The 212,250-nt window shown below is 49.0% G+C and carries 193 protein-coding genes, 11 tRNA genes and 1 other RNA gene; 77 read left to right on the forward strand and 128 right to left on the reverse strand.

From position 1 onward, the window contains the following. Positions 1-415 precede the first annotated feature (415 nt). Complete coding sequence (locus N3Z11_RS10310) at positions 416-862, forward strand: hypothetical protein (RefSeq protein WP_260657100.1); 447 nt, start codon at positions 416-418, stop codon at positions 860-862. A gap of 198 nt (positions 863-1,060) precedes the next feature. On the opposite strand, the gene N3Z11_RS10315 is transcribed toward N3Z11_RS10310, so the two are convergent. From N3Z11_RS10315 to N3Z11_RS10325, 3 genes are all read right to left on the reverse strand, one after another. Beyond that, positions 1,061-1,555 carry an AAA family ATPase gene (locus tag N3Z11_RS10315; RefSeq protein WP_260657101.1) on the reverse strand — a complete coding sequence of 165 codons (495 nt, stop codon included), beginning with the start codon at positions 1,553-1,555 and terminating at the stop codon, positions 1,061-1,063. 80 nt (positions 1,556-1,635) lie between these two features. Beyond that, complete coding sequence (locus tag N3Z11_RS10320; protein ID WP_260657102.1) at positions 1,636-2,094, reverse strand: nuclear transport factor 2 family protein; 459 nt, start codon at positions 2,092-2,094, stop codon at positions 1,636-1,638. Positions 2,095-2,188: 94 nt separating this feature from the next. Further along, positions 2,189-2,632, reverse strand: coding sequence for a hypothetical protein (locus N3Z11_RS10325; protein WP_260657103.1), 444 nt, complete (start codon positions 2,630-2,632; stop codon positions 2,189-2,191). A gap of 1,145 nt (positions 2,633-3,777) precedes the next feature. Here N3Z11_RS10325 and N3Z11_RS10330 point away from each other — a divergent pair. Continuing rightward, entirely contained in the window at positions 3,778-4,134 is a 357-nt protein-coding gene (locus N3Z11_RS10330) for a hypothetical protein (RefSeq protein WP_260657104.1), read from the forward strand. A 114-nt stretch (positions 4,135-4,248) separates the two neighbouring features. On the opposite strand, the gene N3Z11_RS10335 is transcribed toward N3Z11_RS10330, so the two are convergent. Beyond that, entirely contained in the window at positions 4,249-5,442 is a 1,194-nt protein-coding gene (locus tag N3Z11_RS10335; RefSeq protein ID WP_260657105.1) for an HD domain-containing phosphohydrolase, read from the reverse strand. Between the two features lie 297 nt (positions 5,443-5,739). Beyond that, positions 5,740-6,681, reverse strand: a complete 942-nt coding sequence (ctlX, locus tag N3Z11_RS10340) for a citrulline utilization hydrolase CtlX (protein ID WP_260657106.1) — start codon at positions 6,679-6,681, stop codon at positions 5,740-5,742. A gap of 337 nt (positions 6,682-7,018) precedes the next feature. Between ctlX and N3Z11_RS10345 the strand changes: the two genes are divergently transcribed. Next, positions 7,019-7,450, forward strand: coding sequence for an Lrp/AsnC family transcriptional regulator (locus N3Z11_RS10345; RefSeq protein ID WP_260657107.1), 432 nt, complete (start codon positions 7,019-7,021; stop codon positions 7,448-7,450). Between the two features lie 137 nt (positions 7,451-7,587). Here the strand turns inward: N3Z11_RS10345 and N3Z11_RS10350 are convergent, their stop codons facing one another. The 3 genes from N3Z11_RS10350 to N3Z11_RS10360 form a co-directional block, all read right to left on the reverse strand. Continuing rightward, a complete protein-coding gene (locus N3Z11_RS10350) occupies positions 7,588-8,040 on the reverse strand; it encodes an energy transducer TonB (protein WP_260657108.1) in 453 nt (150 codons plus the stop codon). A gap of 254 nt (positions 8,041-8,294) precedes the next feature. Continuing rightward, entirely contained in the window at positions 8,295-11,261 is a 2,967-nt protein-coding gene (locus N3Z11_RS10355; protein ID WP_260657109.1) for a TonB-dependent receptor, read from the reverse strand. Positions 11,262-11,402: 141 nt separating this feature from the next. Next, complete coding sequence (locus N3Z11_RS10360) at positions 11,403-14,048, reverse strand: glycoside hydrolase family 16 protein (RefSeq protein ID WP_260657110.1); 2,646 nt, start codon at positions 14,046-14,048, stop codon at positions 11,403-11,405. Between the two features lie 443 nt (positions 14,049-14,491). Here N3Z11_RS10360 and N3Z11_RS10365 point away from each other — a divergent pair, with 443 nt between their 5' ends. Further along, entirely contained in the window at positions 14,492-15,061 is a 570-nt protein-coding gene (locus N3Z11_RS10365; RefSeq protein ID WP_260657111.1) for a YkvA family protein, read from the forward strand. Positions 15,062-15,256: 195 nt separating this feature from the next. Here the strand turns inward: N3Z11_RS10365 and N3Z11_RS10370 are convergent, their stop codons facing one another. Continuing rightward, positions 15,257-17,689 (reverse strand): zinc-dependent metalloprotease, encoded by a 2,433-nt coding sequence (locus N3Z11_RS10370; RefSeq protein ID WP_260657112.1) that lies wholly within the window; start codon positions 17,687-17,689, stop codon positions 15,257-15,259. Positions 17,690-18,012: 323 nt separating this feature from the next. Then, the gene (locus N3Z11_RS10375; protein WP_260657113.1) at positions 18,013-18,435 is read right to left on the reverse strand and encodes a DoxX family protein; all 423 of its coding nucleotides are present in this window, start codon (positions 18,433-18,435) and stop codon (positions 18,013-18,015) included. A gap of 349 nt (positions 18,436-18,784) precedes the next feature. Here N3Z11_RS10375 and N3Z11_RS10380 point away from each other — a divergent pair, with 349 nt between their 5' ends. After that, on the forward strand, positions 18,785-19,156 hold the full coding sequence (locus N3Z11_RS10380) for a BlaI/MecI/CopY family transcriptional regulator (RefSeq protein WP_260657114.1): 372 nt from the start codon (positions 18,785-18,787) through the stop codon (positions 19,154-19,156). A gap of 10 nt (positions 19,157-19,166) precedes the next feature. Continuing rightward, the gene (locus N3Z11_RS10385) at positions 19,167-20,792 is read left to right on the forward strand and encodes a M56 family metallopeptidase (protein WP_260657115.1); all 1,626 of its coding nucleotides are present in this window, start codon (positions 19,167-19,169) and stop codon (positions 20,790-20,792) included. Between the two features lie 219 nt (positions 20,793-21,011). Here N3Z11_RS10385 and ahpF read toward each other — a convergent pair whose 3' ends face one another. Continuing rightward, positions 21,012-22,553, reverse strand: a complete 1,542-nt coding sequence (gene ahpF, locus N3Z11_RS10390; RefSeq protein WP_260657116.1) for an alkyl hydroperoxide reductase subunit F — start codon at positions 22,551-22,553, stop codon at positions 21,012-21,014. Between the two features lie 267 nt (positions 22,554-22,820). Next, a complete protein-coding gene (gene ahpC, locus N3Z11_RS10395) occupies positions 22,821-23,384 on the reverse strand; it encodes an alkyl hydroperoxide reductase subunit C (RefSeq protein ID WP_260657117.1) in 564 nt (187 codons plus the stop codon). A gap of 331 nt (positions 23,385-23,715) precedes the next feature. On the opposite strand from ahpC, the gene N3Z11_RS10400 reads away from it, so the two are divergent. Continuing rightward, complete coding sequence (locus N3Z11_RS10400; protein WP_260657118.1) at positions 23,716-25,260, forward strand: hypothetical protein; 1,545 nt, start codon at positions 23,716-23,718, stop codon at positions 25,258-25,260. 49 nt (positions 25,261-25,309) lie between these two features. Here N3Z11_RS10400 and N3Z11_RS10405 read toward each other — a convergent pair whose 3' ends face one another. After that, positions 25,310-26,020 carry a M24 family metallopeptidase gene (locus tag N3Z11_RS10405; protein ID WP_260657119.1) on the reverse strand — a complete coding sequence of 237 codons (711 nt, stop codon included), beginning with the start codon at positions 26,018-26,020 and terminating at the stop codon, positions 25,310-25,312. A 333-nt stretch (positions 26,021-26,353) separates the two neighbouring features. On the opposite strand from N3Z11_RS10405, the gene N3Z11_RS10410 reads away from it, so the two are divergent. The 7 genes from N3Z11_RS10410 to N3Z11_RS10440 all read left to right on the forward strand — a co-directional run bounded on the left by N3Z11_RS10410 (position 26,354) and on the right by N3Z11_RS10440 (position 32,215). Then, entirely contained in the window at positions 26,354-27,019 is a 666-nt protein-coding gene (locus tag N3Z11_RS10410; protein WP_260657120.1) for a lytic transglycosylase domain-containing protein, read from the forward strand. A 177-nt stretch (positions 27,020-27,196) separates the two neighbouring features. After that, positions 27,197-27,928, forward strand: coding sequence for a DUF4097 domain-containing protein (locus N3Z11_RS10415; RefSeq protein WP_260657121.1), 732 nt, complete (start codon positions 27,197-27,199; stop codon positions 27,926-27,928). 470 nt (positions 27,929-28,398) lie between these two features. Next, positions 28,399-29,550, forward strand: a complete 1,152-nt coding sequence (locus N3Z11_RS10420; RefSeq protein ID WP_260657122.1) for a sensor histidine kinase — start codon at positions 28,399-28,401, stop codon at positions 29,548-29,550. Then, positions 29,543-30,268 carry a LytR/AlgR family response regulator transcription factor gene (locus N3Z11_RS10425; RefSeq protein WP_260657123.1) on the forward strand — a complete coding sequence of 242 codons (726 nt, stop codon included), beginning with the start codon at positions 29,543-29,545 and terminating at the stop codon, positions 30,266-30,268. Before N3Z11_RS10420 ends, N3Z11_RS10425 begins: the two co-directional genes overlap by 8 nt. Before the next feature lie 151 nt (positions 30,269-30,419). Then, entirely contained in the window at positions 30,420-31,268 is an 849-nt protein-coding gene (locus N3Z11_RS10430; RefSeq protein WP_260657124.1) for a hypothetical protein, read from the forward strand. 156 nt (positions 31,269-31,424) lie between these two features. Continuing rightward, positions 31,425-31,769: a flagellar biosynthesis regulator FlaF gene (locus N3Z11_RS10435; RefSeq protein ID WP_260657125.1), complete on the forward strand. Its 345-nt coding sequence runs from the start codon at positions 31,425-31,427 to the stop codon at positions 31,767-31,769. Positions 31,770-31,963: 194 nt separating this feature from the next. After that, positions 31,964-32,215: a superinfection immunity protein gene (locus N3Z11_RS10440; RefSeq protein WP_260657126.1), complete on the forward strand. Its 252-nt coding sequence runs from the start codon at positions 31,964-31,966 to the stop codon at positions 32,213-32,215. Positions 32,216-32,283: 68 nt separating this feature from the next. Here the strand turns inward: N3Z11_RS10440 and N3Z11_RS10445 are convergent, their stop codons facing one another. Next, positions 32,284-32,811: a GAF domain-containing protein gene (locus N3Z11_RS10445; RefSeq protein WP_260657127.1), complete on the reverse strand. Its 528-nt coding sequence runs from the start codon at positions 32,809-32,811 to the stop codon at positions 32,284-32,286. Positions 32,812-32,925: 114 nt separating this feature from the next. Continuing rightward, entirely contained in the window at positions 32,926-33,942 is a 1,017-nt protein-coding gene (locus N3Z11_RS10450; protein ID WP_260657128.1) for a tRNA/rRNA methyltransferase, read from the reverse strand. 195 nt (positions 33,943-34,137) lie between these two features. On the opposite strand from N3Z11_RS10450, the gene N3Z11_RS10455 reads away from it, so the two are divergent. Then, positions 34,138-34,989 carry a 23S rRNA (adenine(2030)-N(6))-methyltransferase RlmJ gene (locus tag N3Z11_RS10455; protein WP_260657129.1) on the forward strand — a complete coding sequence of 284 codons (852 nt, stop codon included), beginning with the start codon at positions 34,138-34,140 and terminating at the stop codon, positions 34,987-34,989. Between the two features lie 45 nt (positions 34,990-35,034). Further along, positions 35,035-35,871 (forward strand): S1/P1 nuclease, encoded by an 837-nt coding sequence (locus N3Z11_RS10460; RefSeq protein WP_260657130.1) that lies wholly within the window; start codon positions 35,035-35,037, stop codon positions 35,869-35,871. A 78-nt stretch (positions 35,872-35,949) separates the two neighbouring features. Here the strand turns inward: N3Z11_RS10460 and N3Z11_RS10465 are convergent, their stop codons facing one another. The 4 genes from N3Z11_RS10465 to N3Z11_RS10480 form a co-directional block, all read right to left on the reverse strand. Beyond that, positions 35,950-36,270 carry a cupin domain-containing protein gene (locus N3Z11_RS10465; protein ID WP_260657131.1) on the reverse strand — a complete coding sequence of 107 codons (321 nt, stop codon included), beginning with the start codon at positions 36,268-36,270 and terminating at the stop codon, positions 35,950-35,952. Positions 36,271-36,354: 84 nt separating this feature from the next. Further along, positions 36,355-37,020 (reverse strand): HutD family protein, encoded by a 666-nt coding sequence (locus tag N3Z11_RS10470; RefSeq protein WP_260657132.1) that lies wholly within the window; start codon positions 37,018-37,020, stop codon positions 36,355-36,357. A 33-nt stretch (positions 37,021-37,053) separates the two neighbouring features. Next, complete coding sequence (locus tag N3Z11_RS10475; RefSeq protein ID WP_260657133.1) at positions 37,054-37,401, reverse strand: YciU family protein; 348 nt, start codon at positions 37,399-37,401, stop codon at positions 37,054-37,056. 67 nt (positions 37,402-37,468) lie between these two features. Then, complete coding sequence (locus N3Z11_RS10480) at positions 37,469-38,212, reverse strand: hypothetical protein (RefSeq protein ID WP_260657134.1); 744 nt, start codon at positions 38,210-38,212, stop codon at positions 37,469-37,471. A 228-nt stretch (positions 38,213-38,440) separates the two neighbouring features. Between N3Z11_RS10480 and N3Z11_RS10485 the strand changes: the two genes are divergently transcribed. The 5 genes from N3Z11_RS10485 to rlmA all read left to right on the forward strand — a co-directional run bounded on the left by N3Z11_RS10485 (position 38,441) and on the right by rlmA (position 42,395). Further along, positions 38,441-39,571, forward strand: a complete 1,131-nt coding sequence (locus tag N3Z11_RS10485) for a sensor histidine kinase (RefSeq protein WP_260657135.1) — start codon at positions 38,441-38,443, stop codon at positions 39,569-39,571. Next, positions 39,568-40,221 (forward strand): response regulator, encoded by a 654-nt coding sequence (locus N3Z11_RS10490; RefSeq protein WP_260657136.1) that lies wholly within the window; start codon positions 39,568-39,570, stop codon positions 40,219-40,221. Before N3Z11_RS10485 ends, N3Z11_RS10490 begins: the two co-directional genes overlap by 4 nt. A 34-nt stretch (positions 40,222-40,255) precedes the next feature. Continuing rightward, complete coding sequence (locus N3Z11_RS10495; RefSeq protein ID WP_260657137.1) at positions 40,256-40,648, forward strand: VOC family protein; 393 nt, start codon at positions 40,256-40,258, stop codon at positions 40,646-40,648. Positions 40,649-40,933: 285 nt separating this feature from the next. Next, positions 40,934-41,395 carry an SRPBCC domain-containing protein gene (locus N3Z11_RS10500; protein ID WP_260657138.1) on the forward strand — a complete coding sequence of 154 codons (462 nt, stop codon included), beginning with the start codon at positions 40,934-40,936 and terminating at the stop codon, positions 41,393-41,395. Positions 41,396-41,561: 166 nt separating this feature from the next. Then, the gene (gene rlmA / locus N3Z11_RS10505; RefSeq protein ID WP_260657139.1) at positions 41,562-42,395 is read left to right on the forward strand and encodes a 23S rRNA (guanine(745)-N(1))-methyltransferase; all 834 of its coding nucleotides are present in this window, start codon (positions 41,562-41,564) and stop codon (positions 42,393-42,395) included. 93 nt (positions 42,396-42,488) lie between these two features. Here rlmA and N3Z11_RS10510 read toward each other — a convergent pair whose 3' ends face one another. From N3Z11_RS10510 to N3Z11_RS10535, 6 genes are all read right to left on the reverse strand, one after another. Beyond that, positions 42,489-43,919: a serine hydrolase gene (locus tag N3Z11_RS10510; protein WP_260657140.1), complete on the reverse strand. Its 1,431-nt coding sequence runs from the start codon at positions 43,917-43,919 to the stop codon at positions 42,489-42,491. Between the two features lie 86 nt (positions 43,920-44,005). Next, positions 44,006-44,464 (reverse strand): gamma-glutamylcyclotransferase family protein, encoded by a 459-nt coding sequence (locus tag N3Z11_RS10515; RefSeq protein ID WP_260657141.1) that lies wholly within the window; start codon positions 44,462-44,464, stop codon positions 44,006-44,008. A 41-nt stretch (positions 44,465-44,505) separates the two neighbouring features. Beyond that, a complete protein-coding gene (locus N3Z11_RS10520; RefSeq protein WP_260657142.1) occupies positions 44,506-45,003 on the reverse strand; it encodes a M48 family metallopeptidase in 498 nt (165 codons plus the stop codon). A 184-nt stretch (positions 45,004-45,187) separates the two neighbouring features. Beyond that, positions 45,188-46,027: a hypothetical protein gene (locus N3Z11_RS10525; RefSeq protein WP_260657143.1), complete on the reverse strand. Its 840-nt coding sequence runs from the start codon at positions 46,025-46,027 to the stop codon at positions 45,188-45,190. Then, positions 46,017-46,661 (reverse strand): RNA polymerase sigma factor, encoded by a 645-nt coding sequence (locus tag N3Z11_RS10530; protein ID WP_260657144.1) that lies wholly within the window; start codon positions 46,659-46,661, stop codon positions 46,017-46,019. Before N3Z11_RS10530 ends, N3Z11_RS10525 begins: the two co-directional genes overlap by 11 nt. 135 nt (positions 46,662-46,796) lie before the next feature. Next, positions 46,797-47,435 (reverse strand): energy transducer TonB, encoded by a 639-nt coding sequence (locus N3Z11_RS10535; RefSeq protein ID WP_260657145.1) that lies wholly within the window; start codon positions 47,433-47,435, stop codon positions 46,797-46,799. Between the two features lie 69 nt (positions 47,436-47,504). Between N3Z11_RS10535 and N3Z11_RS10540 the strand changes: the two genes are divergently transcribed. Further along, a complete protein-coding gene (locus N3Z11_RS10540) occupies positions 47,505-48,041 on the forward strand; it encodes a histidine phosphatase family protein (RefSeq protein WP_260657146.1) in 537 nt (178 codons plus the stop codon). 85 nt (positions 48,042-48,126) lie between these two features. Here the strand turns inward: N3Z11_RS10540 and rlmC are convergent, their stop codons facing one another. The 20 genes from rlmC to N3Z11_RS10640 form a co-directional block, all read right to left on the reverse strand. Then, positions 48,127-49,266: a 23S rRNA (uracil(747)-C(5))-methyltransferase RlmC gene (gene rlmC / locus N3Z11_RS10545; RefSeq protein WP_260657147.1), complete on the reverse strand. Its 1,140-nt coding sequence runs from the start codon at positions 49,264-49,266 to the stop codon at positions 48,127-48,129. A gap of 202 nt (positions 49,267-49,468) precedes the next feature. Next, positions 49,469-49,558, reverse strand: a tRNA-Ser gene (locus tag N3Z11_RS10550). A 117-nt stretch (positions 49,559-49,675) separates the two neighbouring features. Beyond that, a complete protein-coding gene (gene nadA / locus N3Z11_RS10555; RefSeq protein ID WP_260657148.1) occupies positions 49,676-50,734 on the reverse strand; it encodes a quinolinate synthase NadA in 1,059 nt (352 codons plus the stop codon). Between the two features lie 70 nt (positions 50,735-50,804). After that, positions 50,805-50,880 (reverse strand) — tRNA-Lys (locus N3Z11_RS10560). 21 nt (positions 50,881-50,901) lie between these two features. Next, a tRNA-Lys gene (locus N3Z11_RS10565) sits at positions 50,902-50,977 on the reverse strand. 17 nt (positions 50,978-50,994) lie between these two features. Next, positions 50,995-51,070: transfer RNA gene (locus N3Z11_RS10570), tRNA-Lys, on the reverse strand. 17 nt (positions 51,071-51,087) lie between these two features. Then, positions 51,088-51,163: transfer RNA gene (locus N3Z11_RS10575), tRNA-Lys, on the reverse strand. Positions 51,164-51,189: 26 nt separating this feature from the next. Continuing rightward, a tRNA-Lys gene (locus N3Z11_RS10580) sits at positions 51,190-51,265 on the reverse strand. A 256-nt stretch (positions 51,266-51,521) separates the two neighbouring features. Next, a complete protein-coding gene (gene ybgF / locus N3Z11_RS10585; protein ID WP_260657149.1) occupies positions 51,522-52,382 on the reverse strand; it encodes a tol-pal system protein YbgF in 861 nt (286 codons plus the stop codon). A gap of 17 nt (positions 52,383-52,399) precedes the next feature. Further along, positions 52,400-52,909 (reverse strand): peptidoglycan-associated lipoprotein Pal, encoded by a 510-nt coding sequence (gene pal, locus N3Z11_RS10590; protein ID WP_260657150.1) that lies wholly within the window; start codon positions 52,907-52,909, stop codon positions 52,400-52,402. A 41-nt stretch (positions 52,910-52,950) separates the two neighbouring features. Beyond that, positions 52,951-54,264 (reverse strand): Tol-Pal system beta propeller repeat protein TolB, encoded by a 1,314-nt coding sequence (gene tolB / locus N3Z11_RS10595; RefSeq protein WP_260657290.1) that lies wholly within the window; start codon positions 54,262-54,264, stop codon positions 52,951-52,953. Positions 54,265-54,320: 56 nt separating this feature from the next. Further along, a complete protein-coding gene (tolA, locus tag N3Z11_RS10600; RefSeq protein ID WP_260657151.1) occupies positions 54,321-55,241 on the reverse strand; it encodes a cell envelope integrity protein TolA in 921 nt (306 codons plus the stop codon). 1 nt (position 55,242) lies between these two features. Then, positions 55,243-55,674 (reverse strand): protein TolR, encoded by a 432-nt coding sequence (gene tolR / locus N3Z11_RS10605; RefSeq protein WP_260657152.1) that lies wholly within the window; start codon positions 55,672-55,674, stop codon positions 55,243-55,245. Continuing rightward, positions 55,674-56,360: a protein TolQ gene (gene tolQ / locus N3Z11_RS10610; protein WP_260657153.1), complete on the reverse strand. Its 687-nt coding sequence runs from the start codon at positions 56,358-56,360 to the stop codon at positions 55,674-55,676. Before tolQ ends, tolR begins: the two co-directional genes overlap by 1 nt. Before the next feature lie 666 nt (positions 56,361-57,026). Then, positions 57,027-58,043, reverse strand: a complete 1,017-nt coding sequence (gene ruvB / locus N3Z11_RS10615; RefSeq protein ID WP_260657154.1) for a Holliday junction branch migration DNA helicase RuvB — start codon at positions 58,041-58,043, stop codon at positions 57,027-57,029. Between the two features lie 59 nt (positions 58,044-58,102). Further along, positions 58,103-58,726 (reverse strand): Holliday junction branch migration protein RuvA, encoded by a 624-nt coding sequence (gene ruvA, locus N3Z11_RS10620; RefSeq protein ID WP_260657155.1) that lies wholly within the window; start codon positions 58,724-58,726, stop codon positions 58,103-58,105. A gap of 69 nt (positions 58,727-58,795) precedes the next feature. Further along, positions 58,796-59,317 carry a crossover junction endodeoxyribonuclease RuvC gene (ruvC, locus tag N3Z11_RS10625; RefSeq protein ID WP_260657156.1) on the reverse strand — a complete coding sequence of 174 codons (522 nt, stop codon included), beginning with the start codon at positions 59,315-59,317 and terminating at the stop codon, positions 58,796-58,798. Positions 59,318-59,319: 2 nt separating this feature from the next. After that, entirely contained in the window at positions 59,320-60,063 is a 744-nt protein-coding gene (locus N3Z11_RS10630) for a YebC/PmpR family DNA-binding transcriptional regulator (RefSeq protein ID WP_260657157.1), read from the reverse strand. Positions 60,064-60,202: 139 nt separating this feature from the next. Continuing rightward, complete coding sequence (gene aspS, locus N3Z11_RS10635; protein ID WP_260657158.1) at positions 60,203-61,990, reverse strand: aspartate--tRNA ligase; 1,788 nt, start codon at positions 61,988-61,990, stop codon at positions 60,203-60,205. 76 nt (positions 61,991-62,066) lie between these two features. Beyond that, complete coding sequence (locus N3Z11_RS10640; protein WP_260657159.1) at positions 62,067-64,880, reverse strand: transporter substrate-binding domain-containing protein; 2,814 nt, start codon at positions 64,878-64,880, stop codon at positions 62,067-62,069. A gap of 71 nt (positions 64,881-64,951) precedes the next feature. Between N3Z11_RS10640 and N3Z11_RS10645 the strand changes: the two genes are divergently transcribed. The 8 genes from N3Z11_RS10645 to N3Z11_RS10680 all read left to right on the forward strand — a co-directional run bounded on the left by N3Z11_RS10645 (position 64,952) and on the right by N3Z11_RS10680 (position 71,609). Further along, positions 64,952-65,818: a DUF72 domain-containing protein gene (locus N3Z11_RS10645; RefSeq protein ID WP_260657160.1), complete on the forward strand. Its 867-nt coding sequence runs from the start codon at positions 64,952-64,954 to the stop codon at positions 65,816-65,818. 134 nt (positions 65,819-65,952) lie between these two features. Beyond that, the gene (gene cmoA, locus N3Z11_RS10650; RefSeq protein ID WP_260657161.1) at positions 65,953-66,720 is read left to right on the forward strand and encodes a carboxy-S-adenosyl-L-methionine synthase CmoA; all 768 of its coding nucleotides are present in this window, start codon (positions 65,953-65,955) and stop codon (positions 66,718-66,720) included. Next, a complete protein-coding gene (gene cmoB, locus N3Z11_RS10655) occupies positions 66,713-67,678 on the forward strand; it encodes a tRNA 5-methoxyuridine(34)/uridine 5-oxyacetic acid(34) synthase CmoB (protein WP_260657162.1) in 966 nt (321 codons plus the stop codon). The genes cmoA and cmoB overlap by 8 nt, the downstream gene beginning before the upstream one ends. A 17-nt stretch (positions 67,679-67,695) precedes the next feature. Further along, a complete protein-coding gene (locus tag N3Z11_RS10660) occupies positions 67,696-68,604 on the forward strand; it encodes a LysR family transcriptional regulator (protein ID WP_260657163.1) in 909 nt (302 codons plus the stop codon). After that, on the forward strand, positions 68,601-69,014 hold the full coding sequence (locus N3Z11_RS10665; protein WP_260657164.1) for a hypothetical protein: 414 nt from the start codon (positions 68,601-68,603) through the stop codon (positions 69,012-69,014). The genes N3Z11_RS10660 and N3Z11_RS10665 overlap by 4 nt, the downstream gene beginning before the upstream one ends. Before the next feature lie 114 nt (positions 69,015-69,128). Beyond that, entirely contained in the window at positions 69,129-70,181 is a 1,053-nt protein-coding gene (gene purM, locus N3Z11_RS10670; protein ID WP_260657165.1) for a phosphoribosylformylglycinamidine cyclo-ligase, read from the forward strand. Between the two features lie 5 nt (positions 70,182-70,186). Continuing rightward, positions 70,187-70,840 (forward strand): phosphoribosylglycinamide formyltransferase, encoded by a 654-nt coding sequence (gene purN, locus N3Z11_RS10675; RefSeq protein ID WP_260657166.1) that lies wholly within the window; start codon positions 70,187-70,189, stop codon positions 70,838-70,840. After that, positions 70,821-71,609, forward strand: a complete 789-nt coding sequence (locus N3Z11_RS10680; protein ID WP_260657167.1) for a DUF3108 domain-containing protein — start codon at positions 70,821-70,823, stop codon at positions 71,607-71,609. Before purN ends, N3Z11_RS10680 begins: the two co-directional genes overlap by 20 nt. Before the next feature lie 59 nt (positions 71,610-71,668). Here the strand turns inward: N3Z11_RS10680 and N3Z11_RS10685 are convergent, their stop codons facing one another. Next, entirely contained in the window at positions 71,669-72,463 is a 795-nt protein-coding gene (locus N3Z11_RS10685) for a class II glutamine amidotransferase (RefSeq protein ID WP_260657168.1), read from the reverse strand. 229 nt (positions 72,464-72,692) lie between these two features. Here N3Z11_RS10685 and fadE point away from each other — a divergent pair, with 229 nt between their 5' ends. Together fadE and N3Z11_RS10695 are read left to right on the forward strand one after the other, a co-directional pair. Beyond that, positions 72,693-75,155 carry an acyl-CoA dehydrogenase FadE gene (gene fadE, locus N3Z11_RS10690; RefSeq protein WP_260657169.1) on the forward strand — a complete coding sequence of 821 codons (2,463 nt, stop codon included), beginning with the start codon at positions 72,693-72,695 and terminating at the stop codon, positions 75,153-75,155. A gap of 237 nt (positions 75,156-75,392) precedes the next feature. Then, positions 75,393-75,731: a 2Fe-2S iron-sulfur cluster-binding protein gene (locus N3Z11_RS10695; RefSeq protein WP_260657170.1), complete on the forward strand. Its 339-nt coding sequence runs from the start codon at positions 75,393-75,395 to the stop codon at positions 75,729-75,731. 106 nt (positions 75,732-75,837) lie between these two features. Here N3Z11_RS10695 and N3Z11_RS10700 read toward each other — a convergent pair. The 4 genes from N3Z11_RS10700 to N3Z11_RS10715 all read right to left on the reverse strand — a co-directional run bounded on the left by N3Z11_RS10700 (position 75,838) and on the right by N3Z11_RS10715 (position 76,258). Further along, a tRNA-Pro gene (locus N3Z11_RS10700) sits at positions 75,838-75,914 on the reverse strand. 41 nt (positions 75,915-75,955) lie between these two features. Beyond that, positions 75,956-76,031: transfer RNA gene (locus tag N3Z11_RS10705), tRNA-His, on the reverse strand. 36 nt (positions 76,032-76,067) lie between these two features. Next, positions 76,068-76,144, reverse strand: a tRNA-Arg gene (locus N3Z11_RS10710). A 37-nt stretch (positions 76,145-76,181) separates the two neighbouring features. Then, a tRNA-Pro gene (locus N3Z11_RS10715) sits at positions 76,182-76,258 on the reverse strand. A gap of 242 nt (positions 76,259-76,500) precedes the next feature. On the opposite strand from N3Z11_RS10715, the gene folD reads away from it, so the two are divergent. Beyond that, positions 76,501-77,361 carry a bifunctional methylenetetrahydrofolate dehydrogenase/methenyltetrahydrofolate cyclohydrolase FolD gene (gene folD, locus N3Z11_RS10720; protein ID WP_260657171.1) on the forward strand — a complete coding sequence of 287 codons (861 nt, stop codon included), beginning with the start codon at positions 76,501-76,503 and terminating at the stop codon, positions 77,359-77,361. Positions 77,362-77,546: 185 nt separating this feature from the next. Here the strand turns inward: folD and cysS are convergent, their stop codons facing one another. Then, positions 77,547-78,926, reverse strand: a complete 1,380-nt coding sequence (cysS, locus tag N3Z11_RS10725) for a cysteine--tRNA ligase (protein ID WP_260657172.1) — start codon at positions 78,924-78,926, stop codon at positions 77,547-77,549. A gap of 167 nt (positions 78,927-79,093) precedes the next feature. Here cysS and N3Z11_RS10730 point away from each other — a divergent pair, with 167 nt between their 5' ends. Together N3Z11_RS10730 and lpxH are read left to right on the forward strand one after the other, a co-directional pair. After that, a complete protein-coding gene (locus N3Z11_RS10730; protein ID WP_260657173.1) occupies positions 79,094-79,588 on the forward strand; it encodes a peptidylprolyl isomerase in 495 nt (164 codons plus the stop codon). Beyond that, on the forward strand, positions 79,581-80,342 hold the full coding sequence (lpxH, locus tag N3Z11_RS10735; RefSeq protein ID WP_260657174.1) for a UDP-2,3-diacylglucosamine diphosphatase: 762 nt from the start codon (positions 79,581-79,583) through the stop codon (positions 80,340-80,342). The genes N3Z11_RS10730 and lpxH overlap by 8 nt, the downstream gene beginning before the upstream one ends. A gap of 137 nt (positions 80,343-80,479) precedes the next feature. Here the strand turns inward: lpxH and miaE are convergent, their stop codons facing one another. Next, on the reverse strand, positions 80,480-81,256 hold the full coding sequence (gene miaE / locus N3Z11_RS10740; RefSeq protein WP_260657175.1) for a tRNA isopentenyl-2-thiomethyl-A-37 hydroxylase MiaE: 777 nt from the start codon (positions 81,254-81,256) through the stop codon (positions 80,480-80,482). A 213-nt stretch (positions 81,257-81,469) separates the two neighbouring features. Here miaE and N3Z11_RS10745 point away from each other — a divergent pair, with 213 nt between their 5' ends. After that, the gene (locus N3Z11_RS10745) at positions 81,470-82,069 is read left to right on the forward strand and encodes a Yip1 family protein (RefSeq protein WP_260657176.1); all 600 of its coding nucleotides are present in this window, start codon (positions 81,470-81,472) and stop codon (positions 82,067-82,069) included. Positions 82,070-82,157: 88 nt separating this feature from the next. On the opposite strand, the gene purF is transcribed toward N3Z11_RS10745, so the two are convergent. The 7 genes from purF to N3Z11_RS10780 all read right to left on the reverse strand — a co-directional run bounded on the left by purF (position 82,158) and on the right by N3Z11_RS10780 (position 91,405). Then, positions 82,158-83,672, reverse strand: coding sequence for an amidophosphoribosyltransferase (gene purF / locus N3Z11_RS10750; RefSeq protein ID WP_260657177.1), 1,515 nt, complete (start codon positions 83,670-83,672; stop codon positions 82,158-82,160). A gap of 6 nt (positions 83,673-83,678) precedes the next feature. Continuing rightward, a complete protein-coding gene (locus tag N3Z11_RS10755; protein WP_260657178.1) occupies positions 83,679-84,182 on the reverse strand; it encodes a CvpA family protein in 504 nt (167 codons plus the stop codon). Between the two features lie 59 nt (positions 84,183-84,241). Beyond that, entirely contained in the window at positions 84,242-84,982 is a 741-nt protein-coding gene (locus N3Z11_RS10760) for an SPOR domain-containing protein (RefSeq protein WP_260657179.1), read from the reverse strand. Then, positions 84,979-86,265 carry a bifunctional tetrahydrofolate synthase/dihydrofolate synthase gene (gene folC / locus N3Z11_RS10765; RefSeq protein WP_260657180.1) on the reverse strand — a complete coding sequence of 429 codons (1,287 nt, stop codon included), beginning with the start codon at positions 86,263-86,265 and terminating at the stop codon, positions 84,979-84,981. Before folC ends, N3Z11_RS10760 begins: the two co-directional genes overlap by 4 nt. Before the next feature lie 6 nt (positions 86,266-86,271). Next, positions 86,272-87,144, reverse strand: coding sequence for an acetyl-CoA carboxylase, carboxyltransferase subunit beta (gene accD / locus N3Z11_RS10770; protein ID WP_260657181.1), 873 nt, complete (start codon positions 87,142-87,144; stop codon positions 86,272-86,274). A 233-nt stretch (positions 87,145-87,377) separates the two neighbouring features. Further along, on the reverse strand, positions 87,378-88,163 hold the full coding sequence (gene truA, locus N3Z11_RS10775; protein ID WP_260657182.1) for a tRNA pseudouridine(38-40) synthase TruA: 786 nt from the start codon (positions 88,161-88,163) through the stop codon (positions 87,378-87,380). Between the two features lie 203 nt (positions 88,164-88,366). Continuing rightward, positions 88,367-91,405, reverse strand: a complete 3,039-nt coding sequence (locus tag N3Z11_RS10780) for a FimV/HubP family polar landmark protein (RefSeq protein WP_260657183.1) — start codon at positions 91,403-91,405, stop codon at positions 88,367-88,369. Between the two features lie 29 nt (positions 91,406-91,434). Between N3Z11_RS10780 and N3Z11_RS10785 the strand changes: the two genes are divergently transcribed. After that, positions 91,435-91,620, forward strand: coding sequence for a hypothetical protein (locus N3Z11_RS10785; protein ID WP_260657184.1), 186 nt, complete (start codon positions 91,435-91,437; stop codon positions 91,618-91,620). Between the two features lie 174 nt (positions 91,621-91,794). On the opposite strand, the gene N3Z11_RS10790 is transcribed toward N3Z11_RS10785, so the two are convergent. The 3 genes from N3Z11_RS10790 to fabB form a co-directional block, all read right to left on the reverse strand. Further along, complete coding sequence (locus N3Z11_RS10790; RefSeq protein WP_260657185.1) at positions 91,795-92,814, reverse strand: aspartate-semialdehyde dehydrogenase; 1,020 nt, start codon at positions 92,812-92,814, stop codon at positions 91,795-91,797. Between the two features lie 15 nt (positions 92,815-92,829). Next, positions 92,830-93,954 (reverse strand): 4-phosphoerythronate dehydrogenase, encoded by a 1,125-nt coding sequence (locus tag N3Z11_RS10795; protein WP_260657186.1) that lies wholly within the window; start codon positions 93,952-93,954, stop codon positions 92,830-92,832. Between the two features lie 164 nt (positions 93,955-94,118). Beyond that, entirely contained in the window at positions 94,119-95,333 is a 1,215-nt protein-coding gene (fabB, locus tag N3Z11_RS10800; protein WP_260657187.1) for a beta-ketoacyl-ACP synthase I, read from the reverse strand. A 171-nt stretch (positions 95,334-95,504) separates the two neighbouring features. On the opposite strand from fabB, the gene mnmC reads away from it, so the two are divergent. Then, entirely contained in the window at positions 95,505-97,451 is a 1,947-nt protein-coding gene (gene mnmC, locus N3Z11_RS10805) for a bifunctional tRNA (5-methylaminomethyl-2-thiouridine)(34)-methyltransferase MnmD/FAD-dependent 5-carboxymethylaminomethyl-2-thiouridine(34) oxidoreductase MnmC (protein WP_260657188.1), read from the forward strand. 98 nt (positions 97,452-97,549) lie between these two features. Here mnmC and N3Z11_RS10810 read toward each other — a convergent pair whose 3' ends face one another. Continuing rightward, entirely contained in the window at positions 97,550-98,449 is a 900-nt protein-coding gene (locus N3Z11_RS10810) for an OmpA family protein (protein WP_260657189.1), read from the reverse strand. Positions 98,450-98,600: 151 nt separating this feature from the next. Here N3Z11_RS10810 and rnt point away from each other — a divergent pair, with 151 nt between their 5' ends. After that, the gene (gene rnt, locus N3Z11_RS10815) at positions 98,601-99,287 is read left to right on the forward strand and encodes a ribonuclease T (RefSeq protein WP_260657190.1); all 687 of its coding nucleotides are present in this window, start codon (positions 98,601-98,603) and stop codon (positions 99,285-99,287) included. Positions 99,288-99,418: 131 nt separating this feature from the next. On the opposite strand, the gene N3Z11_RS10820 is transcribed toward rnt, so the two are convergent. Continuing rightward, positions 99,419-99,757 carry a Grx4 family monothiol glutaredoxin gene (locus tag N3Z11_RS10820; RefSeq protein ID WP_260657191.1) on the reverse strand — a complete coding sequence of 113 codons (339 nt, stop codon included), beginning with the start codon at positions 99,755-99,757 and terminating at the stop codon, positions 99,419-99,421. Between the two features lie 225 nt (positions 99,758-99,982). Between N3Z11_RS10820 and N3Z11_RS10825 the strand changes: the two genes are divergently transcribed. The 4 genes from N3Z11_RS10825 (at position 99,983) to N3Z11_RS10840 (ending at position 105,620) form a co-directional block, all read left to right on the forward strand. Beyond that, complete coding sequence (locus N3Z11_RS10825; protein WP_260657192.1) at positions 99,983-100,567, forward strand: Fe-Mn family superoxide dismutase; 585 nt, start codon at positions 99,983-99,985, stop codon at positions 100,565-100,567. A 253-nt stretch (positions 100,568-100,820) separates the two neighbouring features. Next, entirely contained in the window at positions 100,821-102,743 is a 1,923-nt protein-coding gene (locus N3Z11_RS10830; protein WP_260657193.1) for a PrkA family serine protein kinase, read from the forward strand. A 24-nt stretch (positions 102,744-102,767) separates the two neighbouring features. Continuing rightward, positions 102,768-104,048, forward strand: a complete 1,281-nt coding sequence (locus N3Z11_RS10835; protein WP_260657194.1) for a YeaH/YhbH family protein — start codon at positions 102,768-102,770, stop codon at positions 104,046-104,048. A gap of 54 nt (positions 104,049-104,102) precedes the next feature. Continuing rightward, on the forward strand, positions 104,103-105,620 hold the full coding sequence (locus tag N3Z11_RS10840; RefSeq protein ID WP_260657195.1) for a SpoVR family protein: 1,518 nt from the start codon (positions 104,103-104,105) through the stop codon (positions 105,618-105,620). A gap of 134 nt (positions 105,621-105,754) precedes the next feature. Here the strand turns inward: N3Z11_RS10840 and N3Z11_RS10845 are convergent, their stop codons facing one another. Both N3Z11_RS10845 and N3Z11_RS10850 read right to left on the reverse strand, forming a co-directional pair. Then, on the reverse strand, positions 105,755-106,732 hold the full coding sequence (locus tag N3Z11_RS10845; protein ID WP_260657196.1) for a diguanylate cyclase: 978 nt from the start codon (positions 106,730-106,732) through the stop codon (positions 105,755-105,757). A 2-nt stretch (positions 106,733-106,734) separates the two neighbouring features. Then, positions 106,735-107,766 carry a response regulator gene (locus tag N3Z11_RS10850; RefSeq protein ID WP_260657197.1) on the reverse strand — a complete coding sequence of 344 codons (1,032 nt, stop codon included), beginning with the start codon at positions 107,764-107,766 and terminating at the stop codon, positions 106,735-106,737. Positions 107,767-107,908: 142 nt separating this feature from the next. On the opposite strand from N3Z11_RS10850, the gene tpx reads away from it, so the two are divergent. Next, complete coding sequence (tpx, locus tag N3Z11_RS10855) at positions 107,909-108,517, forward strand: thiol peroxidase (protein ID WP_260657198.1); 609 nt, start codon at positions 107,909-107,911, stop codon at positions 108,515-108,517. A 204-nt stretch (positions 108,518-108,721) separates the two neighbouring features. Next, positions 108,722-109,219: an Hsp20 family protein gene (locus tag N3Z11_RS10860; protein WP_260657199.1), complete on the forward strand. Its 498-nt coding sequence runs from the start codon at positions 108,722-108,724 to the stop codon at positions 109,217-109,219. Positions 109,220-109,260: 41 nt separating this feature from the next. Here N3Z11_RS10860 and N3Z11_RS10865 read toward each other — a convergent pair whose 3' ends face one another. From N3Z11_RS10865 to N3Z11_RS10920, 12 genes are all read right to left on the reverse strand, one after another. Beyond that, positions 109,261-110,082 (reverse strand): alpha/beta fold hydrolase, encoded by an 822-nt coding sequence (locus N3Z11_RS10865; protein ID WP_260657200.1) that lies wholly within the window; start codon positions 110,080-110,082, stop codon positions 109,261-109,263. 2 nt (positions 110,083-110,084) lie between these two features. Continuing rightward, positions 110,085-110,462, reverse strand: a complete 378-nt coding sequence (locus N3Z11_RS10870; protein WP_260657201.1) for an MAPEG family protein — start codon at positions 110,460-110,462, stop codon at positions 110,085-110,087. Position 110,463: 1 nt separating this feature from the next. Then, positions 110,464-111,468 (reverse strand): ferrochelatase, encoded by a 1,005-nt coding sequence (hemH, locus tag N3Z11_RS10875; protein WP_260657202.1) that lies wholly within the window; start codon positions 111,466-111,468, stop codon positions 110,464-110,466. A gap of 143 nt (positions 111,469-111,611) precedes the next feature. After that, on the reverse strand, positions 111,612-112,256 hold the full coding sequence (adk, locus tag N3Z11_RS10880; RefSeq protein WP_260657203.1) for an adenylate kinase: 645 nt from the start codon (positions 112,254-112,256) through the stop codon (positions 111,612-111,614). Between the two features lie 479 nt (positions 112,257-112,735). Beyond that, a complete protein-coding gene (gene htpG, locus N3Z11_RS10885; RefSeq protein ID WP_260657204.1) occupies positions 112,736-114,661 on the reverse strand; it encodes a molecular chaperone HtpG in 1,926 nt (641 codons plus the stop codon). Positions 114,662-114,909: 248 nt separating this feature from the next. After that, positions 114,910-115,512 (reverse strand): recombination mediator RecR, encoded by a 603-nt coding sequence (gene recR / locus N3Z11_RS10890; protein ID WP_260657205.1) that lies wholly within the window; start codon positions 115,510-115,512, stop codon positions 114,910-114,912. 32 nt (positions 115,513-115,544) lie between these two features. Then, the gene (locus tag N3Z11_RS10895; protein WP_260657206.1) at positions 115,545-115,871 is read right to left on the reverse strand and encodes a YbaB/EbfC family nucleoid-associated protein; all 327 of its coding nucleotides are present in this window, start codon (positions 115,869-115,871) and stop codon (positions 115,545-115,547) included. 192 nt (positions 115,872-116,063) lie between these two features. Further along, complete coding sequence (gene dnaX, locus N3Z11_RS10900) at positions 116,064-118,634, reverse strand: DNA polymerase III subunit gamma/tau (protein ID WP_260657207.1); 2,571 nt, start codon at positions 118,632-118,634, stop codon at positions 116,064-116,066. 56 nt (positions 118,635-118,690) lie between these two features. After that, on the reverse strand, positions 118,691-119,215 hold the full coding sequence (gene apt, locus N3Z11_RS10905) for an adenine phosphoribosyltransferase (RefSeq protein ID WP_260657291.1): 525 nt from the start codon (positions 119,213-119,215) through the stop codon (positions 118,691-118,693). A gap of 294 nt (positions 119,216-119,509) precedes the next feature. After that, positions 119,510-120,265: a DUF2063 domain-containing protein gene (locus N3Z11_RS10910; protein WP_260657208.1), complete on the reverse strand. Its 756-nt coding sequence runs from the start codon at positions 120,263-120,265 to the stop codon at positions 119,510-119,512. A gap of 14 nt (positions 120,266-120,279) precedes the next feature. Then, on the reverse strand, positions 120,280-121,098 hold the full coding sequence (locus tag N3Z11_RS10915) for a DUF692 domain-containing protein (protein WP_260657209.1): 819 nt from the start codon (positions 121,096-121,098) through the stop codon (positions 120,280-120,282). Between the two features lies 1 nt (position 121,099). Continuing rightward, complete coding sequence (locus N3Z11_RS10920; protein ID WP_260657210.1) at positions 121,100-121,468, reverse strand: hypothetical protein; 369 nt, start codon at positions 121,466-121,468, stop codon at positions 121,100-121,102. 273 nt (positions 121,469-121,741) lie between these two features. Between N3Z11_RS10920 and N3Z11_RS10925 the strand changes: the two genes are divergently transcribed. Then, positions 121,742-122,113 carry a hypothetical protein gene (locus N3Z11_RS10925; RefSeq protein ID WP_260657211.1) on the forward strand — a complete coding sequence of 124 codons (372 nt, stop codon included), beginning with the start codon at positions 121,742-121,744 and terminating at the stop codon, positions 122,111-122,113. A gap of 604 nt (positions 122,114-122,717) precedes the next feature. Here the strand turns inward: N3Z11_RS10925 and N3Z11_RS10930 are convergent. Continuing rightward, positions 122,718-123,389: a 2OG-Fe(II) oxygenase family protein gene (locus tag N3Z11_RS10930; RefSeq protein ID WP_260657212.1), complete on the reverse strand. Its 672-nt coding sequence runs from the start codon at positions 123,387-123,389 to the stop codon at positions 122,718-122,720. 99 nt (positions 123,390-123,488) lie between these two features. After that, positions 123,489-126,311, reverse strand: coding sequence for a TonB-dependent receptor plug domain-containing protein (locus tag N3Z11_RS10935; RefSeq protein ID WP_260657213.1), 2,823 nt, complete (start codon positions 126,309-126,311; stop codon positions 123,489-123,491). A 502-nt stretch (positions 126,312-126,813) separates the two neighbouring features. Between N3Z11_RS10935 and dinG the strand changes: the two genes are divergently transcribed. The 4 genes from dinG to N3Z11_RS10955 are packed head-to-tail and all read left to right on the forward strand — an operon-like array spanning position 126,814 to position 131,241. After that, the gene (dinG, locus tag N3Z11_RS10940) at positions 126,814-128,859 is read left to right on the forward strand and encodes an ATP-dependent DNA helicase DinG (protein WP_260657214.1); all 2,046 of its coding nucleotides are present in this window, start codon (positions 126,814-126,816) and stop codon (positions 128,857-128,859) included. A 2-nt stretch (positions 128,860-128,861) separates the two neighbouring features. Then, positions 128,862-129,641: a sulfite exporter TauE/SafE family protein gene (locus N3Z11_RS10945; protein ID WP_260657215.1), complete on the forward strand. Its 780-nt coding sequence runs from the start codon at positions 128,862-128,864 to the stop codon at positions 129,639-129,641. Next, positions 129,638-130,285: a primosomal replication protein gene (locus N3Z11_RS10950; protein WP_260657216.1), complete on the forward strand. Its 648-nt coding sequence runs from the start codon at positions 129,638-129,640 to the stop codon at positions 130,283-130,285. The genes N3Z11_RS10945 and N3Z11_RS10950 overlap by 4 nt, the downstream gene beginning before the upstream one ends. Continuing rightward, positions 130,285-131,241 (forward strand): histone deacetylase, encoded by a 957-nt coding sequence (locus N3Z11_RS10955; RefSeq protein ID WP_260657217.1) that lies wholly within the window; start codon positions 130,285-130,287, stop codon positions 131,239-131,241. Before N3Z11_RS10950 ends, N3Z11_RS10955 begins: the two co-directional genes overlap by 1 nt. Positions 131,242-131,344: 103 nt before the next feature. Here the strand turns inward: N3Z11_RS10955 and N3Z11_RS10960 are convergent, their stop codons facing one another. Further along, positions 131,345-132,460, reverse strand: coding sequence for a tryptophan 2,3-dioxygenase (locus N3Z11_RS10960; protein ID WP_260657218.1), 1,116 nt, complete (start codon positions 132,458-132,460; stop codon positions 131,345-131,347). A gap of 163 nt (positions 132,461-132,623) precedes the next feature. Between N3Z11_RS10960 and N3Z11_RS10965 the strand changes: the two genes are divergently transcribed. Together N3Z11_RS10965 and N3Z11_RS10970 are read left to right on the forward strand one after the other, a co-directional pair. Next, complete coding sequence (locus N3Z11_RS10965) at positions 132,624-132,929, forward strand: late competence development ComFB family protein (protein ID WP_260657219.1); 306 nt, start codon at positions 132,624-132,626, stop codon at positions 132,927-132,929. Beyond that, on the forward strand, positions 132,916-133,134 hold the full coding sequence (locus N3Z11_RS10970) for a DUF2496 domain-containing protein (protein WP_260657220.1): 219 nt from the start codon (positions 132,916-132,918) through the stop codon (positions 133,132-133,134). Before N3Z11_RS10965 ends, N3Z11_RS10970 begins: the two co-directional genes overlap by 14 nt. Before the next feature lie 63 nt (positions 133,135-133,197). Here the strand turns inward: N3Z11_RS10970 and ffs are convergent. From ffs to N3Z11_RS10985, 3 genes are all read right to left on the reverse strand, one after another. Next, positions 133,198-133,294, reverse strand: an RNA gene (gene ffs, locus N3Z11_RS10975) — signal recognition particle sRNA small type. Positions 133,295-133,382: 88 nt separating this feature from the next. Then, the gene (locus N3Z11_RS10980) at positions 133,383-133,970 is read right to left on the reverse strand and encodes a 1-acyl-sn-glycerol-3-phosphate acyltransferase (protein ID WP_260657221.1); all 588 of its coding nucleotides are present in this window, start codon (positions 133,968-133,970) and stop codon (positions 133,383-133,385) included. 6 nt (positions 133,971-133,976) lie between these two features. Then, positions 133,977-134,864: a DUF3014 domain-containing protein gene (locus N3Z11_RS10985; protein WP_260657222.1), complete on the reverse strand. Its 888-nt coding sequence runs from the start codon at positions 134,862-134,864 to the stop codon at positions 133,977-133,979. Positions 134,865-135,090: 226 nt separating this feature from the next. Between N3Z11_RS10985 and N3Z11_RS10990 the strand changes: the two genes are divergently transcribed. Both N3Z11_RS10990 and N3Z11_RS10995 read left to right on the forward strand, forming a co-directional pair. Then, positions 135,091-136,233, forward strand: coding sequence for a patatin-like phospholipase family protein (locus tag N3Z11_RS10990; RefSeq protein ID WP_260657223.1), 1,143 nt, complete (start codon positions 135,091-135,093; stop codon positions 136,231-136,233). Between the two features lie 153 nt (positions 136,234-136,386). After that, on the forward strand, positions 136,387-137,331 hold the full coding sequence (locus N3Z11_RS10995) for a GGDEF domain-containing protein (protein ID WP_260657224.1): 945 nt from the start codon (positions 136,387-136,389) through the stop codon (positions 137,329-137,331). Here N3Z11_RS10995 and tilS read toward each other — a convergent pair. From tilS to rpsB, 18 genes are all read right to left on the reverse strand, one after another. Beyond that, positions 137,321-138,691, reverse strand: coding sequence for a tRNA lysidine(34) synthetase TilS (tilS, locus tag N3Z11_RS11000; RefSeq protein WP_260657225.1), 1,371 nt, complete (start codon positions 138,689-138,691; stop codon positions 137,321-137,323). The genes N3Z11_RS10995 and tilS overlap by 11 nt on opposite strands. A 59-nt stretch (positions 138,692-138,750) precedes the next feature. Further along, on the reverse strand, positions 138,751-139,707 hold the full coding sequence (gene accA / locus N3Z11_RS11005; RefSeq protein WP_260657226.1) for an acetyl-CoA carboxylase carboxyl transferase subunit alpha: 957 nt from the start codon (positions 139,705-139,707) through the stop codon (positions 138,751-138,753). A 17-nt stretch (positions 139,708-139,724) separates the two neighbouring features. Next, positions 139,725-143,192: a DNA polymerase III subunit alpha gene (gene dnaE / locus N3Z11_RS11010; RefSeq protein ID WP_260657227.1), complete on the reverse strand. Its 3,468-nt coding sequence runs from the start codon at positions 143,190-143,192 to the stop codon at positions 139,725-139,727. A gap of 88 nt (positions 143,193-143,280) precedes the next feature. Further along, complete coding sequence (rnhB, locus tag N3Z11_RS11015; RefSeq protein WP_260657228.1) at positions 143,281-143,910, reverse strand: ribonuclease HII; 630 nt, start codon at positions 143,908-143,910, stop codon at positions 143,281-143,283. After that, positions 143,903-145,048 (reverse strand): lipid-A-disaccharide synthase, encoded by a 1,146-nt coding sequence (gene lpxB / locus N3Z11_RS11020; RefSeq protein ID WP_260657229.1) that lies wholly within the window; start codon positions 145,046-145,048, stop codon positions 143,903-143,905. The genes rnhB and lpxB overlap by 8 nt, the downstream gene beginning before the upstream one ends. Positions 145,049-145,233: 185 nt before the next feature. Then, a complete protein-coding gene (lpxA, locus tag N3Z11_RS11025) occupies positions 145,234-146,004 on the reverse strand; it encodes an acyl-ACP--UDP-N-acetylglucosamine O-acyltransferase (RefSeq protein WP_260657230.1) in 771 nt (256 codons plus the stop codon). Between the two features lie 2 nt (positions 146,005-146,006). After that, entirely contained in the window at positions 146,007-146,459 is a 453-nt protein-coding gene (gene fabZ / locus N3Z11_RS11030; protein ID WP_260657231.1) for a 3-hydroxyacyl-ACP dehydratase FabZ, read from the reverse strand. 49 nt (positions 146,460-146,508) lie between these two features. Beyond that, positions 146,509-147,549: a UDP-3-O-(3-hydroxymyristoyl)glucosamine N-acyltransferase gene (gene lpxD, locus N3Z11_RS11035; RefSeq protein WP_260657232.1), complete on the reverse strand. Its 1,041-nt coding sequence runs from the start codon at positions 147,547-147,549 to the stop codon at positions 146,509-146,511. Next, positions 147,549-148,064 (reverse strand): OmpH family outer membrane protein, encoded by a 516-nt coding sequence (locus N3Z11_RS11040; RefSeq protein WP_260657233.1) that lies wholly within the window; start codon positions 148,062-148,064, stop codon positions 147,549-147,551. The genes lpxD and N3Z11_RS11040 overlap by 1 nt, the downstream gene beginning before the upstream one ends. A gap of 26 nt (positions 148,065-148,090) precedes the next feature. Continuing rightward, the gene (gene bamA / locus N3Z11_RS11045) at positions 148,091-150,583 is read right to left on the reverse strand and encodes an outer membrane protein assembly factor BamA (RefSeq protein ID WP_260657234.1); all 2,493 of its coding nucleotides are present in this window, start codon (positions 150,581-150,583) and stop codon (positions 148,091-148,093) included. 27 nt (positions 150,584-150,610) lie between these two features. Then, positions 150,611-151,966 (reverse strand): sigma E protease regulator RseP, encoded by a 1,356-nt coding sequence (rseP, locus tag N3Z11_RS11050; protein WP_260657235.1) that lies wholly within the window; start codon positions 151,964-151,966, stop codon positions 150,611-150,613. Beyond that, positions 151,963-153,162: a 1-deoxy-D-xylulose-5-phosphate reductoisomerase gene (ispC, locus tag N3Z11_RS11055; RefSeq protein ID WP_260657236.1), complete on the reverse strand. Its 1,200-nt coding sequence runs from the start codon at positions 153,160-153,162 to the stop codon at positions 151,963-151,965. Before ispC ends, rseP begins: the two co-directional genes overlap by 4 nt. After that, a complete protein-coding gene (locus N3Z11_RS11060) occupies positions 153,162-154,022 on the reverse strand; it encodes a phosphatidate cytidylyltransferase (RefSeq protein WP_260657237.1) in 861 nt (286 codons plus the stop codon). The genes ispC and N3Z11_RS11060 overlap by 1 nt, the downstream gene beginning before the upstream one ends. Positions 154,023-154,024: 2 nt before the next feature. Beyond that, positions 154,025-154,795 carry a polyprenyl diphosphate synthase gene (gene uppS, locus N3Z11_RS11065; protein ID WP_260657238.1) on the reverse strand — a complete coding sequence of 257 codons (771 nt, stop codon included), beginning with the start codon at positions 154,793-154,795 and terminating at the stop codon, positions 154,025-154,027. Positions 154,796-154,895: 100 nt separating this feature from the next. Further along, positions 154,896-155,453: a ribosome recycling factor gene (gene frr / locus N3Z11_RS11070; protein ID WP_260657239.1), complete on the reverse strand. Its 558-nt coding sequence runs from the start codon at positions 155,451-155,453 to the stop codon at positions 154,896-154,898. Positions 155,454-155,516: 63 nt separating this feature from the next. Next, entirely contained in the window at positions 155,517-156,257 is a 741-nt protein-coding gene (gene pyrH / locus N3Z11_RS11075) for a UMP kinase (RefSeq protein ID WP_260657240.1), read from the reverse strand. A 294-nt stretch (positions 156,258-156,551) separates the two neighbouring features. Then, a complete protein-coding gene (tsf, locus tag N3Z11_RS11080) occupies positions 156,552-157,424 on the reverse strand; it encodes a translation elongation factor Ts (RefSeq protein ID WP_260657241.1) in 873 nt (290 codons plus the stop codon). A gap of 104 nt (positions 157,425-157,528) precedes the next feature. Beyond that, positions 157,529-158,257 (reverse strand): 30S ribosomal protein S2, encoded by a 729-nt coding sequence (gene rpsB / locus N3Z11_RS11085; protein WP_260657292.1) that lies wholly within the window; start codon positions 158,255-158,257, stop codon positions 157,529-157,531. A 249-nt stretch (positions 158,258-158,506) separates the two neighbouring features. Between rpsB and map the strand changes: the two genes are divergently transcribed. From map to dapD, 3 genes are all read left to right on the forward strand, one after another. Next, positions 158,507-159,298: a type I methionyl aminopeptidase gene (gene map / locus N3Z11_RS11090; protein ID WP_260657242.1), complete on the forward strand. Its 792-nt coding sequence runs from the start codon at positions 158,507-158,509 to the stop codon at positions 159,296-159,298. 78 nt (positions 159,299-159,376) lie between these two features. Beyond that, on the forward strand, positions 159,377-162,001 hold the full coding sequence (gene glnD, locus N3Z11_RS11095; RefSeq protein WP_260657243.1) for a [protein-PII] uridylyltransferase: 2,625 nt from the start codon (positions 159,377-159,379) through the stop codon (positions 161,999-162,001). Positions 162,002-162,010: 9 nt separating this feature from the next. After that, the gene (gene dapD, locus N3Z11_RS11100) at positions 162,011-162,835 is read left to right on the forward strand and encodes a 2,3,4,5-tetrahydropyridine-2,6-dicarboxylate N-succinyltransferase (RefSeq protein ID WP_260657244.1); all 825 of its coding nucleotides are present in this window, start codon (positions 162,011-162,013) and stop codon (positions 162,833-162,835) included. Positions 162,836-162,940: 105 nt separating this feature from the next. Here the strand turns inward: dapD and N3Z11_RS11105 are convergent, their stop codons facing one another. The 3 genes from N3Z11_RS11105 to N3Z11_RS11115 all read right to left on the reverse strand — a co-directional run bounded on the left by N3Z11_RS11105 (position 162,941) and on the right by N3Z11_RS11115 (position 167,450). Further along, entirely contained in the window at positions 162,941-165,910 is a 2,970-nt protein-coding gene (locus N3Z11_RS11105; RefSeq protein WP_260657245.1) for a TonB-dependent receptor, read from the reverse strand. A gap of 381 nt (positions 165,911-166,291) precedes the next feature. Beyond that, a complete protein-coding gene (gene truC, locus N3Z11_RS11110; protein ID WP_260657246.1) occupies positions 166,292-167,122 on the reverse strand; it encodes a tRNA pseudouridine(65) synthase TruC in 831 nt (276 codons plus the stop codon). Then, a complete protein-coding gene (locus N3Z11_RS11115) occupies positions 167,109-167,450 on the reverse strand; it encodes a YqcC family protein (protein WP_260657247.1) in 342 nt (113 codons plus the stop codon). Before N3Z11_RS11115 ends, truC begins: the two co-directional genes overlap by 14 nt. Before the next feature lie 113 nt (positions 167,451-167,563). Here N3Z11_RS11115 and N3Z11_RS11120 point away from each other — a divergent pair, with 113 nt between their 5' ends. Then, a complete protein-coding gene (locus N3Z11_RS11120; RefSeq protein WP_260657248.1) occupies positions 167,564-167,860 on the forward strand; it encodes a DUF3301 domain-containing protein in 297 nt (98 codons plus the stop codon). 10 nt (positions 167,861-167,870) lie between these two features. Here the strand turns inward: N3Z11_RS11120 and N3Z11_RS11125 are convergent, their stop codons facing one another. The 3 genes from N3Z11_RS11125 to N3Z11_RS11135 all read right to left on the reverse strand — a co-directional run bounded on the left by N3Z11_RS11125 (position 167,871) and on the right by N3Z11_RS11135 (position 169,356). Then, on the reverse strand, positions 167,871-168,206 hold the full coding sequence (locus tag N3Z11_RS11125) for a DUF962 domain-containing protein (protein ID WP_260657249.1): 336 nt from the start codon (positions 168,204-168,206) through the stop codon (positions 167,871-167,873). 5 nt (positions 168,207-168,211) lie between these two features. After that, complete coding sequence (locus N3Z11_RS11130; RefSeq protein ID WP_260657250.1) at positions 168,212-168,865, reverse strand: GNAT family N-acetyltransferase; 654 nt, start codon at positions 168,863-168,865, stop codon at positions 168,212-168,214. Positions 168,866-168,987: 122 nt separating this feature from the next. Next, positions 168,988-169,356: a DUF3192 domain-containing protein gene (locus N3Z11_RS11135; RefSeq protein WP_260657251.1), complete on the reverse strand. Its 369-nt coding sequence runs from the start codon at positions 169,354-169,356 to the stop codon at positions 168,988-168,990. Between the two features lie 179 nt (positions 169,357-169,535). Between N3Z11_RS11135 and N3Z11_RS11140 the strand changes: the two genes are divergently transcribed. Beyond that, positions 169,536-169,865, forward strand: a complete 330-nt coding sequence (locus N3Z11_RS11140; protein WP_260657252.1) for a hypothetical protein — start codon at positions 169,536-169,538, stop codon at positions 169,863-169,865. After that, on the forward strand, positions 169,865-170,638 hold the full coding sequence (locus tag N3Z11_RS11145) for a Zn-ribbon-containing protein (RefSeq protein WP_260657253.1): 774 nt from the start codon (positions 169,865-169,867) through the stop codon (positions 170,636-170,638). Before N3Z11_RS11140 ends, N3Z11_RS11145 begins: the two co-directional genes overlap by 1 nt. Positions 170,639-170,692: 54 nt before the next feature. Here the strand turns inward: N3Z11_RS11145 and syd are convergent, their stop codons facing one another. Further along, a complete protein-coding gene (syd, locus tag N3Z11_RS11150) occupies positions 170,693-171,235 on the reverse strand; it encodes a SecY-interacting protein (RefSeq protein ID WP_260657254.1) in 543 nt (180 codons plus the stop codon). 55 nt (positions 171,236-171,290) lie between these two features. Here syd and queF point away from each other — a divergent pair, with 55 nt between their 5' ends. After that, a complete protein-coding gene (queF, locus tag N3Z11_RS11155; protein WP_260657255.1) occupies positions 171,291-172,139 on the forward strand; it encodes an NADPH-dependent 7-cyano-7-deazaguanine reductase QueF in 849 nt (282 codons plus the stop codon). A 141-nt stretch (positions 172,140-172,280) separates the two neighbouring features. Here queF and N3Z11_RS11160 read toward each other — a convergent pair whose 3' ends face one another. Beyond that, a complete protein-coding gene (locus N3Z11_RS11160; RefSeq protein WP_260657256.1) occupies positions 172,281-174,068 on the reverse strand; it encodes a M61 family metallopeptidase in 1,788 nt (595 codons plus the stop codon). A 435-nt stretch (positions 174,069-174,503) separates the two neighbouring features. On the opposite strand from N3Z11_RS11160, the gene N3Z11_RS11165 reads away from it, so the two are divergent. The 6 genes from N3Z11_RS11165 to N3Z11_RS11190 all read left to right on the forward strand — a co-directional run bounded on the left by N3Z11_RS11165 (position 174,504) and on the right by N3Z11_RS11190 (position 182,455). After that, positions 174,504-176,063 (forward strand): GGDEF domain-containing protein, encoded by a 1,560-nt coding sequence (locus tag N3Z11_RS11165; protein WP_260657257.1) that lies wholly within the window; start codon positions 174,504-174,506, stop codon positions 176,061-176,063. 79 nt (positions 176,064-176,142) lie between these two features. Next, positions 176,143-177,501, forward strand: coding sequence for a nucleotide 5'-monophosphate nucleosidase PpnN (gene ppnN, locus N3Z11_RS11170; protein ID WP_260657258.1), 1,359 nt, complete (start codon positions 176,143-176,145; stop codon positions 177,499-177,501). Positions 177,502-177,708: 207 nt separating this feature from the next. Next, on the forward strand, positions 177,709-178,104 hold the full coding sequence (locus N3Z11_RS11175) for a DUF3192 domain-containing protein (RefSeq protein WP_260657259.1): 396 nt from the start codon (positions 177,709-177,711) through the stop codon (positions 178,102-178,104). After that, a complete protein-coding gene (locus N3Z11_RS11180; RefSeq protein ID WP_260657260.1) occupies positions 178,097-179,770 on the forward strand; it encodes a hypothetical protein in 1,674 nt (557 codons plus the stop codon). The genes N3Z11_RS11175 and N3Z11_RS11180 overlap by 8 nt, the downstream gene beginning before the upstream one ends. Positions 179,771-179,964: 194 nt before the next feature. After that, positions 179,965-180,972, forward strand: a complete 1,008-nt coding sequence (locus N3Z11_RS11185) for an isocitrate dehydrogenase (RefSeq protein WP_260657261.1) — start codon at positions 179,965-179,967, stop codon at positions 180,970-180,972. A gap of 247 nt (positions 180,973-181,219) precedes the next feature. Beyond that, positions 181,220-182,455, forward strand: coding sequence for a methyl-accepting chemotaxis protein (locus N3Z11_RS11190; protein ID WP_260657262.1), 1,236 nt, complete (start codon positions 181,220-181,222; stop codon positions 182,453-182,455). Here N3Z11_RS11190 and nhaR read toward each other — a convergent pair. After that, the gene (gene nhaR / locus N3Z11_RS11195) at positions 182,438-183,337 is read right to left on the reverse strand and encodes a transcriptional activator NhaR (RefSeq protein ID WP_260657263.1); all 900 of its coding nucleotides are present in this window, start codon (positions 183,335-183,337) and stop codon (positions 182,438-182,440) included. The two genes, N3Z11_RS11190 and nhaR, sit on opposite strands and share 18 nt — an antisense overlap. 157 nt (positions 183,338-183,494) lie before the next feature. Between nhaR and N3Z11_RS11200 the strand changes: the two genes are divergently transcribed. Then, positions 183,495-184,154 (forward strand): Bax inhibitor-1/YccA family protein, encoded by a 660-nt coding sequence (locus N3Z11_RS11200; RefSeq protein WP_409566865.1) that lies wholly within the window; start codon positions 183,495-183,497, stop codon positions 184,152-184,154. Between the two features lie 129 nt (positions 184,155-184,283). On the opposite strand, the gene N3Z11_RS11205 is transcribed toward N3Z11_RS11200, so the two are convergent. Next, a complete protein-coding gene (locus N3Z11_RS11205) occupies positions 184,284-184,697 on the reverse strand; it encodes a GNAT family N-acetyltransferase (protein ID WP_260657265.1) in 414 nt (137 codons plus the stop codon). Positions 184,698-185,065: 368 nt separating this feature from the next. Between N3Z11_RS11205 and N3Z11_RS11210 the strand changes: the two genes are divergently transcribed. Beyond that, positions 185,066-185,275, forward strand: a complete 210-nt coding sequence (locus N3Z11_RS11210; RefSeq protein ID WP_260657266.1) for a cold-shock protein — start codon at positions 185,066-185,068, stop codon at positions 185,273-185,275. 20 nt (positions 185,276-185,295) lie between these two features. Here the strand turns inward: N3Z11_RS11210 and N3Z11_RS11215 are convergent, their stop codons facing one another. Next, positions 185,296-185,595: a hypothetical protein gene (locus N3Z11_RS11215; protein WP_260657267.1), complete on the reverse strand. Its 300-nt coding sequence runs from the start codon at positions 185,593-185,595 to the stop codon at positions 185,296-185,298. 39 nt (positions 185,596-185,634) lie between these two features. On the opposite strand from N3Z11_RS11215, the gene dbpA reads away from it, so the two are divergent. Together dbpA and N3Z11_RS11225 are read left to right on the forward strand one after the other, a co-directional pair. Then, the gene (dbpA, locus tag N3Z11_RS11220; protein ID WP_260657268.1) at positions 185,635-187,014 is read left to right on the forward strand and encodes an ATP-dependent RNA helicase DbpA; all 1,380 of its coding nucleotides are present in this window, start codon (positions 185,635-185,637) and stop codon (positions 187,012-187,014) included. Between the two features lie 210 nt (positions 187,015-187,224). Further along, on the forward strand, positions 187,225-187,635 hold the full coding sequence (locus N3Z11_RS11225) for a YccF domain-containing protein (RefSeq protein WP_260657269.1): 411 nt from the start codon (positions 187,225-187,227) through the stop codon (positions 187,633-187,635). An 11-nt stretch (positions 187,636-187,646) separates the two neighbouring features. On the opposite strand, the gene N3Z11_RS11230 is transcribed toward N3Z11_RS11225, so the two are convergent. The 5 genes from N3Z11_RS11230 to N3Z11_RS11250 all read right to left on the reverse strand — a co-directional run bounded on the left by N3Z11_RS11230 (position 187,647) and on the right by N3Z11_RS11250 (position 190,447). Then, complete coding sequence (locus N3Z11_RS11230) at positions 187,647-188,492, reverse strand: CLCA_X family protein (protein WP_260657270.1); 846 nt, start codon at positions 188,490-188,492, stop codon at positions 187,647-187,649. An 11-nt stretch (positions 188,493-188,503) separates the two neighbouring features. Further along, positions 188,504-189,253 carry a dihydromonapterin reductase gene (gene folM, locus N3Z11_RS11235; protein WP_260657271.1) on the reverse strand — a complete coding sequence of 250 codons (750 nt, stop codon included), beginning with the start codon at positions 189,251-189,253 and terminating at the stop codon, positions 188,504-188,506. A gap of 59 nt (positions 189,254-189,312) precedes the next feature. Next, positions 189,313-189,573, reverse strand: coding sequence for a TIGR03643 family protein (locus N3Z11_RS11240; protein WP_260657272.1), 261 nt, complete (start codon positions 189,571-189,573; stop codon positions 189,313-189,315). 184 nt (positions 189,574-189,757) lie between these two features. Next, positions 189,758-190,051: a high-potential iron-sulfur protein gene (locus N3Z11_RS11245; RefSeq protein WP_260657273.1), complete on the reverse strand. Its 294-nt coding sequence runs from the start codon at positions 190,049-190,051 to the stop codon at positions 189,758-189,760. A 231-nt stretch (positions 190,052-190,282) separates the two neighbouring features. Beyond that, entirely contained in the window at positions 190,283-190,447 is a 165-nt protein-coding gene (locus N3Z11_RS11250; protein WP_260657274.1) for a hypothetical protein, read from the reverse strand. Between the two features lie 86 nt (positions 190,448-190,533). Here N3Z11_RS11250 and N3Z11_RS11255 point away from each other — a divergent pair, with 86 nt between their 5' ends. Further along, complete coding sequence (locus N3Z11_RS11255; RefSeq protein WP_260657275.1) at positions 190,534-191,538, forward strand: GlxA family transcriptional regulator; 1,005 nt, start codon at positions 190,534-190,536, stop codon at positions 191,536-191,538. Between the two features lie 5 nt (positions 191,539-191,543). Here the strand turns inward: N3Z11_RS11255 and N3Z11_RS11260 are convergent, their stop codons facing one another. Then, a complete protein-coding gene (locus N3Z11_RS11260; RefSeq protein WP_260657276.1) occupies positions 191,544-193,193 on the reverse strand; it encodes a sensor domain-containing diguanylate cyclase in 1,650 nt (549 codons plus the stop codon). Then, positions 193,190-194,749, reverse strand: coding sequence for a bifunctional metallophosphatase/5'-nucleotidase (locus N3Z11_RS11265; RefSeq protein WP_260657277.1), 1,560 nt, complete (start codon positions 194,747-194,749; stop codon positions 193,190-193,192). The genes N3Z11_RS11260 and N3Z11_RS11265 overlap by 4 nt, the downstream gene beginning before the upstream one ends. 415 nt (positions 194,750-195,164) lie before the next feature. Here N3Z11_RS11265 and N3Z11_RS11270 point away from each other — a divergent pair, with 415 nt between their 5' ends. Further along, positions 195,165-197,843, forward strand: a complete 2,679-nt coding sequence (locus tag N3Z11_RS11270) for a glycoside hydrolase family 3 protein (RefSeq protein ID WP_260657278.1) — start codon at positions 195,165-195,167, stop codon at positions 197,841-197,843. Here N3Z11_RS11270 and N3Z11_RS11275 read toward each other — a convergent pair. The 6 genes from N3Z11_RS11275 to N3Z11_RS11300 all read right to left on the reverse strand — a co-directional run bounded on the left by N3Z11_RS11275 (position 197,840) and on the right by N3Z11_RS11300 (position 206,244). Then, on the reverse strand, positions 197,840-198,301 hold the full coding sequence (locus N3Z11_RS11275) for a hypothetical protein (protein ID WP_260657279.1): 462 nt from the start codon (positions 198,299-198,301) through the stop codon (positions 197,840-197,842). The two genes, N3Z11_RS11270 and N3Z11_RS11275, sit on opposite strands and share 4 nt — an antisense overlap. Positions 198,302-198,365: 64 nt before the next feature. Beyond that, positions 198,366-199,196 carry a HEPN domain-containing protein gene (locus tag N3Z11_RS11280; protein WP_260657280.1) on the reverse strand — a complete coding sequence of 277 codons (831 nt, stop codon included), beginning with the start codon at positions 199,194-199,196 and terminating at the stop codon, positions 198,366-198,368. A gap of 549 nt (positions 199,197-199,745) precedes the next feature. After that, on the reverse strand, positions 199,746-200,750 hold the full coding sequence (locus tag N3Z11_RS11285) for a LacI family DNA-binding transcriptional regulator (RefSeq protein WP_260657281.1): 1,005 nt from the start codon (positions 200,748-200,750) through the stop codon (positions 199,746-199,748). 39 nt (positions 200,751-200,789) lie between these two features. Next, entirely contained in the window at positions 200,790-202,130 is a 1,341-nt protein-coding gene (locus N3Z11_RS11290) for a glycoside-pentoside-hexuronide (GPH):cation symporter (protein ID WP_260657282.1), read from the reverse strand. A 146-nt stretch (positions 202,131-202,276) separates the two neighbouring features. Continuing rightward, positions 202,277-203,614: a GH1 family beta-glucosidase gene (locus N3Z11_RS11295; protein ID WP_260657283.1), complete on the reverse strand. Its 1,338-nt coding sequence runs from the start codon at positions 203,612-203,614 to the stop codon at positions 202,277-202,279. Positions 203,615-204,003: 389 nt separating this feature from the next. Further along, positions 204,004-206,244 carry a putative bifunctional diguanylate cyclase/phosphodiesterase gene (locus N3Z11_RS11300; RefSeq protein ID WP_260657284.1) on the reverse strand — a complete coding sequence of 747 codons (2,241 nt, stop codon included), beginning with the start codon at positions 206,242-206,244 and terminating at the stop codon, positions 204,004-204,006. 196 nt (positions 206,245-206,440) lie between these two features. Here N3Z11_RS11300 and N3Z11_RS11305 point away from each other — a divergent pair, with 196 nt between their 5' ends. The 4 genes from N3Z11_RS11305 (at position 206,441) to N3Z11_RS11320 (ending at position 209,834) form a co-directional block, all read left to right on the forward strand. Next, positions 206,441-206,836 carry a rhodanese-like domain-containing protein gene (locus N3Z11_RS11305; protein ID WP_260657285.1) on the forward strand — a complete coding sequence of 132 codons (396 nt, stop codon included), beginning with the start codon at positions 206,441-206,443 and terminating at the stop codon, positions 206,834-206,836. 263 nt (positions 206,837-207,099) lie between these two features. Then, complete coding sequence (locus N3Z11_RS11310; RefSeq protein ID WP_260657286.1) at positions 207,100-207,471, forward strand: VOC family protein; 372 nt, start codon at positions 207,100-207,102, stop codon at positions 207,469-207,471. 8 nt (positions 207,472-207,479) lie between these two features. Continuing rightward, positions 207,480-208,175 carry a cupin domain-containing protein gene (locus N3Z11_RS11315; protein WP_260657287.1) on the forward strand — a complete coding sequence of 232 codons (696 nt, stop codon included), beginning with the start codon at positions 207,480-207,482 and terminating at the stop codon, positions 208,173-208,175. 189 nt (positions 208,176-208,364) lie between these two features. Then, a complete protein-coding gene (locus tag N3Z11_RS11320) occupies positions 208,365-209,834 on the forward strand; it encodes a protein adenylyltransferase SelO (RefSeq protein ID WP_260657288.1) in 1,470 nt (489 codons plus the stop codon). 104 nt (positions 209,835-209,938) lie between these two features. Here N3Z11_RS11320 and N3Z11_RS11325 read toward each other — a convergent pair whose 3' ends face one another. Both N3Z11_RS11325 and N3Z11_RS11330 read right to left on the reverse strand, forming a co-directional pair. Continuing rightward, the gene (locus tag N3Z11_RS11325; protein ID WP_260657289.1) at positions 209,939-211,570 is read right to left on the reverse strand and encodes a methyl-accepting chemotaxis protein; all 1,632 of its coding nucleotides are present in this window, start codon (positions 211,568-211,570) and stop codon (positions 209,939-209,941) included. A gap of 512 nt (positions 211,571-212,082) precedes the next feature. Further along, positions 212,083-212,161 (reverse strand) — tRNA-Asp (locus N3Z11_RS11330). Positions 212,162-212,250: the final 89 nt, after the last annotated feature.

The following is a 212,250-nucleotide window of genomic DNA, read 5'->3' on the forward strand; positions in this document are numbered from 1 at the left end:
CATTTTGAGATCTCCATTGGTTCCATTTTATTGGAAATCTCATCAATGTCATGGTCTTAAATTTGGGGGAAAGGTCACCGTCCGCGCCTACTGCGCTCACTTTTGAATGCTCGCTGTGTAACTTCCGGTGTTGGTTTATTGGCAAGAAAAAAGACCTGATACAATTGATTCAAAGCAGACATTACAGGCAATCAACAGATTACTGCGCTAAAACGTTTCCAGACTTCACCGCATTGCTAAAACGTTAAAAAATGTGCGTTATCCATTTCATATTGCTACGGGTTACTACTGTTCAAACTACAACGATATGGCCAAAATTAGTTAATCACTGCAGGACGATTTCAGCTGTGCAATTAGTCAACCAGAGTGTAAGCTCCCCCCTTAAATAGGCATAAGGAGATAGCTCGCAATATGCTTGCAAGCTCAAATTTTATTTATGAAAAAAATAGTGTTCAATAGAAAAATTGATATAGCTAAACTTTTAGTATTTTTGGCGTTATTGGCGATTAGCGCAGCTCTTGTTTTTACAGGAGGAACTGGGAAAGCTGAATTTGAATTTAAAGAACTTGTTTTGAAATCAATGTTTCCTTGCATTCTATTATATGGATTTCATCATGTTTATTATTTCCTAAAATCACCTCAAGAGATTTCTATTGATTTATCAGAAAGAATTATCAATACAATTGACGGGCAAGCCATCCAATTGAACCCAAACGATGTTTTATATATAGAAGAAAAATCAAGCAACTATCATGCTTTATTTTTCGGAGAATTTAGAACTGCCGCAGTATATACATCAAATGATGTTCATTGCCTTATGAATAATGCAGTGCCGTGGATTAGGTATACAAAATATAAATGAAAGCCCTGGGGGGGATTGCCCAACCGTAATAGACTCAAAATCAAAACATCAGCACACCTGACTGAAAAAACAAACTCATTAGCATTAGAGCAAAACGCAAGACCTGACCCTGAGGGATCCCCTTTTGTTTAGCGGCTAACGCCGCCAGCAGCGGAAATTTGGGAGCGCTAGCGCGTAAATTTCCGTAGCAGCGCCTTGTTATGTATTTTGCGCTACTTTGGTTGTATTGAAGCCTTCCTCGGCGGTGGGCGCCATAAAATATTTTGTAACCAGCTCAAACATATCTGGTGTATCAGTTGCCGATCTTTCAGGCTGTGCTTCGCGCCGTTTTTCAATCTGTTTTAAACAGACCTCATTTGACAAGTCGATGTATACCAAATTATGTGGAGCTTCAACCTCGGAGAAAATACTCCGAAACCAATCTCTTTGTGACAGAGTATTTGCCGGGAAGTCCATCACCACATTGGTTCCCGCAGACAACATGGATTGAACAAGCTTTTTAATTTGCGGCTTAAGTAGATTCGAATATTCGATATAGTCATTTAGTGACGAAATCTTATTTGGGTAAAGTGACGTAAGCCATTCATCTTCTGAAAGCAATACAGCATTGCCTTTCTGTGCGATTTCGCTAGCTTTGGTAGATTTTCCTGCCCCCATTTTTCCACAGAAGAAGGTCAATGTTCCTTTGTTCATTGTTGCTCTCTATTTTGGTGTATAACGCTCAATGCAGCCTCGCGCTGTTAAGCGTTGGCTGCCTTTGCTTGTTATGTGAATTATTCACTGTACCGACGGATAACAGAGACTTTACCGTTTTCAAGTTCAAGTACATCTAATGCAACTTTGCTGTAGCTAAAATCAGAACCGTCCGATCGCTTACCTTTAGCTGAAAATTTGTGTTTTATTGAAACAGCGTTATAGCCATACTGATAGCCAATAATCTCGGCTTCATACTCTGTATGGACGCCGAGATAGCGACTCATTCCTTTACGCATCATTTCTTTACCGCCGGGCTCCCTCGAGTCATCAGGTGCATTTGGGAAATGCTGATTACCAATATCATCAGTAAGAAATGACAAATAGTGTTCAAGGTCTTCTTTGGTCGCATTCGGTTGTTGAGTCATGACCTGAGCATCAAAATATGTTTTAACAAAAACATCGTAGTCAAAATCATCGGCCAAAGTACTGGCACTTAAGAACGTTAAACCTGCCAAACAGATAATTAGTCTCTTCACGAAAACTCCTTTTTCAAAAATTCACATAACGTTTGGTTAAGGGGCCGGCTTTAGCCGGTCCCGAGTGAGCGAAGCGAACGACCTGAACCACTAGTTAGGTGCCATTGTGCTGATTGATACGCTCTTGTGAGCGTTGAACAGCGCTTGCTGAAAAGTAACTAGGATGCCGAAGTATCACTGCTTCAAATGCATAATCTTCAAGCCCCATTTCGACAAGAGCAGTGTAGCCAACTGTTTCTTCTTTTCGATTAACTGCCCGCTCAACTGCCTCAAGTATTCCATGACGCTCAATCATGGGCCATGTACGAGAAGCACGAGTTTTCTTTCCGTTCTTTGCGCTTAGCACTTGCTCGTAGGCAAATACCGCTTCTAAACACTCGCGCTCGACGTCTGTTGTTGCACCGTGCTCAATAGCTCTAAGTTCGACTGCGCGCTTTCTAGCGGCTAATGCAAGATCGGGACGTCCACGCTCTGTCGCGTTTATTTCAAAGACTGCGCAGTCTTTTGGAGTTTTTAGTTTTGCAATGTGGTCTGTCATGTGGCACCTAACTATAAACGCACGGGCGCGAACCTTGGTGAACGTCCCAGCGGCCGCAGGCCGCGAGTGGCGTGCCTTGTTAGCAAACCGTGCAACAACCAGCGCCAGCCGTACAATTTAAAAACTAATGACAGCAAAATGATAAAACCAAGCTGCCGCCTCCGGGTCGTTGGCGCAAGACGCCAACGGTTTTAATTACGTTTCACTGCCCTTTCAGGCCAGTTGCGCAATGACAACCGGCGTTGTGGAAACGAACGGGCTAAACCACCGAACGTACCGCAAAAGCGCAATTGCATCGACATTGCTTTTTACAAGATAACAACTTAATCAACGGGATAAACCACGCTTTAAATCGTGGCTCGTCCCTTTTTTCTTCTAACGAAGTTTTGAAGTTACACAGAAATATCAATAACGACAAGTGGTTATATCAACGCCAAATTTTCCGGTAAGCGTGAAAGCTTGGGTAAAACCGTATAGTTAATTCGCAACAAATCTCTTACATAAGACAAAAGCCACAATTAGCCTCCCTACTAAAACCTAATCAACCTGCCTGCGCCTGCGCTTTTCCTCCCCCGTAAAGCGAGCAGTTGTTTTGGCCGGTTTTGAGGTTTTAAGCCGACAACTGTTTGAGGCAAGCGACGGTAGCGCTTGCCGAGTTTTGGCGGCGCCTCAAAAGCGAGTCAAAACAACGGGCTTTCGAGCGATCCCGGGGTCGTTTTTTGCGTCACTTTTTGTCGATACAAAAAGTGACTCGCCTGCGGAGGCGAGTCTCCGCTTTCACAGCTCCAGCAGCTGCAAGCTAAAAACCACAACAAGCCATGCCGCAGGCGTCAACCAAGCCGGTTTAATATACTGTGAGCTCCAAAACTGTAACCCACACAGTTGAACAAACAGCCCCGATATCTACCCAACCCAGTTGCCCTGCAAAGAACAAAACCTGCGACCAACCCCCCAGGAGTTATCGACAAAACCATCGATAGCCAAAAGACAACCCTCTTTGCTTCAAGTAAAATCCGCGCCATTCAACCACAGGCCAATCTAAAGCTGCGACCTGCAAAAAAACAGCCGCTTTGCCCTGAGCGGCCAAGGGTTGCAAAGCCTGCAGTGCCACAAATACGCAATTGCAAAATAAGGAGAAAAACAACATGTTGCCTTGGTATCTCGCCAGTGCCGTCGTCGTCAAAACCTCTTTGCTGGGTTTAGGCCTGGTCACGCTGGGTCTTTGTGTATTGGCGCTTATCCTGCTGCGGCTATTTGGCAGCAACTTAAGCCAGCCGCTGCAACAGCGCATTGGCCAAATATTCCGCACCGGTATTTACCTGCATCTGGCAGCTTATGGCTTGTTATTGCTGAAGTTATTATTGATTGATGGCTGGCAGGACGTGCCGGCTTTTATTATGGGCCATTTGCTGATGCACCATGCCAGCAGCGCTTTGATTGCCACTATTCTGATTGTAATGACCATCCGTATTTATAACCATCGAAGTGCCGGCAGGTTATAAAGGCAGGTCTGCAAGCTTAAGCTTTTGAAACCATGAAAAAAGCTCACCTCAGTAAATGACAGTGAGCTTTTTTATTTTGCCGTTAGCACATGACAGGGCACCTGCTCAGCACCATTAACGCTGAAAATGCTGTTTATGTAACTTCACCGCTTCGCTCAGCATTGACACCCAGAATGGGTCGAATTTAGTACCAGCCCCCTGATTAATTTCCACCAGCGCTTTGATCAACTGCCTGTTATTGGTTTCCTGCGCCTGCTGCTGACTGGTGAGTAAGTCAAACTCGTCGACAATACGCAATAACCGCGCACCGTCGCTGATATCTTCTGCGGCCATCTGGTGTGGGAAACCACTGCCGTCCTGATGTTCATGGTGCTGCCAGATCATGGCTGCGGCGTCTTGCCAGCGTGGCGAACTGGCAACCAAAGACGCCCCCATTTCCACATGGCGCTGCCAGACACTGAGCTGCGCCGGATCGGCCCTGCCCTGTGCATCCAGCATCTGCAGTGGTAAAAACGCCATGCCAATATCATGCAGCATCACGGCCACCACCAGCTGTAGCTGGTCAACTTTGCCGCCTGCCAGCCGGTTCATTTCCAAAGCTAAAAACAGCTGGCGTGCCGCGCGCCCTTGCCAGTTGGGATGACGCTCTTCCAGTGCCGGTAATAACTGAATAAAAAACTCCAGGTCGGCGTCCATCCGGATGCGGTAATACTGCAGTAACCGCCGGCAGGCATCCACCGCCGATGCACTTTTAGGCCCTGCGCTATCAGGCGCGCCCACTGTGCTGCTCACCAGATCCGGTACTTCATCTTTTATTGCCAGCGCCTGCGGGTGATTGGGATCCAACAAACCCAGCACCTGACGAATACGCACAGTACGCGAGCGTTCATCCACGCTGGTGAGGCCGGTTAAGCGCTGACAAATCTGCTGTAAGGCGGTTGTGGTCATGGGTTTGGCGCTGTCGTGAATACTGGCCTCTACCCATTGCCGGGTGCGGTCGAGCGTCAGCTGAATCACATCACAAAGTGCGCTGTCATAAGCCATATGGCCTTTGCGGATATCATCCAGCACATCTTCCAGACTTTGCAGCAGTGGGATCAGCGAAAACAGCCCGATAAAACCCAGATTGCCTTTGATGGTATGCACCACGCGGAAAATACCGTGCAAAAGTTCCGGTTGCTGCGGATGCTGCTCCAGCTCCAGCAAGGTGCTTTCACACTGCTCGTAAGCGTCGCGGAAATCTTCAAAAAAGTCATCCACGCAGTCGCGTTGTAAATCGTCGGGGCGATTGAGGTTCAGCTGGCTCATTGAGGGCCTCCTGGCGGCAGAAAATCCCAGTGTAGACAGATAGCTGCATGCTGTATAGCTTCTTTATTGCACCAGTTTATCCGGATAATTTTGCGTGGTTCAGCGCTATTTAAATGATGGTTGGCCGGGCTTTTTGCAGGCAATGGCCCAGCGCGGGCACAGCACTGAGTTTACCAAGCCCATATCGCGAATAGCTGATGGCAAGAAGCTGATGGCAAAAGCGCAGCAGCAATATTGCTGCCGCGCTTTGATGAAGGACTTATGCACAGATGCTGGCGTACAGGCGCTGTTGTGCTGTCAGTTACGGGCTTGCAGGTGAATACCGGCCAGCATACAACGCACAGAGCCACCGGCCGATTCTATGGTGGGCACCGCAAGCGGCAACAAAGTGGTGAATTGGCTGATTTGTGCCATCTGCTCAGGTGTCAGCGCCTGATAAGCGGTTTGTGACAGTGCCAATAAAGGTCCCTCGCTGCCCATCAGCTCCAGTGCGTTGCCACAAAAATGGCGGATTTGTGCGGGTGTTAAATCAATCACTTGCTGGCCACTTTGCGCAAAATGTTTAAGCAACAGCGGGCGCTGCGCAGCCGGCACCATCTCAAGGCTTATCAGTACAAATTGGCTGGCCACACACATCATTACATTGGTGTGGTACACAGCAAGGCCTTGCTCGTCAAAGGCCTGAAACAGCACAGGGGTTAACTGCAGCTGTTGGCAAATCTCCGGCACCAGGGTGGCGTCTGTGCGTTTTGACAATACCGCGTAAGCCAGCTGATGTGGATGGTCAATCACCAGCGAGCCTGTGCCTTCAACAAATAGCCCCTGCTCAGCCAGATAAGCATAATTGTGCACCGCCTGCACCTGATACTCACGCTGCAAAAACTCAATAATATCAGCGCGATACTCCAGCCTGCGGTTTTTGGCATACATAGGATAAATCACAATTTGGCCATCGGCATGGGTAGAAAACCAGTTATTGGGAAAGACTGAATCCGGTGTGCTTTTGGATTCATCTTCAAATAAATGCACCTTAACGCCATGCGCAGTCAGCTGCTCTGCAACAACGCTGACTTCCTGATAGGCCAGCGCTGCAATCGCCTGCTCTGCTGTGTTGCTGCTAGCTGAGCTCGCAGCATGGTCGGTCTGATAAGCGTTGTCCGGCATGGTTTGCGGATTAGAGCAAAAATGGTGGGGCCTTATCATCACCACGGCTGAAGGTGCCTGCGGCCTGTGAAGCATATGAAATTCCTTGAGTGATGGTGTTTTATCTGTGTTGTGCTGGCTTAGCTGCAATGTGCGCAGCCCTGCGCTTTGGCCTGAGTATTAGCCTTGGCCTTGGCGTTTGTCCTGGCGTTGGCCCTGGCATTCGTATTGACATCAGCAGCAACTCATTATCTCGCGAGCGGCCGGCAAGCTTGTGCCTGCATCAGCGCCCGGCTTTTAATGCAGCTATTTTAATGGCTGCTCATGTCAGTCAAAATGGCAAAAAATTACAAAATTTGTGTCAACATCTGACTTTTTGTCAGGTACAAATATACAATTTGTTTATTGATGCTGTTATTCACCCAGGCTCACCATGCAAAATTCCCGTTATGATTCGCTCGACAACGCACTGATTGCTGAATTAAGAAAAGATGGCCGGGCTGCGGTTTCCACGTTGGCCGACACATTAAAAGTGTCGCGTGGCACTATTCAAAACCGGCTGGACCGACTGATAGCCAGCGGCGCCATTATTGGTTTTACCGTGCGGGTGCATCAGCATCTGGAAACCGGCGCTGTGCGCGCCATTATGATGATTGAAGTGGTCGGCAAGTCGACCGCCCAGGTGATTAAAAAACTGCGCGGTATTCCGGAACTGACCAGGTTACACACCACCAACGGCGCCTGGGATCTGGTGGCAGAAATTCAGGCGGCCGACCTGCCCACTTTTGATGTGGTACTTCGGCAAGTGCGGGAAATTGACGGCATTCTTAATAGCGAAACCAGTATTTTATTGTCGACGATTTAGCAAAAACCAGCGCTGGCGCCAAAGATGGCCTGGACCACTGCCGGCATTGTGATGCTGCAAAGCGCCCGCTTTGAACTGCAGTGGTTCTTTATTGCACTGGATCTTTACTGCAGTGGCATGCAATCTGGTTTTCGTTGTTAACCCGCATTGCTCTCGCAAGCCAGGCTCGCCTGCAACTTACAGCGCTGCTCAGCCTCCGCCACACTGGCGCCGCCGATACAAAAATCCAGCCGGATCAGTTTTTCTTCCGCAGCCGCTGCTTTGCCACTGCTGTTTTGCCATTTCCAGCTTTTTATTGTTTTAATGCCCGCTTTGGACAGGACTCTGGCCGGCACCGACTGCACCAGGCTGACTTTATCAACTTCTCCATCTTGTTGAATTTGCACTTTAAAAATGCCACAACCCGAAATGCCGTTTTTGGCCAGTACTATCGGATATAAAGGTGTGGTGTTGTCGCTGCGCTGCCAGATTGCAGCTTCTGCCGTGGGGGCTAACTCACTGACCTGCACATCGGCGTAGATCATCTTGTTCGCCTGAGCGGACGTGGTAACTAAAAGTAATAACGCATAAAAACCTGAGCTGAGCTTCATCAAAACGTCCTTGTATCCGCCATTTTAAAAGTTGCGGAGTTTACCAAATGGTCCTGTATCCTAGCCAAATGTTAATTTGTTATCAATGACAGTCATCCTCAACTGCGCCTGCCTTCATGTTTGCTGTTGCAGCCCTGCGCACAGCAGAGGCGGCAGGCACGGCACCATACCGGCAACGAAGCTGGTCAATACGCCGAAAAAAAACGCACTGAACAAGGTCAGTGCGTTTTAATTGGCTTGCTAAACAGCGAGCTTTACTCCAGCGCGTATCTCATACCCAGCGTCAGGCGTGGGCCATATTGACGGGCAAACAGGAACTGCTCTTCGTAACGGCCATAACCGCGTTCGGTTTCATCGTTCAGGTTAATGCCCTCAAAGAATACCGTCAGCTCTGGCGTCACATCGTAGTTCACGCTTAAGTCCCACTGGCCATAACTCTTGGCAAATTGTGGTGGAGCGTCCGACGAACCCTGTGCCTGACCTACCCCAATCAGATATTTGTCACGCCAGGTGTAAGTCACTTTCACCGACCAACCGTAGTTTTCATAAAACAGCTGTAAGTTGGCCGAATCACTTAAACCGGTCAGCGGTGCCTGTTGTTGCAGACTGTTGACGTCAAACTCCACATCACCCTGCACAAAAGTGGCGTTGGCCCCTACACCAAAACCTGTATCCCACAGCAGGTGCTGCATCGCCAGTTCAAAACCGTCCACCGATTTGCTGTCGGTATTGGCCGGCTGGCTGATATTCCACACCATCAGTGGATCATCAGCTGCTGGCTCAATTTTGCCTTCGCTGTTGCCATTGCCGTTGGCCAGCATCTGCTCAAAAATAGCGGTGCTGGTCGGTTGCTCACCACGGGCGGTAATATCGGCCACTGCTTTTAAATAACGCGGGCCGTTTAAAATATCACGCAGGCCTTCAATGGTGGTTTCGGTAATAGTGGTCTGGATAAAGTTATCCACGTCCTTTTTAAACCAACCAACTGCAGCATAACTGCCTTCGGCATAATAATATTCCAGGCTTAAATCCAGGTTGGTGGATTCAAACGGCAATAAGTTGGTATTGCCCTGGCTACCACTGCGCGCGCCCGGTTTTGGACTGCCGCTTAAACTTCTGCCACCGGCCAAAAAGCCCAGTGGTGCACGGGAAATACTTTTACCCCAGGAGAAACGGCCAATCAGGTCATCGGTAATTTCGGCTTTTAAATCAAACATCGGCAGCACCACGTCGTGCTCACCCTGTTGTTCCAGGAAGTTGGCTGTGCCACCTTGCTGGTACTGGGTGATCCACTCAGAAGCACTTTCCCAGTTCACCTGAGTTTCCACACGCTGACGCACTAAACTTGTGACGTCGGTTTTTTCGTAGCGTACACCGACGTTCAGCCAAAGAGGTGTAGAGAGCCACTCTCCTTCCCACTGCGACTGCAAATACACAGAGTCGGTTTTTTCTTCCACGCTGCTTTCACTGTCGATGCCGTCAAAATAAGGGTCAATTGAATAAACATCACCGCCCATTACCGCTGCAGTTAAAAACGCCAGCTGACGTGCAACCGCTTCGTCAAAATTGTAGCTGTAGTAATAATGCGGTTTCAGCGCACTGCCGCCACCGTTAAAGCTGTCGAGGAAGTTGCTGGTGCTGTGACGCACAAACATCGAATCCGGGAAAATCTGCGGATAAGCCGGGTTAAAACCCGGGCCGCCGCGCAAACCACTCCAGCCCTGATAGCCGCCCATGGTTTGTTCGGTGCGGGCCACGCCAAAATCAACTTTGGTTAACGGCAGGCTAAACACATTGTTCATCCACTGGCCATCGAGCTGCAGCTGTTTAATGCTGGCTTCGCCCGGTGAATGAATAAACTGACTGAAGTTAGAGTCAATTTCGCCGGCTTTTAACTCTTCAGTGCCGTTTTTCCAGTACACCATGGCATGCGGAATTTCGCCCTGACGGAAGTCGTATACTTTGCTGAGCAGCTGATCTGAACCCAGGATCACCTGACCCTGACTGCCCAGGCCCTTGTCGGCGCCGTTGTCGGTTTTATTGCTGGAGTCGTGGTAATCCAGACTCAGGTTTAAATCGTCATTGAGTTGCCAGTCGAGGTTTAAACCCACAGAGTCGGCTTTGACTTCAGTGCTGCCTTTATTGGCAGTAAAAGAGCCGTCATTACCGCCAATATCGGCATAAAGCGCGGTACCGTTGCTGTCGAGCTCGTACGCATTAATATTGCCGCCAAATTCGTTCCAAATACCCCAGCCAATACTTTCGCTGCCGGTCATGGCGCGGCTGGCGGTGTAATCCAGTGTGGCGACAAAGTTGTCGACAGGCGCAAACTGGAACGTCAGCTGACCGTTGCTGCGCTCACGCTCAACATCTTCAATGCTGTAGTTCATGTCTTTGGGGAAATAATAATTGCCGCTGGGCTTGCCATCCGCGCCCACTGGCCGGGCATCCTTGACTTTATCGGCCGCTAAATTATTGGGCAGTGCCACATTGGCCTGCCAGCCCTGAATATTGGCTTGTTGTTTCTGGAAATCACGTTCCTGATGCGACAACGACAAAGACACACCAAATTTGTCATCCAGCAGTGTGTCGCTGACCACCAGCGCCAGCTCAGGGGTGACATCATCACCCTTCTCATTGGAGCTGTCGTAAATACCTTTGACCGAAGCCGACGCATGCAAACCAGGGTTATTCAAAGGTTTTGTGGTAATAATATTGACCGTTGCACCCAGGCCACCACTTGGGTTTTCGGCGCGGGCGGTTTTATACACTTCTAAAGCGCTCACACCTTCAGAAGATAAGTTTTCCAGATTATAAGAGCGGGTATAACCTGTGCCCGGCATCTGGCGGCCGTTTAAAGTCACCAGGTTAAAGTCGGGGCCAAAACCACGCACAGTAATTTGGCTGCCTTCACCATTGGCGCGGCTGACCGACACACCGGTAATACGCTGCAGCGATTCTGCCAGGTTGGTGTCGGGGAATTTACCCATTTCTTCAGCAGAAATAGCGTCGACCACACCATTGGCTTCACGTTTAATATCCATAGAACGGATCAAACTGCCACGAATACCTTTAATTTCAATAACTTCTACTTTTTCTTCGGTTTTTGCTGTATCGGCGGCATCCGTTTGCTGCGCCAAAGCAGGCCAGGACAAGGTGCCGGCCAGTGCCAGCGACAGGGCTGTCGCGATGCGGCTTTTTGTGAAAATTGCTGTATGCATAATTCAACCTGTGATGTTGTTGCTTCCCAAAGCTGCTTTTTATCTGGTGCCCCTGGCACTTTAAGCTTTGGTCGCGGATCTCTTCTGACCACAGGCGCGACCAGTGCCGGCCTGTGGTGATATTGTTATATTCTGCCGCTGTTATTCAGCCGCAATAGCCACATTGTCCAGCCGGTACACTGCGCCGTTACCCATGCCCCAGGCCGGGAACACCATCAGCACGTCAATGGCGCTGACATCCAGGCCTTTATCGGCTAAGTCTTTCAGTTTGAAGGTGTAAGTCTGCCACTGACCTGTCACAGGGGCTTTCCCTTCCAGACTGTCACTGAGTTTCAGCTCTACGGCGCTTGCTGCATCAAAAGCTTCAATTTTAAATAACCACTGGGCGTCCGGATTGGACGGAGGCGTGATCACTTTCAGCTCAAAACGCACCACACCGGTTGCCAATAAGGCGGTGGCGTCGTAATAGACTTTATCGTCCGCCAGCAGGCCCATCACTGTTGGCGCTGCGCCAATGACAAACTGAGCAGCTTTGCCGTGCGCGGCGTCGTCATCTTCTACTGTTGGGGTTGAACCACCACAACAATCCCAGATTTTCCACTGCGGCGCAGCAGCGTCGGTGAACAGCTGCAGGCCCAGAGCCGGCGTCGCTGTTGGGTCATAAAAACGCGCGTTATCAATACGATACACTGCACCACTGCCTTCACCCCATGCCGGGAACACCATCACCACGTCAATAGCACTGACATCCAGACCTTTGGCGGCTAAATCAGCAATTTTGAAAGTGTAGGTCTGCCACTGACCTGTCACAGGCGCTTTACCTTCGGTACTGGCGGTTAAATCCAGTTCAACAGCTTCGGCGCCATTGTTCGACTCAACTTTAAATTTCCAGGCTGTGGCCGGATTGGCAGTGCCGCTCACCACTTTCATTTCAAAGCGCAGTACTCCGCCTTGTAAAATAGCTGTGGCGTCAAAAGGTTTGTTACCGCCACCATTGGCAGCACGGGTAATAAAGCCCATTACAGTTGGCGCTGCACCAATTTTAAATTCAGCGGTCATGCCGTGCGCTTCATCGTCCATCTCTTCGGTGGGTGTTGAACCACCACAACAGTCCCACATTGGCCAGTCGAGGTTTTTCTGATCTTTAAACAGCACCAGCTCAGGTGAGGAGGCACCGGCAATTTTTACATCATCAACATGGTAGAGCGCGCCTTCACCACTGCCCCAGGCCGGGAAAATCATCACCACGTCAATGGCGGATAAATCCAGGCCAGCATCAGCCAGTTTTTTCAGTGGGAAGGTATAGGTTTGCCACACGCCAACCTGCGGTGTTTTACCTTCGTTGCTGGCGGTAATGTCCAGCTCTACTGCAGTAGCAGCATTGTTGCTTTCTACTTTCACCTTCCAGGCGGCGCCCGGGTTATTTGGTGCAGACACCAGCTTCATGGCAAAACTTAAGCTGCCTTTATCTAATAGTGGCGAGGCGTCAAAAGGTGAAGGTGCTCCAGCCGGATCTTTAATAAATTCAGCACGGCTGATAAAACCATTGACTGTTGGCGAGGCGCCCACTTTAAATTCCATCACACCACCACGGCCTGGGTCATTTACCACTGTTGGTGTACTGCCACCACAGCAGTCCCAGCCTGGCCAGCTTGGGTTCACTACATTGTCAAAAATGGTCAGGTTACGGGCCACACCATCTGACGGTGGCACCGGAATTGGTGCTTTACCTTCGACTAAAGCGTCATCGGCTTTGTCATAACCAGCTCTGATGGTTTCACAACCCTTGCCGGTAGCCGGATTGGCTTCACACTGGAATACCCGTACATAATCAATGATATAAGACTGACCATTGGCAAAAGCCGCCGGATCTACACCTTTGTTATTGACGTTTTCCGGCCAGTTACCGCCCACGGCCTGGTTTAAAATCAGGAAAAATTTCTGATCAAAAGGTGCGGTATTCCAAAAGGTGGTCAGTTTGCCGGTGATTTGGTCGTAATATTCGGCGAACCAGCCACGGTGTTTTAAACCCACCGCCTGTTGTTTGCTGTTAAAACGCACTTCAGACTGACGCTGTGTAGCGTACAGATAGTCGTCGACATACCAGCGGATCTCACCCTGTTGCCATTCCACGGCATAAGTGTGGAAATCGTCGGCTGGGTTTTTACCGCCTGGCAGTGCATAAGCTTTGCCTGAGCTGACGTTGTTTGGTGCCGACTTGCCATAATGCAAGGTGCCATGCACAAAGGCTTCTGGTTTACCTTCGGCGCCAGGCGTTTTCAGGTTCACCGCTTCCATAATGTCAATTTCGCCCGAACGCGGCCATTCGCCGTAAATGGAGTCGGTTGGCATCATCCAGAACGCCGGCCAGCTGCCCTGCCCTGCGGGCAGTTTGGCGCGCATTTCAAAACGGCCATATTTAAAGTCGGCTTTGTTTTTGGTGGTGAGGCGGGCTGATGTATATGGTTTTTCCGCGCCATCCGGTGCTTTTTTCGCCACTATGTTCAGCATGCCTTCTTTGATAAAGGCGTTTTCGGTGCTTGCGGTGTAACATTGTTTTTCGTTATTGCCACCGCCGGCACAGTTGACTTCAAAGTTCCACTTTTTATCGTCCACCGTTGGACCATTAAACTCGTCACTCCAGACTAAACTCCAGCCTGTCGCGGGTTTGCTTACATCAACTGCAGTGAGATCGGTGTTGGTTTCGCTGCCACCACCACAACCCCACAACAGCGCAGGCAACAAGCCAGCCCAGCAGGCACCGGCCAAAGGTGTTCGTTTTTTCATGTCGCTTGTCCTGTTAATTTATTTTTTTATGCCACAGCACCGCATAGCGGCGCTGTTGGTACAACACTGATGTACTTTCAGCGGTTCTTCAGTAGTTCTGTTGCCTGATAATTTTCTGAAAGCGCTTACAGAGAGTATTTGCATAAAGACAGAAGGTCAATAAAACGACGGAATTTTTTCTGAAAATTTGTCAGGGGGAATTGCAGCGAATGCCACAAACAGAGCTTACGTAATTGATTTATATTGATTTTTTAATAATTCAACAAATGATATTTGATTCGGTTGTTTCAGCGAAAGGTGCAGCCAACAATAAATTCATCACGCAGTGTCAAGGATGCAATGATTTTGTTGAATTTATGTAAGAGCATCCACCATAATCGGGCAAGCTTTCAGCGGTTTTATCCGCAACGGCTTGTCATCATTCATCAATTAGGGAACTTAATATGGCACTGAATATAAGTTTTGAACTGCAGGAGCAAGACCTCGAATACTTCCGCAACATTATGCAGAAAACCCAGCAATCGGTAAGTCAGCTAAGCCAGGCCGAAGTGCTGGCAGCTGCCCGCAAGCTGGCGGGTGAAGTCAAACATCAGGTGCCGGACTTTGTCGCCAGCCGCCTGAAACAGCTTGAGCTGTTGGTGGCGATGGTGGAAGACAGTGAATGGGATTTAACCAAAGAAGAAAAACTGGATGTGTTGTCGGCTTTAGCCTATTTCGCCAAACCAGAAGACCTGATTGCCGATCATTTACCTGTGCTGGGCTTTCTGGATGACGCCATTATGATTGAGTTAGTGGCGCAGGAGCTGGCAGAAGATTTACAGGCTTACACCGAGTTTTGTCAGTATCGCCAAAACGAAATCGAACGTCGCGGCGCAGAAGCACAAACCAGTAAAGCCGACTGGCTGGAAAGTAAACGCCAGGAATTACAATCCTGGATGCGCCGCCGCCGCGCAGAAAAACGTTCAAGCCGCAGCAGCAGCGGTTTCCGTTCAGTGTTTTCATTCCGCGGTTAAGCAATAGCCTTCACAGCGTTCAAAAGCTGAGCAACAACACAGTTTTGTGTTGTTGCTCACCGAGTTCACCAAACCAGAAAGTTCTGTCGCATTAACCAGCCAACCCGTCACAAGCTGATTTATTTGTCTGTATTCTCTGCATCAGTCAAAACAATGCCGAACAGCAAACGCCGCAGCAACAGTGGCTTTTGGCCATTAAATAGGCGCCCCGGGCGGTAACTCTTTAGGTACAAACACCGGCTGCCACTTGCCACTTTGCAGATATTGTTGCCATTGACTCAGCAGCAACTGCTGGCTGGCATTGGACTGCTTCTGCAAAAACACCGCGAGCTGCATCAGCTCTGAGCGCACTATAGCGCGGGCTTCCGGCGCTGTGTCAGCTGCGGTCAGGCTTTGCATCAGCTGATAAAAAGCCACATGTCCCACCCTTTGTTGCACCAGTGCTTGCGCTGATGACCCTGCCTGCTCTTGTGCCGGCCATGGTTGCCTGAGGGTAGCATCCAGCAGCTTTGCCAGCATTGGCTGCAGCTGTTGCTGACCGCTTAACCTGTTCAGCCGCTGTGGATGTAACAACAGGCTTAAACTATGGTTGGCGGCAGCTTCAGCAGCGCTTATTGGGTCAAAGGCCAGGCCATAACGGCCGCTAAAACTTTCCCGGCCATCACTGTCGCCAAAGGCTTTGGGCGGAATAAGGGCTAACAACTCAGCGGGTAGCAGCAGATAATCCGGCTTTATCGTGGCTAAAATGGCATCCAGCGCCTGTTGCTGTTTATCAGGTTCAACCCACTGAAATCCTTTGGCATTTTCATAATCACCTTTGAGTTCATACTGATAATAAGCACCAGCTATCAGTTTTACCGCGGCTTCCACCTGATAACGGTGCAGTGCATAAATAGGCACTAAGGCTTCCTGCAAAGCTGACAGCGGTTGCCCGGCGCGGATATTGTTCAGGCCAAACTGTGTTAATGCCTGCTTGCGCACTTCACCAAGCCGCCTGAGTTCAGCCACAGCGTCGGCGCCGTTGTCCCATAAATGACCTTTAGCACTGACGCCGCCTTGCGGACGTGCATCTTCATCGGCCATATATTCCAGGCCTTGCTGTTTGGCGTTTTGCACCAGCGCCAGGCGCTCTGCGTCTGAATGATCGCCATACCCATAAGCGATGGCGTAATAATCCCACTCGCCAAGCCCCTCACGGTAGGCATTGTCGAGCGTTATATGGCCACTTCGTAAGTCCACCAGCGGATGCGGGTAGTCCATCACGGTAGATCGGCCATTGGCACTGCCGGCAAAATTGTGAATTAACCCCAGGGTGTGGCCCACTTCGTGCGCCGACAATTGCCGGATGCGCGCCAGCGCCATGGCTTTGGCGTTGCTGCTGTCGGCACTGCCGTTTTGTTGATAAGGAGCGGTAAGGCCAGTGGCAATCAGAAAATCCTGCCGTACCCTGAGAGATCCTAAAGTGACATGGCCTTTGATAATTTCGCCGGTGCGTGGATCAGTGACGCCATAACCATAAGACCAGCCGCGAGTAGCTCTGTGTACCCACTGAATGACGTTATAACGCACATCCATCGGATCGGCATCTTTAGGTAAATCTTTCACCTGAAAAGCATTTTTATAACCAATCTTTTCATAAGCACTGTTCCACCATAAAGCACCTTCTTTCAGTGCAGTGCGCACTGGCTCTGGCACGCCAGGGTCCAGATAATAAACGATGGGTTGAACAGCTTCGCTCAGTGTGGCCTTTGGATCTTTTTTCACCAGCCGGTGCCTTGGCAATAATCGCTGGGTAATAGGTTCATCAAAGGCCGTGGCGTAGTCCATATACTCCACTTTCCAAAAACCCGAATAAGGATGAAAACGCCGTTTTTGGTAACCCTCTTCCGGCAAGGCCACCAAAGAGTGATGCAGATGAACTGTGATAGCATCAGCGGCAGGCGTTACCTGAGTGACAAATTCACCGGCTTTGCTGCCGCTATAAGTCACCATGGCTTCAAGTTCAGTGTTGCGGGGGAAAGCTTTACTGCGTGCTAAATACACGCCGCTGCGATCTTTATCAGGGCTAAAATTGCCCTGATTTTGCGCCGAAAGACGGCTGCTGATTTGATGAATATCTGACCATAAAAATTCGCTGTAATCGACCAGCAGCTGGCCTTTTTCAGCGGCCACCACCGGCAAGCCCGCCAGCACTGAACTGGCAAAAGCTTCTTCTACACTTAACCGCTCGGCCTGGTTTTCTGACTCAGCGCGGTAATAAGTGTTCAGCTGTTTTAGCATCACTTTATTGCCATATTGTTCAAACTGCACCAGGCGGGTATCTCCAAGCTGACCGCGGTCTAAACCGATATCATTGGAACCCAGACCGCGCGGTAGCGAACTTTGAAAAATAAAGGGCTGATTCAGCTTATCAACCTTCAGATACACTTTGTCCTTGCGCTCATCATAATAAAAATCAAAGTAGCCCTGCTGCTGTTTCATACCTTTGGTAAAAGTTGCCACAGTGGGCAGTTGATCCTGCGTGACCGCAGCACCTGACAGAGCCAAATTGCTTAAAGCAGCTGTATCGGCGTGGCTATAAAAACCTGCTGTCAGCAGCAGCAAGCCGGTTAAAGGCACAAGTTTCATCCGGGTTCCTTTTGATTTTTTAAACATTCGGGTTTGATGGTTCTGCTGTTGTGATTGGCGCAACCTGCGTTGCGGGTCTGGTATATGCGCGCCTGTTATTTTGTATACAAAACACCATATAACGGCGCGGCATGGCTTTAAAGGGCTTTTTTTGCTAATAGGATCAATGCAGTAGTTTTGGCGATAAAAACCGGATTTTTATCGCCCCCGCAAGCCGGTCAAGGGAAAACCGGTCAAGGGCAAACCAATCAAGAGAAAACCAGCCAAGGGAAAACCAGTTACGGGAGCCCGGTCAGATAGAAATCGTTTGCCGGAATGCCAACTTAATTAAACTCATGGTGCCGGTCTTTGGCCCTGACATAATCGCGGTAACCAATACAACAGAGCAGCACAAGTAACAGCACACTGTATTCCACCCCATTACGGCCGGCGCCAACCACAAACCAGCCAAAAGGGGCATGCACCAGCACCAGGCCAGTAGCATAAATCAGCATAAAACCAACACTGAGCTGCCATACCCATTTGCCGGCGGCATAAAGCAGAGTTGCGATAATTTCATACCCTGTGACAAAAGCCGCCAGATAAAAACCAGCCGGCAGGCCCTGGCTGCTAAGCCAGTCGCCAAATGGCAGTACACCGCCATTTAACCAACGGGCCCAGCCGTGAATGGCCAGTAGCAGCGCCAGCGTCAACCTTAATACCAACCACAAGCGCTTTTCAGTGCGTCCGACAATATCCGTAAACATGCCAATCCCCTTCTGTGCTGCAACAAGCCACGAGCCTTGTCACAGTCATAGTTGTACAACGCCGATAAAGCGCTGATTTGTATTTATTTTGCCTCTAAGCAAAGCACGTTCACCGCTGCTACGCCAGCAAAAAAACCTAGCCTGTTATATCCGACTCCCCAGGCGTAGTGGGTAGCATTCTGCTGAGTTCCTGCAAGATGCGGCCAGTGAAACCTCAAAGCCGGCAAAGGCAACAAATCCCACTCTGTAACTTTACCCTTAAAAAATTTACATTTTGCTGTTGACGCCTGAACATCAAACTACTACATTCGTAGAAATAAAAACTACAAACGTAGTAATAGGAAAGCAGATGAAACTCAGCGAATTTGAACTTGATGTGATGCAACTGCTGTGGCAACAGGAACCCTGCACCACGGCACAGCTGCACGAACATTTGGCAAAAACAAGAAAAGTGGCTTACACCACAGTCAAAACCATTATCGACCGGCTGGAACAAAAAGGCGCGGTGCAAAGATGCGGACAACAAGGCAAAGCCATTATTTACCGCTCTGCCGTTGCGCAGAGCACTTTGTCAGATCAGGCAACACCCGGTTTTATGCAGCGGTTTTTTGGTGGTGATTCCAGAAGTTTAATTGCCCATTTTATTCAGCAGGAACAGCTGAATGATGACGACATTCAATATTTGCAAAATTTATTAAAAGATAAAAAACCAGCCAGGTAGGGGCAAATTGATGATGGATTATCTGATTACCAATCTGGCCATCAGTGTCAGTCTGCTGCTTGCGGTGCTGCTGTTAAAAAGTGCACCGGCCAGAGTCAGTTTTTATTTGTTGATGCTGGCGTTATGCAGCTGGTTTATGCCCTGGCAGCTGATGCCCGGCTTGTTCCCCGGCAAGATGCAGCTGGAGTCTTTTATCGGAGTGGACACCATCAGAGTGCAAACTGCGCTGCTGCCGCTACCAACTGCCGAAACCGCACTCCAATCCGGCGCAGCTGAGCCAGATTGGCTGATGCATTTGAGCTGGGACTGGTTAGCCACAGCCGCCTTAATCCCCGGCGTGTTGTTGTTTCTGTATCGGGTGTGGAACTATCGGAGCATGCTCAGGCAGTTGCAACAAGACGCAATTGACGAGCCGCATTTGTCATCCCTCAGCCAACCCTATCCGGTGAAAGTCACCCGGTTAAACACTGCAGCTATTGCGACCGGCATTTTTAAACCAACAATCTGGCTTAATCCACAGTTGTTAAGCCGGCCGGAACTCAGGTCGGTGCTCTTACATGAAAACACTCATCTGCAACAAGGCGACCTTCGCTGGTTATGGCTGATTTGCCTTACTGAATCTTTGTTCTGGTGGAACCCTGTCTGCGCTCTGCTGGCACGCAAAGCACGCCAGATGCAGGAGCTCAGTTGCGACGAACGCTGTTTTGCCCTGTTACAACAACAATATCAGTTTGATTTAGCCAGCCTGTTATTAAAACCGTTGTCAGGCCCGGCCCCCCAATCCTGGTCTGTTGGACCCATGCTAGCCATGGTGAATAGCCCGGATTTTAATATGCAAAGAGTAAAAATGTTAAACAAGGAGAAAGTTATGAAGATACAACATCTGTTGACTATGATGACTGCGGTGTCCATCAGCACCTTTGCAGCGGCACATATTAGTCAACAGCAGACTCCGGCCGCGGCCACTGTCGAAGCCACTGCATCAGCTGCACGGCCAGAGTTCAGCCTGAATTATAAAATCCAGAAAGAGTCGTTATTAAAGGCCGCCGCCAGGGCGAAAAGTAAAGATGCGGCCGAATTAAAACAGGTCGTTGCCAATATTGATGCCTGGCGGCATAACCGCATGCCGCTTGGCGCACGCGAAGAGCAAATGCTAAAGCTAAACGCTTTTACCCTGCTGGCGCATGTGCAACATAAACTCGGCCAATACCAGGAGATCATCACGGCTTTTGAAAGCTGGTATCCGGATGGAACTGCAGTGCCTTATTTTCTGCGCAACATCACGGCAAACAGCTATTTAAAGCTGAATAACCCGGATCTGGCGCTCAAAGAGCTGACTATTTTACAGCGTGAAACCAACAACAATTTAAAACCAGGTTCTTTGTATATGCTGGCGCTGCTGCATACCCAAAAAGCTGATTATGCACAGGCACTGAAAACCCTGGCACAGCCTGGGATGGCACAGAATACCGGAACTGATCTGCTGAAATATTATATTTACAGCCAGCAAAACGACCTGGTGCAACTGGAGCAAATTAAAACCAGATTGCCTAAAGAAATTGCCGGCAAACCAGCGTTGCTCCCTGATGCCGGCTTCCCTGGTTCACCACTGTTGGCACAGCTCCCGGCCGCCTAACCTTGAGTGCTGGTTTAACAACACTGAACATGACTCTATCAAGTCAATGATTTGATGGGGTTTTGTTTTTTGTAACGCCTTGCCAGCTCTGGCCGGTACGCAAGTCCGAGCTTTATTCTGCAAAGCAGCTGTTAATTTTTTTCACAACAGACAAATGAACGCAAATCCGCAAAAAAAAAACCGCAGCCGAAGCTGCGGTAAAACGGAGATAAACAGAAGTTAGTTACGGATCAGATAGTCAAAAGCGCCTAACGAAGCTGTTGCACCAGAGCCCATCGCAATAATAATTTGCTTAAAGGGGCTGTTGGTAGCATCACCTGCCGCAAACACACCTTTCATCGATGTCTGACCATGAGCGTCCACAATAATTTCACCACGGTTGGTGAGCTCAACAGTGCCACGCAGCCATTCGGTATTTGGTACCAAGCCAATCTGCACAAAAATACCGGCCAGCGCCACATGCTTGGCTTCACCTGTAACCCGGTCCGTGTAGTTAATGCCGGTCACTTTATTGCCATCGCCCAGCACTTCGGTGCTTTGTGCGTTCAGGATGATGTCGATATTGCCCATCGACTGCGCTTTTTTTACCAGCACCGCATCAGCACGCAATTTGCTGTCAAATTCCAGCACTGTAACGTGTTCAACAATACCGGCTAAATCAATGGCCGCTTCAATACCCGAGTTACCACCACCGATCACCGCCACCCTTTTACCTTTAAACAGCGGACCATCACAGTGCGGGCAGTACGCCACACCACGGCCACGGTACTCTTTTTCACCCGGCACATTCATTTCTCTCCAGCGTGCGCCGGTAGAAAGAATAACGGTTTTGGATTTCAGCACAGCGCCGTTGGCCAGCTCCACTTCAAACAGTTCATTTTGCGACAGTTTTATCGCTTTCTGACTGTTCATAATGTCCACTTCATAGTGGCGTACGTGGGCTTCTAAATTGGCCACCAGCTTTGGCCCTTCGGTTTCTTTTACTGAAATAAAGTTTTCAATACCCACTGTGTCGGCAACCTGACCGCCAAAGCGTTCGGCAACCACACCTGTGTTTAAGCCTTTACGGGCTGAATAAATCGCAGCTGCAGCACCTGCAGGGCCACCACCAATCACCAGCACATCAAAGTTGTCTTTTTTCGCCAGAATTTCAGCCTGACGGCTGGCGGCATTGGCATCCACTTTGTTCAGAATATTGCCAAGGCTGATGGCGCCCTGGGAAAACTGCTCGCCGTTTAAGAACACAGTGGGCACCGCCATAATATTGCGGCTGCTGACTTCGTCCGGGAACACGGCACCATCAATCATATTGGTTTTGATGTTCGGGTTGACCGCCGCTATCAGGTTTAGTGCCTGCACCACTTCAGGGCAGGTCTGGCAGCTGAGCGACACGTAAATTTCAAAATTTAACTCACCTGGCAGCAGCGCAATCTGCTCTAGCACTGCAGCTTCTTCTTTAATAGGGTGACCGCCAGAGTGCAAAAGCGCCAGTACCAGAGAAGTAAATTCATGGCCCATAGGCACACCGGCAAAAGTAATTTCTGTGCCTTTGGCTTGTGAGCGCACCAGCATGGACGGAATACGTTTGGCTGCTGGGTTGTCGGTGACCACAATCAGGTCAGATAAAGTTGCAATATCCAGTGCCAAGGCTTTGAGTTCCTGACCTTTTTCGCTTTGATCCACGGCTAAAGACAGCTCAACCGGTGTTTTTAAGTTTTGCAGGTAGCTACGCAGCGTATTTTTCAGGTTGTTATCTAACATCTTTTAATTCCTTATGACACTGTGACAAATAAGTTTGGCTTTGGCCCTGAGCGCCGCTGCAGCTTTTTTGCAGCACCACTCCTGAAGTTGATAAATACATCATAACCAAAAAGCCTGAACTTAAATAACGAATAAAACAAATACAACCAATCTATAATTACGATTAAAAATAACAGCATCCATTGCAAAAAAGCAGGACTAAAAACAGCGCTGTGCAAAAAGCAAAAAAGCCGGAACAAGTCCGGCTTTTTTTCAGCTTGGGAAAGCTTAGATCTTACCAACCAGGTCCAGAGAAGGAGCCAGAGTCTTTTCACCCGGAGTCCATTTAGCCGGGCAAACTTCGCCGTCATGGTTTGCAACGTACTGAGCAGCCTGAACTTTACGGAACAGTTCTGCAGCAGAGCGGCCGATACCCAGATCATGGATTTCAGCAACTTTCACAACACCTTCAGGGTTGATCACAAAAGTACCACGCAGAGCCAGACCTTCTTCTTCGATCATCACGTCGAAGTTACGGGTAATTAAACCTGTTGGGTCAGCAACCATTGGGTAGTTGATTTTTTTGATGGTTTCAGAAGCATCGTGCCATGCTTTGTGCGTGAAGTGAGTGTCAGTTGATACTGAGTACACTTCAACACCGATTTCCTGGAACTTAGGATAAAAATCAGCCAGGTCACCTAATTCAGTTGGGCACACAAAAGTGAAGTCAGCCGGGTAGAAACAAACCACTGACCATTTGCCGATCAGATCTTTGTCAGAAACAGAAATGAATTTACCCTGATGGAAAGCCTGAGCGTTAAAAGGTTTGATTTTGCTGTTGATAATAGACATTCGTCATTCTCCATATTGTGGTTAAAATCCGGACTTTCTGCTTGAAAGTCTTGGCGTTGAAATCATAGTACCGCGACATGACAATTCGGCATAACGAATAAAATCAATATGCCTAATCGATAAAACTAATTAAAAGCGCAATTCCTGAGCAAAGACAATGAAGCAGCGACACTTTAGCTTTGTTTGCCGGTAAATCATAGTCCCCCCGCTATTTCGCCTGAATGCATTTTGCAGTAATCTTTAATCACAGCTAAGCTTGCATGCAGTTACTCACTGATAAAAATCACTTTTTTTCTAAAAATTGCAGCAATTGTGCAGATGAGGTCAAGGCTTGAGCCGACTAAAGTTAGATTTTAGTAAACTGTTTGAACTTCAGGTGCTGGTGATTGAATCCGATCAGGATTTATTGCACCTGATCCGACAAATGCTGATTGGCCTTGGCATTAAAAATCTGACCAGCAGTCGCAGTGTCGACGAAGTGCTGAGCCAGAGTGAAAAACTGCCTTATGACGTAATATTTCTCGATTATGGCGCTGACGAGAGCAGAACAGGCGCTGAAGTGGTTGAACAAATGATCAGTGGCGGCATTTTACCCAGCCGCACCCGACTGGTGTTATTGGCCAAACAAAACGACAGAGCCAAATATGCCATCGAATACCCCTATCATCAGGTCGAATATCTGGAGCGGCCTTTTAATAAAATGCATCTGGACCACGAACTGAAGCAGCATGTGATGTTCAGTCACTGGCTCAAACCCATCCTGAGCCTGGCCGGTTTACACAGATACGCCGATGCACTGAAACTCACACGACACACCCAGCGCCAGCCAGTTCCTGCCGCGTTGCAGGCCGTATTACAAAAACTACAGGTGCAGCTGTTGCTGGATTTAGGCCAGTTTGATGCAGTGATCCCCTTATTAAAAGCGCCGCTTGCGGAGAAACACGGCTGGGCTTTGTGGGCTTTATTTAAAATCCGCTATGAAAGGGGTGATATCGCAGCCTGTGAAGCTTTTTTGCAGGACCCATCCGAGGAACTCGCCAAATACGAAGAACGCCGCGAGCTGTGGCAGATTTATCTGGCGATGCAACAACACGATTATGCCAAAGCCGCAGAAGTGGCCAGTAAAATTCCAAGTGTCGGCATGTCGATGAACATGGTGCGCTTAGTACAGCTGGTGCTGGTGCTGGCCGGAAAAACAGAACAAGCTTTTGAATTTATCGAGCGTAAACAGCGCCTTGCAGCCAAAGGTGAAGTGTATTTACAACTGTTGATCGCCCAGGCCCGTTCTATGTTGTATCTGCTGACGTTAAACGAAGATGCTTTCAAAGCGCCGGTTTACCAACTGCAGTTAAAACAGCTGTTGCAACAAATCGGCGACGACAAAGACTTAGCGCTGGTTGAAAGCCAGTTGATATTACTCAAAGCACATTTATGTTGTTTTGAACATCACGAACAGGAAGCCCGCCTGTTACTTCAGACGTATCAGAGGCAACTGTCTGAGCATGCCTCGTTGGCCGAACTTTGCCATGCCGCTGTGGTGTACGCAGCTGTGCACGACATGCATTCGGTGGTTGATTATCTGTTTTTAGCCAGTAAACAGCTGCATCAGCTGCCCGATAACAGCAGCAGGGTTTTTGCAAGTTGTCTGTATCGTCATGCTTTTGATCTGATTATCGATCCAAAAGACAGAGCTGCGACTTACGCTGAACTGGCCAAAAGGTATCTGCAGCAAAATGAACTGCGTCTGGCGGCCAAAATGTTTTATTTTGCCCATCAGCTCGCACCAGAGCAGCCACTTTATCTGCAATCTTTACAACAACTGTTGCAAAAACTCGATTTACCGCGTTTTCGTACTGTGCTGCGAAGCGACAGCTAAGCTTGCCGCCCTTCGCCCGACTTTACTTAACAATTGCCGCCTGCATTTGTCAACCTTCAGCTGGCTCAACATCGGTTGCCAGCAACACATCTTCATAAAAAGCTCCAAAAGGCAGACTCGGATGCTTTAACTGGATTTCCAGCACCCAGACGCCTGGTCTCGGTTGCCCGGAAAAATCGCCTAAACTGCCGCCCTGATAGAGTTTGTGCGGGAAGTCGCTGAGCCTGTGGCCTTTAATGGCAAGATTCAGCTGATATCCCAGCGCACTGCACAGCTGCTCAGCATACTGGTATAAAGCCTCACCGGTCAGGCCCAAATCCAGCCAGCGCTCGCGCACCTGCTGAAAAATCAGCGCGGCGGCGTCGGCACAACGTTGTTTTTCCTCATCTTGCCCTAACACAAAGGTGGCGCCCACATCAGCTTCGTGGCCCTCAAACACCGGGCCTATATCAATAAAAACAATGTCATCCTCAGCTAAGCTGATACTGCGATCTGAGGGCTCATCATAAGTTTTGGTGGTATTGCTGCCAAAGCGGATAATCACCGGATGCCATAACCTTTGTGCACCATGTGCCTGCAAAATCTCTTTGCCAAGCAGCACAGCATCTGCCTCGCTGATACCCGGCTTTAATGCCTGTTGTATAGCCTGCAGCGCCTGCCAGGCTTTTTGCTGCGCCTGCTGCATTAACTGCAAAGAAAAATCCGGCCCTACCCGCTCTTTACTGTGCCCCGCACCTGCAGCTGTTAGTTCTAATGACATCCTATTCTCCCGTGCTTTGAAGGCATCAACTGAACCTGCAATCTTTGTGACTGCCGTAGCGGCTGAAAAAGCGCTGAGCACAATACAGCACAAATAACGCTGTGTGTTGAACAGTTCATCCGCGTTTTCAGCAAAATAAAAAACTGCACTACCTTAACCCGACAATAAGCCACGGCAAAGCGCCTTGCGCCGGCACAGCAGGCACTTTTAGGAACAAATAGCTAAAAATCAAAACTTTAGAATATGTTTGCCGCCGAAGTACCCTGGTTTTTTCCTTGCATTTGTCGGCAAAACCAGCTTTGATAACCAAAGAACTTTTGTTGTGATGTAAAAATGCCGCTGCTAACTAATGAGACAAAACCAACTGTTGTCAGGCCACTGTATTGTGGTCTTGCACTGTTATTGGCGCTTAGCATCAGCTGTTTTCCAGCCAGTGCAGCCAATGTGTATCAGTACACTCAGAAAAACGGCGTAGTGGCGTTTTCCGACCGGGCACCTATCAATCAGCCTTATAAACTACTGAAGTTTGATTGTTACGCCTGCCGGCCTGACTCCAGTCTGGACTGGCAAAAAACCCGGCTTATTGCCGATAAGTTTACCGATAGTATTGAAGTGGCCGCCAACACCCATCAGTTGGATCCGGCTTTGATCCGCGCAGTGATCCACGCCGAATCCGGTTTTCAGCCAAGAGCAGTGTCCAAACAAGGCGCGCGCGGTTTAATGCAACTGATGCCGGCAACTGCACGTGAACTTGGTGTCAAAAACAGTTTTGACAGCCACAGTAATATTCTGGCCGGTAGCGCTTATCTGGCAAAACTTCTGCAAAATTTTAATGGAGATATCCGTTTAGCCAGCGCTGCCTACAACGCCGGTCCTTCAGCCGTTGCCAAATATGCCGGCATTCCGCCTTATGCTGAAACCAAAGCTTATGTCAAAAGAGTGGAAATTCTGTTTAAGCGGTATCAGCAACTCGCCCGACAACAAGCCAGAGCAGGTTAACACCAGCCTGTCGCTGACTATTTTATTGCAGACAAAAAAGTGGTGAAAATCACTAATTTTTAATATTACGCTACATTCCCTTTAGCCGGCAACACATTAACATATTGATTTTAAAATGATTTAATCATGGCATCTAATTTGCGTTCCTGTGGCATCCAAACTCCACAAGGAATTGTTATGTCAACTAAAATAAATCGCCTGAACCTTATGAAACCTATTGCATTTGCCGTTGCTGCCGCCGTTTTTTTAAACGGTTGTATTATTCACGTTGGTGGCCCGGGCTCTGCCTCGCTGGAACACTCCGAACAGGTGCTGACACTGGATGCCAGCAATTTACAACAACTGCAGGCTGACACCGGCGCCGGAGCTTTGATCATTCAGGGTGAAGCTGGCCGGACTCAGGTTGAAGTGGTGGCACAAATTTACAACCATGAAGAATCGGAACTCATTTTAACGCTTGAAAAACAAGGGGATGCCGCCAAACTGGTCGCTGATTTTGATCGCAGCTTTTCTTACGGCAACAGCCCTTATATTGATTTAGTGGTCAAAGTACCGGCCAGTTTTGCGCTGACCTTAGACGATGGCTCAGGTGACGTGGATGTCAAAGGTTTACAAGGTGCACTTCGCATTGATGATGGTTCAGGCGACTTATTTGTGGATAACGGCGCCAGCCTTATTCTCGACGACGGCTCAGGAGATATCCGTATCAGCCATATTCAGGGCGATGTGCGGGTTGATGATGGTTCAGGCGATATGAACATCAGTAAAATCAGTGGCATAGTCACTATTGACGACGGCTCTGGCGATATCCGCGTTGAACAAAGTTTGGGTTTAACCATTGATGATGACGGCTCAGGCGATTTAAATATCAATCAGATCAACGGTCCGGTAAACATCGCCGAAAACTGAGACCAGATAGATACTGATTTTTATCCCCACAACGGTCACCTGGAGGTGACCGTTTTTTATGCCGTTGTAACTAGCCAGTTGATTGCGACCGCTTATCCGTGAAATTCACCAGAAATCACTTTTTTTGCCAGTCACAGCTGAAACAGCACTATGCTCGACACTCAGCAAAGCCTTGCCGGCAATTGGCGGCAAGGTTTTCGCAAAAAAGCCTGGTGAGCGCGCATGCGCCAGCATCCGACACAGAGCTGCAGACAAACATCCGCTGTCCGACTGCTGCATGCTTTTTTTATGTGTTATATGAAAGACTTAGAATAGAAGTTCTGTACTCTGATTTGCTGGTTTTTCAAAGCGGTTTTACTGGTGCCACGACGCTTATCTGAGTTATCTTTTGCCAGATGTTTTCTATTGGCCTGGTGTTTTAGCATACAAAAAAGCGCTACACCGGCTGCAACCTGCAGATACAGTCAACAATGCTTAATCATAAAATACCAAGCAGCTTCAGTCAGAAGCTACAACAATTCTGGCGCACCAGCTTCAGTGTCAGCCGCGAGTATAAATTTGCTGTGGCCATCAGCTTTGTTTTTGGCTTTTTTGTCTACTGGAGTGTGATGCAGGCGATGTTCAGCCAGCTGACGCCATCACAACAGCTGGCCGTTATTGTACGTTCTGCAGTGGATACGCTGGCGATTGTATTGCTGACGCATTTTTTGGTGCGGCCTTATCTGAAGCTGTATTTTATTCCCAAAGGCCGGATGGGCTGGGCGCTGCTACAACTGGCAGGGCTGCTTTATGTGCTGGGTATCGTCAGCATGTTGTTGTCCATTGCGATAGGGAAAATTGATTTTTTACAGGTCACCGACATTACCCATCTGGTGTTCAGTTCAGCTGAAGGTGAATATCAGCTGCATTTTCAGCACAAATCGCTGATCCTGTTTGGCGGTCTGAATCAGGCGGTGGTATTTGCTATCTGGTGCATGCTGTATTTAATGTGGCATAACCATCAAAGCAAAAAACAGATGCAACAGCAGCTGGAACAAAGCCGATTACAACAGCTGACCAATCAGTTAAGCCCCCATTTTTTATTTAATGCGTTAAACAGCATCCGCGCGTTAATTTTTGAAGATCAGCACAAAGCTGCTGACACTGTCACCCAGCTGTCAGAACTGTTCCGCACTCATCTGCAGGCACATTTGACACCTTTGTCAAGGCTGGAAGAAGAATGGCGTATTGCCGAACATTATCTGTCGATAGAACAAGTCCGGCTGGAACAACGACTGAAGCTGGAACTGGATATAGCCGGCAACTGCCTGCAACACCAGCTCCCTACCCTGAGTTTATTAACCCTGGTGGAAAATGCGATTAAACATGGCATCAGCCCGAATGCCCAACCCGGTTTTATCCGCATTTGTGCCCGCCAGTTGCCAGAACAACGCTGGCAGCTGGAAGTCAGCAACAGTTACCGCCATCCAAGCAGTCAGGGTAACACCCATACCGGACTTGCCAATTTACAACAACGGCTGGCATTGATGCCGGGACAGAACAACATCACTGTTCATCAACAGGCTCCGGATTCAAACCAGGCCGGCCTTTACCGTATTTGCATGGAGCTCAGTTATGATTAAAACGCTGATAGTGGACGACGAACGGCTGGCGCGGGCTGAACTGAAACGTTTGCTCGCCGCACATTCGCAGATCAACATTGTTGCAGAAGCAGCCAGTGTGGCCGAAGCCAGAAATGCGCTGGAAACTCTGGATATCGACTTGATTTTTCTCGATATTCAGATGCCGGAAGTCACAGGACTTGAGTTTGCGGCTGAGCTGCAACCCCATTTGCAGTTTGTATTTTGCACTGCATTTCACAGTTATGCGCTGGATGCCTTTGCCCTTAACGCACTGGATTATCTGGTAAAACCGCTCGATCCAACACGTCTGGCCAGCACGGTACAAAGGTTTATACAGCGCGGCAACCATCAAACGGCAGCGCATAACGTCAACTATTTGCCGGAACAGCACGGCTTATTACTGAAGTTTGGCGAGCTGAACCGGATAGTACGGCTTTGTGAAATCAGCCGTTTTGAGAGTATTGGTAATCACAGTGCTGTCTATACGCCTTATGGCAAAAGCTTTTTATTAAGTTCGTTGTCCCGGATTGAAAGCCGGCTCGACCCCCAATATTTTTTTAAAAGCAGCAGAGCCGATATTATCCGCATCGACCAGATCAGCCAGCTTGAACCCGGCATAGCGGCCGGCACTATGCTGGCCGTATTGCAGGATGGCAGTCAGGTGGAAGTCAGTCGCCGTCAGCTGCAAACTTTAAAACAACGTTTTAGTGGTTTTTAACAGCAACATGCATTCTGGCTGCGGTGGTTAGCTTTACAGTCTTTGCAAAATAAGCGGCAAAAAATTGCCGCTTATTTGCTTTTTAGCACAGCATGTTGCGCCATCCTTAGGTAAACTCTGTAAGTTACCCCTAACAGCGCGGAGTTTTACCATGGCCCTTACTATTTCCAGTTATTTGCAGTCGGCGCAGAGCAGCCAGCTCAACGCCCCTCTGAATGTGTCTGCCAGCCAAAGTACAACTCAGGCCACAACCCAAGACACGACACAGAGCACTGCCAGCGCCTCCAACCGCAGCAGTGAAAGCGAACGTTATACCGCTGTACAACAAAGCCAGGCCAATGCTAAAACGGCCATCAGCGCCGCCAGCAGCGCCAATAAAGACATTGGCAACAGCTTAAAACAGGTGCGCGAAGTCGCCACTCAACTGGCCGATGACAGCATTAGTAGCAAAGAGCGTGAGAAGTTGCAGGCGGATTATCAGAAACTCAGAGAAAACATTGTCGCAAGCCAGGACAAAGCCACGGTTAAAACCGGTGACAACAAAACCAATTTACTGCGTGATGACAAAAATATGATTGTGTCCACCAACACCAAAGGTGGTGAACTGGAAGTCGCCAGCAGCAAATCGGCCAAAGGCCTGTTATTACCGGAAAAAATCACGTCCTCAGCCCAAGCCAGAGCCTTGCTCGATGGCAACGAGCAACAGGCGGGTTCACTGGCCAATGCCGAAAAAGTAACCAGCAGCACTGCCAGCAGGTTAAAAGAAGCCGACAAAGATATCAGCAGCCGTCTTGAAACCAGCACCGCTGTAGCCAAATCGGTGCAGCAACTGGAAAATGCCAAAAATGGCAGTGGTTCTTTATCGGCTGAAAAAGAACAACAAAAAGAAAAAGCGCTGGAATTTGCCCGCGCGGCCGCTGAACGTATTAAAAGCCAGCTGGAAGGGTTGTCTGGCGGCAACAACAAAAACAATAACAGTTTATTGTCTTTATTTAGTTAACCTTCTGGCGCCCGCCAGGGGCATACAGTTGCGGCTGAATCCACAGGCGGCTTTATTAATAAGCCGCTTTGTTTTAACCTCAATCTGGGGTTTTGACCAATAGCTTAGCGTCACACAACCATTGAACCGCACCAGGCCAGCACAATAGAAAAAGATATGAAACAAGCCATTGAACTCTATCAACAACACAGTGTGCTGGGGCTACAGAGTAAAACGCTGGAGCAACAGATTTTTGCCAGATTATGTTATCAGCTCAGCCATTGTCTGGCCGGTGAAGATGAATTTGCCCGCTTACAGGTGATGGCAGACTGCCGGTTTTTTTGGGTGACGTTAAGAGCAAGACTGCAGGACGATGAACATCCTTATCCGGCAGAACTTCGGCAGGATCTGATCCAGCTGGCTGACCTTGTGATCCGGGAACTCGTCAAAGATCCACTCGAAGCAGATTTAAGCCTGGTGCTGGCCATCAGTCAGCAACTGGCTGACGGGCTAAATGCCTGAACCTTCTGTCCTCTTGAACAGAAAGCTGATCAACAGCTTATTGCATCACCACTGATCTCAGCCTGTCTGCCGAAAATCAACAAATTCTGCCGTTTATCATTTAAGCCCGCCTCACACTGTCACAGCAGCATATGCTGTATCCAGTGGCCCGTGACAAAGCCCGCAACCGATGAAACAACCCGGAGGATAAAAAGATGGATCAATTATTCACAGCTTTTGCAGGTGCAAGTTTAGGTTTTTGGTTATGGTTTATTCCTACCTTTTTAATCATTTGGTTTGTGCCAAGCTTGTTGGCAGTGTTTTTTAACCGCGGTCATTTAAAACTGATTTTTCTGGCGAACATACCGGCCGGTATGTCGATGATTGCCTGGGGCGGCTGTATTGTCTGGGCATTAACCGGCAAAGTGTGGCAAGGTAAAAAAAGTCAGGCTATTACAGCGGAATAACATCACAACAGTAACATCACAACAGCAACAAGCGCAGGCCATCCGGGCCTGCGCCTTAGCAGATCAATTCAGAATAAAGCGGCAAACTTTTGTTGTAATAAGGGTTTTAAGGCAAAAGTAATCAATTTGCCTGCCTGCTCCAGATACAACTTCTGCTGCTCTGTCCAAACCATCACTTCGCCCACCTGCTCACAACAAAACACCCCGACCAATTGCCCCTGATAACGGATCCCAACGTCCAGCAACGAATAAATATCATTTGGCTCAAAATAAAGCTCATTAAAACAACTGGTTGCGGGGTGTTCAGCGGCTACAGCTGCATCAATGCCGCCGTCATTGCGCATGGCTTCAAAATATGGGGCAAAATCATCTTCATGCAAAGCAATGCCCTGATAATGCTCATCTTTAAGCGAGTCATACAGGTCGACCGCAATAATTTCCTGCAACAGTGCATCTGAATATAACCAGAGACTGGCGCGGCTGCAGCCCAAAGCTGTGGTAATGGTGTGAGTTAACTGGCGGTAAAATTGATCCTGACTGATCTGTTGATCTTTTAACGATTTAATAAGCAACAACAAGCTGGTTTGATCGTGCATGAAAAACTCCTGCTGAAGAACTTCATTCTGAGCTGGCTCTGAGCAATCTCAGAGCCAGCTTCACAAGATAGTCAGCAAATCAGAATTCTGTCAGTACAACAGCGTAAAAAATGATCAGCTTTGCTGCTGACGATACCATTCTCCTAAAATCAGACTGGCCGCCACACTGACATTTAAAGACTCCACTTTGCCGGTCCCCGGAATTTGCAGCGCAATATCTGTGCTGTTGGCCACCTGTTTGGAGACACCGTCCATCTCTTCGCCAAACACCACCACCACTTTGTTACCAAGTTTGCTGTTATACAAAGAAACACCGGCGTGGCTTGAGGTGGTGATCAGGCTATAACCTGCTTCTTTACACAGTTTCAGCGCCAGAGGCAGATGATCACAGGCCAAACCTGCCACAAACTCCACGCCACCTTCGGCAGTGCGGGCGGCAGCGCCGGATTGTAATAAATCAGGTTGAGTCATAATGACCCCCTGCACACCAAAATGGGCGCAACTGCGCACTATAGCGCCAAGATTATGCGGGTTGCCTACCCCGTCCAGCGCCAATAAACAGTCGTGTTTTTTATGTTTATTGGCAGCCAGATAAGCGGCAAGTGTTTGTTCCGGTTTGCGTTTCACCACAAAAACCACACCACCGTGGTGTGAACTACCGCTGATTTTCTCAAGCTCAGCGGCATCAACCAGATGGTAGGCTTTTTTATTGGCTGCCAGATACTTCATCACATCAGCAAATTTGCCGGCCAAGCTCTGTTCCAGATACATTTTGACCACTGCATCCGGCCGCTCACGAAAACACACCCGGCAGGCGTTTTCACCCTGCACTTTGCTTTCTTCCTGTTTGTGTTGTTTTAGCAGGGCTGCGCTCACAGTTTTGGCAGATGTGGTCTCGGCTTTGTGCTGTTTTGGCTGATCTGCAGCCATTTTTTTGCCGTTTTTCATCCAGGGTTTTTGCAGCAGGTTTTCACTTTTTTCGGCATTTTTTTCGCGCTCTGCGGTTTTATGCCGGCCTGAGGATGCATGCTGAGCGTGGCCTGAACTGTGCGCTGGTTTAGCGTCCGGTTGAAAACGTTTTGCTGCCGGTTTTTTGCCTTGAGGCCGACCTGATTTTGCTTCTGCTGACACAGCTGATTCCTTGACTAAAATGCAGCCCCACTACAGAGGCTTTTACAAACTGCCGCAGCCGCGGCCAAAATATCGCTTATTCTAACCTAATTGCCGGGTGCATCGTAGATTCAACTTGAGTTTGTCGCCTGAAGCAGTAAGCTTGCAGGCTTTTTTGTATACTAACGGCCAGTTTTGCGCCCGGAGCCTTATTTTATGCTGAGTTATCGCCACAGCTATCACGCCGGTAATCATGCAGATGTGATTAAACATCTGGTCGAAGTTGCTATCATTTTGTATTTAAAGAAAAAAGATAAACCTTTTTGCTACCACGACAGCCATGCCGGCGCTGGTTTATACAGCCTGGCCTCGGAGCAGGCACAAAAAACCGGTGAATATAAAGACGGTATTGGCCGCTTAATGAGCAAAGCACAACAAAGCGCTTTTTTAAGCCCGGCGCTGAATACTTATCTTGAACTGATTAAAGAATTAAACCCGGACGGCAATTTAGCCTTTTATCCGGGTTCCCCTGCCATTGCCAAAATGCTGCTGCGACCAACCGACAGTATTCAGGCCACTGAGCTGCATCCAACGGATTTTCCATTATTGCAGGCGCAGTTTTTACAACGTGGTTTTACCCGTATAGAACAAATGGACGCTTACGCCGGTTTTAAAGCCATGTTGCCGCCGCTGCATAAACGCGGTCTGGTGCTGATTGATCCGCCTTATGAGCTGAAAACCGAATATCAGGATCTGGTGAAAGGTTTGCAGCTGGCGTATCAGCGTTTTCCACAAGCGACCTATGCCATCTGGTATCCGGTGATTGAGCGCAGCAGCATTGAAGCTGTGATTGACGCTATTAAAAATACCGGCATCCGCAACCAGTTACGCATTGAATATTGCCCGAAAGCCGACAGCGAAGGTTTTGGCATGACAGGCTCTGGCATGCTGGTGATCAACCCGCCTTATACTTTGGCTACCGAGATAAAAGCCGCTTTGGCCGAAATTTCCGACCTGCTGTCAGAAGGTGCCGCCAGCTGGCAAGTTACTGAACTGGTGCCGGAATAACAACAGCTGTTGCTGAGGGTATCTCTGCAAAACATCGGAGTTTTTATGCGTTTTATTTTTTTATGCAGTGCCCTGCTCGCTGTGGCTTATTCATCCCAAACCTTTGCCTTTGGTCGTACCGGCCATCAGCAAATATGCCAGCTGGCCTATCAGCAGGCCACAGCACAAACCCGGCAACAAATTGATATGTTGCTGCAATTCAAACCGGGTGAAACTTTTGCCAAAGGTTGTGTCTGGCCGGATGAAGCGCGCAATGAACCCGCCTTTAGCTACAGCAAACCGCACCATTTTATTAATGTAAAACGAGACGCCCGCAAAGTTGAACACAAAGATTGTGCCAGTGCCGGCTGTTTACTTTCGGCCATCCGCCATCACAGTGCAGTACTAAAAACCACTGAAAATTCACTGCAAAAGCTGCAGTCTTTGTTGTTTTTAAGTCATTTTGTTGCCGACTTGCATCAACCTTTGCATGTGAGCTACGCCGATGACTTAGGCGGTAATAAAACGGCGGTGTATTTTTTAAAACAACCCGGCAATTTACATGGCGTTTGGGACAGCGGCCTGCTGCGCGCTCTGGGTTATGAAGAAAATGAGCATTTATTACAACAAAAATTTGCTGATGTTGCGACGCGAAAAATCCGCAGCTGGCAACATGGTGATGCGCTGTTCTGGGCCAATGAATCACTGACACAAACCCGCAAAGTGTACCAGGCTTATCGCCCCGGCATGTTGCTCGATGAGCAGGCCGTGCTGCGCGACGGCCCCGTAGTTGAAACGCGGATGTTGCAGGCGGCGGTGCGCCTGGCCTGGTTACTGGATAAGTTATTCACTGCGCCGGCAGCAGCTGCTGATCCAGTTAAAGCTTCGATGCAGAGTAAATGAACAACATCTTTCCTAAACAATCCAGGTCTGGTTTCAGCTACGTCTGACGCTGTCTTTAAACCAGGCCGGGCTGAAAGATTAAACAGCAGCTTTGGGCTGAAACCAAAACTCTATTTCGTCGGTTTCCACCTCAAAACGGGCGGCATGTTGACAAAAAGCCGGCACATGGTACCAGTCGCCCACGCCAAAACGGCGGCTTTCACCCGCTATGGTTAAAATCAGCTCACCGCGGATAATCACGCCATAGTTGTCGGTATCATGCTGATGGGCTGGAATGTCCATGCCGGCCTGATAAGAGGCAAATAGCACCTCTGCGCCCTGTGCTTTGAGGCGGTAAGCATCAAACCGACCATCATAAAGTTCTAATTCGCGGATTTTGTCCGGATATTTCCCTGCCATCTAATTGTCCTTTTGTGGTTTTACTGAGCTTGTTGCACTGCTTAGCTCCATTGCAGAACTTACGATAATAAACTCTGTTGCGGGCTACAACATTTTTATCCAGGCAAGAACCAAAGAGCTTCCGGTTTGGTTTGTCGGGGAACGAAACTCAGGCCTTTGTGCCAGCGGCCAATGCTCGAGCAGCAATAAATCGCCCGGCTGCAGCAACCAGCTTTGCGCATCAGAGTGCGCCGCGCTTCCCTGCCGAACTTCAAGCGCCAACTCGTCACTCCAGAGCAACAAAGTGCTGTGCTCAGGCCTTGGCATCATAAACGGTTGCCAGTCTGAGCCGAGAGGCACCGCCTGCATATTGCCCTGATAACCGGCGGCCAGCATCAGATTGATGTCGGTGACAGCGCCATTGTTTAATTGTGCGCTGCTGTGACTTTTGCCGGCAAAACGCAAACAATGGTAAGGGTTATCCACCTGAGCCTGGTGATTGTCGACCTGCAGGGTAAATCCAGCGCCCTGACGCAGCGCCAACAAACGCTGATGCGCCGCAAATTGAGTAAAAGCACCACTTTGTTCTACTGTGGCAGAGCTAAAACGCCAGAGAAAATCCTGCGCCGCCACAGAGCTTTGTGCCGGGTAAATCGCCAGTTGCAGGGTGCTGCCGCCAGCCCAGTTGCTGATACTCATCTGTGCACGCCGGATGATTTGTGCATTGGGCTCTATGCGCTGCGGTTGCTGTGGCATCAACACTTTGTTCATCCCCAGATTTACCTCACTGCCGATGACTATCAGCTATTGACCCCGCCATTGGGCATGGCATAAGGCGTCATGTTTTTCCCGGCTTAATAAAATCCGCGCCAGCACTATATCGGCACCGCCATTTTCACCGCTTAAACCAATCAGGGCTTCAAAATGCAGTTCTGGCTCGAGTTCTGCCTGAATAAGCTCCACCCAATCGTCACTGGGTGGCACTAAATCCACATAGGCGCGCTGTTCATACTGGCTTTGATACAGGCTGTAATCTTCAGCCGACAGGTTTTCAGCCGCCAGCTCTTCAAAAATACTAAAAGCATGGTCACACAACTCGTCGATCGACCAGAGCTCAAGTTCAGTGTTGGGGATATGGGTTTGATTTGGCATAACAGGCCTCTGCATTGGCGGGAAAACGGCGGCAGTATAACAACAACTGCCGCTACTGCTCCAGCGCTTAGCGTGGCTGAGGCAAAGAGGATTTTTGCAGCTGATAAGCTCTGTTGTACCAGAGGGTAACAGCAATGCCTATCACTGAAGGCGCCACCCAGCTGATAAACTGCCCTGTGGCATCAAGCTGCAACACACCACGGCCACCAAAAGCGGCAAAGGCGGTATAAATGGCAATGGCTGAGCCCAGCATATTACCGATATGCTGGCGCAAAATAGCGTTACGGCAAGGTTCAGCACGAAAGATAAACCGCAGACTGCCAACAGCGTTCAGCACCGCCACTATGGCAAATACCAGATAAAGCGGCTGTGCTTTGCCCTGACCCAGCCACAACAAATACAAGCCAGAACCTAACAACAGCACTAAAGTACCCAGATGCAGCGGGCTTTTTAACACTGCAGCGTTGTGACGCAGCTGCAGCACCAGCATGCCCTGACGGATGGAGGCCCAGCTTAATAAGCTCAATACACCAAGGAAAGTGGCCATAGCCCTGACATTGTCGGCAACTACAGCAGGATCAGCACCGCTGCTCAGATATTTGGCTTTAAAATACAAAGGCGCCACCAGCACCATGGCCGACATCAACACACCGCTGAGCGACACCCCATACAATAAATACGCATAATAACGGCCGCTTTGACGATGCAGCGGGCTGCCTTTTTTTGCCAGCATCGGCGCCCAGAACAGTGCAAGCGCAATGGAGCCGGCAATAATGTGGGCTACAAGTAAAAACTGATGCAGATAAAGCATAACGATTCTTCCATTGGGTTCAGTTAAGGCCACTGTAGCTTTGGCGTGATAAGTTCCGTAGTGCCATAAGTCACATTCGCCGGCATGACTTTTGGCCTATTGCCGCCCCCTGCCGGCACAGGCATACTGAAAATCAGATTGGCCTAAATAAATCATGAGCTTAAAGCAAAAATGAGTCACAGTTCCGCTCCCCCGAGTGCCAGCACAATAGCAGCGCCAGCAAAGCCGTTGAAAAACCAGGGCTGGCGCACTTTATTGCAAAAAGAAAATCTGGCTGCGCAAATCAGCTGGGCCGCCTTTAGTTGGATCCAGTTAAAAGGCGTCAGCAACAACTATGGGATAGAAAGCTGGCAAACGATGTTGATAGCGGCCAGTTTGCTGCTGTTTTTAGTGTTGTTTATTCAGGCACAGGAAAAAACCGCCAATCTCACTCAGTATGTTCGCCTTGGCCTGCTGTGGTTGTTATTGGTGCCCAACGCCGTGCTGGTGCCTTATGGCTTTACCCCGGGTCTTGCTGTGCTCTGGGTGGCGTTATTGCCCTGGTATCTGCCCAAACAATATCTGTACTGGATGATTATTCCGGCGCTGGCGCCTTCGGTGCTGATGAGTATTTATCTGAACAGTCACAACAGCGCTTATCTGATGCTGCTGGTCTGTGGCACTTTCCAGTTTTTTGCCATTTATGCCATGAGCACAGCCCGCGCTGAAACACTGGCGCGCGAAGCCTTAGCACAAACCCATCAGCAACTGCTGGATGCGCAGGGCAAACTGGCCGAGCAGGCTGCCGACGGTGAAAGGCTCAGAATAGCGCGCGATTTACACGACAGCCTGGGTCATCATCTGACGGCTTTGGTCATCCAGCTGCAGGTGGCGGAATATCAGGCCGATAACAATCACAAGGCACAGCTGGCACACTGTCATCAGCTGGCCAAACAACTGCTGCAGGACATCCGCCATACGGTGTCACAATTACGAGAACCGCAAAAACCCCATCTGGCCAGTCAGTGCCGCGCTTTAGCGCAGAATTTTCCGGCGCTGAAACTGGATTGCCGGATCAGCGCAGATCTGGTGATGGATCCCTTATCCACCGCTTTGTTATTCCGGGTGTGCCAGGAAGCGCTGACCAATAGTATCCGCCATGGCGCTGCCACAGCTGCCAGTGTTGAAGTGTGGCGCCATCAACAACAACTGCATCTGCGTTATCAGGATAACGGCCACTGTGCCAACTGGCCGCTGCAGGAAGGCAATGGCCTGCGCGGCATGCGGGAACGGATTGAAGAAGCCGGCGGACAGCTGCTGCTCAGCCAGCAGCAGCAAGCACTGCAAATAGATGTCACTTTACCGGAAGTAAAAATATGACGATTCGGGTTGCGGTGATCGACGATCAGACGCTGGTGCGTCAGGGAATTATCAGTTTATTGAGTCTGGCGCCCGATATTGAAGTGGTGGCTCAGGCCGCCAATGGCGCCGATATTGTCGCGCTGATCGCTCAACATCAGGTCGATTTGGTGCTGATGGATATTCAGATGCCGCAAGTCGACGGTATTGCGGCTTTGCAACTGCTGGCCTCGGCAGGCGTTGTGGTGCCTGTGATTATTCTGACCACTTTTGACGACCACGAGCGGGTGTTACAGGCGATGCAGGCCGGAGCCCGCGGTTATTTACTTAAAGATGTCGCACTTGAAGTGCTGGTGGATGCCATCCATCAGGTAAAAAACGGCGGCAGCTTGTTACAACCGGCCATCACAGATAAAATTCTGCAGTCTTTTTTACGTCAATCACCAAGCCCATCCCCTGCCCAGGCTCCGGCCGATGCCTTGTCGGCCAAAGAACTGGAAATTCTGCGCCTGATGGCGGCTGGTTTTAGCAACAGGGAAATTGCCCAAAGTGTGTTTAAATCTGAAGGCACAGTAAAAAATCAGGTGTCGGCCATTTTATTAAAATTAGGGGTGCGTGATCGCACCAAGGCTGTGCTCAAAGCAATAGATTTAGGTTTGCTCGGCAGCTAACCCTCGCCGGGCAGCTATCAATAACGGAGTTCCGATGACACAACAACTTAGTCTGGTCAGTCTGCTGGTGGCAGATTATGACGAAGCTATCGCCTTTTACACGCAAAAACTGGGGTTTCAACTATTGGAAGACAGCCCACAAGGTGATAAACGCTGGGTGGTGGTTAGTCCCGCAGACAGTACAGGCTGCGCTTTATTACTGGCCAAAGCGTCCAAAGCCGAGCAGCAGGCGCTGATTGGCGGCCAGGGTGCAGGCCGGGTGTGGTTATTTTTGCAAACCGATGATTTTTGGGCTGATTATCAGCGTATGCAACAACAAGGTGTGCAGTTTTTAGAAACGCCACGCGAAGAAGTCTATGCCACAGTGGTGGTGTTTCAGGATTTATACGGCAATAAATGGGATTTGTTGCAAAAGAAAAGCAACTGATCTCAGGCCAGGCTGCAACCGCACAACGTCAAATGTGCTCAGGTTGCAGCATCTGAGCCCTTCCCCACCAGATCCAACCCCAACGGTCCCTGCCCCAACAGACCCAACACCCTTGCCATGTAACCGCTTACGACAACAATGCAGCACTGTCTACCGGCTAAAATCCGGACAATTTGTGGTTAATTCGCTGAATTAGCGCGAAAAATGTGTAACGCCAACTACAATGTCAGCAGCATAGAGTCCGCCGGATCCGGCGACAGATCCCTATCCTGGCAAGGAGCTGACATGGACCGTACTTTACAGCAACTCAGTATCAGCCATTGTTATGAAGCACCGGCCGAAGTGGTATTTTTATACTGGCTGGATGAACGATACGCTGGCCGCTGGTTATTCACCCACCCTGATGCCAGGTTACAACAGGCAGACATTGACGCCCGGGTTGGCGGTCGTTTTCGGATAGTCGAAAACCGCAACGGCCGCGAGTTAGTGCATTGGGGGGAATATCTGCAAATCACACCACCGCAGCAGTTGTTATTCAGTTTGTACCCACCCAGACGTCAGGCCGAGCCGGATCTGGTCTGGATCACCATTTTGCCGATGCCTTTTGGCTGTGAACTGACGTTAACTTTACAGCTGTACGATGATAAAAGAGCCAAAGCACGGTTGATTGACGACTGGACGCAACTGCTGATGGCACTGGCAGTGGAGCTGAATCATCAGCCGGCACATTATCGGCACAACGATTAACAGAAACCACTCGTCAGAGTACCTTAAAACCGGATCATCTGAGCAGCAGAATGCAAACGACCAGCTGCTCCAGACATCTTGGTGACCAATCCCCAACATCAGGCGACAGGCGACTTCAGTCACAACAATCTTTATAATGAGGTTTTTGTTTAAGTTCCGGACTGTTATGTACCGCTGCCCGCTTTGCCAACAACCCCTGCTTGCCAACGACGCTGGTTTACAGTGTCAGAACCGCCACCAGTTTGATCGTGCCCGTGAAGGTTATTTTCATTTATTGCCGGTGCAGCAAAAAAAATCGCTGACACCAGGCGACAGTGCTGAGATGATCCAGGCCAGACGGGCATTTTTGGAAGCAGGTTTTTATCAGCCGCTCTCAGATGCGGTCAATCAGCTGTTTATTGAAGCTCTGGCAGCCCGCGCTGTTGACGATCGCAGAGCACCAGTACTGCTTGATATTGGCTGTGGTGAAGGTTTTTACAGCTACAGGCTGGCACAGGCACTGCCACAGCTGACACTTTATGGCATTGATATTTCCAAAGCTGCCATAAAAGCCGCCAGCAAAAAATATCCAAAGCTGCATTGTGCTGTTGCCAGCAGTTATCAGCTACCTTTTGCCGATAACATTTTTGATATGCTTCTGCGCATTTATGCGCCATCTGAACCCACGGAACTTGCCAGAGTGGCCGCCCCTGGCGCCTGGTTATTAACTGTCACTCCTGCACCTGAACATTTGCTGCAGCTTAAACAACAGATTTACAGTCAGGTGCGGTTACATCCAGACTCGATACAGCAGCAACAGGGTTTTCACCATCATAAACGTCAGCAGCTGAGCTGGATGTTTCAACCCAAAGCGCCGGTTGAACTTGAGCAACTGCTGCAGATGATCCCGCTGGGCTATAAGGTCAACGCTGAGCTTAAAGCACAGTTATGTCGTGACTTGCCCGCCATCAAACTGGATTTTTATCTCGATTTATATCAGCGCGATCCATCTGCCTGTTGAAACAGTCATTGGGCACGCCGCGAAAATAGGTTGTGTTGCAAAATGGCCGGTGCAACAAACATTGCCCGGCCTTTTGTGATGATTCAAATCAAGTTATGGCGCGAGCAGCGGCGGCCTGATGTTTTTTAAGTCTGCAGCCTGAGCTCTGTCCGCCTGTTGTTCAAATTCTGCCGCAGGTGCAAAACCGGCTTCACTTTTATTTTCAGTATCCGCAGTGCCATCATCCAGCATACCCTGTTGCAGACTTTCCAGCGCATCTTGCTGCAGCTTTGCCAGCATTTCCGGGCTTAATGTTTCAGTCAGCAACTCATCAGTGTCATATTCAAAAGGGGTAAATAACGGCTCCAGCTGCTGCGCTACTTTACGCACTTTTCTTTTCTTTTTTGGCGCCGGCGTAGCTTGTGGCTGGGTATCAAGCATAGTGGCCCAGAAATAACTGGACAGCTCAGCCACCAGATTACTTTGGGCATTTAACAACACCACCAATCCTAAGCCTTTCTCCGGCAAATAGGACATATCGGTACGATACCCCTTCACCAGACCCCCATGGTAATACAGCTTATGTTTACCAAACTGATAAATACGGGTGCCTAAACCATAATACGCATTGGCGACATAAGGGCCAAAGGTGCGGCCACTCAAGTTATCTGCAGTTTTAATGCGTGGTTTGTGAATATCACTGAGCATGGCAGGTGACAGCACATTAGGGTTATGCCCAAGTCTTGCGATCAACCATTTGCCCATATCCATGGCACTGGCATTGACACCGGCAGCAGGGTTCACCCGGTAATAAGTTGGCACCACTTTGGCCTCCCCCCAGCCCCGGCGCACTTTCACATGGGGCATGGCACGGTTTTTACTGGCCAAAAATGCAGCGTAGCCGACCGAGGCATTGTGCATTTGCAGAGGTTTAAAAATACGTTGTTCTATCAGGCGCTCGTACGGCATATTGGTGGTTTTGTGCAGCACGGTTTCAATCAGACTAAATAACACATTCTGGTAACCGTAACATTTACCGGGCTGGCAACGGGGGTTGATGTTGCCAAATTTCGGCAGAATTTGCGCCGGTGTCATATTGGCTTCAATCAAATCATCAAAAGCATTCGGACTTAAGCCGGCGTTTTGAGCCAGTAAATGTTCCACAGTTAATTTGGACGTCATGGCGGGGCTGCGAAAACGAAAACCCGGCACATATTTGGTCACTCTGTCGTTCCAGTTAAAACGTCCTTCGTGCTCTACCTGAGCCGCTAAGCCACCGGCAAAAGTTTTGGACACAGAAGCCAAACGGAACACAGTGTTGGCATCCACCTTGGCTTTAGTGCCGTGCGAGCGCACACCAAAAGCCCCCACCCTGACAATTTTGTCATCTTTGACAATGACATAAACACCGCCGGGTATATTGCTTTTGCTCATCTTACGGGTGAATTCACGATGAAATTCGTCAGAAAACTGGGCAACAGATGGCGCGGCCACAACAGAGGTTGTGCACAATAACAAGACGGCCATCAAACTTTGTTTGATCATAATTCCTTCCGGGCCCAAAACCCTGACTGCGGTGCAGCACAAGCCTGCAAAATGCCACTGGTACTCGGAACACAGCTAAAAACTTATTACTGCGAACCCTTTGCCAGTGCAGCCAGCATTTCTGGGATCAATGTTTGAATAAAATACTGTTTATCCTGCTCGGTCACGCGTTCCGGCGACCAGTCACCACTGGCATAGGGTGCCAACGCCGGTCCGGCACAATAACAAAAGGCATCCAGCCACTGACCTTCAACTTCAACCCGGACCGCAGTTTTTACATAATGCCCTGAGTCCAGATCTTCAAAAAAATCTAATTTTTTTACCGCCTGCTCGTCCACATTCAGCAGCAGTTGTCCGAGCTGCCGATGGCCCGGCTCTGCCAATAACACAGGCACCGGAGCCTGGGTTGGGCTCTGGCTTAACCCATAACGGCGAAACCCGGTTAACACTGCGGGTTTCATCTGGATCTGCCGGCCGGTAATGGCAGTGACAATCTCGGGAAAAGTTAATAAACCATAGACAAAAATATGTGTTGTCTGAGCCATCTGCTCCTCCTTAACGCCATCCGGCTTGTTGTCCTGCTGATTCAGCTTTGACTGTCGCGCCAGGTCAGGAACAACCGCAAGTCCAGTTCCAGTTGATGATACTGGGGTTCCATGTACTGACACAATTGATAAAACGCCTTGTTGTGATCTTTTTCCCGCAAATGGGCTAATTCATGCACAACCACCATGCGCAGAATAGGCAACGGCATTTGTTTTAACAAGCTGGCGACACGGATTTCATTTTTACTTTTCAGTTTACCACCCTGCACCCTGCTGACCTGGCTGTGAGTGCCCAGGGCGTTGTGGATCACATGAATTTTTGGGTCAAACTGCACCTTGCTGATGGGGTCGCTACTTTTCATAAACTGTTGTTTCAGCTGCAAAGTCAGCTCATACAAAGCTTTGTCAGTCTGAATATTATGGTTTTGTTCAGGATAACGGCGCTGAAGGCTTTGTCCCAGACTGCCATTTTGCAGCGCCAGACGCACCTGCTGCAAAATAGTCTCAGGGTAAGAACGCAGGTAAATTAAATCGGTCATCAGAGCTCACAACGGCAGACACTACAACGGCGTTATATTACCGCAGAGCAGCACCGGCACGAAGCGCTCTGTGGTTTTTTCTCTGTTCCGGCAGTGCATGGGAAGGCAAAAGCACAGTAGCAGGCTGGCGCTGTGGTTTAACCTGCGTCGGCAGTTGCGGTTTGCACATCAATAAAAGCTGCTATTAAGGTGCACAAGAAGGCGGATTTGCCGACGCCTGCAGTGCAATAATTTCCCCCTGAGCGCCGGTCGACACTTTTAGGTAACGGCTGGCGGCAAGTTGTGCCCACTGTGGTTCCGTCCATTGTTGCTGCACTTTAAACTGTGCCAACCAACCTTCGCTCAGCTGCAACCTGAGTTTGCTGCAGGCATCGAGCAGCCAGCCGCTATCAGCGGATTGTCGCGCCAGCACCTGCTGTTTAATCACATGCCCTGCCGCCACACTCTGCTGATAATCCTGGTAACTCTGGCTAAAGATTTGCTGTCGCTGCAGCGCGGCACTTAATGATCCTGCGGGAACTTCTTCGGAATTCAGCTGATGGATCTGTACCGGATAAAGGCTGTTGATCTGGCTGATTTGATAGGACAACTGCTGCTGTTGCTGAATTAAAAACCAGCCCAAGCCGAGTGCACAAACTGCAGTCAGTGCCTGCAATTTCGCAAAACTGAACCATCCGGCCAGTTGCTGCACAAACAGCTGCAGCTGTATCAGCCTGAATTTTGGCCTGGCCCTTTGTTGCAGCTGCTGCAATAGCAACTGCTTCTGCTGCTGTGGCATTTGATGCTGCTGTGCACTTTGGCGATACCAAAGCTCAAGCTCAGCAGTGAGCTGTTCAGATCCCGCTGCAGCTGCTGAGTTGGTACCGGCTTTTGCCTGTTGCTGTTGTTGCACTTGCCGCTCAGAGTCGGCTTGCGGATAAACAAGGTGCTCCGCAGTTGTTTGTACCGGGGTTGTTAACTTATCAGCTTCGCAACTCTGCGTTGCAAGCTGCTGTGCAAAGTGCTCTTTGTGCTTAGAGGTCATGGTAATGCTCCAGAGCTTGACTGAGACTGGCTCTTGCATATCTGAGCCGGCTTTTTACGGTTTCGGCTGCACTGCCGCTGATGCTGGCTATTTCTTCCAGCGAAAAACCTTCGAGCTGCAATAACAAAGCTTCTTTTTGTAATAACGGCAAAACAGCAATGGCTTGCTGCAATGCCTGTTGCCGCTCTGCAGCCACCAACACGTCAAGCTGACTGGCATGCGTGTCCAACATGGTTTCTTCACTAAGCTCAGGCCCGCTCCAGCGTTGCCGGCGGCGCAGTTCATCAAAGAGTGCATTTCTGGCAAGCGTAAATAACCAGGTTTTAAACTGGCTCCGCTGCCCAAAACAGGGGGAGGTCCGGTTATCTGCAGCTCTGTGGTTATTGGTATCACCGCGCTTCGCCGCCAACTCAGCAGGTTCTACCTGACTGCTTTGCAATTCCAACACCTTTAACCAGCTTTGCTGGCTGATATCCTGCGCCAGCTCAGCATCACTTTGTTTTAATAAAAAATGATACAAAGCATCGGCATGACTTCGGAACAACCAGCCAAGCTCGTCGTGCCGGCTGTCGGCCTGCGCTGGCGCCGCCTGGGTAAAGCCGCTCAGCCGGATACTGATTTGTTTCCATCCCATAAGCACTCCTGCCGGCTATTGTTCTTGTTGTTTTGCATCCAGGCTGTGGGCGCTTGGTCTTCACAGCCAAAGCGCCGCCAAACGAGGTCTGTATGTGTTTATTTTGCCAACCTGATCAATGTGCCACAGGCCTTGTCAGGGTTCCAGACTAAAATCCAGCTGCACAGTGAAGCCCGTGGTTTTATAAGCCTTGCCCTGCTCCAGTGAAGGTTGGTATTTCCAGCGTTTTAACGCCCGGATAGCGGCCTGTTCAAACACCCGTTTCGGCTCTGCGTCCAGCACCACAACATCAGTCACAGCCCCTGTGGCATCAATACTAAAACTCAGCTGCACCCAACCACTGACACCATCGCGCGCTGCGGCTACTGGATATTGAGGTTCAACCCGTACCAACGGCCTGGCCTGCGCATCGGCCACTGGCTGGTATTGCCCCTGCTGCGCGCTGATGGCAATATCAGGCACCGCTGGCGTTACCTCCAGTGCAAAGGACTGAAACTCCGTCCCGAAATCAACCCTTTGTTGAGCGGGCGGTTCAACCGGAGGTGGCGGTGGCTCTAAGGTTATTTTCGGCTGCACCGCGCTGTCGGCTCTTGGTTCAAGCAGTTCAACTTCCAACTGGGGTGGTAAAGGCGGTGGTGGTGCAATGTCGTTGTTCAGCAAAGCGGCCATCAGCTGAAATAACAACAAAGTGATAAAAATTGCTAACACCACAGTGCCCAACCGTGCACGCAAGGGTGTTTGTGCGCTGTAACATACTGACATACTGCTGCTCATGTCCTGCTCCTTGTTTATTTTGTTTTCAGACATTGGACGATTGAGCAGAGTGAAAGGGGTTAAATAATTTTGAAAATTTCAAAAATTTTGCTGGTGAGCTTACTTAGCTTTGCAACTTGTGCAGCACAAGCCGCACCATATCAGTTGTATCTGGTTCGTCACGCCCACAAGGCTGAAGTAAATAAAGTTTCCGGTGAAGCTGCTGCTAAAGATCCGGCTTTGTCGGCCTGCGGTAAAGCACAGGCCGCCGCACTGGCGACTTTATTGGCCAGGGTGCCGCTCACAAGGCTCTATCACAGCGGATATCAACGCACCCAATTAACAGCGGCTGCTTTATTAACGTCAAATCGTCAGTTGGAAAGTTATCCGGCCGCAGATATAGAAAGCCTTGCCAGCAGACTGATGCAGCAGCAACAAAATGCGCTGGTGGTAGGCCACAGCAACACAGTGCCACAGCTTGCAGAACTCCTGAGCAAAACGCCGCAAGTAGCACTGACAGAACAGGATTATGGCCTGATATATCAGCTGCAGTTTGATGGCAACAACTTCATCAGCCTGAACATCCTACAGTTGCCTATGCCGGCGCTTTGTGAATCCATCCGCTGACAGCACGGGCGCAACAAACGAACCTGAATTAAGTTGTTAAAAGCAGCCAAGCTAAACACCCGGCTTAACCTGCAAATAAGCCGCTTTAAGCGTTGCTTTCGCGGCGCTTTAATAAACACAAGACTTCGGCATGTTTGGTATGAGGGAAAAAGTCAAACAGCTGCGCTTTCTCAAGCTGATAGTCTGCAAGAACAGTTAAATCCTGCACCAGACTTTGTGGATTACAGCTCGAATACAATAACCAGGCTGGCTGCAGCTGGCTGACAGTCCGGCAAAGTTCAGCACCTAAACCCCGTCTTGGCGGGTTCACCACCAACAGATCCGGGCTTTGCTGCTGGGCTTTGGCAAAGGCATCAGCATCCAGCGCCTGAAACTGCAATTTTACATTTTGCATCAGCGCAGCTGAACGCTGGGCACAGGCAATAGCGGCCGACGATATCTCAATGCCGGTGATCTCCCGTCCGCTTTTTGCCAGATGCAGGGCAAAACCACCCACACCACAAAACAAGTCCCAAAGCCGCGTGATAGGTAAATCAGCAGTCCAATCCCGGGCACTCTGGTACAACTGCGCTGCCAGCGTCGGGTTGGTCTGAAAAAAACTTTGGGGCTGAATAAAAAGCGGCACATCGTTTAGCTGCTCAGGCAGTTGTTGTTGCTCTGTCAGCACAATTTCCGTTTCACCCTCTAATACTGCCTTATGCTCAGGCTGTAAATTAACAGAACACACCAAAAGCTCAGACCATTGCTGCTGAAGCGTCGGCAAGTGTTTGATAATAGAAGCCAGATGGTTTTTTGAACGCAGCACAAAACGCAGCATCCACTGCCCCGTGGCCTGACTCTGTGTTAACAATACAAATTTCAGCTCACCCTTTTTGTCAGCAAGCTGATAAGGCTGCAGTTTAGCCAGCCGGATAAAACTGCGGATATGGGCAAAAGCCTGCGCAAATGCTGGCGGATACAAAGGGCAAGCGGTCAACTCCACCTGTTGCTGATAATGGTTCACGATGCCAAGCACAGGCTCATCTGCGCTGCCCATCACCACCATTTTGGCTTTATTTCGAAATGCCGCTTCCGAAGATGCAGCGGCCGGCAGTAACTGATAACCGGAAAAATTGCCAAGCAGTTTTTGCAACTGCTGCTGTTTTGCATCAAGCTGCGCAGCATAAGCCATATCAAGCGCAGAACAAGAGCGACAGGTATCGGCAATAAAATAAGGACATAACATCAGAAGGTTCCGGCAACAGAATGCAAAAAGCAGGATTTTAGCAAAAGCGGTTAGTTTTCACAGCGACTGTTTCTACAGCAGCTAAACACCTGAATAGACAATAAGTTATCATACTCCCGCTTTGTTCATTATAAAAGCCGCTTTCACCAACAGATATAAAACAAAAGCCCCGTACTTTCGTACGGGGCTTTTGTTTTATATCTGGCGGAGAGAGAGGGATTCGAACCCTCGTTAGGGGTTAACCTAAACACACTTTCCAGGCGTGCGCCTTCAGCCACTCAGCCATCTCTCCGGGACTTGCCACAGCAAGCGCGGCTATACTAGGTAAATTCAGCGCGCGGCGCAACAATAAATTGCTGTTACACCGCTTTTCGCTGGAATTTTCAGCAAAGCCGCTATTTGTGCAACTTTAGGCGTTGCCCTTCACGGCAACTCTGTTGCTTTTGGCAAAACCTAACATTCGATCCAGCGGTAACAAAGCTCTGTCACGAAGTGCAGCGTCGACAAAAATTTCATGGCCGCTGGCGTCCGTCAGCGCTTCTTCAATGGCTTTTAAGCCATTCATCGCCATCCAGGGGCAATGCGCGCAACTTCGGCAAGTCGCGCCGTTACCGCCCGTTGGGGCTTCAATAAACGTCTTATCCGGCATCGCCTGCTGCATCTTATAAAAAATGCCTTTGTCGGTGGCGACAATAAAAGTGTCGTTTGCCATCGTCTGGCTGGCTTTGATCAGCTGGCTGGTTGAGCCCACAGCATCGGCCAAATCCACCACAGCAGCGGGAGATTCCGGATGCACCAATACAGCAGCATTTGGATATTGTTTTTTCAGTTCAATCAGAGCATTAGCTTTAAACTCATCATGCACAATACAGGCGCCCTGCCATAACAACATATCGGCACCTGTTTGTTTTTGCACATAAGCGCCTAAGTGTTTGTCCGGGCCCCAGAGAATTTTTTTGCCTTCGCTGTCTAAATGCTCAATCACATCCAGCGCGATGGACGACGTCACCACCCAATCGGCGCGCGCTTTTACCGCAGCTGAGGTATTGGCATACACCACCACAACACGGTCCGGATGCGCATCACAAAAAGCAGAAAACTCTTCAGCCGGGCAGCCTAAATCCAAAGAACAGGTGGCTTCGAGTGTTGGCATTAAAATAGTTTTTTCCGGGGTCAGAATTTTGGCGGTTTCGCCCATAAACTTCACGCCGGCTACAATCAGCGTTTTTGCCGGATGTTGATTACCAAAACGAGCCATTTCTAATGAGTCTGACACACAACCACCGGTTTCTTCGGCCAGCGCCTGAATTTCCGGGTCGGTGTAATAGTGCGCAACCAACACTGCATCGCGCTCAACCAGTAATTTTTTAATCCGGTTTTTGTAAGCTTGTTTGTCGTCAGCGCTTAATGGCAACGGCTTTTTTGGGAAGACATATTCAAGTTCATTAAACTGCAGTGCTTGATTCATGCTGACCATCCAACAATAAAAGGTGGCGCATTATACACGGGTTTTGCAGTGAGAAAAACTATCGGGGAAGTGGTGGGTCATGATGGATTCGAACCATCGACCAACGGATTAAAAGTCCGCTGCTCTACCAGCTGAGCTAATGACCCCTTACGGGACGAACGGGAAGATGGTGGGTCATGATGGATTCGAACCATCGACCAACGGATTAAAAGTCCGCTGCTCTACCAGCTGAGCTAATGACCCAAACGATAGGACTGAACTGGTGGGTCATGATGGATTCGAACCATCGACCAACGGATTAAAAGTCCGCTGCTCTACCAGCTGAGCTAATGACCCAAACGATAGGACTGAACTGGTGGGTCATGATGGATTCGAACCATCGACCAACGGATTAAAAGTCCGCTGCTCTACCAGCTGAGCTAATGACCCAGTTCAATCTATTGTTTGCGCGAAAGTGGTGGGTCATGATGGATTCGAACCATCGACCAACGGATTAAAAGTCCGCTGCTCTACCAGCTGAGCTAATGACCCCTGTCGCGGAGGCATATCTTACTTATTTACGCGCTCAGTGCAACTTATATTTGCCAAAAACGCGCATTTGCCATGCCAACTGCTTAATTTCGCAGCACCACAGCAATTCACTGTAGAATAATAAAGCGCTGACTGCCTGAAATATCAGCAGCATCAATTACAAAGCGAGATCTCTGCAGACAGACACAATCTGACAAAACTGCAATTTTTCCAATAAAAAAGCCCGCTTTAAAGCGGGCTTTTTTATAAAAACGACTTACATAGTCTCAAGCTTTTTGCGGGCAGTTGCTGCAGGCTTGGACTTCGGAAAACTTTTGACCAGCTGGTTGTAATATTTTTTTGCGGCCGCAGATTCATTCTGCTTTTCCGCCACCATGCCCAGCTTTAATAAAGCATCAGGAACACGGGTGGTATTTGGATACTGGGTGACAACACGCTCAAAATGGTTTTTAGCTTTACCTAACTCATTCTTCTGATAATAGAGCTGGCCTAACCAATAATGAGAATTGGAGGTGTAGTCTGAATTCGGATAGTCACGGATAAAATTTTCAAACGCCGGAATAGCCGCAGCGTAGTTGTTATCCTTGATCACATAGTTAATGGCTTGTTCGTAAGCCTGTGCTTCTGTCATAGTCACAGCAGCTGGCGCTGCCGCAACATCCGCAGTAGCAACCTGATCGGCTGCTACAACGGCTGCGGGATTGCCCGCCGGTACGTTAGCTGGTGTTTGTGCCGGCACATTTGCAGAAGACTGCACTTGCGACGCTGCACCACCCTGGCCACCCATACGGCGGTCAATTTCCTGATAGATATCGCGTTGTTGTTGCAATATCTCTTCTAATTTATAAGAGTGCATTTCAGTTTTGCCGCTTAACTCACTGACCTCGTCAAGCAAGGTCTGGAGCTGCTGCTGCATCTGAAGTTGTGCAGCAGCACGAGCTTCCACCACACGCTCCAGCGCTGACAGTCGTTCTTCAACAGAACCACTACGGCTACTGGATTGCGCGGCATAACTCTTATTGCTGCTGCGACTTAAGTCAGCAACGGGCGCCGGATCAGCTAATACAGCTACTGCAACTAAGGAAAGCGCAGTAATCAGTGACTTTTTAACGTCCATGCACACTCACTAGTAAATTAGTAAACTAAAACAGCGCGACGGTTTTTAGCGAACGCGTCTTCAGTGTTACCAGCGTCAACTGGTTTTTCTTCGCCGTAGCTAACTACAGACATTTGGCCAGCAGCAACACCCAGGTTTTCCAGGTAGCTTTGAACTGACTGAGCACGACGCTCGCCCAGAGCGATGTTGTACTCTGGAGTACCACGGGCGTCAGTGTGACCTTCAACTGTTACAGAAACAGTAGTGCGAGCACGCAGGAAAGCAGCGTGAGCGTCCAGTACTGAAGCGAATTCAGGACGGATAGCTGACTTGTCGAAGTCGAAGTAAATAGTGTTTTGCTGACGCAGAGCTTCTAATTGCTGACGCAGTTGTTCTGCATCGCTCATGCCTTGATCAACAGCTTGAACTGGAGCGTTGGTGTTTGCGTTTGCATCGCCAGCGTCAGTTTCGTTGTTAGAGCTACATGCAGCTAAAGTCAGCACTGGCACTGCTACTAACAAACCTTTTAAAACTTTATTTAAGTTCATGATTTTTTCCTTAGTAAAACGATTAACCAAATTTTTGTGTTTTATAAAAATGGTGACCAGGCCGGGGATTTTACTCTCCCATTAGCAGCAGGTAACCTTGCTTTAAAGCGACCATCCATGGATACCAGTGCCAGTACTTGTGACGAACCGTGCAAAGTACTATAGATAATCATTGAGCCGTTAGGCGCAATGCTTGGTGACTCATCCAAATAAGTGCGAGTCAGCACTTGCATTTGACGGGTAGTCCTATCCATGCGCGCAATATTATACTGACCGTTTGTGCGGTTTACCATAACAATTGCTTGGCCGTTAGGTGTAAATTTACCCGCTAAATTCATTTCACCTTCAAAAGTAACACGAGTTGTCGCTTTTGTATTGATATCAACGGAATATAACTGCGGATTTCCGCCCCTTTCTGAAGTAAAAATAATCGACTGACTATCAGGACTCCAGTTAGGCTCGGTATCAATAGCCCGGTGATTTGTCAATTTTGCCAGACTCTTACTGGCAATATCCATCACATAGATCTCTGTATTGCCATCTTTTGATAAAGTCATCGCCATTTTACGGCCATCAGGTGACCAAACAGGCGCACTGTTGATACCTTTAAATGATGTCAGAATACTACGGCGCGCCGTATAAACATCCTGGATATAAATCTGAGATTGTTTGCGTTCAAAAGTAACATAAGCCAATTTAGTTCCATCCGGTGACCAGGTTGGCGACATTAAAGGCTCTTTGGCCCGTAACAGCACCTGTTCGTTCTCACCATCATAATCGGCAACAACTAATTGATAACGATACTCTTGTTTATCACGCACTAATACATAGGCTATTTTGGTGGAAAATGCACCTCTTTCACCTGTCAATTTTTCATAGATAACATCACTCATACGATGTGCGTATTGACGAAACAGTTTTCCGGCAATGGTAATTTCGCTTGAATGCAGAATATGATTGTTGCCTGCAACCAAACGACCACTTGAAGTCATCATTGGCTGACCAACACCACCATTGGCTTTGATCACATCAACCAGTTCATAACTGATTGTATAACGATCAAGCCCTACTTCTTTTACTGTGCCCATAACCACAGCTTCAATGCCTGTTTTACTCCAGGCAGCAGCATTAAACTGACTGCTGTTTTGTGGTTGTTGTGGCATCCGCATCACATTGACCGGATTAAACTTACCACTACGCATTAAATCGGCGGCAACAATCTGGCTGATATTTTGTGTTGGCTGGTTTTGCCCCACAAAAGTAAATGGAACTATGGCTACTGGCCGCGCTGTATCAACACCTTCGGTAATCACAATTTCTAAAGATGCATGACTCTTCAGCGATACAATTGCCATCGCCACTATCGCTGCTTTTCCTATCAACTTGAATATCATTGTCGTATCGTCTCAACTTATTTTTTAAATGGTAACTTCAATTGACGGAACTCCGCATTCAACTCAGGATCTTCCGGCATTGGGAACCGACCGACCCGGTTGATCGCATTGACCGCGGCATTACAAACGCCAGGATCACCGCCTTCAACATTCATGTTAATCACAAAACCATTACTGGCGAGGCTCAGTGAAATCACACATTCTTTGCCATTCATGGTGTCGTCAGTAAACCAGCTCTGCCGCACCCGCTCCACAATCATGGCCACATAACGCTGTTTCTCAGTGAGTAACTGCCCCTGCCTTGCCAGACGTCTTGCCTCTTCGGCTTCTTCTGCCAGCTCATCTTCCATCATCTGCTCTTCAGCCTGACGTTCGAGCTCCTGCTGACGTTTTTTCTCTTCAGCTTTTTTCTTCTTTAACTCTTCTGCTTTTTTCTTTTTCGCTAACTCGTCTTTTTTCTTTTTCTCAAGACGGGCTTTTTCTTCAGCCTTTTTCTTTGCTTCTTCTTTTTTCTTTTTTTCCTGTTCTTTCTTCAGCTTTTCCTGCTCTTTTTTCTTTTTAAGCGCGATATCAGCTTCTTTTTTCTTTTTCTCAGCTTCGAGCTTTTTCTTTACGATCAGCTCTTTTTCCTGCTGCAGTTTTTTCTCTTCCTGCCGTTTTATTTCCGGATCTTCTTTCGGCTCTTCTTTCAGCGGTTCAGGTTCTTTTTTCGGCGGCTCTTTTTTCGGTTCTGGTTTCTTTTTTGTTGCCTTGTCTGCTTCTTTGATTTTTGGATCTTCAACCACGCTGGCCTGCAGTGGCGCATTGCTTGCCGAATACAATGGCACAACAATCACTTCATTTTTTTTAAAAAAGTTAAAATTGATAAACATTGCCAGAAATAACAGCAGGTGCACCCCTGCCGATATTTGCAGCGCCTTCTTAAACGACGGATCCATGTTATTTGGACTCCACGTCTTCTGTCATCAATCCTACTGCCGGCGCACCAGCTTGTTTCATCAGATTTAGTAAATGAATCACAGCATTGTAATCAACGCGGCCGTCGGCTTTAAGAATCACCTGGGTGCCTGGTTCAATGGTCAGGGTGTCCATCACTTCAGCCTGCAGCTGCTCAGCATTCATTGGCCCTTTGTTGACACCATCTTTTTCGTAATAATACAAACCCGCTTCATCAACAGTGGCCACAATAGGGGTTTTGCCATCTTTCATCTGCTCTATGGGCTCAGCTTTTGATTTTGGCAGTTCTACTTTTACGCCTTGAGTAATGATGGGCGTGGTCACCATAAAAATAATCAGCAGCACCAACATCACGTCGATATAAGGCACCACGTTTATTTCCGCCACCATGCGGCGTTTTTTGCGCACGTACATTATTGATTGTCTCCGCCACTGACGGCCTGGCGATGCAGGATATTGGCAAACTCTTCCACAAAGTTGGCATAGGAGTTTTCCAGTTGTTCAACGCGGTGTGAAAATCTGTTGTAGGCGATAACGGCCGGAATAGCGGCAAACAAACCAATGGCAGTCGCGATCAGGGCTTCCGCAATACCAGGTGCCACCATGGCTAAAGTGGCCTGCTGCACCGCACCTAAAGCGATAAATGAATTCATAATACCCCAGACAGTGCCAAACAGACCGATATAAGGGCTGATAGAACCGACAGTGGCCAGGAACGGTAAATGAGTTTCCAGACGCTCAACTTCACGGGATAAACCAACACGCATCGCGCGCTGAGTGCCTTCCATTACAGCGCTTGGCTGACGGGCATTGGTTTTGTGTAAACGGGCAAATTCTTTAAAACCGGCTTTAAACAAAGACTCCATACCACTGACATTAGCGCGGGCACTTACTTCGTTATACAGCTTTGATAAATCGATACCAGACCAGAAACGGTCTTCAAATTTCCGGGTGTCTTCGATAGCGGCATTCAGTGCTTTATTGCGCTGGATAATCATGGCCCAGGACACGACTGAAGCTGCGACCAGAATAGCCATCACACATTGCACCACAAAGCTTGCATGAAGGATAAGTTCGAGAATTGAAAGTTGACCAGCCACCTGAAAACACCTCTAAAAAACGCTGAAATAAAGCAACAAATTTGGGCGCTATGATATGGGACACCGCGCCCTAACTCAACAGCGCAGCCCCTGCTATACCGAAAAATAATTCGCCTTGCCACAGCTGGCCTGTGCTTTACCAGTCTGTTGAAACAAATGTCGGGCAAAAGTTCATTTTTTACGTTAAAACGGCCTATTTCAGCGATAAAACGGCGAAATCAGATTTTTATGTCGACAATTGATGAAAAAAATAATTGGAAGTATTCATTTCAGGTTCAGCATAAAGCAGGATGAATTCATATATATCAAGGCTTGCACAGCAAATGTGACCATTATTCACTATTTATGAATTTTTATTCGCATTACTTTTATTAATGTAAATCGGCAATTTTTCTCGTTTGAAGTAATTATTCTAAATCCTTAAGATACGCAGGTGTTCTGAGCTAGCGCAACGGTGTAATACGAGGGTGTTCACTGTAGTTGAGATCACAGAGTGATTGGAACCCCACTTAAGCGGTTCGGATCGCTCAGCATGTTCCCTGGATTTTTGAAGTTCTACTTCAACTTGTTGCATTGGCCCGCTGCTTAGCGGGCTTTTTTTTATCCAAAAATCAGCATCTTGCCCCTGCAGCTAATGACAGCTGCAGTGGTGTGGACTTAGGTGGGTTATTCCTGCGATGTTGCCGGCAAGTCAAAACCAAAATGGGCATAAGCGTGTTTTGATGCAATACGGCCACGTGGCGTGCGCTGGATAAAACCCTGCTGAATTAAAAAAGGCTCTATCACATCTTCTATCGTGTCTTTTTCTTCACCTATGGCCGCCGCCAGGTTATCCAGGCCCACAGGGCCACCCATAAATTTTTCGATAATGGCCAGCATCAGTTTGCGATCCATATAGTCAAAACCCTGTGCATCGACATCCACCATCAATAATGCCTGATTGGCAATGTCGGTACTGACCACACCGTTCGATTTTACCTGGGCAAAATCCCGCACCCGTCGAAGCAGCCTGTTGGCAATTCGTGGTGTGCCCCGCGAACGACGGGCAATTTCAGTGGCAGCAGGCAAATCCAGCTGCAGGTTCAGAAAATGGGCCGAACGCAGAATAATCTGCGCCAACTCATCAACTTTATAAAACTCCAGCCTTTGTACTATGCCAAATCTGTCCCGCAGCGGCGAGGTTAAAGCGCCGGCTCTGGTGGTGGCGCCAACCAGAGTAAAAGGCGGTAAGTCCAGTTTAATCGAACGAGCCGCCGGACCTTCACCAATCATGATATCAAGCTGATAGTCTTCCATTGCCGGATATAAAATCTCTTCAACCACCGGGCTTAAACGATGAATTTCATCGATAAAAAGTACATCGTTGGGTTCAAGATTGGTTAAAAGCGCGGCTAAATCACCGGCCTTTTCCAGCACTGGGCCTGAGGTTTGTTTGATATTTACGCCCATTTCGTTGGCAACTATCATCGCAAGCGTGGTTTTACCTAAACCCGGTGGACCAAAAATAAGTAAGTGATCCAGAGGTTCGCTTCTGCCGCGGGCCGCTTCGATAAAAATGGCCATTTGCTCACGCACATGACTTTGGCCTGTGTAATCCGCCAGAGATTTGGGACGAATAGCCCGATCAATAACTTCATCTTCCCGACTGGCCGAAGGGGCTATTAAACGATCTGCTTCTATCATGGCTGGCTACTCAATCGGATCTTGTTGTGATGCAACAAAACGCCTTGGTTAATTCCTGATTAAATCATCGACTTTAACGCAGCTTTGATCAGCTGTTCACTGCCAAGATCTGCTTTAAATACTTTTTTCACCGCCAATGCGGCCTGTGACTGACTATAACCCAGCGAAATCAGTGCGCTGATAGCATCTGCTTCCGGGCTTTCTTTGAGCTCAAAACTTTGAACTTCATCATCACCCAGCACCAGATGATCAGTGACAGGCGTGGCTACAGACAAACCCCAGTCTTTGAGTTTATCGCGCATTTCCACCAATAAACGTTCGGCGGTTTTTTTGCCAACACCAGGCAGTTTTACCAAAGTGCTGATGTCGTCATGCTGCACACAACGCACGAACTGACTAGCCGTTAAACCCGACAAAATTGTCAGTGCCATTTTCGGGCCAATGCCGTTTGCTTTAATTAACTGGCGGAATAAACTACGCTCCGTTGGATTAGCAAAACCATATAACAGCTGGGCATCTTCCCTGACCACAAAGTGGGTATATATAGTGGCTTCCTGGCCAACAGCCGGCAAGGTATAAAAACTGGTCAGCGGCAACTGCACTTCGTACCCTACCCCAGCCACTTCAATCAATAAATCCGGGGCTTGTTTTTCGGCGATAATGCCTCTTAATCGACCAATCATAAAAATCCTGCTGCATAAAAATGCGAATTGCTGTTATTTGCGATGTTAGCTCAGGCTAACCCAGGCGGCTTATCTTAAGCGGCCACGCACTGTTTTACTGGCCTGCCCTGCCATACTGATTAAACTTTGCTGGGTATGACCATGGCACAGCGCCACCGCCAATGCATCGGCAGCGTCCGCCTGCGGGCTGGCTGGCAGCTTCAGCAGGGTTTTCACCATATGCTGCACCTGAGTTTTATCGGCCGCACCTGTGCCGACCACAGATTGTTTGACCTGACGGGCAGAATACTCAAATACTTCAAGCCCAGCCACTTTAGCGGCGACAATAGCAGCACCGCGGGCCTGACCCAGCTTGAGCGCAGAGTCGGGGTTGCGCGCCATAAACACCTGCTCTATGGCAAAAACTGTGGGCCGGGTTTGTTCAATAATTTGACTGACGCCGTCAAAAATTTGCTTAAGCCGATCCGGCATTTCACCAAGCGTCATCCGGATACAACCACTGGCGATATACTCAAATTTAGAACCCTGCTGTCGGATCACGCCGTAGCCTGTGAGCCGGCTGCCAGGGTCTATGCCAAGAATAATATTCAAGCTTATTCCACCAGCGCCAGCACATCATCACTGATGTCGGCATTGTGATAGACGTTTTGCACATCGTCAAAATCTTCAAGCATATCAATCAGCTTGAAAAACTTCACCACAGTGTCAGCATCAATCTCGGCTTTGGTTGAAGGCACTAAACTCACTTCGGCATGTTCGGCCTGTAAACCGGCACGCTCCAGAGCTTCTTTGACATCCAGAAACAGCTCAGGACTGGTGACCACCTCAAAGGAACCATCGTCATGCGCCACTACGTCATCAGCACCGGCATCCAGCGCTTGCTCCATCAGTTTGTCTTCATCAACACCTGATGCAAAACTTAATAAGCCCTGACGCGAGAATAAATAAGACACAGAGCCGTTGGTGCCAAGATTGCCACCATATTTCGTGAAGGCACTGCGCACATCCTGCACAGTACGTTTGTGGTTGTCGGTGAGAGTTTCAACAATAATCGCCACGCCGTTCGGGCCATAACCTTCGTACACCAGCTCTTCAAAATTTTCGCCACCGTTGTCACCGGCGCCGCGTTTTACTGCACGCTCAATCACATCCCGCGATAAATTATTCAGCAGCGCTTTGGCAATGGCGGTCCGTAATCTCGGGTTGCCGTCCGGATCTGCGCCTTGTTTGGCGGCAACTGTCAACTCGCGGATCAGCTTGGTAAATATTTTCACCTTTTTGGCATCCTGACGCGCCTTGCGGTGCTTCATGTTGGCCCATTTACTATGACCTGCCATCTTGATACTCCCTCAATAACAAAACTTGTAATGATCTGCCAGCACGGACTGACTGCAGAGATAAAAACGGCGACATAGTGTCGCCGTTTTTTGCTGAAGCTACTGTGGTCAATGCCACAGTGACATGCTGTGGTCGCTGTTATTTGTCAGCTTCAGCTTTGGCAACAACGGCAATGCCCAGATCGGCCAGTTGTTGTGGATTGGCAAAACCAGGAGCGTCTGTCAACGGACAAGCGGCGGTGGCTGTTTTCGGGAATGCCATCACATCACGGATAGACGTCGCGCCTGTCATCAGCATCACTAACCGGTCCAGACCAAAAGCCAGACCTGCATGTGGTGGCGCACCGTAGCGTAATGCTTCTAACAGGAAGCCAAATTTTTCCGCAGCTTCTTCATCGCTGATGCCCAATAACTGGAACACTTTGGCTTGTACTTCAGGCGTGTGAATACGCACAGAACCACCGCCTAACTCAGTCCCGTTTAATACCATGTCGTAGGCGTTGGATAATAATGTACCAAGTTCCAGCTTGTCGGTATCAGTCGACAGGAAAGCTGCTGTATCCAAAGGTGAAGTAAAGGGATGGTGCACAGCGGAATAACTGCCATCATCGTTTTCTTCAAACATTGGGAAATCAACCACCCACAGCGGCTTCCAGCCAGGCTGAGTGATACCTAAATCTTCACCCAGTTTTAAGCGCAGCGCGCCCATGGCTTCACACACCACTTTGGCCCTGTCAGCACCAAAGAAAATCAGGTCGCCGTTTTGTGCGCCGGTGCGCGCTAAAATTTCTGCAACTATGTCGGCTGTTAAAAACTTGGCAACTGGCGACTGAACGCCTTCCAGGCCTTGTGTTACATCGTTCACTTTTAACCAGGCCAGACCCTTGGCACCATAAATACCCACAAAAGCGGTGTAGGTGTCGATGTCTTTGCGGGAAACTTTTTCAGCGGCGCCAGGTACTTTTAACGCAACGACACGACCTTTCGGGTCATTAGCCGGGCCTGAGAACACTTTAAAATCAACATCTTTAAGTAAATCAGCCACATCAACAAACTGCATTGGATTACGTAAATCCGGTTTGTCTGAACCGTATAAACGCATGGCTTCAAAATAGGTCATCTGTGGCAGTTTGCCTAAATCCACATCCAGCATCGATTTAAACATCGACACCACCATTTCTTCAGTCACAGCCATCACTTGTTCGGCGGTCATAAAGCTGGTTTCGATATCAATCTGGGTGAATTCCGGCTGACGGTCGGCACGTAAATCTTCGTCACGGAAACATTTGACGATTTGATAATAGCGGTCCATGCCGCCCATCATCAGCAGCTGCTTAAACAACTGTGGTGATTGTGGCAACGCAAAAAACTGGCCTTTATGGGTGCGGCTTGGTACTAAATAATCGCGGGCACCTTCTGGGGTTGCTTTGGTCAGAATAGGCGTTTCAATATCTAAAAAGCCGTTGCTGTCCATAAAGTTACGGACAAAACTGGTGACTTTGGCGCGGAATTTTAATCTGTCGCTCATCACAGGGCGACGGATATCTAAATAACGGTATTTGAGGCGCTGCTCTTCACTGTTGTTCTGGTTAAAGTCCAGTGGCAGGGCCGGTGCTTTGTTCAGTATGGTTAAGGCTGAAGCGTAAACTTCCACTTCACCGGTCGCCATGTCTTTATTCACCTGAGAGTCAGGACGGGCGCGCACAGTGCCGGTAATCTGCACACAGAATTCGTTGCGCAGCTCAGCGGCCTGAGCAAACATTTGCGTTAAATCCGGATCAAAAAACACCTGCACCAGACCTTCACGGTCGCGCAGGTCAACAAATATCAGACCACCGAGGTCACGACGACGGTTGATCCAACCGCACAGAGAAACTTGTTGCCCGACATGTTGTGCGTTCAACAGACCGCAATAATGACTACGCATGCACTGATCCTTTCTACCGGTACTTGAGCTTTACGCTGAAAAATGAGCGCCAATTATATAGAAAAGATCTCTAAAGTCACTGCCCTTGATGACTAAAACGATAACAGCCTTTGCCACTTTGTTTAGCGCGGTACATCAGGCCATCGGCAGTCTTTAGCATCTGCTGGCTGTCGATGCCATTGTCCGGATATAAGGCGATACCAATGCTGGCCCCCACCCTGGCGGCACAGGCCGACAACTGCAGCGGGTTGGATAAATGCAGCAAAATTTTCTCTGCAACTATAGCGGCATCGTCTTTATCCAGCAGACCAGTCAGCATAATGACAAACTCATCCCCACCAAAACGCGCCACAGTGTCACTTTTGCGCACACAGTGTTGCAGCACTTCAGCCACTTTGACCAGCAGCTCATCGCCGACATGATGACCATGCTGATCATTCACTTCTTTAAAACCATCTAAATCCAGAAACAACAACGCCAGTTTTTCATGATGCCTTGCATGCTGCAGTAGTGCCTGTGTTAACCGCTCCTCCAGCAGATTACGGTTGGCCAGTTTGGTTAAATCATCATGAGTGGCCATAAAACGCATTTTTTCTTCCATTTCTCTGCGCAAACCAATTTCGCGGCGCAAAGACATATTCCAGAAGAACACCAGCACTAACAGCACAGCACCAATGCCGACCACCTGCAATACCAGGCTAATGACCCTGTCTTCATCAAAACCCTGATGAATTTCTACCGAAAACCAGCGATCGAGAATTTCGCTGCGGTCTGACTCATTCAGCGTTTTTAATCCTTTATCCAGAATTTGCAAAAGTTCAGGCCAGTCTTTGCGCACCGCAAATAAAGATGGATAAGTGGGCATATCCACCGGCAAATGCATCCTCAGATTGCTGTTTTCGGCCTGTCGTAACGCCCGGCCGGAAGAGATGACGGTGTCAACGACAAAATCCACTTCACCACTTTGCAGCATGGCAAGCCCCTGCGTCAGATCCTTGCTAAAACGCAGCTGAATGTCCGGATGATTGGCCTGAAAATATTTCACGATTTGATAATCTTGCAACACCGCTACTTTTTTGCCTTTGAGCTGACTCAGTGCTGTTATTTCCATCACAGCGTTATGACTGATTAAAGTCCACTGGAAAGGCCAGAAGTTATGGCTAAAAGCGGCAAATTTACGACGCTCTGGCAAATCCGACATATTGGCAACCAGATCCAGCTTACCGGCGGCAAAATCAGCTTCCAGATCGACCCAATGCTGGTAAGGTACGGCAGTAAAACTGGTGCCCAGACGCTGATTAAGCTTTTGCAAAATATCATCAGTGACACCTCTGAACCGTCCGCTCTGATCCACAAACTCCATCGGCGCCCAGTCCGCCATCACACCTACTTTCAGCAGCCTGTGTTCAGCAAGCCATTGTTGCTCTTCCGGCGTTAACGGCACTTGCTGCCGAAACCGCGCAAAGTACGCCAGTTCAGGTGAAGAGACCCAACGTTTTTCAATCGCTTCAAGCTGATCCTGCGTCAGGGCATTAAAACCAAACCGGATTTTATTGGCCAGCTCATTGTTGCCTTCCCGCGCCAACACCTGCAAAACGGTTTGATATTTGGGGAAATCGAGCATCTGATAGCTGTCCGTTTGTTGTAACATCAGACGCTGCTGCATAATCAGATCTGCACCAAAAAAACCGGCAATTTCTCTGCGTTCCAGCGCTTGTTGCATATCTTCAAGTTTGTCAAAAACGACAAACTTCAGCGTTGGATAATCCTGACGCAATACTTTTTGATAGGCCGCAGAAGCAAAAATCCCAATAGGGCTTTGCACCTCGCTCAGGTTACTTAGTTGCTGATTTTTCGGATAATAAAAAGACGAGCTCAGATTATAAATCGGATACACACTTTGCACGCCGGCACGGCTGTCCTGCATATAAGGAAACCCCATATGCACATCAACCCGCCCCTGGCTCAGGCTGGTTAAACCCGAGGCTGTGGTGTCCGGCACTATAGCTATCGGAATACCTGTTGTTTCCGACCACAGACGCCATAAATCCACCAATAACCCCTGCGGCTGACCGTTGCTGGCCACACTCATCAGAGGCTGATTGCCCACCGACATGGCGATCACTATAGTGTCGTCGCTGCTGATACCACTGAGCCAGCGCCGCTGCAGTTTATCCGGTAATGTGGCGGGCAATTTAGCCGCCAGCACCTCTATCTCATGCGCCAATGCCGTCGCTGTTTTTGGCACGGCATAAGTCAGTTGCATTTTTTCCAGCGGGATCTTTTTAAACAGCGGGTACAACTCGCTTAACTGCTGGATGCGGCTGTAGCGCGGCGTTAACCTGTCCAGACCAATAAAAGCTTTGATACGTCCTTCCAGCGCGGCGTCAAACATGGCGCTGGTGTGATCAAACTGCTGCAGCACTAAATCAGGTTGTTTTTGCCGGATGGTCGCCAAATGGCCGGAATTACGCACCACGCCCACTAAATGCGGCAACAGCGCCGGCAGATTGTTCACATAATTTAAATCGCGGTGGATAAACACATTACTGTGCACTTCAGCAATTGACTTGCCCAGCAAATAACTGGCCGCCCGCTCCGGTGTCACGGCCAGGCCACCAATCACATCGGCTTTGCCATCAGCCAGGGTCTGATAAATATCGGTCCAGTCTACTGCCACAAATTCTACAGCGCGGCCATCAACAGCAGCCAGCGCGCGCCACCAGTCAACCACCAAACCACCCGGCTGATTCTGGCTATCCAGATACATATAAGGAAAACTGTCATTACTGATGGCGATACGCAGCGGTTTTGAAGGCTCATCAGCCTGAATATCCAGTGCAGTAAACAGGCCGCACCACAGAATCAACAACACAAGGCATAACTTCATTATGTTACTCTTTCAGGATTCACAGTGCCGGCACTTGCCCGACCGGCATCGCGCTTTTACAGGTGAGAGCTATGTATTATTTAGGTTGCCCGGTTTGGGCTCACACACCATGGCAAGGCAGCCTCTATGCCAAAGATAGCCGATCGGCAGATTTTTTAGCGCAATATTGTCGTTTTTTCAATGCAGTAGAAGGCAACACTACCTTTTACGCCAACCCGGCTGCAGACACCATAACACGCTGGCTGGCGCAGAGCACAAGCGATTTTCGCTTTAACCTGAAGGTGCCAAAAGCCGTCAGTCATCAACAGGGCGGACCGCAACTTTTAACACAGTGGCTAGCGCTGATTAGCCCTTTGCGGGAACGGATTGGTTTTATTCATCTGCAACTGCCGGAGCGTTTTTCACCGGCCCAACTTGCTGAACTTTCACCGCTTTTAGAGCTTATCCGGGCGCAACATGCCTGCGCCGTCGAAATCCGTCACCCGCAATTTTTTGATAAGGCCGACAACGAAAAAGCGCTGCATCAGTTGCTGCGTTTTTACCAGTGTGAACGCCTGAGTTTTGACAGCCGCAGTTTGTTTTCAGTGCCGGCTGATACACCAGCGCTTCAGGACGCACAGCGTAAAAAACCAAGGTTGCCGGTACATGCAGTGGCATTAACGGATGCACCGGTGTTTCGTTTTGTTGGTCAGGACGATTTGGCGGCTAACCGGCCTTTTTATCAGCCCTGGCTTCACAAAATGCTGCAGTGGCTTGGGGAAGGTAAAACACCTTATGCGTTTTTCCATACCCCTGACAACACCATGGCGCCGGCTCTTGCCCGGCAATTTGCCGCAGATTTACAACAATTAGGCGGTCCGGCCCATGCCATTTTAGCGCCCTGGCCTGGCGATCTTGCCAAAGAAACAGAAACACAGCTGGCACTTTTTGCCAACTAAGCATCAGCTGAGCGAACAACAAAAAAACCGGCCTTTCGCGCAACATGGGTGCATTTTCTGTGGCCGCTAACTTACGGTAACAAAGCCAAATCGGGTAAACTAACGGCATTTGGCTTTGTTTGCCGTGGATGTATATGCAAAAAGATTCAATTTACGCTGAGCCGCTGGCTCAAATTCAGGACTTCTGTTTTGACGCCACAGTGGCCGAAGTCTTCCCCGATATGATCCAGCGCTCTGTGCCTGGCTATCAGACCATCATTCAGACTATCGGCAAATTAACGGCGAGATATCAACAAGATAGCAGCAACTATTACGACCTTGGCTGCTCTTTGGGAGCTGCAAGCCTCGCTATGCGCAGACAGCTCAGTGACAGCCACAGCAAGATTGTCGCCATCGACAACAGCCCAGCCATGGTGGAGCGATGCCAGCGTCATTTACAATCATTTCGCTCCGAGGTTCCGGTTGAGGTGCTGATGGCTGATATCCGCGATGTTGATATCAGCAATGCCGCAGTGGTGGTCAGTAATTTTACCCTGCAGTTTTTACCCAAACAGCACAGAGATGAGCTGGTGAAGCGGATTTATCAGGGTTTAAAACCGGGTGGTATTTTTATTCTATCGGAAAAATTTGTGCAGAACGACCCACACACCCATGAACTGTTGATTGATTTGCACCACGATTTTAAAAGAGCCAATGGCTACAGTGAGCTCGAAATCAGTCAAAAACGCACAGCCCTTGAAAATGTGATGCGCCCGGACACTATCGAAGAGCATCAGCAGCGCTTTAGCAACGCCGGTTTTGGCAGCAGCACCGTCTGGTTCCAGTGTTTTAATTTCTGCTCTATGGTGGCAATCAAAACTCCGGTTGCTGTTAAAAGCGAGGCAGAGGGCATCCATGCTTAATTTTAATAATTTTTACGCTGCAATAGCCCAAAACAAACTGGCCGCCTGGCTGGATGTTTTACCAGCGCAGTTGTCAGCCTGGCAAAAAGAAGCATTGCACGGCGACTTTAAACAGTGGCAAAAAGTGCTGGCCAATTTACCTAAAAGCCAAAGTAGCGTGAAAAACATCAGCACTGACGTCAGTTTTGGCGCGCCGGATGAACTCAGCGCCGGAGAAAAACAGCGGCTTGAAGTGCTACTGAAACAACTGATGCCCTGGCGCAAAGGGCCTTTTACGCTGCATGGTTTGCATATCGACACTGAATGGCGCTCCGACTGGAAATGGGACAGAGTGTTGCCGCATCTGGCTCCGCTTACGCACCGCACTGTGCTGGATGTCGGTTGTGGCAGTGGTTATCACTTATGGCGGATGCGCGGTGCCGGCGCTGAATTTGTGGTGGGCATAGACCCAAGCCAGCTGTTTTACAGCCAATTTTGCGCCATTAAACATTTTAACCCCGACCCCAATGTACATTTGCTGCCAATTGGCATCGACGATATGCCCAAATTGCAGGCGTTTGATACTGTGTTTTCGATGGGGGTGTTATATCACCGCAAATCACCGATAGACTTTTTGCAGCAGCTGAAAAATCAGCTGCGCCCGGGTGGTCAGCTGGTGCTGGAAACCCTGGTGGTCGAAGGTGATGAAACCACAGTGCTGGTGCCTGGCGAGCGCTACGCCAAAATGCGCAATGTCTGGTTTATTCCAAGTACAGCGGCGCTTCAGGGCTGGTTGGCGCGGGTGGGTTTTAAGGATGCCCGGGTGGTTGATTTAAATCACACCTCGCTTGATGAACAACGCAAAACGGCCTGGATGGAAAATGAAAGTCTGGTTGATTTTCTTGATCCGAATGATCATAGTAAAACCATTGAAGGATATCCGGCACCCTTGCGTGCTGTTGTTATTGCAACTGCCTGATTGCGAAAAGGAAGATTATGCCGTACCGCCCCAAGTCAACACTGGAACAATGGCGCATTCTGCAAGCCGTAGTTGACGCCGGCGGTTACGCTCAGGCGGCCGAATTACTCAATAAAAGCCAGTCCAGCCTGAACCACGCAGTGGCAAAATTACAATCTCAGCTTGGTGTTGAGCTGCTGCAGGTCATAGGCCGCAAAGCATTTTTAACCGAAGCCGGCGAAGTGATGCTGCGCCGCTCCCGCATTCTGACCGCACAAATTGAAGATCTGGAACTACTCGCTGCCAGTATCGATATGGGCTGGGAGCCGGAGATCCGCATTGCGGTTGAGCTGGTGTACCCGAAGAAATATTTATATCAGGCGCTGGCAGAATTTCACCCGCAAAGTCGCGGCAGCCGTATTCAGATTATCGACACCGTTATTACCGGCACCACCGAAGTCATTCTGGAAGCAAAAGCAGATTTAGTTATAGCAGCAAGCGGCGTCATCCCAAAAGGTTATCTCGGAGAGCCGATTTGTGTGACCCGGATGATCCCTGTGGTTGGCAAACAGCATGTACTGGCCCAGCATCAGTCGCTGGATCTGGATGAACTCAGTCAGCATCTGCAGATAGTGATCCGCGATACCGCCAGCAAACCGATGGACAATATTGGCGGCTGGCTCAAAGCGGAACAACGCTGGACCGTCAGCAACTTTTATGAAGCCGTTGAGATCTTAAAAAGTGGCATCGGTTTTTGCTGGTTGCCTGCACATTTAGTGCAAGATTTAACAGATTCAGGCGAGCTGAAAAGACTGCCGCTGAGTCAAAGTTCTGAGCGGCTGGTTCCTATGTCGCTATTGACCCCTAAAGAAGAAAAACTCGGTCCAGGCGGCCGGCAACTGCGTCAGTTGCTGCTTGCTGTGCATGGCAAAGGCGGAAACCCATGATGATCAATACCACTGAACTACAACAACTAATGCTCGACAGTGCCAGCGAAGCGGTGCAATACGCAGCGGAGCAACATCAGCAACACCTTGATTTTAGTAAAGAAAGCGTGCCTTTATTAGACACAATGCTGGTCAAATTACATTTGCAGCACAAAAGAGAAGCCATCAGCAAAGAACATCTGTTTACCTTAAGCCATTTATTTGGCGCTTATCTTGGGCAGATATTCCAGCAAAAAGTCGGCGGTCAGTGGCAGCAATTACAGCTGGGGGACGATAACCCGGTGATTTGCCTCTGCCACAATGGCAAAGAATTTCCTTTTGCATCAGTTTGCTACAACAAAATCGTTAATGACGTAGCACTGAGTGTGGATGCGTATCTGACACAGGCGCTTAATAACGCCACTCAGTAACAAAGCAGGGGAAAAATCAACAGCCCTTGCCATAATCCTTTTGTCTGAACGCAGAACAAGGTAAAATGCGCCGGATTTTTTACCCTGACTTTATTTCAGCCATCGAGGATTACCGTGAGCGAGCAAAAAACTTCGTTAAGTTACAAAGACGCAGGCGTAGACATTGATGCCGGTGAGGCTTTGGTCGACAGGATCAAAGGTGCCGTCAAACGTACGACCCGTAAAGAAGTGATTGGTGGTCTCGGTGGTTTTGGCGCCATGTGCCAGATCCCGGCAGGTTATAAAGAGCCGGTATTAGTATCAGGCACAGATGGTGTCGGCACTAAATTACGTCTGGCTATTGATTTAAACCGCCACGACAGCGTGGGTATTGATTTAGTGGCCATGTGTGTCAACGACATCGTGGTGCAAGGCGCTGAGCCGCTGTTTTTCCTCGATTATTACGCCACTGGCAAACTGGATGTTGATGTTGCCGCCAGCGTAGTGAACGGTATTGCCAATGGTTGTGAGCTGTCGGGTTGTGCTCTGGTCGGTGGTGAAACTGCCGAAATGCCGGGCATGTACCACGCCGGTGACTACGACATCGCCGGTTTTTGTGTTGGTGTGGTAGAAAAAGCTGACATTATCGACGGCTCTAAAGTAACAGCCGGTGATCAGATCATCGCCCTCGCCTCTTCAGGCCCACACTCCAATGGCTTTTCACTGATCCGCAAAATTATCGAAGTCAGCGGCCAGACTCCGGACACCCTACTTGAAGGCAAACCTCTGGCCGACCATTTAATGGCGCCAACCCGGATTTATGTAAAAAATCTGCTGAACCTGATCAAAACTGTACCTGTTCACGCCTTATGCCATATCACTGGCGGTGGTTTCTGGGAAAATATTCCACGGGTACTGCCAGCCAATACCAAAGCTGTGTGTAACGAACAAAGTTACCAGTGGCCGGCTGTATTTAACTGGTTACAGCAGCAAGGCAATGTCACCCGTCACGAAATGTACCGCACCTTTAACTGTGGTGTTGGCATGATTGTGGTGGTAAGCCCCGACAACCTCAATGCAGCGCTGAAGTTCCTCAATGATGCCGGCGAAACTGCCTGGCACTTAGGTGAAATTCAGACCGCAAGCGAAGGCGAAGCTCAGGTGATCATCCCTGGTGTGAACGCTTAAGCCTTATGAAATCAATAGTTGTACTGATTTCGGGCGGCGGCTCAAACCTGCAAGCCATTTTAGATGCCTGCCAGACCGGCTTTATTGCCGGTCGTGTCAGCGCCGTGATCTCCAATAAAGCCGGTGTCTATGGCCTGGAGCGCGCGGCGGCGGCCGGTGTAAAAGCACTGGTGCTTGACCACAAAGCTTATGCCGACAGAACCAGCTACGACCAGGCGCTGATGGCGGCTATTGACGCCGAAAAAGCAGATTTAGTGGTACTTGCTGGTTTTATGCGGATTTTAACGCCGGAATTTGTCAGCCATTATCAGGGCCGGCTGTTGAATATCCATCCGTCGTTACTCCCCAAATATCAGGGTTTAAACACCCACCAGCGTGCGATAGACGCCGGCGATACTGAACATGGCTGCAGTGTACATTTTGTGACTGCAGAACTGGACGGTGGCCCTGTGGTATTGCAAGCCAAGGTGCCGGTATTCGACGATGATGACGCAGCTGCCGTTGCCGAACGGGTGCACGAACAGGAGCACCGGATTTACCCGTTGGTGGTGCGTTGGTTTTGTCAGGACCGTTTACAACACCTTGCAGATAAGGCATTGTTAGATGGCCAGATTTTATCAGCTCACGGATATGCCGACGATGATGATGACAACGAATAAAAAATGGCGCCTGTCGGCGTCTTTTTTTTGCCTGACTTCTTTTTTCCTCACCCCGGTTTTCCTGACCACATTCAGCGCCAATAGCCAGGCCGTGGTAATGGAAGAACAAGTCTCGCCTGCCAGCGACAAAGCTGCGCTGCAGCCATTTGAAGCCAAATATCTGATTTATCGTTCCGGCAAACAACATGGTGAAGCCAGCCGTTACCTTCAGACAGACGGCCAGAATTATGAACTGGGTTATCACAGCAAAATCAGCTGGCTGATTTTCAGTGATGAACGCAATGAACGCTCGCGTTTTTATCTGCAGGATGGCCGCATTAAACCCACCCAATATCTGATGAAAAGATCCGGTACCGGACCAAGCCGTCATTATGAGCTGAATCTGGACTGGGCGGGCAAAAGCCTGAAAGTTGATAAAAACCAAAAACTGAAAAAGGTAAACTGGAACGACAACTGGCTGGATTTGCTCAGTTTTCACAGCCAAATTGTGTTGGATTTAAAAGCAGGCAAAACAGATTTTGTCTACGACGTATTAAACCGCCACGGTGAAAGCCGCAATTACAAATATAAAGTAGCGACTGAAGAGTGGTTGTCTTTGCCTTTTGGCAAAATTAAGGCCATCCGCATTGAACGTTACGGCCAGAGTCCGGATAAACAGGTGTATGCCTGGGTTGCGCCTGAACTGGATTATTTACTGGTGCGGTTGTGGCAATCGGAAGACAACGTAGAGCAGTTTGACGTACAGCTGCAAAGTTACCAGCCGAAATAAAGCTATTGTGATGAAGGGCTGCAGTCTGGCAGCCCATTACTTTTAATGCATAGCACTTACTACTTACTGATGAGTGATGAGCGCGACAGCGGCACCAGCTCCCCTGCTTTAAATAAACAAGCCTGCCCCGGCAACATCGCCTGCCAGCTTTCATTGGATGTCAGCGGTAATGTTGCCACTATAGTCACCACATCGTTGGGGGTGGTTTCACGGCTAAAATCTATATCCACGTCTACATCTGACAAACAGGCTTTGCCAAAAGGCGCACGTCTGGTGATCCAGTGCAATTTGGTGCTGCAATAACAAAATAAATAATCACCGTCCGACAACAGCAGATTAAACACCCCGAGTTTACGCAGACCATGGCTTAATTTCAGCAAATAACAAAACAGCTGCTTTTTGCTTTTGGGTCCATTGGGGTATTTGTCAGCAAGGGCGGACAGCAGATAACAAAATGCATGCTCGCTGTCGGTGGTGCCAACAGGTTTAAAACGGCTAACTGGCAACTTTTTATAATCGGTTAACTGACCGTTGTGAGCATAAGTCCAGTAGCGCCCCCACAACTCCCGGGTAAAAGGATGGGTGTTTTCCAACGCCACCCGGCCCCGGTTGGCCTGGCGTACATGCCCCACCACGACGTTACTTTTAATAGGATAGTCACTGACCAGGCGCGCCACTTCAGACTGATGGCTGGCTTGTGCATCTTTAAAAGTCGACACCCCTTTGCCTTGATAAAAAGCGATGCCCCAACCGTCTTTATGCGGCCCTGTGTTACCGCCACGCTCTTTTAAACCTTTAAAACTAAAACATATATCGGTCGGCACATTGGCCGACATACCAAGCAGTTCACACATAGCGGTTCTGGATTCTGGTTATCACCTGAAGATGGTGCGAGGTTAGCAGCACTTCGCCTGCCTAAACAACCCAAAGCAGAAAGCCCGCGGCAGAAAAAACCGGCTTACGGTGCTATCCGCATAAGTTGACAGCAGATCAACTAGACTGACAAAGGAATCACTTGCATCTTGCGCCGAACCACTTTACCCTTAGCCAGTTAGTGGTCAGACCTCTTATCTGGAGAAACATATGGATTTATTACTCTTTATCATCGGCTTGCTGTTGGCAATCGGTGTACTGGCTTATCACAGAGCCAGTTTAACTCTGTTTACCGCCGCTATTGCGGTTATTCTCGCCGTTGCTACTGTCAGTGATACAGTGGGCTTTATCAGCTGGATTATTTTTGCCGCTATTGCCCTGCCGCTGAATATTGCCGGCATCCGTCAGCAACATATCACTAAACCTTTGCTGAAACTGTACCGCAAAATTATGCCGGAAATGTCGACAACGGAAAAAGAAGCCATTGATGCCGGCACCACCTGGTGGGAAGGCGATTTATTCCGTGGCAACCCGGATTGGCACAAGCTGCATAATTTCCCAAAACCACGGTTAAGTGCGGAAGAGCAGGCGTTTTTAGATGGCCCTGTTGAAACTGTATTAAAGATGGTGGATGACTGGCACACCACCCATGAACGTGCTGATTTATCGCCGGAAGTCTATCAATACTTAAAAGATCACGGTTTCTTCGCCATGATCATCAAAAAACAGTACGGTGGTTTAGAGTTTTCTGCTTTTGCCCAGTCTTGTGTACTGCAAAAATTAACCAGTAAAAGCATGGTGTTATCCAGCATCGTTGGTGTACCTAACTCGTTAGGCCCTGGTGAATTATTACAACACTACGGCACCAAAGAGCAGCAGGACTATTACCTGCCGCGTCTGGCCAAAGGTCTGGAAGTTCCTTGTTTTGCCTTAACTTCACCGGAAGCCGGTTCTGATGCCGGCGCTATCCCGGATTTTGGTATTGTTTGTAAAGGTGAGTGGCAAGGCAAAGAAGTGCTGGGTATGCGCTTAACCTGGAACAAACGTTATATCACGCTGGCTCCTATCGCCACTGTACTGGGTCTTGCCTTTAAATTGCAGGATCCGGAGAAATTATTGGGTGATAAAGAAGATTTAGGCATTACCTGCGCCCTGATCCCAACAGATACACCGGGCGTCAAAATTGGCCGTCGTCACTTCCCGCTGAACGTACCATTCCAGAATGGTCCGACTCAGGGCGACAATATTTTTGTGCCGCTGGACTTTATTATTGGCGGTCCAAAAATGGCTGGCCAGGGCTGGCGTATGCTGGTGGAATGTTTATCAGTAGGCCGTGCTATCACCCTGCCGTCTAACAGCACAGGTGGTATTAAAGCTGTGGCTATGGCAACAGGTGCTTATGCCCGTATTCGCCGTCAGTTCAAACTGCCAATCGGCAAAATGGAAGGTGTGGAAGAAGCAATGGCCCGTATCGGCGGTTACGCTTATATGGCCGATGCTTCAACCACTATGTCGGTAGGTTCTATCGACCTGGGTGAAAAACCTTCTGTTATTTCGGCCATTACCAAATACCATATGACGGAGCGTATGCGTCAGGCCATTATCGATGCGATGGATATCCATGGTGGTAAAGGCATTTGTATGGGCCCGAACAACTATTTAGCCCGCGGTTATCAGGGAGCGCCTGTTGCTATTACCGTAGAAGGTGCCAACATTCTGACCCGTAATATGATTATTTATGGTCAGGGTGCAATTCGTTGCCATCCTTATGTGCTGGCTGAATTACAGGCAGCACAGCTGGAAGACGAACGCGCTGCAGTCACTGCCTTTGACCGTGCGCTGTTTGGTCATATCGGTTTTAGTATCAGTAACTTCTTCCGTACCTTCTGGTTGTCGATTACCAACGCTGCCTTCTCGCATGCACCGGTAAAAGATGAAACAGCCCGTTATTACAAACAGATGAACCGCTTTAGCGCTTCACTGGCCCTGATGTCTGATATTGCTATGGCAACTTTAGGCGGTGATTTAAAACGTCGTGAACGTATCTCTGCCCGTTTAGGCGACATTCTGTCGATGCTGTATATCACTTCAACAGTACTGAAAAAATACAACGACGAAGGTCGTCAGGTGCAGGATTTGCCACTGGTGCAGTGGGCCTGTGAAGACAACCTGGCCAAAGCCCAGCTCGCTCTGGATGAGTTGTTTGATAACTTCCCAAGCCGCGCTGTTGCAGTGGTATTAAAACGTGTTGTGTTCCCGTGGGGCCGTACTTTACGCCGCCCAAGTGATGTGCTGGATCACAAAGTTGCCCGTATTATGCAAACACCTTGTGAAGCCCGTTCACGTCTTGGCAGTCATCTGTACCTGACACAGGAGCCAAACAACCAGTTAGGTCTGGTTGAAAAGGCGCTGACCGATATTCTGGCTGCAGAACCGCTGTTTGATAAAGTGGTGCATGCGGCTAACAAACGTCTGCCTTTCTACCGTTTAGGTGAAGTGGCTGATTTAGGTCTGGAGCTGGGTGTATTAAGCCAGGCTGAAGCAGAAAAACTGCGGGTCGCTGAAGCCGGTCGCTTGCATGTAATTAATGTGGATGATTTTGACCCACTGGACTTAGCCGCTGATAAATCGCTGTTTAACAGCACAGCTGCTAAACCTGAGCAAGCAGCTTAAGCGCGATGCCAAAGGGGCTGATGTTCAGCACTTACTGCTGAAACCAGCGCTTGAAAAATGCAAAGTAAACAACGCCGGCTATATGCCGGCGTTGTTGTTTTCAGGCCGGGCAAGCAGCCTGTCCTGATCTTCTGCCAAAGCAATATAATCAACTGCCTAAAACCTTGCCGCCAGCTTGCCCTGCCCCGCAATCGCCATCTATGCTGTTACCAAAGTCACGACAAGGAGCGTCTCGTTATGTGGTTTTCATGGCTGAAAAAAACACCTGTGTACCAAATGCAGCTGAACGGCAACAATATTCCGGTACGCGAAGGACAAAGTCTGCTGCAGGCCGCCCTGGAGCACAACATCCATCTTCAATCCGGCTGCAAAGTTGGCAATTGTGGTTTATGCAAATGCCGGCTGCTTGCAGGCAGAGTGCAACCCGTGCCCAACGCTGACAATGCAGCATTGGATGCAACAGAGCGCCAATCAGGCCTGATCCTGGCCTGTCAAAACACGGCACAAAGTAATCTGCGGTTAGAAGTGGCTGAAACCAAAAGGCAAAAACGAAACAAAGCCGAACAGCTGGCTTAGCAAAAGAACGAAGTTGAGCTAAAAGCCAAATATTGGGTTCAGATTGTATTTTGGCGACATTCAGAAAAGATGAATTGTTACTGAGGACAAACAGGGAGTTGGAAAATGGTCGGTGATGCAAGATTCGAACTTGCGACCCCTTGGACCCAAACCAAGTGCGCTACCAAGCTGCGCTAATCACCGACAACTATTCCGATATTGACACAACTTGCTTCTGAACTGATTGGGGTGGCTGATGGGGCTCGAACCCACGACAACCGGAATCACAATCCGGGGCTCTACCAACTGAGCTACAGCCACCACGGTATCAATTCACAACACAAGTCTTTAAGCTGATGGCGCGTCCGATAGGACTCGAACCTATGACCCACGGCTTAGAAGGCCGTTGCTCTATCCAGCTGAGCTACGGACGCATTAAGTGCGGTCACAGAGCGCATACCAGCTTAAAGATGGTCGGTGATGCAAGATTCGAACTTGCGACCCCTTGGACCCAAACCAAGTGCGCTACCAAGCTGCGCTAATCACCGACATCGTTACACTACTGCAACGGGGCGCAATATTACAACCCGACCCCGAATGCGTCAAACGTTTTTTTTGCCAATAAATTCGTTTGCTTATATTTTGAACCTTTCGCTACTTTTTTGCTGATAAAGCCAGCAATTTCACTGATTTCAAGCGAATAGAACACAAATAAATCTTTGCGCTTGGCGCATCCGACGCTGCTGTGAGAAAATACGGCAACTTTTAAAAGCTGGATCAGAGGCGCTCAATGGCAGCACAAATTATTGATGGCAAAGCCGTCGCTCAGGCGACAAGGGGACAGGTAGCAATCCGGGTACAACAACGACTGGCTGCAGGTAAAAGAGCGCCAGGTTTGGCGGTAGTACTGGTGGGTGCTGATCCCGCCTCTCAGGTTTATGTGGGCAGTAAACGCAAAGCCTGTGAAGAAGTTGGTTTTGTGTCTTTTTCTTATGATTTGCCTGCTGACACTAAACAACAACAACTGATGGATCTGATTGACCAGCTGAATGCCGATACCGCAGTTGATGGCATTCTGGTGCAACTGCCTTTACCTGCCGGTTTAGACTCCTCTGCTATTTTAGAGCGCATTAATCCACTGAAAGATGTTGATGGTTTCCATCCATACAATATCGGCCGTTTAGCGCAGCGTATGCCTGCCCTACGCCCTTGTACGCCTAAAGGCATTATCAAGCTTTTGCAAAGCACTGGCGTGCAAATTCGTGGCATGGACGCTGTGGTGGTTGGTGCGTCCAATATTGTTGGTCGCCCTATGGCACTGGAATTATTACTGGCGGGTTGTACCACCACGGTTTGCCATAAGTTCACCAAAAATCTGGAACAACAGGTGCGCCGTGCCGACTTGCTGGTGGTTGCTGTGGGTAAACCTGAGTTTATTCCGGGCGACTGGGTCAAACCTGGCGCTCTGGTGATTGACGTTGGCATTAACCGGTTGGATTCCGGCAAGCTGGTGGGTGATGTTGAATTTGATAAAGCTGTGGAACACGCCCGTTTTATTACCCCAGTGCCTGGTGGTGTTGGCCCTATGACGGTTGCTTGTCTCATTGAAAATACGCTGGAAGCTTGTGAGCAATTTCACGATTTAGTTTAAACACTGAGCAGCCTGCTGTCTTTGGCACTTGCTGCACTGAACTTTGCTGCACTGCACTTAGCTGCACTGCACTTAGCTGCAACTCAGCAGAAAAACGTCAGAATAGGGTTCAGCTGATAAATAAAAAACGCGACTTCAAGTCGCGTTTTTTTTATGACTGATATCAGATAAGCGGCAGACGCTGATTAACCGCGGCGCCAGCTGGTCACGCCATTTTTGTCTTCAACAATAATGCCTTTGGCCGTTAAAGCAGCTCGCGCAGCATCAGCCGCCGGCCAGTCTTTGTTAGCCCGGGCTTCGTTGCGTTTGGCAATCAGCGCTTCAATTTCAGCCACATCATCGTCTGAACCACCGGCTTGCAGGAAAGCTTCGGCATCCCCTTGTAAAATACCCAGCACTTCACCGAGTTTTACCAACACAGCAGCAAGCTCAGCTGCTTTTTCTGCATTTTGCTCTTTTTCTTTATTGATATCACGCGCCAGTTCAAACAACACCGGCAAAGCGAGTGCGGTGTTAAAGTCATCGTCCATCGCCTGTTTAAACTGTGCCACATAACTGTTATCCAAAGACACTTCTGTCGCAGGTGTCACACCACGCAGCGCTGTGTATAAACGACCTAAGGCCGCATGCGCCTGCTGCAGGTTTTCCGCTGAATAATTCAGTTGGCTACGATAATGGCTGGAAATCAGGAAATAACGCACAGACTCCCGATTGTATTCATTTAATACATCTTTCACTGTGAAAAAGTTGCCCAGCGATTTGGACATTTTTTCTTTGTCCACCTGCACCATCCCTGTGTGGATCCAGGTGTTCACATAAGGGGTGTCATGGGCACAGCATGACTGGGCAATTTCGTTTTCATGGTGCGGAAACTGTAAGTCGGAGCCACCACCGTGAATATCAAAATGATTGCCCAGATGTTTGGCGCTCATCGCCGAACATTCAATATGCCAGCCCGGACGACCTGCACCCCAGGGCGATTGCCAGCTTGGCTCACCTGGCTTGGCCATTTTCCACAGTACAAAATCCAGCGGGTCGTCTTTGGCCTGATCAATTTCTACCCGGGCGCCCGCCTGCAGCATGTCGAGATTTTGCTGGCTCAGTTTGCCGTATTGTGCATAAGTACTAACATCAAACAGCACGTCGCCATCGGCGGCGATATAAGCATGTTTTTTTGCCAGCAAAGTCTGAATTAATTCAATAATTTCGGACATATGTGTTGTCACACGGGGTTCAATATCGGCCGGCAGCAGGTTTAAGGCTTTAAAATCAGCGTGCATAGCTTCGGTGTAACGGGCGGTTAATGCGTCACAACTTTCACCGTTTTCGTTGGCGCGTTTGATAATTTTGTCGTCAACGTCGGTGATATTGCGGACATAAGTGACGTCATAACCGGAAAAGCGCAAATAGCGGTTCATCACGTCAAAAGCAACATAAGTACGGGCGTGCCCCACATGACAGAAATCATAAATGGTAATACCACAGACATAGAGGCCCACTTTGCCGGGTTGCCTTGGCACAAAAGTCTCTTTTTGACGGCTCAGGGTATTATAAATCTGTAACATGGGTTTCCTCTGATAAAATGCTTGCGGCGAAAGGGTGATAGTGTAACACCGGATCTATAACGCGGCTATGGCCGGCAAGCCCAATTACGGCGCCTTTGGCTTTGTGTTCAGTCACTTCTGCGCTAAACTAGCGCCACTTTTTTCGCTCTTTATGCAGAGGATATTTTATGGTCAGCTTACACACCAATTTTGGCGTTATTAAATTACAGTTATTTGCCGACAAAGCACCGGCAACAGTGGAAAACTTTAAGAGTTATGTCAGCGAAGGTTTTTACGACGGCACTATTTTTCACCGTGTGATTGATGGTTTTATGATCCAGGGCGGTGGTTTTACTGTTGATATGGAGCAAAAAGAAACCAAAGCCCAGATTAAAAACGAAGCCAACAACAAAGTGCCAAACAAAAAAGGCACTATTGCCATGGCGCGTACCAATGACCCACATTCTGCTACCTGCCAGTTTTTTATTAACGTTGCCGACAACAGCTTCCTGAATTTCAGCTCAGAAACTTCTTCTGGCTGGGGTTATTGTGTATTTGGTGAAGTGGTTGAAGGCATGGACGTGGTCGACAAAATTAAAGCGGTAGCAACTGGCCGCAAATTTGGTCATGCCGATGTGCCGGTTGAAAACGTTGTGATTGAAAAAGCAGAACTGCATGGCTAAGGGTTTAACCCTCGTTATTGCTGATTTGCATTTAAGCCAGGAACGCCCGGATATAACCGCGGCGTTTTTGCTTTTTTTAAAGCAAAAAGCTGTTCATGCTGATGCACTTTATATCCTCGGTGACCTGTTTGAAGTCTGGATTGGTGATGATAACCCCTCGCCTTTACTCACTGAGGTCGCTAAAGCGCTGCAGCTGTTAGCCAGTCAGAGTGTTCAGTTATATTTTTGCCACGGCAACCGCGATTTTTTACTGGGAACCCGTTTTTCCCAAAGAGCAGGTTTTCAGTTGCTGCCCCCGGCAACTGTGGTGGATTTATACGGCACCAAAACCTTACTAATGCACGGCGACAGCCTTTGTACTCTGGATTTGCAATATCAGAAGTTTCGCAAATGGTGGGATCAACCCTGGTGGCAGTGGCTTATTTTGTCAACGCCCCTCTGGTATCGCCAGCATCTGGCGCGCAAAGCCAGAAGGATCAGCAAAGCAGATAAGTCAGCCAAGACTGCCATGATTATGGATGTGACCCCAGACGAAGTGCCGAAAGTGATGATGGCTCATGCGGTAAAACACTTAATTCACGGCCATACCCACAGACCTGCAGTGCATCAGCTGGAATTAGCCGATGGTAGCGCCGCTTATCGTTATGTGGTTGGCGACTGGTATCAGCAGAGCTCTTATCTGGAAATAACCCCAGCGCACTGGCAGCTGCATTTTGCGGCTTTACCTGAAGTTGACGCTAAAGTCAGAGCCTGAGCCCTGTTTTACTGCACGACCAAAAGCCTTCTAAAGGTAAAAAGGAGCTATCAGTAGCTCCTTTTTATTTCCCGCTAATGCTGTCTAGTAAACTTGAGTCGCATTGCGCAAGGCAACACAAAATATGTTTATAACGTTTAGGCCGGCACACCACTATGAAAACGGAACTCAGTATCAGGAGTCAGAATTAAATCCCGTTCAATTTCGGCAAAAAAAGCAATACGCTCATCAATAGGTTTTTTACTGTAACTTTGTGCCAGTTCCAGATAATCGCTGTAGTGCCGCGCTTCAGAACGTAATAACGAAATATAAAACTTTGCCAGTTCATCATCGAGCAAAGGCGCCAGTGCTGCAAAACGCTCGCAGGAGCGCGCTTCAATAAAAGCACCGATAATCAGCTTGTCGATTAATGCTTCAGGCTCATAAGTACGTACATGCGTCAGCATGGCTTTGGCGTAACGGCCGGCGGGCATTGGCATGTAGGGAATACCCCGGTTTTTCATCAGTTCAATCACTTGTTCAAAATGATGAATTTCTTCCCGCGCCAGACGGGCCATTTTTGCCAGAATATCGTCGTTATGAGTGATATCGCTGATGGAGTTCAGCGCTGCTGTTAAAGCGCGTTTTTCCAGAAAGTCCTGCTCGTGTAAACCGCCCTCTTCCACATCAATACACTGGTAAAAATCCAGATTCGGGATCAACTGTTTTTTGCCCTTTGGCAGACAATAACGCCGAATCATACTGTGTGCCGTCATGGCAGCTTTCACTTCACAGTTTGCATGATCAATCAATAATGCACTCAGCTGCTGCGCTTCTGCCGCCTTGGTTAACCAGGCTTGTGGTGTCCGGCATGCCAGAAAACCGGCCACAGGTGCAACTAACTCCGCAATTTCTTCAGAAAGGACCACAGCCACAACTTTTACCCCAGAAAAAAGACGCGCCATTATAACGACGGCACAGCCGGGCACCAAGACGGTTTTTCCTGAACTGGTCATTAAACTTAGAAAACAGCTGGATATTCAGGGGCAAACTTGACGGGATAAGCTCCGTTAGCCATAACTTAATTATGAGTGTTGGCTAGTCACTCAGACACCATTAGTTCAGCAGTCGACAAGGATAACTAAAATATGATCTTAAATCACTTATGGGGGCTGTACGCCCACCCGAAAGAAGAATGGCAAACCATCGATGCCCGTCACGAGAGCTTGAGATACAGTTTGATCCATATTTTGCTGGTGGCACTGATCCCGTCGGTTTGTGCTTATTTTTCCGCAGTACATATCGGCTGGAGTATAGGGGTTGGCGAACCTATCAGTTTAACGTCTGAAAGTGCACTGATGCTGGCCGTTGCCATGTATATCGCATTGATCCTGGGGGTTTTTGCATTGGCTTATCTGGCACACTGGATGGCACACACCTTTGGTTCAGAACCAACCTACACCCAAACGCTTGAACTGGCGTCTTATACGTCAACTCCGCTGTTTATGGTGGGCATTGCCGCTCTGTATCCGGAACTTTGGTTTGTGATGCTGGTGGGTTTAGCAGGGTTATCTTACTCAGTATATTTGTTGTATGTCGGTGTGCCTATTCTGATGCACATCCCGGAAGAGCGTGGTTTTATCTATGCAAGTTCAGTGGTTACCTGCGGTCTGGTGCTGTTGGTTTGTGTGTTAACAGCAACAGCGATTTTATGGAGTTCAGGCTTCCAGCCGGTATTTACCCATTAGCGCATCACCAAAGCGCAGCTAGTCACCAATAACAAAGGGAGCCTTGGCTCCCTTTGTTATTGGTGACTAGCTGTTTTTACAACTGCAATTAGTTGCCTTCGTTATAAGTTTCCAGATTCCCGGCCATTAACGCAGCTTTACCACCTTTTTTGGCGTCATTGCGCGCTGCGTCTAATCTGTTGAGATACTCCTGGGTAATGTCATTGGTGACGTAAACCCCATCAAATACCGAAGTTTCAAACTTTTTAATATCCGGATTCTGGCTACGCACAGCTTCCACCAGATCGGTTAACGACTGGAAGATCAGGCCATCAGCACCAATAATCTTGCAGACACTTTCCGCATCATGTCCATGGGCAATCAGCTCGTTAGCCGACGGCATATCAATACCATAAACATTCGGGAAGCGGATTTCCGGTGCAGCTGAGGCAAAATACACTTTGTTGGCACCGGCTTCGCGGGCCATATCAATAATTTGCTCAGAAGTAGTACCACGCACAATAGAATCATCTACCAGCAACACGTTCTTGCCTTTAAACTCCTGCCAGATGGCATTGAGTTTACGTTTCACCGATTTTTTACGCTGGCCCTGGCCAGGCATAATAAAAGTACGGCCAATATAACGGTTTTTCACAAAACCCTGACGGTACGGCAGGCCAAGTTCAGTGGCAATTTGTAAAGCCGCGTCGTTACTGGTTTCCGGAATTGGGATCACCACATCAATATCCAGATGCGCCCATTCTTTTTTAATTTTTTCACCGAGCTTTTTGCCCATCGCCACCCGCGACGCATACACAGACACGTTGTCGATAGTAGAGTCCGGACGGGCAAAATATACATACTCAAAAATGCAGGGTGTATAAGTTGGGTTTTCAGCACATTGTTGGCTGTACAACTGACCATCTTCAGTAATGTACACAGCTTCACCGGGAGACACGTCACGCAATACGGTAAAACCATCAGCATCCAGCGCCACACTTTCGGAAGCGACCATATATTCGGTGCCTTTGTCTGTTTCCCTTTTACCCATCACCAAAGGACGAATGCCGTGTGGGTCACGAAACGCCACTAAACCATGGCCGATAATCAGTGCAACCACCGCATAACCACCCCGCACTTTGCGGTGCAGATTGGCCACGGCATTAAAAATGGCTTCAGGCATCAGCTGCATGGCACTATCACCCTGCAGTTCATGCGCCAGTGCGTTTAATAACACCTCAGAATCTGAACTGGTATTGACATGGCGGCGCGCTACTTTAAAGAGTTCGTTTTTCACTTCTTCAGCGTTGGTCAGGTTGCCGTTGTGGGCCAAAGCCAGACCAAAGGGGCTATTCACGTAAAAAGGCTGAGCTTCGGCTGTACTGGAAGAGCCTGCCGTCGGGTAACGCACATGACCAATACCGATATTACCGGCCAAACGCTCCATATGGCGTTCTTCAAAGACGTCTTTGACCAGACCATTGGCTTTACGCAAGCGCAGCCGGTTTTGATCGACAGTAACAATACCGGCTGCATCCTGACCGCGATGTTGTAACACGGTTAAGCCGTCATATAAGGCTTGATTGACCGGATATTTACCTACGATACCAACAATACCACACATGGAACCTTACCTCGTCAGCGCTGATGTCTGTTGCATAAAACTGGAATTGTCTTTCAGGTAACTGAAAAACCATTCAATAATAAAATCAAATTCTGGGATCAGGACTGAGGCTTTCCACCAGTCGGATCCGGCTGAAGGCGTAAAAGCGTCCAGAAAAAACAACAATGCACTGACCACCAGTACACCACGCAATGCACCAAACAATAGGCCAAGCAAACGATCGGTGCCGCTAAGGCCCGTTGAGTGCACCAGTTTTCCTATCAGGTAATTAAAGAGACCGCCCAGCAACAGACAACAGATAAACAACACAGCGATAGCCACTGCGTTGCGGATCAACAGATTGTCGATGTTGGAGAAAAACGGCGAAAGATAAGGATAATAATGACTGGCGACAAAAAATGCCGCGATCCAGACGATCAGAGAAATGGCTTCTTTTACAAAACCGCGGATCAGACTGATAACAGTCGATAATCCGATAATTGCCAGAATGGCATAATCAACCCAGACCATGTGCTTCCAAAGGCTGCTCGATGACGGCGCGCATTCTATCAAAAGGCGCGCCGCTTAGGCTAATTATTTTCAACCGGCTGAAACGGAACCACCTTCAGTTTTGGCACATCAGCCAAAGTCTGCAGCTGGCTCAGACTGTTTTCCAGTTTCTCTTTTTTCAGGTCAGGGCCAACCAGCACGCTGACCATAGTCTGACCCTGAGCGTTCACCACCTTGCGGCTGAAGGTGGCAAAACCAGCGGCTCTGAGCTTACTTATCAGCGCATTGGCATTGGCTTCTTTGCTAAAAGAACCCACCCGCACCACCCAGGCCGCTTTTGTCAGTGCAGTGTCAGTCGCAGGTTTTGCTTTTTCATCTGCCTTAGGCTGTGGTTTTATAGTCTCTTCGGCTTTCACCGGCTCAGCAACCGGCTGCTGCACTGGGGCTGTTTCTGTTGTTTTTGCTGCCGGTTCTGTCAGCTCTGTTGGTTTGGCTGCAGCGCTGTCGGTACTGACAGATGCATAAGTTTGATCAGGTAACACATCGGTCGCCCCCTGCTGTACAGCGCTGTCTGGCACCGGGTCCGGATCTGAATTTTGCTCCTGCGGCAACGCCATAGCTTCAGCTCTGCTGGCATCATGCTGATCCTGCGCAAAAACCTGTTGCTGCGCGACAGACGCAAATTCCGGACGCTCAGGTATCGCTTTAAAATCGTCTTTACTGACCTGTTTCTGGCCATCAAGTAAATCCGGTAAAAAGACGATGGCAGCAATAATTAAAATAGCACTGCCAATCAGACGGTTTCGAAATACAGCTGTCATACATTTCCTTGCGGCCAGAGTGTCAGAAACTGTGACACTGTGACAAATGAACCAAAAATCAATACCAAATCATCGGCGGCAAGTGTGGGCGCCAGAGTTGACCATGCATTGTGCATATTTTCATAACAATGTGAAACTGCTGTTTCCGGCAATTGCTGAGCCAGCTGCTCTGCACTGGCACCGCGCGGCCCGGGTAAAGTGACCAGATGCCACTGATGCACCAAAGGCACAAAATCCGCCAGACTCTGGCGCATATCTTTATCTTTAAGCATGCCTACCAGCGCATGCACTTTGCGATACGCCGGTGCTATTTCACTGAGTTTGCCGGCGAGGTACGCCGCCGACTGCGGATTATGCGCCACATCAAGCAACACCGCAGGTGTTTTGCTTAGCCACTGCATCCGTCCCGCCAGCTGAAGCTCAGACAACACTTTGCTCAGGGTATCGCCGTTTGGTAATAAATTCAGCGCTTCAAGACAAGCAAGGCAGGTGGCCATATTCTGCAGCGGTAAAGCGGCAAGCGGCAGCGCACTGAAACTTTGCTGAACACCCTGAAACGACCAGCTGTTGCCAGTTTCGGCCAACAGATAACGATAATCCCGGTTCACCAGCTTCAATGCGCAGCCAATTCGGGCTGCTTCATCCAGCACTGATTGCGGCACGGCCAGGTCGCCCACCACTGCCGGTTTACCGGCACGGAAAATACCGGCCTTTTCCCGGCCAATTTTTTCTCTGGTATCGCCGAGCCAATCCTGATGATCTAAATCTATGGTGGTTAATACACTCAGGTCAGGCTCAATAATATTAGTGGCATCAAGCCTGCCACCCAAACCGACTTCAATAATACAAACATCAACCCTGGCTTGTTTTAATACCGAAAAAGCCGCCAGCGTGGTGAATTCAAAATAAGTTAAGGCAGTATCTGCACGCAGTGTATTCACCTTCGCCAAAGCACTGGCCCAAAGCTCATCACTGACATCAAGATTGTTGATGCGCAGCCGTTCATTAAATTTCAGCAAATGTGGTGAAGTGTACACGCCAACCGAATAACCCTGCGCTAACAGCAATTGCTCCAGACAACGGGCACTGCTGCCTTTGCCATTGGTGCCACCAAGCAGAATTTTAATACCGGGAAGTTGTTGCAGCTGACCACGTTCTGCCACCTGCAGCACACGCTCCAGGCCGAGTTCGATACGATCAATAGGATGGCTTTGTTCAATAAATGAAAGCCAATCGGCCAGAGTCTGGCACGATTGGCTGGAAGATACCGCTTGAGAGTTCATAACGCCTTAGGCGACGCGATTCTCCGACACCGGAGCTGGCAGTCGCATGAATTTTGCTACTAATCGGGCAATTGTATCGCGCATTTGACGGCGGTCAACAATCATATCGATAGCACCATGATCCAGCAGGAACTCACTGCGCTGGAAACCTTCTGGCAATTTTTCGCGTACTGTCTGTTCAATAACCCGCGGGCCGGCAAAACCAATCAACGCTTTGGGCTCACCGATATTGACATCACCGAGCATGGCTAAACTGGCAGAAACCCCCCCCATAGTCGGGTCTGTTAATACCGAAATATAAGGCAAACCGGCTTCACTGAGTTTGGCAAGTGCGGCCGAGGTTTTCGCCATTTGCATCAGTGAAAACAACGCTTCCTGCATCCGCGCGCCGCCTGAAGCAGAAAAACAGATAAATGGCACTTTATGTTCAAGGGCAAATTCAACACCTTTGACAAACTTGGCGCCGACCACTGAGGCCATAGAGCCGCCCATAAAGTTAAACTCAAAGCTGGCCACCACAACGGGCATACCTTTGAGCGAACCACGCATCACCACCATGGCATCTTTTTCGCCGGTTTCTTTTTGCGCCGCCACAATACGGTCTTTGTATTTTTTCGAATCTTTAAATTTCAGCACGTCCTGAGGTTCTAACTCAGCGGCCATTTCCACACCTGTATTGGTGTCTAAAAAGCTGGCGAGGCGCTCACGGGCACCAATCCGCATATGGTTGTCACATTTTGGGCAAACGCCCAGCTGGCGATCCAGATCGGCCTTATACAACACTGCGTCACAAGCGGTACATTTGGTCCACACCCCTTCCGGAATGTTACGACGTGCCGACGACGAGGTTCTGGGCAGGATTTTTTCTAACCAACTCATAAATATTCCTTAGATCTCACTGTACGATTTTCGCGCACAGATTTCGTAAATTTGTGCAAAATTCAGCGAAAATATGGCAAACGGCGGTTATTAAAACACAAAGGTTGCAGAAGCAACATAAAAAACTGGTCTTAGTAGTGCAGGCTGAAACAGGTCTGTCCAGCTCTGCAAAAAATGCAGGCATCAACTGAATTCTTTGGTACTGCCAGGCTTGAGCCGGCAGTACCAACGGTTTAGTCTGGCAGGAATAAAGGGCCAAGCGCGCCCTGCGGGATGTCAAACTGTGCCGGATAATCCACCGCCACCAGATATAACCCTTCGGCTTTGGCAGTTGCCGCTGCCAGAGTGCGGTCTTTGGCTGCCAACAGCTCAGCTATCCACTCGGGCGGGCGTTTTTTCATGCCCACTTCCAGCAAACTGCCGGTGATATTACGTACCATATGATGCAAAAACGCATTTGCCTTGATATCAATAACAATAAAGTCCTGAAAACGTTCGATATTCAAATGCATGACATTACGAAATGGCGTATTAGACTGACACTGAATGGCACGGAACGACGAAAAATCCTGCTCACCAAGCAATACCGGCGCTGCCTGTTGCATCAGCGCCACATCAATATCCTGATGATAATGACTCAGCCCCTGCCCTAAAATGGCTGGACGATATTTGCGGTTATAAATCACATAACGGTAACGGCGGGCTGTAGCTGAGAACCTGGCATGAAAATCATCAGAAACAACTTTTGCCCAGCGCACCGCAATACCCACAGGCAAGTTAGAGTTCGCGCCCATGATCCAGCCGCGCATATCGCGCTGCGCCTGGGTATCAAAATGGATGACCTGACCAGTACCATGCACACCGGCGTCGGTGCGGCCTGCGCAGAAAATTTCAATGGGTTCATTGGCAACCTGACTGAGCGCGCGCTCGAGCTCACCCTGAATACTTTTGACTTCACGTTGACGCTGCCAGCCAAAATAGCCGGTGCCGTCATATTCGATACCCATAGCAATGCGCATGCATACTCCTTTTTTATCCGGCGCGAGTATAACAAAGCACAAGGCAATTCCCAAAGTTCTGTCAGCAGCAGCCAAATAACAAAGCCGGCACTGTATGACAGTTCCGGCTCAGTCAGGATTGTTGCGGATGAACGCATCTTTGTGTTGATTTAAGCGCTATTGCCTTTTTGGCAAACTACGTCTTGTTATCTGAGTCTAAAGTCTCAGGAATTTTGCAGATGAATTGCCTCTTGTTTGACATGGGCCGGTGCGTCTGATGCCAGAATTTCTTTAATCAACTGCTGGGCACTGTCGGTATCACCAATTTCGTTATAAGCACGGATAAGATCCAGCTGTCCGGCAAAACCAGCATCAGCCTGATCAACATCACCCATCTCATCGGCTGCAATTAAATCTTCAAAATCAGCCAGACCCACATCGATATTCAGACCTGGCGCCATTTCAGCTTCAATATCGTCTTCAGTGGCGGCCAACAATTTATCAATATGCACATAATCTGGCAGATCGTGCACCGGAGTTTGACCAGTTTCTGCAGGCTCAAGTGCTTGAGTGACTGGTTCTACTGCCATTGCGCTGGCATCTGGTTCCGGCTCATCTTCAGATAACAACAACTCAGGCTGCAACTCGTCCAGCGCCTGTAACATATCGTCAAAATTGGTGTCTTCAAGCTCAGATAATTCAGTGAGCAGCGCCTTGTCAGCCATTTGCTCAGCCTGCGACAACAGGGCTGGTTCTGCCTGCTCTGTATCAGTCCGTTGTGGCTCTGCCAGCAGCGCATCATCAGGGAAAATATCTGCATCAATCGCAAATTCGTCTTCCAATTCCAGCTCCGGATATTCATCCAGCACCTTGCTTGGCCGCTCCACTGAAGAAATTGCATCATAAAGTTTACTGACTGAATCATCGTCCAGCTCTTCCAGATCCGGCATATTCTGCGCCGCAGCAAATGAGCCGGCGTGCTGTAAATCTGCCGCTGTTTCACCGCCAAGCCCAAGCTCCTCATCCAGCAAAATATCATCAGCACTGAAAGTATCGTCAGATTCAGGCTCTGCTGCCGGCAAAACTTCTTCTGCCTGCTCAGGCTGTTCAGCCAGCTCAGACACGTCAGAAAGCACGGGTTCAATATCAAACGCAGTTTCATCAGACTCCTGCAGCATCTGACTGATATCCGAAACCGATAACTCGGCTTCATCAAAGTCTTGTTGTGCTTGCTCAAGCGCGGCAGATGGCAGTTCCAGCTCTGTCAACGCTGCGGTTTGCTGACTCTGCGCCCTGATTTGAGCGACTTCGGTCATAATGTCATCAAGTTCGTTAAAAAGCTCAGATTCATCAGCTTCAAGCAGTTCGGTAATGGCCTCTTCTTCGTCCGCTTTTGAAGACTGCTGCAGGTTGCTTTCGTCCGGCAACCGCTCTTCGGCCAGCGACTCGGCAAAAGCATCAAGCTCAGAGCTGTCAAACTGTGGTGCTTCAGCTTCGGCTTTGCTGCTAACAGTACTATTGGCCGACAACAATGCATCAATATCAAAATCATCAGCATCAGCAGCCGGTTCAGGTATTGCTGCAGCAGCTATTGGCGCAACCGGCTCTGCCACAACAGATTGCGTCGGAGCAGCAGCCTGTTGTGGCTGTGATTGCGCAACCAGAGCGTCAATATCAAAATCTTCATCCAAATCAATGCTGTCATTGCTACTGTCTTTATCAGCAGGAATATCCAGCTCAATTTCTTCCAGCAGCTCGTCAAACTCGTCGGCCTGCGCCGCAGCACTTTGTAATGCGTCAGCAGACAAAGGTGTATCCGGCAATAAATCGTCGTCCATCACCTCAGCCGCCTGCTGGGCAGCCAGAGCGCTGGCAAAAATAGCATCCGGATCTTCATCGGCGCTATTGGCACTAGCGGCACTATTGGCAACCGGAGTTTCAAACAATGAATCTAAATCGTTGTTCGACAGAATGTTATTAGGATCAAATTCTGTTTTGGCACTAAAAGACGGTTCATCCTCAGCACTGGCGAATAACGAATTTAAGTCATCACCGGATAAAATATTGTTCGGGTCAAACGCTGTTTTTGCCGTGCTGCTGGCCGGGGTATCAAAAGGCTCGTCCAGCAAATCGTCCAGATCAAAGTCTGTTTTAGTGTTTGCTGTTGGTGTCGGCGAAAAATCATCCAATAAATCATCGTCAGGGAAACTGACGGCTGCTTTGCTGCTGCGGGCCGGTTGATTATCGTCATCAAGCCGGATATCCGATTGCATCCGCTGATTTAATAACGAGTCGTCCAGATTAATCAGACTACTTTCATCAAAGTCCAGGCTGTCATCCAAAGGCGGCAAAGGTGAACGGTAATTTGGATCCACCGCAGGTGCGGCTGTGGCAGCGCTCACCACAGCTGCAGCTTTTTGACCACGGCGGCGGATCACCGACACTATCACCAATAACAGAACCACGGCAGGTAACGAGCCCATAATGGCCCAGCCAACCGGACTTGCGGCAAATTTTTGCCAGAACTCGGCAAAATTAAACCCCTCTTCGGCTTTTCGGATCTGTTCGCGTTGTTGCGCCAGTAACTCGGCCTGTTGTTGCAATAACTGCTGTAGCTGCAGCTGAATTTCGCTGTCTTTATCCAGCTGACTTTTCACCACAGTCAGCTCTTTCACCACAGTATCCAGCTGATTTTTCAGCTGGGTATTTTCCTGAACTATGGTTTCAACATTGGTCATCGAGGCGCCCAGCCGCTCACGCAAATCAGACAGTCGTTCTGTTTGCTGGGCTTCAACCCGACTCAGCTCTTCGGTAATTTCGCGGGTTGCTTTGGCTAAATCATCGGCTTTGGCTGTTTTATCTTCCGGTTTGGCCTGAGATGCCAGGCGGATTTTTTCCGCCCACAGCCTGTCGTCATTTTCCGATTTACGCTGAGCTTCAACGGCATTCACTGCCAGAATTTCACGTAAGCTTGGGATTTCAAGATAAGCCCCTGGTTTTAAATGATTAAAGTTGTCATCTAAAAAGGCATCAGGGTTTTTCTGATAAATGGCATACATCACCTGATACATGTTCAGGCGTGGATCTGGCCTGGCTTGTTCGGCCAGCCGCCATAGGGTGTCACGCGACGACAAAGGCCCAAGCCTGGTGACTGCAGGCGCGTCAAATTCTTTGGGACCACGTAATTTGGCCGTGGTGTCCGCCCAGGCGACCGTCATAAAATTGACAATCAGCAACAGGATCAATAATCGCAGATGATGCATTCCAATATCCTTTACCGCTGCAGTGGCCGTTGAGCCCACTCGAAGATGCGGTGTCATCGCCTCAGCTTTTGAGAATAAAATCTTCACTGCAAGCATTGTTCCACATTCACTGGCAGTTCAAAGCGCCGATCCTAAACCAGTTTGCCGCACAATGCGATCTGCGCTTTGCTGCAGTGATGCAATTTTATCTGCCGAAACAGCGGAAACTTAACTAAAGACGGGAAATTAATTTAAAAGCAATGATTTGGCAGGCTGTTGCCTGAGCAAAACGACATAACACAACCGCCGTCAAAACCACCTCCATGAAGGTGGTGTTCAATTGACAATAAAAAAGCTCCCGGTTGGGAGCTTTTTTATGAACCTGTATTCAGATTACCGACGAGCGCGGTTCACAAATAATCGCGGATCAAGTGTTCAGCAATCTGAATACTGTTGGTGGCAGCACCTTTGCGGATGTTGTCAGCAACAATCCACAGGTTCAGGCCGTTTTCATAAGACAAGTCTTTGCGCACCCGGCCAACAAAAACATCGTCCTGGCCCTGAGCGTTGCCAACCTGAGTCGGGAAATCAGCATTGTCTTCCAGCAGCGTCACACCTGGAGCATTGGCAAGCAAGGCTTTTACCTGCTCCACGCTGATTGGATGACGGGTTTCCAGGTGCACAGCTTCGGCATGGCCATAAAACACCGGCACCCGCACTGCTGTTGCATTCACTGCAATATGGTCATCACCCATGATTTTCTGGGTTTCCCAATGCATTTTCATTTCTTCTTTGGTGTAACCGTTGTCCAGGAACACATCAATCTGCGGAATGACATTAAAAGCGATCTGACGGCTGAATTTGCCTGTACTTTCAATAGGACGGCCGTTTAACAGCTGGGCTGTTTCCTGCGCCAGCGTTTCTACACCCTGCTGGCCTGCACCGCTCACCGACTGATAAGTGGCCACGTTAATGCGGGTGATACCCACAGCATCGTGAATAGGTTTTAACGCCACCAGCATCTGAATTGTCGAGCAATTTGGGTTAGCGATGATGTTGCGGTTACGATAATCAGCAATAGCATGGGCATTTACTTCAGGCACCACCAGCGGAATATCCGCTTCATAACGGAAGTGTGAGGTGTTGTCGATCACCACACAACCGGCGTCGGCTGCACGTGGGGCGTAAATGGCAGATACACTGCCACCGGCCGAAAATAAACCAATTTGTGCTTCCGACCAGTCAAAAGTTTCAGCATCCAGCACTTCAATCTGTTTACCCTTAAAGGTGACAAAACCGCCAGCAGAACGACTACTCGCTAAAGGGATCAACCGTTTCACCGGAAAATCGCGTTGTTCAAGAATTTCAATCAGATGCTGACCGACTAAACCGGTTGCGCCTAATACTGCGACGTCGAATTGCTGCGCCATATCGTCTTTCCTCTTTTACTGGCTGCTAAAACCTAACTGCGTTAAATATTCTGGTATTGCGCCCCCGGGGGCTGCTAACCGCAACGAACTGAATTCACGTCGCGGTGGATAATGTTTTCTGAGCCAGTCAAACCCGTTGCCATTCAGATGGTATCTGAATAAAGCGTCATCACGGCGGACATCATATAACATACGGCACAGATTTTGGACATCTGAAAGTCTAAAATTTGCAGAAATTTGCAGCATTTCCATCACAGGCGGTGGGCAAAAATCATGCAGGCTATTCTGTGGCTGAATTTTTAACAACCGGCAAAGCGACAGATATAACATTTCCGTGCCGCGCGCTTTGCCTTCAATACTGTGACCTGCGATATGGGCTGTGGCGATACGACAATAAGGCACCAGCGTTTTTAACACGTCAGGTTCATTGTCCCAGACATCCAGCACCAGCGGCCTTGCTGTGCCATTTTGCGCCTCAGCAAGCAGCGCCTGATTACAGGTTACTTCGCCACGCGAGGCGTTAATAATGGCCACCTCTGGCGCTAACTGCGTCAATGTCTGGCTGTTCAGCAGTTTTAAGGTGGCATGCTCACCGCTTTTGACCAGCGGTACGTGAAAACTCAACGCATCGACCTGTTTGAGCAAGTCTACAAACGGAGTATGTGCAAAGTCCGGCTCAACAGACGCACGCAGCGGGTCGCATTGCAATACCTTTACCTGCAAAGCCTGTAACGCTTTGACCAGACGTGAGCCAATCTGCCCAACCCCCACCACACCTATAGTCCATTGCTGCAGCGGTTTTTGTTGCTGTTCAGCCAATAAAAACAAACTGCTCAGCACATACTCCACCACTGACTGTGCATTGCAGCCAGGCGCGCTTCTAAAACTGATGCCACGCTGCTGTAGATAAGACTGATCGATATGATCAACCCCGATAGTTGCAGTACCTACAAACCGCAACTTATTGTTTTGTGACAATAATCCGGCATTCACTTTGGTAACAGAACGCACCAGCAGCACATCAGCGTCAGCCACTTGCGCAGGCATCAGATTGCGGCCATCTACCAGCTGTACCTGCCCTAATTCGGCAAAAAACTGCTGCACATAAGGCATATTTTCATCAGCATAAATTTTTAACATCAGCGATCCTGCCAGAGATTTTATAGGCGAGCTGTAATCATACGGATAACAAGTCAGGCCGGCATTCTAAAACGCGGCCAAAAACAAAGCCACCTGTTGGTGGCTTTGTTGGCGTACTCAATAGATTGAACTGCAGATTAACAGCATTAACCGCGGTACTGTTATTAAGCGCGATATTTCTGCATCACTAAAGTGGCATTGGTGCCGCCAAAACCGAAGCTGTTGGACATCACCGTATTTAAATCGGCCGGACGGGCTTCTGTCACAATATTCAAACCTTTGGCCGCTTCATCCAGCTCACTGATATTAATCGACGGCGCAATAAAACCGTGCTCCATCATCAGCAGTGAATAAATGGCTTCATGTACACCGGCAGCGCCCAGAGCATGGCCTGTCATGGCTTTGGTGGCGCTGATTGCCGGAGATTTGCCGGCAAATACTTCCTGAATAGCGCCCAGCTCTTTGACATCGCCAACCGGGGTACTGGTACCGTGTGTGTTGACGTAATCGATAGGTGCATCCACACCTTGCATTGCCATTTGCATACAACGCACAGCACCTTCACCACTTGGCGCCACCATGTCGTAACCATCAGAAGTTGCGCCATAACCCACCACTTCAGCGTAAATTTTGGCACCGCGGGCTAGAGCATGTTCCAGTTCTTCAATCACCAGAATACCGCCACCGCCACTGATCACAAAACCATCGCGATTCGCATCATAAGTACGTGAAGCAATCTCAGGGGTTTCATTATATTTGCTCGACAGCGCGCCCATAGCGTCAAATTCCATCGCTAAGGTCCAGTGCACCTCTTCACCACCACCGGCAAAAATAATGTCCTGTTTACCCAGCTGAATAAGCTCTACCGCATGACCAATACAATGGGCACTGGTGGCGCAGGCTGAGCTGATGGAATAGTTCACGCCTTTAATTTTAAAAGGTGTGGCCAGACAGGCAGAACAGGTGCTCGACATGGTTTTTGGTACCACATAAGGGCCTACTCTTTTTACGCCTTTTTCACGCAGAATGTCAGCAGCTTCCACCTGAGTTTTGGACGAAGCGCCACCTGAACCTACCACTAAACCGGTGCGAGGATGGGACACCTGCTCTTCAGTTAAACCGGCATCTTCAATGGCTTGCTGCATAGAGATATAAGCAAAAGCGGCAGCGTCTGCCATAAAACGTAAGGCTTTGCGGTCAATCAGCTCGCTGGCGTCGAGTTTGATATTTCCCCAGACTTGCGAACGCAGGCCCAGATCGGCAAATTCCTGTGAATAGGTGATCCCTGAGCGGCCGGCTTTTAATGACGCCAATACTTCCGCCTGATTGTTACCGATGCTGGAGACTATGCCCAATCCGGTGATCACTGCTCTTTTCATTCTGACTCCTGAAGCTGGTCTGAGACCGAAAAACGTTGGATAAAAAATTAACGAAAAACATTGTACGGACTTTTAATGCCAAACTGGTCCAATTTCAGCGCACAGTTGTACACTATTATCCAAACAAATGACAATCAGGTTAAACTGTGGCGTTTTTTTTGAGAGCCCGTTATGCAACCTATTCAAAGCGCCATAATTCACTACAACGAACAGGGAACCCCGGTTTCTGATTTATTTGATGATGTGTATTTTTCCAATGAAAGCGGGCTGGAAGAAACCCAATACGTGTTTTTGCAGCAAAACGGTTTGCCACAGCGCTTTTTAAATCATAAGCATCGTTATTTTCATATTATCGAAACCGGTTTTGGCACCGGGCTCAACTTCCTGCTGGCCTGGCAAAATTTCCGTGTGGCACAAAAAGAAGCGCCATCCGTTTGTTGTGAACGTTTGTATTTCAGCACCTTTGAAAAATACCCACTGAAAAAAGACGATCTGGCCAAAGCGCTCGAGAGCTGGCCGCTGCTGGCTGAACTTGCCACTTTGTTGCTGACGCAATATCCGGAGCCGGTGGCCGGTTGTCATCGTCTGCAATTTGACGAAGGCCGGGTTACCCTCGATTTATGGCTTGGCGATGTACATGATTCTATGCCACAACTGAGCGTGCAGAACAGCGCCGATGCCTGGTTTTTGGATGGGTTTGCGCCCAGTAAAAACCCGCAGATGTGGCAACCTGAATTGTTCCGCCAAATGGCACGCTTAAGCCAACGCGGCACAACTGTAGCCACTTTTACCAGCGCTGGTCTGGTGCGCCGTGGTTTGGCAGAGGTGGGCTTTGCCATGAAAAAAGTCAAAGGTTATGGCCGCAAACGCGAAATGTGTATTGGCATTTTTCAGCCTGATATTCCATCCCAACCTCATCTGCCAGAACATCCTGAGCAAGCAGCTGAACCGCCAGCTGCTACTCAAACCACAGCACCACCAGAGACGACCACTATTGTTGGTGGCGGTCTGGCGGCCATCAGCCTGGCACTGACACTGCACCAGCGCGGCCGTCAGGTCAGATTGTTGTGTATGGATGATGCTGTGGCGCAGCAAGCCTCCCATAACAGACAAGGTGCTTTGTATCCGCAGCTGCAGGCGAGCTGGAGTCCGGTGTCTATGCTGCACGCACTGGCCTTTGGTTTTGCCGGTCGCTTTTACCAGAATCTAAAACAGCAGTTTGATTTTCCAGCGGACTTTTGTGGAGTACTCACACTCGGCTGCAATGAGACACTGGCTTTACGCCAGCAAAAAATGACTGCAGAGCCGGCTTATCAGGGCTGTTTATTTCAAAAGCTTGATGCTGAACAAGCGTCCGCTGTTGCTGGTTTATCCCTGCCCTTTGCTGGTTTGTATTATCCGGCCGGTGGCTGGATAGCGCCTCAGGCCTTTTGTCAGGCAGCACTGCAGCATTTACAGCAACAAAGCGGTTTTGAAGTTATTTTCGGCTGCAAGGTCAATCAGTTGCAATGGCTGGCTGACAGTGCAACCTGGCAATTAGAAACAGAAAATATACATAGTCATCAACCACAACTTTTGTTTACCAAAAACCTGGTGCTGGCTTGTGGCAGCCAACTCCATAGTTTTGCCCAGACCAATTTTTTGCCGTTAAACCTGGTGCGTGGCCAGGTCAGTCATGTGAAATCACAGACTATGGCACCTTTAAAAACAGTGATTTGCCATCAGGGTTATCTGACGCCTGCGCTCGATGGTCTGCATTGTGTCGGCGCTACTTTTGACCGCAGCAGGCAACAAGCACTGCTGCTGGAGAGCGACAACCAGGCCAACCTGGCTTTGGTGCAGCAGGTTTTACAACAACCGGCCTGGTTTCACGATGCCAAAGTGGACTCCGCCAAAGCAGGGCTTCGTACTACAGTGCCGGATCATCTGCCGGTTGCTGGATTTATTGTGCCAGGCCTTCACCTCTTTGGCGGTTTGGGCGCCCGTGGTTTGCTATTTGCCCCTTTGCTTGCTCAGCACCTGGCTGCGGATTTGTGTGGGGAACCCTCACCCCTTTCGGAAAAGCTCAGTGCACTTATCCATCCGGCGCGGTTTTTAGCCAAACAAAAGGCGTCCTGATAAGACGCCTTGTTGATTTGGATTACAGTTCAATCTGTTTGCTGGCTTGGCCGCACCTTTAGTCTGCGTAAAGCTGCGAGTTACTTTAAGCTGAAGACTCAGAGCCGGGCGAGCTGGATCACCGCCCTGCGGTTAACACCGCGTCCTCTTGGCGTATCGTTTGGTGCCACATGACGTTTTTCGCCAAAACCTTCTGTATCAATTTTGCTTTCCTCAATACCGGCCTCTACAAAAAAGGCTTTTAAGGTCGCCGCTCTTTTACGTGACAATTCTTCGTTGATCCAGCGCCCGCCATAACTATCGGTGTAGGTATCAATCCGCACTGAGACGATGCTCTTATCATGCTGCAGATATTCGGCAATTTGTTTTAGCCTTGCTGCTGACTCCCGTGTCAGCTCGTCGCTGTTGGACTGATAGTTCAGCACTGTCATGGCAATATCGTCAAAGGTATAACGTAATAAACCCGCCATACATTGATTAAACTTCTGATAAGGGCCGGCAAACTGCACCGGATTGACCGAAGCTGCAATTTGGTCAAAGGGGCTGTGCCAGTCGGAAAAATAAAAGGTTGGGCTAAAGCCCTGCTCCAGCTCGGTCAACAAAGTCCAGGCTTCTTTTTTAGCTAAATCACCATCAAATTGTTTTAACAGTTCAAAATCGGTAATGGCTTTGGCTTGCTCACCGGCACGCCAGGCTGGTGGCACCGACAATACTTTGGCAAGCCCATAATCATCCGGCATCCGCGTCATTTTCAGTGCAAATTGTAAATTCAGCTCTTTGCCGGAATGACTGACAAAACTCACCTCGCCAAAATTAGGAATGGTGTGACTGAGTTCACATTGCAGTGCGGTGGCGGTTTTTACGGACCAGTTTGCCTGTTCAATAGTGGCAACATATTGCCGCACATTTTGCCGCTCAGCCGGCAATGGCGATTGTTCACTGTTGGCCAGAAGCTGCAGGGAACACAGGCTCAGACACAGATAACCAACAAATTTCATTACACCTCCAGCCTTCACACGCTGTTCTCCAGTTGGGGCATTGCCAGCATTTGCTGGCTGATAAGATTTTTCCTGCAAAGGCTGTGCCGCAACAAGACGACCGGCTTTTTTTTTGGCATACTGCGTGCCCCATTGTCAGGCTGGTTTGGATATGACACAAACAACATTATTTTCGCAACGATTCCGTGGTTATTATCCTGTAGTTATCGACGTAGAAACCGCAGGCTTTAATGCCCAAACCGATGCGTTACTGGAAATTGCCGCCACACTGCTGACCATGGATGATAATGGCAACCTGTGCATTGACCGCACTTTGCATTTTCATGTAGAGCCTTTTGAGGGTGCAGTGCTCAATCCAAGCTCGCTGGCTTTTAATGGCATCGACCCCTACAACCCATTGCGTGGTGCTGTGTCTGAACGCGAAGCGCTCACTGAAATTTTTAAAGCTGTACGCAAAGCGCAAAAAGACGCAGGTTGCCAAAGATCGGTGATGGTCGCTCATAACTCAGCTTTTGATCAGGGTTTTTTAAATGCCGCTGTTGAACGTAATCATATCAAACGTTCACCCTTCCATGCTTTTGTGTCTTTTGATACTACAACCTTAGCAGCACTGGCGTTAGGACAGACAGTGCTGGCCAAAGCCTGTAAGGCGGCAGGCATTGCCTTTGATAACAAAGAAGCGCACAGCGCCTTGTACGACACTGAGCGCACTGCAGAACTCTTTTGTTACATCGTTAATCGCTGGCATGCTCTTGGTGGCTGGCCTCCGCCATTATTTGCCGACGACAACAATGATGAAGATTGTGCTGAAAAAGACTCAGAAACTGACGCTGGCTGAGACAGGCGTGTTATTCAGATTTTAAGCCTGCAGCAAATCCAGGCTCAGACCAAACCGCATAAAAAAAGCAGCTGACGCTGCTTTTTTTCGATAACCGCAATGATGATTGCGGCAACAGTACTCAGTGCTGCTTATTCTGCATCCGGCTTTTTGTATTTAGCCGCAGTTTCTTTAATTAACGGCTGTAATTCACCACGCTGAAACATTTCCAGCATAATGTCACAACCACCAATCAGCTCACCTTCCACCCACAGTTGCGGGAAAGTTGGCCAGTTGGCAAATTTTGGTAATTCAGCGCGGATATCCGGGTTTTGCAGAATATCGACGTACGCAAATTGTTCACCACAAGCGATCAGCGCCTGAGACGCCTGAGCGGAAAAACCACAGCTCGGGAATTTTGGCGACCCTTTCATAAACAGAATAATTGGGTTGTCTGCCAGTTGTTGTTTAATTTTGTCGATAGTTTCCATAAAAACCTCTGCCCTGGGGCACATAAAAAGTTAGCGCATTTTACCAGATGAATTGTGGCCGGCCACTTGAGTTTTCAAGTTTTGCCCCAAAAATTAATGTCCGCAGAAAGAGTGCATTAACAGGCGAAGAAACCGGCAAAACCTCAGGTAAAACTTGAGTATTTTAGTCAGGTTTTGTAGTCTACGCGATGCAGAAACCATAAACAATGTCAGTGGAGAATTAGAATGGCCTTTGAATTACCAGCATTACCATACGCAAAAGATGCATTATTACCTCATATCTCCCCAGAAACTCTGGACTACCACCACGGCAAACACCACAACGCTTATGTAGTGAAGCTGAACTCTCTGATTGAAGGCACTGCATTTGCTGGTAAATCACTGGAAGATATCATCAAAACTTCAGAAGGCCCGGTATTTAACAACGCCGCGCAGATCTGGAACCACACTTTTTACTGGCACTGCCTGGCTCCAAATGCCGGTGGCGAACCAACAGGTGCTTTAGCTGATGCCATCAACGCCAAATGGGGTTCATTTGCTGCTTTCCAAACTGCTTTTAACGATAAAGCAGTGAACAACTTTGGTTCAAGCTGGACCTGGTTAGTGAAAAAAGCAGACGGCACTCTGGATATCGTCAACACCAGCAACGCCGGTACACCATTAACAGACGCCAGCCTGACGCCTGTTCTGACTGTAGATTTATGGGAACATGCATATTACATCGATTTCCGTAACGCCCGTCCTACGTACCTGAACGCCTTCTGGGCGCTGGTGAACTGGAAATTTGCCGCCGAAAACTTCGCCAAGTAATACTTTTACTCTGGCGTAACTTCTGGTTGCCAATCACAGAAAACCCGGTTTAAACCGGGTTTTTTTATTGTCTTCACCTCTGCTTTTCTTCGGCTACGCTTGTTGCCAATCAGACCAAACTGAAATAACGCTTTATCGAAAATTGCATAAAATTCTGTGAATTAGCCAAGCAAAGCGTAGTTTTACTGTCTAACCTTGAATTACAGCATCAGTTTCAGTCTCAAGTTTCTTTGACAAGGTTGCGGAGGTGCATATGGGCATTTTTGAGCACTATAAGTCTAGGTACGAAGCATCAAAAGAAGAGGAATACAGCATTTCTGAATTCCTCGCTTTATGCAAAAACGATAAAAGCTGTTACGCCAGTGCTGCTGAGCGGTTATTGATGGCCATCGGTCAGCCGGAGTTTATCGACACAGCACAAGATCCCAAATTAAGCCGGTTATTTTCCAACAGGGTGATTGCCCGTTATCCGGCTTTTTCTGAATTTTACGGCATGGAAGATGCGATAGAACAAATAGTTTCTTATCTGAAACACTCAGCTCAGGGGCTGGAAGAGCGCAAACAAATTTTGTATCTGTTAGGTCCTGTGGGCGGTGGTAAATCTTCACTGGCGGAAAAACTGAAATCTCTGATGCAACAGGTGCCGGTGTATTATCTCAAAGGCTCTCCTGTGTACGACCACCCGCTTTGCCTGTTTGACGGTCAGGAAGATGGCAACATTCTGGAGCAGGAATATGGCATTCCAAAACGTTATTTAAAAACCATCATGTCACCCTGGGCCAGTAAAAGACTGCATGAGTTTAACGGTGACATCAGCCAGTTCCGCGTGGTGAAAAAATATCCGTCCATACTGGATCAAATTGCCATCGCCAAAACTGAACCCGGGGATGAAAACAATCAGGATATCGCCTCTTTAGTCGGCAAAGTGGATATCCGCCAATTGGAACATTTTGCCCAGAATGACCCGGATGCGTACAGTTATTCCGGTGCTTTATGCCGAGCCAATCAGGGCATTATGGAATTTGTTGAGATGTTTAAAGCACCGATTAAAGTGCTGCATCCACTGCTCACTGCCACTCAGGAAGGCAATTATAACGGCACTGAAGGTTTAGCCGCCCTACCCTTTGAAGGCATTATTCTGGCGCACAGTAACGAATCTGAATGGCAAACCTTCCGCAACAATAAAAACAATGAGGCTTTTTTAGACCGGGTCTATATCGTCAAAGTGCCTTATTGTCTGCGGGTGTCAGAAGAAGTCAAAATTTACGAAAAACTGCTTGAGCACAGCGAGTTAAAAGTAGCGCCTTGTGCACCAGGCACCCTGACTTCGCTGGCACAATTTGCTGTGTTATCCCGATTAAAAATGCCGGAAAACTCCAGCCTGTACTCCAAAATGCGGGTGTATGACGGCGAGAGTTTAAAAGACACAGATCCAAAAGCAAAATCCTATCAGGAGTACCGCGATTACGCCGGTGTAGACGAAGGTATGACCGGGCTTTCCACCCGTTTTGCTTTTAAGATTTTGTCCAGGGTCTTTAACTTTGACAGCACTGAAGTGGCCGCCAACCCGGTACATTTGTTTTATGTGCTGGAACAACAAATTGAACGGGAACAATTTCCGGCCGATGTAGCGGAGCGTTACCTTGAACATCTGAAAGGTTATTTGATCCCTAAATATGTTGAATTTATTGGCAAAGAAATTCAAACCGCATATCTGGAATCTTATTCTGAATATGGTCAGAACATTTTCGACCGTTATGTGATTTATGCCGACTTCTGGATCCAGGATCAGGAGTACCGCGATCCGGAAACAGGTCAGTTATTCGACCGCTCCGCCTTAAACGCTGAGCTGGAGAAAATCGAAAAACCGGCTGGCATCAGTAATCCAAAAGATTTTCGCAATGAAATTGTTAATTTTGTGCTCAGAGCCAAAGCTAAAAACAATGGCAAAAATCCAACCTGGACCAGCTATGAAAAACTGCGCACTGTGATCGAGAAAAAAATGTTCTCCAGCACCGAAGAGCTGTTGCCGGTGATTTCGTTTAATGCCAAAACCTCGACTGATGATCAGAAAAAACATGATGATTTTGTCGATCGGATGATGGAAAAAGGCTACACCCGCAAACAGGTGCGACTGCTGTCAGAATGGTATCTGCGCGTTCGCAAGTCTCAGTGATGCCAGGGGTTAGCCGGAGGTTTTATGGCGCATTTTATCGATCGACGCCTGAACGGAAAAAACAAAAGTGCGGTGAACCGGCAACGGTTCATCCGCCGTTACAAACAGCAAATTAAACAGGCTGTTTCCGATGCCATCAGTAAACGCAGTGTCACCGATATCGACAGCGGTGAGTCTGTGTCTATTCCTGGCCGTGACATTACCGAGCCCTTTTTTCATCAGGGCAAAGGGGGTCACAGAGAAATGATCCACCCGGGCAATGATCAGTTCAGCCCGGGCGACAGGATCAAAAGACCTTTAGGTGGTCAGGGCGGCGGCTCGGGCCAGGGTGATGCCAGTCAGGATGGTGAAGGTGAAGACGAATTTGTATTTTCCATTTCAAAAGACGAATACCTGGATTTATTGTTTGAAGACTTAGAGCTACCAAATCTGAAGAAAAATCAGTTAGATAAATTGGTGCAATTTAAAAATGTGCGCGCTGGTTACCGCTCGGAAGGGGTACCCAGCAATATTGATATTGTGCGTTCACTGCAAGGTTCACTGGCGCGTCGTGTTGCCATGAGTGCCGGCAAAAAGAAAGATCTGAAAGCGCTGGAGCAACAAATCGCTTTGCTTGAGCAGGATGCGGTGCCGGACCAGCACAAGCTGCAACAACTCAGAGCTGAAGTTGAAGAGCTAAAAAAACGCATCGCCGCCGTGCCTTTTATCGACAGCTTCGATTTACGTTTTCGCAATTTTGCCAAAAGGCCGGAACCCACCAGCAGAGCTGTAATGTTCTGCCTGATGGACGTATCAGGATCTATGGATCAAGCCACCAAAGACATGGCCAAACGTTTTTATATTCTGCTTTATATGTTCTTAAGCCGCAGTTACAAGAATGTTGATGTGGTCTATATCCGTCACCACACTCAGGCCAAAGAAGTGGATGAACAGGAGTTTTTTTATTCACAGGAAACAGGCGGCACCATAGTGTCGAGCGCGCTGAAACTGATGGCTGAAATTGTCAAAGAAAGATACGACCCAACACAGTGGAATATCTACGCGGCACAGGCGTCCGACGGCGACAACTGGGCCGATGACAGCCCGCAGTGTGCCACTATTCTGACCGAAGAATTGCTGCCCTGGGTGCGCTATTACGCTTATATCGAAATTACACAGCGGCCCCATCAAAGCCTGTGGCTCGAATATGAAAAGCTGCTGCGCAGCTTTGATAATTTTGCCATTCAGCCTATCCGGCAAGTCAGTGATATTTATCCGGTGTTCCGCGAACTGTTTCGCAAAAGTGTGAACAGGCAGTCAGCCTGACATGGTGCCAGCTAATCAGAATGCCTGCGGCCCCGTGCTGCTAAGGAGTGCGCTATGACCGCTAAACGAAAAACCACAGCTGCAACGGTGCAGCCGCTGTCGGATGGTCCGGACTGGACTTTTGAATTACTCCATCAGTATCAGACTGAAATTGAACGAGTGGCTAAATTTTATCAGCTGGATTATTACCCGAATCAGATTGAAATTATCACCGCAGAACAAATGATGGACGCATATTCCAGCGTGGGTATGCCTATTGGTTATCACCACTGGTCTTATGGCAAGAAGTTTATACAGACCGAACAAAACTACAAAAGAGGCCATATGGGGCTGGCCTATGAAATTGTCATCAACTCCAATCCCTGTATTGCTTACCTGATGGAAGAAAACACCATTACCATGCAGGCGCTGGTGATGGCTCATGCCTGTTATGGACATAACTCTTTTTTTAAAAACAACTATTTATTTAAAACCTGGACAGACGCCTCCTCTATTATCGACTATTTGGTTTTTGCCAAAAAATACATCAGCGACTGTGAAGAAAAATACGGGGTCAGCGAAGTTGAAGATATTCTCGACTCCTGCCATGCCCTGATGAATTACGGTGTTGACCGCTATAAAAGACCGCAGAAAATCTCGATGGATGAAGAGCAGCGCCGGCAAAAAGACCGCGAAAGTTATTTGCAGTCTCAGGTGAATCAGCTTTGGAAAACCATTCCAAACAAAGAGCAGCATGCGGTAACACAAGAGCGTCACTTTCCGGCCGAGCCACAGGAAAACATCCTGTATTTTATTGAAAAAAACGCCCCATTGTTAAAACCCTGGCAACGGGAAATTGTGCGGATAGTGCGCAAAATTTCGCAGTATTTTTATCCACAAAAACAAACCCAGGTGATGAACGAAGGCTGGGCAACTTTCTGGCACTACACCATTTTGCAGCATCTGTATGGTGAAGGCCTGGTGACTGACAAATTTATGCTGGAAGTACTGCATAACCATACCAATGTGGTGTTTCAGCCCGCCTATAACTCAAAATATTATTCCGGCATCAACCCTTACGCACTTGGTTTTGCCATGTTTACTGATATCCGCCGTATTTGTGAGCAGCCAACAGCCGAGGATAAACAATGGTTTCCGGATATAGCAGGTTCAGATTGGGTGCAAACCTTACACTTTGCGATGCAAAACTTTAAAGATGAAAGTTTTATCAGCCAGTATTTATCGCCAAAAGTCATCCGTGATTTTCACCTTTTTGCCATTGTCGATGACGACAAAGACAACTCACTGGAAGTTGCTGCTATTCATAACAATGAGGGGTATCAGAAAATCAGGCAGATGCTGTCGGCACAATATAACCTGAGTAATATCGAACCCAATATTCAGGTGTGGAATGTCGATGTCAGCGGCGACCGCTCGCTGACCTTACGTTTTATCCCCAATAACAGAGTGCCGCTTGCCGAAAGTTATCCTTCTGTGCTGAAACATCTGCACCGGCTCTGGGGCTTTACCGTGCGGCTGGAACAACTGAACGAAGATAACTCGGTAACTCAACTGATGATGGTGCCGGTGTGAGCTCAGCCTTGCTGTTGTTCACGGCAAGGCTGAGAATGTCTTAACGCGAAAACCACCGGGATTTGGCCCAAATCCATAAAAAAACACCGCAATAGCGGTGTTTTTTATGGTCTGCTGTATTTGGCGGTTGTTGCTTAAGAAGACGCTTTAAGCTGAGCGCTACACAAAGTCACCTGATTGCGGCCATTGGCTTTGGAGGTATACAGCGCTTTATCGGCAGCTTCCAACCACTGCCGGTGTTCCAGCATATCACTGTGGTATTCAGCAATACCAACGCTGACTGTCACTTTCAGAATTTGCTGGTTATATTCAATAGCCAGGTTTTCTACTGTTTTTCTCAGACGTTCGGCAAAATACATCGCCTGATCTTCAGTGGTGTCTACCAGCAACACCGCAAATTCTTCACCACCATATCGCCCTGCCACATCGGTTTCCCGCAGATTTTTTTTCACCGCCTGAGCCACAGCCTTAATCACCGAATCACCGGCAGCATGGCCAAAAGTATCGTTCACTCTTTTAAAGTGGTCGATATCACACATCAATAAACTGCTGCGATGGCCACTGCGCTTGAGCCGCTTAAACTCATGCATCAGCGCATCTTCCCAATGACCTCTGTTATTAAGCTCCGTCAGAAAATCAGTTTTTGACAGCTGTTTCAGCTGGCCGTTCATCGACTCCAGCTCCAGTCTGCTGACCGCTACATCTGTGACATCATAAATAATCATACAAAGGTGGGTTACTACACCACGCACATCGGTAATTGGGAATATAGTGCTGTTCTGGTACATATAATCCGCAGCACCGGTAATAGGCCTGTAATTGCGGAATTTAAAGATATAAGGCCGCTGCTCCCAGATGGTAAAGGCGCGGTTTTTCAGCAAAATCACCGGATCACATTTACGTTTAAGCCAGCCTTCGTCTATTTCAGAGAACAAGTCAAACAGATACCTGTCGCGCACCTGGCGTGGTGTTAAACCACTGTGGTTTTCCATAAAACCATTCCAGACCTGAATTTTATAATCGGCAGTCAGCACCACCAGACCCACATCAACGGTCTGGAACATATCTAATAACCAGTGAACTTCGGCAACGTCAGAGTTTATTTGTGACATAACTACTCTTCTAACAAAAATTCGACTTTGTAATTCAGCGTTTTAATGCTGTCTTCGGTAAAAAGCAGCAGCAAATCACAATTAATATTGTAGTTTTCGATGCCATAGCTGATTTCAATCGCCAGTGTTCTTTTCCAGCGTTTGGCATTGGCTTTAATCATCTCACTGACCGGCGCATGTTGGCCCAGAACCACCGGATGTCCCTGACTGAACGACATATCAATCTGCTCAGCCAGCCCCTTGAGTACAGCTCCTATCAAAATATTGCCAATATCCATTAATAATTCGAGTTCAGCTTTGGTATTGAGTTTGCCTTCGTAATTCATCAGTTTGGCAATATCAACAAAACTGGAGTCATTCAGAATAAGCAAAGCTTCTCCCGACACACCGCCCCCGATAAAACCCTGACAGACCGCCGACGTAGTTTCTTTTTGCTCCACCGAAGCGATAGCCATATGCAGTTCACTGACTTCAATGACATTGACATTAGGGATGGGTAACTTGACAAATACTTTAAGAAGCCTTGCCAGCAGATCACCGGCCTGGCCCATAGCCACGTTGGTCAGCTCCTGAAATACATCCCGCAGTACAGGGTCAAGCACAAAACTTTTGCTGGTTTGATTGAGCTCAATGGTTCTTTCCTGCACTTTTTTACTGTCTGACACTGTATGCAGGGCTTCAAACTGCGCCAGCACTTCAGTGAGCTTATCGGCTGCTACAGGTTTACGGATAAAATCCAATGCACCAAAAGCCATCACCCGCTCGCGGGCTTCGGGCTGTACATCGCCGGATACCACAACAACTTTAACCGGAATTTTTTGCTCGGCAATAGCCTGCAGTACCTCATAGCCGTCGAGGATCGGCATATTTAAATCAAGGAATAATAAATCGATAGGCTGACGCTTTAAAACTTCCAAAGCTTCCTGACCATGGCCGGCAAAATAAATTTTATCCTGCCACTGCGCTGGCAAACTGCGGGCCATTTGTTTGCGTGCCAGATTTGAATCATCACAGATTAATACCGCTGCTACCATTAGACACCTGATTCACGTATTGTTAAATCCAGTGTAGCGCTGAACCTTTGATTGTGCGAATCAAAACAACGGCTTTTTTCCTCAAAATCATCGACATAAGCAATTGTATTTACATTATTTTCAAGGATAACAGGAACAAAAGATGAAAAATTTATCTGCGGCCTTCAAATACAGTCTCTGTTTTGCTCTGATGCTCAATTCGGCTCTGGCTGCCGACTTAACAGCCAATTTGCCGGTCAGGCTCTCTGAAGTCAAAGCGGGTGACCGACCGCTGGAGCTGCAAGGATCGCCGGTGCAATTAATGCAGCAAGCCCCTGACTTTAAAGTGGCCGATCAAGCATTTAAAGCGGTTAAACTCAGCGATTTTACCGGAAAAACAGTGTTGCTCAGCGTAGTGCCAAGCATCGACACAGGCGTCTGCTCCATTCAGACGAAAAAATTTAACGAACAAGTCGCAAGCTTGCCCAAAGATGTGGTGCTGCTCACCATTTCCACCGATTTACCTTTTGCGCAAAAACGCTTTTGCCAAAAAGAACAAGTCGACAAACTGCAGGTGTTATCTGATGCAGTCTGGGGCGATTTTGGCAGTAACTATGGTTTAAGAATTAAAGACATGGGCATTCTGACCCGGGCAGTTTTGATTATCGATGCCAAAGGCGCACTGGTTTATCAGCAGCTGGTGCCGCTGCTGTCACAAGAACCGGATTACCAGGCAGCGCTGAATAAACTTAAGGAAATCACCAAAACCTGATGGACTCTGATGCACAGGCTGAAGCCAACTTAAAACCAACTTCAGCCTGTTGCAGAAATTTCTTCCCGTCCTCTTGAAAGCAATAACAACGCCCCTATTTTATGAAGCAGGATGCCTGATAAGGGTCCTGCTCTGTGGGATTCATGCGAATACCACTTTGTAAAACAGTTACTTAACTAATTTGCTTCAGAAGAGGAATTGGACATGACAACTTTAGATTTTTCTCCTTTTTATCGTTCATTTATTGGTTTTGATCATCTGGCATCACTCATGGATGCAGCTGCCCGCAATGAAAAACAACCGGCTTATCCGCCTTACAATATTGAAATTACCGGTGAAGATCAGTACCGCATTACCATGGCGGTGGCGGGTTTTGAACAACATGAATTATCACTGGAAACCGAACACAACACCCTGCTGGTGAAAGGTCAAAAAGCCGACAAAACCGAAGGTCGTCGTTTTGTGCATCAGGGCATTGCCGAGCGCAATTTTGAACGCAAATTCCAGCTGTCAGATTACATTCGCGTGACAGGTGCCAATGTGCACAATGGTTTGTTGCATATTGAACTGGTGCGGGAAATTCCGGAAGCGTTAAAACCACGCAAAATTGCCATTGGTCAGGCGCAACCCACCACTTTACTGAACCAGCAACAAGCGGCCAATTCTGAGCCTGCGGTGCTGACAGTAGCAAGCGGCAGCTAATATCAGCTGACAAATAGACAGAATGGCCGGGTTTTGTGTTGTTATAACCCGGCTAAAAAATCAATGATTTGCTGATTCACTAACTCCGGCGCTGTCAGCGGGCCCATATGGCCTGTTGGCAGCGTTGTTGTTTGCACCTGAGCTAAACTCTGGGCCAACAGCTCAGCCACCAATAAAGCAGCCCTTCGGCTATCAGCACCATGCATTAACAATACCGGCATTTGCAGCCTGGCGTAATCGGCCTGAGTGGCGCCCTCACCTATCAAAGCGGCAAAATCCTGCGGAACTTTCCATACTTGTGCGGCCATTTGCTGCTGCATTCTGGCCGGCAAAAAACGGAAATAATCTTTTTGTTGCCAATAATCGACAAAAAGCCGTGCCGCGTCCCAAGCCTCTAATGCCGGCATCTGCTGTGAGAGCAATTTTACTTCTGCCGTCAGGGCTTGCGCTTCAGCCGAACTTTCTGCCGCCAACAGGTGAAAGGCGACAGGCTCAAATAACACCATGGCTTTGACTTTCAGCTTTTGCGTACGGGCCAGATGCAGCGCCACTGCCCCGCCATAAGAGTGACCAATCAGGATAAGCTCAGCGTTTTTTTGCTCAGGGGTTAGGGTCGTCACAATAGCGTCAGCTTCAGCAGCCAGCGACCAGTTGGGCGTCGCGCTATCAGCCACTGCTTTGTTGCTTCCATAGCCTTGTAAGTCAGGTAACCACAGACAATATTGCTCAGACAATGATGCCACGAGCGGCAACCACTGTTTATGGCTACTGAGTGAACTATGCAGTAACAGTATAGGCGCGCCCTGACCTGTCACCTTAAGCCCGGGCTTTTGTTCCGCCGGTAGAAGCTTTGACGCAGCCATCATTAGATCACTAGAAATGCTGCAGATGCCAATAAAGCCACAAAGGTAGACACCATGCCAAGAAAACGTGGTGCCGAAGTGCCCTGGGTTTTATTCAAACCAATGGCATGCAGCACGCGGCCGGCCAGCGTCAGGCCACCAATCAGATGCAGTTGCCACAAGGGCGCCTGCTGAATTTCCAGCAGCAATAATAGCACCAGCAGCAGCGGCACATATTCGGCAAAGTTGCCATGTACCCGGATGGCAGTCACCAGCGCTGGTTTTTGGCCATCACCTAACCCCACACGGTTTTTCAGACGCTGGCGGATCACCAGCGCCGCCAGGCCAACATAAAATACGGCCAGTGCCGCGGCATAATAAGGAGTGATCAATAAAGTCATACTACCAACCCTGTAGTTGTTGTAACGCCAGCTGCGCAAACAGCTGGATATGGCAAGGCGAATCGTTTAACGCCTTGATGTATTGATAACTTTCACCGCCAGCATGCAGAAAAACTTCGCAGTTTTCTACCGCAATTTCTTCCAGAGTCTCCAGACAATCAGCCGAAAACGCCGGGCATAATACCTGCAATTTTTTAATACCTTTGCCCGGCAATTGCTCAAGTAACTGGTCGGTATAAGGTTGCAGCCACTTTTCTTTGCCAACTCTGGACTGAAAACTCACCAGCACCTGCTCTGCAGTCAGGCCTAAATCGGCCGCCAGATTGGCCGCGGTTTCACGGCAATGCCGCTCGTATGGATCGCCAAGCCTTACAAAACGCTCCGGAATACCATGAAACGACAATAACAATGCATCGGCCTGACCATGTTGTTGCCAATGGGCCCGCACTGAACCAGCCAGCGCCTGACGGTAACTGGCTTCATGATGATAGTTTTTCACCAGCCTGATCTGCGGTAGATCCCGCTGTTGCAACTGATAATGCGCCAGCTGATCGGAAATTGCGGCAGTTGTGGTGGCCGAATATTGCGGATAAAGCGGCAACACCACAAAACGCTCAACACCTTGTGCGCGCAGTTCGTCCAACACAGAACTGATCGAAGGGTTACCGTAGGTCATGGCGTACCTGACCTGCACCGGCATGCCAGCCAGCATTAAACGGGATGCAAGAGCCGAAGTCTGACGTTCGGTGATCACCCGAAGTGGCGAGCCTTCAGGCCACCAGATCGACTGATACAGTTTGGCCACCCGGCGACCGCGAAAAGGTAAAATAATGCCTCGTAAAATGATTTGCCACAGCCAGGCCGGATAATCGACCACCCTTTGGTCGGACAAAAACTGTTTTAAATACCGCTGAATGGCCGGTACCGTTGGCTCATCCGGAGTCCCCAGATTAACCAACACCACCGCATATTGAGACAAAGGTAAACTGAGGTGCCTGGACGTCATACTATGGCAATCCCTATAAATCAAACTGTTGCGAAGTTTAACACTATGCAAACTGACAATGCTGACAAAAATTGCATCACGCTTTTAGTTATTGCAGGGATAAAAAAACCCACCTGAAGGTGGGTTTTTTACACAGTGCCGGCTTAAGCCAGCAAAGCGGCCAACTGATTGCTGACTGCCTCTACCTGTGCTGTACCGTCTAAATGATGGTATTTGGTCAGCCCCTGCTCGGCCTGGTTACGGTAATAACCCACCAGCGGTTCAGTTTGCTCATGATAAATAGCCAGACGCTTACGCACTGTTTCTTCTTTATCATCTTCGCGGATCACTAAATCTTCGCCAGTAACGTCATCTTTACCCGCTGATTTTGGCGGATTGTAGCTGATGTGGTACACACGGCCAGAAGCAGGATGTACACGGCGGCCACTCATCCGCTCCACAATCACATCGTCCGGCACGTCAAATTCAATCACGTGATCCACAGCAACGCCATTTTCTTTCATCGCATCGGCTTGTGGAATAGTGCGGGGGAAACCGTCCAGCAGGAAACCATTGGCACAATCGGCTTTGGCAATACGCTCTTTCACCAGACCGATGATCAGATCATCAGACACCAGTTGGCCGGCGTCCATCACTTGTTTTGCCGCTAAACCCAGAGGTGTGCCTTCTTTAATGGCAGCACGCAGCATATCGCCGGTCGAAATTTGTGGAATGCCAAACTTATTCATCAGAAACTGTGCCTGAGTTCCCTTACCGGCACCTGGGGCACCCAACAAAATAATACGCATACAAAAAACCTCGAATAGCTGCGGTTTGATCCAATAGTCACAAGCTTTGGATCTTTACACAATGTCCGTCATCAGACAAGAAATTTGTCGCCCAAAGGCTGCTCATCAGATAAGTCAAGCCAACTTTGGTCTTAAGCTGTGCAATCTCGGTTTTAACAGCATTTTTCATGACAACAAGCTGTTTTTTCATGTTTTGGCTAAGCTTTTCCTGATTTTATTAGACCAAAGTGCAGGAAAATCGGGGCATGGCTGGCAGACAAAAAATCGCCGGGAAATAATAACTTGTGACACAGGTTAAAACACAACCAATAGTTTTCATATAAATTAGCTGAATATAATTAATTAAATCATAATGTTAAAGTCAGCACTCTAAGATATCCATCCTACCCCTTTGGTTATACCTGAAGAAAATACCCATTTGAGCAAAAAAAAAGGATGAGCACTCAGGCTCATCCTTTTTAGCAATAACACTGCAGCTGTTATTTTGCCAGATCCAGCAACAGAGCGTTTAAGCGACCAACAAAACTGGCCGGGTTTTTCAGGCTACCACGCTCTGCCAGCAAGGCTTGTTCAAACAGCACTTCTGCCCACTGCTTAAAGCGGCTTTCGTCCTGCTCATCGGCAATATGTTTCACCAGCTGATGCTCTGGGTTCAGTTCAAAAATTGGTTTTACTTCAGGTACCTTCTGGCCGACTGACTCCATCAGCTTGATCATCTGTGTGCTCATATCAAACTCATCAGTCACCACACAAGCCGGGCTGTCGGTTAAACGGTGGCTGACTTTGACATCTTTCACCTGCTCACCCAGCGCGGTTTTAAAACGCGCCACCACAGCGGCAAATTGCTGCTCGGTTTCAGCCTGGGCTTTTTTGGTTTCTTCATCGTCCAGTTTGGATAGATCCAGTCCGCCTTTGGCGACAGAACGCAGTTTTTTGCCATCAAATTCAGTCAGATGCTGCATCAGCCATTCGTCAATGCGATCTGACAACAACAGCACTTCAATGCCTTTTTTGCGCAGTACTTCCAGATGCGGACTGTGTTTGGCGGCTTCATAACTGTCGGCCACCAGGAAATAAATTTCGTCCTGACCTTCTTTCATCCGGCTGACATAAGCTTCGAGCCCAACTTTTTGCTCGCTGCTGTCTTCATGGGTTGAAGCAAAACGTAATAATTTGGCAATAGTTTCTTTATTGGCAAAATCTTCGGCCGGGCCTTCTTTCATCACCTGACCAAACTCATTCCAGAAGGTCTGGTATTCGCTTTGATCTTCAGCCTTGGCCATTTTTTCCAGCATTTTTAATACGCGCGAAGTACAACCTTTACGCAGGCTTTGTGTGACTTTAGTGTCTTGTAAAATTTCACGTGACACGTTCAGCGGTAAGTCGCTCGAATCCAGTACACCTTTGATAAAACGCAGGTAACTTGGCATAAACTGCTCAGCGTCGTCCATGATAAATACACGCTGTACATAAAGTTTCAGGCCATGACGGGCTTCACGGTTCCATAAATCAAAAGGTGCTTTTTTCGGCACATATAACAAGCTGGTGTAGTTGCTGTTGCCTTCAACTTTGTTGTGGCTCCAGGCAAGCGGCTCTGTCCAGTCATGTGAAATATGCTTATAAAATTCCTGATATTCGTTATCTGATACTTCAGACTTGTCGCGCATCCAAAGGGCTGTGGCTTTGTTGACTGCCTTCCAGTAACCTTCGGTGGCCGGAATTTTTTCACCGTCTTCACCGTCACGCTCTGGGGTACCTTCCTGCCACATTTGCACCGGAATAGAAATATGGTCTGAGTATTTAGTGACAATACTTTCCACTTTCCACGGGCTTAAAAACTCGGTTTCAGCTTCGCGCAAGTGCAGAATAATGTCGGTACCACGGCTGTCTTTAACAATAGGACTGATGCTGTATTCACCTTCACCGGCAGATTCCCATTCCACCGCGCTGTCCGCTGGCATGCCGGCTTTGCGGGTACGCACTGTGACTTTGTCAGCCACAATAAAGGCTGAATAGAAGCCCACACCAAACTGACCAATCAGTTGTGAGTCTTTGCTGGCTTCGCCGGATAACTGTGAGAAAAATTCTTTGGTACCGGATTTGGCAATGGTGCCTAAGTGACTGATCACTTCATCGCGTGTCATACCAATACCGTTGTCGCTGATAGTGATGGTTTTGGCGCTGTCATCCAGGCTGATGCGCACGCGTAATTCGCCGTCGTTGTCGTATAAGCTACTGTCAGATAAGGCTAAAAAGCGCAGCTTGTCGGCAGCGTCTGAGGCGTTGGATACCAGTTCACGCAGGAAAATTTCTTTATTGGAATACAACGAATGGATCATTAACTGCAGCAGTTGTTTCACTTCAGCCTGAAAGCCATGCGTTTGTTTTTGTGTTGTTTCAGTCATGTACCGCTCCTGTTTAACAGTGTGACAGCCAAAGGCGCCACACAATCCGGACTTCAAATGAAAAACCACCAGCCGTGTTGCATCGAATGCAGTTTTTTATTGCGCAGTGTTACGCCAGGCCGGTGAAGTTTTGGGCTGACGGTTATATGGGGGAGGTTAAAAAAACTTTCAAGGGGAAGCCCTGCCTTTTGCAGGGTTTTCCATCAGCAGACAAGGATGAACCATAAAATGGTTGTTGTGGTGAGCGTTTAAAAAGGTTTGCGGCCACTTAAGGCATAAGACAGAGTGCTGCCGTCCACATATTCCAGCTCTCCCCCCACCGGCATGCCCTGCGCCAGACGCGACACCTGAATCTGGTGTTTTTTACAAAGCTCAGCAATGTAAAAAGCGGTGGCATCCCCTTCAATGGTTGGGTTGGTGGCGAGGATCACTTCCTGTATCGCCCCTTGCTCCAGTTGACTGGCCAGTAAGTCCAGCCCAAGCTCAGCCGGACCTATGCCGTCAAGTGGCGACAACTGACCGCCCAGCACAAAATAACGGCCGGAAAAAAGGCCAGTTTGCTCAATGGCATATAAATCGGCCGCACTGGCCACGACACAAAGCAAAGCGCTCTGGCTGCGGCTGCTGTCCTGACAAATATGGCAAAGCGGCTCTTCGGCAAAGGTACGGCATTGCTGACAATGACCGACTTTTTCCATAGCATTGGCCAGTACTCTGGCCAGCATCACCCCACCTTCGCGGTTCCGTTCCAGTAACTGATAAGCCATACGTTGGGCAGATTTAGGCCCAACTGAAGGTAAAACCCGAAGTGCATCAATAAGTTGCTGCACCATGGCTGTATGTTTTGCCATACCGGAACGTCCTTTCTAAAGCCGCAATAACATTAAAACGGCATCTTAAAGCCTGGTGGTAATTGCATACCACCGGCCACACCGGCCATTTTTTCTTTGCTGCTTTCTTCAACGCGGCGTACTGCATCGTTAATGGCTGCGGCAATCAAGTCTTCCAGCATCTCTTTGTCATCCTGCATCAGGCTGTCATCGATACTGACACGGCGCACGTTATGATTGCCGAGCATTGTCACTTTAACCATGCCGGCACCGGCTTCACCTGTCACTTCCATCCGGGCGATTTCTTCCTGGGCACGCTGCATTTTTTCCTGCATAGCCTGCGCCTGTTTCATGATATTACCCATGCCACCTTTAAACATAATTGTGCTCTCTTTTGTTTTCAGACCGCGTGCGGCTGTTTGTCTGTTCGCAGCTGCCGAACCGGCACTGCAGTGGACTGCAGGGCTGCCCCCTGCGTTATTTATAGTGGCGACACGATAATCACAATGCGCTGAAAATACAAGAGACTCGCCGCCAAGCGCTGGCTTTGCCAGCATATCAGCACTATGCCTTTAGCTGACGCTCAGTGTATCCGCCAATAATTCAGCGCCAAACTGTTGTTGCATCGCCTGCACCAGGGGGTCTTGTGCCAGCAGTTGCTGCACATACAGCCTGCGGGCTTCGTCGATGCGTTGCTGAATGGCCTGCGGACAATCCGGCACTTGCTCAGCAAACTCAACGCTAACCGCCAGCTCCATGCCATAGGAGGCCGACAATACTCTGGCAAGCGTCAGACGGTTTTTTTCGTTGTCGAGATGTCGCTGACTGCTGCTCACGGTTAACACTAACTGGTTGTCCTGAAGCTTTGGGCTTGAGTGCAGCAGGAATAACCGCATCAGGCCGCCGATAGCCAGCTGGTCGATACGGGCCGCCCAGCTGTCAACCTGACTGGCGGCGCGCACGGCAAAATTGTGGGCACCTATCACACCATCAAACTCCATCACCTGCCCCAGTGCTTCGGGCGATAATTCCGGCTGGGCTATAGCTTCGCTGGCAAAATCGGTCTCGTCTGCCACAGGCTGCAAACTCTCCAGCAGTGCATGGCGAATAGGTGCAGCTGTGTTTTGGTTGCTTTGTGCTACTGCTGCTGTTTCTTCAGCGGCCTGATATTGTTGCCAGGCCCAGTCTCCTCCCGCGCTGTCGGCCACAGGATCTGGTTCATCTTCCGGGTCGTCGTTATTTAACATGGCCGCAGCAGGCGCATGGTGACTAAACACTTCTGCTTCTTCACTGTCCTCATCGATCACTTCTGCCGGATTGCTGATCGCCAAACTATGTTCAGCGGCTAAAGGCACAGAAGGCGCTACCTGGATATCTGTGGCGGGTGCAGAGCCGGAATCGCTGATCGCAACGACAGGAACTGGCGTGAGGGCTGGTTCAGCAACTGCAGCACCAACCCAAGCTGCCGTCGTTAAAGGCCGAACTTCTGGTATTACAGCTAAGGTGGGCTCAGGCTGTGCTGTTGGACTTTGCAGCTGAACTTGCGCTGTGACAGGGGTTGTAACATGACTGAGACTGGCCGCCTCCTGCCTGCTGACACTGTCGTCTGTCACGCGGGCAGCCAATGCCTGAGGCGTTGTTGGCGTAGCTGCTGACTGCTTTTCAACCAGCGCCGGCTGGCGCTCAGACTTTTTTCCGTCATCAGCTCCGGGTAAGGCTGCTGAAAGTCCACGCCGCGCCAGAATGCTGGCTGTCACCGGATCGACCGCTGGTGTTGATGTGACTTGAGTTGCCGCTGATGCTAAGGGATGCTCTGCTCCAACGGGTTCTGTAACAACAGTTCCTGCAGAAACTGCAGCAATCTGAGCTGAGGCATCAACCGGCTGAGTTCCAGCCTCACTATGGCCGCCCTGCTGCTGAGCTGTTTCATCAATAGCGACATGGCATGGCGCAGCTTGCTGTTGTATTTGCACCTGTGGTGGCTGCGCCGGAATACCGGCTGCACTGAGTGCGGCAGCTCTGGCGCTTCGGGCAGAATCCTGCACCGGCTCATTGCCGCTGGCTGGCACAAAAGCGATAGCTCGCAGCAGCGCCATCTCAAGACCTATGCGCTGATCCGGTGCGTAAGCTAAATCTTTTTTACCACTGAGTAGCAGCTGATAATACAGCTGGATCATTTCCGCTGAATGGGTTTTGGCCACAGCACGGACAAAAGCCGATTCGGTCAGCGCCAGTTCGGCAGCATTAAGCTGGAACTGACACAAAGCCGCCAGATGCAAAAGCGCCAGCATATCATCCAGCACAGATTGATATTGACTGTGCTGAGCAATCAGTTGCAGCAAATGTTGTTGCATAGCCGCAAGGTCGCGGTTGAGTACATCCTGCAGCAACAGTTCGGCCCAGGATTGTTCCAGTAAACCCAGCATTTCCCGCACCGGCCCCAGCGCTATCTGGCCATTGGTCTGGGCTATCGCCTGATCCGTTAGGCTCAGCGAGTCGCGCAAACTGCCTTTGGCGGCACGTGATAACAAGGCCAGTGCTTCGTCTTCGGCCTGAATATGTTCTTGCCCCAGGATATAGGCTAAATGCTGTTTGATCTGGCTTTGACTTAAGGCTTTTAAACTAAATTGCAAACAACGTGACAGCACAGTGATGGGCAGTTTTTGTGGATCTGTGGTCGCCAGTAAAAACTTTACATGAGGTGGCGGTTCTTCCAGTGTTTTAAGCAGTGCATTAAAACTGTGTTTCGACAGCATATGCACTTCGTCTATCAGATAAACCTTGTAACGGCCACGGCTGGGGGCATATTGCACATTGTCGAGTAAATCGCGGGTGTCTTCGACTTTGGTGCGGGATGCGGCGTCAATTTCAAGTAAATCAACAAAATAGCCTTTATCGATTTCGACACAGGCACTGCAAACCCCACATGGGGTAGCGGTCACGCCTTTTTCGCAGTTTAAGCTTTTGGCAAAAATACGGGCTATGGTGGTTTTACCGACACCGCGGGTGCCGGTAAACAGATAAGCATGGTGCAGACGATTCTGGGTCAGCGCGTTGATCAAGGCAGCTTTAACATGATCCTGCCCTACCAGCTGGGCAAAATTTTGTGGCCGCCATTTGCGCGCTAACACCTGATAACTCATCTGCCTTCCTTTTGTGCCTGAATGCCGGGGCGGCGCAATAAGCGCCACCTCATCACTTAATGACCGGCAAAATCAATCAGGGCGTATACCTTTAACTGTAATGCCGCCAGACGTTTGTCACCGCCAAGGTCGGGCAGATTCACGACAAAAGCCGCATCAGCCACGTTACCACCTAAACGGCGCACTAACTGGGTTGTGGCATCAATAGTACCACCAGTTGCCAATAAATCGTCAACTAACAATACTTTATCACCAGGTACTATAGCGTCAGTATGAATTTCCAGCGTGTCTTCGCCGTATTCCAGCTGATAACTCTGGGCAATACGCTCACGTGGCAATTTGCCTGGCTTACGCACCGGCACAAAAGCAACCCCCAGCGCATAAGCCAATGGCGCACCAAAAATAAAACCACGGGACTCAGTACCGATGATTTTGGTAAAACCCTGATTAGCGTAATGTTGTTTAAAGTTATCAATCACTGCGGCAAAAGCCTGCGGATCCTGCATCAGACTGGTGACATCACGGAATAAAATGCCAGGTTTTGGATAATCCGGCACTGATTTAATCACTTGTTCCAGCATCCGGGTAAATTCTGTAGGGTTATTCATTAAACCATCACTCTCATTATTCAATCGTTATCAGGTCAAAAGATGTACTGACAAAAAAACCGCCAAACGGCGGTTTTGCTGACTCAGGGTTCACTTAACCGAGAATTTGCAGCCAGCGTAAAATGGGAACTAGGCACAGCAGGCCCACAAACACTGCGATAAAACCTAAAAATTGAGCCACACCAAAAGACTCTTTAAAATTCTCGTCTGCCATTGTGTTTTCCCACTGCTAAAGGGCTAAAAGAAAGGCCGATATGGTAATGAATTTTAGTCCGCTTGGAAAGCTCGGATCACGCCTTTTCGTGCAAATTTGCCGAATAATTCAGCGGTGCCAACCTGCAATGCTGCAGGTTCTGCAGCAGGCAATAACTGCTGCAGTTTTGTCAGTACCGCATTAAGTGACAACCCGGGTTCAGTGGCCAGAATTTGCAAAGCTGTGGCGCTGAGTTCATTCAGGCTAACAAACTTAATTTCATCGGTGTCGTTTCGGTACATCAATAAATAATAAGGTCCGTCGGCAACAGTGGGCTGAAAATCCGGGCTGATTTGCATCACCGGATACTGATAACACAGCACCAATGCCAATGCCGATAACTGAAGTGGCAGCTCTGGCATGACCGTTGTTAACGAGGGTGTTGTATCTTCGATGGTACTGGTCGCCAGATAAAGCTCCAGCCATTCATAATGGGCGAGCTCAATAGCAAATACCGGATCCTCAGAACTCAGCGGCGTACTGCTGAACCACTGAAAAAAGCCTGCGGCAATATCCAGAAAATAAGGGCTGGAAAGCGAGCTTTGCGCAAAAAACTGTCTTAACTTTTGCTGCCACAAAGACGACGGATAAAGCGACTTTAACACCGGAAAAGCACTGTTAACAAAATTCTGCACATTATTAAAAAACAGCTGCTGGTATACCGCCATACGTTCAACGCTGATATCGTCAGGCGCAGAATTGGCCGGGTCGCGGATTGCGGCGGCAAACTGCTGTTGCACGGCCTGAAAATCAAGGCTGCTTTTTGTCATCAACCTGCCTTTGCTCATTGCCCTGCCCTTTGCTGGCACGCTTTAATTTGCCAAAGCTCCGCTTCTAACTCCGGCATGGGTGGCAGATTAAAATCACGTTCCAGCACAGTGGCAAAGACCCCATGGCAGTCATACGCATGCTGCAGCAATTGCCAGACCGGATCACAAACCGCACTGCCGTGGGTATCTATTAATAAAGATTCATGCTCTGTGTAATGGCCGGCAATATGGCCATAAACAATACGTTCAGAGGGCAAAGCCGCAATAAATTCACGGGCGTTATAGCCATGATTGACGCTGTTCACATACACATTGTTAACGTCCAGCAATAAAGCACAATCGGCTTGCTGCAGCACTTCCAGCGTAAAATCCAGCTCAGACATTTCCTGGCCCGGCGCCGCATAATAAGACACGTTCTCCACCACCAGCTGCTGACCCAAAATATCCTGCACCTGCATAATACGCTCAGCTGTATATCGGGCTGCGGCTAAGGTAAAAGGAATAGGCATTAAGTCGTACAGATGACCACCAGCAGAACAATAACTTAAATGTTCGCTGTAGAGCTTGATTTGGTGTTGCTGCAGAAATTGTTTGACCGCTTTGACAAAATCCAGATCCAGCGGATCCGGGCTGCCAAGCGATAAACTTAAACCATGACAGGCAAAAGCATATCTTTCGGTCAGGGCGCGAAACTGCTTTCCCAGCGCCCCGCCAAAAGGTAACCAGTTCTCTGGTGCTACTTCAAAAAAATCAATCACTGCAGATTTTTCCTGACTGACAGACGCCAGCATTTCGCGCCGTAAGCCAAGGCCAACACCAGACAACAGCGTCATGTTAGTTCATACCACCACATTTGCCCTCGCCACACTTACCTTCGCCACATTTACCTTCCTTGGTTTTGTCGGTGGCTTTATCGGCTGCTTTGTCGGCCATTTTTTCAGCGCCGCACTTTCCTTCACCACATTTGCCTTCACCACATTTGCCTTCTTTGGCTTTGTCCGCTTTGTCGGCGCCACACTTGGCTTCTTTGCTTTTACCGTCGGTTTTTACTTTGTCAGCACCGCAGGACGCTTCAGCGGCCGACAACTGATAACCTGCTGCCAATTCAGTCGCCTGAAAGGTACCGGCGCTGGCTGTGCTGCTGATAGAGCCCAAAACCAGAACACCTACCGCAGAAACAACTTTTTTATGAAGCATGCTCATGTTGAAATTCCTTATGATCTGTCGATAAACCGTGATGATAAAACCCAATATCAATGCCAGACAAGCTGTCCGGCAATTACTCTGATAAAGACCCTGCAGTCTGTCGAAAAATTTCAGTGGCTGGCAATAATTCTTTGGCGCCGCCATCAGGGCACTACAGAATTAGCATAATAGTGATGCTTTTTCAGTAAGTTTTGATCTGCATCAGAGCAGCATTTTGCTGCACGCTGCACAATCAGACCATTATTGCCCCCAATCCCATTGAGGTTTGTTATGCCACAGTCTTTGACTCCAATGCTCAGAGCCCAGTTACTGGAAGAAATTCAGCAACAACGTGCTGCTATTTATCAGTATCTGCAACAAGGACAACAAGCCGGATACAGCAACCTGCTACTGAAACTTGATAGTCACCCGCTGAGCCACTGGCCTGAATTACTGAATCAGTGGCTCACGCCGGAACTGGAAGCAAAAACCCGGCGGCTGGAAGCAATTCAGGCGGCGCTGAGCCAAATGGATATGGGGCTTTATGGTTTGTGTTGTGACTGCGACAGCAGAATTGAACGGCATTTGTTACAACAGGATCCGGCACGCCAGCGCTGTGCGCACTGTGACAAACTATATTCAGCCGCTAAAAAGCAGGCCTGAGACTGTTCCGGAAAAAGAATGCTCATAACCACAAATGCGTTGATGTTGTCACTGTGGCTTGTTTGCCACTTAACCGCTTATGCATGCTGCAGTCTGCCTGGCATTAACGGGATAACTTAACTGCATCCTGTCCCAGCTGCCAGGCGATCAGCTGTTTGGGCTGCATATAGTATGATTGGAACATTCAGCATTAAGCCCTGTTTAGACAAAACATTTCTCCTCCATCAAGCGCATAACAATGAAGAAGGCAGCTCTGTTATCTGCCGGTTTCCATACCCGGTTGAGGGACAACTGTCATCAAGCTGATTTGCAAATCAACAGTGAATTTGAGCTTTGATATTGAGTACAGACGGCAACGCTTTCAGTACTACCAGCACCATTTGCTTACAAGCAGCACAGTTGCAACTGTGTGGGGCGTCGCTCAGCCGGCTGGTGTGAGATAAAACAGGTCATGCAATCATGACGTCAGCGACCATTTTTATTGTTCAAGGTCGCACATAGCGCTGTTGGAGAACAAAGCCAGCGGTCCTTTGATGAAAAAATCACTAACAAAGCACTGACACTGGCTCAGTCAAACTATTGCTGTAATAGCAGAATCGCCTTTTTAAGAACCGTAACGCTGAGTCCAACAGTTCACTGCAACAGTAATACGCCGATCTGTACCGAAAAAAGGCGCTACTTCATGCTGCAGGTAGGATGGAAACACGATCAATTGTCCGCCTTTTAATTTGAAGTTATGACTATAGGTATTATAAACACCTGAAAGATTTGCATTACCGCTGTCCAGATAGGTATTACAGTGCGGCCTTGGATCATGAAATCTTAAAACCCCGCTATCAGGTTTACCTTCCACATCTTCACCAGGATTCACACAGTACACAGCTGACCAGGACGCCATAGGGTGATTGTGGGTATAAAAATATCCGCCAAATTCGGTGATATGAAACCAGGCGTCACTAAACAGCTGAATTTTTTGCATTTGCTCATGATCATAACCATTCAGTCGGGCAATAACCCATGCCACTGTCTGTAAGACAAAGAGTCTGAGTTGTTGTACTGCCGGGTCAGGGTAATGAAATAAATCAAAGTTACTCTCAAACAGATTATCCTGAACGTAGTTTTGCGGCCGTGGATTTTTGTGTTTAACGCCCTGCGATACCAACAGATCAAAATATTGTTCCAGCTTGATATTTAGTTCTTCCGGATTTGGAAAATCAATCACAGCAAAAGGGGTGGCAAACATCGGAAAAACTGATGGCTCCAATGGTTTATTCATAATAATTCAGCTCAAAAACGTCAGTTTAACGGAGACAATTTTATTAATAAAAACAAATAAAAAGCCCCCGTGAGGGGGCTTTTTTATTATCAGCTCAGATTAGAACTTCATAGTAGCTCTGAAGTAAACAAAGCGGTCCATGTTTACGTCGTATTCAGTTACAGAGAAGTTGTTGGTAGAGGCAGCATAGTTGTTATCAATACCTTCTGGAGTAGGCTCTTTGGCAAACAAGTTCTCAACACCAAAAGTTAACTTAGTATTGTAGTCACTTAAGTTATAACCCATTGAAATATCATGGATAACATAAGTTGGCAGACGCTCAGTTACGCCATCAGCCGCTGTGTCGCCATACACGTGGGTATAGAAACCTTTCATCGCGTGAACATAACGGGCTGTGTAGTGAGCATCCCAGTCACCTAACATCCAGTCAACACCGAAGCTGCCTTTCAAACGAGGATAACCTGCGTCACCCCACTGAACACCTACGTACTCTTCGTCACTGATTTCGCTGTCAGTCACGTATGAGAAGTCCAGGTAGGTCTTGAAAGTACCAAATGAGGTTTCTGGCAGACGGTATGCCATGTAGGTATCTACACCTTGTACGTGTAATGTACCTTGGTTCTGCAGACCGTTGCGTAAGTCTACAACGTTACCGTTTGAGTCACGGTCAACCAGGCCACAGAATTCTGAAGCTGGGCCACCGGTTGCACAACCAGCAAGGATGATACCTGCACCGATACGTGAAATTGAATCTTCAACTTCAATGTCATACCAGTCCACTGTCAGCTCTGCGCCTTCCAACCAGCTTGGGTTGTATACAAAACCAACTGTTTGTGATGTTGAAGTTTCTGGCTTCAGATCTGGTGATGATTGTTGCGTCACACGGATCTGAGGGTTTGACTGACGGTAGCCTGCAGGCACACCAGCACAACCAGGAACCTTAGATAAATCTAAAGTGATTGGCGCACCAGCTGCAGTCAGAGTGTTACAAGGGTCAGTTAAACCAGTGTAAGAATCTGAGTTACCAGCGAATAAGTTAGACAGTGACGGAGCACGGTAACCTTCAGCCCAGGTAGAACGAACTAATAAATCTTCGATTGGGCGGAATTCAACACCAACTTTTGCAGTGCTGTTGCTGCCGTAAGAGCTGTGGTCAGAGAAACGTACTGCCGGGCTGATTAACAGGTTCTCAAGAACCGGAATTGACACTTCAGCATAAGCTTCGTCCAGACGGAAACCACCAGCTGTTGCATCACGTTGGTTACCTGATGATTCACCAGTTACAGTCAGCGGATCCGGGTTGTCATAACCGTTCTCTTCACGGCGTTCAAAACCAACAGCTAAGCCCATAAAGCCAGATGGCAGTTCAAACAGTTCGCCTGAAGTGTTAAAGGCGTAATCTTTTAACTCGCTACCAGATGATGCAATGCTGTCAAAGGTGATGTAATCAAGCATCTCTGGCGTGATAGTGCCTGGGCCGCCAAACAAGTTTAATGGCACACAGTTCGTTGACGCAGTACAGTTTGCACCTAAAGCAGCGTTGATACGGGTCAGGTTTAATAAACCTGTTGTTTTTTCATCTTGTGAGTTCTGGCCGTAGATGTAGTGAGCATCCCAAGTCCATGATGAATCACCGAAGGCACCTTCTAAGCCGACCATACCGCGGTAGGTATTATCGTTTTGCACATAGCGGCGTGGGCCTGCTTCTACCATACGGCGTTGCAGAGAGTAAGGTGTATAAGTAGTGTAACCAGCTGCTAAAGCGCGCGAAGCATGTCCGTACAATGTTTGTTTAAACGGGTTGTAAATATTGTCGGCGTGAATATCAACACGGCTTGCTGCTGCACCGAAGGCGGCACCCAGAGTTACCGGCATTGGTGCTAATTCTTGCGCAGATTTACGGTTTGTCATCACAAAGTCAGAAACCAGACGCAGGTCATCAGTCAGGTTGTAGTAACCCTGAACATAGAATGCGTTACGGTTTTGCGGCGTTACTAAGTAGTTATCAGGTGCATAGTTATAGTTGTCACCGTTACCAGCCTGACGCTGACGGAACTTATCCAGACCTGTTGCAGCGCCAGTGCCTTCTTTGGTCATTAAGTCATAACGACCAGATGTGGCAGTAGTAGTTTTGTAACCATTGGCAATCAGAGCAGCCTGGTTAGCAGCGCTTAAAGTGTTAGCACTAACACCTAAACGGGTATTCATACCAGTAGAACTCCAACCTACAGATGATACTTCGCGATCACCAGCCCAGATTGGTTGTTGTGTAGTGTGGTTGGCGTTGAACAGGATACCGCCTTTGTCAGTGCTGGTACCCAGAGTCATTTCAGCTGTGTACTGACGGCCGTCACCTTCACTCATGTTTTCGCCAACATAAGAAGATAATTCAACACCTTCAAAATCTTTACGTGTAATGATGTTCACTACACCGGCAATGGCATCAGAACCATATAATGCAGAAGCGCCGTCTTTTAATACTTCAACACGTTCAATTGCTGAAGTTGGAATAGTGTTTAAGTCAACAGTTGAACCTAAAGATGAAACCCAACGTCTGCCGTTTACTAAAACCAACAGGCGCTGTGAACCTAAGTTACGCAGGTCCATGTTGGTAGAACCGTTACCACCGTTGTTAAAAGCGGTGTTTAACGCAGCACCAGCAGCAGGGATCTTTTGCAGAATGTCACCGATACTGATTTGACCAGATACGTCGATAGCTTCACGGTCCATAACCAGAATTGGACTTGCGTTTTCGACGTCAGTGCGCTTGATCCGAGAACCAGTCACTTCGATACGTTCAACTTTTTTGGCTTCTTCTTCTTCAGCTGCCATCGTAGTTGCAGAAAAAGCTGCTGTGGTGCCAACTGCACCGAACATTACAGCTAAGCGCACTGCGTTAGATATTTTGGTATTTCTAAACATTATCTATCTCCCTGGATCACGTTATCGTGATTTTGTTGTGTAGTAAGTCACGTTCGCAGCCTGCTGCTGACGACTCCGCGCAAGCTGCCGGAGTTGGACTGCCCGATAATAAGGTGATTTTTTTGCGAGGGTCAATCGCTTTTACATAAATTCCTACAAAAAAAGTGCAGATGAATTGAACTTTTCGTGTTAGCAATACGACAGCCTGACGTTTTTTTCAGCAATAATGTAAACAACCACTGCTTTCAACGGCGTTTTTCCGCCTGCCCCTTTGATGCTTCCAACATACTTTTTTTAGGACAGCCAAATAAAAATCTTAGCAAACAACCACTTAGCTTAGAAAATCAAGAAATAACCCAGATTCGTACACAAATAAGTACAAAGCTCGCTATTATGCAGACTCCCACTGATCAGACCTGCTGAGAAGCTGTCAAAAATCTTATTTGCCTGACCAGTTTTGCCTTTGTACAATGCAGCAACTGTAAATTTATACAGAGTATTTATGCTCAGCAGCGCCAGCAAAAGCCAAATCAAAGCCATTCACCAACAAATCAAAGCCGCACTGCCGGGTTATCAGCCCAGGCCTTCACAAAACAAGCTGGTGGCAGAAATGGCCAATATAGTGGCGGGCAGTTACCACAGTTATGATCGTATCGGCCTGATTGAAGCAGGCACAGGCACAGGTAAATCGCTGGCTTATCTGATGGCGGCTTTACCCTTGGCACTGGAGAAGAAAAAAACGCTGGTTATCGCCACCGCCACTGTGGCGCTGCAAGAGCAGCTGGTGAACAAAGACTTACCCTTTTTTCAACAACACGCCGCTTTACCTTTTGAATTTACGCTGATCAAAGGCCGGCAGCGTTATGCCTGTATTGAAAGGCTGAATCAGCAAATTCAGCAACCAGAATTGCTACCGGCCTGGCTGGATAAAGCCAGTCCGGCTGATTTAGCCAAACTGGCGACAGCCTGGCAGGAAAGGCGTTGGCTCGGTGATAAAGACAGCCTGCCTTTTGCCGTGCCAGACAAACTCTGGTACAGCATTCAGGCAGACAGTTATTATTGCCACAAACAGCACCGAGCCCATCACAACTGCCCTTTTCATCTGGCCAGAGCGGAAATTGACAGCTCTCAGGTGCTGGTGGTGAACCACGCTTTGCTGCTGGCTGATTTAGCCTCGGGCAACAGCATTTTGCCCAAACCCGAAGATTGTATTTATGTGATAGATGAAGCCCATCACCTGGCCGATAGCGGCCGCGACTTTTTTTCCGCTGATGCGCCGCTGAACTTCGACAGCGCAGCCTGGCAACAACAAAGTGAGCAGCTGTATCAGCAGTTGCAAAGTCAGCTGCCACAACACAGCGCTATTAAAGAAACACTGAAGTTGCTCGATTTATCGCAGGATTTTATCGCCACCATCAAACCACTGCAGCAACAGCTGAAAAAACAGCAAAACGACTGGTTTGGCAAAGAGCAACATTATCGTTTTACCGATGCCGTCTTACCTGAGCTGTTTCAGCGTCAGGCCGACACGCTGGCCGAACAAAGCGGAAAATTGCTCTCTTGCATCGAAAAACTGTTTCAGCACCTGCTGGACGCCCAAAAAGACGGCAAGCTAAAAAGTAAACAATTGTTACCGCTGCAACATGAACTACAAAACCTCGAGCAAAAATATACAGCACAGCATCAGCTGTGGCAGCTCTGGTCTGTGCCACAACAGCCGTACGTGAATCAGGCGCGCTGGTTAAGCCGCCATGAACAGCAGCTGAGGGCGCACGCCTGCCCGCTATCAGTCAGTTTTCAGCTGGATGACTTGTTATTTAGCAAAGCCCATGCGGTGCTATTGTGCTCAGCCACCCTCACCTCACTGAATTCCTTTGATTATGCCAAAAGGGAGCTGGGCCTGACTGATCATCCGGGCTTGCAGACCTTGCAGGTTAATTCGCCTTTTGCATACGCCGAACGTGGTGTGATCCATATTCCCAAACTGCGTACTGAACCCACCTCCGATTTATTTACCGACGAGCTGATTGAGGTCTTGCCCAAATACCTCGATAACAGTCAGGGCAATCTGGTGCTGTTTGCCTCTTACTGGCAAATGGAACAAGTGGCGGCAGCCCTTCGCAAACAACACTGGACCTTATTGGTGCAGGGCGAAGCCAGCCGGCAGTCGCTGCTGGATTTACACAAAATGAAAATTGAAGGCGGTGGTGGCAGTATCTTATTTGGCACCCAAAGCTTTTCTGAAGGCCTGGATTTGCCGGGGAAACTGCTAACTAATCTGATTATTACCAAACTGCCTTTTGCTGTACCGACCAGTCCATTTGAAGAGGCCATGGCCGAAGCAGTCACCAAAAGAGGCGGCAATCCGTTTTTGCAACTGACAGTGCCTGCCGCTGCGAAAAAACTGGTGCAATCCTGTGGTAGACTGCTGCGCCAGGAGCAGGATCAGGGCCGGATCGTGATCCTGGACCGGCGTTTGGTCACCAAATCATACGGCAGTGCCATGCTCAAAGCCTTGCCGCCTTTTCGCCAACAGATTGACGGATAACCATGGAATTTGTATTAGACCCCACAGTCATGCTGCTACTGTGTAGTGTGGCCTTTCTTGCCGGTTTTATTGACGCTATAGCCGGCGGCGGTGGCCTGCTGACAGTGCCGGCTTTGCTGACTGCTGGTTTACCACCGCATCTGGTGCTTGGTACCAATAAGCTGGCCGCTACCTTTGGTTCTTTAACCGCTTCTGTCACTTATTACCGCAAAAAATTGTTTGACCCTTATTACTGGCGCCACGCGCTCATTGCCACCGCCATCGGTGCCTGTATTGGTGTGCTGGTGGTGGACCAAATCAGTAAAAGTACCCTGGAAAAAGTGCTGCCGGTGCTGATCCTCATTGCCGCCATTTACAGTCTATTTGCCAAAGTACAGGCCGATGATCAGCTGCAACTGCCAAGAGACACCCCTAAGAATCGCTGGAGCCAAAGATTACAGGGGCTTGGCCTTGGTTTTTACGATGGCATTGCCGGACCTGGCACCGGCTCGTTCTGGATGGTGTCGACTATGGCGCTGTATAAAATTAATTTGCTGCTGACCAGCGGTGTCGCCCGTTCGATGAATTTTGTCTCCAATGGTTTTGCTTTGGTGACTTTTGCCGTGCTCGGCCATATTCATTACCAACTTGGTATTGCGATGGGGCTTTGTCTGATGGTTGGCTCTTATTTTGGTGCCCATACCGCCATCCGTTTTGGCAGCAAGCTGATTAAACCGCTGTTTATGCTGATGGTGATGGCCATTGCATTGCGGCTGATTTGGCAAACCTGGATCAACCCATGAGCCAACCCACACAACTAGCGACACTGGAGCAACAACTGCTGCAACTGGCCAAGCAGGCCAGTCGTATTGATGAAGCAGCACCGGCCTGGCAACGCCGTGACTGGTTTGACTCTGAGCTTTTTCAATGTCATTCGCCTCAGTTGCTTGATTATGTGCAGGAAGCAATGCAGTTGTTAAAAAGGCTGCAAGGTTCGTTGCAACAAAGGTCACAGCAACCAAGTCAGCAGCGAAGCAGCGGCGATTATCAGTTGATACAACAACAAAACCAACAGCGCCTTGCCGTTAAACTGGCCGCACAAATGCAGGCGCTTAGCCGTGCTTTTGCCTGTCTGGATATCCGAAAACGCGAAAACGGTAAATGGCGCCCGGCCAAGGCTGCCAAAACTGCAGCTACGGCGCCGCAGCGCCACAAAGCAGGTCAACTGTTGGCAGAACTTGGCGGCACTCATCAGGCTTTGTATCAAAAACTCAGCGAAACCCATGAATTCGAACGCCGGCTGCTGCAGATGATCCACGAAGCTGCGCAGCAGCAACAAGCGCCTGAGCTACAGCTGGCGTTGCACGCCAGACTTGGCCGCTGCCGCAAAGCCATCAGTCAGCTCGAAGCCGAAATTCAGTGGCTGGAACAAAAAAGAGAACGCTGATGCACTGGCCCGCCCTTATTTATCATTCTTGTTACAGTGAACTGCAACTGCCACCCAATCACCGTTATCCTATTGGCAAGTACCGTGCTTTATATCAGGCTCTGCAACAGGCGGGCGTGCCGCAAAGCTGCTTTACGGCCGCTCTGCCTGCTACTGAACAGCAACTGGCGCTGGTGCATCAGACGGATTACATCGATTCACTACAACAGGGTCACATCGATGCCAAAGCAATGCGCCGTATCGGTTTTCCCTGGTCGCCAGAACTGTATCGGCGCAGTCTGCAGTCGGTCGGTGGCACTATCAAAACCGCCCAACTCGCCATGGCGCAGGGTTTAGCCCTGCATTTAAGCGGCGGTTATCACCATGCTTTTGCCGGCGAAGGCAGCGGTTTTTGCTTATTTAATGATTTGGCAATAGCAGCAAAAGTGCTGCAGCAACAAGGCGTTGATAAGATTCTGATTTTTGACTGCGACGTGCATCAGGGCGATGGTACTGCACTGATTTTCCAAACTGATCGACAAATCATTACAGCCTCTTTGCATGGCGATAAAAATTTTCCGGCGCGTAAACAACAATCTGACTGGGATCTGGCGCTGCCCAATGCCACTGACGATGGCGCTTATCTGGAAGCTGTGCAGCAAAGCCTGGATTATCTGCTGGCTTTACATCAGCCGGATTTGGTGTTGTACGACGCTGGCGTGGATATTCATCAAAATGACGATTTAGGGCTACTGCATATCAGTACCGAAGCCGTGCTGGCGCGCGACAGTTATGTCGTGAATAGCTGCCGCGACCGCCAGATTGCGCTGGCCGCTGTGATTGGCGGTGGTTATCAGCGTGATTTAACAGCGTTGACTGCCGTGCACCTGCAACTTTTTAAAGCCGCATTTGATAGCAGGCACTTACCCCATCAAATAGACCAGGTGTTGGCGCTAAGCGCCGTCAGCTCAGCCTGACTGAATAACCACACTTTGACCGACAGAAAAAAGCCCGGGCAGAGGCCCGGGCTTTTAATTGACGAACTTTAGCTATCAGCTGGCTTTGGGCCATAGGACTTTTTTAAGGCACAACCTCGGCGTTTTCGCTACCTGCAAAATAAAAACCAAGCTGACGTTTCACCGCTGAAGGCAATAACGGCAGGCTGGCTTTGGGCACCAAAAAAGTGGCCATATTAAACAAGTCAGTGAAAATACGGTTTTTTTCTGTAGTGCGTTTTAAATAATCGTGCCCTGAAGAACCACCGGTGCCAATTTTGGTGCCCAACATCCGCTGCACCATCATGGCGTGTTTGTAACGCCAAATGGTAAAGTGCTCGTCAATTTCGGTCAGGCAAGTCAGCACCTGGAATGGCAGGTTAAATACCGGCTCTTCCTGATACAAACTGATAAAAAGTGCCGCCAGCATAGCGCGCTGACTCAGTCTGAAAGTGCCTTCCTGTTGTAATTGCTGATACTTAGAGTTGTCGAGCAAGGCGGCAAATTTGGCGCGGGTTTTCTCTATTTCATCCAGCTGCATCTGCCGTTCATGCTCGGCGATTTGAATAATAGAACGTACTGTCAGCTCGTCTTCATTGAGCATCTGTGCTGTGGTGTGCTGATACATCTGCCAGAAGCTGAAATCACCAAACTCCAGAAATGGCATGCGTTCCAGCCATTTTTCTACCTGCTCAAACAAACTTGGCTGTTGCTCTAAACTTTCCAGAAACAAACGGTCTTTTTCATTCAGGCGGCTGTAAAACGAGTTTTTATCAAAGTCGATACGATAACCGCTTTTTAAACCCAGACCAATTTCCAGCATTTTAAACTGCACACTCTGAAAGCCAGAAGCCGGCACCAGATAGTCGCGAAACGACATAAAATCCTGCGGTGTCATGGTTTCCATCACACCAATTTGCTGATTCATCAGCTGCTGAATGGTGATAATGCGTTTTAACTTATGCACCACGCCGGTCAGTTGTTCATCTTTCACCACATCGGCGGCAAATACACTCAGCACGGCTTTTAACTCGTGCAGCACCTGCTTAAACCACAGCTCATACACCTGGTGCACAATGATAAATAAAGTTTCGTCATGGGCTTCGGTGCCATATTTGGCACTTTCAGTGGCCTGCGCCGTCAGAATTTTATCCAGCTGCAGGTAATCACCGTAATAACATGGCGTAGTATTTTTTTGCATAACAAGAAGTTCCGGCCTATGGCCTTAATTGCGACCCTGCATTGTAGCAGCGGCTTTCCCCTGTTGTCAGCTTTGGGAGCTGTGGCATTTTCAGCCATTAATGTTTATGCTTAGCCGAACAAAAAAACCAGTCCGGTCAAAAGCTTTGACCAGGGAGCAGTGAATGAAACTACATGACGATATCCATAACTATTATGAAAAACTGATGCTGGACCACCTGATGGAACTGGGGCTGGATGAAGAGCATGACAGTGAATATCTGGCCGATTTATGTTGCATTGTGCTCAACCAGTTACCTTGCAAATATATTCGTTATGAAGTGGATATGGCGTTTTACCTGCCCCAGACTGAACGTTTTGAGATGGTCACCCGCGTCAAGGAAGCTGTTGCTAAAGCGCGCAGTTTTTTAGACAGCCCGGACAATAAAAAAATACCACAAGCCCCGCAAGCAACTGATGTTGAAGCCTGAAGAATCAACTAAACCTGTAGAAAGCAATAAGCCTGTGCCGCTGGCGCAGGCGCCCACCGAAGTGCAGCTGGCTGTTGATCTGATTATGTTATTGGAGCAACAACAGCTGCCACCCGCCACAGTACTTGCCGCTCTGGCGATAGTGCACAAAGATTTTCAGCGACAGCTCGTTTTGACCAGTACAACAAATAAAGCAGAAAAATAACGGCTTTTACCTGGACAATCTGGGTGATGTTTTACAAGGGTTACAGAGGGGGTTGGGTGGTAGCCTTACCAGCCACATCCCGGCACATACGTCATACGCTGCGGCTGCTTCCTTCCGGACCTGACCGGGTTCACGTACTAGTATTGCGGGAGGACCAATAAGGCCACCATAGTGTCGTCAGAAAAGCCCATAGGGCTTGCTGACAATGCGGGCGCATTATGCTTAAAACTTGCCGCCTGTGCAAGGCATTATGCAAATTCCGGATTTTTTGCCTGCATTTGCTGAAAAAACAACCGCATCTGCGCGCAATCCTGTTCAAAACTCTCCCCCGGCAGCATCACAGGGCCAAACACCAGTTGTTTGCTGGCAAAATCCAGCCCCAACAGCTGAATAGGTACTTGCGCCTGTTTGGCAATTTGCCAGAATCCGGAGCGGTATTGGCTGACTTTACGCCGGGTGCCTTCCGGTGCCACCCCTAAAATCAGCTGTGGTTGCTGTTGAAACTCCGCCACTATTTGGGTCACCACACCATGAGCACTGTCGCGGCGCACCGGAATGCCACCCCAACGCAATAACCAATGACGCAGTGGCCAGACAAAAATACTGTGTTTGCCTAAAAAGGAGATTTTTACACCAAGCGCCAGACTGGCCGCCATCGCCACCACAAAATCCCAGTTGGAGGTATGAGGGGCTACCGCCACCACAAACTTGGGCACTGCCGGCAGCTCCCCCCGGATTGACCAGCCGAGTTTGGTTAATAACCAGCGGCCAAAACGCTGTGCTCTGTCGCTGTGGTGACGGGGGGCCATTGCCGGCAGTTGTGGCCAGTGCTGCATCAGTTGTTACCTTTTGGCAAGCAGTGGCTGATAAGCCGCCAGCAACAGTTTTAAACGCTGCTGATTTTTCTGACCCAGCCTTATCATCTGTTTAGCGGCAAGACCCAGCTGTTCAAGCTCGGCATCAGCAAAAGAATATTGCACTGAATCCAGCACTAACATCGGGCTGTCTGCCACTTCAGGCGCTGCCAGCAACACTTTAATAGCCTGCTGCACTCTGTCGCGGAATTGTTGCTCCGGATAACCCAGTTCCTGATATGCCGACTGCATCAGCGGATACAGCTGGTTAAACAACGTAACCACCTGCTCTTTGGGTGCACTTTCCAGCAGGTCCAGATACAGGTTGTAACGGGCATAGTTGGCACTATCAAGCTGATACTGAGCACCATTTTTTACCACTTTAAAATCCTGTTTTAATCCTTTAAAAATGCCTTGTTGCGGCACCAGTTGGCCCTGGGCAATGTTGTCAACCTGCACCACAAAACGGCGGATCATTTCTTCGTTGACAAAAAGCGCGGCTAAACCTGGTTTCCAGTTCAGCTTTAATAATTCCTGTTGTACCAAAGCGTCTGACTCATCAAGTGCGGGCAATGATGGCAGCGGAACCACTTCCTGCTCGGCCGGCAAAGTTTGTCCGTCCACTCCGGCATCAGCGGCCTGAGCACTGATTTCATCCACTGGTTCTTCGGTTGCGCTTAACACATCTTCCGGCTCTTTAACCGGCGCAGGCGCGGTTTCAGCCACTGGCGGTGCAACGGCAGTCACTGGTTTTGGCGCTGGTTCCGGCTCTGGCTTTAATAAATACCAGGCGCTGGCGGCAATGATCGCCAACAACACCACAGGAGCCAGCCAATTGTTGTTTTTTGGCTGTTGTCCGGTTTTTTGCTCGCTCATGTTATTTCCCCCATCGCACACTAAAAAGTTGCATTGTTATCTTGTGTTTACTCTACCTGATCCACCGGGTCCTTACCACGACTCTGATAGGCTAAGTACTTGGTTGTGGTGAAAAAGACCACAAAAAGCCAGATAAATTCACAATCAAAAGCGCGGCGTTGCTTTGTCGGATAAAGTCAGTAATAGTTAGCAAATACCCTCTTGTTGTCAGGTCTTTTTTTGCTGTATGACAAACCACAAAACCAATAAAAAAGTTGCCTTGTTACTGACAGGTGGCGGCGCCAGAGCCGCCTATCAGGTTGGTGTGCTCAAAGCCATAGCCCAGCAGTATCCACGAAATAGTAAAGTACCTTTTCAGATCGTCTGCGGCACCTCAGCCGGCGCTATTAACGGCACCGCAGTGGCCTGTTATGCCAGCTGTTTTCATTTAGGGGTGCGTAAACTGGAATGGGTGTGGAAAAACTTTCACACCAGCCATGTGTATTATTCCGATTATCTGCGTGCCACTTATCATTTGGTGCGCGGTTTTTTAAGCGCGTTTCAGGCCGATTATGCCAATCATAAACCGGTGTCTTTACTGGATAACAAACCGCTGAAATTACTGCTGAATGAACTGCTGGATTTAAAACGGCTGGACCGCAACATTATGGGCGGTTATCTCGATAGTGTGTCTGTGACCACCAGCTGTTATAACAGCGGCGATTCAATTACCTTTTTCCAATCCAGAGATGCCGAAGAATGGCAAAGGTCGCGCCGTTGTGGTCAACGCACTTTATTGGGTATTCATCATCTGATGGCGTCAGCTGCTATTCCGCTGGTGATGCCGTCGGTGCGGATTAACCAGCATTATTATGGCGATGGCTCGGTCAATCAGTTGTCGCCACTCAGTGCCCCTATTCATCTGGGCGCAGATAAAATTCTGATCATTGGCCTGGAACAACCGCGTAAATACGACGCCACCCAGCAATTGCCACATCACCCGAATGTATCCACTATTGCCGGCCATTTACTGGACAGTATTTTTTCAGACACCCTGACCGCCGATTTGGAGCGGATGGAAAGGGTGAATAAAACCATCCGCACCCTGAACGAACATCAGATCCAAAGTGAACTAAAGCCGATCCAGAGCCTGCTCATTAATCCGTCTACCAATTTTAATCAGCTGGCCAGTGAACATTTTCTGGCTTTGCCAATGGCGGTGCGCTCGTTATTGCGCACTATCGGCATTAAACAACATTCAGATTCGAGTCTCGCCAGTTATCTGCTCTTTGAAAAATCCTTTACCCGCCGCCTGATTGAACTGGGATATGAAGATGGCATCCGGCAAATGGATCAAATCATGGCGCTGTTAACCCCAGAGCAGCACTAAGCTGGCAGCAGCGGGCATAAATTTGCCGTCAAAAAGTCGTCTGTTCCCGGCAATATCCAATGTTAAATAGCTAAGCTGCTGTATTTCATCATCATTACAGAGTGGCACAAAACCTGCTTTGCTCAGTTATCATTCGATCACAGGAGCAAGCTGATGGATATGTTCAGCTTCCACGATATGTCGTTGGATCATGTGCCAAGTTATGCCGGCATTGCCAGCAAGCCCAACTGGTCTGCGCTGACCAGTACCGTTGGCCCTGGCCTGGTGGAGCAACTGCAAACCAGCCTGGATCTGGCACAACAATTACAAATTTTCTCGATGGCCGCCGGCAAAATTCTGCCGATTGCCACTTTGGAAATGCACACTGCTGTGGGGATCTTCCGCGCGCCCGGCTCTTATCCGGCCAGCCAGGAATACCGCAGTATGCTGGTGTTAAACGATCAATGCCTGGCCGAGCTGGTGTACCAAAGTGAAAGCAGCTTTAGTCCGCTGATTCAGCGGCGTTTGCTGGAGCTGGAAACCCAATGGCTATTTGCCCTGCGTAATGCGCTGGTGGTCACCCGCCTGCAACAGCTGGCGCTCAGAGACACCTTAACAGGCCTTGGTAATCGCCGGTTTTTTGACGATTCCTTTAGCAAAACTGTATTAATGGCCGAGCGCAAACAACAAGGTTGTGCGCTGATTTTGCTGGATTTGGATAACTTTAAGCCGGTCAATGATAATCACGGTCACCATGCCGGCGATGAAGTTTTACTGGCGGTGGCCGATGCAATGCGTAGCACACTGAGAGTGAGCGATAATTTATTCCGTTTTGGCGGTGATGAATTTGCCGTGTTATTAACAGCTGAAGATGCCCAGAGTGCCGAGCTGGTGGCGCACAGGTTAGTTAAAGCCATTAGCCAGCATCATATTTGTGAAAAATTTATGGTGTCGGCCAGTGCCGGTTTAGCGCAGCTCAATCCGGGCGAAAGCAGTAAGTTGTTGTTTGCAAGGGCAGATCAGGCGTTATATCAGGCCAAGCAAAGTGGCAAAAATGCCGTGCGTCAGGCACCTATACAAACAGCAATCACCGAAGTGGCGGAGCTGATTAAAGCTTAACCAGCGCCGCCTGTTTGAGCAGAAGCCAGCTTTTGGCTTCTGCCGCAGCGCAACTACTGGCGTAACCCGGCACCCCTACTATTTGCTGCCCGGCAACAATGAGCGGCACAGCGCCACGTTGCCAGGGCGGCACCTGCCATAGCTGCAACCATTGTTTCAGTGGTTTGTGCATGCTTGCCCCTGCCGGCTTAAATTTTCGGCTAAAACCACCAAACTCCAGCCGGAGTGGCTCTGTGATGCCAACCGGCAGCGGCAAGCTGGCCGAAGATAAATCTTCTGCGCTGATAGTTTCCCGCCAGCAAAAGATTCTGCCATCTTGGAGCTGAAGCTGCTGTCCGGCTTTTAGCAACAATGTTGCTGTGTCATTTTGCTGCAACTGCATCATGGCTAAATCGGCGGCAGTAAACAGATACAGCTGCTGCTGATAACGACGCAGTTCAATATCACCAAGCCGGAGCAAGGGCTTCGCATCCGCTTTGGCCGCGATCAGATGATCCAGCAACTCAGTCAGTACAACGCTTGACGGATTTACACCAAATTGTTGTAAAAAAGCCCGCAACAACAGCTGTTGTACCGGCAACGGATGTTGTTGTAGCCCCGACAAATTCAGCTGCTGCTGTTGTTGCAGCTCTGCCAATAAAGGTTGCAGCAGATAATCATTGGCCTGCTGCATCTCACCGAGCAGCTGCATACTGCGGCTGCTGGTTTTGGCGATGGCGGGAAATCGTTGGATCAGCGCCGGCAAAACTTCTAAACGCAAGAAATTACGGTCAAAAGCCGGGTTCTGATTACTTTCATCCTGAATAAAAGGCACTGCAGCAGCCTCTGCCAGTTCTGAGAGTTCTTCACGGCTAAAATCCAGTAAAGGCCGCACTAACCAGCCAGCAGCAAAAGCTTGCTGCGCCGCAATGCCGGCAAGACCAGCTACACCACTGCCGCGTTTTAGCGCCAGCAATAAAGTTTCCAGCTGATCATCGGCATGATGGGCGGTACAAAGCGCAGTATCTGGCGTTAACACATAAGACTTCAGCACCTGATAACGGGCGCTGCGCGCTTTGGCTTCCAGATTATCACTGCCACTGAGCTGCACTTTTTCACAGGCAAAAGGCAGCTGTAACAAGGCACACTGCGCAGCACAAAAATCAGCCCAGGCGCTGGCATTGGGACTTAAACCATGGTGCACATATACGGCTTTCAGCGCTCGGCCGGCCTGCTGTTGTTGCCAGTGTTTCAGCAGATACAACAGCAGCATCGAATCCAGACCACCACTGAGCGCCAATACCACCTGATGACAACCAAGGGCATTGAGTTTTTGCGTGATGCGCTCGAGCATGGGTGCTGCGGTGGCGGGTAATAACATGGATACTCTTCATATAAAAAAAGCCGCTTGAAGCGGCTTTTTATATCACAAGCTGTGATTTAGCAATAACCAAAGGCCATCAGACGTTTATAACGACGGTCAAGCAGCTCAGGCACCGACATTTTGTCGAGCTTGGCTAAATCGCGGATCAGCGCCTGTTTTAAACTGGCTGCCATCTGCTCGTGAGCACGGTGCGCGCCGCCTAATGGCTCAGCAATCACTTCGTCAATCAGACCCAGCTCTTTAATCCGGGCTGCGGTAATGCCCATGGCGTCAGCTGCCAGCGGCGCTTTTTCCGCGCTTTTCCATAAAATGGAGGCACAACCTTCAGGTGAAATCACCGAATAAGTGCTGTATTGCAGCATGTTGACCTGATCGCCCACACCAATGGCCAGAGCACCACCTGAACCACCTTCACCAATCACAGTACAGATCACCGGCACTTTTAAGCCGGCCATCACTTTTAAGTTACGGGCTATGGCTTCACTCTGACCACGCTCTTCAGCGCCAATACCAGGGTAAGCGCCAGGCGTGTCAATAAAAGTAATGATCGGCATATTAAAACGCTCAGCCATTTCGAACATTCTGAGCGCTTTACGATAACCTTCAGGGCGTGGCATGCCAAAGTTACGTTTGATTTTTTCGTGGGTGTCGCGGCCTTTCTGGTGACCAATCACCATCACAGTACGTTCACCTAAACGGGCAGTACCACAGACAATAGCGGCATCATTGGCAAAAGCACGGTCGCCGGCCAGTTCGTCAAAATCAGTAAAAATATGTTTGATGTAATCCAGTGTGTAAGGACGCATTGGATGACGGGCTAACTGCGCAACCTGCCAGGCGCCCAGTTCAGCAAAAATCTTTTTGGTCAGTGTCAGGCTTTTTTCTTTAAGCTTGTTCACTTCTTCTTCCAAGCCGAGATCAAAATCTCCGTTACGGCTGACTTTGCGCAGTTCTTCTATTTTTGCTTCAAGTTCCGCAATCGGTTGCTCAAACTCTAAATAATTCAGCATCATCGACTGTCACTACCTACCTAATTAAATTCAAGTTGTATTGTTGCTAATTGTTTTAACTGATGCAACAAAGCGTCTGTGGGCGTCACCCACCATTCTGTGCCCAGTGTCATGGTTATTGCGCCTTCAGGCCGCTGATAACGCAATTGCACCGGTACTGTGCCGGCTTTAAATTCTGCCAGCACCTGTTGTAATCTGGTTAAATAATCCGGTCCTGTCTGCGCCGAATCTACGGTGATAAACAACGACTTCAGACATTTTTCCCTGGCCTCTGTGATCTCAACCACCTCGCGGCCGGTCATTGTAAGGCCACCGCTGAAATCATCAAAGCTGACCTGTCCGGAAATCACCAAAACCTTGTCTTTTTGCAGCAGATGCTCGAAGTTCTCGAACTGTTCGGGGAAAAAACGAACATCTAACCGCGCTGATTTGTCATCCAGCTGCACCAAAGCCCAACGCCGGCCTTTTTTGTTGATCAGTACCCGTACCGACACCACTAAACCACAGGCTTTGACGGTTTGGTCGCGCCGGCCCGGTTGCATCTCCACTAAGCGGCAACTGGCGTAATGTGGCAATTCTGCCAGATAACGGTTAATAGGGTGACCTGTTAAATACAAGCCAAGGGTTTCACGCTCCCCTTCCAGCCAGACTTCATCCGGCCAAATCGGCACCTGTTTAAAGGCTTTGGCCGCCATTTGTGGCTCTGGCGCCAATAAACCAAATAAATCACTTTGGCCCACAGCTTCGGCTTTGGCATGTTGTTCCGCCGCCTTCATTGCTTCTTCCAGGCTCGCCATAGTGGCAGCTCTGTGTGGCCCGAGTTTATCCATAGCACCGGATAAAATCAGTTTTTCAATGACACGGCGATTGAGTTTTTTCAGGTCGACCTTGGCGCAAAAATCGAATAAATCAACAAAAGCGCCCTTTTGCGTGCGGGCTTCAATAATGGCTTCAATCGGGCCTTCACCCACCCCTTTAATAGCCCCAATGCCATAAACGATATGGCCTTGTTCATTGACGGTGAACTTATATAAACCTTCGTTCACATCAGGCGGAATCAGCTTGAGCTTCATATGCTCACACTCATCCACCAGGGTGACGATTTTATCTGTGTTGTCCATATCGGCCGACATCACCGCCGCCATAAACTCGGCAGGATAATGGGCTTTCATCCATAAGGTTTGATAAGACACCAGCGCATAAGCGGCGGAGTGAGACTTGTTAAAACCATAACCTGCGAACTTCTCTACCAAATCGAAGATTTTCATCGCAAGTTCTGGGTCTACTCCGTTAGCGGCAGCTCCGTTCTGGAAGGTATCGCGCTGCTTGGCCATCTCTTCAGGTTTTTTCTTACCCATAGCACGGCGTAATAAATCGGCGCCGCCCAGTGAATAACCGGACAGCACCTGCGCTATCTGCATTACCTGCTCCTGATACAGGATAATGCCGTAGGTCGGTTCCAGAATGGGTTTGAGCGATTCATGCTGCCAGGTAGCATCCGGATAAGAAATGGCTTCGCGGCCGCGTTTACGGTCGATAAAGTTATCTACCATGCCCGACTGCAAAGGGCCTGGGCGGAACAGCGCCACCAAAGCTATCATGTCTTCAAAACAGTCGGGTTGCAGACGGCGGATCAAATCTTTCATACCACGGGATTCAAGCTGGAATACCGCTGTGGTTTCCGCTTTCATCAGCATGTCGTAACTTTTTTTATCCACCAGCGGAATTTGCGTGATATCCACCGGCGGTTTGCCTTCTTTTTGGTGCCGCTCGTTCACCATATTGACCGCCCACTGCAAAATAGTGAGGGTGCGAAGACCTAAGAAGTCGAATTTAACAAGACCTGCGTATTCAACGTCATTTTTATCAAACTGGGTAACAGGGTTATTGCCTTCGCTGTCACAATAAACAGGCGCAAAGTCGGTGATTTTAGTCGGCGCTATCACCACACCACCGGCGTGTTTACCGGCGTTTCGGGTCACGCCTTCGAGGCGGCGCGCCATATCAATTAAGTCTTTGACTTCAGAGTCGGCAGCATAAAGCTCAGGCAAGCGTGGCTCTTCAATAAAAGCCTGCTCCAGCGTCATCCCTGGCGTGGGAGGAATCAGTTTAGAAATACGGTCAACAAAACCATAAGGATGGCCCAGCACCCGGCCGACGTCACGAATAACCGCTTTGGCCGCCATGGTACCAAAGGTAATAATTTGCGACACCGCCTCGCGGCCGTACATGTCAGAAACGTGTTCAATCACCTCGTCGCGTCTGTCCATACAGAAGTCGACGTCAAAGTCGGGCATCGACACCCGCTCCGGATTTAAGAACCGTTCAAACAGCAGGTCAAACTCAAGTGGGTCTAAGTCGGTGATTTTCAGCGCATAAGCCACCAGAGAACCGGCACCAGAGCCCCGGCCCGGGCCCACCGGAATATCGTTATCCTTCGACCACTGAATAAACTCCATCACCACCAGGAAGTAACCAGGGAAACCCATCTGGTTAATCACGTCGAGTTCAATTTGCAAGCGCTCGTCGTATTCACCGCGTTTTTCTGCCCTGACTTTTTCATCCGGAAACAGAATTTTTAACCGCTCTTCCAGGCCTTCACGCGATTTGAGTACCAGAAAGTCGGCATCTGTCATGCCGCCGGTGGGAAATGCCGGCAGGAAATATTCGCCTAAGCGGATAGTAACATTACAACGTTTGGCAATTTCCACTGAGTTGGCAAGGGCTTCCGGGATATCAGCAAACAGCGCCTGCATTTCTTCCACAGAGCGTAAATACTGCTGCTCACTATAATTTTTGGGCCGGCGTTTATCTTCCAGCGTATAACCATCGTGAATCGCCACCCGGATTTCATGGGCAGAAAAATCGTCCGGCGTTAAAAACACCACTTCGTTGGTGGCTACCACCGGCAGGCCGGTGTCTTCTGCCAGCGTCACCGCCTGCTGGATATAAATCTCTTCATCAACCCGGCCGGTGCGAATAAGCTCGAGGAAAAACCGCTCCGGAAAATGCTGCTGATAAAAAGCCACCAGCTGCTCTGTGCTGCTTTTATTGCCTTTGATCAAAGCTTTGCCAAGCGGGCCATCTTTGCCACCTGACAGCACAATTAAGCCAGGGCTGTGCTCTATCAGCCAGTCGTGGTCAATCTGTGGTTTATCCGCCACATGACCCCGTAAATAAGCTTTGGACAACAACATGGTCAGGTTCTGATAACCTTCGTTGTCTGCGGCCAGCACTAACAAACGACAGGCTTCGCCAGGGAACAGCGGATGCTGCACATAAAGGTCGGCACCCACTATAGGTTTAATGCCGGCATCGTGGGCTGTACTGTAAAACCGTACTAAACCACACATATTCATCTGATCAGTCAAAGCTAAAGCCGGCATTGCCTGTTTTTTGGCAGCACCCACTATAGGTTTGATTTTACTTAAGCCGTCCACCATCGAAAAATCGCTGTGCACGCGCAGATGAATAAATCCGGGTTCCATCACATTACCTTTTCAAACTGCTTTGACGCACTTGCCAGCGCTGCACATTAAATTTCATTGAAGCCTCAGCTGTTGCGCACAAGCCACTTTACAGATCCGTCTCGTGCTGACGCTCAATAGCGTCGCGCACCGGTTTATAACTGCGCCGATGTTCCGCCAGAATGCCATGTTTGGCAATAGCGGCTAAATGCTCGGCCGTTGGATAACCTTTGTGGCTGGCAAAATTATATTCAGGATACAGCTGATGCAACTCTGCCATTTCGGCATCACGCGCCACCTTGGCCAGAATAGAAGCAGCACTGATTTCCGGCACTAAACTGTCGCCTTTCACCACGGCACTGCCCTGGTATTTTAAGCCATCCGGCACTCTGTTACCGTCAATCAGCACCCATTCTGGCTGAATGTGCAGACCATCCACCGCCCTTTGCATTGCCAGCATAGTGGCATGCAAAATATTCAGCTCGTCAATTTCTTCCACTTCAGCCCGGCCCAGACTCCAGCTTAAGGCTTTTTCGCGAATTTCAGCGGCCAGCAATAGCCGTTTTTTTTCACTGAGCTTTTTTGAGTCTGTTAAACCGGCAATAGGCTTGTTCGGATCCAGGATCACCGCAGCTGTCACCACAGCGCCCACCAGCGGGCCACGGCCTACTTCATCCACGCCAGCCAATAAACGGACAGCAGGTCTTTGATAATCCGGCTTTAAATTGGTGTCAGACATTGAGTAGCTCCAGCACAGCAGCAGCCGCTTTGGCGCTGGCGTCACAACAGATTTGCTGATGAATAGCGCTAAATTCAGCACGGGTGTTGTCACCTTGTTGGCTCAGCAGCGGAGTCATGGCATCGATTAAGTGTTGTTCTGTCACTTCATACTGCAAAAATTCCGGCACCAGCGCTTTTTTTGCCAGCAAATTAGGCAGACTGAAATAATCCACTTTCACCAGACGCTTGGCAATCTGATAGGTCAGCCAGTTGGTTTTATAAGCCACCACCATAGGTGTTTTGGCCAGCATGGCTTCTAAAGTGGCGGTGCCGGATGCAATAAACACCGCATCTGCCGCTGTTAAGCTTTGCCTTGCCTGCCCCACCAGCAGTGTCAACCTGAGATTGGGTGTTGTTTCAGCCCAAATGGCTTTAAAAATATCGGCTTTGCCCGCTGTGACCATATTACACACCAGCTGCAGCTCCGGGTTTTGCTGTTGCAGTTTGGCGGCGGCGCGTAAAAAATCCGGTGCCAGCAATTTAATTTCGTTGCTTCTGCTGCCCGGCATAATGGCCAGCAGCGGCTTGTCGGCAGCAAAACCAAGCGCGACTTTTTCGGCAGTTTTATCCGGTGACAATGGCATCTGATCAGCCAGGGTGTGGCCGACAAAGGTGCAAGGCACCTGATGCTGGTCATAAAAAGCTTTTTCAAACGGCAATAAAGCCAAAACCATGTGAGTGGCAGCAGCAATTTTAAAAATACGTTTTTGCCGCCAGGCCCATACTGAAGGGCTGACATAATGCACTGTTTTAATACCGGCCTGTTTTAATTTCAGCTCTACCGGCAGGTTAAAGTCCGGTGCATCAATGCCAATAAACACGTCTGGTTTGTGCGCGGTAAAATGCGCCAGAATATCGCGACGCACTTTTAACAAGCGCGGCAGCCGGCCCAGCACTTCCACTATGCCCATCACCGCCAGCTCTTCCATATCAAACACGGCCTGAAAACCTTCAGCGCGCATACGTTCGCCGCCAATACCGTAAAATTCAGCATTCGGCAGCCTGAGTTTTAATGCCCGGATAAGATCGGCGCCCAGAATGTCACCCGAATGTTCACCTGCGATCAGCGCAATACGAACCGGCTTTGTTGTTTGCATCAAAATAACACCAGAAATAACGACGGCTTAAGCGCAGACGTTTTTAAAAAATGAACAGGATCTTACCCTGCTTTTGTAACACAGGGCAAAATATTCAATGTAATGAGCGAAGTAACAGAGCCCAAAAAGCAAAACGGCGTCACCGGACGCCGCATTGATTTTAAAATGACTGCAAAGACTTGCGCTTAACGGATAATACCGCGCGGCGATTGCACAATAAAATCGGTAAAAACTTTAATCTCAGGCAATTGTTCTGCTTTCTCGGCCAGAGCTGCCACAGCGTCATTCACCGTCAGGCCCTGACGATACAGCACTTTATATGCACGTTTAATTTCGAGGATAGCGTCGCTGCTAAAACCACGGCGTTTTAAACCTTCGCTGTTAATGCCATGTGGCACTGCGTGCGAACCATGCGCCATCACATAAGGCGGCACGTCTTTCACCACAATAGAACCACCACCGATAAAACTGTGGGCGCCAATATGGCAGAACTGATGTACCCCACTCATACCGCCGATAATCACCCAATCGCCGACATGCACATGGCCAGCAGTAGAAGCGTTATTGGCAAAAATCACATTGCTGCCAATGACGCAGTCGTGCGCCACATGGGTGTAATTCATAAAGAGGTTATTGCTGCCAATAATGGTGACGCCTTTATCCTGAATGGTACCGCGGTGCACGGTACAACCTTCACGGAAAATATTGTTGTCGCCAATATGCAGTTCAGTGGGTTCGTTTTTGTATTTTTTGTCCTGGCAGGCTTCACCAATGCTGGTGAACTGAAAAAAATGATTGCCACGACCAATAGTAGAAGGCCCTTTAATCACCACATGGGATTCAAGGATACAATCGTCGCCCAATGTGACGCCTGCGCCAACATAACAAAAAGGCCCAATCCGCACGTTGTTACCAATGCGGGCTCCTGCTTCAATGACAGCGGATGAATGGATCATAATCAGAGTTCTCTTCTTGCACACATCAGTTCAGCTGAACAGACAACCTGGCCATCCACTTTGGCTTCACCATAGAACTTCCACATATTGCGGCGTTCTTTTAAAAACTTCACTTCCAGCACCAGTTGATCACCAGGCACTACAGGTTTTTTAAAGCGGGCTTCGTCAATACCGGCAAACAAATACAGTTCGTTTTCAGCACGCTCTGACACAGTTTTAAAACCCAGAATTCCTGTGGCCTGCGCCATGGCTTCCAGAATGAGTACACCAGGGAAAATCGGGAAACCTGGGAAATGACCGGTAAAAATAGGTTCATTAATAGAGACATTTTTAATGGCGGTCAGATATTCGCCCGGCTTGTAATCCAGCACCCGGTCAATTAATAAAAACGGGTAGCGGTGTGGCAACAACGCCATAATTTCCTGAACTTCTAAGCTATTTAATGAATTCGTCAAAATGAACCTCTGACTGATTAGAACTGAACATAAAACACAAAACGCAGCGTTATTCTGCGTCTTGTGCTTTTAATTGGGCCAGTTGTTGCTCAACGTCCCGCAGGCGTTGATACATCTGGTCAAGCTGGCGATAACGGGCGTTGTTTTTCCGCCATTCCAGATTCGGACTGGCCGGTACGCCGGAGGAATAAATTCCTTTTTCGGTAATGCCTTTGGTGATCATCGACATACCGGTGATCTGCACCGCATCACAAATCTCAATATGACCTGTAATAGCGCAGGCACCACCGATAATACAATAACGGCCAATTTTGGTGCTGCCGGCTACCACAGTACAACCTGCAATAGCAGTGTGGTCGCCAATCTGGGCGTTATGGGCTATTTGTACCTGATTATCAATAATGCAATTGTAACCAATAATGGTATCGGCCATAGCACCACGGTCGATGGTGGTATTGGCGCCAATTTCAGTGTCGTTGCCAATCACTACCCCACCCACTTGTGGAATTTTTAACCACTGGCCACGTTCGTTGGCAAAACCAAAACCGTCGGCACCAATCACAGCACCACTGTGCACAATACAGCCTTCGCCGATTTTTACACCGTGATAAACCGTTACTTTGGGCCAAACTTTAGTGCCGGCGCCAATCACAGTGCCTTCACCAATAAAACAGCCGGCACCAATCTGCACATTGTCGCCAATCTCAGCATTTTTGCTGATCACCACATAAGCGCCAATCTGAGCGCTGGCAGCAACTTTGGCACTTGGGTCGATCAGGGCTGTGGCGTGTACACCAGTGGCAACTGCAGGTGTGGTATCCAGCAACTGCGCTACTTTAGCAAAAGCCACATAGGGGTCTTTCACCACTAAAGCGTTGACCGGACAAAATTCCAGATCTTCTTCTTTAATCAGCACGGCGCTGGCTGTGCTTTGCTGCAGAAATTTGCGGTATTTGCTATTGGCGAGAAAACTGATATGACCAGTACTGGCTTCTTCAAGTGTGGCAACGGCGCTGATCATCGCAGCGCCGTCTCCATGCAGCTGAGCGCCAAGCAGCTCAGCCAGCTCCGTCAAACTGTAGTTCGACATTATTTCGCTTTACTAACCTGAGCAACCACAGCAGAAGAAATATCGTACTCTGGTTTGGCAAACACTGCAGCTTCAGCGTTCAGGATCACATCGTATTGTTCTTTGGCAGCAATAGCGTCGATGGCGGTTTTCACCAGACCCATTAACTTATTACGTTCTTCGTTCTCACGCTGACGGTAAGATTCTTCTAAAGAACGGGCCATTGGCTCATACTGCTGCTGTTGTTTTTCCATGGTCGCCTGCAGTTCTTTTTTCTGCGCTTCGCTCATGGTTGAACCATCACGCTTGTATTTTTCAATATTAAACTTCAGGTCACTTTCCAGCTTTTGCATTTCAGCAAACTTGGCACCAAATTCAGTTTTTAACGTTTCCTGAACTTTTGTCGCTTGTGGCAGCTGAGAGAACACTGCGCGCACATTGACAAAACCGACTTTCATTTCTTTTGCAGATACAGCACCAGCCATCAGAACGCTGGCCAGTAATACTGCTGTTTTGGTAAAGCTTGGCTTAAACATAATGTCCTTTTACCTCAAAATAATACTTAAAACGTTGTGCCGATATTAAAGCTGAAGTTTTCCTGCTCGTCGCCATCATATTTTTTGATAATTTTGGCAAGGCTGAAAGTCAGAGGGCCCATAGGCGAAATCCACTGTACAGTTACACCCGCAGAGACCCGAATCATACCCGCATCTGAATAATCCAGCAAACCTGTTTGCAGATAATTTGGATCCTGATATTGGGTTAATTTGGCGTATCTGTTGATGTCAAATTCAGTGTCCCATACGTTACCTGCATCCACAAATAAACTGGTGCGGATAGAGTTGGCATAATCTTCTTTCACCAGCGGTGTTGGTGTGATCAGCTCAAGGGTTGCAATCGCCTGAGCGTTACCACCAAATGAACGTTGTGACACGCTATAGCTGTCAAAATCCGGTGATGTTGGCAGAGAAGCCACAGCGCCTACAGTGTACGGATCCGGTAAGCCCGGGATTCTGTTAACAAAACGGTAGACGGCGCGCGGACCTATCACACGGTTTTCAAAACCACGGAAGTTCTGACCACCGGCGTAGAAGTTATCGTTAAAGGGTAAGGTATGGTCGTAACCATCCTTACTGCCATAACCATTGCCGTAACCCAGCTCCAGCTTGCTTAAGAAAGACCAGCTATGGTCGTTACTGAGCGGAATATAATTGGCCGCTTCAAAAGCAGTTTTGAAATATTGCAAATCTGAGTTTGGCGTGGTGATTTTGCCACTGAGTGCCAATCTCAGGCCATCAGTTGGGAAAGTACCACGGTTTAACGTACTGCGAACCCAGCTGATCGCCAGGTCGTAGTTGGTAAACTCATAAGAATCGTCTGGTTTAGCCGGATCCAGCAACATAGCGCGGAAGTGACGTAACTGGTCAAATTCCTGGATATAGCTCAGGTCGTTGACGCTCACGTTAGCGCCAAAGTTTAATCTGCTGTATTCATTGACCGGGTAACCAAAGCTGACACCAGCACCATAACTCTTCTGGTTATAAGCCTCGAGACCGGCTTTGCTACCGTCAAAATCGGAATAAAACACCGAACCACCGAGGCTGATGCCATCCAGCGTAAAATACGGATCTGTGTAGCTCAGATTGATCGACTTCTGGTATTTGTTGGTATTAAAGCTGATACCGGCAGAATTACCTGTACCTAAGAAACTTTGTTGTTCCACACCAAGCTGGAACGCCAGGCCCTGGTAACTACCGAATGAAACACCGGCATTAAAACTGCCTGACGGCCGCTCTTTAATGGTGAAAGTGACATCCACTTTGTCATCTGAACCCGGCACATCTTTAGTTTCAAATTCTACTTTTTCGATATAAGGCAGACGTTGCACCCAAAGCTTTGAGCTCTCCAGCGTGTCATTGGACAGCCAGGCGCCTTCCATTTGCCGGATTTCACGACGAATGACTTCATCTTTGGTTGCGGCATTGCCTTTGACCGAAATACGGTTCACATAAACCCGCTTGCCTGGGTCGACGTTGATGGTTAACGCCACTTCTTTGGTGTCGTCATTAATATTGGTACTGGTGCGCACTTTCGAGTTGGCATAACCAAAACTGGCCAGTACCTTGGCAATACTTTCTTCGGTATAAGTCACCAGAGCGCCGTTATACAACTGGCCACTTTTCAGTGGCAGCAGCGCTTTGATAAATTCGTCCTGACCAATCAGATCACCCATAAAATCGATGCCGGTGATGGTGTATTGTTCACCCTCTTTCACTTGCAAGGTGACATAAACCGATTCTTTATCCGGGCTTACAGCAACGGTATTGGCTTCGATATCAAAACGCAGGTAACCACGGTCCAGATAAAAACTGCGGATTTTTTCCAGATCGCCTTTTAAGGTTTCTTTCTGGTAACGGTCAGATGACATAAAACGCCACCAGGGTAAATCCACCAGCGACTCGGTATTTTTCAGGATGTCTTTATCAGAAAACAGTTCGTTACCGACGATATTGATTTGACGGACTGACGCAGCATCACCTTCCTTAAATTCCAGTTTCAGGTTCACCCTGTTACGAGGCAGATAGGTCAGTTTAATATCAACTTTGGCGTTGTATTTACCCACACCGTGATAAAACTCTGTTAAACCGTTTTCGATTTCACGGATCAGCGTTTTATCCAGCTGTTCGCCCACAATAATTTTCTGGTTGGTCAGGCTGTCGTTGAGTTGCTCTTCTTTAATGTCTTTGTTGCCATCAAATTCAATGGCGTTGATAGTCGGACGTTCTTTTACCCGGTAAATAACGGTTTGACCGTCACGGTACACCGAAATTTCGTCAAAATGGCCGGCAGCATATAACGACTTTACGCCTTTGGACAGCGCGTAATCTGACACTGTATCGCCGATATTAAATGGCAGGTTATTCAGGGCCGCGCCTAATGCCACGCGTTGTAAGCCTTCTACCTGAATGTCTTTTACCGTAAATGATTGTTCAGCGAGCACCGAGTTGCTGGCAGAGGCCAGCAACATCGCAGCTACTAATCGTTTAATTGTCATTGTTTTGGACTACTTATGATTAGTTTATTACAAACGAGAAATATCGTTGAGCAGCGCAATTCCCATTAACATCAGCAGAACGAAGGCTCCGATTTTAAAACCTGTCTCCTGCGCTTTCTCAGAGACCGGCCTGCCGGTGAGAAGTTCCACCACAAGATACATTAAATGGCCGCCATCCAAAATAGGCAGCGGCAGTAAATTTACCACCCCAAGGTTCACACTGATGAGTGCCAGGAAGGATAAAAATGCAATAAAACCAAGGTCGGCGCTGTTACCTGCCCCCTGAGCAATGGAGATAGGCCCGCTTAAATGTTTCACCGACACATCACCAAACAGCAGTTTTTCTACCATCGAAAAGCTCAGCCGTACCAGTTGCCATGTGCGCACCACACCTTGCCATACTGCATCGAGAGGGCCATAACGTTGTTCAAAAAACATCGAATCTTCCAGTGGCAATACCTTAGGAGCAACGCCTAAAAAGCCCTGGTGAAAACCATCTGCGGTTTCACGGCTCTCTGGGGTCACCTCAAGCTCAAGCATACTGCCGTCGCGTTCAATCAGCATAGGCACAGCTTTGCCCGGGTTGTTCTGGATGATCTGTACTAACTCATTCCAGTTTTTTAACTGCACTGCAGCTGCGGCAATAAATTTATCGCCAGGCTGTAAACCGGCTTTGGCGGCCGCTGAGTTTTCAGATAAGTTGCCTACTTCCAACAGCGGCACCGCTTGTTTAGGCACCAGCCCCAGGCTTTGGAAAATAGAATCTTTGTCAGGGTTAAACTGCCACTGGGTTAAATCCAGCTGATACTCGCTGCGGCTGTCGCTATCAAGCGGCTTGACGGTAACAGTCACGGCGTCATGGCCAATCTGACCAATCAACATCAGACTCACGGCTTGCCAGTCGCGCACTTCTTCATCGTTAATAGCCACAATTTGCTGGTTGGCTGGCAACTGCGCCGCCGCGGCTATCGAGTTAGGTGTCACATCGGCGACCACAGGCTTTAACGTCGGCACCCCAATGATGTACATCAGTGCCAGTACCAGAATGGCAAAAATAAAGTTGGCCATAGGGCCGGCAGCAATAACAGCCATGCGCTGCAACACGGTTTTATTGTTAAAGGCTAAATCTGAAAACTCCGGTAACACAGGGTCAATCCGCTCGTCGAGCATCCGCACATAACCGCCCAGCGGAATTGCCGCTACCACAAATTCTGTGCCCTGTTTATCACGCCAGCTGTACAGAGTTTTACCAAAACCTATCGAAAACTTTTTCACCAGAATGCCGTTTTTGCGCGCCACCCAGAAATGGCCAAATTCGTGCACTGTAACCAGCAATCCCAGCGCCACCACAAAAGCAAATAAATTCCAGATAAAATCAGTCAAGACGATAAACTCCCAAGCTCAGTGCTGGTAAAACGACGGGCTTCCTGATCAAGCGCCAGAATATCTTCAAGCGACAGCGCGCTGTTGCCGGCAAATCGGCCAAGCGCTCTGGCGTTCAGCCTGGCGATGTCGGTAAAACGAATTTGCCCCTGCAAAAATGCTTCAACGGCAATCTCGTTGGCAGCGTTCAGTGCCGTGGTTGCGCCCTGCCCATGGCGGCAGGCATCAATAGCCAGCTGCAAACAGGGGTAACGGGCCGGATCGGGCTGAGTAAAAGTAAAATCAGCCACTTCAAAAAAATTCAGCGGTTTGACATTGCTGGCAATACGCTCAGGGAAGGCTAAAGCATGGGCAATAGGGGTGCGCATATCCGGATTACCCAGCTGCGCCAACACAGAACCGTCACTGTATTGCACCATCGAATGGATAATACTTTGTGGATGGATCACCACCTGTATATCGTCAGCACTGCAGTTGAATAACCAGCGGGCTTCGATAAATTCCAGGCCTTTATTCATCATAGTGGCGCTGTCGACCGAAATTTTCCGGCCCATACTCCAGTTCGGATGAGCAACAGCCTGCGCCGGTGTAATGGCGTCAAAATCAGTCAGCGGCGTTTGCCGGAACGGACCACCACTGCCGGTCAGCAGAATTTTGGCAATACCGGCAGCGGCTAAATTACTCTGATAACAGCTGCCCTGAATAGCTGCAGGCAGACACTGGAAAATGGCGTTATGTTCGCTGTCGATTGGCAGCAAGGTGGCCTGATGTTGTTTCACGGCGTTAATAAACAACTCACCGCTCATCACCAGCGCTTCTTTATTGGCCAACAGCACTGTTTTGCCCTGCTTCACTGCGCCAAGCGTCGGTAATAAACCTGCAGCACCAACAATAGCGGCCATCACAATATCGGTGTTGGTATGCGCCGCCAAATCGGCAAAAGCCTGGGCACCATAGAGCACCTGAGTATTGCTACCGGCAGCTTTGAGTTGTTGCTGTAATGCTTTAGCATCCATCGCATCCAGCACAGCGGCATACTGCGGCTTAAACTGCAGACACTGCTGCAATAATTTATCAATCTGCCGCCCGGCGGTCAGCGCAAATACCGCAAAACGTTCAGGGTGCTGCGAAATCACATCTAAGGTGCTGCAGCCAATAGAACCGGTCGAACCTAAGATGACTACCTGACGCGACATTAAAACCGACCTAATAAAGCAACAAAAAGGGCAAACAATGGTGCCGTCGCCGTCAGACTGTCAATGCGATCCAGAATGCCACCATGACCCGGGAAAATACTGCCGCTGTCTTTCAGGCCCGCGACCCGTTTAAACATACTTTCGGATAAATCACCAAACACCGAAAGCAAGGTTAATAACAAGGCAGCCAGATACCAATACAGTACACCTTCCGGCCATTGCATGGTGGCAGCCACTGCAGTGACAAACAGCATCACAAAAGTCAGCCCACCCAGCATACCTTCCAGCGTTTTTCCGGGGCTCACGTCTGGCATCAGTTTGCGTTTACCAAAAGGTTTACCCACCACATAACCGCCAACATCGGCCGCCCAGACCAAACCTAACAAGGCAAAAATCAACCAGGCACCGGTAAAGGTTGATTGTTCGTAGTTCACATGACGCAGCAGCCATAAAGCGGCAAAGCTCGGCACTAACGTCAGCCAGCCCATCAAGGCTTTCAGTAATTTATTGTGTTGCCATACATTTTTGCTGCGGCTAAAACTCAGCACCAGCAACACTGCCAGCAACCACCAGCCGATACCGGTCCAGAGCAGCGCCTGTGCAGCACCATTGCTTTGCACGGGCCAGTGCAGGTTCAGTGGCAAGGCCTGATAACAAATCAGATACCAAAGCGCCGAGCCAAGCGCAAAACTGCTTTTATGCACCAGGCTATTCCAGCCACAAAAAGCTGCCCATTCCCAGGCGGCAATCACAAAAGCTGCGCCTAAAAACAGCGCAAAACCAACTGGTGGCAAATAAAACACTGCACAAAGCGCCAGCGGCGCCAGGATCAGTGCTGTGATCAGACGTTGTTTAAACAAACTTATTGTCCTTCTGTGGAGCCTGCCGCCAGCTCACGGATTTGTGCGCCGGTGCAGCCAAAACGGCGCTCACGGCGAACAAAACTGGCAATAGCATCAGCAAACACCTGGTCGTCAAAATCCGGCCATAAGGTGTCAAGAAAACATAATTCGGCGTAAGCGGCCTGCCACAACAAAAAGTTGCTGATGCGGATATCGCCGCCGGTGCGGATCATTAAATCAAGTTCTGGCTGGTCGTGCATCTGAATATGCTGACTGAGCAGTTGTTCGGTAATCTCAGCCGGCTGCAAAGTTCCGTTGGCAACCTGCTGCGCCAGCTGCTGCGCAGCGTTGGCAATGTCCCAACGCCCGCCATAATTGGCTGCCACATTCAGCGTTAAACCTGTGTTGCCGGCTGTGAGCGCCTGGGCTTTGGCAATACTTTCCTGTAAACCCGGGCTAAAGCGCGACAAGTCACCAATAATATTCAGCCGCACCTGATTTTTGTGCAGCACTTTAACTTCCTGTTGCAGCACAAATAAAAATAACTGCATCAGACTGGAGACTTCATCTTCCGGACGGCGCCAGTTTTCACTGGAAAATGCAAATAACGTCAGCGAAGGAATGCCTAATTTACGGCAAAAACTCACGGCTTTTCGTACAGCGTCAACGCCTTTTTTATGGCCCCAGACCCGTGGTTTTCCCTGGCGCTCGGCCCAGCGGCCGTTACCATCCATAATAATTCCGACATGTTGTGGCAAAGCGCTGTTAAACGCTTGTGTCTCTTCTGTCATCAATGCCTGCCAAATCTGCTGTTATAAATAATTTACCCGAACAAAAAAGCGCCGCGAAGTGGAGCTGCACGGCGCTTTGTTTACAAAGCAATGGCTGGAATTAAACTTCCATTAATTCTTTTTCTTTTGCTGCCAGTACTTCGTCGACTTTCTTTACCCATACGTCGGTGATTTTCTGAATTTCATCAGCAGCACGACGTTCATCATCTTCACTGATTTCTTTTTCTTTTAACAGCGCTTTTAAATCAGCGTTGGCATCACGGCGGATATTACGCACTGCAACACGGGCACCTTCTGCTTCACCACGCACAACTTTGACCAGATCACGACGACGTTCTTCGGTCAGCGGTGGCAATGGCACCCGGATAGAAGTACCGGCACCAATTGGGTTTAAGCCAAGGTCAGATTGCAGAATGGCTTTTTCTACCGCCTGGATCATTGAGCGGTCAAATACAGTGATCATCAAAGTGCGGGCATCTTCAGAAGACACGTTGGCAACCTGACGCAGTGGAGTGTCAGAGCCGTAATAAGACACCGAAATACCATCAAGCAGACTTGGATGGGCGCGGCCGGTACGGATTTTAGATAATTGGTTTTTCAGCGCTTCAACGCTTTTTTCCATCCGGACTTTACTGTCGTTTAAAATATCGTTAATCACCTGATTCTTCCTTTGTGTTGTAAAGGGCACAGCGAACCGTGCCCGGGCAGGATGGCGGCTAGTTTACTGCAAATTTTCGGCGTGGTCGATTACCGTGCCTTCGCTCTCGCCCATAATGACGCGTTTTAACGCACCTGGCTTATTCATATTAAACACGCGGATTTGCATATTGTGATCACGCGCCAGCGTAAATGCGGCTAAGTCCATCACTTTCAGTTCTTTATCCAGCACTTCATCATAAGTCAGTTGGCTGTATAAAGTGGCTGCAGGGTCTTTCACCGGATCAGCTGAATACACACCGTCAACTTTGGTAGCTTTTAAAACACAGTCGGCTTCAATTTCAATACCACGTAAGCAAGCGGCTGAATCTGTTGTAAAAAATGGGTTACCTGTGCCGGCAGAAAAAATCACCACCCGACCAGATTTGAGTAAGCTGATTGCTTCAGCCCAGCTGTAGTTGTCACACACGCCATTTAATGGGAAAGCACTCATCAGACGGGCGTTGACAAAAGCACGGTGCAGCGCGTCGCGCATCGCCAGGCCATTCATCACTGTAGCCAGCATACCCATATGATCGCCAACAACACGGTTCATACCAGCTTTGGCCAGGCCTTCACCACGGAAAATGTTACCGCCACCAATCACGATACCCACCTGCACACCCAGTTCAACCAGCTCTTTAATTTCCTGTGCCATGCGGTCTAATACTTTGGGGTCGATACCAAAGCCTTCATCACCCATCAGGGCTTCACCGCTCAGTTTTAATAAAATTCTTCTGTAGGTTGGTTTTGGACTTGTGCTCATGAGATCCCCATCAGGCCGGATTGAAAATTCATCTGTATACATGGTTGCGGTTTCCTTGTTGGCAGCCCTCCCTTTGCAGGTTTGACTGCGCCAGTCCGCAGCAATTAAAGCGCTGCAGTGCAGGCTCAGCGGCTTTGCAGCCTCAGACAAGCAGGTCCGGAATAGTGCCGGAGCGCTTGCTAAAATTTTGCCGAAACCTGTGGTTTCGCAACTTTCAATTATAAAAAAACCGCGACTGGCAAAGCCAAAGTCGCGGTTATTTTAGCGGGTTTTAGCCATTAGCTAAAGCTCGCATTATTTTTTAGCAGCAGCAATTTGTGCAGCAACTTCAGCTGCAAAGTCTGTTTCTGCTTTTTCGATGCCTTCGCCTACTTCTAAACGAATGAAGCTAACTGCTTTAGCACCGTGTTGCTTCAGGAAATCACCAGTTGTGATGTTTGGATCCTTAACAAAAGCCTGACCAGTTAAAGAAACTTCACCGGTGAACTTAGTCATACGACCCGCAACCATCTTCTCAGCGATTTCTTTTGGCTTGCCGCTGTTGATAGCGATTTCGATCTGGATTTCCTGCTCTTTAGCAACCACTTCAGCTGGTACTGACTCAGGAGTCAGGAATGAAGGGTTGTTGGCAGCAACGTGCATAGCAACGTCTTTCGCGATATCTTCGTTACCGCCTTCCAGTACCACTAACACGCCGATACGGCCTGAGTGGGTGTACTGACCAATCACGTCACCCTGAGCTACAGAGATACGACGGATATTGATGTTTTCACCAATTTTGGTCACCAGAGCAGCGCGGGCTTCTTCAACAGTAGCGTCGCCCAGCTTGGCAGCTGACAGCTCTTCTACAGTGAACAGTTTGTTGGCGTGAGCCAGGTCAGCAGCAGCGTTGGCAAAAGCCAGGAAGCTGGCGTCACGGCCTACGAAGTCTGTTTCACAGTTAAATTCGATGGCAACAGCATAACCACCGCCAACGCGCGTGATCACAGTACCTTCAGCAGCGATACGGCCAGCTTTCTTGGCAGCTTTGGCCTGACCGTTTTTACGCATTAATTCGATTGCGCCTTCGATGTCACCTGCAGTTTCTTCTAACGCTTTTTTGCAGTCCATCATGCCAGCGCCAGTGCGCTCGCGTAATTCTTTTACCAAACCGGCAGTTACAGCCATGGGAAATTCCTCGTTTCAATCAGGTTGAACAAACAGGGGCCGTAGCCCCTGTCCAGATTAAAAGGTGATTGCAGACTGCAGATGACAGTCTGCATACAGCTGTATTACTCAGCTGCAACGAAGTTGTCGGCTTCAGCCTGAACTTCGATGTTTTTATCACGGCCTTCAACGATAGCTGCGTTGACAGCACTCAGGTACAGTTGGATAGCGCGGATAGCGTCATCGTTACCTGGAACAACAAAATCAACACCTTTTGGATCAGAGTTGGTATCAACGATAGAAACTACCGGGATACCCAGGTTGTTTGCTTCTTTGATAGCGATATGTTCGTGGTCTGCGTCGATCACAAACAGAGCATCAGGCAAGCCGCCCATGTCTTTGATACCGCCTAAGCTCTTCTCCAGCTTTTCCATCTCGCGGGTACGGTCTAAAGCTTCTTTTTTGGTCAGCTTGTCGAAAGTACCGTCCTGGCTTTGTGCTTCCAGGTCTTTCAGGCGCTTGATAGATTGACGAACTGTTTTCCAGTTAGTCAGCATGCCACCTAACCAGCGGTGGTTTACATAGTACTGATCAGATTGCAGAGCTGCTTCTTTGATCGCTTCTGAAGCTGCGCGCTTGGTACCAACAAACAGGATTTTGCCTTTTTTAGCAGCAACTGACTGAATGAAAGACAGAGCGTCGTTCATCATTGGAACAGTTTTTTCCAGGTTGATGATATGAACGCGGTTACGGGCGCCGAAAATGAATGGCTTCATTTTTGGGTTCCAGTAACGGGTTTGGTGACCAAAATGTACGCCCGCCTGGAGCATATCGCGCATTGAAACTTTTGCCATCAGAGTATTTCCTTTTTGGGGGGTTAGGCCTCCATACACCCCATAAATCCGACCAATTTTCATTGGCACCCCGGTTTATGTGACGATGTATGTGTGTTATTTAATTAAGGTTGATTTGCAAATCCGGTGTTTCATTTGCAGTATTTTCGAAAAAAACCACAAGCTATTTGCCAAATTGCGGCGCGCTTTATACCATAGGCGCCCCATAAACACAATGTATTGTGTAGTTTTGCAGCAGAGAGAGATGGCATGGCGGCGAACATTAAGACCCCGGAACAGATTGAAAAAATGCGTGTTGCAGGCCGTTTGGCAGCTGAAGTGCTTGAAATGATTGAGCCTCATGTCAAAGCAGGTATCAGCACCGGCGAACTGGACCGGATTTGTCATGACTATATCGTCAATGTGCAACAGGCCATCCCTGCCCCGCTGAATTACCACGGTTTTCCAAAGTCGATTTGTACTTCTGTGAACCATGTGATTTGCCACGGTATTCCGGCGGACGACAAACTGCTTAAAGACGGCGACATTATCAATATTGATATCACTGTGATTAAAGATGGTTACCACGGTGATACCTCCAAAATGTTTGTGATCGGCAAACCCAGCATTCTGGCCGAGCGGCTGATTCGCGTTACTCAGGAGTGTTTGTACCTGGGCCTGAAAAAAGTGAAAAACGGCTGCCGGTTAGGCGATATTGGCCATGCCATTCAGGTACATGCGGAAAAACACAATTATTCCATAGTGCGCGAATACTGTGGTCACGGCATTGGTGCTGTGTTTCATGAAGATCCACAGGTTCTGCATTATGGCCGCCCCGGCACCGGTGAAGTACTCAAAACCGGTATGTGTTTAACGGTAGAGCCGATGATCAATGCCGGACAGCGCCACAGCAAATTGTTAAAAGACGGCTGGACGGTTGTGACGAAAGATCGTAGTTTATCTGCTCAGTTTGAACACACTATAGTGGTGACAGACACGGGCTGTGAAATCCTGACTTTGCGCAAGGATGACACTATCGACAGAATTCTGACGGCCGAATAACACGCCGCCAGCTCCTGACCGGACTGCGGCCGCACGCTTTTATCAGCAGGCCGCAGCGATCAGCAAGGGTAACAAGTTATGAGCACGGCGCTCGCTTTTGATAAGACTATACCGGGCCACTTTACCCTCGACAGTTATAAAAAATACTTCAGTGACTTCCTCGACTGGCTGAAAATTGCCGCCGACAGCCACACTGTGGCCAGCCTGGTGCGTGCCCGCGCCCGTTTTATTGACGAAGTGCTGCAAGCTTTATGGCAACACTTTGATTTAGCTTCACAATCACAGCTCACCCTGATCGCTGTTGGCGGTTATGGTCGTGGTGAACTGCACCCTTTTTCAGATGTAGATTTATTGATCCTGACCGGCAGCAAACTCAATAAAGCCCAGCAGGACAATATCGGTCTTTTTATTACCATACTGTGGGACTTACGCCTTGAAGTGGGCCACAGTGTGCGCACCATCAAAGATTCTTTAAGCCTTGGCCGCGACGACATCACCATTGCCACCAATCTGATGGAAATGCGTTACCTTTGCGGCAACGCCACTTTATTTAATGAACTGCAAGCTGAAGTCAGCAAAGATAACTTCTGGCCCAGTAAAGATTTTTTCCAGGCTAAACGCCACGAACAACAAGGCCGCCATGCCCAGTACCACGGCACTGCCTACAACCTTGAACCCAATTTAAAAGCGAACCCAGGTGGCTTGCGGGATATTCAGACCATTGGCTGGGTGGCAAAAAAACACTTTCGCACCCGCACCATGCACGAGCTGGTGGCGCATCAGTATCTGACCGAAGATGAATATCAGGAACTGATGGAATGTGAAGCTTATTTATGGCAAATGCGTTTTGCGTTGCATTTAGAAGCAGGTCGCAACGAAAACCGCATTTTGTTTGACTATCAGCCCTCCGTAGCCCGTCGCCTTGGTTTTGGTGATGACGGTAAAGCCTCGGTTGAGCGCATGATGAAAAGGTTTTTCCTGACAGTGCAACGCGTCAGCGAACTGAACGACATGCTGCTGCAACACTTTGAAGGCAGTATTTTAAAAAGTCACAGCAAGTTTAAAGTGTTGCCGCTGGATGACTCTTTTGAAATTCAGGGCCATTTAATTTCTGCCACCGATAAAGCAGTATTTGCCAGACGTGAAAATATTCTGAAGCTGTTCTGGCATATTGCCAATCACAGCCAGATTGACGGTATTCATTCTGAAACCATCAGGTTGCTGCGCCAGGTGCGGCGGCGTTTAATGGGTGATTTGCAGGATTATGCCGGTTGCCGCCAGTTGTTTATGGCCATTATGCGTCACCCCAGAGGCATGGACAGAGCCATTACCCTGATGCACCGCCACGGTATTCTGGCGGCTTATTTACCGCAGTGGCGCAATATTGTCGGCCAGATGCAGTTTGATTTATTCCACGCTTACACTGTGGACGAACACACCCACAGGGTACTGAAAAATCTGCACCGCTACAGTGAGCCTGAGTTTGCCGGTGAATTTCCGCTGTGCACCGACATTGTCAAACGGCTGGAAAAACCAGAACTGTTGTACTTAGCTGGTATTTTCCATGATATAGCCAAAGGTCGTGGTGGCGATCACTCAGATTTGGGTGCCATGGACGCGCGCGAATTTGGCAAACTGCATAAACTCAGTGAGTTTGATACCAAGCTGATTGTCTGGCTGGTGGAACAACATTTATTAATGTCGGTGACAGCGCAGCGCCGTGATATTCACGACCCTTCGGTGATTGCCGAATTTGCCGAAAAAGTACGGGACGAAACCCGGCTGAATTATCTGTATTGTTTAACTTTGGCCGATATCCGCGCCACCAACGATAACCTGTGGAACGACTGGAAAGGCTCATTATTACGCGAACTGTACCTTGGCACACAAAAGGCCTTTCGCCGTGGTTTGGAAAAGCCGATGGATTTGCGCGACCAAATCCGCGAACACCAGAGTGAAGCGTTACGGTTATTGGCCGACAGCGGTTTTAACGAAGCGCAAATCAGCCCCTTGTGGAGCAAATTTAAAGCCGACTATTTTGCCCGTTATAACCCAAGGCTGATTGCCTGGCATACTGAACATCTGCTGCAGCATACTGATTTTACGAAGCCATTGGTGTTAATCAGCCCAACCGCCATGCGCGGTGGCACCCAGATTTTTGTTTATACCGCCGACCAGCCGAACCTGTTTGCCCGGATGGTGGCGGCGCTTGACAGCAAAAAAGTCAGTATTTATGACGCCCAGATCATGACCAATAAAGATGGTTATGCCATGGATACCTTTGTGGTGCTGGAGCAAAATGGCACCCCGGTCACGGCAACATCGCGCATCAGCAGTATTAAAAAAGCGCTGGAAACCTATATCAGCAACCAGCTGCCGCCGGAGCGCAATAAAGCCAGACCCAATAAACAGTTAAAAGCTTTCCATGTGCCGCCCAAAGTGGTGTTTTTACCTGGCAAAAATAAACAGCGCACTATGCTGGAACTGGCCGCTTTGGACACACCGGGTTTACTGGCTGATATAGGTCAGGTCTTTGCCCAGTGCGAAATTAATATTCACGCCGCCAAAATCACCACCATTGGCGAGCGCGCCGAAGACTTTTTTATGATTTCCACCCGCCAGGACGAGGCGCTTAGCAGCGAGCAACAAAGCCAGCTGCGCCGCGTGCTGGTGGAACAACTTACCCATGCAACAGAGGGCTAACGCACCATCATGGCTGATTTAAAAAGCATTATCGAAAGCGCATTCGAAGACAGAATGAACATCACTCCTGCCACTGTCAGTGATGAAGTAAAAACCGCAGTAGCAGCTGCTATCGCGCTGTTGGACAGCGGTCAGGCACGGGTGGCGGAGAAAATCGCCGGTGAATGGGTCACACACCAATGGTTAAAAAAGGCGGTGTTATTGTCGTTTCGTATTAACGACAACCAGGTGATGGCTGGCGCTGAAAATACCTTTTTTGACAAAGTGCCGATGAAGTTTGCTGACTACACCCAGGAGCGTTTTGTAGCTGAAGGCATGCGCGTAGTACCGCCAGCCGCAGTGCGTAAAGGCAGTTTTATCGGCAAAAACGTGGTGCTGATGCCAAGTTACGTCAATATTGGTGCTTATGTTGGCGAAGGCACTATGGTGGACACCTGGGCCACAGTTGGCTCTTGTGCCCAGATTGGTAAAAACGTGCATTTATCCGGTGGTGTTGGCATTGGGGGAGTATTAGAGCCGCTGCAGGCCAACCCAACCATTATTGAAGACAACTGCTTTATCGGCGCCCGCTCTGAAGTGGTCGAAGGCGTCATTATTGAAGAAGGTGCAGTGCTTTCGATGGGTGTTTATATCAGCCAGTCCACCCGCATTTACGATCGTGAAACCGGCGAAATCAGCTACGGCCGGGTGCCGGCCGGTGCTGTAGTGGTGCCGGGCTCCATCCCAAGCAAAGACGGCTCCCACAGTCTGTACGCCGCTATTATTGTGAAAAAGGTAGACGCCCAGACCCGCGCAAAAGTAGGCATCAACGCCCTGCTGCGCAGTGTGGAATAACATCTGCTGTTGAACCGCTTTGATCGGTTTTCGATTTCACTGATCAGCATAAAAAAACCCGGCTTGCGCCGGGTTTTTGCTTATAGGGAGATTTAGCTTGCAGGCTTAGAAACGGCCGTCCAGGCCAAGACGAACATAACGTGGCGTTTGCCAGGTGTAGTCAGCACCGTACCATGGGTTATAGGTACCGGCTGAACGACGTGCTTCATAGTGTTCGTTCTGAGACGTACTTTCCTGAATATTCAGGATGTTAAAGACGTTTACGCTAACGCCCATTTCAACACCTGAAATTTCGAAGTTGTACCGTGCAGACAAGTCCACATTGAAGTTCCATGGCGTACGGCCCGCAGTACCACGAGGCACTTTGCGGAACTGACGTTCTGCTGTTTCACACTTGCCGTTGGCGTTGGTGTCCGGGCAACCAGTCACCAGATAGAAAGTATCGCCGTAGCTACCATAAAGTTTGGCATCCTGGCTCGGATAACCCTGGCCAAACATGCTTAACGGACGGCCACTGGACAAGGTTGAGTTCAGACCTACCACTAAGTCTTCAGTCACATCATAGCTACCGAAGAACTTAAACACGTGACGACGGTCGTTGGCCTGATAACCATCAGCACCATCCATCAACGCCGGGAAGTCGAAGTCCTGCGTGATACCGGCGTCGGCCTGGTTAATGTCAGACTTCACCGCACCTTCGAAGTTACCGGTGCTGCGTGACCAGGTGTAAATTAAGTCCCAGCGCAGCGCTTCACCACGGAAACCAACCTGGCTTTGTAAGGCAACATATTCGTTTTCTGCCTCAGGTAACGCCATATCTTCCGGGCTGTAGGTGGTTAATGAACCTGGATCAGGGATGTTATCTTCATCATCATCGCTGTACCAGCTGCCAGGTTTACCCGGGTTAACCAAAGTACAGAAGTGCTGGTTCGCCACAGGACCACAGAAGTCGTCCAGCGCCGCGCCAACAAAACGGTAAGTACCGCGGATAGAACCGTAATACTCTTCAGTAAATTGTGTTTCATAACCCAGCACCCACTCCTCTTTATAGAATGGATCGGCTTCCTGCGCCTGGAACAAGGCCACGCTTGGCATCGCTGATGAGGTTGAGTTCACCACCTGAGAGTTGGCCACTGAACCATTGACTGGTGTGGCACCTGTAGGTGCGCCAGTTACCGGATCAAAACCGGTGAAATAATAATGGGTTGTAGTGTCATCTACACCAGATGCAGCACGGTAGTTGGTGTTGTTAGGCACCGGCAGGTAATAACGACCCCAGGTACCGAAAATTTTCGACTCGCCCGCCCCTGTCGGGTCATAGCTAAAGCCAAGACGTGGTGCCACATCAGTTTTTAAATCAACGAAGTCAATGCCGGTAGCACCGGTATTCACAAAGTGATCCTGACGTACACCAATGTTCAAAGTCAGTTGTTCAGTTGGCTGATACTGATCTTCGATATACCAGGCTGTCAGGTCGCTACCAAAAGAACCACCGCCGATGAAAATACGGTCTTCAACCAGATCAACAGGACTGCCGGTGGTGTTTGTCCACAGCGTACCGTCGTTGCCCTGAATAATGTCACCAGGCTGCTTGGTTACGTAGGTGTAGTTGTGGCCGCCCACTGGTGCTGTGGTTTTACGGGATTGGCGATCCTGCTTGTCATAACCAAACTTCAGTAAGTGGTTACCGTGGAAGTCACCCAAAGCCCATTCAAAGTCCAGACGGGTTTGTTCATTGTCATCATAGTCGTCACCGATAGAACCACCGGCACCACAACCTGTGATTGGGTTCGGTACGCCACGGCCGTCAGCAACAATAGGACAATCTACGACTGAAGGTGTAGTACCATATTGGGTTTTGATCTTACCGTGCATCAGGTTGACGGTAAAATCGTCAGTGATATTACCCACATAACTCAGACTGGCTGCTTCACCACCACGTTCGTTCAGGAAGTCACCTTGTTTGGCGCCAATCACACCGCTATTCGGGTTGTAGGCATAACGGGTTTCTTCAGAGTCAGTGCGATCTGAATAGGCAAACACACTTAAACGGTGACCGTCTGCGATATCCCAGTCAATTTTGGTACCCCAGAACAGGTTATCACCGCCTGAAGATTCGTTAACACGGTATCTGTTGTCTGCATCGTAAGGTAAACGACCGCTGGTGTCCGCCCATTTAGAGCTTTTATCCCGCGGGTTCACAATGGCATAAATAAAGAGTTTATCTTCAATCAGTGCACCACTGGCCGAAAAACTGATATCAGACTCGCTGAATTCATCTGCAGTTGTGTCTTTAAATACCTGACCTAAGCGTACACCTGTACCATAAGACTTTTTGCCTTCAGAACGTAATGAAGACGGTTGGGTGTTAGCAGTAAAGGCAAATTCCCACTCGTTAGTACCAGATTTGGTTACGGCGTTTAATACACCACCAGTGGTACGACCGTACATGGCAGAATAACCACCGGTTTTTACCTGGAATTCTTTGTAAAATTCAAAAGGTACTGAACCACAACCTAAACCCTGACGGGTGTTGGTTACTTCCAGGCCGTTGATATAACATGAGTTTTCAGAAATTGACGAACCACCGAATGACGCAAAACCAGCACCGCCGGAAGCACCAAACTTAGAGTCACCTAATACAACACCTGGAGCCAGTAATGACACAGCTGTGATGTTACGGGCGATTGGCATTTTGTCGAATTCAACTTCACCCAGTACCAGACCTGAGTCTGTGCTGGTCACGTCAACCGCGCGGATGCGGGCGCCGGTCACCTGAATCACTTCAGTGTCACTTGAAGCCTGGGCAATTTCAAACTGGGCAACAGCGTTTGAGCCTAAAGACAAACGCACTTCGTCTTTGGCCACTACTTTACCGGCATTGACCACTTCAACAACATAAGCGCCGATAGGTAATTGGCTTAAACGGAAGTTACCTGAAGCATCCACTGCAACTTCACGCTTAAAGCCGGTTTTAGGATCAGTGACCTGAACTTTGTAACCTGCGGCAGATTGCACGCCTGAAATTTTACCGATGATATTAGAGGTATCAGCTGCATAAGCTGACGCTGACATCCCAAGCACTGCAGAAACTGCAATTGCGGCGAGGGACCGCTTAAAACCTGATGTTCCACACGTAGATTTCATTATTATTCTCCAAATTGTTGTTTTGGACAGCTTTTTTAATGCTGCCTCAAACCCACTATAAACATAGCGGGGATATTTTGTATACAGGGAATGTGATAAGCGGAGGCAAAATTCTGACAGGTCGGGGCAGCTAAAAAATAATCAGGTTAACCGGCTGATCATAGTGAAAAAATAATGCGGGGTTTGACAAAAATCTGTCATGTTTTTTGTGGCATTTTGCCATTTTTGGCATAATTCTACCGTGCTTTGCACAAAAAACATGCAGAACACGGGTAACTACGGCAAAACATAATAAAGAAGCTTCGGTAGTTATCTGCCAGCTTCGGTATGACACAACAACGGCAGACTGGCAGCATCACAACGTGGCCACAGTTGCTGATAAAAATCCTCGCCCACAGGCCAGTTAAAGCGGGCGAACAAAGCGGCCAGGTCGTCGATACCGGCATCGATTTGCATCAATTCACCGCTGATGGGGTGCAAAAACTCCAGTCTTTTTGCCACCAGCAATAAACGGTCATTGCCAAAATGTTCAGCAAACAATTTGTTGTGTTTGCCATCACCATGGCTGGTGTCTCCCACTATAGGGTGAAACAAATGGGCAAGATGGCGCCTGAGCTGATGTTTACGGCCGGTTTGTGGTTGTAGCGCCACCAGACTATAACGGGCTGCAGGGTAACGCCCCACTGCGATGGGCAATTCCACCTGCGCCAGCGGCCAAATCGCAGTGCGGGCATCCTGCGCCACTTTATCCTGCCGCGCTTTTTTATCAGCCACTTTATCCAGCTGCTCTTTGAGCGCATAGTCCAGTAACAGCGGCGCTTGAACATAACCCCGCACCACGGCCAGATAAAACTTACGCCAGCTTTCCTGCTGATGCTGCTCTGTTAATAAACGGGCGACTTCAGACGATAACGCAAACAACAACACACCGGAGGTCGGCCGGTCGAGCCGGTGCACCGGAAACACATGTTGCCCCAGTTGGTCCCGCAGCGTTTGCATCACAAAAAGTGTCTCGTGTTTGTCCAGAAAAGAGCGGTGTACCAGCATACCGGCCGGTTTATCCACCGCCACCAGATAAGCATCCTGATATAAAATTTTCAGCTGCACTGGCGCTACAGCATCAAGCTCAACATCTGGCACTTTGTTGTATCCTTTTGCCACTTAATAACTGGTCTAAATCAGCGATACGGTTAATCAGCTTGAGCTTCTCTTCAGTGACTGGGGCAAAAGCTTCTTCGGCGATAGGACAAACCGCAATACTCGCCGGCAAAGGCAAACGCCCTTCAACCAAAGCGCCCATTCGGGGAATAAAAATAAACTGCAGCCATTGCTGCAGCGGCATAGTGTCACAACAAAACGGCGCCTGACTGGCCAGCGCTTCGGCCGAAGGCGGCAGTGCACTCCATAATTGCAGCTTTTTGAGTTCAATTTCGATTTGGCTTAACAGCACGGCAACTTGTTGATGCATCAGCAGCCCCTTCGCATTTTTTCCGGCGCACGTTTTTTTCAGGTGCGCATACTAGCACGGCTTGCAAATCCGTGCCGCCAACCTCATCATCGCCCTTCAAACGGAGAAAAATCATGAGTTCAGTCGCTGTATTAATAGGCTTGATGTTCATCGCCTACATTTTTCTGCTGCAACGCCGTCAGGACGAAAGAGCAACAGCCCTTGCCAAGCAATTGTGCCAGCAACAACAAATTCAGTTTCTGGATTGTGCCAGGGTCAGTCACAAACTGGTAAAAAAAGACGGGCATCGGGTACTCCGAACCTTGTATCTGGTGGAATTTAGCGGGGATGGCGAAAGCCGGTATCAGGCACAGTTGTGGCTGAAAGGCTTAAGACTGGCCGCTTTTGAACTGCCAGCCTTTAAAACCTGAGCGCTTTAATTTATCGGACTGAATGGTTGGGTAGCTGCTGTAATTTTGCCGCAAGCTGGCCGGTTAAAAAATCTTTATACATCACCCAATCCCCCAGCAAGCTGTACCATGGGTACTGAAAAGTTGCGGGTTTATTGTGTTCGATAAAAAAGTGACCGACCCAGGCAAAACCATAACCTGCCAGCGGCAACAACCAGACAAAGTGCCACAGACCGCTGTAACTCAACCAGCCCAGCAACAGCAGCACCACTGTGCTGCCGGCATAATGTAAAGCACGGCACAGCGGCTTGCTGTGCTCGGCTAAATAATAGGGATAAAACTCAGCAAAACTTCGAAACTGCTGCATTTGACTCAGGCTCTTTGTTGTCGTGATCGAAACAGCAATGTACCGCTGACCGTCTGAAAGTCAAGCCGGGCCACCTGCTGATAATCATCCTGATGAAAAAGCGGTAAATATTTATCCAGGGTCACAAAAACGCCGATGCCTTCAGAGCTGGCGTCCTGATCTACCCAGTGATCAATAGCCTGTAAAAAGGTGCGCATGGCCGCAGGGTGATGATAGCTAGGATTGCGCGCCAGAAAAGCCAGCATGTGATAATTTTTAGCCGGCATAGCCGCATGAATTTTCTGCTCTTTTTCCAGCATTTGCCGCGTCGACAATAAACCTGCCGTTAATAACATTTTTAACCGCCAGTGCCAGAATCTGTCTCCGGTCAGTTCAGAAGCCGGCGTGGTAATACAGGCTACACCCAATAACTGTTCGCCATGCAATAAACCCAGAATAGGTTGCCCGGCTTGCCAGAATGCAGCTAAATCCTCCCGGATAGCCGAACGTAGCCTTTTTTCATAATCAGGCTGGTCGACGCGGAAAATTTGCATAAACAGCGGATCGTCATGGTAGGCCATATACAAAATGGACGCAGCGAGTTTTAATTGTTCGGCATTTAACACTTCAACTTTTAACGTCTGATCGGTTGGATTTTCCAGCGCTGAAATATCGCTCATCTTGCCTTTTCCTTTTTTATCATCAGTGGCTTATCCACCATAGCAGGCAATAGCAAGAGCGCAAATAAGGCCCATAAACAACAAAACCGGCCAAAGGCCGGTTTTGTGTTCAAGCAGGAGAATTACAGCTGCTGATAAGCTTTATCGCCCCAACCGACCAATAAACCACGTTGGAAAATCAACGCAGTACATTCGTCTTTGCTGGTGACACCGTCACCATGGCTACGGTGGGTGCGGTAAAACAATACTTCTACTGTATCGCCGTTTTTCTGGAAAGATTCGGTAAAATCAGGGGTTCCGAGGCTGTTACGCACTGATGCAGCATCAACACCTGTTTTTAACTGACTGATATAGTTCTGGTTGGCTTGCTGAACTTTTTTGGTTTTGCTCCAGCTGTCATCGTCGTTTTCGTCATGCCCTACTGCAATCACACAGCCGGATAATAAAGAAGTTAAAGTGGCCGCAGCGAATAATTTCATCAGAGAGTTCATAAAAGATCCTTATTAAATGCTTTTTAAAAAAGAATGGGAGATTTGTTTTCGCCATGGCATAAGCAAACCCAATGCCAATAAAAATTAGCATTAAAAACAATAATTTATCAATTAGACGCTCGCTATCCATTTGTAACAAGTGGTAAATTAAACCACTTTTTAGCAAAAACGACTGAACCATGACAGCTTTGTATACTCTGGTATGCCAGATTGCCGCCAAATTGCAGCAGGAAGGCAAAACGCCAAGCCTGGCGCTGGTGCGCGCCCGTGCCGGCAAAGGTGTGGCAGCACCTGAACTGTTCAGCGCTTACCAGCAATGGCGGGCAAATCCGCCCGGCGCTCCCATTGAGCAAACAGAGCAGCAGCACAATCTGTTACAACAAGACAGCGCTGCGGCTGCAGAAAATCCGGATTTGGCAGGGCTGCAACAGGATATCCGCCGTCTGGAGCAAAAACTTGATCAGGCACTGTTGTTGTTACAACAGCTGCAACAGCGGGATAACAGCTGATGTGGGTGGCTGAACTCAGATTCCGCATTATCGCCGACACCAGTTACCCGGCGGCCGAGGCGGCGGTACGCGCTTATCTGGAGACGCTTATTTTTCAGGGTCAGATGTTAGGACGCGAATTTCCGACTTATCTGGCGCAGGATGAATTTGTCAGCCGGCTGATTTTACCGGCCCCAGATGCACTACAAAAACAGCACCACAGCCAAAGAGGGCTTGCGGCACTGCAGGCGCTTGGCAGTGCCGGCCTTGCTTATCCTCAATTGGCGATGCTGGGCGAAGATCTGATGTCCAACCATACGGATCCTTGCCAAACACCTTCGGCTTATATTCTTTATTGCCGATTTGGCCACAGTAATTCAGTTATTTATTGTGCTGAACATTTTGCTCCTGTGCCGCTTTATCGGCTCAAGGCCACCTCAACAGAGGATCACGAAGATTTGATCCGCTGGCAGCTGCAATATCAGGCACTGGATGAAATTCAGATGCAGGAAAAAAGAGTACTGAATAATACCGCGGAGCGCAGCTTACAAAGCCTGCACAGTAAGCTCAATCAGCAAGGCCGCGCTTTTGCGAAGCAACTGGAGCAGTCGCTGCAAAGGCCGGTGTATTACGCACTTTATAGTGGCAGCAGTAAAGATTGCAGTCAGGAGGCTGATAAGCTGTGCCCTGGCTGTGGCAAAGCCTGGGCACTGAAAACACCGCTGCATCAGTTGTTTGATTTTCAGTGTGACCCCTGCCGGCTGTTAAGTAACATAGCCTGGCAGTGCCAATAACAGCGCCAATAACCTTGTGTGGCAGTGCCAGGCCGGCATTCGCCACTTTGGCCGTTATGCCGGAAAACTCAGGCTCTGTAAAAATTCAGCTAAAGAGTCCGCCAGCTTTTCTTTCACTTCGCAGCCGACCCGCTCCAGATAAACTTCACCTGTGCTGTTAAGTACCGACAACAACAAATCTTCATCGTCAGTGACAGCAAAAAACACCGTGACCTGTTGTTTCAGCCGCCTTTTCATCAGCACATGACCAATGATGTTTTGTTGCAGCCGCTCTGTGTCGGCCTGATGCCAGGGCATTAACAGCTCAACAGGCCCACGCTGATGCTGCAGCTTTAAACCACCGCCAAAAGCCACGTTGTAAAAAGCTTTGATGTCAGGGTGTAATTCCAGCTCAAGGCCATGCTCCAGGCCGCTAAAATCAATAGGATTTTGTACAAATGCCGGCCACCAGGCCACTTGCTCATTCACCACCTCACCATACTGGCAAGGAGAAGTTTGCTCAGGTTCGGCATAAGCCCACCATTGCTGGCCATTCGATTCGGCAACTTGCCGGGATTTTTTTAATAAATCGCTTAATTGCAGTGCAACTTCAGACATAACAGCCCAATATCCTGTGATAAAATTGCCGCATTCTAACCGGTCCGAGCTTGCCATGACAAAACCTGATGAATCTTTACTCGCCCATTTGAGCCTGGGCAAAACCACAGCTTATACCGACCAGTACGACGCAAGCCTGCTGCAGCCTGTGCCACGTCAGCTGGGCCGGGACGCTATTGGTTTGCCGGCCGGCACCGAACCTTTGCCATTTTATGGCCAGGATATCTGGCATGCATATGAGCTGTCCTGGCTCAATCATAAAGGTAAACCTATGGTAGCACTGGCCACTTTTGTGGTGCCGGTGATTTCGGCCAATCTGATTGAGTCCAAGTCTTTTAAGTTGTATCTGAACAGCCTGAACCAAACCCGTTTTGTCGATATCAGCCAGCTGTATCAGACGCTGGTGCGTGACTTATCGGCTTGTGCCGGTGCCAAAGTGGACGTCACTATTCATCATGTTAATGAACTGATTGCGTTCCAGCCCACCTGGATCCAGGGGCGCTGCCTTGATGATCTGGATATTGAAGTGCAGCAGTATGAATTTGACCCTGAGCTGTTAAAACTGGCGGGCCCTGAGCATCAGGTGGAAGAAAAATTACATTCCCATTTATTAAAATCAAACTGCCTCATTACCTCGCAGCCAGACTGGGCCAGTGTGTTTATTCATTACCGGGGCGCTGCCATCGATCACGAAAGTTTATTGCGTTATCTGATTAGCTTTCGCCACCACAATGAATTTCATGAACAATGTGTTGAGCGGATTTATCTGGATATTCAGCGCCGCTGTAAACCGGAATTTCTGGCCGTCTATGCCTGTTATACGCGAAGAGGCGGACTGGATATTAACCCACTGCGCAGCAGCCAGCCTTATACTCCACCTAATATCCGTTTAACCCGGCAATAACAGTGCTATTTATAACGGTGAAGCTGATAAAAAAGGCCGCAATGCGGCCTTTTTTATTCTGAACAGATGAGCTACTGATACTAAAAACTTTTTTACTTCAGGGCTTTAGTTCAGGGCTTTAGTTCAGCGCTTCAATTTAGTTCAGGGTTTTACCTTGCCATCAGTAAGCGGCACTCCCAGCCAGGCCTGATGATATAACTTCTGCTGCCGGCTTGGTTTTTTCAGCGGCACAATTTTACCGGGTTCAGCCGGCAAAGCGCCCAGGATCACAGTTTTGTCCAGCAAACGGCCCTGACGGAACAAGGTTAATGTTAACTGCTGACCTGGTTTAAAGTCTTTGAGCCTTTCAGTCAGCGCCGATTTTAACTGCAGCCGGTTTACAGCTATCACTTCATCCTCTGAAGTTAACCCCGCCTGCCAGGCCGGTCCATCACGCTCGACTTTGTTAAGCTTCTCCACACCGGCATTAAAGGTACCGGTCACCCCTAACCAGGCCTGTTGTTTGTCGGCCGCTTTGTACTCCAGGCCAGCGTCAGCCAATAAAGCAGCGGCGTCCAGTTGCAGCGGACTTTCAACCTGTTGTTGCCAGAATTCAGTCAGCGGTTTGCCGGTTAAATCCAGCGCAATTTGTTGTACATCGGCAGCGGTAAAAGCGGTGGTTTTGCCAAAACGCTGATACAACTCGTTATGCAGGGTGCGGTAATTGGCTTTGAGGCCGGAGTGGCGTAATAAATGTTGATCCAGCAACCAGCTGACCAGATAACCTTCAGAGTAAATATTCACACTAAAATTGTCGGCATGATCGCCCGACAGGCTGATCCAGGCGTCAAAACTGCTTTGTGCCACCGACTGCACTTTAGCGCCAGGTAAACGGGCAAACTTCTCCAGCCTTTTGGCTAAGTCTTCATAAAATTCGGCTGGTGTCATTAAACCGGCACGCAGCAACAGCTGATTCTGGAAATAGCTGGTGGAACCTTCCGAAATCCACAACAGTTCTGTGTAATTTGGCGCTAAATAATCATAAGGCACCAGCTCTGCAGGGCGATAAGCTTTGACGTTCCAGGTATGCACCAGTTCATGGGCGGCAGTACTGAGAAATTCCAGGTAATGTTTGCGGCTGGCAAAACTGAATCTGTCACGCTGGATCACGGTTGAATTTAAGTGTTCAGTGGCACCACGGGCGCCTGAGGTCGCATGAATAATAAAGAGGTAGTTCTGATATGGATAACCCTGCCAGATGCTGGGAGCCTGCGCCACCAGCTTTTGTAAATCAGCCACTGTTTGTTTCGAATCGTAATTTCCTTCGCCCCAAAACACCACTTCGTAATTGCGGTTATCCACCACAAAACTAAAAGACTGATGTATGCCAGTTTCTATCGGCGAATCAGACAACACATCATAGTTGGCCGCTTTAAATTGATGCGGATTGTCGCCTCTTGGCATGCCGGAAGTACTACGCCAGTTTGCCGGCACCTTCAGCTGCACTGTGGAAGGTTGTGAGCGCAGCTCGTCACTGAACATCAGATAAGCGCTCGGATTAATATAAGCATGGGTTTCATCAATATGACGGCTACGCTCACCCAGTTGATTGGCATAAATCTGGTAACTGACTTCAACTTCGCCTGCAGCCGGCAATTCCAGCAGCCAGCTGCTCTTTTCTTTTTTCCGAAACTTCAGAAGCTGACCTTGTTGATCACGGGCCTGAAATAATCGCACCCCATTGGCTAGATCCAGGATCTGATATTTACCTGTGCGCCAAGCCGGTAATTTAAGTTCCACCACCCCGGGCGCCTGCACTTTAAACTTCATCTGCACATCGGCCAGATGATGTTCCGGCTGATTGATGTTGATCTGATAATAGGTTTGCGCCTTGACTGCTGCGCCATACAGCAACATCAGCACACACCAGCTTTTTAATATAACTTTCATAACAACTCCTCTGAATCCGGGCCCAACCTAAGCCAAATTCAGCAACGACGCCAGCGCTTTGCGGTCAAAGTGTACACTTTTGCTTTCAATATTTATGAAAGTCACACTGAAACATTACAACTCAACTTTTACTTTCGTTTCGAAATATGGTTAACTAAGCAGCGTTGATGCCAGACACATCAACCCCAACCGAATGAACAGGACAGCTGCAATGACAACTCTGACCTCTGTAGAAGAACAATCCTGGTTACCCTACTACCTGACCAGGAAATAAAATAAAAGTCCCAAGCAGGACAGAAAAAACGGCAGGCGTTGAACCTGCCGTTTTTTATTGGCTAATTTTATTGCTTTGCAATAAAACGACTGCGCTTTTGCCTTTATTAACGATATACTTAGCGCAAAAGTCACTCGCTTCTAGCCAGGAAAACGTCAGTAGTGGACTCAGACAACAATCTCAAAATCCAACTTGCCTCCGCGTTAAAAGCCAGGAAACAGCTCGAAGATACTTATGAAGGTCAGTTTAAAATTCTGACAAATTTTGTCTCGCGCTTATCACTGGTGTGCAAAGGAATTGATGTTGATCTGGACAACAAACTGGCCAGGTTACGGCAGGAATTGGCAAAAGGTACCGATCTGGAAAAGATCCTGCCTTTTATCGACGCCACCACTGAGCAGCTGAAACTGCTGGAAGCCAAACAGCAACAAGATGTGAAAAAAGCCCAACTGAGCTTAACTGAAGCCGGAAAACTTCTGCAAAAACAACGGGGTTTACCAGATCAGCTCAGAAGGGATTTACGTGAACTGCTGAGTAAAGTGGACGAGCCAACCCCGAGTGTCACTGCGTTTTTGCCACATTTAACCCATTTAACTGAGTTATATCAGTCGGCACTTTCTGCCAAGCATGATCTGGATCACCAGACGGCTGCAGCACCTGCGGAAAGTGGCCGTTATGATACTATCTGCCGGCAAATTTCGGTGGAACTGACCAATCTGCTCAGCGAATTGGCTTTTGAAGGCCAGTACGCCAAATCGATTGAAGCCATTCGTTTAAGCCTGCTCAGCGACTTAACCATTGAAAAGCTGCTGGAAGCCTGCCTGCAGACCATCGAAATTATTATTTCCAGCATCAATGATGAACGGCAATCAGCCCAGCACTTTTTACTCAAACTGAATGAAGCCCTGACCAGTGTGCAGCATTCTTTGGTGTCGTCGCTAACCAGCAGCCATGACATTAAACAAAAAATGCAGGCGCTGAATGAACAAATTGAGCGCCAGATAGATTTACTCAGCAAAGAAACCAAATCGGCGACTTCGCTGGAACAGCTGCAAACCATGGTCAGCAGCAAACTGGGTGTGATCACCAATTCGCTGAAAGACAAGGAGCAACTGGAGCGGCAGGAACGTGAGTTAATGCTGCAGGCGCTGAACAGCATGGCCGAAAGGTTAAAAGAGCTGGAAGAAGAAGCCAATCAGTTTAAAAAACGTCTGGCCGAACAAAAATTCCGCAGCCTGCAGGATGCGCTGACCGAATTGCCAAACCGCGCCGCCTTTGATGAACGTTATGAGCTTGAAGTGAAAAGAGCCAAACGCTCAGGCAGGCCACTGGCCATAGTACTGGCGGACGTTGACCACTTTAAGAGTATTAACGACAACTATGGCCACAGCGCCGGCGACAAAACCTTAAAAGTGATTGCCAAAGCGTTGAGACAAAGCCTGCGGGAAACCGATTTTATCGCCCGTTATGGTGGCGAAGAATTTATTCTGTTATTCCCGGAAACAGACATCAAGGATTTAGTTACCCCGCTTAATACCATCCGGGAAAAAATTAAACGGATCCCCTTTAAGTTTAAAGACACCAACGTGCCAATCACTATTTCATTTGGCGCCACTGAACTTCGCAGCGCTGACACCAACCGTGAGGCTTTTGACAGAGCGGATGAAGCTTTGTATGACGCCAAACGCAGTGGCCGCGACAAAGTGGTGTTCCGCGATTAAACCAGCATAACAGGGCTGCCGCCAGGCCGGCCCCTCTTTGGGTCGGTGGCGCCAAGGCTCAGACGACAAGGAGAGACTGATGCATGTACAACTGAACCCACTGGGTGCGATGGATTTGTTATCGCAGCTGGAAGTGGATCAACTAAAACAAAATTCCAATAGCGAAACCTTCCGCCTGTTCAGAAACTGCTGTTTAGCCGTGTTAAACGTCGGCAGTCACACCGACAGTTCAGCTGAAATTTATCAGCAATTTCAAGACTTTGCAGTCAACCTAATCGCCCGTGAGCGCGGTATTAAAATTGAATTATTTAACCCGCCCGCCAATGCTTTTGTTGATGGGCAAATTATCAAAGGTATCCACGAACATTTGTTTGCGGTGCTCAGAGATATTCTGTTTTATCACACTCAGCTGGGTTTTGATCAAAACCGGCTGGACTTGCACAACAGCGATCACATCACCCACACCGTCTTTGATATTCTGCGCAACGCCAGAGTGATCAGCTCTGCCATCGAACCCAATATGATAGTGTGCTGGGGCGGTCATTCCATTAATGAAGTGGAATACAAATACACCAAAGAAGTGGGTTATGAACTGGGATTACGCGGCCTTGATATCTGCACAGGTTGTGGCCCTGGCGCCATGAAAGGCCCGATGAAAGGTGCCACTATCGGCCACAGTAAACAACGTATCCGCCATGGCCGTTATCTTGGCCTGACCGAACCCAGCATTATTGCAGCTGAACCGCCAAACCCAATTGTCAATGAACTGGTGATTTTGCCCGATATAGAAAAACGGCTGGAAGCTTTTATCCGCACTGCACACGGCATTATTATTTTCCCGGGCGGCGCCGGCACTGCCGAAGAGCTGCTGTATCTGCTGGGCATTATGCTGCATGACGACAATAAGGATCAGGTGCTGCCGGTGATCCTGACCGGGCCAAAACAAAGTGAAGCTTATTTCCGGGAACTGCAGGCTTTTATTGCAAAAACTCTCGGTGAAAAAGCACTGAGTCTGTTTGAAGTTATTGTTGATAACCCCCCTCTGGTGGCGCAAAAACTGAAGCAAGGTTGTGCCAATGTGCGGGCTTACCGTAAAGCCACAGGGGATGCTTATCACTTTAACTGGTCATTAAAAATTGACAGCGATTTTCAACATCCTTTTGCGCCGACCCATCAGAATATGGCATCACTGGATCTGCATCTGGAGCAGGATAAAGCAAAACTGGCCGCCAACCTGCGCCGGGCTTTCTCCGGTATAGTCGCAGGCAACGTCAAAGATGAAGGCATTAAAGCCATTACCCAACACGGGCCTTTTGTATTGTCCGGTGAGCCTGAGCTGATGCATCTGATGGACAATCTGCTGGAGGCTTTTGTGGCACAAGGGCGGATGAAATTGCCGGGCAGCAAATATACACCTTGTTATAAAATTGCCCGCTGACGGCTGTTGGTCGTTTCCGGGCGGCATTGTACGGTATTGCTCAGACAAAGTGCCCCGGGGCAGTTAACATCAACCAAAGCCTGCTTTCTGGCAGGCTTTTTGTATTGTTTTTCAGATAAACCTGGCCGCACATTGTTTGCACTGTTGCAGCGTCAAAAATTTGTTGTGCGCAACACCACATTGCTGCACACAAAACGGAGCTTTTTTATGAACAAACGGATCTGGTGGATCCTCGCCCTTGCGATACCGCTGTACCCGCTGCTGACCTGGCTGGTGCTGACGTTTTATCAGGACGACCCGTCGAAAATGATCTGGAACGACAGAGAAGCTTATAACCAGAAATATATCAGCCAACTCAATGCACAAACACAACTGACGCAACCTCAGCTGATTGAAAAACTGGGAGGCCCTGATATAACCGAGGCCAAAAAAGTTGGCAATGATGTGTATCAGCTAATGTATTACCGCACCAAAAGAGACATTTCCGACGGCATTACCACCCGGCAAGAATGCACTGCCTTGTTATTTAAAAATCAAAAGCTGATTGCATTAGCCGAGTCCGCAGTGAGTCTCTATCAGCAGGCAACAGATACTGATGCATAAAGACTGCACCGCGTTGTTACAGCTGTACCAGTATCTGGATCGCTATTATCAGCAGTCTGCCAAAACGCAACTGTCGGATAAAGCCGTGCTGCTGGCCGAACAACTGGCCAGTGAATTTTGCAAACTGCACCAGCTGCAGCCAAGGTTAATGCAAAGTCAGCTGGCGCTTACAGTCACAGGTTTCAGTCTGACCACTCAGCTGGCACTGAAACAGGCGGTGTTATTAACTCAGCTTGCAAACGAAGCCCAATGGCCTCAGCCACTGTGCGAAGAGCTGGTGGCTGTGATTTTTTATCGTTTAACCGGTGTGCATCTGCTGTTGCAGCAGAACGCACACAGCACCACAGAGCTGATGTTCAAAGCAGGTTTGTTAAGCCTCAAAGCGGCCGGAAACAGTTTTTCCTACCGGCACTGGCGGCGTTTATTGCGTGACAGCAGCCTGAGTTATCAGCAAAAAGCACCATGGCAACAAACCCCTTATGCCGACGCCATCCGCTTTTGCTGTCTGCTCAGCGCCAGCATTACCCCGGTGCAGCATCAGCTGGTACTCAGCCTGGAAAACGCTTTACAACGTCTGTTACAAAATCCCTATCAGGCCTCTGATTTACATTTTGCCAACTTGCTGGCCAGCAAAAGCGCTGAATTGCATCTGATTGGACGTTTTTGCAGTGACGGCATAGGTGAAGTGGCGCTTATTAGCCAAATCACACCAGAACCCAGAGCTTATGTGCTTGATCTTGCAAGCAAACAACTGAAGCCAGAGCCAAGTCAGCTTTACACTCAGGGCATGAAGCTGCTGCCCCCTGCCCGTTTGCCCGACAATCAGTGGCTGGAGCTGTTTATTGGCCAGCATGCCAGCGCTGAACTGGAGCCGCAATTGAGTTTGTCAGAGCTGCACCTGCTCAATCCAAATCAGTCGGTACGTCAGCAAGTAGCCTGGTTACAGACTCAACCCCGGCTTGCCAAAGCACTTTGCGCCCAGGCAAGTTTGCTGACAAGGCAACAACTGCCGGTGCGGGATCCGGCCCATGCCGTTGCGCTGGTAGGCACAGATAATCTGCCATTATTGCTCAAAATCTGCTGGTTGGAACAACAACAAGAACTCTGTCGTCAACCTTATGCGCACTGGTTTCATCAACTCCGGCATTGTCTGGCTGCTTGTTTTACTCTGCTGGCAAAAGCCAGTAGTGAGCTGGAGTTATCTCCATTACAGGCACAATTGTTGGCCGGCAGCTTTTGTTTAGTGCTAATGCAGGAAGATAATTGCCGCTGGTATCCGCTGCAACAATCCAACCAGACAGTGCCGCTGGCGTTATTTAGTCATCAGACCAGTTGGCAGCAGAATGACTTTCCACGCCAGGTCAGCCAGCTGGTGGCCAGTCTGGGCTTTCACCGGCTGTGGCAGGATGCGGTGCTCTGTTATCGCGAGCCTTTACCAATGCAAAGCAGCTACAGCCAGCAACAATGCGCTAATGCATTGATTCAATTAGGCTGGATACTGGCAGAGTCAATTTTTTACCCAGAGGCTGAACCGGACGCCACGCTATTGCCACAACAAAAATCGGCCATCAAAGCACTGGATCTGCCGAACTTATCTATGGATAAATGGCAACAGCAGGTACTTGAACTTCACCAAGGTTATTGGCCACTGGAACCTACTTTGTAGTTTTCTTTCATCACTTTTAGTTATTTTCGGTATTAATTCGCTGTATGGTTAACAAAGACCCATCAACTGGAAACGAATAACGAAAAATGCTATAGTCGCGCCGTTTCCGATGTTGCCAAATGCAGTGTGGTTCCACAGCGGATCCAACTGACGCCAACATCCTTTCCCCCGCTTGCCACATTGAAGGAACCCGCATGAGTTCACAAACTATTACCGTTATTAAAGGCGATGGCATAGGCCCAAGTATTGTTGACGCCGCTCTGGCTGTGCTGGATAAAGCCGGTTGTAACTTTAACTATGAATTTGTTGATGCCGGTTTAACGGCGCTGGAAAAAACCGGCGACTTATTGCCACAAGCGACACTGGATGCGATTGCCCGCAATAAAATTACGTTAAAAGGCCCGCTGACCACCCCTGTTGGTGAAGGTTTTACCTCTATTAACGTCACTTTACGCAAAAAATTTAACCTGTATTCCAACGTTCGCCCGGTGATTTCGTTTAAAGGCACCAAAGCCCGTTACGACAATATCGACATCATCACAGTGCGTGAAAACACTGAAGGTATGTATTCAGGCGCTGGCCAGGTGGTCAAAAACGAAGGTGAACTGGCTGAAGCCATGAGTGTAGTGACCCGCGAAGGTTCTGAGCGTATTGTTGAATTTGCCTTTGAACTGGCACGCCGCGAAAACCGTAAAAAAGTCACTATTGTGCATAAGGCCAATATTCTCAAATCAACTTCTGGTTTATTCCTGAAAACTGCACGCGAAGTAGCCGCCCGTTATCCGGATATCCAGGCGGTGGAAATGATTGTTGATAACGCCTGTATGCAGCTGGTGATGAACCCGCAACAGTTTGATGTGATTGTGACAACCAACCTGTTTGGCGATATTTTATCTGACTTATGTGCCGGTTTAGTCGGTGGTTTAGGTATGGCACCTGGTGCCAATATCGGCAAAGACTGCGCCGTATTTGAAGCTGTGCACGGCAGCGCCCCTGATATCGCCGGTAAAAACCTGGCCAACCCAAGTTCAGTGATCCTGGCATCAATCCAGATGCTGGAATACCTGGGCATGCAGGATAAAGCGAAGAAAATCCTCGCGGCTTTAACAGACGTGATTGCCACAGGCGATCGCACCACCCGAGATTTAGGCGGCACCCACGGTACCACCGACTTCACAGCTGCTGTACTGGAACGTCTGTAATCCCATGAGATAAAGCTCAGGCACAGTGTTGAAGCTCTGTGCTGGCGCCAACCGCAAGATATGAAAAACCGCAGTCAGCGCCTGCGGTTTTTTTATGACCGCACGTCGTAAGCACACCACTACCTTTTAGCAGCTAAATTTTTATCGCAAATAAGGTGAAACAAAACACTGATTCAGCTCAATTTTGCTTTTTTTTGCTATGGTATGCTGAAAGCCCAAATAACTGTATTTGCAGAGGATGTGCCTGATGGAGTGGTTTGCCAGTCTGTATACCAGCATCGAACGTACCTTTTTCCATAGTTTGAGCCGTAAAATTGCCGGCAATATCGGCTTTTTAATGGTGATTTTCTGGTTGGCGCTGTATTTCGCCTACCCGGAAGATGGTCATGCCGGCACTGTCTGGTGGGCAACTTTAGTGCTTGGCAGCTGCGCCTTTATTTTTACCATCTTTTACCTGATGTATCTCATCGTGCGGCCGGTACAGGCACTGGTCAAAGCACTGCATGAAGCCAATCGTAAAGGTACAGATCTGGAGCACAGATTACCGGCTTTTACCTATGATGAGTTTCGCAATTTATCGGAAGAATATAACCAGTTTGTCAGTCAACTGGGCCAGTTGCTCACCGGTTTACATCAGCAAGCTCAGCATACCCATCAGATCAATGAACAGGTCAGTTCAGCGGTAAAAACCACCCGGCATCATCTGCAGGATACCGAGCAGCGCAGCGAAAAAATCCGTAGTGAAAGTGATCATGTGCTGGATCATCTGGCCAGTATTGTCAGTAACAGCGATCAAATGAATCAGGTGGCGCAAACCACAGTGCAAAAAGCCGCCAATGCCAGTCAAGGCATGAGCACTTTATCCAAACAACTCAGTGGCATTGTCAGTCTGCTGGAAACCTTTGGTGCCACAGTGCAGGGTTTACAGCAAAACTCAGAAAACGTACGCCAAATTCTGCAAATGGTAGAGAACTTCTCCGATCAAACGAACTTGTTGGCGCTGAATGCCGCAATAGAAGCAGCACGTGCCGGTGAAGCTGGTCGTGGTTTTGCCGTAGTGGCCGACGAGGTGCGTTCGCTGGCCGCCAAGGTCAATGACGCCACCCGGCAGATCTCGGGTTTTCTGAATGATATGGAACGGCTGGTGCGCGAAACCAAAAACGAAACCGAACGCCTGAATGACCAGGCCAAAGGCGCACAACAGGATATCAGCAGCACCAGTGACGATTTTATTGCATTGCAACAGCAGCTGGATCAGGCACAGCAAGGTGTGCTGCAGATCACCAGTTCAGTGCTTGATCTGGAAAAACGTTATCAGCAAACCCACCAACATCTGACTGCGATAGAACAAGGCACCACCGACGCCTATCAGCAAATGTCAGCCATTGAAAGCGCGGGTCAGACACTATTGCAGGCCACAGCCGAAACCCAGCAGCAACTTGGGCGTTTTGGCCATCGTCAGCTGTCAGCCAGAACGCGCTGACGATAACGCATTCACCAGCTGCAAAACACCGGGGTGCGTTAGTTTGCGCTCCGGTGAAATGGCGTAAAACACTTCCCGAATAGCATCACTACGGCCTATCACCTGCACTTCATACTGCTGACAAATTTTTTGTTCTATCTGTGTTGGCGCCGAAAATATGCCAAGCCCTTGCTGACCAAAAGCTTTCATCATGGCGCTATCGTCAAACTCGGCAACTATTTGCGGTGCTATGCTTTGCTGTTCAAACCAGGCATCCAGCCGCTGGCGGATAATGGATCTTTTACTTTGCAACAACATGGGTTGCTGATGCAGACAGGCAGGAAACTGCTGCGACAGTTTTGCGCTCAAGATGGGGCTGGCAAAAAAACTGGTTCCGGATTCGGTAATTTCGTGGTTATAGGCCTTAATGGAACTGCCGGGCGACAGCGGCTCGTCTGTTAATACCAAATCCAGTTTATTTACCGCCAGTTCTGCCAGCAAAGCACTTTGTTCACCTTCGCGGCAAATCAGCCGCAGCTGTACAGGTAACGAAAACACGGGTTTGAGCAATTCATAAATAAAAGCTTTGGGTAAAACATCGGTAATACCAACGGTAAAAGTTTGCCACTGTGTCACTGTGTGGTGCTTCAATACCGAGCGTAATTCGTCACCCAGCTGGAAAATATCCTCGGCATAACCAAAGGTCACCCGCCCAACTTCGGTCAGTGACCATTTTTTGCCGGTTCGGTTAAACAAAGCACTGCCGGTGCTGTGCTCCAGCGCACTGATTTGGCCGCTGATGGTTTGCGGTGTGATATGCAGCTGCTCGCTGATCCGCGCAATGCTGCCTTCTCTGGCGACCAGGTAAAAATAATACAGTTGATTAAAGTTAACGGGAGTCATGTTAGATCTTCGATTTTAACGAACTTAATTTTAGTTATATTCGATTTTACCTTAGTAATCCAGCAAGGTATAAATATTCGTAATTCTGCAAGTACCAGATGGATTGAAGATTCTGGTGCTGATTTCATCACAACCTGAGGGCATGACTATGGATACACTGCATCGTCAAAGTTACAGCGGTCAGCTTTCCGCCATTGAAACCAATAAAGTTTTACGTAATACCTATACCCTGCTGGCGATGACACTGGCGTTCAGCGCCTTTGCCGCAGCCATCAGCAGCAGTCTGAATTTGCCGCATCCTGGCCTTATCATCACGCTGGTGGGTTATTTTGGTTTGCTGTTTTTCACCACCAAATTCCGCAATAGCGCACTTGGCCTGTTAGGTGTGTTTGGTCTGACAGGTTTTATGGGCTACACCCTGGGACCTATCATCAACCGTTATCTGGCGATGCCAAACGGCGGCGAAATTGTGATGCTGGCCATGGCGGGCACTGCCACTATCTTCTTTGCACTTTCTGCTTATGCGCTGGTGAAAAAAACCAACTTCAGTTTTATGGGCAGCTTTTTAACTGTCGGCATCCTGGTGGCTTTTCTGGCCGGTTTAGGCGCGGTGTTTTTTGAAATTGCCGCTTTAAGTCTGGCGGTTTCTGCGATGTTTGTGTTGCTGATGTCGGGCATGATTTTATGGCAAACCAGCGAGATTGTGCATGGTGGTGAAACCAACTACATCATGGCTACCGTCAGTTTGTTCGTGTCGATCTTTAACTTGTTCACCAGTTTGTTGCAGTTACTCGGTTTTATGAATAGTGACGAGTAGCTAAGTCTGAAGTTTCCATGTTGTTGTTTTATTGCTGATGTTCCCAGCACCCTTGAGCGAATTATGAATCCGCTCTTTGCCCCCGGTTGACGGGGGCTTTTTTTTGGCCGCGTTTTCACTGGCTCAGGCTTACAACAACTTCTGCAAATAATAACGCTCACCGTCCAGCGGATATTGCTGCTGGGTAAATACCAGCTGATAACCCAGTTGCTGATAAAAAGGCCGAGCCTGAAAATCGAGCGTATCAAGCAGCACAAAACGACAACCACGGTTTTTGGCAATAGCTTCAGCTTCCTGCATCAGGCGTTTACCATACCCCTGACCACGACACTGCTCCGCCACCCACAAATAATCCACCATCAGCCAGTTGCCAAAAGTCCGGCCCGACAAACCGGCCAGCAACTCACCGTTTTCTGCCGTTATTTTTAAACCAAGCGGCTGACGTAAAGATGCATCCCAGTGTCTGGCATTAAAACTGACAATTTGCTCTTTTACTGCCTCCGCAAACTCCGGTGAGTTGTCGGTTTTGATTTGCACTGACATCCACTTCACTCCAAAAATACTCAATAAAAACGCTGGCAGCTCCGGCAGTTAAAGTAAGCAGCGCTTGCTGAACATTAAAACCAGAAAATAACTGCCGGGAAATTTACCGGCTAAGCTACTGAAAGCACAGCCTAATAATTAATTTTTTTGATAAATGTCTGTTTAATTAAACAATCTTTTAGAAATAACGTTTGACGCCCTGTTTAAAAGCTATACAATGGCCGCAGTTTGAAAGTCAGTACCATATTTATGCACACCGAACAGTTACTGTTGTATTAGTACGTCCTGTATTCATAAGTCATAGCACCACTTCCAGCACCACCGCCTGAAACCAGGCATATTAATCAAATAGATACAGGATATTTATCATGTCTAACACAACTACCGGTACAGTAAAATGGTTCAACGAAACTAAAGGTTTCGGTTTCATCGAACAAGCTTCAGGCCCAGACGTTTTTGCTCACTTCAGCGCTATTTCAAGCACTGGCTTCAAAACTCTGCAAGAAGGCCAACGTGTTTCTTTCACAGTATCTCAGGGCCAGAAAGGTCCTCAGGCTGAGAACATCGTAGTTCTGTAATAGAACTGTGATTTGGTAAGCTAAGCCTTACCAGCAAAATCAGGGCAACTCTTCGGATGTTGCCCTTTTTTATGCCCATGGAAGGGCGGTATGTCGCTGTGGCAGGGAGCATTCAGCGACGATGCCCATGGAAGGGCGGTATGTCGCTGTGGCAGGGAGCATTCAGCGACGATGCCCACGGAAGGACGGTATGCCGCTGTTACATGCATCACGCTTTCACTGTACAGCGATGTCCAGGGAATGGATAAAATAAATGGGGTCAGAGTTTTGCTCTGACCCCATTTATTTTCAGCTTTGCCTTCGGGCTGTTTATTTTTCATCAAATGCAGCCTGATGCTGCGAACACACAGGATTAAATTGTGAACAATTTAACATTTGCCAGTCTGGCTCTCCCTCAAGCGCTGGTCGACAATCTGACTGGTATGGGTTACACCGAAATGACACCGATTCAGGCGGCTTCACTGCCTGAAATTCTCAGCGGTAAAGACGTGATTGGTCAGGGGAAAACAGGCTCTGGCAAAACAGCTGCTTTTGGTTTAGGCATTCTGGCCAAATTAAACGTCAAACGTTTTAGGGTACAAAGTTTAGTGCTTTGCCCTACACGCGAGTTGGCCGATCAGGTTGCCACTGAAATCCGCAAACTGGGTCGCAGCATTCATAACATTAAAGTACTGACTTTATGTGGTGGTGTGCCTTTTGGCCCGCAGCTGGGCAGCCTGGAACACGGCGCTCATATTATTGTCGGCACACCGGGCCGGGTGGAAGAACATTTAAATAAAGGCTCGTTAAAACTGGACGATTTAACCACTCTGGTATTGGACGAAGCCGACCGTATGCTGGAAATGGGTTTTCAGCCAGCGCTCGATGCCATAGTGGCCTTTGCTCCAAAGCAGCGGCAAACGCTGTTATTCAGTGCCACTTATCCAAAACAAATTGAAGCCATGGCTGCAGCCCTGATGCAACAGCCACAGCTTATCAAGGTAGAGTCGAGCCACAGCAACCTCAGCATCAGTCAGCACTTTTTTAAAGTGAACTCCAACGCTGATCGCCTGCAATCGGTGAAACTGTTGTTATTGGCCCATAAACCTGTCAGCTCAGTGGTGTTTTGTAATACCCGCAAAGAAACCCAGGAAGTGGCGGACGCACTGGATGATGCTGGTTTTAGCGTGCAGGCACTACATGGTGATTTAGAGCAGCGCGACCGCGACCAGACCCTGGTGCGTTTTGCCAACAAATCTGTGTCTGTGCTGGTGGCAACAGATGTTGCGGCCCGAGGTCTGGATATCGACGCGCTGGACGCCGTGATTAACTACCAGCTGGCGCATGATGTTGACACTCACACCCACCGTATTGGCCGCACTGGTCGTGCCGGCAGCTCTGGTATTGCCTGTAGTTTATTCAGCGAGCAAGACGGTTTTAAAATAGCCTTGCTGGAAGATTTGCTCGGCCCTATCAAGGCCGAAACACTGCCGGATGCAAGTGTATTAACACAAGCACCAGCCAGACCGCCGATGGTCAGTCTGTGGATTGACGCTGGCAAAAGACAAAAACTGCGCGCCGGCGACATTCTGGGAGCCTTAACCGCCGATCAACAATTAGGCCGTGACCATATTGGCAAAATCAGTTTATTTGACGACTGGGCTTATGTGGCAGTGCGCAGTGACATTGTCAAAATTGCACTGGGCATGTTTAACAAAGGCATTAAAGGGCGCAATATCCGCGTGAAGCAAGTGAGTTAACAAACTCCCCCTGTAATGATGGCGGTTTTATCAGAAACCGCCTGCTTGCGGGCAAAATCACCATTTATTGGTGAAATAGTTGATCCCCACTCCCTGTAATACATATTAAGCAACTGATTTAAAACAAAAATAAATCTGGTATTGATGTTGCTAACACTGGTTATCAAACAACAATCTGCATCAGTGTTTCATCAATATAAGGGGCTTACCATGGAGTTACTCAGACTTATCTTTAATATTTGCTGGTTTGTGATGGGCGGTCTGTTGATGGGGCTGGCCTGGTGGTTAGCCGGCATTCTGTGTTTTATCAGCATTATTGGCATTCCGTTTGGCCGCAGCTGTTTTGTCATTGGCCAATTGGCGTTCTGGCCTTTTGGTCAGGAAAGTATCAACAGACGTTATTTGCAAAAATACGATGATATTGGCACCGGTGGTTTTGGCCTGTTAGGCAATATTGTCTGGTTTATCTTTGCCGGATTCTGGCTGGCGCTGGGTCACCTGCTGCATGCCGTGGCTTGTTTTGTGACGATAATTGGCATCCCGTTTGGGCTGCAACATCTCAAACTGGCAATGCTGACGTTAAGCCCTATTGGCCAGACCATCAGATCAAAGACGGTATAAACAAAGTCTGCTCATTTACTGAGTCCGGCGCTGCTTTGATGCTGCAGCGCCTGACCCAGCAAGGCAAAATAATCCAGCCAGCAGCGCTGCAGTTGTTCACTTAACACTGTGGCCGGATATAAACCCGCTTTGGCCGCCGGCCCTTTTAAACAACCCGATACCAAAAAACTGTTTTTCAGCTGCTGCCGCTCCAGCATCTGTTCAAAAGCGCGCGCGGCCATTTCTTCGGGCATAGCGTAATAATATTGTTGCTGCATCTGGTCATAACGGCGGCAATGGCGGAAAAACTCACTTTCATCAAGGCCGGTTTCATCCAGATACAACAACTGGAATGCCCTGGCTAAATAGTCATTCAGCCGGTGCGGCACATAACTGTCGTGCTTTAACCACAAGGCGCTGGCAAAACTCTGCGCTTTGGCATCAGCAAACATTTTCCCGGCAATATAATGGTCAAAAGCGTGAAACCACTCATGCGCCAGACTGCCACCACCGGCATTTTTCGCCAGCGCCAGAATACGGCCCTGCGGCTGATAATAAGCACAGCTGCCCGGCCGGCCGCCAATACCAAAAGTGAACGACAGACTTTCATTAAGCGATATCACCTGAGCTGGCACCGCCAGTAACAATTGCAGATCACAAAGGGCATCAAAAAACAGATTGGCGGCAATTTGCTGCTCAGCTGCCGTGACCCAACGGCCAATACGGATACTCTGAAAACCAAAAATTTTTACTATATCGCCAAAGCTAACGTCTGCCCCACTGCGATGAGGTGGGCCATTACGAAAATAGGGCCGCGACAGCCTGCTGTGCCCTGCACTCTGTTCTGTCCTTGTAATTGCAGAACTTTTGCCGCTCATCACAGCATCAGTTAAGGCAATTTCAACTGACGGCCACCATCAAGCGCCAGCACCCGGCCGGTAATGTAACGGCTTTGCAGCAGATACTGAATGGTTGCCAACACTTCGCCTGCGCCTGGTTCAATGCCCAGCAGCGATTTTGCCAGCGCTTTTTGTTTGTACTCGTCATCATCGCCCTGATTAAACATCAACAGTGCCGGTGCTATGGCATTGACTTTAATGTGAGGAGCCAGCAAGCGTGCCTCTGAGAACGTCAGATTCTCGAGCGCTGCTTTGGAAGCGGCATAAGCCTGATGTTTTTCGCTGCCAACAGTGGCAACAAAATCACTGATCTGAATAATATCGGCGGCGCCTCCGCCTGTGCACTGTGCTTGTAATAACGGCAATAAGGCCCGGTTCAGTAAATAAGGCGCTCTGGCATGAATGGCCATCATGGCATCAAACACCTGCGCGTCCTGCAGCAGTTGCTGGCTCAGGTTATCAGGCTGTAACGGCAGATCTTTATTCCAGTCAGACGCATTGTGGATAATGGCGCGAAGCCTGGGTGTATATTGCCGTACTGCAGTCACCAGCTGATACAGGCTTTCCAGCTGGGTTAAATCTGCCTGCAGACAAATCACACCGGCTTGTTCCAGTGCATCAATACTTGAGTGTCTGGTGCGGTAGCTGATGATCAGCTGATAACCTTGCTGCTGCAATTGTTCAGTACAATACAGGCCAACACGCTGGGCGCCGCCTGTCAAAAAAATCACTTCTTTCATCCGGTACTCCGAAAGCTTGTTGCTGTGGTTATTGTGCCATAAGCGGGCGGCAAACTGCTTTAGCCTTTGTATTGGCTGGGGCAATAAGCGCGGTGAATGTCCGGATGGCGTAGCTGAAGATGTTTGGTCAGCCTGCCCTGCACCCGCGCGCGCCAGCGTTTAAAAGCGCTTTTACTAAGAGCGTGGCGCATCAATAGCCGAAGCCTGGGTTCATTCAGGCCATACAAGGCCTCTATGGCCTCAAATGGGGTGCGATCTTCCCAGGCCATTTCAATAATACGGCTCAGATCTGCGGCGGAAAAATCTTCAGGGCGGCACATCTGCCTGGTTTCTGTTGCAAGGTTCATCTACGGGGAAAGGTTCGTTGCTGGTGGAACAGATAACAATTACGGTTTGGTGGCAACAAAGGATCAGTAAGGGACAAATAACAGAACAGGACTTAGTTTGAGCCAGAGAACAGCTGCCTGTACAGCTGCTCTCTGATTCAGTATTGATGTGCAGCTTTTAGCCTGGCATTTTTGCCCAGGCAGCACACCAGCCGTTGTTATTGACCAGTTTACCTGGGAATATATTACATGGCCGCCATTCTGCTTTGGCATCGCCTTTGATTTGCATGCAGTTGCCGCAAGTTGAACCTTCTACTGTAGATTTATGCACATATTTCATTGCCACTGCCAGCGGGTCATCCAGCTTCACCTGCTCTTCAGCAAATACCCGCAGGCTAGTGCCGCCCATAGTGACGCCAATCAGGGTGGCGGTAGAAAGTTTCAGAAAATTGCGACGGTCGAGTTGACTCATGGTGTTGCTCCTGTTGTTTTTGATCTTGCCAGCAGTTCTACGTCTGCCGCTTCAGTATGGATGATTATCCACAGTTCGAAAGCGGAAGTTTTTGATCCGGCGCATAAAAACCCAGCCAGCCCGGTAAAAAATCAGATAAACACCAGCAACAACAGCTGCAGGCAAGCGCTGTTTCCTCTGTTCAAAGCACCAGTACGGCATAACACCCGGTAGCAGTTGTGTTGTGCGGCTTTATCGGCGGTTTTTACCCGGCAACAACAGCACAAGACTTAACAATAACAACAGCGGCACCAGCACCAGCTGATTAAACACATCAGCCTCCATCCTAAGATTTAACCAGAGCACGGCGCTCCACTGCAGCAGCAGCGCCAGTCCATGCCAGAATGTCAGTTTCATACCAAACTCCTTATTGCTGCATTTATCGCCAGCTACTTTACAAGCAACAGATTAGCGCCTACAGTGGCATTAATGACATTAAAAAGGTGAATAAAGACAAAATGCAACAAGTGGTGATTCTGATCTATCCAGGGGTGTGTCTGGGCCAGGTTTGTGGTATGCAGGACTATTTCCGCTTTTGTAACGATCTGGCAAAACACCAGAACCCGGACGCCGCCGCCTTGTATCAGGTGCAACTGATGCACATCGCCGGTGTTACTGAGTACCGCGATGGAATGCTGAGTCTGCATTGCCAACCCTTGTCGCTGGATGACGCTGATCTGGTGCTGATCCCCGGCAGTTATGCCCATAGTGCCGATGCCTTACAAGGCATCGCCGAACTCTTTGCCGGGCAAAAAGCCATGCTGCAGGCTGCCCACCACAGGGCCGTGCCTATTGCCGCCAGCTGTAATGGCAGCTTTGCACTGGCCGCCACCGGGCTATTGAATGACAAAAGCGCCACCACCTGCTGGTTTCTGGCCGATTTTTTCCGTGAACTGTACCCTGAAGTAACCTTGACTGTGGATGCCAAAATTCAGCAGGCAGATGGCCTTTATACTGCTGGTGCCACCAGCGCTTATCTGGAATTGTGTTTGTATCTGACACAGATTCAGCAAGGTGCCCGCTTTAGTCAGCAGATGGCAAAAATTATGCTGACCGACCCACAATGTGCATCCCAGGCTCCTTATTTAACGCTGCAACAATTGCTGCCGCATCAGGACGATAAAATTGCTCAGGTGCAACAATATCTGCGTCGTCATCTTGCGGAAAATATTGAGCTTGCTGCCCTGGCCGATCATTTCGCCATGACACCCAGAACTTTATTAAGACGCTTTAAACAAAGCACCGGTGACACCCCTATGGCTTATTTACAAAAATTGCGTATTGAAAAAGCCAAATTGCTGCTTGAAAGCAGTTTATTACCGGTGGAGCAGCTACTGCCTGTGGTGGGATATGAAGATGTGTCGTCGTTTCGCAAATTATTTCAGCAATACACCAGCCTGACACCTAAAGCCTATCGCGAGCGTTTTTATCTGGCAGAAAAACACTGACAGACTCAGTGTTCGCTGAAGGCAAAACCATTACGGCCATTGGCTTTGGCCTGATACAGGGCATTGTCAGCGCGGCGCAGCATGCTGTCATAGTCAGCTTTGCTGGCTTCATCCACACAACAAATGCCGATACTGATACTGACATGATCAGTGGCCTGATTAAACTGATGCGGCAACGCCGCCTGGCGGAACAACAGCAGCAGGTGACTGGCAATAGCGCTGGCACCTGCTGCATTGGTATCTGGCAAAATGGCAATAAATTCTTCACCACCATAACGGGCTACTAAGTCGCTGCCGCGGTTAATACCCTGCTGTAATAAAGCAGCAACCCGCACCAGCGTATCGTCACCGGCCTGATGACCATAGTGGTCGTTGTAAGCTTTAAAACAATCCACATCAATCATTAACAAGGTCAGTGGCCACTGCTGACGCTGTGCCTGCACCAGTGCCTGATGGAACTGCTGCTCAAAAGCCCGGCGGTTGGCAAGGCCGGTTAAACTGTCGGTATAAGACAGCTGCTGTAATTCCTGCTGCTGCGCGGCCACCGTACTGGCAAAATAAGCAAAAGAGCGGGCAATAGCAGCAATTTCATCATGACCTTCAATCTGATGAGCGGCGGCTTTACCCTGCACCTGCAACAATACGTTGTGATTCAGCTGCTCCAGCCGTCGCACCACGCGGCGATGGATAAGCGCAATGGCCACCAGTAAAAACACAATCACCAATAAAGCGCCGGACAAAATCTGTCTGTTGTCCTGCTGCAGCTGTTGCTGAATTTGCGCAGCGTCAGCAAGTACAGTGCCGCTGATGTCATAAGCACTGTTTTCGGCAAGACGGGCGTAGTCCAGCACCAGATTACGCACAAAATTGCCACGCCCTGTGGCACGGCCGCCAATTGCAAGCTGTTGCTCGCGCAGTGGCAACAAACCTTCACTTTCCAGTAATAAAGAACGCAACTGCAGATCGGACTGTTCCGCCAGCTCCAGTTGATTAGTTGGTAAAACGGCTCTGGCCTGACGCAGTCGTAACATTTGTTGTTCAACCTGTTGTTTCAGCTGACGCAGCTGCATCATTCGGTTTGAATCACTGGCCTTGCCCGACAAAGTCACTACAGCGGCAAACTCCAGCAACCAGGGGCTATGGCGCTCTTCGTCGGCCAGCGCCAGTTTGCTGGTATACAGCTGCACCTGTTCATACAACTGATAAATCTGCTGCTGGCTGGTCTGTACTTTGCTCTGTAACTCCAGCCGCTCCGACATCAGCTGATTCAGGTTGTCGATTTCTTCGGTCAGCGCCACCAGCTGGGCATTCTGATAAAAACCGGTTTGCCATTCTTTGGTCAGGCTTTGCAGCCCCTGCAGGTTCAGCTGAATGTCCTGATACAGATTATGCCGCACCGCCTGACTGGGCGAGCGGCTTAAAGCTTCGGTTAAGTAAAGTAACTGATTGATCTGGCTATAAACCTTGCTTGATTGCACCACAGCGGGAATGGCTGAACCCGTAATGTTCTGCAGCAAGTTCTGAAAACTGCCGAGCCGGTTTTGCACCAGCACCGCCATGGCAATAAACAGCAGCAACACCAGAAGCGAGGTTAAACTCAGCATCATGGTGATGGAATAACGGCGGCGAACCGGCATTGGCTTCAGACTGTTCATGGCATCGCCCGCCCTACATCGACCAGCCGACCTTCAATCACCGGCGCGACCTGCTGCTGTTGTTTGATGTAATCCACCACTACTTCGGCCACCAGTTTGTTCATCTGATTCGGATAATTCTGTTGTGGCAACTCGGTCAGCATTTTGTAACCGTCACCACCACCTGCCATATAATCAAAAGTCGCCAATGTGTATTTTTTATTTAAATCCAGTGCCTTGCCTTGTAAGGTCACTGCCAGCACCCGCTCGCCCACCGGCTTGCGGCTGTCGTAGCGCACTTGCATGCCGGACACATGGGCAAAACGGCCGCGCAATAATTCCAGTTCGCTAAAAGAGTTTTCCAGCGCCGCCAGTAGCTGCTGACCGCTGATTTGCAATAACACCACCTGATTGCGGTACGGCAGCTCCATGGCGATATCTTTGCGGGTGAGCGTGGCCCCCGCCTTATACTGTTTTTCGCCCCTGATATTGCCGGAATTTAACATGGCAATGTCGGCACCGGCATGCAGCCGCACTGCATCGGCTATCAGATTGCCAAAGGCATTTTCTTCACTGCGCACCGTTCGTCTGCTGGTGTCGAGCGCAACCCGGGTCAGGCCAATTTTTTCACCAAGCAGCTGCTCCAGTCTGGCGCTGTGATTTTTCACCACACTCAGCACTTTAGGTTCAGGTGCAAAATTTTTCAGCAGCACAATATTGGGTTGAACCTGCAAAGTGGCAGGATCCGACTTTTGCCAGCTTAGATCCAGCACCGCCACTTCCGAAGATGCCATCAGATTGATGTGGCGTGGCGAAGACGGTGCTTTTACATTAGAGGTCAGGCGGAATAACTCGTTTTTGCGTAACGCCAGATCAATCAGCTGTTGTGACAATAAAGGCTCGATAAAATCAAAATTGGCGCTGTATAGCAGCACTATCAGCTCTGCACCGGCCTGACGTAACAATATCGACTGCTCGCGCACTGCTGTTTTGGCATCAAAAATCATCACCCTTTTTAGCGGATATTGTTCCTGCGCCGCCGGTGATAACACGGCAATGACACCAATTTTGATATCGCCCTGCTGCACCAGCACGCCGCTTTCCAGTCCATCGAGATTGGCGCCGGTGATAGGGTCATATAAGTTACTGGCGACCAGTGGAAATGAAGCTTCATAACTGCGCTGCGACAATTCATCTTCGTAAAAACTAAATTCCCTTTTTGCCACCCCCATAGCGTCGGGTTCCAGTAAATTCAGCAAGTCAATAATATGAGCGCCCCGGTCGAAGGACGACAAAGTGCTGGGGCCTAAACTGTCGCCGCCAAACAGAAAAAACAGCGGCACCGGCTCACGCCGGTATTGTTTTAGCAAAGTAGCTAACTCGGCATAATCGCCATGTTCGGTTTCAGCAATACGGGGAATTTCGGAAGTAAACACCAGCCGCGCCTGGCGCTGCTCACTGCTATTGGTGTCGTTGCCATGGCCGGCCACAACGGACCAGAGCGGCAGGTAACAGCACAACAGCAACAGTGTAAGCCAGCAGGAGTTGTTGCCTGATTTGCGCTTTTTTGATTTCACTTTATATCAACCTCTGCCACTGCCGTTTTGGCCACTGCCGGAAGGATGCAATAGCGCCGCGGGCGCTGACTTAGTATGCCGACAATGCGCCGGCCATGGCAAAAGGTTTTCTGCCCTTTACGACCAAAGTTGCAGTAAAACCGTAACTTAACATCAGTGTATGTCAAAAAACCGCTTTATGTTATCCAAGTGCCTGCTTCGTTTTAGCCCCAGCGCCAAGCCCGCTTCTTGTTGCTCTGACAACAATAATCATTGCCTCGCTGAAAATTTATGCTATAAATGAAAGCGCTTTCAGGCAATAAAAATATGACAAATCAACACAACAAGCCAGGTAAAACGCCACTTGAGCATTGATGAGTGCGCTACTATCTGGCCCATATTAAAAATAAACCAGTTTAAACAAGGATTTGACCTGATGACGCCCAAATTCCCTGCCACCAGGCGACCACTTTATGCACTTGGCAGTCTGCTGTTTGTTGCTGTTGCTGCTTGTCAGCCTGCAGCAGAAAAAGCCGGCAATCAGCAAAACCAGACGGAGGCTGAGCCAGTGACAGCCCAAAGCCCAAGCCCAATCACGAGCACAAGCCCTGACAAGGGCAAACCAAAGTTGCAACAAAGCGCGAGCCAAAGCCCGGCAACCGACCTGAAGCTGTGGCCGGCCTTAACACCGGCTGTTGCCAGCAACCCTGAGCTTGAAGCGCGGCTTGAAAAAATATTAAGCAGCATGACACTGGAGCAAAAAGTTGCCCAGATGATCCAGCCGGAAATTCGCGATATTACCGTCGCCGATATGCGCAAATACGGCTTTGGCTCTTATCTCAATGGCGGCGGCTCATTCCCGGACGGCAATAAACAGGCCACGCCACAAGACTGGATCAAACTGGCCGAAGCCATGTATCAGGCCTCTGTTGACGATTCAGAAGACGGTTCCACTATTCCAACCTTCTGGGGCACAGATGCTGTGCATGGTCACAACAATGTCATCGGCGCTACTTTGTTCCCGCACAATATTGGCCTTGGCGCCGCCCGTGATGAACAACTGATTGAAAAAATTGCCCGCGCTACCGCCCGTGAAGTAATGGTAACTGGCATTGATTGGGTATTTGCGCCTACTGTGGCTGTGGTGCGCGATGACCGCTGGGGCAGAAGCTACGAAGGTTATTCTGAAGATCCCGACATTGTGCGCTCTTACGCCGGTGCCATAGTGCGCGGCTTACAAGGCGCAACAACAGACAAAGATTTTCTCGGTGCTGAGCGTGTGGTGAGCACAGTCAAACACTTTATTGGCGATGGCGGCACCGAAGGTGGTGTTGATCAGGGCAACAACACCGCCAGCGAAGCTGATTTAGTGCGCTTGCATGCCCAGGGTTATGTCGGTGGCCTTGCCGCTGGCGCCCAAACCGTGATGGCGTCTTTTAACAGCTGGCATGGCGTGAAAAACCATGGCAATTCTTATCTGTTAACCGATGTACTGAAAACCAGAATGGGTTTTGATGGTTTAGTGGTAGGTGACTGGAACGGCCATGGCCAAATTCCGGGCTGCAGCAATGAAAATTGTGCAGCGGCTGCCAACGCCGGTCTGGATATTTATATGGTGCCCACCGCTGCCTGGAAACCTTTGTACGAGAACCTGATTGCCCAGACCAAAGCCGGCGAAATTCCACAAAGCCGCATTGACGATGCAGTACGGCGCATTTTGCGGGTGAAACTGCGTGCCGGCCTGTTTGACAAACCAAGCCCGGCCAACCGGCCTTTATCCGGTAAAACCGAACTGATAGGTTCCAATGAGCACAGAGCTATTGCCAGAGAAGCTGTACAAAAGTCGATGGTGCTCTTGAAAAACAACAATATTTTGCCGCTGAGCCCAAAACAAAAAGTGCTGGTGACAGGGGTTGGCGCCGACAATATTGGCATGCAAAGTGGCGGCTGGACCATCACCTGGCAAGGCACCGGCAATCAGAACAGCGATTTTCCGGGCGGCAGCTCTATTTACGCTGGCATTGAGCAGCAGGTAAAAGCTGCCGGCGGTTCGGTTGAACTCAGTACTGACGGCAGTTATCAACAAAAACCTGATGTAGCCATAGTGGTGTACGGTGAACAGCCTTACGCCGAAGGCAATGGCGACATTAACAATCTGGAATACCAGCGTGGCAATAAAACCGATTTAGCCATGCTGAAAAAACTCAAAGCCGATGGCATCAAAGTGGTGTCGCTTTTTATCAGCGGCCGGCCGCTTTGGGTGAATCCGGAAATCAACCAGTCTGATGCTTTTGTTGCCATCTGGCTGCCGGGCAGCGAAGGCTCAGGCATAGCGCCGGTGTTATTCCAAGGTGCCGACGGCAAGGTGCAACAGGATTTTCACGGCAAGCTGAGTTTTTCCTGGCCACAAAGCCCGAATCAAACCAGCGTGAATCGCGGTGATGAAAACTACCAGCCGCTGTTCCCTTATGGTTACGGCCTCAGTTACCAACAGAACGCTGAAGCGTTAGCGACCAACCCATTGCCGGAACACATCAGCGATGCCGCCGCCCCCCTTGAGCCGCTGGTCCTGTTTAACCGCGACTTGAAAGCGCCATGGCAGCTGATGTTACAAAGTGGCCAGCAAAAAGCTGCCGTCAGCAGCAGCCAACAAAAGCTGGGCGCTGTCAGCATCCGCAGTTTTGATTACCAGGTGCAGGAAGACGCCCGCGAGCTGGTATTTAGTGAAGCAGCTGCAAGCAGCAGTGCCGGTATTGCCATTATCAGCAGCTTCCCACGTGACTTACGCGCCTACCGTGAACAGCCGTCGGTATTAAGCCTGACACTCAAACGCGACAGCAAAGTGCCAGACACAGTGCTGGTTGCCATGGCCTGTGGTGAAAAGTGCAGCGCAACGCAGAATATCAGCAAAGCTTTAAGCGCGATGCCAGAAGGCAGCTGGCAACAGCTGCACCTGAACCTCGAGTGTTTTGCCAAACAAGGTGTTGATTTTGCACAAATCGGCAATGTGCTGACGCTGCAATCTCAGGGTGCACTGAGCTTAAGTTTCCATCAGCTGCAAATTCAGCCGGTGACCAAACTTGGTGCTGATGCAGTGGTGGTTGCATGTGACTAGGCGGTTGCTGCCCGGTGCGCCGGGCATGGCGCTTTGATTTTAAAAACGACGCTTTTTAGCGTTGTTTTTTTGGCGTCGTTTTTTTGTGCCGATACTTTGGCAATGAAGTCGTTTTTGATGCCTGCGGTATGGCGCGGATGTGGGGTTGCTGCACCCCAGCGGCATTGTTGGTTGATTTTATGCCTGCGGCATGGCACGGATGCCGGGTTTCGCCCCGGCGGGCGAGTCTCTTTCTTTGCTGACAAAGAAAGAGACGCAAAGAAATCACCCCGAGATCGCTCGAAAGCCCGCTGTTTTGACCAATTTTGAGGCGCCGCCAAAACTCGGCGAGCGCTACCGTCGCTCGCCTCAAACAGTTGTCGGCTTAAAACCTCAAAACCGGCCAAAACAACGGCTCGCTTGACGGGGCAAAGAGCGGGACAGCTTGGGAATTTCTGTTTTGAGAGCATATCAGACATTAAAACTGCACTTTGAGGCCAATACAGAACACCAGCGAAATAAACGAAAGTAAAAAAAGCCGCTTTAGAAGTTTTTCGTCACATCCGTATTATCCTTAAGCGCATGCTTTATCTTCTTGGGTAGCTTCATTTTCCGATCAAGCCATTTGATTACGAAGCTTGAACAAGATGGTGCACCTGGCCCGGTCAGGTAATCCAACGTCGTGACCGCACTAGAGATAGTAAGATAAAAATTTTCATTTGGGAGTTCCACGAAACTCATTTGCTCCGGTGTAAACCATGGGTTGTAAGAGTAAAAAGCCTCAATGAGCCCCTGCTCCATTTTGCTGAGGGAATTTTGAATCGGGGGGACTCCTATGTGCTTCCTTAGACTAAAAACATAACTATCGAGTGCAAATAAAAGACCCGAATTGAAATCCACCCCGAAAGCGTTGTATCGATTATCAGGGCATCCATGTTCTTCAACATTTTTTATGAAATCATCGACCAAGAAAATTTCAATTGATTCGGAAACGTCCGAATTAATCTTAATTGCGGTATGAGGCTTAGTGTCGAGTGTTGAACGTAACTCAACTATCGAGCACGCTTCACTGTGCAAGGCGGTAATAGGATGACCATCGAACCGCTTTTGATTAATCGCTTTTCCTCTCATAAGGAGAAAAGCCTTCAAATATTTCTCTAATGCCTGAGAAGCAGCCCAAAAGAATGCACGATGCATACCTTTTTGAGCAAGTAACCGAGCCGTAACATAGTCCTCGTCGGCAGGTTTAACGAAAGAATCGCAGATAACGTCAACGATATATCGTTCGATATCGGCTTGAGTATGACTAGGCAAAATTTCAAAGTGTTCAAGCTCGTCTTTACATCTGAGACTGTGTACATAGTTCAATTCCATCTGACTCCCCTTCCAACCAATGATGTATCTGTAAGCAAGACGCAGAACATGATCTACTTTCTTTTACTCTGAATCTGAAGCTTTTGAACGTTATATTGACGACTAATACTAAATAGAAACAGCATCTTTCCTGTTTTGGAAAAAACCAACCACCAAACCAGCGCTTTTCCTCCCCTTTAAGCCGAGCCGATAAAAATCGAAAGTTTGAGGTTTTAAGACGCCAACTGTTTGAAGCGGCTGACGCTAGCAGCCGCTGAGTTTTGGCGGCGCCTCAAACTTTTGATTTTTAGCGGGCTTTCGAAGGCTTACCGGGGTCGTTTTTTGCGTCACTTTTTGTCGATACAAAAAGTGACTCGCCCGCGGGGGCGAGTCCCCGCATTCGCGCCATGCCGCAAGGCATCAAATAAAACAAACACTTAGCTTTCTAAAGCGCGCTGTTACCTATGTGGTTGAACTGAAGTATCACCTATGAGGCTGCACTCTAAACTGCCAAGTACAACACTGCCACAGCGCCATCAGCCGCAAGTGCAAAGGCAAAGGCTAAAGCATTTAGCCCTTCAGCTCTGCTGCCGACTCCCTTACCACCAGCTCTGGCACAAACACATTATTCACTGCCACGCTGTCGTCTTTGTACAGATTTTTCAAAAGCCACAAAGCGGCCATTTTACCCATTTCATGGATGGGGTTGTTCACTGTGGTGAGTTTGGGGGAGATATAACGGGCAAAAGGAATATTGTCGTAGCCGACAAAAGATAAGTCGCCGGGTACTTTCAGGCCGCGGTCTAAACAGACCGAAATGGCGCCTGACACCATCTGGTCGTTGGCGCAGACCACGGCGCTAAATGGCAGGCCTGTGGCGAACAGTTGTTCCATGCCGGCCACACCGCCGTCTTCTTTGTAGTCGCCTTCGACACAAAGTCTGGGCTCAAAGCTCAGGCCAAATTCTGCCAGCGCTCTTTTGTGGCCTTCCAGGCGCTCCAGCGCGTCGTGTTTGCGCTTAGGGCCTGAAATATAAGCAATATTTTTATGACCAAGCTGCAATACATGCTGGCAGGCTAAATAACCGCCCAGCTCGTTATCGAGGTAAATACAACGGTCGCTGATTTGTTCGATATACCTGTTGATCAGCACTATCGGCTTGTCACCCTGGCTGAGTTTAATTAAATACTCATCCGACACCGCTTCTACATCGAGGATCAGCGCGTCACAACCTCTGTCCTGCAAAAACTCGACACTGTCCATTTCCTGCGCCGCATCACTGTGGCCCACGGCAATAATCACATGTTTGTTTTTGCTGCGCAGCGAAGCTTCAATTTCCGCCATCATAGGACCGTAATAAGGACCATCCAGCTGCGACACCAGCACGCCAACGCTGTTGGAACAGTTTGACGCCAGTGACTGGGCAAAGGTATTAGGCCTGTAGCCAAGCGCTGCCATGGCATCCAGTACTTTTTGCCGGGTTTTTTCGCTGACGTTGGTGTTGTTATTCATCACCCGCGACACTGTTGCCAGCGACACGCCCGCCATCAATGACACGTCGTAAATTGTAGCCATAAGTCCTTTATTCACATACGCTTAGGTTGTTTGTGCTTTTTAGCTTACCAGCTTTTCAGCCTCGGCTCTTTGTAAATCCGTGCTTATCCGGGCAATTTTTTCATTGGTCAGAATGTACCAGCGCATCACCAGCGCCACCAGCAACGAGCCAAGGGCGGGATAAACACAAAATGACCATAAAATGCCTTGTTTGGCGGTTTCAGTCTGGCTTTGGTCGGCCTGATAACCATAACCGGCCAGTAACCAGCCGGCGGCAGCACCACCAATGGCGAGCCCCAGTTTGATAAAAAAGATAATGGATGAATACACCATGCCGGTGGTGCGGATGCCGGTTTTCCATTGGCCATAATCTACAGTGTCGGCCATTTTTGCCCAGAGCAGCGGTGTACCGGCGTTAAAAAAGAAGTTCCACAGCATAAAAAAGCCAAACGCCAGCATGCTTTGGGAAGGAGCGACAAAATAAGCGGCCACACAGACAGCTGCGGCGCAAAGCTGCACCGCGATATAGAGTTTTACCTTGCAAAACCTTTTGGCAAGCGGCTGCGCCACCATACAACCGGCAATACTGCCGAGCATGCCCAGAGTAATAAACAGGCTGATATCATCCGGCAATTCCAGATAATATTTCACGTAATAAATGGCCAGGGTATTTTTCAGCACAGCGCCCGACAATAAAAACAGCGCCGCCAGCGACAACACCCGCCATTGGTCATTGGCCCACAAGGCTTTCCAGCCTTGCGCCAGGCTATTTTGTTCAGCCGGCGGTTGCACCCTTTCTTTAGTGCCGTAAAAACAGGCTAAAAACATCAGCACCCCGGCCACACTCATGGCCAGAATGGTCAGCTGATAACCTTTGGCTTTATCGCCCTCGCCAAAATAATCCACCAGCGGCAAAGTACAGGCCGACACCAACAGGCCGCCTAACATGGCAAAGACAAAACGGAAACTTTGCACCGATACCCGTTCGCCCGGATCAGCCGTTAACACGCCGCCCAAAGCACAATAGGGAATATTAATGGCGGTATAAGCCAGCATCAGCAGGGTATAAGTGAGGAAGGCATACCACATTTTGCCGTTTTCGGAAAAATCCGGTGTGGTAAAAGCCAGCACGCTAAAAACACCAAAAGGCAGCGCAAACCACAATAAATAAGGCCGGAATTTGCCATGTTTACTCTGGGTCCGGTCGGCCAGCGCGCCCATTAAGGGGTCGGTAATAGCGTCGATAATACGCACCACTAAAAACATGGTGCCGACAAAGGCCGGTGAAATGCCAAAGATGTCAGTGTAAAAGAAGGTTAAAAACAGCATCACGGTCTGAAACACAATATTGCTGGCGGTATCGCCAAGCCCGTAGGCTATCTTCTCCCTGACGCTGACCATCAGCCTTCCCCTGTAATTATTGTTATAAAGTTAAAGCGCGTGGCGCCGTCGCAATCTGTGTTTATCTAAAGTTCAAACCTAATGCATCAGGCAGAGACTGGCAAGCAGCCCCGCGCTGCGCCACTGCCTCCTGCTGCCAATGCTTGTTAGCGCCGGCGGCTTTGAATAAAGTCGCGATAGGCCAGACCACTGGTTTTAATGGTGCGCTGCTGTGTGACGTAATCTACATACACAATGCCAAAACGTTTTAAATAACCTTCAGCCCATTCAAAATTGTCCATCAGGCTCCAGGCAAAATAACCATCCACCCGCACGCCTTGCCGGATGGCACTGTCGAGCGCCAATAAATGCGCCTGATAATAAGCCAGCCGGTCTTCGTCATTAACAACTCCGCCTATCAGTTTATCGTCCATGGCAGCGCCATTTTCGGTGATATACACAGGCGGCAACTGATATTGCTGATGCAAACTCACTAACAAGTCGGTAAAAGCCTGCGGATAAATTTCCCAGCCAATATCGGTTTTGGGCGCATCCACCATATCCACAGGGGCAAAACCATGCTCGGCACAAGCCTGATACACAGTGCGGGTGTAAAAATTCACCCCAAGAAAATCCAGTGGCTCGCTGATAATGGCCAGATCGCCGGGTTCAATGCCGGGTTTGTCCTGCTCGTTCAGCAGGGCAAAACTCTGTGGGTATTCGCCATCCAGCACGGGTTTGATATACCACTGATTAAAATAATCATCGGCCAGCTGCGCTGCCGCCACATCGGCCGGATCCTCAGTCTGGGCATAACAAGGGGTAAAATTCAGCACCAGACCATTGAGGCTATCGGGGCTATTTTTTTTCAGTACTTTGAGTGCCAGCCCATGGGCCAATAACAAATGATGCGCCGCTTGCCGTCCCCAGGCTTTTTGCTGTTTGCCCGGTGCATGAATACCAGCTTCATAACCTAAATACGAGCTGCAAAATGGCTCATTTAAGGTGGCGTAACTGTCTACCCTGCCCGCAAAAGCGCGGCTGATTTTGTCTGCATAGTCAGCAAATAAATAGGCGGTTTGCCGGTTTAACCAGCCGCCCTGATCTTCAATATACTGTGGTAAGTCCCAATGATATAAAGTGACAAAGGTTTTGATCTTTAACGCTTTAAGCGCATCCAGCAACTGAATATAAAAATCAACACCGGCCTGGTTTAACGAGCCGTCCTGATACATCACCCTGGGCCAGGAAATGGATAACCGATAAGCATCCACCCCCAGCGACTGAATAAGCTGCACATCGTCCTGCCAGCGGTTGACATGATCACAGGCCACCAGACCATTGGATCCATCACGGATCTTGCCCGGTGTGGCACAAAAAGTATCCCAGATACAGGGCAAACGGCTTTCGGCACTGCCTTCAATCTGAAAAGAAGCCGTAGCCACGCCAAAAATAAAATCGCGCTGGCAGAGTCTGGAATCTTTGGGTAACTGAATTGTTTTCATTGTTATTCACTGTGGTTATGTGCTGCCACCGGCACTGTCCGGCGGCGAATCAACTGCGCATTGTGCTATTGCACTGCAGGTTAAAAATCATCGTTGTTGCAGCCTTGCTGCACACTCATCGGCGCCGGAATAGACTGACGTTATTGATTTTTTTCAGCAACTTACCAAAACTTTGGCCGGCTGTTTTACAGCAGCGCTAAACACCTGTAAGCGCTTTCACGCTATTTTCAGAAGTTAGGTGATTTTCTTAATCGCGTCAATACAAGCTGAGAAAAAGGCCAGAAAATAACCGCAGCTAATTTGCATACGGCCGCTGTTGCAGCGTAGAAACAGCAGCAGAAAAACACAGATGGAGGCTTAATTTCACAAAAACAACAAACAGAAGCCGCTTATGCTGGCGTCAACGCCAGCCAGGACGCCGGCGGTTGCCACTGGGGTAACCAATTAAGCAAGGCAGCAGCCGGCATGGGCCTGGCAATGGCATAACCCTGCGCATGCTGGTAACCCATTTGCAGCAGTTTACAGCCATGGCCTTCAGTCTCGACACCTTCGGCAATCACCTGCATATCAAAAGCCCGGCTCAGCGCCAGAATGCCCTGCAAAATGGGCACATCGTCATCGTCCACCAATAAATCACGGACAAAACTCTGATCCACTTTGACACTGTGCAGCGGCAAGCGCTTCAGATAAGACAAAGACGAATAACCGGTACCAAAATCATCCAGCGCAAAACGCACACCAAGCGCACTACATTTGCTCATCAGGTTGCTGACGGTGCTGATATCATCCAGCGCGCTCGATTCCAGAATTTCCAGCTCAATATATTGCGCCAGCTGCGGATTAGGCGCTAATAAAGCAGCCAGATCCTTTTCAAAATCAGCATGCTGTAAATGATTGGCCGAAATATTAATACTGACCGGCAAACGGATGCCGCGTCTAAGCCAGAGGCCAAGCTGGCGCACTGCCGCAGCCAGCACCCATTGCCCCAGTTTAATGCCAAGTGAATGTTGTTCCAGCACCGGCAAAAAAGCCGCCGGTGATAATAAACCCCGTTTGGGATCCTGCCAGCGCACCAGCGCTTCCAGCCCTGTCACCTCCCCTGTCGCCATATTTACTTTGGGTTGATAAAAGAGTTCAAACTGCTGCAGCTCCAGCGCCTGGCGGATTTGCTCCAGCTGATGATGATAACCACGCAGCTGCTGCTCCTGCGCCGCATCAAAACGATGGTAGCGGTTTTTGCCGCCCTGTTTGGCCTGATACATCGCCTGATCGGCCTGACGTAATAACTGATCGGCCTGCACACCTGGCTGCGGATAAAAAGTTAAACCGGCACAGGCCGACAACCGAAGCTCCAGCCCTTCAACATACACCGGCAAACTGATTTCGCTAAGCAAACGTTGCAACAACACAGCGCCCTGCTGCTCAGTGTCAAGCGGATACAACAGCACCACAAACTCGTCGCCGCCAAAACGGGCAATTAGATCTTTGGGCCTTTGCAAATGTGACAGCCGCTGCGCCAGCTGCACCAGTACCCTGTCCCCGAGCTGATGACCGTGATGATCATTGATACTTTTAAAACCATCGATATCCAGATACGCCAGCCCCAACAAAGCCTGTGGCTGCTGGTCCATCGCCTGTTGCAACGACTCGAGCAATAACAGCCGGTTGGCAAGGCCGGTCAGGCCATCATAATGCGCCAGATGTTCCAGCCGGTGTTGTGCCATGCGCCTGGTATCATCCAACTGCAACAGGCGCTGCTGCGTACGCGCCAGCCAGCCCAGCACTGTGTCTTGTTTATCCGGGGCCACTTCAATCAGCGCTGAGTCTTTGGCTGAACCCAGCACACTGATATGTTTATATAAATCGGCAAGCGAAGTACCAAGCACCGCATGAAACTGGCGCTGCACCCGCCATACCAGCAAAAATAAAGCGCAGGCAATGGCAATAAAAAGTGCTCGCAGCAAATCGGCCACAAACATCGCCTGCGCCACTTGCGCGGCAGTGCGGTTGTCAACCAGCAGATAAAACTCTTCTATCGGCTGCATAATGCCGGCTTTGGCCAGATGGTAATTGTCATCAAACAGCAGATCCAGCGCGCTCTGGCGGGTCTGCAACTGGAGCGCTAACGGCAAGGCGGCCGCATCTTCAGCCTGCTGCATCGCCTGAAACTCAATAGCGGTTAAGTCATCCGAAGCAGCCTTGGCTTTGGCCAATCTGTCAAATTCCTGTTCGGTAAAACCGGCCTGCTGCATTAAGCTCAGCAAAGCTGCCGGTGGCCCATAAGCTTTGGGTTTATTGCTGCCTGCGACAACTAAATCCCAGTACAGCCGGTGATAATCCTGTGGCCTTGGCGCTTTGCCATCACGGATGGCAATAATTTCACGGAAATAATCTTTGTATTGTGGGTTACCTGTGGCGACATAACTGCGCACCATCCGCGTTAAATCATCGGAAGTTTGCCTAAGTTCGTCGGCCAGAAAAAACGACACCAGCCGCTGCTGGTTCGCTTCATCTATCAATTGCTCTGAACGTACATACCAGAAAAAACTGCCAACAAAAGCCAGCAGCAGCCAGATAGTCTGCCGAAAATAAAGTTTTAATCTGGATAACTGCTGACCGGCTCCTGACAAACAACACTCCTGCTGACTTAAAGTTGCAATGTTGACCAAGGCTTGACACAGACTTTGATAATAAGAAGGCAATTGTATGATTACAAGTTGACCCATATATTAGATCAACCTAATAAACATTGTCAGTCTGGCTGGCAGCCGCTACATTAAGCCAGATTTTCAGACAACTTTTTACAGACAACTTGAAGGAACAACCATGAAAAACGCCCAGCAACTGGTGGCCGAAGCCAAAAGCCAGATCCGCGAAGTGTCCGTTGAACAACTCGCTGCCGCCCTGAACGACCCACACAGTATTCTGATTGACGTGCGTGAACCGGACGAATTTAACGTCGGCCATATTCACAGTGCAGTGAACTATCCGCGTGGTGTACTGGAAATGCGTATTCATCAGCACCCTGCTGTAGCTGCAATTTGTGACACAGATCAGGCGCTGGCGACTTTGGCCGGTAAGGCCGTGTATTTATTATGCCGTAGTGGTGCCCGCTCGGCGCTGGCCGCTGTGTCGTTACAACAAATGGGTTTTAGCCGGGTGTATTCTGTTACTGGCGGTTTTCAGGCATGGCAGGACGCAGGCCTGAAGGTTGAAATCTGAAGGTTGGATCTGCAGTTTTAGTTTTTCAGCTTAGCTGCTGAAACTGAGCCTCTGAACTTTGCATCGAACTGAGCGCCTGCAGCAAAATGGCGGGTTCCCCGCTGCTGAGCGCCAACCTGAACGGCAACTTTGTACTTTTTTCCCGGGCCACTGCTCCAAAAGCACCGCCGCTGCGTATTGCCGTGATAAGTCGTGCGATTTATTAAAACCAACACCAACCGGCAGCTACTGCCGGTTGGCTTTTTTTCACCACAGGAGTTTTTATGCTGAGTTATGTAACTTTTGGTGTCAGCGATTTAGCCAGCGCCCGCGAATTTTATGGCTCTTTATTGTCTGAGCTGGACGCCAAACCTTTGCTGGAAATGGACCGGATTATCTTTTTTGGCCAAAGCATGAATAAACCTATGCTGGCGATTTGTATTCCTTTTAACAAAGAGCCTGCAGCCCCGGGCAACGGCACTATGGTCGCTATCAGCCCTGGCAGCAAAGAGCTGGTTGACGCGCTCTATCATAAAGCCATCGCCCTGGGTGCCAGCTGCGATGGTGCGCCAGGCCAGCGTATTCCAGGCAAGTTTTACGGTGCTTATGTCCGGGACGCTGACGGCAACAAAATTGCGTTCAGCCACTTTGGATAACAGCGTCAATGCAGCTGCACAGTGACTTTACCAGGCGCATAGTGGTTTTACCGGCTGAGCAACAATGGCAAGACTCTCCTATGCCAGGCGTCAGCCGGCTGATGCTGGACAGAGCGGGCGGCGAAGTAGCGCGCGCCACCAGCCTGGTGCGTTATGCACCAGGCAGTGGTTACCATGCCCATCGACACGACGGCGGTGAAGAAATTCTGGTGCTCGAAGGGGTGTTCAGTGATGAGCATGGTGATTATCCGGCCGGCACTTACCTTCGAAACCCGCCTGGCAGCAGCCATACGCCCTTTTCCGAACAGGGCTGCCTGCTGTTGGTAAAACTCTGGCAGTTCTCTGAAGGTGACAAAACTCAGCTGGTGCTGCCAAGCCAGCACAGCAGCTTTGTGCCGGGCACAGCCCCCGGTTTAACTGTGCTGCCACTGCATGAGTTTGACGGTGTCAGCACAGCGCTGGTGCGTTTTGCACCTCATACCCGCTTTCACCGGCATATACACCCGGGCGGTGAAGAAATTCTGGTGCTTGAAGGAGTATTTTGTGATGAGTTCGGTGAATATCCGGCCATGAGCTGGCTGCGAAACCCAAGATACAGTCAGCATCAGCCTTTTACCGGTGCTGAAGGCGCGCTGATTTATGTCAAGGTGGGGCATTTGGGGGCCGGTTTATTGGGCGACCAATTTATTGAGCCCAGCGCCTGACCCCGCAGTGGTTGCCTTGAAAGGAAAAGCCGGGGCCTGCTGCTGTTGTAGCAGGCCCTTTTTCTGCTGCTGCACTGCCTGCTATCGAGGTGCCTGCTATTGTGGTGGCTGCATAGAGCGCAATATTGCTACAATCGCAGCATTCCACTGTCCTGATGCCAGAGCACAGCACTTACAAAAGTGATATCCATGCAAACCGAACATAGCTACAGCACACTCCCTGCTGAATTTTACAGCCTTTGTGCTGCTACCCCTGTAGCCGCACCCAAATGGCTGGCCTTTAACCATGAGCTGGCCGCTGAGCTTGGGCTGGACGCAGCACTTTGTGAAACAGAGCAAGGCCTCGCCATTTTCAGCGGTAATCAGCAGGCGCCCTGGAGCAAACCTTTGGCACAGGCGTACAGTGGCCATCAATTTGGTCAGTTATCACCCCGCCTGGGCGATGGCCGGGCTTTATTACTGGCAGAAATTATTGATAAAAAAGGCCAAAGACGTGACATTCAGCTCAAAGGTGCTGGCCCAACACCCTATTCACGCCGTGGTGATGGCCGCTCAGCTTTGGGGCCTGTGGTGCGGGAATATCTGGTCAGCGAAGCCATGCACGCACTGGGCGTTCCGAGCAGCAGAGCGCTGGCCGCAGTGTATACCGGCGAGCCGGTGTACCGGGATCAGCGGCTGCCGGGCGGCATTCTGACCCGGGTGGCCGCCAGCCATATCCGCATTGGCACTTTTCAGTATGTGGCAATGCTGCAGGATTTACCCGCGCTGCAACAACTGGCTGATTATGTACTGCAGCGGCATTACCCAGAGTTGCAACAGGAAGCAGAGCCTTATCTGGCGCTGCTGCGCGCTGTGTGTCAGGCTCAGGCAGCACTGGTGGCACACTGGATGAGCGTCGGTTTTGTGCACGGTGTGATGAATACCGACAATATGACAGTGAGCGGCGAAACCATCGATTATGGCCCCTGTGCCTTTATCGACAGTTATGACCCTCATACGGTGTTTAGCTCTATTGATCATCAGGGCCGTTATGCTTATAAAAACCAGCCTGCCATTACCCAATGGAATCTGGCCCGGCTGGCCGAAGCCTTGCTGCCTTTGCTGCATCCGGACGAGCCTACGGCTGTTGCATTGGCGACCGAAGTACTGAACGAATTTCCGACTTTGTACCAACAACAGTGGCAACAGCGCTTTTGCGCCAAACTGGCATTAACCCCAGGTGCTGAAAATGCCGCGCTGGTGCAGCAGCTGCTGGATTTAATGGCACAACAGCAGCTGGATTTTACCCTGACTTTCCGACAGCTCAGTCAAAGCCTCACCGATGCACTGACGCCAGAACGGCCGACAACCCCTATCAGTCACGATGCGGCCTTTTTGCAATGGCATCATCACTGGCTGGCGCAGCTGCAACTGGAAAACCCCAAGCCTGGCTTTGTTGCACTACAGGCTCAGATGGACCAGCACAACCCGTTTTTTATTCCACGCAACCATCAGATAGAACAGATCATCAGCCAGGTGGTGCAGCAGGACGATCTGACCTTATTCCAGCAATTTGCCAAAGCACTGCAGAGCCCCTTTGTTGCCACAGCCAGCAATGCGGTGTTTGCCCAGGCGCCGCCAGCCGGCGGGCCGCATTACCGCACTTTTTGTGGTACTTAAGTGGTGGAGCCTGAGCTGCAGTCACTAAAAACGAACAATTAAAAAGGAAGGTAAATACCTTCCTTTTTGCTATCAGTGGCTGTAATCACAGCAAAAGCTCAACCTTAGTCTCTGGTTTTAAACTGTTTTACGTTTTGCTCCAGAGTGCGCGCCAACGCCTCCAGCTGCTGACTGGCGGTGGTAATTTTCGCCGCTTCCTGTTCGGCCTGCAGTGCTGAACTGGTGATCTGACCAAAGTTTCGGTTAATTTCCGACGCCACCACAGACTGCTCTTCCGCTGCCGTGGCAATCTGGGTGTTCATATCACTGATTTTAATCACCGAAATATTAATGGCATTTAAAGAATCGCCGGCACATTGCGCCTGCTCCACACTCAGATTCGCCTGCGCCTGACCTTCGTTCATCACAGCCACAGCCTTGACTGAGCTGTTTTGCATTTTTTCTATCACTTCTTGAATTTGCCGGGTTGATTCCTGGGTTCTTCTGGCCAGATTACGTACTTCGTCAGCAACCACGGCAAAACCACGACCCTGCTCACCTGCCCGCGCCGCTTCAATGGCTGCGTTTAATGCCAACAGATTGGTTTGCTCAGCAATACCCTGTATCACTTCCAGCACAGAGCCAATCTGACGGCTGTCTTGTGATAAATGGTCTATCACCTCGGCCGCTTCACCCACTTTTGCCGCCAGTGCATTAATGCTGGACTGGGTTTTATGCACTTCACGCTGGCCGGCATTAAATTCATCAATGGCTGTTTGCGCTAAACCTGCAGCTTCACTGGTGTGATGCGCCACTTCAGTCACAGTGGACGACATCTGATTAATAGCAGTTGCACCTTGCTCAGTCGCCATCTTCTGATGACCAATTAAATCTTCGTTCTGATGGGCGGTTTGCAATAAATTTTTTGATGCCATCAGCAAGGCACTGGCCGCCTGCATCGAATTTTTAGTCATACCGGTCAAATGCGAAGTTAAGTCTTTGACTGCGCTTAAAATACTGTTTTGAGATGTTGTTCCAACATCGACAGTTAAGTCACCGGAAGCGATCTGGTTAATGACAAAAGCTGCATATTCCGGCTCACCGCCAATAATATTTTTTAAACTCTGCACCGAGCGGATAGCGACAAAACTACCAATACCCAGTGCAATCAGCGTGACAATAATCATCACTTTGGAAAAACTGTTGGTTTGTTCACGGGCAGCTGACACCTCACGCTGAATAGAGCGCTCCTGATAATCAATCAGCTGGTTAATACGTTTTAACCATTCGGTGTAAGCCGGTGAGACGGTGCTTTGCAGGTAGTCGCTGGCTTGCTGATGCTGCTCGTTATTGACCATATCCAGCAAAGTGGCGGTGAGTTTCAGTGTGGAAGCTTCAATATCTTTAATGGCCTGCAGATAAGCAACTTCTTCATTGCTGTGTTTTACCTTGCCATACATATTGTCCAGGGTTGCAGCTGACTGCTGGTAAAAATCGTTGAGTCTTTTGATATCTTGTTGATGTTGTTCAGATTTTGTTTTGTCAGCAACCAGCACTGCATCGCGGATTGAAATAGCTCTGTCATGCACACTACCGCGAAAGTTAATAGCCTGACGCTGTTCCACTGCTGTTTGCTCCGACAGCGTGGTCAGATTGTCATCAGCAATACTAATTTTAACTAAACCGAACAGGGTGATGCCCAGCATAATGACCAGTAAAATGGCAAAACCTGCGTATAAACGATTAATTATCTTCATAGAGCGAACCTTATGGTTGAGTTGGCTATCTGGTGTAAACCTGTTGTGCCACATCCATACGGCAATGCCAGCAAAAATATCCAGTACTTCAGCATGAATCGTTTTAGCTCAATCCGCGACGTCGTTTTTTGCCGTTTCTTCGCGGTGAGGTGCGCCCAAAGCGTTCATCATGTCACTAGTACGCTGCACGGTGGTGGATGGATTAGTTTCCACTACCACAAAAATTAAAAACTGACCAAGCCTGCAAGCGGTGGCTCTGACATAACACAGCACAATAGTAAGCTGGAACAGCAAACATTAGAGCAAGCTTATGTAGCATACAACTGTATGAAATATATAAGCGTTTAAACATGACAAAGATAAAACTGTGAAAAATTGACTTTGATGAACAGCCGTCGCCAGACGGCTTGGTGCGCCTGCTGCCACTCAGATAAGATTTCACGCCAAAATTTGGGCACAAAAAAACCAGCATTAAGCTGGTTGATGTTTTACTAAATATTACTTTAGTAAAGTGGCAAAGCGGACGGGACTCGAACCCGCGCCCCCCGGCGTGACAGGCCGGCCTTGCTTTTAACAGAGAGCAACCGACTGAACAGCCGTCGGCAGACGGCTTGGTGCGCCTGCTGCCACTCAGATAAGATTTCACGCCAAAATTTGGGCACAAAAAAACCAGCATTAAG

It is taken from the genome of Rheinheimera sp. 4Y26 (genome assembly GCF_025245835.1).
Taxonomy (GTDB): Bacteria; Pseudomonadota; Gammaproteobacteria; order Enterobacterales; family Alteromonadaceae; genus Pararheinheimera.

Coding starts and splice junctions, on each gene's coding strand:
- N3Z11_RS10315 (WP_260657101.1), bottom strand. CDS start 1,555: ATGAACAAAGGAACATTGACCTTCTTCTGTGGAAAAATGGGGGCAGGA.
- N3Z11_RS10325 (WP_260657103.1), bottom strand. CDS start 2,632: ATGACAGACCACATTGCAAAACTAAAAACTCCAAAAGACTGCGCAGTC.
- N3Z11_RS10330 (WP_260657104.1), top strand. CDS start 3,778: ATGTTGCCTTGGTATCTCGCCAGTGCCGTCGTCGTCAAAACCTCTTTG.
- N3Z11_RS10335 (WP_260657105.1), bottom strand. CDS start 5,442: ATGAGCCAGCTGAACCTCAATCGCCCCGACGATTTACAACGCGACTGC.
- ctlX (WP_260657106.1), bottom strand. CDS start 6,681: ATGCTTCACAGGCCGCAGGCACCTTCAGCCGTGGTGATGATAAGGCCC.
- N3Z11_RS10345 (WP_260657107.1), top strand. CDS start 7,019: ATGCAAAATTCCCGTTATGATTCGCTCGACAACGCACTGATTGCTGAA.
- N3Z11_RS10350 (WP_260657108.1), bottom strand. CDS start 8,040: ATGAAGCTCAGCTCAGGTTTTTATGCGTTATTACTTTTAGTTACCACG.
- N3Z11_RS10355 (WP_260657109.1), bottom strand. CDS start 11,261: ATGCATACAGCAATTTTCACAAAAAGCCGCATCGCGACAGCCCTGTCG.
- N3Z11_RS10360 (WP_260657110.1), bottom strand. CDS start 14,048: ATGAAAAAACGAACACCTTTGGCCGGTGCCTGCTGGGCTGGCTTGTTG.
- N3Z11_RS10365 (WP_260657111.1), top strand. CDS start 14,492: ATGGCACTGAATATAAGTTTTGAACTGCAGGAGCAAGACCTCGAATAC.
- N3Z11_RS10370 (WP_260657112.1), bottom strand. CDS start 17,689: ATGAAACTTGTGCCTTTAACCGGCTTGCTGCTGCTGACAGCAGGTTTT.
- N3Z11_RS10375 (WP_260657113.1), bottom strand. CDS start 18,435: ATGTTTACGGATATTGTCGGACGCACTGAAAAGCGCTTGTGGTTGGTA.
- N3Z11_RS10380 (WP_260657114.1), top strand. CDS start 18,785: ATGAAACTCAGCGAATTTGAACTTGATGTGATGCAACTGCTGTGGCAA.
- N3Z11_RS10385 (WP_260657115.1), top strand. CDS start 19,167: ATGATGGATTATCTGATTACCAATCTGGCCATCAGTGTCAGTCTGCTG.
- ahpF (WP_260657116.1), bottom strand. CDS start 22,553: ATGTTAGATAACAACCTGAAAAATACGCTGCGTAGCTACCTGCAAAAC.
- ahpC (WP_260657117.1), bottom strand. CDS start 23,384: ATGTCTATTATCAACAGCAAAATCAAACCTTTTAACGCTCAGGCTTTC.
- N3Z11_RS10405 (WP_260657119.1), bottom strand. CDS start 26,020: ATGTCATTAGAACTAACAGCTGCAGGTGCGGGGCACAGTAAAGAGCGG.
- N3Z11_RS10410 (WP_260657120.1), top strand. CDS start 26,354: ATGCCGCTGCTAACTAATGAGACAAAACCAACTGTTGTCAGGCCACTG.
- N3Z11_RS10415 (WP_260657121.1), top strand. CDS start 27,197: ATGTCAACTAAAATAAATCGCCTGAACCTTATGAAACCTATTGCATTT.
- N3Z11_RS10420 (WP_260657122.1), top strand. CDS start 28,399: ATGCTTAATCATAAAATACCAAGCAGCTTCAGTCAGAAGCTACAACAA.
- N3Z11_RS10425 (WP_260657123.1), top strand. CDS start 29,543: ATGATTAAAACGCTGATAGTGGACGACGAACGGCTGGCGCGGGCTGAA.
- N3Z11_RS10430 (WP_260657124.1), top strand. CDS start 30,420: ATGGCCCTTACTATTTCCAGTTATTTGCAGTCGGCGCAGAGCAGCCAG.
- N3Z11_RS10435 (WP_260657125.1), top strand. CDS start 31,425: ATGAAACAAGCCATTGAACTCTATCAACAACACAGTGTGCTGGGGCTA.
- N3Z11_RS10440 (WP_260657126.1), top strand. CDS start 31,964: ATGGATCAATTATTCACAGCTTTTGCAGGTGCAAGTTTAGGTTTTTGG.
- N3Z11_RS10445 (WP_260657127.1), bottom strand. CDS start 32,811: ATGCACGATCAAACCAGCTTGTTGTTGCTTATTAAATCGTTAAAAGAT.
- N3Z11_RS10455 (WP_260657129.1), top strand. CDS start 34,138: ATGCTGAGTTATCGCCACAGCTATCACGCCGGTAATCATGCAGATGTG.
- N3Z11_RS10460 (WP_260657130.1), top strand. CDS start 35,035: ATGCGTTTTATTTTTTTATGCAGTGCCCTGCTCGCTGTGGCTTATTCA.
- N3Z11_RS10465 (WP_260657131.1), bottom strand. CDS start 36,270: ATGGCAGGGAAATATCCGGACAAAATCCGCGAATTAGAACTTTATGAT.
- N3Z11_RS10470 (WP_260657132.1), bottom strand. CDS start 37,020: ATGAACAAAGTGTTGATGCCACAGCAACCGCAGCGCATAGAGCCCAAT.
- N3Z11_RS10475 (WP_260657133.1), bottom strand. CDS start 37,401: ATGCCAAATCAAACCCATATCCCCAACACTGAACTTGAGCTCTGGTCG.
- N3Z11_RS10480 (WP_260657134.1), bottom strand. CDS start 38,212: ATGCTTTATCTGCATCAGTTTTTACTTGTAGCCCACATTATTGCCGGC.
- N3Z11_RS10490 (WP_260657136.1), top strand. CDS start 39,568: ATGACGATTCGGGTTGCGGTGATCGACGATCAGACGCTGGTGCGTCAG.
- N3Z11_RS10495 (WP_260657137.1), top strand. CDS start 40,256: ATGACACAACAACTTAGTCTGGTCAGTCTGCTGGTGGCAGATTATGAC.
- N3Z11_RS10500 (WP_260657138.1), top strand. CDS start 40,934: ATGGACCGTACTTTACAGCAACTCAGTATCAGCCATTGTTATGAAGCA.
- rlmA (WP_260657139.1), top strand. CDS start 41,562: ATGTACCGCTGCCCGCTTTGCCAACAACCCCTGCTTGCCAACGACGCT.
- N3Z11_RS10510 (WP_260657140.1), bottom strand. CDS start 43,919: ATGATCAAACAAAGTTTGATGGCCGTCTTGTTATTGTGCACAACCTCT.
- N3Z11_RS10515 (WP_260657141.1), bottom strand. CDS start 44,464: ATGGCTCAGACAACACATATTTTTGTCTATGGTTTATTAACTTTTCCC.
- N3Z11_RS10520 (WP_260657142.1), bottom strand. CDS start 45,003: ATGACCGATTTAATTTACCTGCGTTCTTACCCTGAGACTATTTTGCAG.
- N3Z11_RS10525 (WP_260657143.1), bottom strand. CDS start 46,027: ATGACCTCTAAGCACAAAGAGCACTTTGCACAGCAGCTTGCAACGCAG.
- N3Z11_RS10530 (WP_260657144.1), bottom strand. CDS start 46,661: ATGGGATGGAAACAAATCAGTATCCGGCTGAGCGGCTTTACCCAGGCG.
- N3Z11_RS10535 (WP_260657145.1), bottom strand. CDS start 47,435: ATGAGCAGCAGTATGTCAGTATGTTACAGCGCACAAACACCCTTGCGT.
- rlmC (WP_260657147.1), bottom strand. CDS start 49,266: ATGTTATGTCCTTATTTTATTGCCGATACCTGTCGCTCTTGTTCTGCG.
- nadA (WP_260657148.1), bottom strand. CDS start 50,734: ATGAATCAAGCACTGCAGTTTAATGAACTTGAATATGTCTTCCCAAAA.
- ybgF (WP_260657149.1), bottom strand. CDS start 52,382: ATGGACGTTAAAAAGTCACTGATTACTGCGCTTTCCTTAGTTGCAGTA.
- pal (WP_260657150.1), bottom strand. CDS start 52,909: ATGAACTTAAATAAAGTTTTAAAAGGTTTGTTAGTAGCAGTGCCAGTG.
- tolB (WP_260657290.1), bottom strand. CDS start 54,264: ATGGCAATTGTATCGCTGAAGAGTCATGCATCTTTAGAAATTGTGATT.
- tolA (WP_260657151.1), bottom strand. CDS start 55,241: ATGGATCCGTCGTTTAAGAAGGCGCTGCAAATATCGGCAGGGGTGCAC.
- tolR (WP_260657152.1), bottom strand. CDS start 55,674: ATGTACGTGCGCAAAAAACGCCGCATGGTGGCGGAAATAAACGTGGTG.
- ruvB (WP_260657154.1), bottom strand. CDS start 58,043: ATGATAGAAGCAGATCGTTTAATAGCCCCTTCGGCCAGTCGGGAAGAT.
- ruvA (WP_260657155.1), bottom strand. CDS start 58,726: ATGATTGGTCGATTAAGAGGCATTATCGCCGAAAAACAAGCCCCGGAT.
- N3Z11_RS10630 (WP_260657157.1), bottom strand. CDS start 60,063: ATGGCAGGTCATAGTAAATGGGCCAACATGAAGCACCGCAAGGCGCGT.
- aspS (WP_260657158.1), bottom strand. CDS start 61,990: ATGCGTAGTCATTATTGCGGTCTGTTGAACGCACAACATGTCGGGCAA.
- N3Z11_RS10640 (WP_260657159.1), bottom strand. CDS start 64,880: ATGAAGTTATGCCTTGTGTTGTTGATTCTGTGGTGCGGCCTGTTTACT.
- N3Z11_RS10645 (WP_260657160.1), top strand. CDS start 64,952: ATGTATTATTTAGGTTGCCCGGTTTGGGCTCACACACCATGGCAAGGC.
- cmoA (WP_260657161.1), top strand. CDS start 65,953: ATGCAAAAAGATTCAATTTACGCTGAGCCGCTGGCTCAAATTCAGGAC.
- cmoB (WP_260657162.1), top strand. CDS start 66,713: ATGCTTAATTTTAATAATTTTTACGCTGCAATAGCCCAAAACAAACTG.
- N3Z11_RS10660 (WP_260657163.1), top strand. CDS start 67,696: ATGCCGTACCGCCCCAAGTCAACACTGGAACAATGGCGCATTCTGCAA.
- N3Z11_RS10665 (WP_260657164.1), top strand. CDS start 68,601: ATGATGATCAATACCACTGAACTACAACAACTAATGCTCGACAGTGCC.
- purN (WP_260657166.1), top strand. CDS start 70,187: ATGAAATCAATAGTTGTACTGATTTCGGGCGGCGGCTCAAACCTGCAA.
- N3Z11_RS10680 (WP_260657167.1), top strand. CDS start 70,821: ATGATGATGACAACGAATAAAAAATGGCGCCTGTCGGCGTCTTTTTTT.
- N3Z11_RS10685 (WP_260657168.1), bottom strand. CDS start 72,463: ATGTGTGAACTGCTTGGTATGTCGGCCAATGTGCCGACCGATATATGT.
- fadE (WP_260657169.1), top strand. CDS start 72,693: ATGGATTTATTACTCTTTATCATCGGCTTGCTGTTGGCAATCGGTGTA.
- N3Z11_RS10695 (WP_260657170.1), top strand. CDS start 75,393: ATGTGGTTTTCATGGCTGAAAAAAACACCTGTGTACCAAATGCAGCTG.
- folD (WP_260657171.1), top strand. CDS start 76,501: ATGGCAGCACAAATTATTGATGGCAAAGCCGTCGCTCAGGCGACAAGG.
- cysS (WP_260657172.1), bottom strand. CDS start 78,926: ATGTTACAGATTTATAATACCCTGAGCCGTCAAAAAGAGACTTTTGTG.
- N3Z11_RS10730 (WP_260657173.1), top strand. CDS start 79,094: ATGGTCAGCTTACACACCAATTTTGGCGTTATTAAATTACAGTTATTT.
- lpxH (WP_260657174.1), top strand. CDS start 79,581: ATGGCTAAGGGTTTAACCCTCGTTATTGCTGATTTGCATTTAAGCCAG.
- N3Z11_RS10745 (WP_260657176.1), top strand. CDS start 81,470: ATGATCTTAAATCACTTATGGGGGCTGTACGCCCACCCGAAAGAAGAA.
- purF (WP_260657177.1), bottom strand. CDS start 83,672: ATGTGTGGTATTGTTGGTATCGTAGGTAAATATCCGGTCAATCAAGCC.
- N3Z11_RS10755 (WP_260657178.1), bottom strand. CDS start 84,182: ATGGTCTGGGTTGATTATGCCATTCTGGCAATTATCGGATTATCGACT.
- N3Z11_RS10760 (WP_260657179.1), bottom strand. CDS start 84,982: ATGACAGCTGTATTTCGAAACCGTCTGATTGGCAGTGCTATTTTAATT.
- folC (WP_260657180.1), bottom strand. CDS start 86,265: ATGAACTCTCAAGCGGTATCTTCCAGCCAATCGTGCCAGACTCTGGCC.
- accD (WP_260657181.1), bottom strand. CDS start 87,144: ATGAGTTGGTTAGAAAAAATCCTGCCCAGAACCTCGTCGTCGGCACGT.
- truA (WP_260657182.1), bottom strand. CDS start 88,163: ATGCGCATTGCTATGGGTATCGAATATGACGGCACCGGCTATTTTGGC.
- N3Z11_RS10780 (WP_260657183.1), bottom strand. CDS start 91,405: ATGCATCATCTGCGATTATTGATCCTGTTGCTGATTGTCAATTTTATG.
- N3Z11_RS10790 (WP_260657185.1), bottom strand. CDS start 92,814: ATGGCGCAGCAATTCGACGTCGCAGTATTAGGCGCAACCGGTTTAGTC.
- N3Z11_RS10795 (WP_260657186.1), bottom strand. CDS start 93,954: ATGTTAAAAATTTATGCTGATGAAAATATGCCTTATGTGCAGCAGTTT.
- fabB (WP_260657187.1), bottom strand. CDS start 95,333: ATGAAAAGAGCAGTGATCACCGGATTGGGCATAGTCTCCAGCATCGGT.
- mnmC (WP_260657188.1), top strand. CDS start 95,505: ATGCAACCTATTCAAAGCGCCATAATTCACTACAACGAACAGGGAACC.
- N3Z11_RS10810 (WP_260657189.1), bottom strand. CDS start 98,449: ATGAAATTTGTTGGTTATCTGTGTCTGAGCCTGTGTTCCCTGCAGCTT.
- rnt (WP_260657190.1), top strand. CDS start 98,601: ATGACACAAACAACATTATTTTCGCAACGATTCCGTGGTTATTATCCT.
- N3Z11_RS10820 (WP_260657191.1), bottom strand. CDS start 99,757: ATGGAAACTATCGACAAAATTAAACAACAACTGGCAGACAACCCAATT.
- N3Z11_RS10825 (WP_260657192.1), top strand. CDS start 99,983: ATGGCCTTTGAATTACCAGCATTACCATACGCAAAAGATGCATTATTA.
- N3Z11_RS10830 (WP_260657193.1), top strand. CDS start 100,821: ATGGGCATTTTTGAGCACTATAAGTCTAGGTACGAAGCATCAAAAGAA.
- N3Z11_RS10835 (WP_260657194.1), top strand. CDS start 102,768: ATGGCGCATTTTATCGATCGACGCCTGAACGGAAAAAACAAAAGTGCG.
- N3Z11_RS10840 (WP_260657195.1), top strand. CDS start 104,103: ATGACCGCTAAACGAAAAACCACAGCTGCAACGGTGCAGCCGCTGTCG.
- N3Z11_RS10845 (WP_260657196.1), bottom strand. CDS start 106,732: ATGTCACAAATAAACTCTGACGTTGCCGAAGTTCACTGGTTATTAGAT.
- N3Z11_RS10850 (WP_260657197.1), bottom strand. CDS start 107,766: ATGGTAGCAGCGGTATTAATCTGTGATGATTCAAATCTGGCACGCAAA.
- tpx (WP_260657198.1), top strand. CDS start 107,909: ATGAAAAATTTATCTGCGGCCTTCAAATACAGTCTCTGTTTTGCTCTG.
- N3Z11_RS10860 (WP_260657199.1), top strand. CDS start 108,722: ATGACAACTTTAGATTTTTCTCCTTTTTATCGTTCATTTATTGGTTTT.
- N3Z11_RS10865 (WP_260657200.1), bottom strand. CDS start 110,082: ATGGCTGCGTCAAAGCTTCTACCGGCGGAACAAAAGCCCGGGCTTAAG.
- N3Z11_RS10870 (WP_260657201.1), bottom strand. CDS start 110,462: ATGACTTTATTGATCACTCCTTATTATGCCGCGGCACTGGCCGTATTT.
- hemH (WP_260657202.1), bottom strand. CDS start 111,468: ATGACGTCCAGGCACCTCAGTTTACCTTTGTCTCAATATGCGGTGGTG.
- adk (WP_260657203.1), bottom strand. CDS start 112,256: ATGCGTATTATTTTGTTGGGTGCCCCAGGTGCCGGTAAGGGAACTCAG.
- htpG (WP_260657204.1), bottom strand. CDS start 114,661: ATGACTGAAACAACACAAAAACAAACGCATGGCTTTCAGGCTGAAGTG.
- recR (WP_260657205.1), bottom strand. CDS start 115,512: ATGGCAAAACATACAGCCATGGTGCAGCAACTTATTGATGCACTTCGG.
- N3Z11_RS10895 (WP_260657206.1), bottom strand. CDS start 115,871: ATGTTTAAAGGTGGCATGGGTAATATCATGAAACAGGCGCAGGCTATG.
- dnaX (WP_260657207.1), bottom strand. CDS start 118,634: ATGAGTTATCAGGTGTTAGCGCGCAAATGGCGGCCACAAAATTTTGCC.
- apt (WP_260657291.1), bottom strand. CDS start 119,215: ATGCTGGAACAAGTGATTAAATCAGTGCCGGATTATCCAAAACCTGGC.
- N3Z11_RS10910 (WP_260657208.1), bottom strand. CDS start 120,265: ATGACAAAAAGCAGCCTTGATTTTCAGGCCGTGCAACAGCAGTTTGCC.
- N3Z11_RS10915 (WP_260657209.1), bottom strand. CDS start 121,098: ATGACGCTGTTGTCTGGTGTTGGCCTTGGCTTACGGCGCGAAATGCTG.
- N3Z11_RS10920 (WP_260657210.1), bottom strand. CDS start 121,468: ATGAGCATGCTTCATAAAAAAGTTGTTTCTGCGGTAGGTGTTCTGGTT.
- N3Z11_RS10925 (WP_260657211.1), top strand. CDS start 121,742: ATGCCACAGTCTTTGACTCCAATGCTCAGAGCCCAGTTACTGGAAGAA.
- N3Z11_RS10930 (WP_260657212.1), bottom strand. CDS start 123,389: ATGAATAAACCATTGGAGCCATCAGTTTTTCCGATGTTTGCCACCCCT.
- N3Z11_RS10935 (WP_260657213.1), bottom strand. CDS start 126,311: ATGTTTAGAAATACCAAAATATCTAACGCAGTGCGCTTAGCTGTAATG.
- dinG (WP_260657214.1), top strand. CDS start 126,814: ATGCTCAGCAGCGCCAGCAAAAGCCAAATCAAAGCCATTCACCAACAA.
- N3Z11_RS10945 (WP_260657215.1), top strand. CDS start 128,862: ATGGAATTTGTATTAGACCCCACAGTCATGCTGCTACTGTGTAGTGTG.
- N3Z11_RS10950 (WP_260657216.1), top strand. CDS start 129,638: ATGAGCCAACCCACACAACTAGCGACACTGGAGCAACAACTGCTGCAA.
- N3Z11_RS10955 (WP_260657217.1), top strand. CDS start 130,285: ATGCACTGGCCCGCCCTTATTTATCATTCTTGTTACAGTGAACTGCAA.
- N3Z11_RS10960 (WP_260657218.1), bottom strand. CDS start 132,460: ATGCAAAAAAATACTACGCCATGTTATTACGGTGATTACCTGCAGCTG.
- N3Z11_RS10965 (WP_260657219.1), top strand. CDS start 132,624: ATGAAACTACATGACGATATCCATAACTATTATGAAAAACTGATGCTG.
- N3Z11_RS10970 (WP_260657220.1), top strand. CDS start 132,916: ATGTTGAAGCCTGAAGAATCAACTAAACCTGTAGAAAGCAATAAGCCT.
- N3Z11_RS10980 (WP_260657221.1), bottom strand. CDS start 133,970: ATGCAGCACTGGCCACAACTGCCGGCAATGGCCCCCCGTCACCACAGC.
- N3Z11_RS10985 (WP_260657222.1), bottom strand. CDS start 134,864: ATGAGCGAGCAAAAAACCGGACAACAGCCAAAAAACAACAATTGGCTG.
- N3Z11_RS10990 (WP_260657223.1), top strand. CDS start 135,091: ATGACAAACCACAAAACCAATAAAAAAGTTGCCTTGTTACTGACAGGT.
- N3Z11_RS10995 (WP_260657224.1), top strand. CDS start 136,387: ATGGATATGTTCAGCTTCCACGATATGTCGTTGGATCATGTGCCAAGT.
- tilS (WP_260657225.1), bottom strand. CDS start 138,691: ATGTTATTACCCGCCACCGCAGCACCCATGCTCGAGCGCATCACGCAA.
- accA (WP_260657226.1), bottom strand. CDS start 139,707: ATGATGCTGAATTATTTAGAGTTTGAGCAACCGATTGCGGAACTTGAA.
- dnaE (WP_260657227.1), bottom strand. CDS start 143,192: ATGGAACCCGGATTTATTCATCTGCGCGTGCACAGCGATTTTTCGATG.
- rnhB (WP_260657228.1), bottom strand. CDS start 143,910: ATGTCTGACACCAATTTAAAGCCGGATTATCAAAGACCTGCTGTCCGT.
- lpxB (WP_260657229.1), bottom strand. CDS start 145,048: ATGCAAACAACAAAGCCGGTTCGTATTGCGCTGATCGCAGGTGAACAT.
- lpxA (WP_260657230.1), bottom strand. CDS start 146,004: ATGATCCATTCATCCGCTGTCATTGAAGCAGGAGCCCGCATTGGTAAC.
- lpxD (WP_260657232.1), bottom strand. CDS start 147,549: ATGTCGAACTACAGTTTGACGGAGCTGGCTGAGCTGCTTGGCGCTCAG.
- N3Z11_RS11040 (WP_260657233.1), bottom strand. CDS start 148,064: ATGTTTAAGCCAAGCTTTACCAAAACAGCAGTATTACTGGCCAGCGTT.
- bamA (WP_260657234.1), bottom strand. CDS start 150,583: ATGACAATTAAACGATTAGTAGCTGCGATGTTGCTGGCCTCTGCCAGC.
- ispC (WP_260657236.1), bottom strand. CDS start 153,162: ATGTCGCGTCAGGTAGTCATCTTAGGTTCGACCGGTTCTATTGGCTGC.
- uppS (WP_260657238.1), bottom strand. CDS start 154,795: ATGACAGAAGAGACACAAGCGTTTAACAGCGCTTTGCCACAACATGTC.
- pyrH (WP_260657240.1), bottom strand. CDS start 156,257: ATGAGCACAAGTCCAAAACCAACCTACAGAAGAATTTTATTAAAACTG.
- tsf (WP_260657241.1), bottom strand. CDS start 157,424: ATGGCTGTAACTGCCGGTTTGGTAAAAGAATTACGCGAGCGCACTGGC.
- rpsB (WP_260657292.1), bottom strand. CDS start 158,257: ATGGCAAAAGTTTCAATGCGCGATATGCTCCAGGCGGGCGTACATTTT.
- map (WP_260657242.1), top strand. CDS start 158,507: ATGGCGGCGAACATTAAGACCCCGGAACAGATTGAAAAAATGCGTGTT.
- glnD (WP_260657243.1), top strand. CDS start 159,377: ATGAGCACGGCGCTCGCTTTTGATAAGACTATACCGGGCCACTTTACC.
- dapD (WP_260657244.1), top strand. CDS start 162,011: ATGGCTGATTTAAAAAGCATTATCGAAAGCGCATTCGAAGACAGAATG.
- N3Z11_RS11105 (WP_260657245.1), bottom strand. CDS start 165,910: ATGTCAGCGTCAGCTTATGCAGCTGATACCTCTAATATCATCGGTAAA.
- N3Z11_RS11115 (WP_260657247.1), bottom strand. CDS start 167,450: ATGCATCAACAAGTTGCCGTGCTGTTAAGCCAAATCGAAATTGAACTC.
- N3Z11_RS11120 (WP_260657248.1), top strand. CDS start 167,564: ATGAGTTCAGTCGCTGTATTAATAGGCTTGATGTTCATCGCCTACATT.
- N3Z11_RS11125 (WP_260657249.1), bottom strand. CDS start 168,206: ATGCAGCAGTTTCGAAGTTTTGCTGAGTTTTATCCCTATTATTTAGCC.
- N3Z11_RS11130 (WP_260657250.1), bottom strand. CDS start 168,865: ATGAGCGATATTTCAGCGCTGGAAAATCCAACCGATCAGACGTTAAAA.
- N3Z11_RS11135 (WP_260657251.1), bottom strand. CDS start 169,356: ATGAACTCTCTGATGAAATTATTCGCTGCGGCCACTTTAACTTCTTTA.
- N3Z11_RS11140 (WP_260657252.1), top strand. CDS start 169,536: ATGACAGCTTTGTATACTCTGGTATGCCAGATTGCCGCCAAATTGCAG.
- N3Z11_RS11145 (WP_260657253.1), top strand. CDS start 169,865: ATGTGGGTGGCTGAACTCAGATTCCGCATTATCGCCGACACCAGTTAC.
- syd (WP_260657254.1), bottom strand. CDS start 171,235: ATGTCTGAAGTTGCACTGCAATTAAGCGATTTATTAAAAAAATCCCGG.
- queF (WP_260657255.1), top strand. CDS start 171,291: ATGACAAAACCTGATGAATCTTTACTCGCCCATTTGAGCCTGGGCAAA.
- N3Z11_RS11160 (WP_260657256.1), bottom strand. CDS start 174,068: ATGAAAGTTATATTAAAAAGCTGGTGTGTGCTGATGTTGCTGTATGGC.
- ppnN (WP_260657258.1), top strand. CDS start 176,143: ATGCATGTACAACTGAACCCACTGGGTGCGATGGATTTGTTATCGCAG.
- N3Z11_RS11175 (WP_260657259.1), top strand. CDS start 177,709: ATGAACAAACGGATCTGGTGGATCCTCGCCCTTGCGATACCGCTGTAC.
- N3Z11_RS11180 (WP_260657260.1), top strand. CDS start 178,097: ATGCATAAAGACTGCACCGCGTTGTTACAGCTGTACCAGTATCTGGAT.
- N3Z11_RS11185 (WP_260657261.1), top strand. CDS start 179,965: ATGAGTTCACAAACTATTACCGTTATTAAAGGCGATGGCATAGGCCCA.
- N3Z11_RS11190 (WP_260657262.1), top strand. CDS start 181,220: ATGGAGTGGTTTGCCAGTCTGTATACCAGCATCGAACGTACCTTTTTC.
- nhaR (WP_260657263.1), bottom strand. CDS start 183,337: ATGACTCCCGTTAACTTTAATCAACTGTATTATTTTTACCTGGTCGCC.
- N3Z11_RS11205 (WP_260657265.1), bottom strand. CDS start 184,697: ATGTCAGTGCAAATCAAAACCGACAACTCACCGGAGTTTGCGGAGGCA.
- N3Z11_RS11210 (WP_260657266.1), top strand. CDS start 185,066: ATGTCTAACACAACTACCGGTACAGTAAAATGGTTCAACGAAACTAAA.
- N3Z11_RS11215 (WP_260657267.1), bottom strand. CDS start 185,595: ATGAAAAATAAACAGCCCGAAGGCAAAGCTGAAAATAAATGGGGTCAG.
- N3Z11_RS11225 (WP_260657269.1), top strand. CDS start 187,225: ATGGAGTTACTCAGACTTATCTTTAATATTTGCTGGTTTGTGATGGGC.
- N3Z11_RS11230 (WP_260657270.1), bottom strand. CDS start 188,492: ATGAGCGGCAAAAGTTCTGCAATTACAAGGACAGAACAGAGTGCAGGG.
- folM (WP_260657271.1), bottom strand. CDS start 189,253: ATGAAAGAAGTGATTTTTTTGACAGGCGGCGCCCAGCGTGTTGGCCTG.
- N3Z11_RS11240 (WP_260657272.1), bottom strand. CDS start 189,573: ATGTGCCGCCCTGAAGATTTTTCCGCCGCAGATCTGAGCCGTATTATT.
- N3Z11_RS11245 (WP_260657273.1), bottom strand. CDS start 190,051: ATGAGTCAACTCGACCGTCGCAATTTTCTGAAACTTTCTACCGCCACC.
- N3Z11_RS11250 (WP_260657274.1), bottom strand. CDS start 190,447: ATGAAACTGACATTCTGGCATGGACTGGCGCTGCTGCTGCAGTGGAGC.
- N3Z11_RS11260 (WP_260657276.1), bottom strand. CDS start 193,193: ATGAACAGTCTGAAGCCAATGCCGGTTCGCCGCCGTTATTCCATCACC.
- N3Z11_RS11270 (WP_260657278.1), top strand. CDS start 195,165: ATGACGCCCAAATTCCCTGCCACCAGGCGACCACTTTATGCACTTGGC.
- N3Z11_RS11275 (WP_260657279.1), bottom strand. CDS start 198,301: ATGTCTGATATGCTCTCAAAACAGAAATTCCCAAGCTGTCCCGCTCTT.
- N3Z11_RS11280 (WP_260657280.1), bottom strand. CDS start 199,196: ATGGAATTGAACTATGTACACAGTCTCAGATGTAAAGACGAGCTTGAA.
- N3Z11_RS11285 (WP_260657281.1), bottom strand. CDS start 200,750: ATGGCTACAATTTACGACGTGTCATTGATGGCGGGCGTGTCGCTGGCA.
- N3Z11_RS11290 (WP_260657282.1), bottom strand. CDS start 202,130: ATGGTCAGCGTCAGGGAGAAGATAGCCTACGGGCTTGGCGATACCGCC.
- N3Z11_RS11295 (WP_260657283.1), bottom strand. CDS start 203,614: ATGAAAACAATTCAGTTACCCAAAGATTCCAGACTCTGCCAGCGCGAT.
- N3Z11_RS11305 (WP_260657285.1), top strand. CDS start 206,441: ATGAAAAACGCCCAGCAACTGGTGGCCGAAGCCAAAAGCCAGATCCGC.
- N3Z11_RS11310 (WP_260657286.1), top strand. CDS start 207,100: ATGCTGAGTTATGTAACTTTTGGTGTCAGCGATTTAGCCAGCGCCCGC.
- N3Z11_RS11315 (WP_260657287.1), top strand. CDS start 207,480: ATGCAGCTGCACAGTGACTTTACCAGGCGCATAGTGGTTTTACCGGCT.
- N3Z11_RS11320 (WP_260657288.1), top strand. CDS start 208,365: ATGCAAACCGAACATAGCTACAGCACACTCCCTGCTGAATTTTACAGC.
- N3Z11_RS11325 (WP_260657289.1), bottom strand. CDS start 211,570: ATGAAGATAATTAATCGTTTATACGCAGGTTTTGCCATTTTACTGGTC.